Genomic DNA, 223039 nt, shown 5'->3' with positions numbered 1-223039 from the left:
GTCTTGGTGGGCAGGGTGCGCACAGGGCCATAGGTGCGGTGGCGGCCCATATAATCCATGAAGACTTTCGGGTACATCAGGTAGCCGTTGAGATCTTCGTCATCAATGGCGAGGCCGTCAAGCTCCTGGCTGACCTTGGCGCGGGTCGCCTCAAGATCAACGGGCGCGAGGTGTGCCCCCGGGCGCGAGGTGTCGGGCGCGTCGCCTTTGAGGGCTTTCTTGACGATCCCGTCAGGGAAGCCTCCCGGAGGTTGGCCAAGGTTGCCGCGCATCATGTCGATGACAGAGTCCGGGAAGGCCACGTCTTTGTCGGGGTTTTCCACATCATCGCGGCTGAGGCCCTGACTGACCATCATCAGGGCCATGTCGCCGACCACTTTGGAGCTGGGCGTGACTTTGACGATATCGCCGAACATCTGGTTGACGTCGGCATAGGTGCGCGCAACCTCGGGCCAGCGCCCTTCAAGGCCGAGCGAGGCGGCCTGGGCCTTGAGGTTGGTGAACTGGCCCCCCGGCATTTCGTGCAGGTAGACCTCGGAGGAGGGCGCTTGCATGCCTGTTTCAAAGGCCGCGTAGTGGCCGCGCACCTCTTCCCAATAGTCAGAGATTTCGCGCACGGCTGTGACATCGAGACCTGTGTCGCGTGGCGTGCCGCGCAGGGCCGAGACCAATGTGCCCATCGTGGCCTGGCTGGTGTTGCCCGAGAATGAGTCCATCGCGCAATCGGCGGCATCAACGCCTGCATCGGCGGCGGCGAGAATGCTGGCGCAGGCAATACCTGCCGTGTCGTGGGTGTGGAAGTGGACAGGGATTGTCAGCTCTTCCTTGAGTGCCTTGATGAGCACGGTGGCCGCGGCGGGCTTGAGCAAGCCTGCCATATCCTTGAGGCCCAAGACATGGGCGCCTGCGGCCTCAAGCTCTTTGGCCATGGAGACATAATACTTCAGGTCATATTTGGCGCGGGCGGGGTCGAGGATATCGCCTGTGTAGCAGATCGTGCCTTCGCAGATTTTGCCGCTTTCTTGCACGGCGTCCATTGCGACGCGCATGTTTTCGACCCAGTTGAGGCTGTCAAACACGCGGAAGACATCGACCCCTGATGTGGCGGCTTGGGCCACGAAGCTTTGCACGACATTGTCAGGGTAGTTGGTATAGCCCACACCGTTGGAGGCGCGCAGAAGCATCTGGCTCATCACATTGGGCATGCGCGCACGCAGGTCGCGCAGGCGCTGCCACGGGCATTCCTGCAAGAAGCGGTAGGCAACATCAAAGGTCGCGCCGCCCCAACACTCGACAGAAAAGAGCTGGGGCAGGTTGGCCGCGTAAGCGGGGGCGACCTTGATCATATCAATCGAGCGCATACGGGTTGCGAGCAAGGATTGGTGACCATCGCGCATGGTGGTGTCGGTGAGCAGGAGCTGCTTTTGCGCCAGCATCCAGTCGGCCACGGCCTTGGGGCCTTGGGCCTCAAGCAAGGTGCGTGTGCCGCTTGCGGGCGTCTCGCTGCGCAAGCTGGGCGCGCGCGGGTCTTTGAGGCCTGCGGGCGGCGCGGGGCGGTCGTTGGTCTCGGGGTGACCGTTGACTGTGATATCGGCGATATAGGTGAGCACCTTGGTGCCGCGGTCCTGCCGCTTCTTGAAGGTGAAGAGATCGGGGGTCTCGTCAATGAATTTGGTGGTGTATTCATTGGAGAGGAACGTGGGGTGCTTGAGCAGGTTTTCCACAAAAGCGATATTGGTGCTCACGCCACGAATACGGAACTCGCGCAGAGCACGGTCCATACGGGCGATGGCGGCTTCGGGCGTTTGGGCGTGGGCTGTGACCTTGACCAGCAGGCTGTCATAATAGCGCGTGATCACGCCACCTGTGTAGGCGGTGCCGCCATCAAGGCGGATGCCCATGCCTGTGGCCGAGCGGTAGGCCGTGATGCGGCCATAGTCGGGAATAAAGTTGTTTTGCGGGTCTTCTGTTGTGATCCGCGTCTGGAGCGCGTGACCGTTGAGCCGGATATCGGCCTGTGAGGGCTTGCCTGTGGCTTCGGCCAGTGTCTTGCCTTCGGCGATACGGATCTGGGCCTGAACAATGTCGATGCCTGTGACCTCTTCTGTCACGGTGTGCTCGACCTGCACGCGGGGGTTCACCTCGATGAAGTAGAACTTGCTGGTGTCCATATCCATGAGGAACTCGACCGTGCCGGCGCACTCATAGTTGACGTGGGCGCAGATCTTGCGGCCCAGTTCGCAAATCTCTTCGCGCTGGGCTTGGGTGAGGTAGGGCGCGGGCGCGCGCTCGACCACTTTCTGGTTGCGGCGCTGCACCGAGCAGTCGCGCTCCCACAGGTGGTAGATGTCACCGTGGGTGTCGCCGAGGATCTGCACCTCGACGTGACGGGCGCGGATGATCATCTTTTCCAGATACCCCTCGCCGTTGCCAAAGGCGGCCTCGGCCTCGCGGCGGCCTTCCATGACTTTTTCTGGCAGCTCTTTTTCGTTGAGGATCGGGCGCATGCCGCGCCCGCCGCCGCCCCAGCTGGCCTTGAGCATCAGCGGGAAGCCGACCTCTTTGGCCTCTTTGATGATCGCGTCCATATCGTCGCCCAGAACTTCGGTGGCGGGGATCACAGGCACACCTGCCTCAATGGCCACGCGCCGTGCGCTGGCCTTATCGCCCAGAGCGCGCATGGTGGCGGCTTTGGGGCCGATGAAGGTGATGCCGCTCTGTTCGCAGGCGTCGACCAGCTCGGGGTTTTCCGAGAGCAGGCCATAGCCCGGGTGAATGGCGTCTGCGCCAGAGGCGCGCGCGACGCGGATGATTTCCTCAATGCTCAGGTAGGCGGCAACCGGCCCCATGCCTTCGCCGATGCGGTAGGCCTCGTCGGCCTTGAAGCGGTGCAGGCCGAGTTTGTCTTCTTCGGCATAGACCGCAACCGTCTTTTTGCCCATTTCGTTGGCCGCACGCATGATGCGAATGGCGATCTCGCCACGGTTGGCGATGAGGATTTTCTTGAAATCGGGCAAGGCGTGTCTCCTGAGGGGCGCTGGGATGTGCTGCTCCATGCCGCTGCCCCCGAGCTTGCATGAAGAAAAATCGAATCTCTTTCGCGCTTTGGTAACATTTCTTTACCAATCCGCGCTATACTTCATTCATATTCCTGTGAACGGTGTGTTTTTCGCATTCAAATTGCGGTAGGTTTGACGCTTACTGTGGCTATGTTGCTCGAAAGGTGAGGATTTTTTGTGCCCGAACTGACACGCCGCTTGTTTGCTCTTGGTCTGGGGGCGCTTGTGTTTGCCACGCCCGTTGCGGCGCAGCCGCCTGTGATGTCGGCCCAAGAGGCGTCTCGGGCTGTGGCTGCGGGTGAGATTGTGCTGATTGATATTCGCACGCCTGACGAATGGCGCGAGAGCGGTGTTGCGCTGGGGGCTTGGCCGATTGATATGGTTTCACGCGATTTTTCCAGCCGTATGCAGGCGCTTTTGAAGGCTGAGGCGGGCAAGCCTATTGCCATTATCTGCGCCACAGGCGGGCGCACGCAGTTTTTGCAAAAGGTGATTGCGCAGAACGGTTTGGGCGATGTGATCGATGTGGGCGAGGGTATGTATGGCTCGCGCCACGGGCAAGGCTGGCTTAAAGAGAACCTGCCTTTGGCGCGCGCTGAGGCCGCGCTTGCGGCCATGCCCGAGGCCTACCGCGCCGCGAAATGACGGCTTGAGACCTATCCTTAAGAGACTGTCTGCCTTCAATTTTCGTTAACCCGTTTTAGGCAATCTGGCGTTGTTAAATAACGGAGGACGTCATGCTGGGCCGATTGGTATATGTCAGTGATGCTGCTGCGCAGTTTAAAGTGGCAGACTTGCCAGAAATTCTCACAATTTCACGCCGCAACAACGAACGCGACGGTCTGACGGGCGTTATGGTGTTTCATGAGGGGCGCTTCTTTCAGGTGCTGGAGGGAGAGATGGACGCTGTGATGGGCTGTTTTAACCGTATCATGCGTGATCCGCGCCATGCCAAGCTGATGATGATCGAAACGGGGCAGGTGGCGGAGCGGGCCTTTGGGCAGTGGCGCATGGGATATGCGCGCACCGAGGATATGCCGCGCAGCATGCAACATGCGGTCTTTTCGATCTATGACATGGTGCCGCCCGACAGCGAGGCGCGGGGCGACGAGGCCGGCGTGCGCAAGCATGTGAGAGATTTTCTGGCCTCATATGACACTTTGAAAGCCTCTGTTTGAAAGGCGGGCCGATGCCAGAACCAGACTTGATCTGTAAGGTCTATATCAGCTCGGCGCGCGCAGGGTTTGGCGACGCTGACTTGCAGGATATTCTCGATGCCTCTTTGCGCAACAACGGCGCGGCGGGGCTTTCGGGGCTGTTGATATTTCATGAGGGGACTTTCTTTCAAGTTCTTGAAGGCCCCAAGGCCGCGGTGCAGGCCTGTTATGCGCGGATCGAGATGGATGAGCGGCACCGCCAGATTATTCCGATGGTTGAGCTTGAGGTGCGGGAGCGCACCTTTGCGCAGTGGCGCATGGGGTTTGCGCGGCCAAATGATCTGGGAACATCGCTGCGCCATGAGGTGCTTTCGATTTATGATATCCAGAAAGAGAGTGGCTGCACCCAAGGCGGCAGCCAACGCGTGCGCCGCCTTGTCGGGAGCTTTTTGAACAACTTCCGCAGCTTGCCGCTTTAGGGGTGTCGCCGCTCGGCGAGCTTGGCGAGGTCTGACACGCCGATCTGGCCCAGATTGGCGCGCATGTCGCTTTCCAACATATCTGTCAGGTGCTGCGGGCCTTTTGCGCCCAATGCGGCGAGCGCATAGTGCCAGGCGCGGCCCAGCATCACAAAGTCAGCTCCCAAAGCCAGTGCGCGCAGGATATCAAGCCCGCCGCTGACGCCGCTGTCAAAGACGATGGGCAGCGCCGATGCGGCGCGGATGTGCGGCAGCATTTCGATGCTGGCGGGAGCGCCATCAAACTGGCGGCCTGCGTGGTTGGAAACCCAAAGCGCATCGACGCCAGCTGCCTCAAGGGCGGGGAGGCTGGCTGGGTCCATGATCCCTTTGACAACCAGCGGCCCCTGCCAGAGCGCGCGCACGCGCTCAAGGTAGGCCAGATCAGGCGAGGCGCGCAGCAGATAGCCGATGTGGGCGGTGGAGGGCAGGTTGCCTGTGTGGGTGATGTATTTGTCCAGCGTTCGCATGCGCGGTGCGCCGCTCTTGAGCACCTCCCAGGCCCAGGCGGGGCGCTTTGCTGTCTGCCACAAGAGGCGCGGGCCAAACTTGGGCGGCTGGGTGAGGCCTGAGCGCACTTGCCGCTCGCGGCGCGAGGCAACGGGGACATCAAGTGTCAGCACTAGCGCATGAAAGCCTGCGGCCTTGATGCGGGTGATCATGTCTTTGAGGATGCTCTCGTCTTTGGGCGGGTAGAGCTGGAACCATGCCTTATCCCCCAGTTCGGGGGCAACGTGTTCGGGCGTTTGGGCGGCCACTGTGGAGAGACAAAAAGGCAGACCCGCGCGCGCGGCTTCACGTGCCAAAAGCCGCTCGGCATCAGGCCAGATGAGCCCTGACATGCCCACGGGAGCCATGCCGAAGGGCAGCGCGTAGTCTTTGCCCAGAAAACGGCGGCCAAGCGTGGCTGTTTGGGGGCCGTGCAAGACCGAGGGCATGAAGCGGATTGTCTCAAGCGCGCTCTGGTTGCGCGCTGTGGTGGTCTCGCGGCCTGTGCCGCTATCAAGGTATTCAAACACAAAATGCGGAATGCGCTTTTGGGCACGTGTGCGCAGATCGTCGATGCCGGGGTATTTTGCTTGCAAATCCATGCGCCGCATTGAGCGTATGGCACGCGGCATTGTCCAGAGGAGACGTAGCGGCGCAATCTTTGGGGCAACAAAAAAGGCGGATTTGCCAAATACACCAGAACACAAGGCGAACATTGCTTTGACTTGGGTGTGAAAATCTTTAGGTATTGGGGCCAAAGCAGAACAACCAAAGAAGTGACGACACCGTGGTATCTCTTTCGCAAAAAGCCCTCGCGGCACGGGGTGCGCCCTATCTGGACGAACTCAACCCGGCCCAGCGTGCGGCGGTGGAAACGCTGGATGGGCCCGTGCTGATGCTTGCGGGCGCGGGCACAGGCAAGACCAAGGCGCTGACCACGCGGATTGTGCATTTGCTCAACACGGGGCGGGCGCAGCCAAACGAGATTTTGGCTGTGACCTTTACCAACAAGGCCGCGCGCGAGATGAAAGAGCGGGTGGCCAAGCTTTTGGGGCAGTCTGTGGAAGGGATGCCCTGGCTTGGCACGTTTCACTCGATCTGCGTGAAGCTTTTGCGCCGCCATGCCGAGCTTGTCGGGTTGAAGAGCAACTTCACCATTTTGGACACGGACGACCAGCTGCGCTTGCTCAAGCAGCTGGTGCAGGCGTCACATGTGGATGACAAGCGCTGGCCTGCGCGGATGCTGGCAGGGATTATCGACAACTGGAAAAACCGCGCGTGGCTGCCTGAAAACCTGCCCGCCGCTGAAGGCAGCGCCTATGACGGCCTCGGCCCGCAGCTTTATGCGCAGTATCAGACCCGCCTCAAGGAGCTGAACGCTGTCGACTTTGGCGATTTGCTTTTGCATGTGGTGACGATCTTTCAGCAGCACGAGGACGTGCTGGCGCAGTATCAGCGCTGGTTTAAATATGTTCTGGTGGACGAATACCAGGACACCAACGTGGCGCAGTACCTCTGGCTGCGCTTGCTGGCGGGGGGTCACAAGAACATCTGCTGTGTGGGCGATGACGACCAGTCGATCTATGGGTGGCGCGGGGCCGAAGTGGGCAATATCCTGCGGTTTGAAAAGGATTTTCCCGGGGCCGAGGTGGTGCGCCTTGAGCAGAACTACCGCTCGACCCCGCATATTCTGGCCGCGGCCAGTGGTGTGATTGCGGGCAATGAGAAGCGCCTTGGCAAAGAGCTGTGGACCGAGGCCCAAGACGGCGAGAAAGTGCGCCTGATTGGCCATTGGGACGGCGAAGAAGAGGCGCGGTGGATCGGGGAAGAGGCCGAGGCCATGCAGCGCGGCACGCGCGGGATGAGGGCCATATCGCTCAACAGCATGGCGATACTGGTGCGCGCCTCGCACCAGATGCGCGCGTTTGAAGACCGTTTCCTGACCATCGGGATGCCTTACCGTGTGATCGGGGGGCCGCGTTTTTACGAGCGCATGGAAATTCGTGATGCCATGGCCTATTTCCGCCTTGTGGTGAGCCCTGAGGATGACCTTGCGTTTGAGCGGGTGGTGAACACGCCCAAGCGCGGGCTTGGCGACAAGGCCCAGCAGAAAATGCAGGTTGCCGCGCGCGCGAACTTTTTGCCGCTGCATGAGGGCGCGCAGATTTTGCTGGATGAAAAGGGGCTTGGCGGCAAGGGCGCGGTTGAGCTTCAACGCTTTTTGGAAAATTTGAAGCGCTGGCAGCGCCTTGAGGCCAGCCCTGAGGTGAGCCATGTAGAGCTGGCCGAGATGATCCTCGACGAGAGCGGTTACACGGGCATGTGGCAAAACGACAAGACACCCGAAGCGCCCGGGCGGCTGGAAAACCTCAAAGAGCTTGTGAAAGCGCTGGAGCAGTTTGAAAACCTGCAAGGCTTTTTGGAGCATGTGGGCCTGATCATGGACAATGATAAGGACGATGCCGACGAAAAGATCTCGATTATGACGCTGCACGCGGCCAAGGGGCTTGAGTTTCCTGCCGTGTTTTTGCCCGGTTGGGAGGATGGGTTGTTTCCGTCGCAGCGCTCGATGGACGAGAGCGGCACCAAGGGTCTCGAGGAAGAGCGGCGGCTGGCCTATGTGGGCATCACGCGGGCCGAAGAGATTTGCACGATCTCCTTTGCGGGCAACCGCCGTGTCTATGGGCAGTGGCAAAGCCAGATGCCGAGCCGCTTTATTGACGAGCTGCCAGAGGCGCATGTGGATGTGCTGACGCCGCCCGGACTTTACGGCGGAACATATGGCGCGGCGCAGACTTACGGACGCTCAAGCCTTGAAACGGCTGTGTCGGATGCGGATGTTTACAACTCTCCGGGCTGGAAGCGGATGCAGGCGCGCAGCAGCCAGCGGCCCACAGGCCAGCCACAAGAGAGCCGCAACATCGTGATTGATGCGCAGGCGATCTCGGCGTTTTCGGTGGGGGAGCGGGTGTTTCACCAGAAGTTCGGATATGGCGAGATCACAGGGGTCGAGGGAGACAAGCTGTCTATCGAATTTGACAAGGCCGGGACAAAGAAAGTTGTCTCGCGCTTTATCATGAGTGCGGCCGATGCCGACACGATACCGTTTTGAAGGGTCTTAAAAAAGCGAAGGCGGCAGGCCTTTAAGGGAGGAGGAGGCCTGCCGCGCAATCTTGTGCCGGAAAAGGGAGGAGAACCGGCACAATCCGGTTTTGCATTTAGCCGTAAACAGCCTCGTAGGCGGCGGCGTGGATGCATGACTTGTTGAGGCCCAGATCTGCAAGCTCGCGGCCTGTCAAAGATGAGAGCTCAGAAATTGTTTTGCGGTACTGGCGACGCAGAACCAGTTTCTCGTTTGTGTCTGAAACGAATGAAACGGCTTTGCCGATAAGCTCTGCGATGGTGTCGCTGAGAGCGCCTGATGTTGTTGTGATGACGTGGTTCATTGCTGTACTCGTTGATGTTTGTTTCGCTGTTGAGGGGGATATAGGGCTATGCTGCAGATGCGAAAAGACCTAGTTTGGCAATGCCGCTATGCAGCAATTGCATAGGTCCTTACGTGCGCGTCAATCTGCTTTCGGGTTGTAATTTGACGAATGAAGCGCACCTATGCGCTGAAGAGAATGAGGAGCGCTATGATGGTGACACGAGAACAGATACTGGCAGAGCTTGATCGTTTGCAGCTCCCTGACGGGCGCGGGCTTGCGACAGCCGATATGGTGCGGGCTGTTGCTATAGATGGGGGCAAGGTGCGCTTTGTGATTGAAGCGCCAAGCCCTGAGGCTGCCGAAAAGATGGAGCCGATCCGCGCCGCCGCTGTGGAGATGGTGGAAAAGCTTGCAGGTGTTGAGAGCGCCGCCGCGGTGCTCACAGCCCATGGGGCGCAGGGCGCGCCGAAAGCGCCGCCCAAGCTGAGCATCGGGGGGCACCCTGACCCCAAGCGCACGGACATTCGCCCCAAAGGCGTGAAGCGCATTATTGCGGTTGGCTCTGGTAAGGGCGGTGTCGGGAAATCAACGGTCAGTGTGAACCTTGCGGTGGCGCTGGCGCGGGCAGGGCAGACTGTGGGCCTTTTGGATGCGGATTTCTACGGGCCCAGCCAGCCGCGGATGCTGGGCGTGAGTGCGCGCCCTGGCCAGTCGCCTGACGGGAAGATCATGCCGCCTGTGGCGCATGGGCTCAAGATGATGTCGCTTGGTCTGATGGTGGACGAGAAGCAGGCCGTTGTCTGGCGCGGCCCGATGCTTATGGGCGCGGTGCAGCAGATGTTGGGGGAGGTTGATTGGGGCGAGCTTGATGTGCTCGTCATCGACCTGCCGCCGGGGACGGGGGATGTGCAGCTGACGCTGGGCCAGCAGAAGGTGCTGGACGGGGCTGTTATTGTGTCCACCCCGCAGGATGTGGCGCTGATCGATGCGCGCAAGGCCATCGACATGTTTGAGAAGCTCAAGGTGCCTGTGATCGGGATGGTGGAGAATATGTCTCTCTATATATGTCCTGAATGCGGGCATGAGGCGCATCTCTTCGGACACGGGGGTGTTGGGCTTGAGGCCAAGCGGCTCGGTGCGCCGCTTCTGGCGCAGATCCCGATTGATCTTGAGACACGTCTGGGCGGTGATGCCGGGCAACCTGTGGCCACGGGCGAGAGCGCGGCGGCAAAGATATATGCGGATCTGGCGCAAAAGCTGATCTGAAGGCAAAATTCTTACGGGAATTGATGGGACGCTCCATGGGAAACCATGGGCGTCCTTTTCTTTTGGGTGCGAATCACTTGCGGATTTGAGGTGATTTGGCCGTCTTTGCGGGCGGTTTGAGCCTTGGATAGAAGGGATTTGGCCTTTGGTGAGTCTCAGTTTGAAAAAAAGTGGGATTTTATGGGCGTGTTTGCGGTGAGCTGCGCTTCTACCATATCTAGTGGCTCTCGATTCGGGTTCCGCTAAGATTTGTGCAAAATTGGGCCTAGTTGACCACTACATCTAGTTTTCCAGGGGCGTCTGGACTAGATAATGTGGGTGTTGGGCTGAAAAACTTGTTGATTACCATGAATTCCCATGGCATCCCTAGTTCACGAGATGAGGTTGGGACACAAAGGGGCGATCAAAAAAGACCCCGCAAAACTCCCTAAGTCAGGTTTCATACAGGCACCCACTTCATCAGAACAAGAGATCCGGCGCGCGGGCGAGCAGACATCCCCCCAGGTGGCGCGCGCAGCTGGACACCCCCGCAAAGCGGGACGAGGGCGGCGGTTGATCAGTGGCAGCAGATCAATCGCCGTTTCCTTATCAAAGACTGGATTTTCGGGGGATTATGGAGAGGCGGCCCAGAGTGGTTCGTAGATTTCGCGGCGAAAGCCACCATAAGGTGGATGCTAAGGGGCGGGTGTCAATTCCGGCCTCTTTTCGGCGTGTTCTGGAAGCTTCTGATCCAAACTGGCGCGAAGGCGATACGCCCGAGCTTGTGATTGTCTATGGAGATCACCGCCGCAATTACCTTGAGTGTTATACTGTAGAAGCCATTAACGAAGTGGACGACAAGATCGCGTCCTTGCCGCGTGGCTCAACCGAACGCAAAATCTTGCAACGTTTGTTCCAAGGTCAGTCTTTGCCCACAAATGTCGATGACACGGGCCGCCTTGTGCTGCCCCAGAAGCTGCGCGAAAAGATCGGCCTTGAGGGCGAGGCCTTCTTTATCGCTGCTGGCGATACCTTCCAGATCTGGAAGCCCGAAACCTACGAGGCCGAAGAGCTTGCCAAGACCGAAGAATGGCTTGATGAGCTGCCCGAAGATTTCGACCCCCTGATTTACCTTGATAAGGCCACGAGCGGAGACTGACCCACTATGGAACATGCCAACCCAGACCGCAGGCATATTCCGGTTTTGCTCACGGCTATTCTTGACCATATCGCGCCTGTTGAGGGGGTGTGGGTTGATGGCACTTTGGGGGCTGGCGGCTATGCGCGCGGGCTTCTGGAGGCGGGGGCTGACAAGCTGATCGGGATTGACCGTGATCCGCTGGCCCATGAGCTTGCCAAGACCTGGGCGGCGCCATACGGCGACAAGGTCGAGTTGCACCAGACGACATTTTCCAAGCTCGATCAGGTCGCCTCTGGTGTGGATGGCGTTGTGCTTGATTTGGGTGTGAGCTCCATGCAGCTTGATCAGGCAGAGCGCGGGTTTTCCTTTCAGGGCAACGGGCCGCTGGATATGCGCATGAGCCAGACGGGGCCTTCGGCCAAAGATCTGGTGAATGAGTATGACGAGGCGCAGATCGCTGATATCATTTATCTTTTTGGCGAAGATCGCGCCAGCCGCCGTATCGCCAAGGCGATTGTCAAGGCGCGCGAAGTCGCTCCTATCGAGACAACAGGCCATCTTGCCGAGATCATTCAAAGCGTGATGCCACGGCCCAAGCCCGGCCAGAGCCACCCTGCGACACGCAGCTTTCAGGCCATTCGCATTGCCGTGAATGACGAGTTTGGCGAGCTGGTGGCAGGGCTTGAGGCGGCCGAGCGCGCGTTGAAGCCCGGCGGGCTTTTGGTTGTGGTGTCGTTTCATTCGCTCGAAGACCGGGTTGTGAAGCGCTTTATGCGGTTGCGCGCGGGGGAGGCAGGCGGCGGAAGCCGCTATGCGCCCGAGCAAACGCCCGAGCCTGCGACCTTCAAGTTGATCAATAAAAAGGCCATCGGCCCTGATGCCGAAGAGCTGGAGCGCAACCCGCGCAGCCGCAGCGCGCTTTTGCGCCTTGCGCGGCGCACCGACGCTGAGGCGCGCGAAGTCAATGCGCGGGCCTTGGGCGCACCGCAGTTGAAAGAGGGTGGATCATGAGAACACTGGTTGTTTTGCTCACGGCGCTGTGTGTGATCGGCAGTGCGTTTTGGGCGTATCATGAAAACTACCAGACGCAGGAAGCTTACAGCCACTCGCAAGACTTGCAGCGCGACATTGGTGAGGCGCGCGCGCGACTGGCGATTTTGCGGGCCGAATGGGCCTACCAAAACCGCCCTGACCGCCTGCACGAACTGGCCGAGCTGAACTTTGGCAAGATCGGCCTGTTGCCGTTGACGCCCGAGCATTTTGGCGTAATTGACGAGGTCGCCTATCCGATGGCGGCAGAAGAAGGCTTTCAGCTTGATCTTGACGGCTCGATAGAAGTGTCGAGCGACGGGGTTGAACAGACCGGGGCAGACCAATGACACGTATCCCTCTCAGGCCTTTGGCCGCCATTCTGGACGCGCGCAAAAAGGGCTCTGACCCTGACGTGATCGAACGGCGCAACACCAAGGCGCGCCATGAGGCGATCCAGAGCGAGCTGCGTTCGGTGGGTGAGGGGCGTCTTGTTGTGCTGGGTGTTATGTTCTTTTGTGCTTTTGCTGTCATCGGCGCGCGCATGGGGCTTTTGGCAGGCTCGGAGCCGACCGAAATCAGGGTGGCCAGCACGGCCTCTGACATTCTGGCGCAGCGCGCCGATATCGTTGACCGCCGCGGACGTGTTCTGGCGACCAATATCGAGACCCATTCGCTCTATGCCCAGCCACAAGAGATGATCGAGCCTGAGCGCGCGGCCAAGGAGCTTGTGAAGATCTTCCCTGATCTTGATCTGGCGCGGCTGACCAAAGATTTTACGGGCAAGCGCAAGTTTGTCTGGGTGAAAAAGAAGATCAGCCCCGAGCAGCTGCAACAGGTGCATGACATTGGCTCACCGGGTCTTTTGTTTGGCCCGCGTGAGGCGCGCCTTTACCCCAACGGCACTCTGGCGGCCCATGTTATGGGCGGGACGAGCTTTGGGCGCGAGGGCGTTCATGCTGCCGAAGTGATCGGCACGGCGGGTGTTGAGAAGCAGTTTGACGAATATCTGCGCGACCCGAGCAATGGCGCGCGCCCCTTGCAGCTCTCGCTTGATCTGACTGTTCAGACCGCCGCAGAGCGTGTCATGGCTGGCGGGATGCGCCTGATGGGGGCCAAGGGTGCGGCGAGCATTCTGATGGATGTGCACACGGGTGAAGTGATTTCTGTGGTGAGCCTGCCCGATTTTGACCCGAACGACCGGCCCATGCCGCCCGTGGAGGGCGACCCTGACGATAGCCCGCTCTTCAACCGTGCGCTTCAGGGCGTTTATGAGCTTGGGTCTACGTTCAAGGTCTTTACCATCGCGCAGGCGCTTGACTTGCGGCTTGTGAACGAAAGCACAATGATTGACACGCGCGGCCCGCTTGTCTGGGGCAAACACCGCATTCGCGACTTTCACGACTACGGCAAAGAGCTGGATGTCACGACGGTTCTGACCAAAAGCTCCAATATTGGCACCGCGCGGATCTCGCAGATGATTGGCGCGGAGCGTCAGCGCGAGTTTCTGGGCAGCCTCGGGATGCTGGAGCCAACCTCTGTCGAGATGCCGGAGGCGGGCGGCGGACGGCCCCTTTTGCCCAAGAACTGGTCGGAGATTTCGACCATGACCATTTCTTATGGCCACGGTATTTCAACCACACCGATGCATTTGGCGGCCGCTTTTGCCACCATCGCCAACGGCGGGCGCAAGATTTCGCCGACCTTGATCAAGCAGGATGCGCCGAATTATGGCCCGCAGGTGATGTCACCCGAGGTGGCGCGCAGCATGAATGCGATGATGCGCAAGGTTGTCACGGAAGGCACCGCCAGCTTTGGCGACGTGGCGGGCTATAAAGTGGGTGGCAAAACGGGCACAGCCGACAAGGCGCGCGCGCGCGGCGGGTATTATGAAGACAAGGTCATTGCGACTTTTGCCAGCGTTTTCCCCGCCGATGACCCCCGTTATGTGCTGATCGTGACCCTGGATGAACCCGAAATCCACTCCTACGGGGAAGACCGCCGCAGTGCAGGCTGGACAGCTGTGCCGGTGGCAGCAGAGTATATAAATCGCATCGCGCCGCTCTTGGGGCTGCGACCAGACGTTGAACCGGGGAATTTGGCTGGTATAACGCTCACATCGAACTAACAGATAAGAGGCCGCAGTGGGGCAGAAAAAACTGAGCGAGCTGGGGCTGACCGCCGTTGGCGGCGGAGATGTTGAAATCACTGGGCTGGCTGTTGACAGCCGCGATGTGAAAGAGGGCTTTCTCTTTGCCGCTCTGCCGGGCACGTCGGTGCATGGCGCTGAATTTATCCAATATGCCTTGCGCATGGGGGCGGGGGCCATTCTCACCGACCCAAAGGGCGCAGCCCTTGCGCGCGCAGAGCTTGACGCCTCGCCAGCCGCGCTGGTGATCAGTGAAAACCCGCGTCAGGTTTTGGCCTATACCTCCGCGCTCTGGTTTGGGGCGCAGCCTGACACCATGATTGCAGTGACGGGAACGAACGGCAAAACCAGTGTCTCAAGCTTTGCGCGGATGATCTGGCAGGAGCTTGGCTTGCCCGCCATCAACCTTGGCACAACGGGGGTTGAGGGCGACTGGAGCGCGCCACTGGCCCACACCACGCCAGAGCCGATCACCTTGCACCGCACATTGGCAGCTGCTGTTGACGCGGGCATTGGCCATGCGGCTATGGAGGCCTCTTCACACGGGCTGTCCCAGTATCGCCTTGATGGTGTGCGCCTTGCGGCGGCGGGCTTTAGCAATTTTACGCAGGATCACCTCGATTACCACGAGACCTTTGAAGAGTATTTCGCCGCCAAGGCTGCGCTCTTTGGGCGGGTTCTGTCGGATGACGGGATTGCCGTGATCAACATCGATGACCCGCGCGGGCCGGATATGGCGAAGATTGCGCGCGAACGCGAAATCGAGGTCCTGACTGTGGGCCGCATGGACGGGGCCGATATCCAGCTTACGGCGCAGCGCTTTCACAGCACGGGGCAGGAGGTGTTTTTCAAACACAACACCAAGGGCTACCGCGCTGACCTGAAGCTGATTGGCGGCTTTCAGGCCGAGAATGTGCTCTTGGCGGCGGGGCTTGTCATCGCCGGGGGCGAAGCGCCTCAGGCGGTGTTTGAAACGCTTGACCATATGCAGACCGTGCGCGGGCGGATGCAGCTTGCGGCAACCCGCGAGAATGGCGCGGCTGTTTTTGTGGACTATTCCCACACGCCTGATGCGATTGCCACTGCGCTCAAGGCGATGCGCCCGCATGTGGCGGGGCGCATCATTGCGATTATCGGCGCAGGCGGCGACCGTGACCGTACCAAGCGCCCGCTGATGGGCAAGGCGGCGGCGGAAAATGCCGATATCGTCATTGTGACCGATGACAACCCGCGCTCGGAAGCGCCAGCCAGCATCAGAGCGGCTGTTATGGCGGGCTGCCCTGAGGCCCATGAGGTGGGCGACCGCGCCGAGGCGATCTTGCGCGGGGTGGATCTGCTTCAGCCGGGTGATGCGCTTTTGATTGCAGGTAAGGGCCATGAGACAGGGCAGGTTGTGGGCGATGATATCTTGCCATTTGATGATGTTGAGCAGGCCAGTGTGGTGGTGGCTGCGCTGGAGGGACGGATATGATGCCGCTTTGGACAGCCGCCGAAGCGGCCGAGGCCACGGGGGGGCAGGTCGCGAGCGACTGGGCTGCGACGGGGGTTTCGATTGATACGCGCACATTGGTTGCTGGTGATTTGTTTGTCGCGCTACAGGCGGCGCGGGACGGGCATGAATTTGTTGCCCAAGCCTTGGAGAAGGGTGCGGCTGCCGCGCTTGTGAGCCATGTGCCTGCGGGGCTGGAAGGCTCAGGAAGGCTGTTGCTGGTGGACGATGTGCTCACCGCGCTTGAGGATTTGGGGCGCGCTGCGCGTGCGCGGAGCACGGCCAAGATCATTGGTGTGACAGGCAGCGCGGGCAAGACCTCAACCAAGGAAATGCTGCGCGTGATATTGGCTGCGCAGGGCTTTTGCCATGCGGCAGAGGCGAGCTACAACAACCATTGGGGTGTGCCGCTGACACTGGCGCGGATGCCGCGCGAGGCGGAGTTTGCCGTGATCGAGATCGGCATGAACCACCCCGGTGAGATCGCGCCTCTGGCCAAACTGGCTGCGCCGCATGTGGTGATGATCACCACTGTCGCTGCGGCCCATTTGGCCGCTTTTGAGAACGTCGAAGGCATTGCCCACGAGAAAGCCGCGATCATGGAGGGGCTTGTAGAGGGCGGTGTGGCCATCTGGAATGCCGACCTCGCCACAGCACCTATTCTGGCGGCCAAGGCGGCGGTCTGTGCCGCCACGGAGCTGACCTTCGGAGCCACGTCAAGCGAGTACCGCCTGATCTCGACCCGCCTGAAAGAAAACATGACCATTGCCGAGGCCGAAGTGGGGGGCGAAGCGCTCATCTTCAAGGTGGGAGCCGCTGGCCAGCACTTTGCGATGAACGGGCTTGGCGCCATTGCTGTCTGTGAGGCCGTGGGCGTAGACCGTGCCGTGGCCGCCAGCGACCTTGCCGCATGGCAGCCGCCAGCCGGGCGGGGCAAACGCGAAATCTTGCCGCTGGACGAGGTGGAAGACGACCACATCGAACTGATTGACGATGCGTTCAACTCAAACCCCGCGTCGCTCACGGCCTCATTGCAAGTGCTGGCAGATATTCCACGCGCCAGCACAGGCCCGTGCCGCAAAATCGCGATTATCGGGGATATGCTGGAGCTTGGCGTCACCGAGGCGGCCCAGCATGAGGCTGTCGCGGCGCTGCCGTCTGTTGCTGTGCTGGATGTTGTGCATTGTGTTGGCCCTTTGATGCGCCACACATGGGAGGCGCTGCCCGATGCCCAACAGGGCGAATGGTTTGAAACGGCCGATGAATTGGCCCATAAGGTGCGGGGCTACTTGCGGGCGGGCGATATTGTGCTTGTCAAAGGCTCCAAGAGCATTGCGGTGAGCAAAATTGTGACTGCGATCCGCGAGGCGATGCGCCCCAAAACTGAGAGACGAGGAACCGAGTAGATGCTTTATTGGCTTACGGCGCTGTCTGATGGGGGCGATTTTTTCAACCTGTTCAGGTATATCACCTTCCGCGCGGGTGGCGCTTTTCTGACAGCTCTGCTGTTCGGTTTTTTCTTCGGCCTTCCTTTGATCAACGTGTTGCGCCGCCGTCAGGGCAAGGGCCAGCCGATCCGTGATGATGGCCCTGAGGGGCATCTGGCGAAGGCGGGCACCCCGACCATGGGGGGCTTGCTGATTGTTGGCGCTTTGCTCACCTCGACCTTGCTTTGGGCGCGGCTGGATAACCCGTTTATCTGGATCGTTTTGTTTGTGACCATGAGCTTTGCGGCCATCGGCTTTGCGGATGATTATGCCAAAGTCAAAAAGCAGACGACGGCGGGGGTCTCGGGCCGTGTGCGGATGCTTCTGGGCCTGCTGATCAGCGCCATTGCGGGCTACTGGGCAGCGCTCTATCACCCTGAAGCGCTGCAATATCAGCTGGCTGTGCCTGTGTTCAAAGACACGCTGATCAACCTTGGCTATCTCTTTGTGCCTTTTGCCATGATCGTGATTGTTGGCTCGGCCAATGCGGTGAACCTGACAGACGGCCTTGACGGTCTTGCCATCATGCCTGTCATGATTGCGGCTGGCACCTTGGGGGTGATTGCCTATGCGGTGGGGCGTGTCGACTTCACCGACTATCTGGATGTGCATTATGTGCCCGGAACCGGCGAGATCCTGATCTTTACGGCAGGGCTGTTTGGCGGGGGCTTGGGCTTTCTTTGGTACAATGCGCCGCCCGCGGCTGTGTTTATGGGCGACACCGGCTCACTGGCCCTTGGCGGCGCTTTGGGCGCGATTGCGGTGAGCACCAAGCACGAGATCGTGCTGGCCATTGTGGGCGGTCTCTTTGTGGTTGAGGCGCTTTCGGTCATCATTCAGGTGCTGTATTTCAAGCGCACGGGCAAGCGCGTGTTTCTCATGGCGCCGATCCACCACCACTATGAAAAAAAGGGCTGGGCAGAGCCGCAGATCGTTATTCGGTTCTGGATCATTTCCTTGATCCTGGCGATGATCGGCCTTGCGACGCTCAAGCTTCGTTAACAACGCGCACCAAAGGGGAAGCGGATGATTCCAGTGACGGGATATGCGGGCCAGAGCGTAGGTGTTCTGGGCCTTGGGCGCAGTGGGATATCGGCGGCGCGCAGCCTGCGCGAAGGCGGGGCCGAGGTGCTGTGCTGGGATGACAACCCCGACGCGCGGGCGCGGGCGGAGGCCGAGGGCTTTGAGTGCTTTGATCTGGCCAAAGATGCTGTGATGAGCCGCCTTGCCACCCTGATTGTGAGCCCCGGCATTCCCCATCTCTACCCCGAGCCGAACCGCGTGGTGAAGGCGGCGCTGCTGGCGGGCGTGCCTGTGGACAATGACATCGGCCTCTTCTTTGCCTCTTTCGGATCGGGCGCGTGGCACGACCTTGATGTGCCGCCGCGTGTGGTGGCTGTGACAGGGTCGAACGGCAAGTCGACGACTTCGGCGCTGATTGCGCATCTTATTGAAAGTGCTGGTAAAACAGCGCAGCTTGCGGGCAATATCGGCCGCGGTGTGCTGGATCTGGATACGCCCCATTCGGGCGATGTGATCGTGCTGGAACTGAGCTCGTATCAGACCGAGCTGGCGCGTGCGCTGACGCCTGACATTGCCGTTTTTAGCAACCTTTCGCCTGACCATCTTGACCGCCACAACGGAATGGGCGGCTATTTTGCGGCCAAGCGGCGGCTGCTTGTGGAAGGTGGCCCTGACCGTGCGGTGATCGGCGTGGACGAAAACGAGGGGTTGTTTTTGGACAACCAGCTCTCGACGGGGCAGGGCGATGACCGTGTGATCCGGGTGTCTGTGGAGCGTAAGCTGACGGGGCATGGCTGGAATGTTTTTGCGCGCAAAGGCTTTCTGGCCGAGTGGCGCAAGGGGCGGCAGGTGGCTTCGATTGACCTGCGGCAGGTCAAGGGCTTGCCGGGGGCACACAACCACCAGAACGCCTGTGCAGCCTATGCTGTCTGCCGCGCGCTCGGGATTGCGCCGCGCGATATTGAGCAGGGATTTCATAGCTTTAAGGGCTTACCGCACCGCTCACAGCGGATCGCTGAGGCGGGCGGGATCTCGTATGTCAACGACAGCAAGGCGACCAATGTGGACGCCGCCGAGAAGGCGCTGCGCGCGTTTCAAAACATCCGCTGGATCTGTGGTGGACTGGAAAAGGAAGGCGGCCTTGGCGGACTGCAAGACGCGCTTGGCAGCGTGAAAAAGGCCTATGTCATCGGCCGCGAAGCTGCGCATTTTGCGATGCAGCTTGAGGGCGTGGAGGCCGAAGTGTGCACCACCATGGAAAAAGCTGTCGAATCAGCGATGCGCGAGGCCGAGGCGGGCGATGTTGTGCTGCTCGCCCCTGCGGCGGCGAGCTTTGACCAGTATGACAGCTTCGAGAAGCGTGGGGAGCATTTTACATCAGAGGTCTTAACGCGGCTTTAACGGCAGATGCGCTGCGTCCTGGCTCCGTCCCATGGCAGGCTAACCTCTTGAGGACTATGCAGCTTTCCCAGCGGGAAGGCCGCGCTGAGCATCTCTTCCAGCCGCTGCGTGCGGGGCGCTTCGGGGTCGAGCGTGGTGCAACAGACGTATTCTTCCACAAGGCTGGCCTGCTGCTCGTATGGATAATCCAGAAAGCTGTTTTCTGTATTGATATCAAAAAGGTATGGGTCATCTACCGTGCTGTGCTCGGCGGCGGCTTTGAGCGGGTGATAGCCTGTCTTGGCGCGGTTCTGCCACTGCCAGATATGGGTGGCCTCATGGGCAAAGAGCATGGCGGCATAGAGGCTCATGCTGTTGGGGTAGCCCTCTAAATAATCGTTTGAATAAAACGGTTTAGCGAAGAAAACATGGTTAAACAGAGCCACGGCAGCGGGGCTTGTTGTGACGATTTCGTCCTGTGCAGGCGGGAAGAGACGCTCGCGGCAGGTGAGGCGGGGGCGCGGCTTGCGCTGGAAGGTGACAGAGCCGACCAGCGCCCCGTTGTGCAGCCGCGCGCGGCTGGTGGCAAAACTCTCGCCATATATCTGATGTATAAAGGATTTTTCAGTGTGTGAGAGAGGCCGCCCGCAGCCCGACAGGCTGAGAAGAAGGCAGACAAACAGAGCACTCACACAGATACGCATAGCCCCAGACTAGCGGGAACCCGCCAAGCGCGCGAGAGGGTTAACGCGGCCTTTGGCACGAAATTTGAGGGGGGTGAAACCCGTGCACCACGCGTGCACCACCCGTGCACCGGCAAAACTGGGTTTGACGGTGGGGGGAGGGGATTAACGGGGCGTGCGGTGGTTGGGGGGAAGGTGGGTTGGCACCCACCCTACGTTAAGATGGCTTTAACCATGGATACGCAAGATTGGCGCATGGCCAATTATCGACGTTTTATGTGCAAAGGTGGCGTTTACTTTTTTACCGTGAACCTCGCGGATCGTAAGTCTGATTTGCTGACCCGTCATATTGCGGATTTGCGCGCATCCGTTCGGGAGGTGCTCAGGCACCGCCCGTTTCAGATTGATGCGATGGTCGTTTTGCCCGATCATCTGCACGCGGTTTGGACCTTACCCGACGGTGACAGTGATTTCTCGACGCGCTGGAAGGACATAAAGACAGGCTTCAGTAAGCGGACGGGCGCGCGGGGGCATTGCAGTATGAGCAAGCAGTTGAAAGGAGAACGCGGTCTCTGGCAGCGGCGGTTTTGGGAACACCTCATTCGTGATGAAGCGGATTACAACGCGCATGTGCAGTATTGCTGGGCCAATCCTGTGAAACACGGCCATGTGACGCGCGCTGTCGATTGGCCGTATTCTTCCATCCATAAGGATGTGCGATTGGGACGGGTTCCGAGTGACTGGCTCGCACCTTTGGCTGGCGTATACGGGGAGTAGGGTGGGTGTTAACCCACCTCTTGTTCCCGTATCGCGTTTGAATGGTGGGTTGGCACCCACCCTACGGGTGTCTGTTAAGCTGGTTTAAACATCCAGCTCCTCAACAAACCGCGCGTTTTCCTGGATATACTGGAAGCGCAGCTCTGGTTTCTTGCCCATCAACCGCTCCACGAGGTCGCCTGTTTGGCCCGGTTCGTCTTCGTCGATGGTCACGCGGATCAGTTTGCGTGAGGTCGGGTCCATCGTGGTTTCTTTCAAATCCTTCGCGTCCATTTCGCCCAAGCCCTTGAAGCGCTGCACGTCGATCTTGCCTTTGCCGCCAAGGCCCTTGTCCATCATGCGGTCTTTCTCGGCATCATCGGCCACATAGAGCCGGCGCGCGCCTTGGGTGAGGCGGTAGAGCGGCGGGCAGGCGAGGTAGAGGTGGCCATGGTCGATCATCGGGCGCATCTGGGTGAAGAAGAAGGTCATCAGAAGCGCGGCGATGTGGGCACCGTCGACGTCCGCATCTGTCATGATGATGATCTTGTCATAGCGCAAATCATCGACGTTGAACTTGGTGCCAAGCCCCACGCCGAGCGCTTGGGTGAGGTCGGCGATCTCCTGGTTGGTGCCGATCTTTGAGGAGGCCGAGCCAAGCACGTTGAGGATTTTGCCGCGCAGGGGCAGCAGCGCCTGATTTTTGCGGTTGCGGGCCATTTTGGCGGAGCCACCCGCCGAGTCCCCCTCTACGATGAACAGCTCGGTGCCATCGCGGGTTTTGGAGGAGCAGTCGGTGAGCTTGCCGGGCAGGCGCAGCTTTTGGGTGGCGGTTTTGCGCGAGGTCTCTTTTTCCTGACGGCGGCGCAGGCGCTCTTCGGCGCGCAGCACGAGGAAATCAAGGATCGCGCCAGCGGATTTGGTGTCGGCCGCCAACCAGTTGTCAAAGTGGTCGCGCACGGAGTTTTCGACCATGCGCTGCGCTTCGACGGTTGCGAGGCGGTCTTTGGTCTGGCCGACAAACTCGGGCTCGCGGATGAAGCAGCTCACGAGCGCGCCTGCGCCTGTGGTGAGGTCTTCGCGGGTGATCGTTGCGGCCTTTTTGTTGCCGACAAGCTCGCCGTAGGCCTTGATGCCTTTGAGGATCGCGGCCCAGAAGCCCGCTTCGTGGGTGCCGCCCTCGGGGGTGGGCACGGTGTTACAGTAGCTCTGGATGAAGCCGTCGCGCGCGGGTGTCCAGTTGATCGCCCATTCGACCTTGCCGGGGCGGTCGAACTTCTCAAAGCTCACGGTGCCGGCAAAGGGCTGCTCTGTGTAGGTGGTCGCGCCGTTCATCACCTCTTTGAGGTAGTCTGACAGGCCGCCGGGGAAGTGGAACGTGGCCTCTTGGGGCGTTTCGCCATCAACTTGTGCGGTTTTCCAGCGGATTTCGACGCCAGAGAAGAGGTAGGCCTTGGAGCGCGCCATGGCAAAGAGCCGCGCGGGCTTGAGCTTGAGCGAGCCGAAGATCTCGGCGTCGGGGTGGAAGGTGACAGATGTGCCGCGGCGGTTGGGCGCCGCACCGACTTTGGCGAGCTTGCCCTGGGGCACGCCACGGGAGAATTCCATGGCGAAGAGCTCTTTGTTGCGCGCCACTTCGACGCGCAGATGATCAGACAAGGCGTTGACCACAGAGGAGCCGACACCGTGCAAACCGCCCGAGGTTTCGTAGCTGTCGCCCGAGAATTTGCCGCCCGCGTTGAGCGTGCAGAAGATGATCTCGAGCGCGGATTTGTTCGGATCAGAGGGGTGCGGCCCTGTCGGGATGCCACGGCCGTTGTCGCGCACGGAGACATGGCCGTTTTCGTGCAGCTCGATCTCGATCCATGTGGCGTGGCCTGCGACGGCTTCGTCCATGGAGTTGTCGACAATCTCGGCCACCATATGGTGCAGCGCGCGGTCGTCCTTGCCGCCGATATACATCCCCGGGCGCAGGCGCACGTGCTCCATATCTTCCAGCACCTGAATGGAGGAAGCATCGTAGCTGTCGGGGTTTGCACCCGCACCTTTGAGAAGATCGTCTGACATTACCGCTGCTCGTCTTGTTATTGGTTTGGCTCTTTATGACAGAGGAGAGCAGGGCAGGGAAGTGGGCAAGACCCATTCCGCTGTCTCGATTTGAGCTTCTTCGGGCTAAAAAACCTGTGGCCTTATGTTGCGCGGCGTAATTCGCGGCTTTTGTGCGCGACATCTAAACCCCTTGTCACTTTGGGCCAGTTGCGCATAAAGGGGCGCATGAGTGACAAAACCCTCAAGACAGCGGGCACCACAGCCAGCCTTTTGCCGAGCACACAGCGCTCTTTGCCCATCGCGATGTTGCGCGGACGCGAGGCCGTAATGGGGCCGTATCGCCGCATGTTGGCCAAGATCGGCGTGACCGAGCAGCAGTGGCGCGTGATGCGTGTGCTTGACGAGTGTGGCACGATGGATCCAAAAGAGATCGCCGAGGCGGCCTGTTTGCTCAATCCTTCGCTCACGCGGATCATGCAACTTCTTGAAAAGAAAGAGCTGATCAGCCGCAAGGGCCACCCCGAGGATCGCCGCCGCGTGCAGGTGAGCATCACCGAGGCGGGGCGCCAGATGCTTGTGAGTGCCCAGCCCGAGAGCATGGTGATTGCCGAGCGCCTGCGGGAGCGGGTCGGTCAGGAAAAGCTTGATGAGCTGTTGGATTTGCTCAACGAGCTTTCGGAAACCCAGCTCGACTAACCATCTCTCTCTCCCTGTCTCGCGTGCCCTCAGGCGGATGCCTGTTTTTTGGGCTGGAAACAGATTGTTTCTGGTTTGGAAACCTTTTTGCCTTGATATTCAACCTTAGGTTGTATTTGCTGAAGAGGCTGACAAACACGCTTTTCTGAAAAGCTGCCAAAAGTGTTTTGAAGAGTGACTGAATGTTTTTGTTTTGGGGGATTGTCTATGTGGAACCGTATTGTTGTGACCGACCGCAACCGAGGTGTGTATGGCGCGCTTGTGCATGAGCATTTGCAAAAGCGGCGCATCCTGTTTCATGAAAAGCTGGGCTGGGATATTCCGCGCACCGAGCATATCGAGCAAGACCAGTATGACCGCGCCGAGACCGTCTATGTTCTGGTTGAGCGGGCGGGGCGGGTTGAGGCCTATGCGCGGCTGATGCCGACAACCGCAAAGGTCTCGTATGGCGCTGTGGAGTACAGCTATATGATCCGGGATGCGACGCGGGGTATGTTGCCAGGTATCCCCGATGATATTCTGGGGGCGCGGGTGCCGCCGCAGGCGGCCAGTATCTGGGAGGCGAGCCGTGTTGAGGCCTCTGGCAGGGCCGCGCTGGTCGCGCTGTTTCTCACCATTGCGGAATATCTCGAAGAGGTGGGCGCAGATGAGCTGATTTCCTTTACGCGCAAGAACTTTGACGCCATCGTGAGGGCGATCGGCTTTGATGCTGCGGTGATCGGAGAGCCTGTTTATTATGAGGGCAAGCCCTATTGCGCGATCAGCATGAGGTGGGCCGAGGCCTTGGAGACGGGTGACAGCGAGGCCCATGTGGCTGCGCCAGCTCTTGCGGATGAACCGATGCGGCTCGCGGGGTAGCAGAGTCGGGTTGACACTAGGGCAAGTGCGTCCAAACATAGGCCCATGAGCGAGCAAGGTCTGAGAGAGATTGTCGATCTGCCTGATGTCGGGATCGTCATGTCGGACGGGGTGCGCCTTTCGGCGCGGGTCTGGATGCCTGTTGATGCGGGGGAGCACCCTGTGCCAGCGGTGCTGGAGCATCTGCCCTATCGCAAGCGCGACGGCACTTGCGGGCGCGACGAGATTTCCCACCCTTGGATGGCGGCGCGGGGCTATGCCATGGTGCGTGTGGATATGCGCGGCAATGGCGACAGCTACGGGCATATGGACGATGAATACACCGCCCAAGAGCTGGCTGACGCCTGCGAGGTGATCAACTGGCTGGCTGCGCAAGACTGGTGCACCGGCAATGTCGGTATGCAAGGGATCAGCTGGGGCGGGTTCAACTGCTTGCAGACGGCGGCGTTGCAGCCAGCCCCTTTGAAGGCTGTGATCAGCATTTGCTCGACTGTGGACCGCTTTGCCGATGACATCCACTATAAGGGCGGGTGTTTGCTCAATGAGAACCTCGCGTGGTCTTCGACCATGTGGGCTTACTCCTCCCGCCCGCCTGATCCTGCCTTGCGCGCAGATTGGCGCGAGATCTGGATGGAGCGCCTTGCGCGGGAGCCGTTCCTGATTGCGAACTGGCTCAAGCACCAGCGCCGCGATGCCTTTTGGCAGCATGGCTCTGTTTGCGAGGAGTATAGCAAGATCAAAGCCAAGGTGCTCGCCATAGGCGGCTGGGCAGATGGCTATAAAAACGCCGTGCCAGCGCTTGTGGAAAACATTGATGGCGCCAAGGGAATTACGGGGCCGTGGGTGCATCTGTATCCGCATATCGCTGTGCCCGAGCCGCGGATCGGCTTTTTGCAAGAGGCCAAGCGCTGGTGGGACACGTGGCTGAAAGGGCTTGAAACAGGGGTTGAGAGCGACCCTGCCTTTCGCGGCTATGTGATGGAGGGGTATCGCCCCAGCCGCTTTAATGCGCCGCGCGCGGGTGTCTGGATTGCCGATGAGGCCACGGGGGGCGCTTTGCGCGCGCTGCCCTTGGGGGCCGATGGCGCGCTTGGCGGGGCGGGGGCCTTTGAGGTGCCGATTGCGTCGCCGCAAAGCTGTGGGCTGGCAGGCGGGGAATATTACGCCATTGGCCGTGGCCCCGAGTTGAGCGCAGATCAGCGCGCAGATGATGCCTATTCGGCGGTCTGGACGGGTGCACCGCTGGCGGCACCTGTTGATCTTGTCGGGCGGCCAAAGCTGCAGCTGACGCTGCGCTCTGACACGCCGCAGGGGCAGATTTGTGTGCGGCTCAACCATGTGCACCCTGACGGGGCCAGCACGCGGATGAGCTTTGCTGTGTTGAACCTCACCCATCGCAAGAGTTCGGCCAGCCCCGAGCCTATGCCCGTGGGCGAGGCGGTGGAGATTGAGCTTGTGCTGGATCACATGGCCTACCGTGTGCCTGCGGGGCACAAAGTTGCGGTGGCGGTCTCTACGGCCTATTGGCCGCTGATCTGGCCCGCGCCAGAGGCGGGGGCGGTGACTGTGACGGGGGGGGTGCTGCATCTGCCCGAGCGGGGTTTGGCTGCGACGGATGAGTGGCACTTTGAAGAGCCTGAGGGCGCTGCGGGCTGGCAGACTGAAGAGCTGCGCGCCCCGCGCAATGAGAAACACGAGGTGACAGACCACGAGACGGGGCTGATCACGCTCACCATCACCGATGATTTTGGCAAGCGGCGCGACGTGGCCCACGGGCTGGTGAGCGGGGGCGTGAGCCGCGAGACCTGGGTGATTCATCCGGATGATCCTTTGAGCGCGCTTGGGCGCACCCATTGGACAGAAGAGACCGAACGCGCGGGGCTGGCGCTGCGCACCGAGACCTTTGCCGAGATGACGAGTGACGCCACTTACTTTTATGTGACAGGGCGCTTGGAGGCCTATGAGAACGATGTTTTGGTCTATGCGCGTGATGTGCAAGACCAAGTGAAGCGCGACATGATGTGAGCGGCTTTACGGAACTGTCATGAGAAAACCCTTGCTGTATCAAACGCAATCGGCTTTCCTTGACTCAATAATCAATAAAACCTGCGTGTAAGCGGGGCAAAAACAACTGGGAGACGATAATGACTGACCAACTCGACTATCTGAAAAAGCAAGCAAGCCTTGGCAAACTTTCGCGCCGCGACTTTCTGGGCAAGACCAGCGCGCTTGGCGTTTCGGCGGCGGCTGCGGGCACGATGTTTGCCACTGTGGCGCGTGCGGATACGCCCAAAAAAGGCGGCGATTTCAAGCTTGGCTCGGTTGGCGGCGAAAGCACAAACAGCCTTGATCCGGCAACCTACGCAAGCCAGGTGCCGTTTCACAACGGCAAGCAGTTTGGTGACACGCTTGTTGATGTGACGGGCGATGGCTCGATCAAGAACATCCTGGCGGAGAGCGTTGAAAGCTCGGCAGACGCCAAGACGTGGATGTTCAAGATGCGCAAGGATGTCGAGTTCCACAATGGCAAGACCATGACGGCCGAAGATGTCATGAAGACAATGGAGCGCCACTCCAACGAGGACTCCAAATCAGGTGCGCTTGGCATCATGAAGGGGATCGAGAGCATGAAGGTGGACGGGGATATGTTCTCTGTCACGCTGAAAGACCCGAACGCCGACTTGCCTTATCTGATGGCCGACTATCACCTGATCATCCAGCCAAACGGCGGTATGGACGCGCCAGATGCGGGCATCGGCACGGGGCCGTACAAACTGGAAGTCAACGAGCCGGGTGTGCGCCATGCGTATACCAAGTTTGAAAACTACTGGGCGGATGATGCGCATTTTGACTCAGTCGAGATCATCGTGATCAACGATGCGACCGCGCGGACAGCGGCGCTGCAGTCGGGTCAGGTGCATATGATCAACCGCGTTGAGCCCAAGGTTGCGGGCCTTCTGGACCGTGCGCCGAACGTGAATGTGACCTCGACTGCGGGCCGTGGCCACTATGTCTTCATCATGCATGCTGACACGGCGCCGTTTGACGAGAACGAGCTGCGCCTTGCCCTGAAACACGCGATCAACCGTGAAGATATGGTTGATAAAATCCTGCGCGGCTATGGCTCTGTTGGCAATGACATGCCGATCAACAGCTCGTATCCTTTGTTTGATGCAAGCATCCCGCAGCGCAGCTTTGACCTTGCCAAAGCGGCTGAGCACTACAAAAAGTCTGGCCATGATGGCAGCCCGATTGTCTTGCGTGTGGCTGATGGTGCCTTCCCGGGGGCGGTGGATGCGGCCTCGCTCTTCCAGCAGAGTGCGGCGCAGGCGGGTATTCCGCTTGAGATCAAGCGCGAGCCGAATGATGGCTACTGGTCAGAGGTCTGGAATGTGCAGCCTTTCTGCGCGAGCTACTGGGGCGGTCGCCCTGTGCAAGACCAGATGTACTCAACCGCTTACCTCTCAACCGCGGACTGGAACGACACACGCTTTAAAAACCCTGAGTTTGACGCCATGTTGCTGGCGGCGCGTGCAGAGCTCGACAACGCCAAGCGCAAGGACATCTACTCCAAGATGGGCTACATGGTGCGCGACGAGGGCGGCCTGATCTGCCCGATGTTCAACGACTTTGTCGAAGCGCATAGCACCGATCTGATGGGGTGGGGGTCGAACGGCAACCAAGAGCTGATGAACGGGCTTATCACCCGCGACATGTGGTTTGCGTAAGCAGGTCTGATTGATGCACCCGATTATTAAACTTGTTGCCCAGCGGTTTTCGCTGGGCATCCTCCTCCTGGTTGCGGCCTCTGTTCTGATTTTTGGTTTGACAGAAGCTTTGCCCGGAGATGCGGCGCAAGCTGTTTTGGGGCAGGCGGCAACAGCGGAAAGCCTTGCGAACCTGCGCGAAGAAATGGGGCTGAACCGCCCCGCAACGACACGGTATTTTGAGTGGTTCGGCGGGATCATCACTGGCGACTTGGGCACATCGATTGTCAACCGTCTGGACATTGCCGAAAGCGTGGGCAAACGGCTGGGCAATACGCTGTTTCTGGCCTTTTGGGCGGCGCTTGTCTCGGTGCCACTGGCTATTTTCCTCGGCCTTCTTGCTGTGCGCTACCGCAACCGCTGGCCTGACAAGCTGATTTCGGGTGTGACACTCACCACGATTTCTATCCCTGAATTCCTGATCGGGTATGTGCTGGTTTACTTCCTTGCTGTGAAGCTCGGATTTGGCTCGGCGCTTGCCATGATCAACGACAGCATGACGCTGTTTGAAAAGCTCCAGTCAATCGTGCTGCCTGTGATGGTGCTGACGCTTGTTGTCTTGGCGCATATGATGCGCATGACGCGCGCGGCCATCCTCAATGTGATGCAATCGGCTTATATTGAAACTGCCGAGTTGAAGGGCTTGAGCACCTTCAATGTTATTGCCAAACACGCCTTTCCCAATGCGGTCTCGCCCATTGTGAATGTGGTGATGCTGAACCTTGCCTATCTTGTTGTCGGGGTTGTGGTTGTGGAAGTTGTGTTTGTTTACCCCGGCATGGGGCAGTTTCTTGTGGATGCGGTGACCAAGCGCGATGTGCCTGTTGTGCTGGCCTGCGGCGTTATCTTTGCGGCGATCTATATCGGCCTGAATATGCTGGCGGATATTATCTCGATCCTTGCGAACCCAAGACTGAGGCACCCGAAATGATGAAAAATATTCCTCTTTCGGCGCTGATCGGACTGTTTATCACGGGGCTTTACTTTTTTGTGGCCATCTTTGCGCAGTGGATTGCGCCTTTTGGCATGGCCGAGGTTGTGGGCGATGTCTGGGAGCCTGCGAGTGCCGAGCACCTCTTGGGCACAGACAACATTGGCCGCGATCTGCTGACGCGGATGATCTATGGCGGGCAGACGACGATTTTCATCGCCACGATGGGCACGATCCTGAGCTTTGTGACGGGGTCAAGCCTTGGCTTTCTTGCCGCCGTGCTGGGCGGCTGGGCGGACCAGCTTTTGAGCCGCCTCGTTGATTTGCTCATGGCGATCCCCTCGCTGATCATGGCGCTGGTTATTCTGGCGATGGTCCCTGTGACGGTGCCTGTGCTTATTCTGGTGATGGGCCTTCTGGACGCGACACGCGTGTTTCGCCTTGCGCGCTCTGTGGCTGTGGACATCAACGTGATGGAATATGTCGAGGCCGCCTCGCTGCGCGGGGAAGGGCGGCTCTGGGTTATCTTCCGCGAGATCCTGCCCAATGCGCTCAGCCCCTTGGTGGCCGAGCTGGGCTTGCGGTTTATCTTCATGGTGCTGTTTATCTCGACCCTGAGCTTTTTGGGGCTTGGCGTGCAGCCGCCGCTCGCGGACTGGGGCGGGATTGTGAAAGAAAACAAAGACGGCATCGTCTATGGCATCGGTGCGGGGCTTTACCCTGCGGTGGCGATTGCCACGCTGGCGATCAGCGTGAACCTTGTGGCGGACTGGATTTTGAACCGAACCACCAGCCTGAAAGGGGGCCGCGGATGAGCGAGACATTTATGCGTGTGCGCGACCTGAAGATCGGCGCGACCGTTTACCCGCCAGATGCAAAGCCCCATGACATCGAGATTGTGCATGGTGTGTCTTTTGACCTTGAGAAGGGCAAAGTGCTTGGCCTGATCGGAGAATCTGGCGCGGGCAAATCAACCATCGGCCTTGCGGGCATGGCCTATGGGCGCGGTGGGGTGAAGATCACCGGTGGCGACGTCTGGATCAACGGGCGCAACATTCTGGCCAGCTCTTTGAAAGACCTGCGCGCTTTGCGCGGGGGAGAGGTGACCTATGTGAGCCAGTCGGCGGCGGCGAGCTTTAACCCGGCCAAGAAAATCTTGGAGCAGGTGACAGAAGCCGCGATCCGCCATGGCAAATTTGGCAAGCCCGAGGCCGAGGCGCGGGCTGTTGAGCTGTTTCGCAAGCTGGGCCTGCCTGACCCCGAAACCATCGGCAACCGTTACCCGCATCAGGTTTCGGGCGGGCAGTTGCAACGCTGTATGACCGCGCTGGCGCTCTGCCCCGAGCCTGATCTTGTTGTGTTTGACGAGCCGACCACGGCGCTGGATGTGACCACGCAGATTGATGTGCTTATGGCCATCAAGGAGGCGATCCGCGACACGGGTGTGGCCGCCCTGTATATCACCCATGATCTGGCTGTTGTGGCGCAGGTGTCTGATGACATCATGGTGCTGAAGATGGGCGAGATGGTGGAATATGGCTCGGTGGACGAGATCATCAACCGCCCCAAAGAAGCCTACACCCAAGCGCTTGTTTCGGTGCGCTCGATTGACCACGCGGAAAAGCAGCCCACATCCGAGCCTGTGCTGCGCTGTGAAAACATCACCGCGCGCTACAAGGGCACGAAGTTTGATGTGCTCAAAGATATCAACATCGAGGTCCACCCCGGCCAGACGCTGGCGGTGGTGGGCGAAAGCGGTTCGGGCAAGTCAACGCTGGCGCGGGTGATCACGGGGCTTTTGCCCCAACGGGAGGGGCGCGTGCATTTTGCGGGGCGTGACCTTGACCCCGTGATGAAAAAACGCCCGCGGGATGACCTGCGCGAGCTGCAGATGATTTACCAGATGGCAGATACGGCGATGAATCCGCGCCAGACCGTGGGCACCATCATCGGGCGGCCTCTGGAGTTTTACTTCGGGCTCAGGGGCGCGGAAAAGCAGCGCCGCATTCAGGAGCTTCTGGACGAGATCGAGCTTGGAACGGGCTTTCAGGACCGCTACCCCGCCGAGCTGAGTGGCGGGCAGAAGCAGCGCGTCTGCATTGCGCGTGCGCTGGCGGCGAAACCCAAGATGATCATCTGTGACGAGGTCACAAGTGCTTTGGACCCGCTGGTTGCCGACGGGATTTTGAAGCTTTTGCTGGATTTGCAAAAAGTCGAGGATGTGGCCTATCTCTTTATCACCCATGATCTGGCCACGGTGCGCGCGATCGCGGACAGTATTGCTGTGATGTATCGCGGGGAGGTGGTGCGCTATGGCACGAAGACCGAGGTCTTGAGCCCGCCTTTTGACGACTACACCGACCTCTTGCTCAGCTCTGTGCCCGAGATGAAACTGGGCTGGCTGGAAGATGTGATTGCGCACCGTAAGATGGAAAGTGCGGGCAACTGAACAGGGGTCGAATGACGCTGCGCGTCATCCGACCGATGCGAGAGGGGCTTTGCCCCTCTCGCGCTCTCCCCAGGATATTTCTGGCAAAAAGAAATTGACAGGGGAGAGCGATGTTTTGGTGAATTTTTGGGGTGTGAGATGAAACGCAAGCTTCTGTTGATTGTTCTGGACGGGGTGCCTTTGCGCAACTTTCGCCGTCTGTTTGGCAACCTGGAGGGCTGGGTGGCCAGTGGCGAGGCGCAGAGCTGGACGGTGCGCGCTGTGCTGCCGTCGATTTCGGCGAGTTGTTATGCCTCGCTTCACACGGGTGTCAGCCCGCAGGTGCATGGCTGTACGGGCAACGGCAATGTCTTTCGCCTCAAGGAAGAAGATGTATTTGCCGCCGTGCGCAGGGGCGGGGGCGTTACGGGGGCCGTGGCGCACAGCTTCTGGAGCGAATTTTTCAACCGTCACCCTTTTGATCATGTGCGCGACATCGAGTATGACGAGCCTGAGAGCGCGACCATCAACCATGGCCGCTTTCACACGATGACGGGCTATGGGCTTATCAACCAGATGACGCCTTCGGATGTGGATCTGTTCGGCACGCTCACCAACCTCTGTGGGCGCTTCGGGCTGGATTACGGGATGCTGCACACCTGCACGCTGGACAGTATGGGGCACCGGTTTTTCCATGACTGTCAGGAAATGGACCACGCCTGCGCGATGATGGATGAGATGCTTGCGCCCTTTATTCGACGGTGGCGCGATATGGGCTACGAGATCATCGTGACGGCGGATCACGGGCAGGACGCGCGCGGCCACCATGGTGGCAAGGACGACTTGCAGCAGCTTTCGGCGATGTATTATTTCGGGTCCGGTGTGGGCCCGACAGCGGGCAGCGAGATTGATCAGCTCCAGATTGCTCCCACGATCCTGAGCCGTTTGGGGGCGCCGATCCCTGCCAGCATGAAGGGTCATGTCTTTTTGAAATAGGGTATCCGTAATCTGTGGTTGAAGCCGTCTCTGGATGTGTCGGATCGAAATCGTAATTTGTCGTTGAAACGGTGAATGGCCGCTATGCGCAGGAAGCGGGCTTTGCAAAGTTTGGCTGGGTTCCCTACAGCAACCATTCGTGTAGCGTGCGGCGAACGCTGGGCTGTTAGGCTAACCCGCAAACGTGCAAGTAGTTGCTCTACAAGATCAAATTTTATCAAAATCCTCGAACCGGCGCTTAATACTGTCTAGCAAGGGCGTAACTTCATCCAGTGTGATCAAAGGTTGGCGCTTCCAATCGCCCCTATTGAGTTCAGAGTTTAATACATCGACCGAGATCCGAACGATGGCGCAGACCTGCGAAGCGTCCAAAGTCAATTGGATCGGGGGATAGTGACTGTAAGTCGTTCGGAAGTCATGCAGCAGGTAGAGCGCCAGATTAGTGGAATCCCGTTCTTGGGAAGCATCAGCGGGCTTGGGCACATCATAGCCAAGCCGTCGCATCAAAGTCGGAAAATTTGCCATCTCCTGTCTACTAGCCAGTGACTCGAACTCCTCGTAATCGTTAAGCGTATTTTTTCCGGCCGCGTAGTATGCACCAATCTCCTTTTCTATATCGTGCCGTTTCGCGCCGAACCCATCCGTGCGCGTTAGCTTGCATACGGCGAGACTTTGTAGAGCGGTGTGAGATGCTATGATAACCCACTTCCAAAGGACGGGCCTCTTGGAGGTTGCCCAGATCAAGGCTTCGAGGGCCTGCAAGTTGGCAAGCAAGTCGTCGAACTCGTTTGTACTAAGCCAATTGGGATCATCGTTTGCCAGCACATCGAGAAGGAATTGAAGCCCACAGTTGCTGTTTGAGTTGTCCTTTTCCAAGGTTTATCTCCCTCATCGAAACACATTGCACCATTTTAGATTTTTTACTCGAAAGTAATAAACTAGACAGCCTCGTCCCGCATTTTACCAGTTGGCGAGCTGCGTGGCGAAGGTCAGCTATCGCAAATTCGCGGCGGCGGCCGGTAGGTCCGCTCCGGGCTGGGAGCGGTCCTTCCCACTCTGCCGTTTTCAACACGAGCGCGAAATTCTGCGCTGCGGCTTTGGCCTCAAAATCAATCATGAAATACGGATACCCTTGAAATAATGCGCCGCATTTCTCTTGGGTGGGGTGTTTTGTGCTCTCATTGGGGCAGAATTTCTGAGAGCTTTGTTGCAAGGCTGCAACGAAAGTAGCGCTAAATATCAGCTATGACGCAGTATTTTGGGGGTTCCCCTTAAATACCCCCTATCCAAAGGGACATTTTGTATCTAAAGATTATGGCATAAAAGCGGCGCAATTAATGACGTCGCGTATTTGAGGCAAAATGGTGGTGTCATGAAACCTATTAGTTTCGTTGCCCGTGGTGGCACGGGTTCGGTTGATCGTGGGAACGTTTCGGCGGACCAAAATCTTACAGCAATTCAAGCAAGCGCGGGTGGGGAATATTCTTTCAATCTGCGTCAGAGCGACATTGTTCGCTATGGCCGCGCGGGCACAAACCTTGAGATCACATTGGCCGATGGGCGCGTGATCCTTTTGGAAAATTTCTTTGATGCATCCGGCACGCCCGTGGCGAAGCTCTATGTCTCGGCGGATACATATATCAGCGAAGTGTCGTTGGTGGATGGCGCCAACGGCGAGCTTTACGGCCAGTATGGTGTGGCCGAGACCTGGGGCAAATACGGCGCAGGCGATGATCTGATTTTTGTCGATGGCACCGAGGTGGCGCATGCTGCCATGGGGCAGGAAGACGAAGTTTCGATGTTGGGCGCGGCCGGGCTGCTGGGCGGCCTTGGTGGCGGCCTCGGAACGGCGGCGGCTGTGGCCGGGGGCGCTGGTGTGATCGGCGGTATTGGCGGCGGTGGCGGCGGCGGAACGCCTGCCTATGTTCCGCCGACTGTGGATGACGGGTCTGTTGTCATCGGTGGTGACGATGTCACGGATGCCGAAGAAACCATCAGCGTTACAGGCACGGCGCAGCCGGGCTCTGATGTGACGGTGACGATCGGAGACGAGACAGTCACGGTGCAGCCTGATGACGAGGGGGCCTGGACGGCGACATTTGAGGGCGAAACCTTCCCTGAAGACGGGGAGTACACTGTTGATGTGGTTGTGAGCGAAGAAGGTGGCACGGTTACAGAACTTGATGGCCCCAGCATCACGATCGATTTGACGGGCCCCGAGATCAACGTCAGCGAAGGTGTGAAATCAACCGATGATCTGATCAATGCGGCTGGCCATAGCGCCGAGGGCGGGATCGAGATCAGCGGATCGGGCGAGGCAGGTGCCGACCTGACTGTTACGATTGCAGGTGTGACGCATGAGACCGTTGTGGGCGAAGATGGCAGCTGGTCTGTCAGCTTCTCGTCAAGCGAGATCGCAGCGGGCGACTATTATGAAACCGATGTGACCATCGTCTCGACAGACAGTTACGGCAACTCGACAACTGCGGTGGAAACACTCGCGGTGGACACGCTGGGCAACGTGACCTTTGGCGGCTCAAACGCGGGTGATGACAGTGTCATCAACGGGGACGAGTACGGGGACGGTGTGACTTTGACAGGCACAAGCCAGCCGGGTTCGACCGAAGTGATGGTGAGCCTTGACGGCGTGGTGCGCGAAGCCACCGTGGCGGCCGATGGCAGCTGGACAGTCACCTATGACGCGGCTCAGGTGAAGACTGGCGATTACACCGGAAATATTGTTGTGACGGCCATTGACGCAGCCGGCAACCCGTCAAGCACGACAGGCACTGTCGAGTTTGACACGCTGGTCGAGAACTATGCCATCAATACCACGACAGGTGGTCAGGATGGTGTTGTGAGTGGTGGAGAAGCCAACGCAAGCGGTGTAAACTTTGGTGGCACGGTTGAAGCCGGGTCGACTGTTATGGTTGAATTTGCGGGCATGACGCGCCCTGCCGAGGTGGTCAACGGCAACTGGAGCATCAGCTTTGCGGCCAGCGAGCTGCCACAGTCGGACGGGGGCACCTACACAATGGTGGCCACGGCGACAGATCTGGCGATGAACACAAGCGAGTTGCGTCAGGATGTTGTGATCGACAACGTCGCAGGTTCGCTCGCGCTGAGCAGCGCGCCGATTGAAGGCAACAACATTGTAAACGCAGAAGAGGCGAGCAACGGTGTGACCGTGCGTGGTACCTCGGATGCGGGCAATATGATCGACGTGAAGCTTGGTGACGCGACGATGACTGTGAGAACGGCTGCGGATGGGACCTGGGAAGCCGACTTCCTGCCCGGTCAGCTCGAGGATGGACAGTTTCATGCGCCGATCACGGCCACAACGACCGATGCGGCGGGGAACGTGCGCGAAGTCAGCGGGTCGGTCGAGTTTGACACGGTTGTCCGGGATATGAACTTTTCGGAGGCCACAGTGGCAGGCGACAATGTGATCAACAGCTTTGAGCGGCTTGATGGCGTTGAGTTTTCCGGCACAATGGAAGAGGGCGCGGCCTCTGTCATGATCACGATCGGGCGGAATTCGGTTCCTGCGGACTTTGATGCTGATGGCAATTGGTCAGTGACGGTGCCGACTTGGATGCTGCCTCAGGGCGAGGATACCTTTGATCTGCGCGTCGATATTGTGGACAAAAACGGCAACGCCGACTTTATCACCCAAGAAGTGAGCTATGACACGCTTGTGAACACATTTGAGGGCGGTGCCGTGCTTGAGGGCAGTCAGGCTGTCTATAATGCGGCAGAGATCAGCGACGGGATTGTCTTGTCAGGGCAGGTTGAGGCCGGGTCTGAAGTGACGGTTGAATTCGGTGGCGAGCTCTATGGGGCCGAGGTGACAGACGGCGCATGGACGCTTGAGCTTCCTGCATCATTGTTTGAGGCAAGAGATTATGACCCCGAGATCATCGTGCATGCCAAAGACCTTGCTGGAAACGTAGACACCATCAGGCAGACGATCCAGATTGATGCAGAGCTGCCGGATGCGCCGGAAATCTTTGCGGAAACGAGCGTAGATGACGGCTATGCAGCTGTCTGGGTTCAGGACAGTGTTGATACGCAAGTTGTTTACGAAGTTGCGCAGGACAACAGCGTGACGCAGATTGCTGATGAGGGCGATGCTGGGCGCATTGGCGCCAATAACGTCTTCGGGTTTGACAGCATTGTTCCTGACGGCTCGCACCTTGTTGTTTCGGCCACGGATGATGCGGGCAACGTTTCGAGCACCTTTATGGCGCTGGATGATCCGAACAACTCCGATATCAACATGGTGAGAGTGAATCCGGAGCTTTCCGGCCTTGAGATCGAGGCGATTGATCTGACCTTTGCGGAAGATACAAACCTCACGCTCTCGCTTGATCAGGTTGAAGCCTTTGCCGAGCACTCCGACACGCTGGCAATCCATGGCGGGAGTGATGACACTGTCACCATTACCGGTGCTGTGAAGACAACTGGCACGGTCACGGAAGATGGCCAGACCTATGATGTCTACACGCTTGGCGAGGATGCGACTGTATTGATCGACGACGATATTAACGTCGTCATCTAAGACGAAAGAGCGGGGCGCGCGCACAGGCAGTTTGCGCGCCCTGTCTCACCCACAATTATAACGCCTAATAAAAAACGGGGCGATCCATGGGGCAGAACCTTTTAGGCCTAAGGGCCACAAGTGCATTACTGATGATAACACTGGCAGGCGGTTGCATGTCAGACGGGGGCGAAGTGAGCCGCTTTAAGACGGGCTTGCTTGACACCGATGTCGCCGAAAAACGCCAGACAGAAGCGGCCAACTCTCTTGTGATTTCCTCGCTGCAGGCCCGCCAGAGCATTTTGCCTGCGGGCAGCTCTTTTGAGCGGGTGGCGACACCTGTTCTGGCGGCCAATTCGCGCGCTGCCGAGAGCGAGCTGCGCTCCGCACGGCTGCGCGCTGAAGCGCAATCCAAGAACTGGCTGCCCACATTGGGGCCAAGTATTTCGCTGACATCCCTGAGCGATGCGGTGGCAAGCATTGTTGTGGATGCTGTGCTGTACTCGGGCGGGCGCAAGAAAGCCGAGCGCGAGTTTGCCAAAGCCGATGTTGAAGTGGCGGCTGTGAACCTTGTGATTGATACGAACGAGCGGGTGCACACCGCACTGATGCTGTATTTGCGTGGCCAGGAAGCCCGCGAGAACGAGGCCACGCTGAGCGCGGCTTTGAAGGATATGAAGCATTTTGAGTGGATCATGACCGAGCGGGTCAAAGGCGGGGTGTCTGATATGTCGGATCTCAGCGTGATCCGCCTGAAGCTGGCCAAGATGCAGGCAGATTTCAGCTCGCAAAGCGAGACGGCAAAAGCCGCTGTGGCCGAGCTGAACGCCATGTCTGTCAGCAAACTTGACGGGGTTGAGGGCGTCAGCGCACTCACTGTAAGCCGCTCGGCAGCCCAGCCTCTGGAAGTTTTGCTCTCGGAGGCCGAAAAGAGCCGCTCTGTGGCCAATGCCAAGATTGACCGCGCCGGCTATTTGCCAACGGTGACAGCCTCGGCCGATACAAGCGGTGGCGGGATCACGGGCTCTGTTGCGCCGACAAATGCAATCGGGATCGGCATGGGCGCGAGCCTTGAAGCTATCAAGGCCACCGAAGAGGCCGCAGGCCGCCGTGTGGCGCAATCTCAGGAAGAGGCAAACCGCCGTCTGGCCAAGCAAGAGGCCGAGATTGCGGCGTTGAACCGCCAGCTGGCCGAAGCCGCCGCGCTTACGGCGGGGGCCAAGGCCAACCTTGACCTGTTCCAGCGCCAGTATGATGCCGGCCAGCGGCAGGTTATGGATGTGGTCGGGGTCTATGAGACCTATGCGGCGCAAGCGCAGGCCGAGATCGGCCTCAAATATGACCTTGCACGGGGTCGGCTTGATATGGCCAAAGACCTTGGTCTTTTGGCGGACGGGAGCGACATTTGACCCAGAAGAAGCCGCTTTCGCTGACAATCAAGGCTGGCGGAAAAGCCAAGCTGAAGCCCTCGGCCAATACGGCGGGGCCGGTCGCGGGCTCTGTGGCTGCGCCTGAGGGCAAGCGGATGTCAGGTCTGACGGTGAAGCCGCGTATTGAGCGGCGGGTTGAAAACGATGAGGCGCGCGCGGCCAAAGTGGCTGCCGAGCGGGCGGCGGAGCGGGGCCTGAAAGTGGCCGCCACTGCGCCCAAAGCGGTGGCGGTCATGCAAGCTGCTGCGCCTGTCATGAAGCCCGCGCTCGGGCAGATCAAACCTGTGAAACTGGAGACGAAAGCGGCGAATACAGCGCCTGTTGCCGTGGCGCAGCCCAAGCCTGCAAGCAAAACCGAGCGCACCAAAACACGCGCCGAGCTTGCTGCAACATATGCCGGTATTCTGGGTGTGCAGACTGTGGCGCGCGACATTGTCGAGATCATCGAGCAAAGTGTGAGTGCGGCAGATGATGTGCAGCCCTCTGTTTTGGTGCGCGCACTTGAGGCCCAAGGGCTGAACGCCTCTGTTCAGACGGTGAGCCACTCTATCAATGCGAGCTGGCCTGCGCTGGCGCTTATGACAAGTGGGCAGTTTCTGCTTGTGATGGGCGAAGAAGACGGCGCGCTTGTGATTTATGACAAGACCTGTGCGGACAACCGCGCGATTGTGCCCCTCGGGGAGTTCGAGCCCTATTTCTCGGGCCAGCTTGTGAAGGCGGAAGCGCAGCTGACGCAGATCAGCAAAGCCCATACACCCAAAAGCAGTGCGCCGCATTGGTTCTGGGGGCAGTTTGGTATCTTCAAGAAGCAGTTTGGCGAGATCGTGCTTGGCTCGCTTGTGGCCAATTTGCTGGCTGTCGCGGTCGCGCTGTTCAGCTTGCAGGTGTATGACCGCGTGATCCCGCATCAGAGCGAGGCCACCCTGTGGGTGCTGGCCGCTGGGGCGGGGCTTGCGATTGTGATGGAAGCGCTGCTCAAGATTTCGCGCGCACGTCTTATGGACGGGGCGGGGCGCCAGATCGAGCTTGGGGTGCAGAAGCTTTTGATGGATCGTGTGCTGGGTATGCGCAGTGAGCGGGCAGGCCAGGAGCCGAGCCAGCTTTTCAGCTCGATGCGTGAATTCGGCTCTGTGCGCGAGTTTTTCACGGCCTCCACTGTGGGCGCGCTGGCGGATATTCCGTTTATTTTTGTTTTTCTCCTGCTGGTGGCTTCCATCGCAGGAAACGTCGTCTGGGTGCTCGTCCTTGGCGGTCTTCTGATGGTTTTGCCCGGGTTTTTCCTCCAGAAAAAGATGATCCGCCTGACCAAAGAGACGCAAGGGGCGAGCGCCAAGGCAAGCCGTATGCTGCATGAGACGATCTTTGAGCTCGACACTGTGAAGACACAGCGCTCGGAAGATCGCATCCGCCGCCTTTGGGAAGAGCTGACCGCTTTGTCGGCGCTCAAATCCAGCGAGCAGCGCCAGCTTGCATCGGTCCTTACGTTCTGGAGCCAGGGCGTGCAGCAGGCCACCTATGTGGGCGCGGTGATCCTTGGAACCTATCTTGTGTTTGCCGGGCAGTTCACCGTTGGCTCGATCATTGCTGTGGGTCTTTTGACAGGGCGCACGCTTGGCCCGCTCACGCAGCTGGCGGGCACGATGGCGCGTTGGGGCAATGTGAAAGCGGCGCTTGACGGGCTTGATGCGATTGCCGATGCACCACAAGACCGCGCCGAGGGGCGCAGCTATTTGCGCCGCGAGACGCTGACGGGCGACTATGAAATTCACGAGATGCGCTTTCAGTACGAGGATGGCGGCAGACCGCAGCTTGATGTGGCGGGTTTGCACCTGAAGGCTGGTGAGGCTGTGGCTGTGCTTGGCTCGAACGGCTCGGGGAAGTCGACCTTGCTCAAGGTGTTGGCAGGGCTTTATGCGCCCACGCAGGGCCGTGTGCTGCTTGACGGGATGGAGATGGGCCAGATCGACCCGCGCGATATGCGCCGGATGATCGGCTATCTTGGCCAGGAGGTGAAGCTCTTTGCAGGCACCCTGCGCGACAACCTCAACCTGAATATGCTGGAGCGCGATGACGGGCGCTTGCTTGAGGCGCTCGATTTTGCGGGGCTTGGGCAATATGTGAAGAACCACCCCAAGGGGCTTGATCTGGATATTCGCGATGGTGGGGCGGGGCTGTCTATTGGCCAGCGTCAGTCTATCGGCTGGGCGCGCCTCTGGTTGCAGAACCCGTCGATCTGCCTGCTCGACGAGCCGACCGCAGCGCTGGACCAGACGCTTGAGAAAGTGTTGGTGGACCGCTTGCAGACATGGCTCAAGGGGCGCACCGCAGTGATTGCCACGCACCGTGTGCCGATCTTGCAGCTCACAAGCCGCACCGTGATTTTGCAGAGCGGGCGTATGGCCGTTGATGGCCCGCGCGATCAGGTTTTGGCGCATCTGAACAAGAGCGCAGCAGGGGGTGCCGCATGAGTGTGGATGCGACCAATCTTTCAAGCCAGTTGAGCGTCAGGATGCGAGGGCCGAGCCTTTTGATCTGGCTTTGTGCTGCGACTGTGCTGATCTTTATTCTTTGGGCCGCCTTTGCCTGGGTCGATGAGATCGTGCGCGCGGATGGCGAGATGATTTCCTCCTCGCGCCCCCAGATCATCCAGAACCTTGAGGGCGGTATTCTGGCGGAGCTGATGGTTAAGGAAGGCCAGATCGTCAATGAGGGGGATGTGTTGGCGCAGTTGCGCGGGACGCAGTTCCAGTCTTCGGTGGATGATTTGCAAGACCAGATCATCGCGCTGGATATCCGCCGCCGCCGTATTGAAGCCGAGCTGAACGGTTTGAACGAATTTGGTGTGCCTGAGGCTTTGCAGCTGCGCAGCCCCGAGATCGTGGCCTCCGAGCGCGCGCTTCTGGTGGCGCGCCAGAGCGAATATAACACCGCCAAAGAGGGCGCTGCGCGCGTGCTGGAACAGGCCAGTCAGGAAAAGCGGCTGATGGAAGACCTTCTCAAAAAGAAGATCGTGGCGCTGATCGAGGTGACGCGGGCGCGCAAGGCCCATGCGGACGCCAAGATCCGCTATGATGATATTGTCACCAAGACAGAGCTTGAGCGCGCGCAAGACTACTCGGACACTTTGAAAGAGATTGCGACGCTGCGCCAGAACCTGAAAGCAGGCCAGGACCAGCTCAACCGCACCACGCTGCGCTCGCCTTTGCGCGGGATCGTCAACGGGCTGGCTGTGACCACCATTGGCGGCGTTGTGCGCCCCGGTGAGGAGATCTTGCAGATCATCCCGCTGGATGAGGAGCTGTTTGTGGAGGCGCGCGTGCCACCCAAGAATATTGCCAACATCCGCCGTGGGCAGGAAGCCACTGTGAAGCTCTCGGCCTATGACTACACGATTTATGGCAGCCTCAAGGGCACGGTTGATGTGATCTCGGCGGATACGTTTAAGGACGACAACGCCCGCGACCCTGAGGCCTCGGCGCACTATAAGGTGACTGTGAAGGTCGATATGAGCCAGCTCAACGCGCGCCAGAGCCGGATCGAGATCCGCCCCGGGATGCAGGCCAACGTGGAGCTGCACACAGGCTCAAAGACGGTGCTGACCTATCTTCTCAAGCCGCTTTACAAGAGCCGTGAAGCCTTCCGCGAGCCTTAAACGCCTGCGTCAAACACCGCCGACATGGCAGCGTGAAGGCGGGCGAGGTCTTCTTCGACAGTGGCTGACAGATCGCAGTGAAACGCGGGCAGCACCTTGAGGGTGATCACCCCGCTTTTGGGGGCAAACTTGCCGCGCGGGAGCAGGCTGTCGGAGTTCAGGATCACGATGGGGCGGATGCTACGGCCTGTTGCGCGCGCGACAACAACCGCGCCTGCTTTGAAGCTGCCCAGAGAGGCTGTGCGCACGCGTGTGCCTTCGGGGAAGAGCACAACAGAGCGGCGCGGCGGCATGTCTTTGACGGCTTGCGAGAGCGTCTGCATGGCGATTTTGCCACTGGCGCGGTCAATTTCAACCAGCCCTGCGCCCTTAAAGCCCGTAGACAAGAGCGCTGCATCGCAGAGCTCCTTCTTGGCGGCAAAGGTAAACCATTTGGCATCAGGGACAGTGTCCATCAGCGTGAAACCGTCAAGGTGGCTGCGGTGGTTGATCACAATCAGGCTGTTCACGTCACCCGCGAGCGTGGCTTTGTCGGCCGCGCTCATCTCGGCGCGGATGCTGAGGAGCCAGAGCAGGCGCGTGCAAGCCCGCTTTACAGTGCGCCAGTACCAGCCGCGAAAGCCTGTGCGACGCGCGCACAAGAGCGGCACAAAGCCGATGTAGAGAAAGTAGAACGGGCCAAAGACGCAGAGCGCTGTGCGTTTGATGAGCCGTATTGCGCGTGGCTCAAGCGGAGTGGAGGAATGTGACATGGACGCCTTTGCTGAAACTGCGCACGCGTTGGGCGCCATGGCAAACTCTAAAGCGCAATCAGCGGATGAACTCAACGGCTTTTGCAGCCTCTCAAAGCTTGCTCCCGCGCGCGCTGCCGCGTAAGCCTTTTGGATGCAATACACAACGCGTGATCATTTGAAGGCTTATCTTGTGCTTGGCTTGCCCCTTGTGGGCAGCCATGTGGCGCAGATGTCTATCACACTTATCGATACGCTGATGCTCGGCTGGTACGACGTGGATGCGCTGGCTGCGCAGGTGCTGGCGGGGACAATGTTTTTTGTCTTTTTCATTTTCGGGTCGGGCTTTGCCTGGGCTGTCATGCCCAAGGTGGCGCAGGCCGAGGGCGCGAATGACGAGCGCGGCGCGCGGCGCACCACACGGATGGGGCTTTGGGCCTCGATCATGTTTGGCATGGCGGTGATGCCGTTGTTTCTTTGGGCGGAGCCTGTGCTTGTGGCACTTGGTCAGACACCCGAGCTTGCGGCTATGGGCGCTGATTATCTGGCCATCGCCGGTTGGGGGATCTTCCCTGCGCTGATGGTGATGACGCTGAAGAGCTTTTTGGCGGCCCTTGAAAAGACCCAAGCGGTGCTCTGGATTACGGTTGCGGCTGTCTTTGCCAATGCGCTGGTGAATTATGCGCTGATCTTTGGCAACTGGGGCGCGCCCGAACTGGGGATTGTCGGGGCGGCCTGGGCCTCGCTTGTGGTGCAGGGGCTCTCGTTTGTCCTGATCGTGGCCTATGCCCAGATCGCGACGCCCGAGCACCAGCTTTTTGTGCGCTTCTGGCGGGCGGATTGGGAGGCCTTTGGCGAGGTGTTTCGCCTTGGCTGGCCTATCGGGATCACGGCGCTGGCCGAGGTGGGGCTGTTTGCAGCGAGCTCTGTGATGATGGGCTGGCTTGGCACCTTGCCTTTGGCGGCGCACGGGATTGCGATGCAGGTGATCTCGCTGGCCTTCATGGTGCATCTGGGCTTGAGCAATGCAGCGACGGTGCGCGCGGGGCGGGCCTATGGGCGCGGGGATATTAGTGGCTTGCGCCATGGGGCTTACACTGTCTTTGCCATGTCTGCGGTTGTCGCCGTTGTGGCGGTTGTGATTTTTCTGACGATCCCTGAAGTTTTGCTCTCGGCATTTCTGGACCCGACCGACCCTGATGCGCCTGCGGTGATGGCCATTGGCGTGGGCCTTATGGCGGCGGCGGCACTGTTTCAGCTGGTCGATGCGGCGCAGGTCATGGCGCTTGGGGTGCTGCGCGGCGTGCAAGACACGCGCGTGCCGATGCTGATTGCCGGTGTGGCCTATTGGATCATCGGTGTGCCTGCTTCTTATGTGCTGGGGATCAGCCTTGGCTATGGCGGCGTTGGCATCTGGCTGGGCCTTGCTTTGGGGCTTGCGGTGGCGGCGGTGCTGCTGATCTGGCGGTTTTTGCGCTGGCAGCCTGCGGCTGATCACTCAAGCGTGAGAGCAGGCGAGCAAGGGTGATTTGCTTTCAACGCTGCGGTGGCTAGGCTTCACGGGCGGTTTGCGTAGCTGGTAAAGGGTCGATCATGTGTCAGGGTTTCTTCAGATATGTCTCGGTTGTGGTATTGGCCTTTCTGGCTCCGATAGCGGCCAAGGCCGAAGCTGTCAGCTTTGACACGGGTTGGAAGCATCAGAAATTCTCGCTCTTTTCGCGCAATTCTTACGGTTATGAGGGCCGGAACCTGAGCATTGGCTCTGATGGCTCTGTGTCGCTGATCTATAAGCCTTTGCCTGAAACGGCTTGGGGCAGCCAGTCGGCGGCGTGGTCTTGGGCTGTTGAACGCTCTGTGCCTGCGACTGACTTGCGCTTGAAAGGCGGCGATGATCGCAACATCGCGCTGTATGCGGTGTTTTTGCCGCGTGCGGAGGCCGAGCGGCTGAGGGGCGCCAAGATCAGCACGCTCTTGGGCAACGAGGCTGTGCGCGTGCTTGTGTATGTCTGGGGCGGGTCGCATAGGCGCGGTGCGCAGCTTGACAGCCCGTACCTTGGCGCGCGCGGCAAGACGGTTGTGTTGCGCGGGGCGGGCACGGGGGCGCATAGCGAGCGGGTGGACCTCGCCGCTGACTATGCGCGCGCCTTTGGCGGCACGGCCGAGGCGCTGGTGGGTTTGGCTGTCTCGGCGGACAGTGATGACACCGCCAGCCGCATCGCGGCGCGGCTGAGCGATCTTCAGGTCAAATAACTTTAGCTGTCCATCAGCCTGTCGGCTTTTTTGCGCACGAGGACTGTGCGCAGATCGTGCATGGCGAGGAGCAAGGCGTCTGTGACGGCTTCAAGTTGTGCGTCGGTGGCCTTTGACTGCGCCCATTGGGTCGTGGTGTTGAGGTAGTCCACCGCGCGGTGGATATCGTCGATATCACGGTAGGCGAGCAGGCGCGTGCGCTCATCCATCCACTGCTCGATTGCGGCCATATCCTCGGGTGATAACTCCCGCCCGCCATGGGGCTTGATCTCGCCGTTGCGGATATTGACCACAGCGATCTGGTCCATTTCGATACGGCGCTGCCGGTTTTCGGTATCAACCCGAAAGACGAAAGCGCCGTTGTCACGGACGCGGAAATAATACGGCGGGAGTTCGGCGACCATTGAGTGCCTTAATCGTTAAGAGCTGAGTGAGGCACAGAATGACTGGATTCGTGTGCAGGCGTCAACCAATGCTTCATCCGACGTCGCGTAGCTGATGCGGAAGGCGGGGCTAAGGCCAAAGGCGGCCCCGAAGACCACGGCCACGCCTGTTTCTTCCAGTAGCGCGGTTGCGAAGGCTTCATCGGTGTCAATGAGAGTGCCTGCCGTTGTAACCTTGCCGATGAGCTCTGCGATGGAGGGGTAGACGTAGAAGGCACCCTCGGGCTTGGGGCAGGTGATGCCTTCGCAGGCGTTGAGCATGTCCACCACAAGGTTGCGGCGGCGGGTGAAGACCGCGTTGTTTTCGGCGATAAAGTCGTGGCTGCCGTTCAGCGCTTCCAGCGCGGCCCACTGCGAGATGGAGCTGGGGTTGGAGGTCGACTGTGACTGGATCTTGCGCATGGCGGCGATGAGCGGCTCGGGGCCAGCTGCATAGCCGATGCGCCAGCCTGTCATGGCGTAGGCCTTGGAGACACCGTTGCAGGTGAGCGTGCGCTCATAGAGCTGCGGCTCGACTTGTGCCGGTGTGCAGAATTCAAAGCCGTCAAAGGCGAGGAACTCGTACATATCATCGGACATGACCCAGACATGGGGGTGGCGCAGCAGAACATCTGTGAGCGCTTTCAGCTCGTCCCATGTGTAGCCCGCGCCTGTGGGGTTGGAGGGGGAGTTGAAGATAAACCATTTTGTTTTGGGCGTGATGGCGGCCTCGAGCTCTTCGGGCGTGAGCTTGTAAGCGTTCTCGGCTTTGGCGGCGGCAATGACAGGTGTGCCGCCTGCGAGCAGGACCATATCGGGGTAGCTCACCCAGTAAGGCGCAGGGATCAGCACTTCATCGCCCGCGTTGAGCGTGGCCATGAGCGCATTGTAGAGGATCTGCTTGCCGCCTGTCCCGATGGAGACCTGCTTGGGCGTATATGTCAGCCCGTTGTCGCGCGCGAGCTTGTCACAAACCGCCTGCTTCAGCTCGGGGATGCCGTCGGGGGCGGTGTATTTGGTTTTGCCCGCGTTGATCGCGGCAATGGCGGCGGCCTTGATGTGATCGGGTGTGTCAAAATCGGGCTCGCCCGCCGAGAGGCTGATGATATCGCGGCCAGCGGCCTTGAGCTCGGCCGCTTTTGTGCTCATGGCGATGGTGGGTGACGGTTTGACGCGTGAAAGTGTCTTAGAAAGAAAGGACATTGGCAGAAACCTAGTTTGCATTGGGTTGTATACGTCTTAGGTTGCAGTTGAAGGCTGATCAAGAAAGATCGGCGGAATAGGAGAGTTATGTCTGAAGAGATGACCAAAGATTGGTTTGACCCGGAAACATCGACATTTGGGGACCGTGTTGCTGGCGCGCGCGAAGCGGCGGGGATGACCCAGAAGCAGCTTGCCAAGCGCCTCGGTGTGAAGCTGGTCACGCTGCGCAACTGGGAAAATGACATGGCCGAGCCCCGCGCCAACAAGCTCAGCATGTTGGCGGGGCTTCTCAATGTGTCCATGATGTGGCTTCTGGATGGCACCGGCGAGGGCGTTGACCCTGTGCAGGATGTCTCACGTGAAGAGAAAGACATGAACGAGATTTTGGCCGAAATTGTAGACTTGAAGAGCCGCGCACTGCGCACGGCCAACAGACTGGGGGCGCTGGAGAAAAAACTGCGGACTTGGGTTGACTGAGGTGGTGATGGAATCACGCGAGACGCGGCTGAAACGGCTCAAAATGCGCTCCATGCGGCGGGGTATTAAAGAGATGGACCTGATCTTGATGCGCTTTAGTGAGGCGCATTTGCCCAAAATGAGCGAGAGCGCACTCGATTTATATGAGGCGCTGCTTGATGAAAATGATCAGGATTTGTACCAGTGGGTGAGCGGGCAAACGCCAGCGCCACAAGGCCTATCGGAGCTGATTGAAGAGATCGCCCAGCACGTTGACGCCCGCTAGACCAACGCGGCTTTTGGCCGATGTGTGTTGCATTTTATCCATTCGCCCCAGCATTTAACTGATTTTTCGGCATTTTGGTTCAGGTTCCTCCTCGAGCAGTTTCGACGGAGACAAAGAATGAGCTTTCAAATGCAAGTAGGAAATGGACCTGAAGCCAGCTTCATGTCGGGGTATCTGGAGGCGCTCGCACTTGTCGAGCGTCTGCACAGGCTCCTGTTAGATGTGATCAAGGACGAGTTCGAGCGTGTCGGTGTTTTGGAGATCAATGCAGTTCAGGCGCTGCTTCTCTTCAATATCGGAGATAACGAGGTCACCGCGGGGGAGCTGAAAACCCGCGGTTACTATCAAGGCTCGAATGTGAGCTACAATCTCAAGAAGCTGGTGGAGATGGGCTATATGCACCACCAGCGCTGCGAGATTGACCGCCGCTCTGTGCGCGTCAAGCTGACGGCCGAGGGCCGCAAGATCCACGCGGTTGTGGCCGATCTTTTTGCGCGCCACGCAGAGGGCTTGGTGAGCCGGCAGGTTCTCAGCCACGAGGGGCTGGAAGATATCACCAGCGCCCTCAAACGGGTGGAGCGGTATTGGGCCGATCAGATCCGTTATATTTATTGAGGCGGGTTTCAGCGCCCTAAAACGGGGGGCTGGCAAAGAGGGTGCACTGGCAACAGTGCGCCCTTTTTTGCGCGTGCTTCAGCCGTTGTGCGGATCAACCCCGCGCGCAGGCAGAACCCCGATCAGCCCGGGGGCAACTTCTCGTTCCAGCTTGCGGCGCATAGCGCGCTCAAAGTCGCGAAAGCCTTGCGCGACTTCCAGAAAGGCTCCGGGGCCATGGAGCACTTCGTCCTGGTAAAAGGGGATGAGGTTGGTTTCGCCTTCATGGTCGGCGCCATTGATGACGAGGCCATTCACGGTGACACCTGCAAAGTTGAACGCATTATAAGCGTTTGGCGGGCGAAAGCCCTCGTTGTTGATGCCATCGCCGGAGATATCGACTGTTTTGGCGTCACAGGGCGGGCCGCGCTCCAGCTCTTTTGCGGCATGGCCGAGTGCGTAGCCCATGGCTGTGGGAAATTCGTTGTAGCTGCGCTCAAAGCGGGCGACGTTTTCGGCCACATAGAGCAAGTGGGCGCGGGAGCGGATGAGCACCCAGTCTTGCACGCTGACCTGATTGTAGCGGCCTGACCATTCAAAAATGTTGAGCGCGACAGGGCGGGGCGAGGCCAGAAAGGCGCGCACGACATCGGGCGCGATGAGGGCCGCCGCGAGGCCGCCCTTTTGCAAGGCATATTCGCCGTCATCGACTGATGAGGAGACATCAATCGCCAAGACAAGCGCGAGGCGGCAGCCGTCGTCTTGCGCCGCGCCTGCCTGAGGCAGGGCGGCAAGAGCGAGGGCTGCCAGCCAGCGGCGCATCACCAGTGGCCTGTGTTTTCCATGCTGCTCCACGGCTCGGCGGGGGCCAGAGGCTCGCCAGCTTGCAGGAACTCGATGGAGATATTGTCAGGCGAGCGCACAAAGGCCATGCGCCCGTCGCGAGGGGGGCGGTTGATTGTGATGCCGTTGTCCATGAGGTGCTGGCACATGTCGTAGATGTTCTCGACTTCATAAGCGAGGTGGCCGAAATGGCGGCTGTCGGAGGGCAGCTCATCGTCGCCATCCCAGTTATAAGTGAGCTCGACGGGGCACTCGGGCTGACCGGGAGGGGCCATGAAGATAAGCGAAAAGCGGCCTTGCTCACTGTCGTAGTGGCGGGTCTTTTCAAGGCCGATCAGCTCGTAAAAACGGATCGAGGCGTCAAGGTCTTTGACGCGCACCATGGTGTGTAGATAGGTGACTTTCATCTGGCAGCTCCTGTTGCGTTTGGGGGCCAGAGTAGCGCAATTTTTGCGCGCGCCAAGGCTAGAACGTGGATTTTATGCCAAGGCTGAGGCCAAACTCCTGCGTGTCATAGAAGGTCTTGTTGGAGATGTTGCGCGTGGCGTTCAGCGTGAGAGAGGGCGAAAACCCCATATAATCGACTTTGTTGAAGACAAAATTGGCGGAAAGCGCTGCCTTTTGGTCGCTGCGCACAGAGGTGCCAAAGCGCAGCTTGTCATAGGCGCGCAGTTGCAGCAGGCCCGAGAAGGTGGCTTGCGCGCTGAAAAGAGGCTTTGCGGGCAGGTATGAGAGCGAGAGTGTCGCCGCTTTGTGGGCCATGTCGCTTGAGGCGCTGTCAACTTTCGTGAGCGCGACGCCATAGCGCAGCAGGCTTTTGTTTTGTAGCTGCTGGAGGGCAAAGCCATCAACGGTGTAACTTTTGGTGGAGCGCAGCGGCCTGTCTGTGCGGGTTTGGTCCTGGAAGCTGACGCCATAGCCGACGCGCGCAAAGCGCTTTGTTTGTACCTGACGGCCCAAGAACAGCTTATAGCTATGGGCGATCTCTGCGTTGGCCTGCCAGTTTTGTGCCAAGCTGAGCTCCGCGGTTGTGAGTGCGGCCTCGCTGGCGCCGTCAAACTCGAACTTGAGCGTGGCTTCAAGCGCGGCAAAGCCGTAATCCTCGCCGCTGGCTGTGGGAACGGCGGCTTTGGCTGCACTTGAGAGAATGTAGCGGCGCTCGTCATAGCTGATGCCAAAGCTGACGCGGCCCCAGTCAGCAGGGGCGAGCCGGCGTGTCACGTTGAGGCGTGCGCCAATCTCAAGGCCCGAGAGCGGCACGGCTGTCGGATCTACAAAAACAAGGTCGCCGATCGTGTATGTGTTGTCATTGGGGCCGCCGTTGACATTGGATGTCGGGGCAACGGTAAAGCCAAAGCTCAGGCTCCATGGGTTGGCGGCCTTCATGCGGCGGAACTCGCTGCGCGCGGCGTGTTCAAAGCGCGGCTCGTCTGTGGCTTGGCCCGCGCGGCGCAGCCAGATTTGGGCTTGGCCGAACTTCTCTTCATCTTTCAGGATGTTGGACATGGCAAAGGCGGCTGCGAAGCGTTCTTTCTCATTGTCGCTTGAGCGCCATGCGCGGCGGGCGGCAAATTTGGCCTTGGTGGGGCGGCCCAGAGCGCGCTCGGCTTCAGCCAGCACCATGAGCGCAAGGATGTCGCGGCTGTCTTTGCGCAAAAGCCCAATGGCGATGGCGCGGGCGGCACGCGGCTGGCCTTGCTTCAGCAGCCCGAGCGCAAAGCTGCGCGCCTCGGGCAGTGTGAGGCTTGTCGGGGCCTCCTCGGCCAGCACAGCAGGTGCTGTGAGCAAGCCCGCGGCCAGACAGGCGGCTCTCAGCGCTGTTAAGCTATGGCTCAGAAAAGACATCTGGCATGTGCCCATCTGCTTACGGGATGGGGGTGAGGTCGGTTGGTTGTTGTTCGGTCAAAATCACACCCACCTCTCGCGCATCGGCAGCGCTTTCGAAGGTGATCGAGTCAAACGTGGATACGATTGTCGCGCCTGCCGGAATGCCTGAACGGTCAGCCAGCTGTGTTGGCACGGCTTCGCCGTTATTCACGTCGATCAGGATTCTGTTGAAGTCAGCATCGGCGTTGTAGCCGAATTCTGTACCCGTATCACCTGTCGCAGGATCGGTCCATTGGATGACTTCGTAGCGGACATTCTGCATTTCGGCTGTGCCTGTCATGACAAGGTGAGCACCAATTGTCTCCCCTGAACCGCCAGAAATCAGCCCGCCCCATTTTCCGGCATCGCGGATGTTGCCGTCGAAACTTGTGAGCACATCACCCTCGTCAAATTGTCCTGTTTCAGGATCATATTGCACAAGGACTAGAGAAATATCGGGCAGAGGTTGCGCGATGAGATTGCCAGCGGCATCTGTGCGCAAGCGATTGCGAATGTTACCGACGATGGCACCTTCGATTGTCTCTCCCTCTGTGCCAACGGGCAGATTGTCAAAGTCGAGCACATCAAGGTAAAGTTCTGCACTGCCTGTCACGATCTCAAGGCTTGCGCCGTCGTTACGCGTGCGGACAGCGCCGTAGGACCCCAGATAAAGATATTCGCCCACGCCCGACGGGAGATTGAAGGCGTCGCGCTTTACGTTGGCCCCTGCATAGCCAAAATCAATCCAGCGTTCGCCCACGGCGGCGGTGACTTCGGCATCATCGTTTTTCATGAAGACTGCGTAGCTGCGGACCTGACCTGTGGTGGGGGTCTGAATGCTTCGGTAGATATCAACGTTGCCTTGTGTGCGGCGGTACTCGTAGCGCTGGCCTGGGCCATCAAACGGCAGGTTGTTGATCAGCAAGACATTGTCATCGGCATCATAGGTCACCGCGTTCATTGTGAGCTTGTCTTCCAAGTCAAAAACAAACTTGCTGTTCACGGTGCTAGGGTCTGCCTCTGGGTCAACGGGTTCATCAAACGGGTTGGTCCCGTCGCCGCTGCACGCGCTGAGCAGGCCAGCGACGGCCATGGCTGGTAGGAAGCGTTTCATAATAAGTGACCCTCGATATATCTTTTGGCTTAAAAATCAAACTTTCGCGACAACTTGTCAATCAGAGTGATTGGTCCTTTTGATATGAATTTTAGCCCGTGGCATTTTCGCGCTTTTTCTAGTGTTCCAATTTGAGGGTTTCGCAAGATATAGTGCGCCACGACTCACAGCCCCTCAGGAAGGATCTCCAATGTCTCTGACACCAGACCAGCAGGCCGAAATCGAGACATTGCGCAGCACATCCGCGCCGACATTGCGCGCGGTGAGTGAGGGGATGGAGGCACATCTTTACAAAGCCTATCCTGTGCTCGACCACGGGTTTGTTCGCGTTGTCGACTATATGGGCGATGATGCGGCGATCTGTCAGGCCGCACGGGTGAGCTATGGCAAGGGCACAAAGAGTGTTCAGAACGATGAGGGGCTGATCCGCTATCTCATGCGCCACTGGCATTCGACACCGTTTGAAATGTGCGAAATCAAGCTGCATGTGAAGCTGCCTGTGTTTGTGGCGCGTCAGTGGATCCGCCACCGCACGGCCAATGTGAACGAATATTCGGCGCGGTACTCTATTCTGGACCGCGAATTCTATATTCCGGCGCCTGAGCAGCTTGCGGCACAATCTGTGGTGAACAACCAAGGCCGTGGCGAAGCCCTGACAGGCGAAGAGGCGGCACGGGTGCTTGAGTATCTCAAGGCAGATTCGGCGCGCGCCTATGACCACTATGAAGCGATGATCTCGGATGAGGGCCAGCAGGGGCTTGCACGCGAGCTTGCGCGGATGAACCTGCCCGCAAACATCTATACGCAGTGGTACTGGAAGGTCGATTTGCACAACCTGCTGCACTTCCTGAGGCTGCGCGCGGATGCGCATGCGCAGTATGAAATCCGCGTCTATGCAGACGAGATTTGCAAGCTGGTTGCCGATTGGGTGCCTGCGGCCTACAGCGCCTTTGAAGACTACCGCATGGGGGGCGCGACGCTGTCAGGCAAGGCGCTGGACGTGATCAAGCGGATGCTCAAGGGCGAAGAGGTGAGCCAGGAAGCCTCAGGGATGAGCAAAGGCGAGTGGCGCGAGTTTCAGGCGCTGCTAGACTGAAGAGGGCTGGCCTGTGGCCCTTACAGGCGGGCCAGTTGCTTAAACTGTGATATCAATCTGATGTACTTGGCGTTTGAAAAGCGCCTGTTTGCCGTGCAGTCTGCGGGGCAAGACTGTTTGCTGGTGGGCGAAGCCTTTGTGCTGGCGGCAAGGGCGGAGCTTTTCAATTGACCTTTTTGCTCGGTTTGGTAGCTTGGGGGAAATAAGATACAACATTTTGGGTAAGGGACTTGTTATGAATTCTAAAGTTGTAATTGGAGCTGCTTTCGTTGCGCTCATGGGCGCGCCAGCCATGGCGAGCGATCTCATGCCGACATATCCTTATCATGGCGCCAACAATTGCCCCACGGGGCTTTCGCCGATTGTGATGGGTGGGGTGATCTGCTGTGGCACGCCGAACCAGAACGTGAGCTATTCCTCAATGATGGCGCACCCCGCCAAGACGCATAAAACGACCTACAAGAAGCGCGTTGTGCGCCATGTGCCGCGCGACACGTGTATTGAGGGTGAAAAAGGCTGCTACTAAGCTCTGACAGATAAACGAAACGGCGCGGAAAGATGAGCTTTCCGCGCCGTTTTTGTATGATGTTTCGCTTTAGGCCGGTTTGATATTGGTCGCCATTTGGCGGCCATCGCGGCCATCTTCGAGATCAAATGTCACTTTCTGATCATCAGCGAGGCCTGTGAGGCCCGAGCGCTCGACAGCCGAGATGTGAACGAAGACATCTTTGCCGCCATCATCTGGCGCAATAAAACCGAAACCTTTTGTTGTGTTGAACCACTTCACGGTGCCGTTTGGCATGCCGCTTCTCCTTCTTCCCTTTGGCGGAGCCTTTTCAGGCAGGCCCCATATACCTGTCGTCACTCACGATCTCGTGGCTCCGTCAGGGTGACTGGGCGGAAGTCAGAAATAGAAAGTCACTGGCGCAAGCGTTACACATATTTTGTAAAAATCAAATGAATTTAGAGATTCGGAGAAAACTGTGATGAAGATTTACGGGCTGAAAAACTGCGATACCTGCCGCAAAGCGCTCAAGGCGCTTGAGGGGGCAGAGCTGGTTGATGTGCGCGAGGCGGGCTTGCCTGAAGGGTTGCTTGAGCGGGCTGAGGCACAGTTTGGCGAGGCGATCTTGAACACGCGCTCCACCACTTGGCGGGGGCTGAGCGAGGCTGAGCGTGCGGGCGCGCCGCTGGATCTGATTGCGGCGCATCCTGCTCTTATGAAGCGCCCTTTGATAGAGGCGGGCGAGGCGCTCTATCTGGGCTGGGGCAAAGACACTCAGGCCGCGCTCGGGCTGTAAGCCCTCCACAGGGCGCGGTCGGCCGAGAGCCAGCCGCCGCCTTGCACCACCAGTGTGATGAGCAAAAAGACCCAAAGCGCGCGTTGATCCAGGATGAGGCTGTCGGAGGCTTTGTCAAACCATGCGCCGAGCGTGCCTTGGTGCTCTATCCCGCCGTGGCCGTAGAGATCGGTCAGGGACTGGACCACAACAAAGCCGATCATTCCGAGTGCGGCGAGGCGGGTAAAAAGGCCGATCACGATCAGAGCAGGCAGCGCGAACTCGGCAAGTGTGCCGCCTGTGACGACGGCCCAGTGAAACACGGTGAGCTGGCTGATGTCGTAGGTGACAGCTTCCATCGCCTTGGGAAATATTTGCGCATAGGCGCCGACCGAGGGGGTGAGAAAGCCGAAAAGCCCATCGCCCAGTTTGGTGAGGCCTGAGGCGATAAAGTAGTGCAGAAGCACGGCGGCGAAGGTGAAGCGCGCCAGCAGGGGTAACGCTCCGCCAGATGTATTTTGCAGGATTTCAGATGTATTTTTGTATATATTTATCAAATAATTCACGGCTGTTCCTCATGTATAAGTTCAACAATGCTTTGGGTGCTCAGGAGTAGCCCTAAGGTGTGGCTGAGATCAAACTCTGCTGTTGCGTCTTCGGCGGCTTCGGCTGCGTTTTCGAGCGTCTGCCCCGCCTGAAGCGCCATGATGAAGGGTGCGGCTCCAGGGGGCAAAAGCTGCGGCTCGGGGTCATAGGCGCTGCGCGTTATGAGCACAGATTGCGCGCCTGCCTGCGGCTTGGGGGCGCTGTCTTGGGTGTTGTAAAGCCAGAGCGCATAAATCGGCCAAGGCGAGCGCAGAAGGCGCAGCGCTGGCGCAAGGACAAGGCGTAGGCGACCAAGCGTTTCCGGGGCAAACTGGGCCAGAGCCTCGGGGGCTATCGGCGCTGCATCGGCGGCATGGTAGCTTTCGCGCAGGGCAAATTCGAGCCGTGCGACATCGGGCAAATAGGCGTATTTGGCGAGGGGCGGAAAGCCTGCAAGAAAAGCCGCAAAGCCGGCACCGTACAGCATCATCACAGGAGAGGTGGGCGGCTCGGCGCGCAAGTATTCGCGGGCGATGTTGCGAAAGTTCTCCGTGCCTATGAGCTTTGCGACCACAGGAAAGCCCGCTTCCAGAGCGTCAATCAGCGAGACGGTGACATTGTTGCGATATACTGCAAAGCGCTTGCCTGCGGGCGCGCCTTGGCCGTCTGAGAGGCCGTCTGGAACGGGCTGGTCTGGCGCAAGGAGCGCGTGAGAGAAGGTGAGCTGGCTCATGCGGTCGCCTTTTGAAGCGCGGCTTCGGCGCGTGCTGCTTCGGCGGCCAGCACGTTCCATTCGGGGACGTCATTGTCCCATTCGATGAGCAGGGGGCGCGGGCCTGCGCGCTCAAGCGTATAGTCGAGCAAGGCCCAGACAGGGTCGGCGACTTCGTTGCCATGGCTATCAATCAGCAGGGGGCGGCCAGCATCATCCTCGTCTTCATCATGGCCACCAAGGTGGATTTCATGCACGTTTGCGAGCGGGTAGTCGTCGATGTAGCCTTGCGGGCTGTAGCCAAGGTTGGTGGCGGAGACAAAGACGTTGTTCACATCCAGCAGTAGCCCGCAGCCTGTGCGCGTGCTGAGCGCGCGCAGAAAGTCGGTTTCGCTCATATCTGAGGCGTCAAAGGCGAGGTAGGAGGAGGGGTTCTCCAGCAGCATTTGGCGGCCGAGCGTGTCTTGTACCTCATTTATATGTGCCGCGACGCGGGTGAGGGTGGCGCTGTTGTAGGGCAGTGGCAAAAGATCGTTGAGAAAGGCGCTGTCGTGTGACGACCATGCCAGATGTTCTGAAAAACTGGCGGGGTTGAGCCAGTCGCAGAGGTGTTTGAGGCGGGCGAGGTGCTCTTTATCAAGGGGGCCTTCTCCACCAATCGAGAGGCCGACGCCATGCACGGACATGGGGAAGCGCTCGGACAAAGCGCGCAGCTGTGCCAGCGGGCGGCCCCCTTGGCCCATATAGTTTTCGGCGTGAACCTCAAACCAGCCAACAGATGTGGGGCTGTCCATGATCGCGCTATAGTGTTGCGGTTTGTAGCCAAGACCTGAGCGGTTGGGCAGGCGGTTGTCAGGGCGTTGATCAAACATAAGGACACTCCAAAGAACAGTTTTGGGAGGGCCGTGGTGGTGGCCCTCCCGTGTGGTTTATGCTGGCAGATCGCGCTCAAGGGCTTCGAGCGAGCCTTTGCGCATTTCGCCATCAGCCATGGCTGGCAGCTCGATGTCCATGCATGTGCCTGAGTCAACGAGCGTCCAGGCATTGCCTTGGTAATCAACTGTTGAAGAGCCTGCGCAGGTTGTGCCCGGGCCTGCGGCACAGTCATTTGCACCTGCGAGCGAAACGCCAAAGCACTTCTCTTTTTCCATGGCTGAGGCGGCTGTGCCGTGGGCACTGAGGGCTGCGGCAACTGCGCCTGCGACGGCGACGGATTTCATAAATTTGGACATTGGGAACTCCCTTTACGTTAAAATCAGACCGCGTTGTGCGGTGAGACAAACCTAGAGGGAGGATGCGCTCGCAAGCCACTCACGGGCGCGTGTGTCACGCAGATGAGAGCTTCTGTGAGCGTTTTGAGCGGCTCTGAGGGGGAAACATTTCAAGAGCAGGCGCTATTTGCTACGCCTGCTCTCTGGATTTGGATCAATTGTTACAGAAGATCGGGCGGTGTGGCCGATTTGGCCAGCGTGCTCACGATATCATCCAGACTTGTAACACTTGTCTGTTTTTCACCGAGGCGGCGCACGGTGAGGGTACGCTCCTCAACTTCGCGGTGACCGACAGCAAGGATCACGGGGACTTTGCCAAGGCTGTGCTCGCGGACCTTGTAGTTGATCTTTTCGTTGCGCACGTCAGCTTCGGCACGCACACCAGCGGCGCGCAGGGCTGCAACCACTTCATGAGCGTAGTCATTAGCATCGGACACGATGGTCGCAACGACAACCTGACGTGGCGCAAGCCAGAAGGGGAGCTTGCCCGCGTGCTCTTCAATCAGAATACCGATGAAGCGCTCAAAGGAGCCAAGCGTTGCGCGGTGCAGCATGACGGGGCGGTGTTTATCCCCGTCTTTGCCAATGTAGGTGGCATCGAGCCGCTCGGGCAGAACGAAGTCAACCTGATGGGTGCCACATTGCCAGTCACGTCCGATTGCATCGGTGAGCACAAACTCGAGCTTGGGGCCGTAGAAGGCACCTTCGCCCGGGTTCAGCTCAGGCTCGATGCCTGCGGCGCGGGTGGCTGAAAGCAGGGCAGCTTCGGCCTTGTCCCAGACTTCATCAGAGCCTGCACGTGTTTCGGGGCGGTCAGAGAACTTCACGGAGAAGTTCTCAAAGCCGAGGTCTTTGTAGATCATCGACAAGAAGTTGATGAAATCAGCTGTTTCGCTCTCGATCTGCTCTTCGGTGCAGAAGATGTGCCCATCGTCTTGGGTAAAGCCACGCACCCGCATGATCCCGTGCAGCGCGCCCGAGGGCTCATAGCGGTTGCAAGAGCCGAACTCTGCCATGCGCAGGGGCAGATCGCGGTAGCTTTTCAGGCCCTGGTTGAAGATTTGCACGTGGCAGGGGCAGTTCATCGGCTTGAGCGCGTTGACAGCTTTTTCGCGGGCGTGCTCTTCATCAACCTCGACGATGAACATATTCTCCTGATACTTCTCCCAGTGGCCCGAGGCCTCCCAGAGCTTGCGATCCACCACTTGGGGGGTGTTCACCTCGACATAGCCACCTTTGCGTTGCTGGCGACGCATGTAGTCTTGCAAAGTGGTGTAGACAGTCCAGCCGTTGGGGTGCCAGAAGATCTGGCCGGGGGCCTCTTCCTGCATGTGGAACAAGTCCATCTCGCGGCCCAGTTTGCGATGGTCGCGCAGGGCGGCTTCTTCAAGCATATGCAGGTAGGCTTTGAGCTTTTCCTTGCCTGTGAAGGCCACGCCATAGATGCGCTGGAGCATCTCGCGCTTGCTGTCGCCGCGCCAGTAGGCCCCGGCAACGCTCATGAGCTTGAAAGCATCGGCGGGCAGCTGGCCTGTGTGTTGCAAATGCGGGCCGCGGCAGAGGTCTTGCCACTCGCCATGCCAATACATGCGCAGCGGTTCGTTGCCGGGGATGCTGTCAATCAGCTCGACCTTGAAGGGCTCGCCCTTGTCTTTGTAGTGCTGGATGGCCTTGTCGCGCGGCCAGATCTCTGTGCGGACGGTGTCACGCAGATTGATGATTTCTTTCATCTTTTTCTCGATCGCGCCGAGGTCTTCAGGTGTGAAGCTCTCTTCGCGGTCAAAGTCATAGTACCAGCCGTTGTCGATGACCGGGCCGATTGTCACTTTGACATCTGGCCAGAGCTCTTGCACCGCACGCGCCATGACGTGGGCAAAGTCGTGGCGGATCAGCTCGTTGGCTTGGTCTTCATCTTTGAGTGTGTGGATGGCGATGTCGGCATCGGCTTCAATCGGCCATGCCAGATCAAAGTGCTGGCCGTTGACTGTGGCTGAAATAGCCTTTTTGCCAAGGCTTGTGGAAATATCAGCCGCAACTTCGCCAGCTGTGATTCCAGCTGCGTAGCTGCGTGAATTGCCATCGGGAAGGGTAAGGGAAATCTGGCTCATAGCCTAGCTCCTCGTCAGTTTGGCGCCCACGAAAGCGCCCGGTTGCGGGTATGGTTCGGGGCGTGGTTTGCGCTTTTGGGATGGGCTTGTCAAGGCAGGCCAAAGACGGTTGCCGCGCTGGCCACGGCAGGGCAAACTGTGTGCAACTGAGGAAAGGGAGGCCCGTAACGTGCCACAGATCAAGACAGCTCAAGGCCGCGAGATTGCCTATCACAAAACCGAGGGGCGCGCGCCCACAATTGTGTTCTGCGGGGGGCTGAAATCGGATATGGAGGGCACGAAAGCCATTCACCTTGAAGCTTGGGCCAAGGCGCAGGGCCATGCTTTTTTGCGGTTTGACTATTCGGGCCATGGCGAAAGTGGCGGGCGCTTTGAAGAGGGCTGCATTGGCGACTGGCATGAAGACACTTTAGCTGCAATCGAAGCTCTGACAGAGGGGCCGCTGCTTGTGGTCGGCTCTTCCATGGGGGGCTGGCAGGCGCTTTTGCTGGCGCGGGCGGTGCCTGAGCGGCTGATGGGGCTGGTGACCATTGCGGCGGCACCTGATTTTACCGAGGACGGCTATTGGGCCAGCTTTACCGATGCACAGAAGGCCGCGCTTGAGGCGGTGGGCCATGTCGAGCTGCCCTCTGATTATATGGACCCCTACATCATCACCAAGCGGATGATCGAGGATGGGCGTAAGCATCTGGTTTTGCGTGAAAACCTGGTGCTGCCGTTTCCGACGCGGTTCTTGCAGGGCACGGCGGATACGGCTGTGAGTGTTGCAACGGCTGTGCGGCTTTTGGAGCATGCCCAAGGCGATGATATCCGCCTGACACTGGTAAAGGAGGCCGACCACCGCTTTTCTGATGCGCGCTGTCTGGGGCTCTTGGAGGCCGCGGTTGAAGATGTGATCGCTTCTGGCGGATGAGGCGGGTTGTTTTAAAACGGAGCGATTGAGCGGTTGACCTTGGCGGTGTCTCTGCCAATCTGCCGCTCTGTTAGGAGCCTTCTGTAAATGCGTGAACCTCTGTTGTTTGTCCCGGGTATGATGTGTGATGCGCGGTTGTTTGCGCCGCAGGTCGAGCACTTTAGCCGCAGCCGAAATGTTATGGTTGCCTGCACGTCGCAAGGCGAGCGGATAGAAGAGATCGCTTCGGCTATCTTGTTGGATTCACCACAAAAATTTGCACTGGCAGGGCTGTCTATGGGCGGTATTGTGGCCATGGAGATCTTGCGGCGCGCGCCTGAGCGGGTGACGCGGGTGTGCCTTATGGACACCAATCCGCTGGCCGAAACGCCACAGAGTGCTGCTGCCTATGAGCCGATGATTGTGGGGATCAGGGCGGGGCGGATGACAGATGTTTTGCGCGGCTTTCTCAAGCCCGAGTTTCTCGCGCCCGGGCCTCGGCGCATGGCTGTTCTGGCAGAGGTGCAGGCGATGGCCGAGAGCCTCGGGCCTGAGGTTTTCTTGCGCCAAATCAGAGCGTTACAGCGCAGGCGCGACCAGCAGGCGGCGCTGCGGAAGGCCAAGATGCCCGCGCTTGTGATCTGTGGGGAATATGACGGGCTGACGCCTGTAAAGCGCCATGAGTTCATGGCCGAGCTGATCCCGTATGCCAAGCTTGAAATCGTGGAGGATGCGGGCCATTTGCCGACTTTGGAAGCGCCTGATCGGGTGAACGCTTTGCTTGAGGCCTGGCTCACGCAGCCCTTTGTTTTGCGCAGTTAAAGGCGTGTGGCTGCCAGTATGGCAAGCTGTATGGCAGCCTGTATGGACAGCTTTAGGGCTAAAAGAGCCGCGCCCATGTTCCCCCTAGGCTGCGAGGTCTGGCACCTGAGCCGAGCTTGAAGCGGGCCAGCGGCGCGCCATCGTCGGTGTCTATCAGCCCCAGCTCAAGCTCGGTGATGCGGCGGGCGGGCAGCTCGCGCATGGCCTTCCACATGAGCAGCCAATGCGCGCCGTGGTCCCGGCCTTCGGCACTTGTCCAACCGATGTGATAGGTGGCACGGATGCCATGCAGCACAAAGAGCATGGCCGCTTGCGGCCTGTCGTCGTGGCTGAGTGTGAAGAGGCGCAAGGCTTTGGGCGAGGCCTGCGACATGGCGAGCGTGAGGGCGGCGGGGTAGCTGCGGTAGCGGCGCGCACGGGCCTGCTTGGCCTCGGCTTTCAGCAGCCACGCGTCTCTCTCTGGGTCAAAGGCGCGGTGGCTGAGCGTAGAGCGCGCGGGAAGATCGGCTTCAAAGCGCGCAAGGCTGCGGCGCCATTTGGGGTGCATCGCGGCGCGCAGGGCGGCCTCGTGCGGCGAGAGCTGTAGCTCGGCGATATGAGCGGGCTGCAAGATCTGGCGGTAGCCCAGCTCGGAGAGGGCGGCGCTTTCGCTTTCGGCATTGATGAGGCGGATGCGCTTTTTGGCCAGAGCGGCGTAGGCTTTGGGGCAGTCGCGGGGCCGTGTGGCCAGCGAGAGGCCAAAGCGACGCAGGATGAAGGCTGGCCCGTCTGGCAGAGGCAGGCGGGACGGCGCGCGGCCCAAGCGGGCGAGCGCGGCGTTGAACACTTCAGATTGTTGGAGGGACTGTGCGGTTTCCATGGGCCTGTTAAGCCAAAAGAAACCTAATGCGTGGTTAACTCGCGGGTATGAACCGCGAGAAAACAGTATTTGGCCAGAGCCTGCCCGCCCCACGGCTCACGCCCCTTGGCGCCGCCCTTATGGCGCTCTTGGTGGCGTTGCCCTGTGGGGTGCTGTTGGGCGTGGTGGAGTGGCTGCTGTTTTAGCCCGCTTTCTTGGCTGCGGCCTTCTTCTTGGGCTTTTCGGGCGCGGCTGCGTTGGCATCGATAAAGTCGAGCACGAGCGGGCGGATGTTGTTGCGCCAGCTTTTGCCTGCGAAGATACCGTAGTGGCCAGCCCCCGGCTCAAGGTGAGAGGCTTTTTTGCTGTCAGGCAGACCTGTGCAGAGATCAAGCGCGGCAATGCATTGGCCCGGCGCAGAGATATCATCTTTCTCGCCTTCAACGGTTTTCACCGCAACAGTCGTGATCTTGCCGATATCAACCTTGTGGCCCGCCACGACGAATTCGTTTTTGGCGATTTCGCGCTCTTTAAAGATGCGGTGCACCGTCGAGAGGTAGAACTCGGCGGTCATATCCATCACGGCGAGATACTCGTCGTAGAATTTGTTGTGCTTGTCGTGCTCGCTGGCTTCGCCATGGGCGACGCGGGAGATCTGGTCGGTGAAGGCTTTCATGTGCTTCTCGGAGTTCATCGAGATGAACGAAGAGAGCTGCAGCAGGCCCGGATAGACCTTGCGGCCAGCGCCTTGATATTTGAAGCCGACCCGTTGGATCATGCCTTCTTCAAGCTGGCCCATGGTGACGCGGCGGCCGAAGTCTGTCACGTCCGTCGGGGTTGCATCAGGGTCAACAGGGCCCCCGATCAGCGTGAGAGAGCGGGGCTGTGCCGCGGGCTCGATCTCGGCCAGATAGGCGGTGGCGGCAAGGGTGAGCGGGACAGGCTGGCACACGGCGATCACATGGGTGTCGGGGCCGAGTTCGCGCATGAAATCAACAAGATAGAGCGTGTAGTCTTCAATGTCGAACTTGCCTTCGGAGACAGGGATGTCGCGGGCATTGTGCCAGTCGGTGATGTAGACTTCACAATCCGGAATGAGGCTTTTCACGGTGGAGCGCAGCAGCGTGGCATAGTGGCCAGACATGGGCGCAACAACGAGGACTTTGCGCGGCGCGGTTTCGCGGCCTGTCACGTTAAAGTGGATCAGGTCGCCAAAAGGGCGCTCGACCACTTTTTCGACTTTGACGATGTGATCTTTGCCATCGGAGCAGGTGAATGTGTCAATGCCCCAGTCAGGCTTGGCGACCATGCGCTCAAAGCTGCGCTCGGTGACTTCGCCCCAAGCGGCCATCCACTGAAAAGCAGGGTTTGGAGCCAAGGCAAAAGCAGGGTAGGATGCAAAAGACTGGGCCGTGGCACCGAACCATTGGTTGGCATTGCGAAACGATTCCATGAAGTCGTAGCTGGCCATATATCGCATGTGGGCGTCCTCGTTTTACATTAAGCTGACCTAAGGTCAGTCACTTCGTCGCGTTGTGAGTAAAGCGGCATGGGTTATGCTTTGTCCATGCTGCAGTGCAGAAAAAGATAGAGGAATTTTGTTAAGATGACAACAAAAGATGACGTCGGCAGTGAGAATCTTGACAAAATGCAGCTGAATTTAAAGCGTGTAGAAGCGCTTACCGAACGCTTGATGCATGCGATCAGCAGCCGAAAGGCCGTAAATCCGACGCTGAGCGGGCCTGGCCCGGACCTTTTTGCGCAGGCCGCAGTAAATTATTGGGCCGAAATGGTCGAGAATCCCCAGCGGATCTATGAGCACCAGCTGGAGTATTGGGGCAAGTCGGTGCAGCATTTTATGGAGGCGCAGGACGCTTTTGTGAAAGAAGGCTTCAAGGCACCAGAAGATCACACCGAAGCAGACAAACGCTTTGGCAACCCGATGTGGCAGAGCCACCCCTATTTTAACTTTGTGAAGCAGCAATATCTGATCAACTCAGAGGCCATCCGCAAGGCTGTGGCCGATGTGGACGATCTCAACCCGATCGACAGGCGGCGCCTGAGCTATTTCTCCGAGCAGATCATTGCGATGCTGGCGCCCACAAACTTTCTGGGCACAAACCCTGACGCTTTGGAGCGGGCGGTGCAGACGGAGGGGGAGAGCCTTGTGCGCGGGCTTGAGAACCTTGTGGCCGATATGGAGGCCAATGACGGCGAGCTTCTGGTGACGCTTTGCGACGAGAGCGCTTTTGAGCTGGGGCGCAATGTGGCGACCAGTGAGGGCAGTGTGGTCTTTCGCAACGAGATGTTCGAGCTGATCCAGTATGCGCCGCGCACCGAAGAGGTGCACAAAGTGCCGCTTATTATCTTCCCGCCGTGGATCAATAAATTCTACATTCTTGATCTGAAAGAGCAGAACAGCCTGATCAAGTGGATCACCGAGCAGGGCTATACGCTGTTTGTGGTGAGCTGGCGCAACCCGGGCCGCGCGCAAGGCGTGTGGGGGATGGCTGATTATATCGAGACGGGGTTTCAGGAGGCTATTCGGGTCGCGCGCGAGATCACAGGAGAGAAGCAGGTGAATGCGGTGGGCTATTGTATTGCCGGTACAACGCTGCACCTGACGCTGGCGCACATGAAGGCCAAGGGCGACACCTCGGTCAAATCTGCCACCTTCTTTACCGCGCTCACCGATTTTGGCGAGCAGGGGGAGTTCACCCCGTTTCTGCAGAACGACTTTGTCGACGGGATCGAAGAAGAAGTTGGCAACTACGGTGTGCTGCGCTCGGTGATCATGTCGCGCACCATGAGTTTCTTGCGCTCCAACGATCTGGTCTACGGGCCTGCGATCAAGTCGTACATGATGGGAGAGACCCCACCCGCGTTTGACTTGTTGTTCTGGAACGGTGACAGCACCAATCTGCCTGGCGTTATGGTGATGGAGTATCTGCGCGGGCTTTGCCAGCAGAACGCCTTTGTTGGCGAGGGCTATGAGCTGATGGGGGAGCGGCTGCATGTGAGCGATGTGGAGATCCCTCTGTTCGCTGTGACCTGCGAGACCGATCATATCGCGGCGTGGCGCGATTGTTATCGCGGGTTCGGGATGACGGGGGCCAAGGACAAGACCTTTGTTGTGAGCCAGTCCGGGCATATTGCGGGGGTTGTGAACCCGCCGAGCAAAAAGAAATATGGCCACTACACCAACGAAGACCTGCCTGCGGCCGCGGAAGACTGGTGGCAGGGCGCGCAGTTCCATGAGGGCTCGTGGTGGCCGCGTTGGGAAAGCTGGCTCAGCAAACGGGCGGGCGCCATGGTGCCGGCGCGTGCGGTGGGCGGCGGCGGGTATGAGCCGCTGTGTGCGGCGCCCGGAACCTATGTGGTGGAAGCGCCGATCGTCTGAGTCGCGGCTGATTTGGCCATGACGCACTGCAGCAAAATTCCGCCTAAATTTTGAGCTTCGCAAGCTTTCACCAAAGTTATGCATATAAAACAAAGGCATGACCTAAGGTAAGCCAATTTATGCTGCAGTGCAGAAAGGGCTTGAAATGCCGCATTGCAGCATGTATATCTTTCCTAGAAGCGCACACAACTTCGGGTCAGACTTTACACAAACCCGATCAAACCAAAGGACGAGTAACATGGCTAAGACACAAGATTTCACAGCGACCCTGAAAGACATGATGGGTGCATTCCCTGTGGACACAGCGGCCTTTGAAGGCCAATTCAAAAACCAGGCCGAGCTTGGCGAGAAATTCTCTAAAGTGGCTCTGGAAGCTGCCGAGAAATCAGCCGCCATCTCTTCAAAGTGGGCGACAGACACAATTGCCAAGCTTGGCGATATGTCAAAAGTAAAAGCAGACCCTGCTGACTACACAAAAGCGATGACAGATTTCGCTTCAGCCCAAGCTGAAGTTGCATCAGAAAACATGGCCGCTTTTGCAGAAGTTGCGAAAAAAGTTCAGCTCGAAACTGTTGAGCTCATGATGGCCGCGGGCAAATCAGCTTCAGAAGAAGCCACAACAGCCGTGAAAAAAGCGACTGAAGACATGACAGCTGCTGCCAAAAAAGCGACAGCCCCAGCGAAATAAGCTGACAGAGATAGGGCGCAACGGTTTCCTCCCATTCCTGTTGCGCTCACTCCTTGAGCGGGCCCTTTGCGGCCCGCTCTTTCTTTTTGTGAAAGCCTCCCCTAAGCTGCAATGCAGCGCGGCTCATTTGGGAGGACCGAAGTGTGGATTCGACGACTAAACCACTGTTGATCAAGCGATATGCGAGCCGTAGGCTCTACAATACCGAAACATCAGACTATGTGACACTTGATGATATTGCCGCGTTTATCCGAGAGGGGCGCGAAGTCCAGATCATCGATCTGAAGTCGGGCGATGACCTGACACGCCAATATCTTTTGCAGATTATTGCAGATCACGAGAGCCGCGGTGAAAATATGCTGCCTGTCTCGGTGCTCAACGACATCGTGCGCAGCTATACCAACCAAGCAACACAAATGATGCCCGAGTTCTTGCAAGCCAGCTTTGATATGCTGCGCGAAGGCCAGGACAAGATGATGAAAAACATGAGCGGCAGCTTTGGCCCCATGGCCCAGATGCCCGGGTTTGACGCCATGAAAGCGCAGCAGGAGGCGTTTTTGAAGGCAATGACAGGTGGTTTTGGCGGCGGTCTGGGCGGCAAGGACGAAGCCCCCGAGCCGAAAAAGCCCGAGAGCAGCGAAGACCTTGATGATATCAAGGCCGAGCTTGCCGCGCTTCAGGCCAAACTTTCCAAGATGGGCAAGTAGACAAACATGGCTGACACTGCAGGGCGGATTACCCTTTGGGGGGTGGAGGTTTTTATCGCCACGGCAGAAGAGCGCTCGATCACTGCGGCGGCGCGCCGCTTGGGGGCCAGCCCTTCGGCTGTCAGCCAACAGCTTACCAACCTTGAGGGCGCGATGGGGGTCACGCTGTTGCAGCGCAACGCGCGCCCCGTTTTGCTCACGCCTGCGGGCGAGATTTTCCGCCGCCGTGCGCAAAACATCATGAACGAAGCCGAGCAGGTGCGCGCGGAGCTGGCGATGTCGGATTTGCGGGCGCTCACGCGGATGCGTCTGGGCATGATCGAGGATTTCGAGGCCGATGTGACGCCACAGCTCTTGACGCAGATGTCTGTCGAGCTGAAAACCTGCCAGTTCCTGCTTGAGACGGGAGCGAGCCACTTTTTGCACGACCAGCTGGATGCGCGCGCGCTTGATGTGATTGTTGCGGCCGAGATGGGCGAGCCTTTGAGCGGGATGGAAGTGCACCCCTTGATGGAAGACGGCTTTGTTGTGGCTGCGCCCAAGGGGGCGATTGATGGCAAGGCAGATGTCTTGCGCCAGCTCAAGCGGATGCCGCTGATCCAGTATACCTCACGCCACCATATGGGGCGGATGATTGCCAGCCATCTCTCGCGCCAGAATTTGCGCCTGTCGCACCGTTTCGAGCTGGATAGCTACCATGCGATATTGGCGATGGTCGGGCAGGGGGCCGGCTGGACGATTCTGACGCCGCTGGCCTTGATGCGGGCGCGCCGCTTTGCGCCCAAGATCGATGTTATGCCGCTGCCTTTTGAGCCGCTCGCGCGCCGCATCAGCCTGACAGCGCGCGAGGGGATCTTGCAAGACATGCCCGCAGGGATGGCCGATAAGCTGCGCCCGATCCTCACCAAGACGGTGATTGAACCGGCCCTTGAGGCTTATCCCGAGGCGCAAGGCATGATCAGCCTGCTTTAAGTGCAGGCTGTGCCTTGACCTCGTTGATAGCGGCAAGCAGCGTGTCGGCCACCACATCAAGCTGGTCGCGCGTGAGGCGCGCAGGCAAGCGGGCATCACAGGCGCGCATCAGCATGGCGCGGGTGCGGGGCAACTCGGGGGTGTCACCTGCGATAAAGTTCCAGTTCCAGAAGGCGCGGGCGTTGTCTGTGCTCAGCCCGAAGACCTGCACCTTGACGCCCCGGGCGGCAGCCGCTTGGGCAAAAGCGCGGGTCTCTTCATCGCTCATGTTTTCAAGGTTGAACTGGATGCTGTCTGGCGCGCGGGCTTCTGGGGCAAGCTTGTCTGGCACGCTCATCCACGGGCTTTGCGCAAGCTTTGCGGCCACATAGTCATGGTTCGCGCGCCCTTTTGTGACGCGCTCCTGCACCAGCGGAAGCTGTGGGCGAATGACGGCCGCAGACAGGTTGCTCAGGCGCAGATTGTAGAGCGGCAGCTGGTTCTGCCAGCGGGCAAAGGCGGCCTCAAGCGCGGGGTCCATATCGCCGTGTTTGCGCCAGTTGTGCTCATAGGCGCCCGACATGATCACGGCCTGGGCCAGAAGATCGGCATCATCTGTGACAAGGATGCCGCCTTCGCCTGCGTTCACAAGCTTGTAGGACTGGAAGGAAAAGCAGCCAACACGCCCCAAAGTGCCGATGTTTTCACCATGCCATGTGGTGCCAAGGCTATGCGCGGCATCTTCGATGACAGGAATGTTGCGCGCCTCACAGAGCGCCATGATCGCGTCCATGTCAGAGGTATGGCCGCGCATGTGGCTGATGATCACCGCTTTGATGCTCGCATCCAGCTTTGCTTCGAAATCCGCCATGTCGATCCGGTAGTTCTCGCCGACTTCGCAGAGCACAGGCACACATTCGGCGTGCACAACAGATGAGGGCACAGCGGCAAACGTGAAGGCAGGGATCAGCACGCGTGCATCGCGCGGGAGGCCAAGCGCCTTGAGCGACAGGAAAAGCGCTGCCGAGCAAGAAGAAACCGCCAGCGCGTATTTCGTGCCAAGAAGCTCAGCAAATTCGCGCTCCAGCAGCGCCACAGGTGCATCTTGCGGTGCCGTATAGCGAAAGAGATCGCCTGAGGCGAGCAGCGCATCGATCGCCTCCCGCGCAGCTGCGGGGATTGGCTCAGCGTCGTAAACGGAGGGGGTATAGGTACTCATGTTCAGCTTTCCCGAATGTAGTTTTCAGTATTGCTAAATCATACCCGTGCAAAATGGAACCCCCTGCGCCACCTCTTCGATGCGCCTGTGTCTTTCTTTTTGCGAAAAATATCCTGGGGGAGCGCGAGGGGGCAAAGCCCCCTCGCACCGGTCGGATGACGCGAAGCCTCATTCGACCCCGGATCAGGCCTGCGGGGAGATCCGCGCGCGCCATTGGCTTTCAAGCTCGCGCATGGCCGTGGCAAAGACGCCCACATCCACACCAACCGCCAAAAACTGTGCGCCCCAGTCGGCATAGTCTTGCGTGGCAGCCTCGCTCACCCCGAGGATGCCTGCGGCCTTGTCCGAGGCTTTGATGCGCGCCAGCATGTCCTTGATCGCGGCTTTCACCTCGTCTGCGGCGGAGTTCCCGGGAAAGCCCATATCGGCGGCCAAGTCAGCAGGGCCGATAAAGACGCCGTCCACGCCTTCAACGGCCAGAATTGCGTCAAGGTTCTCCATGCCGAGGCACGTTTCGACCTGAACAATCAGGCAGACCTGCTCGTTGGCGGTCTGCACATAGTCGCTGATCGCGCCAAAGCCCGACGCCCGCGCCCCTGCCGCGCCAGCGCCGCGGATGCCGTGGGGCGGGTAGCGCATGGCGCGCACGAGCTGTGCGGCTTGCTCGGCGGTGTCCACCATCGGCACGAGCACGGTTTGCGCGCCCGCGTCCAGCACTTGTTTCACAAGCCAGTCGTGACCTGTCGGGATGCGCACCACGGCGTGGCTGTGTTTGCCTTCAAGCACTTGCAGCTGCGCGGTGATGGTTTGCAGATCGTTGGGGGCGTGTTCGCCGTCGATCACCACCCAGTCAAAGCCTGCGGTTGCCACCATTTCTATGGGGTAGGGGTGTGCAAAGCTTGACCAGCAGCCAAGCTGCATTTTGCCAGTTTTCAAGGCGGCTTTGAACGGGTTGTGCGGGGCGGGCATGGCGTGTCTCCTAGAGCGTGGCGGCAATTTCGGTGATGACATCATAAGCCGTCATCACATCGTCGCGGGTGGCGTCAAACTGGCCTGCCTGAAAGCGGATGACAAGCTGGCCCTTGGTGCGCGTCTGGGTGATGTAGATGCGGCCATCGTCGTTGACCGTATCAACGAGGCGCTGGTTGAGTGTGTCGAGGTCTGTGGCCCCTGCGGGCGCATAGCGGAAGGTAAAGAGCGAGAGCACAGGCTCGGTGACAATCTGAAACTCAGGCGTGTCGCGAAAGCGCGCGCAGAGCTCTTCGGACCATGCCACATGGTTGCGCAGCATCGCGCGCAGGCCCTCAAGGCCATAGGTGCGAAAAAGAAACCAGAGTTTGAGCGCGCGGAAGCGGCGGCCAAGGGGCACCGACCATTCAGAATAGTTGATGATCCCGTCTTTGCCGTGGGTTTTCAGATATTCGGGCTGGATCGCCAGTGTGCGGGTCAGGTCTTCGGGTGCGCGCACGAAGTGGGCGGAGAGGTCAAACTGTGTGCCCATCCATTTGTGCGGGTTGAGCACCACGCTGTCTGCTTTTTCAACACCTGCCCAAAGCCTGCGGAATTCTTCACAGAGCATGGCCGAGCCTGCCCAAGCGGCATCGACATGGGTGTAGAGCCCGTGTGCTGCGGCGACATCACAGGTGGCTGCGATATCATCGCAAGCGCCTGTGCCTGTGCCACCTGTGCAGGCGATGACGCCTGCGGGGGTGTGGCCTGCGGCTTTGTCGGCCTTGATGGCTGCGTCAAGTGCGGCAGGGTCCATTGCGCGTAAGGCTCCATGGGTGGGGATGCGCACGAGGTTGTCTTGGCCAATGCCAGCGATCCAGATCGCACGGTCCACCGAGCTGTGCACCTCCTCAGAGGCATAGATGCGCAGGCGCGGCTGGCCTGAGAGGCCTTTTTGGTTGCCGGCCCAGTCGAGGGTGCGTTCGCGCATGGTGAGCACGGCGGCGAGCGTTGCGCCGCTGGCGCTGTCCTGGATCACGCCGTGGAAGGCTGTGGGCAGGCCCAGTGCGTCGCGCAGCCAGTCCATCATCCGTGTTTCCATTTCGGTGGCGGCGGGTGAGGTCTGCCAGAGCATACATTGCGGGGCCATCACGGTGGTGAAAAAGTCGGCCAGCACAGCGGCGGGCGAGGCATTGGAGGGGAAGTAGGCAAAGAAGCGCGGGTGTTGCCAGTGGGTGATGCCGGGCATGACGATGCGTTCGAAATCAGCGATCACCTCGTCCACGGGCTGGCCCTGTTCGGGCGCATGGGCTGCAAGCTGTGCTGCTATTTCGCCAGGCTTGGTCTGGGCGCGCACGGGGCGGGCGCGCAGGCCTGCGTGATACTCTGCGGCCCAGTCGGCCACGTAGCGGCCCCATTTTGGAAAATCTGTCCAGCGCATTCTTGGCTCCGTGTGTGTCTTGTTAACACGATAACAAGGGCACGGGGGCTGGCAAGCTCTATTCGTCTGGTGCTCTACGGTGAGGGGGCGGGGCGCATGTGCGGCCCGCCCCCTTGAGCGATTTGGCAACGCCAAAGCGCAAAGCCACGGCTCTGGCTCAGGTTTTGCGCGCGGCGGCCTGAATGGCGGCCGAGAGCACCTCACGGTTGCCGATGTGGTTGGCCAGAATAAGGATCAGCCGTGCATTGTAGCTGTCGCTGTCGGTTTTGCTGAGGCCTTCGTGGGCATCGAGCAGCTCTTGGTAGAAGTCGTCTCCGCCAGCGATATTGGGCGTTAGGGTCAATGTGCTCATGGGGTCACTCCTTGCCTGTCGCGCGGCGCAGGGCTGTGCGGAAAAGGTTTTCATCAAAGCTGTCGCGGCGCGCGGCCACGTGCTGGTCGGGGCGGATAAGGTAGACCGCAGATGCGGCCTCGCCAAGGTAGCGCGCGGCCAGTGCGCCTGTTTTGTCGTCAGATGTGTCAAGGGCAAGGCGAGTCACGCTGACGCCGCTCTCTTCAAAGCGCTCCGGTGCCTCTGCGTTGATGGTCAGCAGTGTGAACTTGCCGCCGAGCTTGGGCAGGAGGTAGCCCTCTGCAAGCTGTGCGTCGGGGCAGGGCGCGCCGGGGCGGCTGCGCTCCGGGCCTTGGGGCAGGCCATCGGCAGAGTTGAGCGGCGAGCCGTCATAGACGCAAGGCACAGAAAGGCGGCCCGAGTTGACGAGCGGGCGGGCGAATTCATAGTGCTCTGACAGCTCCAGCACCGCGTTGCGGAAAATGTGACTTGTTTCGCTTTTCGGAGTGATAAAGTCGGTCGCGCGGGTGGAGTTGAGGATGTTTTCATCGGCGCCGTGAATGCGCTCGATATTGTAGGTGTCGAGCAGGCTTTCGTGGGCCTGACCGTTGATGACCATACCGAGCTTCCAGCCGAGGTTGTCCACGTCCTGCATCCCCGAGTTTGCGCCACGTGCGCCAAAGGGCGAGACCTGATGGGCGGCATCGCCTGCAAAGATCACCGGGCCGTGGCGGAACTTTTCCATGCGTTTGCACTGGAAGGTGTAGATAGAGGACCAGACCATCTCGTATTCGACGCCCTCGCCGAGGAAGGCATCAAGGCGTTTGCGGATGTTTTCTTCTTTCATCTCTTCGGCGCGGTCTACATCCCAGCCGATCTGGAAATCAACACGCCAGACATCATCTGGCTGGCGGTGCAGCAGGATGGATGCGCCCGAGCTGTTGGACGGCTCAAACCAGAACCAACGCTCTGTCGGGAAGCTCTCGTTGAGCATTTTGATATCGGCGATGAGGAAGCTGTCCTGAAAGACTTTGCCTGTGAAATCATGGCCCAGCATGTTGCGCAGGGGAGAGTTTGCGCCATCACAGCCGATGAGCCAGTCGGCTTCCAGTGTGTAGGGGCCATCAGGGGTCATAACTTCAAGCACCACGTGATCGTCTTTCACGGTCACGCTGTCGATGCGGTTTTTGCCACGGATCTCAACAGGCGCGCCTGCCTTTTGCATCTCAAACAGCCGCTCGATCATGAAGCTTTCAAAATAGGGCTGCTGAAGGTTGATAAAGGCGGGGAATTCGTGGCCCTCTTCGGGGAGGAGGTTGAACTCAAAGACCTTATCATCTTTGTGAAAAACTTTGCCGAGGTTCCAGACCACACCTTTTTCAACCATCGGCTTGCCCGCGCCGTAGCGGTCGGCGATCTCGAGGCTGCGCTTTGCAAAACAGATCGCGCGGCTGCCCATGCCCACACCTTCATGATCATCGAGCACCACCACGGGGATGCCTTGCTGACCCAGATCAAGCGCTGTGGCCACGCCGACAGGGCCGCCGCCCATAACCACAACGGGGTGGCGCACGGCGGAGGGCTTGTCCTGATCGGCGTGTTTTTTATAGGGGTAGAGGCGGTAGGCGAGGGTGTAGCGGTCATCGAACATGTCGGGTCTCCTCTTGTGACATGGGCGCGGATTGGTCTTTGGGGAGCCTGGCCAGCGTCGCGTGAGCGTCAGGCTGGCCAAGCTGTGGCAGGGTCAGCTTTGCAGCTGTTCCCACATTTCGATGTCGCGCTTGTCTGTCCAGATGCGCGGGTGGTCCAGGCCGCGTGCTTCGTCATAGGCGCGGGCCACGTTGAAGGGCAGGCAGTGTTCATAGATCGCGTAGTCGCTGAACTTGGGGTCACATTCTGCGCGGCAGGCGTCCCATGCTTCTTTGAGCGAGCCGCCGCGGGCGGCCACGCGGGCCACGGGGCGGTAGGTGCTTTCCACAAAGTCGCGGGTGTTTTCGATCGCGGCGTTGACCATCTCTTTGCCAACGAGCGCGTCGCCACGGCCCGGGGCGATGGCATCCACATCAAACCATGCGATGTTATCAAGCGTGTTGCCCCAGTCGGCAAAATGCCCGTCGCCGCAGTAGCAGGCAGAGTGATATTCAACGATATCGCCTGTGAACATGACGTTCTGATCCGGCACATGGATGACGGCGTCGCCCGCTGTGTGGGCGCGGCCAAGGTGCATGATATCGACGCGGCGGTTGCCGAGATAGACGGTCATGCTGTCAGAAAATGTCGTGGTCGGATAGGTGAGGCCGGGGATGCTCTCGTGGCCTTCAAAGAGGCGCGGGAAGCGCTGGAACTCGCTGTCCCAGTCTTCCTGACCGCGCTCAACCACCATGGAGCGGGCTGTGTCGGACATGATGACCTGTGGTGCGCCATAAGCCGAGGCCCCGAGCACGCGCACGGCGTGATAATGTGTCAGCACAAGGTGGCTGATGGGCTTGTCGGTGACGGAGCGGACCTTTTCGATCACCTTGTTGGCGAGGCGCGGGGTGGCCTGCGCCTCGACGATCATCACGCTTTCATCGCCAATGATGACGCCGGAGTTGGGATCGCCTTCGGCGGTAAAGGCCCAGAGGCCTTCGCCGACCTCTTCAAAGGTGATTTTCTTTTCGCTCATGTCGCCTTGCGATGCGAATGCTTTTGCCATGGTGTTTCCTTCTGTCTGTCTGTTCGCGGAGTTAGCGTTTGTAAGGGTCTGCGAGGGCGGGCAGGAGCGTGCCTGAACACTCGCCAAAGCCGATGGTGTAGCCTTGGCCATGGGCCGCGCCATGCAGCGTGAGCGTGTCGCCATCCTCAAGGAAGCTGCGGGTTTCGCCTGTTTCAAGTGTGATCGGCTCTTTGCCGCCCCAGCTCAGCTCCAGAAGGGCGCCGCGCTGGTGCTTCTCAGAGCCAGAGATTGTGCCTGAGCCGAGCAAATCGCCCGGATTCATCGGGCAGCCCGATGTGGTGTGATGGGCGAGCTGTTGGGCGGAGGAGTAATACATCTCTTTGTAGTTGGTTGTGGCAATGGTGCTCGTGGCCTTGCCCTCAGGGGTCAGTGTGACGGTGAGGTCGATGTCATAGAGCATCGGGCCGCAATCCTTAAGGTGCGGCAGCAGCTCTTTTTCGCGCTTGGGCGTGTCGGTGCGGAACGGCTCAAGCGCGGCTTTGGTGACGATCCACGGGCTGATGCTGGTGGCGGTGGCCTTGGCCTGAAACGGGCCGAGCGGCTGGTATTCCCAGGCCTGAATGTCGCGTGCGGACCAGTCGTTGAGCAGCACGTAGCCAAAGATCATGGCGTCGGCTTCGGCCACGGTGACAGGGCCGTCAGAGGGGGTTCCGACGATGGCACCCATCTCAAGCTCAAGATCAAAGCGCGCGGAAGGGGCCCAGCGGGGGGCGTCATCGGTCGGGCCTTTGAGTTGGCCCCAAGGGCGGCGGATATCGGTGCCCGAGACCACCACCGAAGAGGCGCGGCCGTTGTAGCCGATGGGAATGTGCAGCCAGTTGGGCGGCAGGGCATTTTCTGCGCCGCGAAACATGGTTCCGACATTGGTTGCGTGGTTTTTGGAGGCGTAAAAGTCGGTGAACTCGCTCACAAGGAACGGCAGGTGCATGTCGGCATCGGACTGGGGCACAAGCAGGGCCTCAACCTCGGCTTGCTCGGTTGCGCCTTCGGCCAGAAGCTCTGTGAGGCGCGCGCGCAAGGCAGCCCAAAGCGCGGGGCCTTCTTCCATGACTTCGTTCCAGAACGGAACATCAAAGAGCGGTGCGTCTGACAGGCTCACGAGGCCGGCTTCTTCGGCTTGCGCCATATCAAGGATCATATCGCCAATGGCGACGCCACAGCGCGGGTCTTTGTCGGCTGTTGAGAAGACGCCGTACGGCAGGTTGTTGAGCGGGAAGGGGGCATCGGGCGAATTGGCCGAGGCGACCCATGATTTCAGAAGTGACATTGGTATTCCTTATTTCTTACCTGGGGTGCCGTCGAATTTCTTTTCGATGTCGGACCAGCAGTCGATGTAATCGTCCTGAAGCGGGGCTTCGTTGGCAGCGAACCCTGTAAGGTGCTGAGGGAAGCGGGTTTCGAACATGAAGCTCATGGTGTTGTCGAGCTTCTCGGCCTTGAGCTCGGCATTGGACGCGCCTTCAAAGGCGTTTTTGTCTGGGCCGTGGGGCAGCATCATGTTGTGCAAGCTCATGCCGCCGGGGATGAAGCCTTTTGGCTTGGCGTCATACTGGCCGTAGATATTGCCCATCAGCTCGGACATGATGTTTTTGTGATACCATGGGGGGCGGAAGGTGTCTTCTGCCACCATCCAGCGCTCGCGGAACAAGACAAAGTCGATGTTGGCTGTGCCGACCTGCCCCGAGGGGGCGGTGAGCACGGTGAAGATGCTGGGGTCTGGGTGATCAAACAGGATCGAGCCGACGGGGCAATATGTGCTCAGGTCGTATTTAACAGGGGCGTAGTTGCCGTGCCATGCCACCACATCAAGGGGCGAGTGGCCGATCTTTGTTTCGTGGAACTGGCCGCACCATTTGATTGTGACGGTGCTGGGCGCATCGCGGTCTTCAAAGGCGGCGACAGGTGTTTTGAAGTCGCGGCGGTTGGCCATGCAGTTGGCACCGATGGGGCCACGGCCCGGCAGCTCGAACTTCTGGCCATAGTTTTCGCACACGAAACCACGCGCGGGGCCTTCGAGCACCTCGACACGGTAGAGGAGGCCACGGGGGATGATGGCGATCTCTTGGGGTGCGAGATCAATGATACCAAGCTCGGTTGCGAACCTCAGGCGGCCTTCCTGTGGCACGATGAGCAGCTCTGAATCGGCTGAGTAGAAGTAGTCATCCACCATGCTCTCGGTGACAAGGTAGATGTGGCTCGCCATGCCGACCTGTGTGTTGACATCGCCTGCTGTTGTCATGGTGCGCATACCTGTGAGCCATGTGAGCGGCTGGTCAGAGTGCGCAACGGGATCCCAACGGTATTGACCAAGCGAGGTCACATCAGGGTCGATATGGGGCGCTGACTTCCAGTAGGGCAGGTCAATTTTTGTGTAGCGGTGCGAGTGCTTTACGCTGGGGCGGATGCGGTAGCACCATGTGCGCTCGTTCTGGTGGCTGGGGGCGGTGAAGGCTGTGCCGGAGAGCTGCTCGCCGTAGAGGCCGTAGTTGCACTTTTGTGGAGAGTTCATGCCTTGGGGCAGCGCGCCGGGGAGGGCTTCTGTCTCGAAATCATTGCCAAATCCGGGCATATAGCCTGCGTGTGTCTCGCTCTCGGAGGGGGCTATTGTGAAGCCTTTGGGGGAGGGTTGTTTGTTCATTCTGCGTCTCCAGTCGAATTTGGTTGCACAAATAACAGTTGATTTTGTAACTAACAACCAAGGGAGACGCGTTGATGACAAAAAAAGATGACTTTGAGCTGCAGAATTTCCTGCCCTATTTGCTAAACCAAGCCGCAGAGGAAAGCAGCCTTGCGTTTCAGAGTATATACAAAGACCGCTACGGCATGTTGCGTACGGAATGGCGGGTTCTGTTTCATCTCGGTGTTTACGGGAAGCTGACGGCCAAAGCGATTTGCGAGCGCTCCAAGATGCACAAAACCAAGATCAGCCGCGCGGTGGCGCGCCTTGAAGACCGCCGCTTTTTGACACGCGAGCGCGATGCAGATGATCGGCGCCAAGAATATCTGGAGCTCACACCTGCAGGGCGGGCGGCCTATGTCGAGCTGCGGGGGGTGGCGATGGACTATGATGCCAAGCTGGCGGAGGCTTTTTCTGAAGGTGAGGTCGACATCCTGCGCAAACTGCTAACGCATTTGGCAAAGCTATGAGTGATCCGCTCAAGGGGCTTCTCATCACCTTGATGGGCGTGTTGTTTGTGGTGCCTGACAGTCTGTTTATCAGGCTGATTGATGTGCCCCCGTTGGAGATATCCTTTTGGCGCGGGCTGAGCACCGGGGTGCTGGTGCTTGGCTTTGTTGTGTTGCGAAGTGGTGTGCGCCCTATCGGCGCTGCGCTGCGCGGTGGGCCATATGCTTACCTCTATCTGGTGGCGATGAGTGGCACAGGGATACTCTTTACGCTGGCTGTCAGCCATACGAGCGTGGCAAATGTGGTTTTCATTCTTGCGTCTATGCCTGTTTTCTCGGCGCTGCTCAGTTTTGTGGTGATGGGCGAACGGATGAGCCAGCGCATGATGGTGACCATGCTGGCGGTGTTTCTCGGCCTTGGCATTATCACCTATGGATCAGGCGAAACGCATGGCGCGAGCCTCAAGGGCGACCTCTTGGCGGTTTGCGTGTCTTTTGTCTTTGCTGTGGCGCTCACGGCGGCGCGGCGGGTGCGCAGTGTTTCGATGGTGCCGATGCTGCCTGTGGCCTATCTTGTCTCGGCGCTTTGCCTTTGGCCTTTTGTGCAGCCGCTCCAGCTTGCGCCTGAGCAATACTCCCTTGTGGCTCTGCACGGGCTGTTTATCGCGATCAGCTCTATCGGGCTGGCGCTTGGGCCGCGCTACATTCCGTCGGCCGAGGTGGCTTTGCTGATCCTGCTGGAATCTGTGCTTGCGCCCTTGCTCGTCTGGTTTGCGCTGGGCGAAGACCCTGGGGCATATGCGCTGATCGGCGGGGCTGTTGTGATCGGGGCGCTGGGGCTGTCCAACTTGCTGGTGCTTATGCGCCGTCGCCCTAAAGCGGCCCCGATTGGTAAAGCCGCACCTTAAGCCCGCCATGAGGGATGTAGGGGCCAGCGGACAGGTTGAGACCTGTGGCCTTGGCCAGGGATGCCTCTGTGGTGATGATGGCCACGCGCCAGCCTTTGAAATCGGTCTTCAGCTTGGTGCCCAGTGAGGCATGAAGCGCAAAGAGCGGCTTCTTGTTGCCAATGCGCCCGCCATAGGGCGGGTTGATGATGACAAGCCCGGTGGGGCCATCGGGGCGGGGCAGATCAGAGATGGAGGCGCAGCTGAACTGTGTGTGCGCTGACACACCTGCCGCTTCGGCATTGCGCCCACTCATGGTGATGGCGCCTTGGTCACGATCAGAGCCGTAAAAGCGTTGCTCGGTGGTTTTGGGTGTTACGGCGCTGCGCAGAGTGTTCCATGCGTCCGCGTCAAAGCCTGCCAGTGTTTCAAAGGCAAAGCTGCGGCTGCGGCCCGGCGCAAGGCCCATGGCGATCTCGGCGGCCTCGATGGGGAAGGTGCCCGAGCCACACATGGGGTCAAGCACCGGCTCCTGGCCCGTATAGCCCGCTTCGCGCAAGAAAAGCGCTGCCAGTGTTTCGCGCATGGGGGCTTTGTTGACCGCTTCTTTGAAGCCGCGTTTGTGCAGGCTCTCGCCTGATGTATCGAGGCTGAAGGTGACAAGGTTGTCATCAATCCGCGCCTTGAGTGTCAGGGCGGCTTCGGGTGAGACGGGTGCGCCCAGCGTTTCTTTGATAGCGGTCTCAATGCGCTGGGCGGCAGCGCCTGCGTGGTAGATCTTGGAGCGCTTGTTGGTGCTCACCTCGACACGGACAGGGACATCGGGGCGCAGGATATCGGCCCAAGGAAACTTGCGCGCGCGTTTGTCGAGCTGGGCGAGGTGAAAGGCGCGAAACGCGCCGATGCGCACCAAGACACGCACGGCACCGCGCAACATGAGGTTGGCGCGCCAGACCTCGCTCCAGCCACCTGTGACCTCGACCCCTCCAGCGACAGGGCGGGCAGGGGTAAAGCCGTGTTCGAGCGCTTCGGCGGCGAGAGCCTTTTCCAGCCCCGGAGGGCAGATCAGGAAAATATCAAATGATGTGCTCACTTAGAAATCAACGCTGACATTGGGCAGCTTGAGGGATTTCATCATCTCGCGCAGCTCCTGGCGCGCGGCGATGTTGGAAATGTTGAGTTTTTGCACGCCGACATCCTTCAGATCAAGCAAGGTAAGGCCTCGCGGGAAAAGCTCGCGGAAGATGACGCGTTCGTTGAACCCCGGTGCGACACGAAATCCGATACGCGCGGCGAGCTTGTCAACGGCGCGCTCCATCTTCTCTTTGTTCACCATGCGCTGGGCCCCGAGGCGGTTGCGCATGACAACCCAGTCAATCGGCTTGAGCCCTGCCTGTGCGCGCAGCTGGCGGGCTGACCAGACCATCTCGGAGTAGACCGACGGGCCAATGATCTTTTCGCCTTCGGCATCGATATGGGCGAGCAGATCAAAGTCGATGAAGCTGTCATTGAGCGGGGTGACAAGCGTATCGGCGAGCGAATGGGCCACTTGGCTCAGCCGCGTGTGGCTGCCGGGGCAATCGATCAGGATAAAGTCGTTGTCAGGCTCAAGCGTGGCCACGGCGGCTGACAGCCTGTGGTCATAAATGTTTTCGCCCGGTTTGAGCTGGGATTGGTCGATTTCGGGGAGCTCGTGATATTCCGGGGTGGGCAGCTCAAGGCCTGCCTTGGCACAAAAGGCGACACGGTTTTCAAGGTAGCGGCCAATGGTCTTCTGGCGCAGGTCCAGATCGAGCACAGAGGTTTTGTGCCCCAGTCGTGACAGGGCTGTTGCGATGTGCATGGACACGGTCGATTTGCCCGCGCCACCTTTTTCATTCCCGACAACGATGATGTGCGCCATGGCCCTTGCCCCTTGCAGTCATTGTGCGCTGCATCTTCTGTGCGCAGCGCTCTGGTCTATCGATCTGTTTATATGGGCAGTGCAGGCAAAGGGGAAGCGTAAGAAAGACGTTACGTTTCGAAATGGCAGGGCTTGGCAACTGGGCGCGATAGCGCTAGCGTTCCGCCAGCCAACCCGACCAACAGGGTTGCAAAAAGGGAGAAATATTATGAACACAGTTGCAAAACTGGCGGCGACAGCCGTTGCGTTGAGCTTTGCCACCGAGGCCGCGGCCACAGAATGGAATGTTTCCGTCTGGGGCAAGCGCCGTGCTTTTACCGAGCATGTTGAGAAACTGGCGGAGCTTGTCAGCGAAAAGACAAATGGCGAGTTCACCATGAATGTGAGCTACGGCGGTCTGTCAAAGAACCGCGAGAACCTTGATGGTATCTCGATTGGTGCTTTCGAGATGGCCCAGTTCTGTGCGGGCTATCACCGCGACAAGAACCGCGCGATCACTGTTCTGGAGCTGCCGTTCCTTGGTGTGAACACTCTCAAAGAAGAAGTGGCTGTGAGCCATGCTGTCTATGAGCATCCAGCCGTTATCGAGGAGATGGCGCAGTGGAATGCCAAGATCATCATGACCTCACCCATGCCGCAGTATAACATTGCCGGCACAGGCGAGCCCCGTGACGAGCTGGCCGAATTTGAAGGGATGCGCGTGCGCGCGACAGGTGGTATCGGCGAGGCTTTCAAGGCCGTTGGCGCGGTGCCCACATCTGTGACGTCAGCAGAAGCCTTTCAGGCGATGCAGTCAGGCGTTGTGGACACGGTCGCATTTGCCCAGCACGCGCACTTGAGCTTTGGCACGATCAATGAGGCCACGTGGTGGACTGCCAACCTCAACCCCGGCACGGTGAACTGCCCTGTGGTTGTGAATATCGATGCCTATGAAGCCTTGTCAGATGCCGAGCGCGAGGCGCTTGATAGCTCGATCCCTGAGGCGATTGATTACTATCTCTCAAACTACGGTGAGCTTCTCAAGAAATGGGATGATATCCTTGTCGAGAAGAACGTGACCAAAGTAGAGATCAGTGACGAACAGCTGGCCGAGTTCCGCAAAGTGGCGGCTGACCCGATCCGCGATGCCTGGATCGCTGACATGAGCGCTCAGGGGATGCCCGCGCAAGAGCTTTACGACCTTGTCGTGAGCACGCTTGAAAAAGCGAAGATGAGCAACTGATCATCTGAAGAGCAGGGCGCGCCATAGGGTGCGCCCTGACCATTTTATTTAGAGGCGAAACACATGGCAGGTGCATCACCCGTCTTGGAGGATGGCTCGTTTCTGAGCCGTCTCGACCGAGGTTTATTAAAAGTTGAGCAATTTATGGCGCTGGTGGCAGGTTTGGCGATTTTCTCGCTGATGTTGCTGGCTGTTCGCTCTGTGGGCGGGCGTGTGACGATCAACGCACCTTTGTCTGGCTATGTTGACTGGATCATGCAGCTGATGCCTGTGATTGCTATTTTTGCGGTGTCATATGCGCAGCGCGATGGCACGCACATTCGCATGGATATTTTGGTGAGCCGTTTGAACGCGCGGGCGTTGTGGCTCTTTGAAATGATCTCGGTGCTGATGATTTTTGGTCTGATGCTCTTGCTGCTTTGGGGCAGTTGGGCACATTTTGAGCGCTCCTTTGACTTTGGCGCGCCGATGTGGAGCCGCGATTCAACCATCGATATCGGTCTGCCGATCTGGCCTGCAAAGCTTGTCGTGCCTGTGGCCTTCGGCGTTTTGTCGCTGCGGCTGATGATACAAATATTTGGATATGGCCGCGCCTTTGTGCGCGGTGACGAGGCGCCTGTGGCGGTGCCTCTCGTGCTGAGCGCGGCAGAATTGGCTGCAGCTGAAGCCAAAATTCTTGAAGAAGGGGGCCGAAATGGAGCCGATTGAGATTGGCCTTTGGGTCACCGGGGGGCTTCTTGTTCTCGTCGTTCTGGGGATGCGCGTGGCTTTTGCCGCAGCGCTTGCGGGCCTTGTTGGCCTGTTTTTGATCTTCTGGTCAAAGAAGGGGTTTGACCCGGAAGATATCGGCTGGGCGATCACGGTTGCTGCGAAAACGGCGGGGCAGGTGCCCCACTCAAAGGTCGCCAGCCATGAGCTGAGCCTCATTCCGACGTTCATCCTGATTGGCTATCTGGCCTATTATGCAGGCCTCACGCGCGCGCTGTTTGAAGCGGCAAAGCGCTGGATTGCCTGGGTTCCTGGTGGTCTGGCTGTGAGCACGATCTTTGCCACGGCCGGCTTTGCGGCTGTGTCTGGCGCGAGCGTTGCAACGGCCGCTGTCTTTGCGCGTATTGCGATCCCCGAGATGCTCAAGATCGGCTATAACAAGCAGTTCGCGGCGGGTGTTGTGGCGGCGGGTGGCACGCTTGCGAGCCTTATTCCGCCTTCTGCTATTTTGGTGATTTACGCCATTATTGTTGAGCAGGATGTGGGCAAGCTGCTGTTGGCAGGCTTTGTGCCGGGCGCGTTTTCGGCGATCATCTATGCTCTCATCATCATCGGGATTGCGCTTGTTTTCAAGACAGTTGGCCCGCCTGTGAAGGGGTTCACATGGCGTCAGCGCTTTGAGAGCTTGCCTGCGGCGATGCCTATTTTCGCTGTGATTTTCATCATCATCTGCTTTGTCTACAACCCGTTTGGCGACAAGGCCTGGGGCACGCCCACGGAGGGCGGGGCGCTTGGGGCGTTTATCGTTTTTCTGATGGCCTTGTATCAGGGTATGCGCTGGCCACAGCTTAAGGCCGCTCTTCTGGAGACAGCCAAGCTGACGGTGATGATTTTCACCATCATCTGGGGTGTTCTGATCTATGTGCGCTTCCTCGGATTTGCAGATTTGCCGGGCGCTTTCTCTGATTGGATCACCTCGCTCGAGATGTCGCCGATGGTTATTCTTGTGTGCATCCTGCTGGCCTATGCGGTGCTGGGGATGTTCATGGATGCGATTGGGATGCTGTTGCTGACATTGCCTGTGGTTTATCCTGCGGTCATGGCTCTGAACGGGGGCGAAAATGTTGCCGCTGCTGACAGTGCCTTCGGGATGTCAGGGGAGATGTGCGCGATCTGGTTCGGGATCTTGGTGGTGAAGATGGCAGAGTTCTGTCTCATCACCCCTCCGATTGGTCTCAACTGTTTTGTTGTGGCAGGCGTGCGCGATGACCTGACGGTTCAAGACGTGTTCAAGGGCGTGACACCATTCTTCATTGCCGATGGTCTGACCATCGCGATGTTGGTGGCCTTCCCTGCGATCGTGCTGTGGTTGCCTTCCTTGGCATAAGCCAGCATGTGGTAATATGTGTAGACATATTATTTTTAAGTCGGTAGTTCTTCCTGCAATATGGCAGGGAGAAAGACTATGAGCACGCTCGTTTTGACGCCAATGCAGGTGAGCCTGCAAGACCTTGAGCAGGTGTACCGCAGTGATGTAGCCGTGCGGCTTGACCCGGCTTGCAAGCCTGCTGTCGAGTTGGCGCAAAGCCGTATTGAGGCCGCAGCGGCGGGCAGCGCTGCGGTTTATGGCGTGAACACGGGCTTTGGCAAACTTGCCAGCGTCAAGGTTGCGCCCGAAGATACGGCCCAACTTCAGCGCAACCTTATTCTGAGCCATTGTTGCGGTGTTGGTGAGCCGATGCCCGAGGCGCATGTGCGTCTGATGATGGTGCTTAAGCTTATTTCCTTTGGACGGGGTGCATCGGGCGTACGGTGGTCTCTGGTGTCGCTTCTTGAGGGCATGTTGGAGCAGGGGGTTATCCCTCATGTTCCCGCGCAAGGCTCTGTTGGCGCATCGGGTGATCTGGCCCCCTTGGCCCATATGGCCGCCGCAATGATGGGCGAGGGCAAAGTGCTGTATCAGGGCAAGCTTATGCCCGCTGCCGAGGCGCTTGCGCAGGCGGGGCTTAGCCCCGTTGTGCTTGGGCCCAAAGAGGGTTTGGCCTGTATCAACGGCACGCAATTTTCCACGGCCTATGCGTTGGCTGGCCTCTTTGAGGGCTGGCGCGCGGCGCAATCTGCGCTGGTTATCTCGGCGCTTTCGACGGATGCGATCATGGGGTCTACAGCGCCCTTACAGCCTGAAATTCATACACTTAGGGGCCATGCAGGGCAGATCGAGGCGGCGAGCGCTATGCGTGACCTGCTGGAGGGATCGGAGATCCGCGAGAGCCACCGTGAGGGGGATGCGCGCGTGCAGGACCCTTACTGCATTCGCTGTCAGCCACAGGTGACGGGCGCGGCGATGGATGTGATGCGCCAAGCGGCGAGCACGCTGTTGATCGAGGCCAATGCGGCCACGGACAACCCGCTTGTTTTGACCGAAGCGGGGCTGATCGTGTCGGGCGGAAACTTCCATGCAGAGCCTGTGGGCTTTGCGGCTGATATGATCGCTTTGGCGCTCTCCGAAATCGGGGCGATTGCGCAGCGGCGGGTGGCGCTTATGGTTGATCCGACCTTGAGCTTTGACTTGCCGCCCTTTCTGACGCCGAACCCCGGCTTGAACTCGGGGCTGATGATTGCGGAAGTTACGACTGCGGCTTTGATGAGCGAAAACAAACACTTGGCGAACCCGACCGTGACAGACAGCACGCCGACCTCGGCCAATCAGGAAGACCATGTCAGCATGGCGGCGCATGGTGCGCGGCGGCTGATGCAGATGGTGCGCAACCTTGAAACCATTCTGGGCGTAGAGCTTCTCTGCGCCGCGCAAGGTGTTGAATTTAGGGCACCTTTGGCCACGAGCGCCGCTTTGGCGCGGGTCATTGCAGGGTTGCGCGCGCGGGTCGCGACGCTGGGAGACGACCGCTATATGGCCGACGATCTGGCCGATGCGGCAGCGCTTGTGCACGATGGAGCGGTGACGGGGGCGGCGGCCACGGCGCTTCCACAGCTGGGCTAGGCGGCGGCCACCGCACGGGTGGGTTAACACGGGATTTCAGGCTCAAAACGGGGGGTGACTTGCGTGCACCGGGCGTGCACCCCCCGTGCACCGGCGATAGGTTAATTTCTGTTAAGGAAATTTGGTTAAGGCACCGTGCGCGCGCGGCGCTTTTGCGTGGCGGTGTTCTGCCCCCAGCCAGCATCTTTGGATCAGCCCGAAAGACTCCGTTGGCGCAGCCTGATTTGCCCAAAAAATGGGCGATTTAAGAAACTTCCCCTAGACGTGAAGGTTAATTTGTAAAGACTGGGGGCGCGAACTGTCAGAATGAATTCGAGAACGGATAGAAATTGTGACTTTTATTCAGTAACTTACGTTTCCGAGGGAGGGATACATGCCAGTTAAACCACCAATTACAAGTTTACCTATTCGCGTGGCAGCTGCGGGATTTTACCGTGGTTTCACCAAAGATGTGGCGATTACGGCCAAGATTTTGGTTGGTGCCCTGATCTTATGGGCCATCGCGTTTCCAGATCAGGCGGCCTCGGTTCTGGGGGCGCTCAACACGATCATTCTGGGGGCCTTTAGCTACTGGTATGTCTACGTCATGGCGTTCTTCGTCATTCTCTGTTTTGCGCTCGCGCTTTGGCCCACGGCGGGCAGGATGCGGCTGGGGCATGAGGATGACAGGCCCGAGTTTTCCAACTTCTCGTGGTTCTCGATGATGTTCGGGGCAGGGATCGGCATCGGGATGCTGACCTTTGCCACGGCTGAACCGATGTATCACTGGGCCAAGAACCCGAGCACCATTATGGGGCTGACCGAGGGCAGCACCGCGGGCAATGTGCGGGACGCTTATGTCTGGTCCTTCACCCACTGGGGGCTGGCAGCCTGGGCGTCTTATGCCATTGTTGGCTTGGCGCTCGGGTATTTCTCTTACCGCCGTGGCCTGCCGCTTACGATCCGCTCGGCGCTGACGCCGATTTTCGGCAAATCCCTGTCTGGCCCCTTGGGCCATGCGGTCGATGTCGTGGCGGTTGTGGCGACGGTACTGGGCGTTGCGCAGACGCTGGGCTTTGGTGTGGAGCAGTTTATCTCGGGTCTGTCGCGGATCGGGGTCGGAGACTGGCTCTTTGACACAGCGGCCGACGGGACGCGCTCATCCTCTACACTGGGCATTATTGTGGCTCTGACCGTTATCATGGGGGCTTCGACACTGTCGGCGCTGTCGGGTGTGGGCAAAGGCATCAAATGGCTCTCGAACATCAACATGGGGCTGAGCTTCTTTGTCTTGGCGTTCTTTGTCATTTTTGGCTCCACGCTCTTTGGCCTCACAGCGCTGTTCTTGGGGATCTGGGATTATCTGCTGTCGATTCCCGGCAATATCTTCACTGTCTGGTCGGCTGACGGCACAGAGACGGGCGATGCCTTGTCCGGGTGGCAAGGGGGCTGGACCATCTTCTATTGGGCATGGTGGATTGCCTTTGCGCCGTTTGTGGGCGTGTTTTTGGCGCGTATCTCCAAGGGCCGCACGATCCGCGAGTATGTGCTGGGCGCCATGATCATCCCTGCGGTGATGTGCTTTGTGTGGTTTGCGCTTGTCGGTGGCACAGCGATTGACCTTGAGCTTTCAGGGGAAGCGGGCGGCGCGATTGTGGGGGCGGGTCAGTCAGACCAGCTCTTTGCGATGCTGGCTGTGATCCTGAGCGAGCCGCTGGCCTATGCGATGTCGGTTCTGGTGGTCATCCTGTTGCTGACCTACCTTGTGACATCGGCGGACAGTGCTGTCTTGATCATCAACACCATCAATGCTGCGGGCGACGAAGGCCCCAAGGCACGGCCTCATATCCTGTTTTGGGGCGCGGCTCTGGCGTTTGTTGTCGGTGGGCTGATCATCGCCGGAGGTTTGGGCGCGATCCAGACTGCTATGGTGATCGGGGCGCTGCCCTTCAGCTTTGTGATGGTTTTGATGGGGGTTTCGCTCATCAAGGCGATCTATCGCGACGGGATGCGCACAAAGCATGGCTTGGAAACAACCCATGTCGAGCCAAGCACGGCTGAGTGACGCTGCGCACAAGCAGAGTGCGGCCCTCCTGTGAAAGCAGGGGGGCCGTTTTCTTTTGGGTGCAGCTGTGTGTCAGATCACCGCTTGCTCAATGATCGGGGTGTTTGTGAGCACGCGTTCGTAGTGAAACGGGCTCAGATCAAGGCTGCGGTATTCACCATAGGTGAGCCACTCGGCGGTGCCGCGGCCCATGGCAGGAGATTGCTGAAGCCCGTGGCCCGAAAACCCGTTGAGAAAGAGGAAATTGCCGATCTCGGGGTGGGGGCCTGTGACGGCGTTTTGGTCAAGCGTGTTGTAGGCATAGTGGCCCGCCCACTCGGTTGTGACTTTGATCGCTTCAAACTGGGGAATGCGCGTGGCGATGATGGGCCAGACGTGGCTCTCCCAGAAGCTGTGATCCATGGCGAAGTCATCAAACGGGACGGCGGGGTCATAATCGGTGTGGCCGCCTGCCTGATAGACGCCCCCGCCGATTTCGCGCACATGCACGCCTGACGGGTCAATGGTGAGTGGCAGCGGGCGGTCGAGCGGCTCGGCGGCAGAGAACATCCATGTGAAGCGCTTGCGCGGCTCAACGGGCAGGGCGACGCCAGCCATGGCAGCTGTGACGGCGGCACGGGGGCCTGTTGCGTTGACGAGCTGGCCACAGGCGAGGGTGTCGCCAGAGGCGAGTGTGACGCTCTCGATGGCTGTGCCGCTGGCGTTTTTCGTCAGGCTCACAACCTCGCCTGCAAGATACTCGACACCTGCCTCGCGGCTGATGCGGCGCTGCCAGTCAAACACGGCTTGGCCATCAAAATAGCCTTCATCGACTGTGTTGATCGAGCCGAGGAGAATATCATCGAGCTGATAAAACGGGTAGGCGGCGGCGATCTCGTCGCGGCTCAGGAGCTGTGTGGCGGCGCCTGCGGCGACCTGCACCTTGTGGTTGGCGCGCAAGACATTGGCCATGGCCTCATCGGCGGCAAGGTACATATAGCCGAAATTCTGGATGGTGAGCGCGGGCACGCGGCTGTCGTTCAGGTGGTGGCCTAGGTTTTTGACATAGTCGGCGGCAAACTGCGAGATCTGCACATTGAGCGCCGTGGAAAACTGCTGGCGCATGCAGGAGTTGGTGTGGGAGGTGGAGGCAAACGCGTAGCTCGGGTCACGCTCGATGACGAGCACCTTGCCCTGAAAGTCGGGGTTCTGGCTGAGAAAACAGGCTGTTGAGGCGCCCATGATGCCGCCTCCGATGATGATAACATCATAGGCGCTGTGCTGGGGAGACTGTGTGTTCATCTTGGGGACTCTGCTGTTGGCTTGTTCTCAGACTGGCAGATTTAGGCCGAGGTGCAAGCGCTGTGAAGAGCAGAAATGCACGGCGCGCCTCTTGCGTATATTTTTCACTTTCGGGATGGACAGGGCGCGCGGCTCTGCGCTCATATGCAGGTGAGACACAGGGCGCAGGTGCCATCTTCGGCGCGCGCTTGAATGAGGAGGCCTTCATGTCAAAAGATCCGTTGCTCCAGCCCTTTCAGCTCAAGCATCTGACCCTGAAAAACAGGATCATGACCACAAGCCACGAGCCTGCCTACCCCGAAGACGGGATGCCCAAGGCGCGCTATGCGGCCTATCACGCCGAGCGCGCCAAGGCGGGTGTGGCGCTGGCAATGACAGCTGGCTCGGCGGCGGTGAGCAAGGATAGCCCGCCTGTGTTCAACAATATTCTGGCCTATAAAGACGAGGTCGTGCCGTGGATCACGGGGCTGACGGATGCCTGCCACGAACATGGCTGTGCGGTGATGATCCAGCTGACGCATCTGGGGCGGCGCACCACTTGGAACAAGGGCGACTGGCTGCCCTCTGTCTCGTCGTCGCGCCACCGCGAGCCTGCGCACCGTGCCTTTCCCAAGCTGATTGAAGATTGGGATATTGTGCGCATTATCAACGATTTTGCCGATGCGGCCGAGCGTATGAAGGCGGGCGGCATGGACGGGATCGAGCTGCAGGTGTACGGGCATTTGCTGGATCAGTTCTGGTCCCCGCTCACCAACGAACTTGTGGGGCCATATGGGGCGGATACGCTGGAAAACCGCCTGCGCTTTCCGATGGATGTGCTGGAGGCCATTCGCAAACGCGTGGGACAGGATTTCATCATCGGGTTTCGCTACACCGCGGATGAGGCCCAGAAAGGCGGGATCACCCCTGAGGAGGGGATCGATATTTCAAAGCGGCTGGCCGCGACGGGGCAGGTGGACTTTCTCAACGTTATTCGCGGGCGGATTCACACCGATCCTGCGATGACAGATGTGATTCCTGTGCAAGGTATGAAGAGCGCGCCGCATCTGGACTTTGCGGGCGAGGTGCGCCGCGCCACGGGGATGCCCACCTTTCATGCGTCGCGCATTCCTGATGTGGCCACAGCGCGCCATGCGGTGGCCTCGGGCCAGCTTGATATGGTGGGCATGACCCGTGCGCATATGGCAGACCCGCATATCGTCCAGAAGATCGTGGAGGGGCGTGAAGATGATATTCGCCCGTGCGTGGGCGCGACCTACTGTCTGGACAGGATTTATCAGGCCGGTGAGGCGCTCTGCCTGCACAATGCAGCCACGGGGCGCGAGCTGAGCATGCCCCATACGATTGCGCCGGCGCGCGCGCGGCGCAGGGTTGTGATTGTCGGGGCGGGGCCAGCGGGGCTTGAGGCGGCGCGGGTGGCCGCCGAGCGGGGCCATGAGGTGACCGTGTTTGAGGCCGCGCCCGAAGCGGGCGGACAGGTGCGCCTGACAGCCCAAAGCCCGAGGCGGCGCGAGATGATCGGGATTATCGACTGGCGTATGGCGCAATGCGCGGCGCGCGATGTGGACTTTCGCTTCAACACATGGGCCGAGGCGGGCGAGGTGATGGCGCTTGCGCCTGATGTTGTGATTGTGGCGACAGGGGGTTTGCCCCAGCTCACGCTCTTTGAGCAAGGCCGCGAGCAGCCCCATGTTGTGAGCAGCTGGGACATGATCGCGGGTGATGTGAAACCCGCCGAAACCGTGCTGATCTATGATGAAAGCGGGGATCACCCTGCGCTGCAGGCCGCAGAGGTTGCCGCAGCCGCGGGGAGCCGTGTGGAGGTGATGACACCTGACCGTGTCTTTGCGCCGGATATCATGGCGATGAACCTCGTGCCCTATATGCGCAGCCTGCAGGACAAGGATGTGACCTTCACGGTCACCCGCCGCCTGCTGGATGTGACGCGTGAGGGCAACAAGCTGAAAGCCACAATCGGCACAGACTATAGCGACCACAGCTATGAAGCGGAGTATGATCAGGTGGTGGTAAACTACGGCACATTGCCGCTGGACGAGCTGTATTTTGAGCTGAAAGAGCTGTCTTCAAACCTTGGCGAGGTGGATTATGACGCGCTGATTGCGGGGCGCGCGCAGGATGTTGTGCGCAACGCGGACGGTGCGTTCCAGCTCTTTCGCATCGGTGATGCCGTGAGCGCGCGCAACACCCATGCCGCCATCTATGATGCGCTTCGGCTGGTCAAGGATATCTGAGCCACGGGCTTGCGGCGCTGGCGGGGGCATATTATGCCCCACCCCAAACAGGTGGCGCGCCCGAGGCGGCGCGCAAGGGAGGGAGCCCATGTCAGACACCACAGCGCGCGCAGCGGCCAGACTGTCTGTTGCCCCCATGATGGACTGGACAGACAGGCACTGTCGCTTCTTTCATCGGCTGATGTCGCGGCAGACGCTTTTGTACACCGAGATGGTCACATCGCCTGCGCTTGTGCGCGGGAAGGCCTATCATTTGCTTGATCATCATCAGGACGAGCACCCCGTGGCTTTGCAACTGGGCGGTTCTGACCCTGTGGAGCTGGCGGCGGCGGCCAGGATCGGTGCCGAGGCGGGGTATGACGAGATCAACCTCAATGTGGGCTGCCCGTCTGACCGCGTGCAATCGGGCACTTTTGGCGCTGTGTTGATGCGCTCACCCGACCTTGTGGCCGAGTGCTGCGCGGCGATGAGGGCGGCGGTGGATGTGCCTGTCACGGTGAAGTGCCGTATTGGCGTAGATGACCAAGAGCCGCGCGATATCTTGCCTGACTTTCTTGAGCGGGTCTCGGCCGCGGGGGTGAGCCGCTTTTCGGTTCATGCGCGCAAGGCTTGGCTGCAAGGGCTTTCGCCCAAGGAAAACCGCGATATTCCGCCTTTGGACTACGAGCTCGTGCATGAGATGAAAGCGGCGTTTGCGCCGCTGCATATTTCACTCAATGGCGGTGTGGCCACGCTGCCTGAGGCTTGCGACCAGCTTGCGCGCGGGCTGGACGGGGTCATGATCGGGCGGGCGGCCTACCACCAGCCTTGGGATATTCTGGCGCAGGCCGATGCGCTTGTCTTTGGCGGCGAAAACCCTTTGAGCGCGCCTGAAGAGGCGGTTGAACTGATGCTGCCCTACATTGAGGCGCATGTCGCCTCGGGTGGACGGCTCGGGCAGATCACCAAGCATATGCTGGGGCTTTTTGCAGGCCAGCCGGGCGCGCGGGTCTGGCGGCGAGTGCTGTCGGAAGGCGCGCATAAGCCCGGGGCCGGGGTGGCGCTTGTGAAAGAGGCGCTGGACGCGGTCATGTTGGCACGTCAGAGTGCCCAAGCGGCGCAGAGAGAAGGATTTTCGGATGCCTGAGACAGGTTTGCTCATTCAGATGCTGGTGATGCTCATGGCCATCGGGGCCTTTGCGGGCGTCTTGGCGGGGCTGTTGGGTGTGGGGGGCGGCATCGTGCTGGTGCCTGCTTTTTTCTATGCGTTTCAGACGCTTGGGTATGACGGGCCGCAGCTGATGCAGGTCTGTCTGGCGACGTCGCTCGCGACGATCGTTGTGACCTCTGTGCGCTCGGTTTTGAGCCATAACAAGAAGGGCGCTGTGGATTGGGAGATCTTGCGCTCCTGGGCTGTCGGCATCGCGATTGGTGCGGTGTTCGGGATGCTCATCGCCTCGAGCCTGCGCTCGGTGACCTTGCAGGCGATCTTTGGCTGCCTTGGTGTTGTGATCGGCCTCTATATGGGCTTCGGGCGCAGTGAGTGGCGGCTGGGGCAAGAGATGCCCAAGGGCGTCAAGCGGGCGGTGCTGTCGCCTGCGATGGGCTTTCTTTCGGTTCTGATGGGCATTGGCGGGGGCAGTTTTGGGGTGCCTTTGATGAGCCTTTTCAACACGCCCATTCACCGCGCGGTGGCCACGGCGGCGGGCTTCGGGGTGATTATTGCGGTGCCTGCGGTGATCGGTTTTCTCTTTGTCAGCATTGAGGGCGCACCGCCCTTTACCATTGGCGCGGTCAACCTTGTGGCCTTTGGTGTGATCGTCTCAATGACAATGATTACAGCGCCTTACGGGGTAAAGCTCGCGCATGCGATGGATGCAAAGCCGCTCAAGCGGGTGTTTGCGGTCTTCCTCACGCTGGTTGCTTTAAATATGCTTCGTAAGGCCTTGGGATATTGAAAGAATACCTTGAAAAAGGTTGGATAAAATTCGCCCATGACGCGGCTTTGGCCGCGTGGGTCGAGGCTGCGCGCCAGCCTGCATGGGATGCGGTGGCCGCGCCTGAGAACACCCATTGGCACCAGTGCGGCGGCACGTGGTTTGTGGGCGTGGATGCGCTGGCCAATGACGCGTCGGGCGCTGTGGGCCAGAGCGGGCCGCTCACAGGGCAGGCCCATGATTTTGCGCGCGCGCTGTTTGGCCCCTTGCCGCTGCACCAAGCGCAGCTCTCGGTGATCTATGACGGCTACCCGCGCCCCAGAGAGGGCGAGAGCGACGCGGCGGGGCGTTACCGGCTCAAGCGTGATGCGGCGCATCTGGATGGGTTGAAGCTTGAGGGGGCCGAGCGGCAAAGGCGCATGGGGGAGTATCATGCGTGGGTTCTTGGCATTCCGTTAAGCGAGAGTGCGGCCAGCCCCATGGTTGTCTGGGAGGGGAGCCACAGACTGCTGCACGACATGCTGCGCGCGGCTTTTGCGGGCCTGCCTGAAAGCCAGTGGCACGAGGTTGACCTGACGGCCCGCTACCAAGCGCTGCGGGCCAGAATTTTTGAGGAATGTCAGCGGGTTGAGGTCTGTGCCAAGCCCGGTGAGGCCTACCTCATGCACCGCTTTGCGCTGCATGGTGTGGCGCCTTGGGGCGCAGCAGATGCAGCCCCGCGGATGATTGCCTATTTCCGCCCCGAAGCCCCCAGCCGAACAGACTGGCTTAACAAGCCGTAACCCCGTCGTTGGGCCTGGTTAACGGCGGCTGCGAGCGGTGAGTCTATGGGGATGATATCTGTGCACCGGGCGTGCACCATGCGTGCACCGCCTGAGGGGTGATTTGGGTCACGCGACATCGGTAAACGGGGCGTTCGGTGGGTTAGGCGTGGTGGGGTGTGAATGGTGTGGTGTGAGTGGTGGGTTGGCACCCACCCTACAGACGCGCGAAGCCGTTGGCCTCAGCGAAGCCCTTGGCCTCAGCGGTTGAGGCGGGCGGAGCGGCCACCGCGGCGGCCTGTGGGCACAGCGGCGCGGGTGGGCAGCTCGGCCATGATGGCGCTGCGCTCGGCAGGCTCCATGCGCGACCAGCGGCCGATTTCGTCAATCGAGCGGGCGCAGCCTGTGCACAGGCGTGTCTCGGGGTGCACCACACAAATCTGGATACAGGGGCTTTCGATCTCGTTGCGAGACCAGACCTTGATTCTGTCATCTTTCATTGCGTGCGCCTTTCATGTGGCTCAATCTGTCGAGCAGCCCCTGCAGGATATAGGAGGCGGCGACATGGTCGATCACCTCTGCGCGACGCTTTCGGGTCGTATCCGCCTCAAGCAGGGCTTTTTCGGCGGCCACGGTCGAGAGGCGTTCGTCCCAATAGGTGATGGGCAGGTCTGTCATGCGGGTGAGGGAGCGGGCAAACGCGCGGGTGGACTGGCAGCGCGCGCCTTCGGTTCCGTCCATGTTGCGCGGCAGGCCGAGCACGAGGCCCGAGATATTGCGCGCCGTGGCGAGCGCGAGCATCTCTGTGGCGTCGGGCGTGAACTTTTTGCGCCGTATGGTTTGCAGCGGCGAGGCCGAGCTGCGGAAGGTGTCAGAGACGGCAAGGCCGATGGTTTTGTCGCCCAGATCAAGGCCCATCAGGCCGCCCATCTCGGGGAGGGCGGCGAGAAAGTCTTCCGGGGTTTCGCAGATCATTGATCAACGCCAGCGCGCTGTGCGCCACGGCGCACGGTTTCGAGCGCATCGGGATTGTCGCCAAAGCGTTGCTGGGCTTCGCGCCAGATCGCGAGCGCGCGGCCTTCATCGCCCAGAGCGCCATAGGCGCTGATGAGGCGGCCCCATTCTTCGGGGGTGCCGCCTTCTGTGGCGAGGCGCTCATTGAGGCGGTTGACCATGCCTTGCACCATTTCCTGGCGCTCAAGCGGGCTCATCTGGCCTGCGTTTTCAATGTCTTCCACCGAGGGGCCGGGCAGATCAAGGGCTGTCTCGCGCGGGGCGGGCTGGGTGTAGTCCAGCCCTGCGAGCCAGGCGATATCATCAATGCCCTGACGGATCGGCACGATCCACGGGGCCTCTTCGGGGCCTTCGTTGAGCAGCTGTGACCAGAGGCCAAAGGCGCGGTCGGGGCGGTCGTTTTGCAGCCACATCTGGCCGAGGAAATAGCGCGCGACAGGGTCGGTTGCGTCGCGGTTGAGGGCGATGCGCAGGGCGCGCTCGGCTTCGGGCGAGACATAGCCGCCTGCCTCGGAGATATACATTTGCGCCAGTGTGACGTGGTCTGTTGCCGTGGCGCTTTCGCCTTTGAGGCGGATCACCGCGCTTTGGGCGGTGCGTGCGGCTGCAAAGTTTCCAAGGCGGGCCTCGTTCTGGGCCAGAAACTGTTGGCCCTGCAGGTCATCAGGGCGGCTGGCAACGGCTGTGCGCAGGCGCTCTATCAGCTCGGCAAACTGCGGCTCGGGTTCCTGGGCCACGCGCGCGGGCAGGCGGGCCATGAAGGTGTCATGTGGCTCGCGGCTGGCATAGGTCTCGCGGGCGTCGGCCAAGCGGGCGCCATGGGGCAAGTCGCCAAGCCCGGGGGTGCCGAGCTGGCCATAGACGGCAAGGCCGCCGCCCAGAAGGCCAAGGCCCATCAAGCCTGCGGCGACGAGGGTGAGCAGGCGGGGCTGGTTGCCTGCAACATCGGCCACGGCCAGCTGTGCATCGGCGGCCAGCACGCGGCGGCCCACTTCGGTGCGGATGCGCTCGGCGTCGGCCTCAGAGAGCACGCCACGGGCGAGGTCGCGCTCCACTTCTTTGAGCTGGTCGCGGTAGATGCGCAGATCATAGGCGGCAGGATGCTCTTCATCCACGCGGCTGCGAAGCAGGGCGAGGGCGAACAGAGCGGCGAGAAGCAGGGCCAGAGCGGCGCATATAATCCAGAACAACATGGGCCACATTTAGGGCGCGTGGGGCGCACAGGGAAGAGCAAATCGCAGGGCTGAGCGATGATGTCGCAATTGTGAGGGATTGTGGCGCAATGCTGGGGGGATGCGCGGGCCGTTTGGGGCAGATAGGATGCAGCATCTAACACGATCGGATTCGAGCCATGAGACGGTATTCTGCATTTGCTGTGGCGCGCGAGGCTGCGCGCTTTCACACAGGTTGGGAGCGCGCCTGGCGCTCGCCCACGCCCAAGAAGAAATATGACGTGATCATCGTGGGCGCTGGCGGCCATGGTCTGGCCACGGCGTTCTATCTGGGCAAGAACTTCGGGATCACCAATGTGGCGATCATCGAGAAGGGCTGGCTGGGCGGCGGCAACACGGGGCGCAACACCACGATCATCCGCTCCAACTACCTGCAAGACCCGTCGGCGGCTTTGTATGAGAAGGCGCGCTCGCTGTACGAGACCATGTCTCAGGATCTGAACTATAACGTCATGTTCTCCCCCAGAGGTGTGATCATGCTGGCGCAGACCGAGCATGAGGTGCGCGGCTACAAGCGCACGGCCCATGCCAATATGCTGCAGGGCGTGGAGACACAGTTTATCAGCCCCGAGCGGGTGAAAGAGCTTGTGCCGATTATTTCGCTCGATGGCCCCCGCTATCCGGTGCTGGGCGGCCTGTATCAGGCGCGCGGCGGCACGGGGCGGCACGATGCTGTGGCCTGGGGCTATGCGCGGGCCTGCTCGGATATGGGCATGGATATCATCCAGCAGTGCGAAGTGACGGGTGTGCGCTCAAGCGGTGGCAAGGTCACGGGTGTGGACACCACCAAAGGCGCGATTGACTGTGACAAGCTTGGCCTTGTTGTGGCGGGCAACTCGGGCGCGCTGGCCAATATGGCGGGCTTCCGTCTGCCGATCGAATCTGTCGCGCTTCAGGCGCTGGTGTCTGAGCCGATCAAGCCTTGCATGGACGTTGTGGTCATGGCCAACACGGTGCACGGCTATATGAGTCAGTCTGACAAGGGCGAAATGGTTATCGGCGGTGGCACCGACGGGTTTAACAACTACACGCAGCGCGGCTCTTTCCACCATATCGAGGAAACAGTGCGCGCGCTTGTGGAGACCTTCCCGATGGTGTCACGGCTCAAGATGCTGCGCCAGTGGGGCGGGATTGTCGATGTGACGGGCGACCGCTCGCCCGTGATTGGCAAGACGCCTTTGGGCAACTGCTTTATCAACGCAGGCTGGGGCACGGGGGGCTTCAAGGCCATTCCGGGCGGCGGCTGGGCGACGGCCGAGCTGATCGCCAAGGGCGAGCCCGGGCCGTTGAGTGCGGAGTTTGGTATGGAGCGGTTTATCGAAGGGCGCTTTATTGACGAGAGCGTTGCGGCGGGGGTGGCGCACTGATGGTCAAGCTTTATCCCTCTGACTCTGCAGGTACGCATGGTATTCGTCCTCAAGGTGTTGACGCGCTATCTGATCGTGGTTTTGGGTTGCGCGGGTCAGCAATTGCAGAATTTGGTCACAGTCTTGCTTCGCAGCCCAAGCTTCCATGTTTTTTAGTTGATCAGATGACAGCAATTATTCGTTCCTTGTATGAAATCAAAAGTTTTGCTGTGCAGGCTATGTCGGCCGCGAGAGTGCTCAAATGCACGGCACAAATGATGGGGCTTTACGCGCCCAAAATGGAGCTTTCCCAATGCTGATCCTTGAATGCCCCTACTGCGGGGTCAAAGGCGAAGAGACGGAATTTCACGCAGGCGGCGAGGCGCATTTGAAGCGCTTCGGGCCTGGCTCGAGTGATGCGGATTTTGAGACCTATCTCTTTATGCGCGAGAACCCCAAGGGGGTGCATCTTGAGCGCTGGCGCCATGCGAATGGCTGCGGCAAGTGGTTTCATGCGGCGCGCTGCACCATGACTTTGGAAGTCTTCGGCACCTATAGCGCCCAGACACTGGAGCCGCCCAAAGAGATTAAAGACATCCTGACGGCCAAGCGCCCGGGATGGAGCTGGAGGAACTTCTCATGAGCACACGTCTTGCAAACGGCGGACGCCGTATTGACCGCTCAAAACCTGTCACATTCAGCTTCAACGGCAAGCGCCTGAAGGGGTTTGAGGGCGACACATTGGCCTCGGCCCTGCTTGCCAACGACCAGATGATGATGGGTCGGTCTTTCAAGTATCACCGCCCCCGTGGCGTGGTTGCTTCGGGCGCAGAAGAGCCGAACGCGCTTATGAACATGGGCGAGGGTGGCAAGTTTGAGCCAAACCAGCGCGCCACCACCACCGAGGTGTTTGACGGGCTGGCAGCGCGTTCGCAAAACCACTGGCCAAACCTCGAGTTTGACATCGGTGTTGTGAACAACGCTTTTGCGCGCTTTTTGCCTGCGGGCTTTTACTACAAGACATTCCTCTTCCCGCGCTTTGCGTGGAAGCACATTTATGAGCCGTTTATCCGCCAGTCGGCGGGGCTTGGCCAAGCGCCTGACAAAGAGACGCTGGATGCCGACACTTATGAGCACTTTTATTTCTTTGCCGATATTGTCGTGATCGGTGGCGGGCTTGCGGGCTTGCAAGCGGCCAAGACAGCGGCGCTGTCGGGCGCGAAAGTGCTGATCATGGAGCAAGACCCCACATGGGGCGGACGCGCCATGGTTGATGGTGGTGAGCTGGATGGCGCCCCTGCGGCTGACTATATTGCCAGCCTTGTGGCGGAGCTTGAGGGCATGGAGAATGTCACCCTGCGCAGCCGCATGATGGGCGCGGGGGTCTATGACCACGGCTATCTTCTGGGCTATGAGCGCCTGCGCGACCACGCGCCAGCGCTTGTCGGGCCACGCCACCGCCTCTGGAAGATCCGTGCGCAGCAGATCATCACGGCGACAGGCGCGATCGAGCGGCCCCTCAGCTTTGCGGGCAACGATATCCCCGGTGTGATGCTGGCGGGCGCGCTGCGCGACTATATCGCCGATTATGGCGTGAGCGCGGGCGACCGTGTGGTTGTTGTGACCAACAATGACGATGCTTACAAAACCGCCATGGCTGTGAAAGCGGCGGGCCTTGATGTGCCTGTGATCATTGATGCGCGCCCTGACGGGGGCGGCGCGATTGCGGGCGCGGCGCGGGCCATGGGCATTCGTGTGGAGAATGGTAAGGCCATTGCCAAAGTGACGGGTGGCAAGCGTGTGAAATCTGTCAAGATCTGTGCGCAGGCCGGTGAGGGCGCTGTGCTTGAAGAGATCGCGTGCGATGCGGTTGCCATGTCGGGCGGCTGGTCGCCTGTTGTGCACCTTTGGAGCCATTGTGGCGGCAAGCTTGTCTGGGATGACGAACATGCCATGTTCCGCCCCGACGAGAGCCGCCCGCCTTTGGGGGCCACGGGCGAGGGCTTTGTGATCCCTGCGGGTGCGGCCAATGGTGTGATGGATATGGGCGTGGGCTTGGCTGATGCCGACCACGCCGGGCGCAAGGCTGTTGAGGCTTTGGGGCTGAGCGCTGTGGATGCCAAGCTGCCTGCCTTTGAGCAGGCCGCCGAAGCGCCTTTGATGCCTGTCTGGATGATGCCACAGGGGGCGGGGCCAAAGCTGCGCATGAAAGCCTGGCTTGATTATCAGAACGATGTGAAAGTCTCTGATGTGCAGCTTGCGGCCCAAGAGGGCTACGAGAGTGTCGAGCACACCAAGCGCTATACCACGCTTGGCATGGCGACAGACCAAGGCAAGCTGAGCAATATCAACGGCTTGGCTGTCTTGTCAGAGACGCTGGGGCAGGCGATCCCCGAGACGGGGACAACCACCTTCCGCCCGCCTTATACGCCGATTTCGATGGGCTCTATTGCGGGTGAGGCGCGTGGGGCGGTGTTCCAGCCTTTGCGCCGCACGCCGATGCACGACTGGCACGAGGCCAACGGCGCGCATTGGGAGCCTGTGGGCCAATGGCGGCGCGCCTATTGCTACCTGCGCGGGGACGAGACCCCGCATGAGGCGGTGAACCGCGAAATTCTTGCGACACGCGAGAGCCTTGGCTTGCTGGATGCCTCAACGCTGGGCAAGCTGATTGTGAAGGGCCCTGATGCGGGCAAGTTTCTTGATATGCTCTACACCAACATGATGAGCAGCCTGAAGCCGGGCAAATGCCGCTACGGGCTTATGTGCTCGGAAAACGGCTTCTTGTCGGATGATGGCGTGGTTGTGCGGCTGGATGAAGAGACCTTCCTCTGCCACACCACCACGGGCGGTGCAGAGCGCATTCATGGCCATATGGAAGAGTGGCTGCAGACCGAATGGTGGGACTGGAACGTCTATGTGACCAACGCCACAGAGCAATGGGCGCAGGTCGGTGTTGTCGGGCCAAACTCGCGTAAAGTGCTTGAAAAGCTCGGGGGCGTCGATGTCTCCAAAGAGGCGCTTGGCTTTATGGAGTATACCGCAGGCAAGCTGGGCGGGTTTGATGCGCGCATCTTCCGCATCTCTTTTGCGGGTGAGCTGAGTTACGAGATTGCTGTGCCAGCGTCTCAGGGCCGCGCCCTTTGGGATGCGCTCTTTGAGGCGGGGGCCGAGTTTAACGCGACGGCTTACGGCACCGAGGCGATGCACGTGATGCGCGCCGAGAAGGGCTTTATCATGATCGGGGACGAGACCGACGGAACGATCATTCCGCAGGATCTGGGCCTGTCTTGGGCGATTTCCAAGAAGAAGGAAGACTTCCTTGGCAAGCGCGCCCAAGAGCGCGAGTTTATGGCCAACCCCGAGCGCTGGCAGCTAGTGGGCCTTGAAACGGTGGATGGCAGCGTGATCCCCGATGGGGCCTATGCTGTGGCGGAGGGCGAAAACGCCAACGGCCAGCGCCGCGTGCAAGGCCGTGTGACCTCGACCTATCATTCGCCCACCTTGGGCCGCGGCATCGCCATGGGCCTGTTGCACAAGGGCGGCGCGCGGATGGGCGAGACGGTGGATTTCCCCGGAACCGACGGGAAGACCTATACAGCCAAGGTTGTGAGCCCTGTGTTTTATGACCCTGAAGGGGAGAAGCAAAATGTCTGAAGCAAGAAGTGCCCTGCCAGGGGCCACATTTGAGGGCATTGCCAAGGTGGCTGAAGCAGGCCTCAAAGGCATGGTTACCTTTCGCGGTGATCTGGGCAACGCCAAGATCAAATCTGCCATCAAAGCGGTGACGGGGGCCGCCGTGCCCAAGCAGCGCGCTGTGACAACAGCGGGGGGCAAGGGTGTGGCGTGGATGAGCCCTGACGAGCTTTTGCTCATGGTGCCCCATGCCGAGGCTGACGCCACGGTTGAGGCGCTCGCAAAAGCCCTCAAGGGCCAGCATTTCATGGCCGAAAATGTCTCCGATGCACGCGCGGTCTTCACGGTGACCGGCGCACATGCGCGCGAGGTGATCGGCAAGCTTGCTCCTGTGGATATGAGCCGGTTCGAAGCTGGCGAAATCCGCCGCACACGGATCGCCCAAGTGGCGGCGGCCTTCTGGATGGCCGAGGATGGCACCATCACTGTGGTCTGCTTCCGCTCGGGGGCCGAGTATATGTTTGGCACGCTCTCTGTGGCCGCGCAGGCGGGCAGCGAAGTGGGCGTTTATTGAGCCAAGCTGCCAGAAATGCGCTGCAGGCCTCCGTTTTGCGCGGGGGCCTGTTGCGTTTTCCTGTGTGAAAGGCTTTTCTTAAGCCCTATCCCGTATTACCTATGGCCCCATGACACAGTCTTCACACACACGCCGCCCCGTTGTGGGCATCATTGGCAACCAGCATCTGATCAACGAAACATACCTCACCCATGGCGGTGGTGTGATGAACACCGAGGCTGTCTCCAAAGTCGCGGGCTGTTTGCCGCTGCTGATTGCGGCGGATCCGCGGTTTGTGAGTGTGGACGAGCTGTTGGAGACCTGTGACGGCTTTCTGCTTACGGGCGGGCGGCCCAATGTGCACCCCGAGGAATACGGCGAGGCCGAGACAGAGGCGCATGGTGAGTTTGACCGCGCGCGCGATGCAATCACCCTGCCACTGGTGCGCGCTTGCGTGGAGCGCGGCCAGCCGTTTTTCGGTATCTGCCGTGGTTTTCAGGAGGTGGCAGTGGCCTTTGGCTCCACGCTGCATCCCGAAGTCCGCGATCTGCCCGGCCGTAGCAACCACCGTATGCCGCCCGAGGGCACGCTGGAAGAAAAGTTCGAGCTGCGCCATGAAGTGCGCTTCACGGAAGGGGGCCGTTTTCACGCGCTTCTCGGCGCTGACGCGGTCATGACCAATACGCTGCATGGTCAGGGTATCAACAAGGCAGGTCCGCGCGTGGTGATCGAAGGCCATGCGCCTGATGGCACGCCCGAGGCGATCTACATCAAAGATGCCAAGGGCTTCACCCTCTCGGTGCAGTGGCACCCGGAGTGGAACGCCGCTAACGACCCTGTGTCGCGCCCGCTGTTTGAAGCTTTTGGCGCGGCCACCCGCGCTTGGGCTGTGGCCAAATCCTTGCAGGCAGAGGCCCGCCTCAGCGCCTGATTTCTCTTTCTTTTTGCCTTAAATATCCATCGCTCCCGCGCAATCTGTGCGCGCTGTCAGACAGGGCGTTTGCGGGGCAAAACGGGCTTGGGGGTCGGGGGCACAGCGCCCCCCCGTTGGTCGGATTTTCGCGCAGCGAAAATTCGAACTCAGCTCACAGCTTCACGTCACAGCCGCCCGCGCGTGATACTCGGGCTTGTCCCAGAGCTTGCCTGCCATGACCTCTTCGAGGATGTCACAGGCGCGCAGCACATCGCCCTCATCAATGAACAAAGGTGTGAAGCCAAAGCGCATGATGTCGGGCGCGCGGAAGTCGCCGATCACGCCGCGCGCGATGAGCGCTTGCATGGCGGCATAGCCCTCTTCAAAGGCAAAGCTCACTTGCGAGCCGCGTGCGGCCGCGTCGCGGGGGCTGGCGAGGGTGAGCATGGGGCAGCGCGCTTCAACCTCTTGCAAAAAGAGCTGCGTCAGCTCTTGGGAGCGGCTGCGCAAGGCGGCCATATCAACCTCGTCCCAAGCATCAAGGGCAGCCTCCAGCGAGGCCAGCGCCAGAATGGGCGGTGTGCCCACGCGCATCCGTTCGATGCCTGCGCCCGCGCGGTAGCTCATGTCAAAGGCAAAGGGCGCTGCGTGGCCGAGCCAGCCCGAGAGGGCGGGGCGCACGGTGTCGGCGTGGCGCGGGGCGACATAGATAAACGCGGGCGCGCCGGGGCCGCCGTTGAGGTATTTATAGGTGCAGCCCACGGCAAAATCGGCTTTGGCCTCGGAGAGCTTCACATCGGTTGCGCCTGCGGTGTGGGCCAGATCCCAGATCGTGAGCGCGCCCACGGCGTGCGCCTTGGCGGTGAGCGCCTTCATGTCATGCAGGCGGCCTGTGCGGTAGTCGACTTCGGTGATCAGCGTGACGGCGACCTCTTCGGTGATGTTGGCCTCTACCTCTTCGGGCGCAACGATGCGCAGCTCGTGGCCTTGGGCGAGCGATGTGATGAGGCCTTCTGCCATGTAGAGATCAGAGGGGAAGTTGCCGCTGTCAGAGAGGATCACCTTGCGCTCGGGGCGCATTTCAAGGGCCGAGGCCAGCGCTTGATAGACTTTGATCGACAGCGTGTCGCCCATCACCACATGGCCTGCCTCGGCCCCGATGAGCTTTGCCACACGGTCGCCCACGGCGGTGGCTTGGGCCATCCAGCCTGCCTTGTTCCAGCCGGTGATGAGCATTTCGCCCCATTCCTCTGTCATGGCGCGGGCCACGCGGGCGGGGGCAGCTTTGGGCAGGGGGCCAAGCGAGTTGCCATCCAGATAGATCATGCCTTCGGGGATGTGGAAGAGGGCTTTGGTTTTGGCAAAATCGGTCATGCGCTGTCCTTTGTGGCGAGGCCCAGTTGGGCCTGCATTTTTTGTGTCAGTTTGGCTTTGACCAAGTCGTAGCTGGCTTTGATGTGGGCCTCAAGCTCTGCGTCACAGAGGCCGCCTGCGGCGTATTGCTGGAGCCATTTCAGGCCGCGCGCGGCGAGGTAGGGCGCGGGGCGGATGCCGGGCATCTCTTGCAGCACTTCAAAGGCGATGTCGGAGCATTTGAAGGTGAAGGCGTCGCGGCCCTCGGCCCGGCCGCAGAGCGCAAAGACCTTGCCGCCGACTTTCCAGACATCGGAGTTGCCCCATTGGACCACATGGGTGGTGGCGGGCAGGGCGCTGCAGACCCTGTTAAAGCCTGCCCTGTCCATCAGAGCGTGCCGCCTGCGATGGCGATTTCCTGACCGTTGACGCTGTCAGAGCCTGCGCCACAGAGCCAGAGCGCTGCGGCCGAGACCTCTTCGGGCTGAAGCAGGCGTTTGTGGCGGTTGCCCGAGGCCATATAGGCGCGGGCCTCTGCCTCGCTTTGGCCTGTGCGCGCGGCGATAGAGCTCATCTGGCGGGTGACAATATCGGTTTCGACATAGCCCGGGCAGAGCGTGTTGAACGTATAGGGGCTGCCGAGGAACTCTTCGCTATAGGTGCGCATCAGGCCGACGACGCCGTGTTTGCTGGCGGCATAGGCGCCAGCGCCTTTGAGGCCTTTGAGCCCTGCGATAGAGGAGATGGCGATGACGCGGCCCCAATCGGTCTCTTGCATGGAGCGCAGGCTTTCGCGGATGGTGAGGAACGCGCCATCCAGATTGATGCGCATGATCTTGTGCCAGAACTCCAGATCGGTCTTTTGCAGGGTCTTGCCTTCGGCGATGCCTGCATTGGCGACGCAGATCTGGACGGGGCCGCGCGCGGCCACGGCGGCGGCTGTGCCTGTCACAACCGAGGCTTCATCGGCCACATCCATCTGTTGGGCAAAAAGCCCGCCCCCTGCCACCGCCTCGAGCACATCGGCGCGGCGGCCCGTGATGGTGACGGTTGCGCCCTGGGCGGCGAGGGCTTGGGCGATGGCAAGGCCAATGCCTGTGCCGCCCCCCGTGACGAGGGCGTGTTTGCCTGATAGGCTCATGCTGGGCTCCTTTTCTTTTGCGCCAGCGTCTCTTGAGCGCTTTCCGATTGCAAGCGGGAGATTGGGAGGCTCTGCGGGAAATCTGTGAGAAATGGATTAGACATTCACACGGATGAATGTGTATGTTGCGCAGAAGTGTTTTTGGAGGGGGATACGATGTTTCGATTTATGAGCCTGCTGGCAGGGGCTGCCATGGCCACAACGGCTTTTGCGAGCGAGGATATTGCAGACCAATATCCGCAGAGCGAGCTTTATGCCAAGCCTGTGGAAGTGATCCCCTATGTGTTTTCGGCCATTGGTGCGACAGCGCCGCCCACCTATGAAAATGCGGGCCATAACAACAACTTGAGCTTTGTTGTGACCCCTGAGGGTGTTGTTGTGGTCAATGGCGGTGCGTCGGCAAGGCTGGCGGCGGCGCTGCATGAAGAGATCAAGGCTGTGACAGACCAGCCTGTCAAACTCGTGGTGAACGAGAACGGGCAGGGCCATGCCTTTCTGGGCAATTCTTACTGGGCTGACCTTGGTGTTGATATCCTTGCGCATGAAGATGCGATTCACGAGACCGAGGAGAACGGGCATTTTATCCTTGAGGGGATGAAGGGCTACAACCGCGACCGCGCCGAGGGCACCCGCGCGGTGAGCGCCAACCTGAGCTTTGCCGACACGTATGAGTATGAGTTGGGCGGTGTGAAATTCGAGATCCTGCACCTTGGGCCAGCCCACGGGCCGGGCGACACGCAGGTCTGGATCCCCGCGTGGGATATCATGATCGCGGGCGACATTGCCTTTCACGAGCGGATGCCGCCCATTTTTGGCGATACCTGCACGAGCTGCTGGATCGAGACATGGGAGACCAAGCTGGAGCCGATTGCTCCGACCTATGTGATTCCGGGGCACGGGCACCCCACAAATATGGCGCAGGTGCGCCGCTTTACCCGCGACTACCTTGTCGATCTGCGCGAAAAGATCGGCGCGCATATTGAAGAGGGCGGTGACCTTGGCGGCGCTTACTATGTTGACCAGTCCAATTGGGAGCGGCTTGATACGTTTGAGGAGCTGGCCACCAAAAATGCGGGCCGTGTCTTTGAAGAAATGGAATGGGAATGACCCTGCGCGCAAGCTTTTTGGCGCTGGCCTTTCTGGCCGCGCCTGCCTTTGCTGACGAAGCGGCTGTGGCCGAGGCGGTGCAGGGCTACATGGACTTTGCCACCTATGAGCAGGGGATTATCCTGCCACAGCAGATTGATGCGGAGGTTTTTGCCGCCGCGACCTTTATCGACACCCGCGATGCGGCGCAGTTTGCGCAAGGCCACATCGAGGGCGCGCAAAACATCGAGTGGCGCGAAATCCCTGCGCGGCTGGACGAGCTGCCCGAGAGCGGCATGGTTATTTTCTATTGCAACACCGGCACGTTGAGTGCGCAGGCCACCTTTGCGGCGCGGCTTCTGGGGCGCGAAAATGTGCTTGTCTTGCAGTCGGGCTTTCTGGGGTGGCAAGAGACGGCTGCTTATAAACCATGATGCAGTGGGTTGACCTTCCGCCTGTGTGGCTTGTCGGCTTCATCGGGCTTGCGTGGCTACAGTCGGTGTTTTTGCCGCTCGGCCTTGGCCTGCCGACAGCGCCCTTCGGCTTTGCGCTGATGGGCACGGGGCTTGTGCTGATGGCGGTGGCCGTTTGGCAGATGTATCGCCACAAAACCACAATCATCCCGCGCTGGCAGCCTGCGGCGCTGGTGACGGGGGGTGTTTTTATGCTGAGCCGTAACCCTATTTATCTGGGGGATGCGCTCTTGCTGGCGGGGTTTGTGCTCTATTGGGACGCGCTGCCCTCGCTTTTGCTGGTGCCTGTTTTTATGTGGCTCATCAGTTGGCGGTTTATCGAGGGTGAAGAAGACAAACTGAGGCGCGCCTTTGGCAAAGCGTTTCAGGAGTATGAGAAAGAAACGCGCCGTTGGCTTTGACAGCTTGCCGCGGTGCAGCGTAGTGTTTGGAACTGTGAGCAACTTTGTTGCGCACAAAGAGAAAAAGAGAAGGGGGACATCAGGTGATCATAGGAACGCCAAAGGAAGTGTTTGCAGGCGAGGCCCGTGTGGCCATGACGCCGGCATCGGCACTTGATCTGCAAAAGCTGGGCTACCAGTGCATGATCGAAACGGGCGCAGGCGCGCTGGCAGGCTATTCGGACGCAGACTATAAGGCTGCGGGCGTGAGCATCAAGAAATCTGCCGCAGCCCTTTGGAAAGATGCCGAGATCATCGCCAAGGTGCGCCAGCCCGAAGCCGAGGAGCTCAAGCACCTCAAGGCAGGCAAGACGCTGATTTCGTTCTTCAATCCTGCGGCCAATGATGCGGGTATGGAGGCAGCCAAAGCCAAGGGCGCCAATGTGATCGCCATGGAAATGGTGCCGCGTATTTCCCGCGCGCAGAAGATGGACGCTCTGTCCTCCATGGCCAATATCGCGGGCTACCGCGCCGTCATCGAGGCGGGCAACAACTTTGGCCGCTTCTTCACAGGCCAGATCACGGCGGCGGGCAAAGTGCCGCCAGCCAAGGTTCTGGTTGTGGGGGCGGGTGTGGCTGGCCTTGCGGCCATCGGCACATCTACAAGCCTCGGCGCTGTGACCTACGCTTTTGATGTGCGCCCCGAAGTGGCCGAGCAGGTCGAATCAATGGGCGCGCAGTTTGTTTACCTCGACTTTGAGGAAGAGCAGCAAGACGGCGCGGCAACGGGTGGCTATGCGGCTGTATCCAGCCCCGAATTCCGCGAAGCGCAGCTGGCCAAGTTCCGCGAGCTGGCGCCTGAGGTGGATATTGTGATCACCACAGCGCTCATCCCAAACCGCGAAGCCCCCGAGCTTTGGACCGAAGATATGGTCAAGGCGATGAAATCGGGCAGCGTGATTGTAGACCTTGCCGCTGAAAAGGGCGGCAACTGCAAGCTGACGGTTATGGACGAGAAAATCGTCACCGAGAATGGTGTGACCATCATCGGCTATACCGACTTCCCCAGCCGCATGGCGACGCAGGCGTCAAACCTCTATGCGACCAACATCCGCCATATGATGACCGACCTGACCCCCGAGAAGGACGGCCAGATCAACCACAATATGGAAGATGATGTCATTCGTGGTGCGACGGTTGCCTTTGAAGGCGAGATCACCTTCCCGCCGCCCCCTCCCAAGGTGGCTGCGATTGCGGCCAAGCCGAAAGCGGAAGTCAAAGAGCTGACGCCCGAGGAAAAACGCGCCGCAGAGGTGGCCGCGTTTAAGGCGCAGACCAAGAACCAAGTGACCTTGCTGGCCGTCGGGGCTGCGCTGTTGCTGGGTGTTGGGCTTGTTGCGCCAGCGAGCTTTATGCAGCACTTCATCGTGTTTGTGCTTGCGGTCTTCGTTGGCTTTCAGGTCATCTGGGGTGTGGCGCATTCGTTGCACACGCCGCTCATGGCTGTGACCAATGCGATCTCTTCGATCATCATTCTGGGCGCGCTCATGCAGATCGGCTCTGGCAGCTGGTTGGTGATCCTGCTCTCGGCGCTCGCGGTCTTTATGGCGGGTATCAATATCTTCGGCGGGTTCCTCGTCACACGGCGCATGCTTGCCATGTTCCAGAAATCTTAAGGGGGGCCTGACTTATGGATTATGGTTTCACCACAGCGGCTTATGTTGTTGCCGCGGTTCTTTTCATTCTCTCGCTTGGCGGCCTTTCGGGGCAGGAAAGCGCAAAACGTGCTGTCTGGTACGGCATTGCAGGCATGGCCTTGGCCGTGTTTGCCACGCTGATTGGCCCCGGCTCGGGCCTTTGGCTTTTGTCACTTATTTTGATCGGTGCCGGGGGTCTGATCGGCTACCAGCTCGCCACGAAAGTGCAGATGACGCAGATGCCGGAGCTGGTTGCGGCGATGCACTCGCTTGTCGGTCTGGCGGCTGTGTTTGTGGGCTTTAACGCCCATATCGAGCTGGGCCGTGTTATGGCCATGGACGACACGGCCCGAAAGGCGCTTGAGGGCTTTGCGGCGCTTTTGGCCAAGAAAGACGGTGTCGAGATTGCCATTCTGCGGGTCGAGCTTGTGCTCGGGATCTTTATCGGGGCGGTGACATTCACAGGCTCGGTTGTGGCCTATGGCAAGCTTGCGGGCCGTGTGACCTCGGCGGCTGAAAAGCTGCCCGGCGGGCATATGCTCAACGCGGGTGCGGCGGCGATTTCGCTGCTCTGCCTGATCTGGTATTTCAACACCGGTGGCTTTTTCCCGCTCTTTATCCTGACGCTGGCGGCGCTGTTTATCGGCTATCACCTGATCATGGGGATTGGCGGTGCGGATATGCCTGTGGTTGTCTCGATGCTGAACTCCTATTCTGGTTGGGCGGCCGCAGCGATCGGCTTTAGCCTTGGCAATGATTTGCTGATCGTTGTGGGGGCGCTTGTCGGCTCGTCGGGTGCGATCCTGAGCTACATCATGTGTAAGGCGATGAACCGCTCGTTTGTGAGCGTGATCCTTGGGGGCTTTGGTGGCCCGGCGGGTGAGCAGATGGCTGTTGAAGGCGAGCAGATTGCCATTGAGGCCGAAGGCGTTGCGGCGGCTCTGAACGAGGCGGACAGCGTTATCATCATCCCGGGCTACGGTATGGCGGTTGCGCAGGCGCAGGCCGGTGTGGCGGATTTGGTGCGCAAGCTGCGCGCCAAGGGCAAGAACGTACGCTTTGCCATTCACCCTGTTGCAGGGCGCTTGCCGGGGCATATGAACGTGCTCCTGGCCGAAGCCAAAGTGCCGTATGATATCGTGATGGAGATGGACGAGATCAACGAGGACTTCCCTGATACGGATGTGGCCATCGTGATCGGCTCCAACGACATCGTGAATCCGGCGGCGCAGGATGACCCCAACTCACCCATCGCAGGGATGCCAGTGCTTGAGTGCTGGAAGGCCAAGCAGGTGTTTGTCTCCAAGCGCGGGCAGGGCACGGGCTATTCGGGGATCGAGAACCCCTTGTTCTTTAAAGAGAACACACGGATGTTCTATGGCGATGCGAAAGCCAGCCTTGATAAGCTTCTGCCGATGATCGACTGATCTTTGGCACATGGATTTGAGAAAGGGCGCTCTGAGAGGGGCGCCCTTTTTGGTTGTTTCGCCCTGTGGCGGATGGCGCTATCCTGAGGCCATGACCCATTTGCTTATTGTCTATCACAGCCGCACGGGGGGCAGCCGCCAGATGGCGCAGGCGGCTTTTGAGGCTGCCGAGGCCGAAGGTGCGGCGCGGCTTTTGCGGGCTGAGGAGGCGCGTGTTGAAGATATGCTTGCCGCAGGGGGCTATCTCTTTTGTGGGCCTGAAAACCTCGGGGCGCTATCGGGGGCTATGAAAGAGTTTTTTGACCGCTCCTATTATCCGCTTCTGGAGCAGATCGAGGGGCGCGCCTATGCGCAAATGATCTGTGCCGGCTCCGATGGCACAGCTGCGGCGCGCCAGCTGGCACGGATTGCCACGGGCTGGCGGCTCAAGGAGGTGCAGGCCGCTCTTATTGTCAACACAGCCGCGCAGAGCGCTGAGGCCATTCTTGCGCCCAAACGGCTGAGCGAGGCTGCGCTGGCCCCGTGCCGTGAGCTGGGGGCCGCGCTGGCCGCAGGGCTTGCACTTGGTGTGTTTTGATCTTGCCGATGTATACCGTTGTATTCCGTTAAGGCTTTGATTTTGCGACAAAATGCACGTTTACAAATTGGCGGCGCGCGCTAGGGTGGCGCTGAAAAGGAGTGCGCCTGATGACAGCATTTGAAGACCACCCGCTGCGCTATGAGCTGGCCAATGAGCTGCACGCGCGCCCGTTTCCGAGCATTGCGGCACCTGCAAGCGCTGTTTTTGTGGCGCTGAGGCCCAAAAGGGACGCGGCGGGGCGCGACAGGGCGGCAGACATTGCCCACCTTTGTGCGCTGCTTGACCGCTACGGCGCGCCGCACCCCAAGCCCCATGCCACGCATTATTCGGGGCAGATCGGGCGCTATACGCTCAAATGGGAGAGCCACACAGAGTTTGTGACCTATACCGCCTTTGGCGCGGGGCATTCTGAGCGCGCGTTTGACGGGGCGGATTTTGATATCTTCCCTGAAGACTGGCTCGCCGCCTCAAACATGGAGCGGGTGACGAGCGCGCTTGTGCGTGTGCAGCCGATGCCAGAGCAGGCAGACCTGCGCGAAACGCTGGGCGCGTGGTTTGTGCAGGAAAGCGTGGCTGTGTCCTATGTGCTGGATGAGGCGGCGTTGATCGCGGGAGATTTTCACATCGACCCCAACGGGCACATGCGCTTTGCCGTGTTTGTGATGCCCGCAACGGGGCCGCAGCGCACCGGGCGGATTGTGCAGCGGCTCTGCGAGATCGAGACCTATAAGACACTCTCGATGCTCGGCTTTGCACGGGTGCGCAGCTTGGGGGCGCAACTGGCCAAGTTTGATGCCCAGCTCTCGGGGCTGATGGAGGATATGACGCGTTCGGAAACCCCGGCAGAAGCCACGCTGGACGGGCTTCTCAGCGTTTCAGCAGAGCTTGAGGCGCTGAGTGCGGCGGCGTCTTTTCGCTTTGGCGCGACAGAGGCCTATGAGGCGCTGGTGCATGAGCGGATTGCGGTCTTGCGCGAAACGCGGGTCAACGGGCGGCAGACGTTTGGCGAATTTATGATGCGGCGCTATGACCCTGCGATGCGCACGGTGGCAGCCACACGCGGGCGTTTGAGCAAGATGGCGGATCGCGCCATGCGGGCGGGTGACTTGCTGCGCACGCGGGTGGAAGTGGAGCGCAGCGCACAAGACAGTGAGCTTTTGAGCAGTATGAACCGCCGTGCCGATGCGCAGCTCAGGCTGCAACAGACGGTCGAGGGGCTGTCTGTGGTTGCGATCAGCTATTATGCGGTGAATTTGGTGAGTTACGCGGCCTATCCCTTTGCCAAAGCGCTTGCGGGCCTCGACAAAGGGATGTTGAGCGCGCTTGTCACTCTGCCGGTTGTAGGGCTTGTTTGGCTGGCTGTGCGGCGTATTCGGAACCGGTTTCATTGAGCACGCGCGCGGCGAGTTTTGCGCCTGCGATGATCGCGCCGAGCGCGAGGAAGGCGGCAAAGCCAAGTGTCGGGATGCCTGAGAGGCCTGCGCCCAAGGTGCAGCCGCCTGCCAGCACACCGCCAACACCCATCAAGAGCGCGCCAAGGGCATAGCGGCCTGTCTGGGCGGGGCTTTCAAAGCTGACCCAAGCGAAGCGCTTGAAGAGAAGCGCCGAGGCGGCAGCCCCTGCAAGGATGCCGCCGACAAGACCCACACCAAAGCCCGGTGCGATAGAGGTGCTGGCGATGCCCCAGAAGAGCGTGGCCGTGGCGGGCGCTGTGAGGCTGAGGCTTTCGGCCATGATCGGGTCGAATTCGTCAAAGAGCACAAAGCCCGTGCCGACCCATGCTGCTGGCACGATGAGGCCGATGAGCACGGCAAGGGCAAGGTGGAGCTTGGCTGCGCCCGAGCGGAGGGCGAGCGCGAGGAAGGCGAGCGCCAATGCAACAGTGTAGGGCAGCGCCCCACCGGGGAGGGCGGTCAGCGAGGTATACTCGCCCAGAGGCAGGGTGACGCCGGCAAGGCTGGCCGAGACAGGCGCAAGCACGCCTTTGAGCGTGGCATGGGCCGCGATGGCGAAGAGCACAAGCACAAGGGCTGCGCGCAGGTTGCCTGAGGCCGAAAGCACCGCAAGGCGCGAGGCGCACCCACGGGTGAGCACCATGCCCGCGCCAAAAGCGAGGCCGCCAAGCACAATGGCGAGCGCGGGCAGATCAGCGGCGAAGAAGCGGTGCGCCTCAAACGTGATCAGGCCTGTGGCGACGGCGGCTTGGGTGCCGATCAGGGCCACGGCCAGCGCCATGAGCCAGACGCCACCTGCCGCGCGGCGGTCTGTGGCCTCGGCCCCTGTGAGCGCGCGGCGCAAACAAAAGCGGGTGATCTCGGCCAGCACACCGAAAGCTGCGCCAAGGGCGAGGGCCAGATAGAGGCTGGCCTGACCGGGGGTGAGGGTTTCAAAACCGAAAGATTCAAACATGGTGCGTCTCCTGAGGCGGGCGTGTTGGCCTCTAGGTGGCGGGGTTTTTCCCTTGCGACAAGGGGAGCGGCGCGGCGGCGGGCTTTGGGCTGCGGGAGGATGTTCTCTTCGGGCGGGGCGGCTGCGTGGCTGTTCTCTTGTGCGGATGTGGCTGGGAGGAAATGCCAAACGCGCGCCCCTGTTTGGGACGCGCGTTTTTAATTGGTCTGGTGAGCAGTTCGGCGCTCAGCGGCCTCTGATGCGCGGGTCAAGCGCGTCGCGCAAGCCGTCGCCGAGGAAGTTCACGGCCAGCACGGTCAGCGAAATCGCGATGCCGGGAAGGACAACCCGCTCGGGGTATTCCTGCATCCGTGACACGGAGTCGGCCAGCATTTTGCCCCATGTCGGGAAGTCGGACGGGAAGCCGACGCCAAGGAAACTGAGCGAGCTTTCTGTGATGATCGCGGTGGCAAGGCCGAAGGTGGCCGAGACCACAATGGGCGAGACCACGTTGGGCAAGAGGTGACGCAGGATGATGCCGCGCGAGGTGGTGCCAGCGGAGCGGGCGGCGAGGACGAACTCGCGCTCTTTGAGCGCCAGCACATCGCCGCGCACGATGCGGGCTGTGTGCATCCAGGAGGTGATGCCGATGACGCTGACGATGAGCACGAACATGCCTGACTCGGGCGAGCCGAAGGTGGCGCGCAGCGGCTCGCGGAAGAGCGTGACCGCCACGAGGAGCAGCGGCAGGATCGGCAGGGAGAGGAACAGGTCTGTCAGGCGCATGAGCGGGCCGTCGAGCTTTTTGAAATATCCCGCGACAACGCCGATCATCGCGCCAAGAAAGAGCGAGAGCAGCATTGCGGCCCAGCCAACGGCCATGGAGGTGCGCCCGCCTGCGAGCATGTTGGCGAGGCCGTCGCGGCCAAGCTGGTCGGTGCCAAAAGGATGGGCCCAGCTTGTTTTGGCCGCCGAATCCCACAGCGCCACATAGATGGGGCGGAAGTTCTTTGAGCGGATATCAAGCTTGCCCGGGTCTACATCCCAGAGGAAGGCGCCAAAGAGCACCGAAAAGGTGATGAGAAACAGGAAGGCTCCGCCCACCATTGCGCCTTTGTGCTGGCGGAACTGGAGCCAGACCTCAGCCCATTGGGAGCGGTGCGGCTTCAGCGGCTGGTTGTCTTGCAGGGCCTCGATGGCTTGGATGTCATCAGTCATAGCGGATTCTCGGGTCTAGCACGCCATAGAGCACGTCGGCGATGATGTTTGCCATGACGATGAGGAAGGCGAAGATGAAAGTGAGGGTCATGACCATGGGCATGTCCGATGCAAAGAGCGAGCCGATCAGCAAGTCGCCGATCCCGTTTACCTTGAAGACCCGCTCGGTGATGATGGAGCCGCCGAAGATACCGGGGATGGCGAGGGCGATCACGGTGACAACGGCGATCATCGAGTTGCGCAACACGTGCACCAGCACAACAACGCGCTCGGGCAGGCCCTTGGCACGGGCGGTGCGCACATAGTCTTGCTTGAGGTTATCCAGCATCGAGGCGCGCATGAAGCGGCTGATCTGCGCGGTGATCTGGAGGGCGAGCACCATAACAGGCATGATCATCTGCTTGAGTTGTACCACGAAGCTGTCCCAGTCGTTGACGACATGGGTGGTGTCATAGATCGAGGGGAACCAGCCGAGCCAGACGGCAAAGATCACGATCATCAGCGGCCCTGTGAAGAAGGGCGGCACGGAAAAGCCGATCATGGTGATGAATGTGCCCGCCTGATCAAAGGTGGAATACTGTTTGTAGGCCGAATAGATCCCGATCGGAATGGCGATGAGGAAGGCCACGACATAGGCCAGCCCGACCACCCAGAGTGTCTGGGGCAGGCGCTGGAGCACGATGTCCATCACGGGAGAGCGGGTCTGCCAGCTGATCACGCGCTGATCGCATGGGCCATCAACGCCCGGGCCACAGGCTGTGTAGAGGTCTGTGTTGGGGAGCCAGCCAAAGAGTGTGCTGTGGTTGGTGAGCCAGTCGATAAAGACCTGCGGCTCGATCCAGAACATTTGCACCAGCCATTTCCAGAACTGGATATACCAGGGCGCGCCAAGGCCGAGCGCCTCGCGCATCTTTTCTTTCACCTCGGGCGGCACCGTCAGGGGCACCTGTGCCATCGGGTCGCCCGGGGCGAGCTGCAACAGCAGAAAGATAATAAGAGCAATGAACAAAAGCACCGGAACGGAGAGGATCAAGCGCCGGATTGTGTATGTCAGCATGAAGCGGAGCCTTTGTTTATGGGTCTTGGTGTCAAAGGGGGCAGGCGAGCCTGCCTAAACCGAAGAGGGAGGCGCCCCGCACAAAGCGGGACGCCTGTTAAGCGCAAGGCTTATTCTTTAATGCGGTACCATTCGGCTGCATCCCAGAGCTCTGAGTCCCACACGTTGAGGACGTGGCCGCCCAGCGTGTTTGACTGGCCTGAAACACGACCACGGTGCACGAGACCAACGATTGTGTGGCTGTCTTTTGTCAGCATATCGTTCATCTTCTTGGCGATTTCACCGCGCTTGGCGATGTCACCTGTGCGGGCCAGTTCGTCGATCAGGGCGTCATAGGCCGGATCACAGAAGCGGTTGATGTTTTCACCCTGCCACTGTGACGATGGCTTTGGCTCGCCGCCACACCGGTAGGCCGCAAGATACTGCTGCGGGTCTGTGCCGTTGAAGGTGTTCGCATACATTTCTACGTCGGCGTAGAACTTCTGGAAGGTGTCGGGTGAGCCGGGGTCGCCACCAAAGAAGACCGAGGCGTCAAGGTTGCGAAGTTCGACTTCAACACCGATTTCTTCCCACCACTGTTTGATCAGGGCCTGGAAGTCCTGACGTACAGCGTTGGTTGATGTTTGGTAGAGAAGCGCAAGCTTCATACCGTCTTTTTCGCGCACGCCGTCGCCGTCGCTGTCAACCCAGCCTGCGTCTTCGAGAAGCGCGCGGGCGCGGTCCATATCCTGCGTGAGGCAGAATGTGTTTTTGGACGCGTAGTTGTCAGGTGATGGAACGAGGTCGCATGTCGGGCGGCCCGCTTGGCCATAGCCGACTTCAACCAGCAGATCGCGGTCGATCGAGATCGACAGGGCTTCACGCACGCGCACATCAGACAAGATGGGGTGTGGGTGTGCCACGGTGGAGCGCTCGCCTTCGGGAAGGTCTGGTGACGGGTTGGTCATGTTCATCTCGAGGCGCTCGACGAGCGGGCCAAAGCCAGCAACCGCTTTGCCTTTGCCGCCTTCTTCAAACTTCGCGATCACGTCGGGTGCGAGCTGAAGGTTCCAGGCGTAGTCCATTTCGCCTGTTTCAAACACGGCACGGGCCGCGCCTGTTGCATCGCCGCCGCCTTTGAGGGTCATGGTGGCGAACTTGGGCTTGTCGGCTTCACGGTAGTTCGGGTTGGCCGAGAGCGAGATCACATCGTTTGGTTTGAACTCGTCCACGACGAAGCCGCCTGTGCCGATCGGGCTGAAGTTGGCCTCTGTGCACTCGGGCGCTTTGGCGCCAAGGCAGTCCGCGAACTGGGCCGCTTGCAAAACGGGCGACTGGCCGCCAACGAGCGGGCCATAGGGGTTTGGCTTAGGCTGGTCAAAGGTGATCTTGAGGGTCATCTCGTCAAGCACTTCAACGCTTTCAACGCCATCAAAGAACGCAGATTGTGCGCAGCCGCCTTCGGGGTGCATGCAGTAATCGGCTGTGAATTTGGCGTCGTTGGCTGTGACGGGGGTGCCGTCTGACCAGAGGATGCCTTCACGGATTTTCCAGGTGATGGAGGTGAGGTCTTCGCTCACGCCGCCGTTTGCCACTGTGGGCACTTCGGCTGCGATGAAAGGTACAAGCGCGCCTTTGTCATCATAGCGCGCGAGCGGTTCGATGACGAGTGAGGCGGCTTCGATATCTTTCGTGCCGCCTGACAAATAGGGGTTCATGATCGAGGGCGCTTGCCAATAGATCACGTTGACGTGGCCATCAGAGCCGCGCTCGGCCATGGCCGCGGGGGCAATAGCAAAAGACGCCGCTGCACCAAGCAGAAGGGTTTTGACTTTCATGTTTTACTCCATGTTGGACGAAGCTTTCGCCCCGATTGAGCTTGTCCGCTTGTCGCGGATTCATAGGCGCGGGGTGGCTCGAAGCCAGATGAAAACGTCTGAGCAGCAGGACCCCCGCAATGGCTCCATACGAAACAGAGATTCGCAAAATTGCAAGCCCTTTGAAAATGCTGTGACGCGGCGCTGTGAGTGCCAAGGGAGGGTTTGACACTCCTGCGCTCCTCTCTGTAGCGTGGCGCAATCTGCATTTTAGGGATGGATGCCAGCGATGCTTGACCAACCACTTGCCACGATCGAAAACCTTCGGGTTGCGTTTCAGACGAAGGACGGCCCCGTGATCGGGGTGGAGGATGTCTCATTTGAGATCAGACCGGGCGAAACCGTCTGTATCGTTGGGGAATCCGGCTCGGGAAAGTCGGTCTCGTCGCTCGCTTTGATGCGGCTCATCGAGTATGGCGGCGGCGAAATCGCGGGGGGGCGGCTCCTGTTCAACCGGGGGGAGGGCGGCGAAATTGACCTCGCCCAGACCGACCAAAGCCTGATGCGCACGATTCGTGGCAACGAGATCGGAATGATCTTTCAGGAGCCGATGACGGCGCTGAACCCTGTCTTTACCGTGGGCCGCCAGCTTGCCGAGGGCGTGCGGATGCACAAAGGGCTGAGCAAGGCCGAGGCCGAGGCGCGCGCGCTTGATCTGTTGAAGCAGGTGCGTATCCCCGAGCCTGAGCGGCGCTTGAAGCAGTATCCACACGAGCTGTCTGGCGGGATGCGCCAGCGTGTTGTGATCGCGATGGCGCTGGCCTGTGAGCCACGTCTTTTGATCGCTGATGAGCCGACAACGGCGCTGGATGTGACCATTCAGGCCGAAATTCTGGCGCTTATGGACCGCCTCAAGCGCGAGACAGGCACGGCTGTGATGTTTATCACCCACGATATGGCCGTTGTGGCGCAGATGGCAGACCGTGTTGTGGTTATGTTTCGCGGCAACAAGGTGGAAGAGGGCTCTGTGGAAGAGATCTTCGAGAACCCGCAGCATAACTACACCAAAGCGCTTTTGGCCGCGGTGCCCAAGCTGGGCGAGATGCGCGGCAAAGCCTACCCCGAGCCGATGAAGCTTTTGGGGCGCAAAGATCAGAACCTTGACCCGATCAAAGGCAGCGACGAGGTGCTTTTGTCGGTGAAAAACCTGACCACGCGCTTCCCTGTGAAGGGCGGTTTCTTTCGCCGGACGGTGGCCAATGTTCATGCGGTGGAGGACATCTCCTTTACCATCAACAAGGGCCGCACCCTGAGCCTTGTGGGCGAGAGCGGGTGTGGCAAGTCGACGGCGGGGCGCTCGCTGTTGCGGCTTGTCGAGCCACAGAGCGGCGAGGTGAACCTTGGTGGCAAGGATATTATGGCGCTGGATACGGGCGGCTTGCGCGCGGCGCGGCTTGATATGCAGATGATCTTTCAAGACCCGTTTGCCAGCCTTAACCCGCAGATGAACCTGATGAGCCAAGTGGCCGAACCGATGCAGAACTACGGCGTGGCCAAGGGCCAGGAGCTGCAAGACCGTATCGCGGCGCTGTTTGACCGTGTGGAGCTGCCGCGCTCGTTCTTGCGGCGCTATCCACACGAGCTTTCGGGCGGTCAGCGCCAGCGGGTTGCGATCGCGCGGGCGCTGGCGCTCAATCCGAAATTGATCGTGGCGGATGAAGCGGTGAGCGCGCTGGATGTTTCGGTGCAAGCACAAGTTTTGAACCTGATGATGGAATTACAGGCAGAATTGGGACTGTCTTATCTGTTTATCAGCCATGACATGGCGGTTGTGGAGCGGGTGAGCCACGATGTGGGGGTGATGTATCTGGGCCGTATTGTGGAGCGGGGGCCGCGCGCGGCGGTGTTTGAAAACCCCCAGCACCCTTACACGCAGGCTTTGATGAAGGCGGTGCCGATTGCCGACCCGCGCAACCGCAAGGATGAGCGCGATCTCAACTTCAAGCCGATTCCGTCGCCGATCCACCCTGTCGGGTATGAGGCTGCGCCGAGCGCTTACAAGGAAGTGGGGCCAGACCACTATATTCTGACAACAGACAGCGGGTATTGAAATGAAGGGGATCGCCTGCTGGCGCAGGCGACCCGCTGGGGGCGCTGCCCCCAGACCCCCGGGATATTTTTTGCAAAAAGAAAGCAATGAAAGGGGCTGATGTGCCAGTTTTAACGCCATTCGAGCTGATGGAGAAGCTGGTGAGCTTCCCGACCGTGAGCCGCGATCCGAACACCGATCTGATTGACTGGGTGGAGGGGTATCTGGCGGAGCATGGCATTGAGAGCCACCGCCACTGGCGCGACGAGGCCAGGACGCATTGTGCGCTTTTTGCCCATGTTGGCCCCGAGGTGGCGGGAGGCGTTGTGCTTTCAGGGCATACCGATGTGGTGCCTGTGGACGGGCAACCCTGGACAACCGATCCTTTTACCGTGACCGAACGGGACGGTAAGTATTACGGGCGCGGCACCTGTGACATGAAAGGGTTTGATGCGCTGGCGATCTGGGCTTTGGTGGAAGCCAAGCGACGCGGCGTGACACGGCCACTTCAGATTGCGTTGAGCTATGACGAGGAGGTGGGCTGCACGGGCGCGCCTGCGATGATTGCGGCGATGCAGGGCGTTTTGCCCAAGGCGGAGCTGGCCATTATCGGTGAACCAAGCCTGATGAAATGTGTGAACGGCCACAAGGGCGGTGTGGGGATTGCGACGCATGTTGTGGGGTTTGAGGTGCATTCCTCGATCATGCACCGGGGTGTGAGCGCGGTTATGGAGGCGGCCAAGCTGCTGGAATGGGCCAATGAGGCCAATGCCCAGAGCATGGCGCGCACGCCCCACAGCCTGGCCACGATGTTTGATCCGCCCTGGACCAATGCCCATGTGGGCACAATAGAAGGGGGCACGGCCAACAACATTACGGCCAAAGACTGTCGGTTTGTGATGGGATTTCGCGTGGTGCCGAGCGAGCAGAAGCAAGACTGGATTGACCGCTACACTGCGCGGGTGCGCGAGGTGGAAGCCGATATGAAGGCGATTCATCCGGAGGCGCGGATTGATCTGGAACCGTTTTTTGATGTGCCCGGGCTTAAGCCTGAACAGGACGGTGTGGCCGAGAGCTTTGTGCGCCGTTTGACGGGGGACAACGCGAGCCATGTTGTGAGCTATGGCACCGAAGCGGGCCAGTTTCAGGACGCGGGCTATTCTGCTGTGATCTGTGGGCCGGGCAGTATTGAACAGGCCCATCAGCCAGATGAATTTATCGCGGTGGCCGAGTTTGAGGCGGGCCAGCGCTTTATGGAGCGGTTGCTTGAGGAGCTTGCGGGGTGATGCTGGGTATACCACTGGGGCTGCACAAAGCGCCCGAGTATGCGGACCCACTGCCAAAAGAGGCCGATGCGGTGATCATCGGTGGCGGGGTGATTGGCGTCTGTGCGGCCTATTACCTTGCACAGCTGGGCCTGAAGCCGCTGTTGCTTGAGAAGGGCCGTGTTGCGGCCGAGCAAAGTGCGCGCAACTGGGGCTGGATCCGCAAGACAGGGCGCGACTATGCGGAGCTGCCCATTGTCATTGAAGCCCAGGAGCGGTGGGAAGAACTGGCCGCTGTTTGCAAAGATGACTTCGGCCTCAAGCGCCCCGGCGTTACCTTTTTGCCCAAGAATGAAGCACAGCTAGGGAAATATGAGGCATGGGCAAAAGAATTTGGCCGCGCCGCTGGCACGCAGATGCTGTCGCGCGCGCAAGTTGCCGCGCTGTTGCCTGACGCCCACAACCCTTGGGGCGGGGCCATGCATACGCCTGATGATATGGTGGCTGAGCCGTTTGAGGCCGTGCCTGCGCTGGCGCGGGCGGCTGTGGCGGCGGGTGTGAGTATCCGCGAGGGCTGCGCTGTGCGCGGGCTTTTGCGCGAGGCGGGCGCTGTGAGCGGCGTTGTCACCGAGGCGGGCGAGGTGAAAACCAAGCTGGTGCTTGTGGCGGCGGGCGCTTGGTCCTCGCTGTTTTTGCGCCGCGAGGGCGTGAGCATTCCGCAGCTGTCTGTGCGCTCCAATGTCTTGGCGACCGAGGCGATGCCGTCTTTCTTTGAGGGCGCTGCGGGCGAGGATGCGATGTCGTTTCGCCGCCGCAAGGACGGGGGCTATACCATGGCCTCTTTGGGGGTGAACCATCTTTGGGTGGGGCCAGACGCTCTGCGCCATGTGCCCCATTACCGCCAGCTGATTGTGGGGGGAGACTTTGGCATGAGTTACCGCCCGCCTGCACCGCGCGACTGGCCTGACGGGTTCTTGACCAAACGGCGCTGGCGGCTGGATGAGGAAACCCCGTTTGAGCGGATGCGCGTGCTTGACCCTGCGCCGAGTGATGCGGCCCTTGACCGTATGCTCGACAAATTTGCTGCGCGCTTCCCCAAAATCGGGCGGCCCAAGGTGGCGCGGCGTTGGGCGGGGATGATCGACACGATGCCTGATGTTGTGCCGATTGTGGACCATGCTCCTGTGCAGGGGCTGAGCATTTGCACGGGGATGTGTGGCCACGGATTTGGCATTGGCCCGGCTTTCGGGCGGATTATGGCGGATATGATGCTGGGACGCGACGTCGGACACGACCTCACGCGTTTTCGCCTTGCGCGGTTTGACAACTATGCCAAGCTCGAGCTTGGACCTGATGTCTAAGGAGCAGGCGTTATGCCAGTTAAGAACAGATTTGCCGAGCTGAGCGCCGAAATCACGGCGTGGCGGCGCGACTTTCACACCCACCCCGAACTGCGCTTTGAAGAGACGCGCACGGCGGGGCTTGTGGCCAAACGCTTGCGCGGCTTTGGCTGCGATGAGGTGGTTGAAGGCTTTGGTAAGACAGGTGTTGTGGCTGTGATCCGCGGGCGCGGGCAGGGCAGCGGGCACACCATCGGCTTTCGCGCCGATATGGACGCGCTGCCGATCCGTGAGGCGACGGGGCTGCCCTATGCGTCGCAAAACGCGGGCAAGATGCACGCCTGCGGCCATGACGGGCATACCAGTATGCTTTTGGGCGCGGCGCAATATCTGGCCGAGACCCGCAACTTTGACGGCACGGTTGTGCTCTGTTTCCAGCCTGCCGAAGAGGGGGGTGGCGGGGCCAAGGCCATGCTGGCCGAAGGGCTGATGGAGCGCTTTGCGATTGACGAGATCTACGGGATGCACAACTGGCCCGGCATCGAGGCGGGGCAATTTGCTGTGCTGGAAGGGCCGCAGATGTCGGCTGCCGAGGCGTTTCGCATTGTTGTGACGGGCAAGGGCGGGCACGGGGCCATGCCGCATCTGTCGGTTGATACCTCACTTGTGGCGAGCCATATCGTGGTGGCGATGCAATCGGTTGTGGCGCGCAGCGTGAACCCTTTGCGCTCGGCTGTTATCTCGCTTTGCGGGCTGCGCTCGAACACGGATATTTACAACGTGATCCCTGATATGGTGACGATTAAGGGCACGCTGCGCTACTTTGACAAGGATGTGCGCGAGGTGATGGGCGCGCGGATGAACGCGATCATTCAGCACACCGCAGAAGCCTATGGTGGCAGTGCTGTGCTTGAGTTTGCCAATGATGGCGTGCCGCCGACTGTGAATGACGTGGAGGCTGCGCGCCATGCGGCAGCGGCGGCCAAGGCTGTGACGGGGCGCGAGACGGTGGAGATCGACCCTGTGATGCCTGCAGAGGACTTTTCGGAGATGCTGGAAGCACGGCCCGGGGCCTATGTCTTTATCGGCAATGGTGACAGCGCCGATCTGCACAACCCGAATTACAACTTTAACGACGATATCCTGCCCGTGGGCTGTAGCTTCTTTGCCGAACTGGCCGAGCAGCGCATGCCCCTGACAGACTGACAAGGAGAAAGACAATGGCTGTAAAGAACCGCTTTGCCGAGCTGCATGACGAAATCACCGCATGGCGCCGTGACTTTCACGAGCACCCCGAAATCCTGTTCGAGACCCATCGCACCAGCGCGATTGTGGCGGAAAAGCTCAAGGCGTTTGGCTGTGACGAGGTTGTCACGGGGATTGGCCGCACGGGGGTTGTGGGGGTGATCAAGGGCAAGTCGGATACCTCCGGGAAGGTTGTGGGGATGCGCGCGGATATGGATGCGCTGCCGATGCCCGAAGAAACGGGGCTGCCCTATGCCAGCAAAACACCCGGTGCAATGCATGCTTGCGGGCATGACGGGCACACGGCGATGCTGCTCGGCGCGGCAAAATATCTGGCCGAGACCCGGAACTTTGACGGCACGGCTGTCGTGATCTTCCAGCCCGCCGAAGAAGGCGGTGGCGGCGGCAAAGAGATGTGTGACGATGGCATGATGGAGCGCTTCGGCATTCAGGAAGTCTACGGGATGCACAACTGGCCCGGGAAGCCTGTGGGGGCGTTTTCTATCCGTTCGGGGCCGTTTTTTGCGGCAACGGATGTGTTTACTGTCGAGTTTACGGGGCGTGGTGGCCACGGGGCCAAGCCGCAGGAGACTGTGGACACAACCGTGATGGCGGCGCAGGCTGTGCTGGCTTTGCAGACGATTGCCAGCCGCAATGCCGACCCTGTTGAGAATATTGTGGTGTCTGTGACGTCATTTGAAACCAGTTCCAAGGCGTTTAACGTGATCCCCGGAGGCGTCACGCTTAAGGGAACCGTGCGCACCATGAGCGCCGCCATGCGAGACTTGGCTGAGCAGCGCCTCGGAGAGATTTGCAACGGGATTGCGGCGACATTTGGCGGCACTGTCGATGTGACCTACCAGCGCAACTACCCTGTGATGGACAACCACGCGGCGCAAACAGATTTCTTGCGCGAGGTTGCCACCAGCGTGTCGGGTGGCTGCGAAGAAGCGCCGCTTGTCATGGGGGGGGAAGACTTTGCCTTTATGCTCGAAGAGCGCCCCGGTGCTTATATCCTTATGGGCAATGGTGACACGGCGATGGTGCATAACACCAAGTATGACTTCAACGACGAGGCCATTCCTGCGGGCTGCAGCTATTGGGCCGAAATTGTCGAACAGCGGATGCCTGCGGCGGGCTGAGGCTTGCGCGCCATGGGGCGGCAGACTAGGAAGGGCGCATGAAACCTGCGCCCTTTCTTGCTTATCTGGCTGAGCCTCACGCCGAAAAAATGGCTTTTTTTCGGGCGATCGCAACAGAAGTTGGTGCGGGCAAGCGCCTTGGCACATGGGCGATGCGCTGGCGTGGTTATGAACAGACCCAAGCGCGCGCGCAGGCCTGTCTTGCCCGGGCAAAGAAACAGCCCAAACGGGCTTTGGCGCGCTGGTTGAAGCTTACTTTTCTAAAGGGGCGTTACAATTGGGCGCGACGGTATTTTGAAACGCACCCAGAGGCTGTGGCTCTGTGTTGGCAGGGCCTCACGGGCACGCGGCGAGCCTTTATGGAGGGCGCACGTGATGCCGGGGCAAGGGTTTTGTTTGCCGAACTGTCCCCTTTGCCGCTCAGGCGCACGCTGGATGCGCAAGGCGTAAATGCAGAGGGCTCTGTTCCACGTGCAGGCGCGTTTTATGACAGTGTGACGCCGGATCTGGAACTGCTGGCAAATCTGAAAGGCGGCTTTAAGGCCCGCGTGCCACGGCGGGCCGATGTGGGGCAAGCGGCGGGCGAGTTTGGCGGTGCTCAGTTTCTCTTTGTGCCGCTGCAAGTGCCTGATGACAGCCAGATGACGCTGTTTGCGGGCTGGTGTGGCGGTTTGGCGGGCTTTCTTGAGGCTTTGGCAGACGCGTCGCAGAGCTTGCCAGAGGGCTGGCATTTACGGCTCAAGGAGCACCCGTCTTCCAAGGTTGCCTTGACGGATAAAATCAACGCACTGATCGCTTCGGGCGCGCGCTTTGAACTTGATAATTCTGCCGACAGCTTTGCCCAGATTGCGGCGAGCCAAGGGGTTGTGACGATCAACTCTTCTATGGGCTTGCAAGCGATGTTCTGGGACAAGCCGGTGCTTCTTACGGGCGAGGCCTTGTATGATATTGCGGGAGTTGCAGAACGGGTGGGTAGCGCCGAGGCGCTGAAACAGGCTTTTGCGCGTGCGGATGGTTTGACCTTTGATGCGGCGCTCAGAGCGCGGTTTCTGACATGGCTTGCGCGTGATTATTACATCGGATTTGACGGAGAAACGCTGACAGATGCGCGCCAAGTGCAGCGTTTGTTGGCTGAAAGGACCTAAAATGGGATTTTTCAAGGCACGGCCCATCAGTAAGCTGGCGGTTGTTCCGCCCAAGCCCGACGCGGCGCGTGTGGGTGTTGCGATTGCTATTATCGTAAAGAACGAGGCGCGCTATATTGAAGAATGGGCCCGCTTTCATGCGCTGGCGGGCGTGCGCCACTTCTATGTTTATGACAACGGATCCACAGATGAAACGTGCGCGCTCTTGCGTGGCTGCCTGCCTGAAGATGCGCTGACCATTCTCCCTTGGGCGCAAAGCCTGCGCGACGGGCGCACGGGGGCCGAGCTGCACAATCAGGTGCTGGCATTTGCACATGCTTTGGCAAATTACGGCGGCGCATATCGCTGGATGGCCTTTGTGGATGTGGACGAATTTATTGTGCCCAGAGAGCATGACAGCCTTGATGCGGCCTTGGCCGAGCTGGAAGCCGCGGCACATGTCTCTTTGCCTTGGCAGATGTTTGGTCGATCTGGCCATGAGGGGCCCCCTGAAGGGGGCATTGTGGCCAACTACCTGATGCGGATGCGGGATGTGCAGAGCGCGCGCCATGCCCTCAACTGGAAATGCATCGTTGATCCGTGCCGTGTGACCGGTGTGCGGGTACACGGGATGGAGATAGACGGACGTGCCGAAGGGGTGAACGACAGGGGCCAGCCTGCGGCGCACAAGGCGCGTGGGCGGGCTGATTTCTACTCAAACCAGCGCTTGCAGCTCAATCACTATTACACACGCTCGAACTCGGATTTGCAGACCAAGTTGGCGGCCTGCCTGATTGCTTCGGTAGAGCTGCAACAACATGCGCGGCGGGTGCAGCGCATTGTGGACGAGATCGAGGCGGATGAGGTGGAAGACCGAGCTGCGCTAGAGTTTCTGGCGCGGGTTCAGGGCACGTAAGACAGAAGTTTCGCAGCCGTTTTTGCCACGGCGTTTTCTGACTGTGATTGCCAAAGTGCTTTGTGGGGCCTGCGCATATGTGTTGTGAGGGCCTGTGCAAGTGCCGTGCTGCTGTCTAGCAGCGTGGCGTAGCCTTCGCGGCTGAGGCGCGCGTAGGCGTCTTTGAAATTAGCCACATTGGGGCCTGACAAAACATAGCAGCCTGCCTTGGCCGGCTCGTAGGGTGTGTGACCACCTTCACGGCCAAAGGAGCCGCCCAGAAAGACAACAGGCGCGGTTGCAAAGGCGGCGCCAGCTTCCCCGAGGGTGTCAGCGAGCAAAATCTGGCTCTGTGACGTGACGGCTTCGCCGAGGCTGCGTTGGGCGAGGTGTAGGTCTTTGGCGGCGTCTCTGATGGCTGTGGCGCGTGCGGGATGCCGTGGCAGCCAGAGCAAGAGCGCTTCTGGGGTGTGCCGGAGCACGTCACGGTGGGCCGCGAGCACATGTGCTTCATCGGCTGCATGGGTGGAAACGGCGGACCAGAGAGGGCGCTTTCCAGCTGCAGCACGGAACGCCGCGAGCGCTGCCGCGTCTGGTTCGGGCTTGGGGAGTGCTGCCTTCAGATCTCCGAACGTGAAGAGAACGTCGGGAGAGATGCCGAGCGCCTGAAGCTCTTTTTGAGCCATGTCACTTTGGCAGGTAATGACGTTAAAAGAAGACAGCATCTCTTTGTAAACGCGCGGAAAACGTGCGCGGCTCTTGGAGCTGCGTGCATTGAGAAGTGCTGTGGGTGTTCCGTTTTGAGCCAGTGCGCGGCACATGCGGGGCCAGAGGTCAGCCTCGACAAAGAGAGCAAGATCAGGCTGCCAATGCGCCAGAAACTTGCGCGTGGCCAAGGGCGTATCAATAGGCTGAAACTGATGGAGCGTGCCCTTGGGGAGCACGGCGCGCGCGCGGTCTGCCCCTGTTTGTGTGGCGGTGGTCACAAGCAGCTGGGCCTTCTCGGCCAGCAGCGGCGCAAGCGCGACCGCGGACTGGACTTCTCCGACCGATGCCGCGTGTAGCCAGATCAACGGCCCAGTCTGGCGTGGTTTTGTGGCTTGGCCCATACGCTCGCAAAGGCGCTCTGATGCTGCGGATTGGCGCAGGTGCTGGCGTTTGGCCGCATGTTTCAGAAGCCAGGGGGCAACGGCTGTGAGCGCGAAGTAGGCTTTGAGCAGGGCAGGCGTGGTCACGCTCAGCCGCCTGTGTGGCTCATGTGGCGGGTCATTTTGCCGCCAACGTTCTGGCGGTCATAATCAAAGTCGTGGCCCTTGGGTTTGCGTTCGATGGCTGCGCGAATGGCGGCTTCTAGCGGTGCTGTGGTGTCCGGGTGGTCGCGCAGGGGCGCGCGCAGGTCGGCGTTGTCTTCCTGACCAAGGCACATGAAAAGCTCGCCCGTGCAGGTGAGGCGCACGCGGTTGCAGCTTTCGCAGAAATTATGGGTGAGCGGTGTGATAAAGCCGATCTGTTGGCCTGTTTCAACAAGCTCCACATAGCGCGCGGGGCCACCTGTGCGGTGGGCCAGGTCTTTGAGCGTGTAGCGCTCGGCCAAAGTGGCGCGCAAGTCTTTCAGGGGCCAGTATTGGTCGAGCCTGTCTTCATTGCCGATGTCGCCCATGGGCATGACTTCGATGAACGTAAGGTCCATATCTTCGTGTTTGCACCATTCGGCCAAGGTGAAAAGCTCCTCCTCGTTAAAGCCCTTGAGCGCAACCGTGTTGATCTTGACGCGCAGCCCTGCCTTTTTGGCCGCCTCGATCCCGCGCAACACCTGGGGCAAGCGGCCCCAGCGGGTGATGTCTGCGAATTTCTGCTCATCCAGCGTATCGAGCGAAATATTGATACGGCGCACGCCAGCGGCGTAAAGCTCATCGGCAAAACGCTCAAGCTGGGAGCCGTTGGTTGTGAGGGTCAGCTCTTTGAGCGCGCCACTCTCCAAGTGCCGTGTCATCGCGTTAAAAAACGTCATGATGCCTTTGCGCACCAGCGGCTCGCCGCCCGTGATCCGCAGCTTTTCAACGCCGAGGCCTATGAACGTGCTGCACATGCGGTCAAGCTCTTCCAGTGTGAGAAGCTCTTTCTTGGGCAGGAATGTCATGTTTTCGGACATGCAATAAACACAGCGGAAATCGCACCTGTCGGTCACGGAGACACGCAAGTACGAGATGGGGCGGGCGAACGGGTCAATTAACGGCGTTTTCATGCTTTAACAGGTAAGGGCTGGGGCGCAGCGGGGCAAGGGTGTTTCTGCACTGGTCAAGCCGCTTGGTGGGGCTTAATCTGAGGGGATGAAGCACGTATTTTTAGGTTTGAGTTTTGGCATGGCCCTTGGTGGCTGTGCTTTGGTGCAACAGGCAGATGAGATGCCTGCCCCTGAAGCAGAGGCGGTTGTGGCCCCGTCAGCACCGGCTGTGCGCCCGCCTGCGGCGCGTCCGCCCGCCAATGCGCGCACTGTGGAGCAGTTTGACACCACGAGTGCTGCCGAGCGGCAGGCTGCCGAGGCCGCAGCCAAAGCACAGGCTGCGAGCGGGCAAGGCAAGGCGCTTGGGCGCACTGTGGCTTCGCTGGGCGATGCGACGGTGCCGGGGCTATGGCTGCGCACGCCTCTTGTGAGCGAGGCGGCGATGGGCCGTGTTGTCTACGCCAAGACAGGCAAGGCTGTGGAGCTTGAGCTTGTGCCGATTGAGGGGGTGAAAACCGCAGGCAGCCAGATTTCGCTGGCGGCGTTGCGGGTGCTTGAGGCACCTTTGACCGACTTGTCTGAAGTTGATGTCTTTATAAACTAACGCGGAGCGCAGCATGCCCAATGTACCGACAGCCTTTGGCTATGCCATCGGGCCTGACCGCCACGCCGTGGTGCTCGGGGGCAAGGCCTTTGAGGCGGCTCATGCGCCCGCGGCAGGGGGCTATCTCTGGCGCCATGTGCAGGGGGATGTGGCTGCGTTGCGCAGCACCCTTCACGGGCTTCAGCTGGATGACAGCGTTGTCACGGCACTGACCGCTGAGGAAACCCGCCCGCGCTGTACGCCCCACGGGGCGGGGGCCATCCTTGTTTTGCGGGGGGTAAACCTGACCGAAGGTGCTGAGCCTGATGACATGATCTCTTTGCGCCTCTGGGTTGAGGCGGGGCAGGTTGTGAGCTGCGGGGTGCGTGAGCTTAAGGCGCTTGGCGATGTGACCACGATGGTGGAAGAGGGGCGCGCGCCGCTGGCTTCGGCAGATATGGTCGCCGCGCTTGTGCTGCGGCTTGCCGACCGCGCCGAGCCGATTGTGGCGGAGCTAAATGAAAAGCTCGACAGCTTTGATGACGCGCTGGCCGCGCAGAGCATGAGCGAGACACGGCGCGCTTTGGCCGAGATCCGCCAGATGGCAACGGGGTTGCGGCGCTATATGTTTCCGCAGCGTGACGCGCTCACCACCTTTGAGGTCGAGGCGTTTGACTGGGTTTCGCGGGAGGCGCTCGGCCAGTTGCGTGAAGCCACAGACCGCCTGACGCGGCTCTGTGAAGAGCTGGATGCGATCCGGGATCGGGCGCAGATTGTGCAGGATCAGGTGATGGATGCGCGCGCCGAACAGATGAACACACAGATGTTTGTTCTGACCATTGTTTCGGCGTTCTTTCTGCCCATTGGCTTTCTCACGGGGCTTTTAGGGATCAATGTGGGGGGCGTGCCGCTCTCGGATAGCCCCAACGGCTTTGCCATCACCTGTGGTGCAATCGTTGCGGTGCTCATTGCGGAATATGCGCTTTTCAAGAAGATGAAGCTCTTCTGAAGCTTTTACACAAGGTAACTGTTTACCCGGGGTGCGCTCTGGGCAAAACTGAACAATAGTGAGTGAAACGGGAGAGAGACCATGACAAGATTGAACAGACGGCAGACACTTGGCTTGCTTGGTGCAGCCGCAGGCGTGGGCCTTGCAGCACCTGCGATTGCCTCGGGGAAGAAGATTGTCGTGGGCGCGCTGCGCTTTACGTCACACGCGGGCAGCTTTGTGGCTGTTGAGCGCAACTACTTTGCCGAAGCAGGGCTGGATGTGGAGCTTCGCTTCTTTGAGGCGGCGCAGCCTATGGCTGTCGCGATTGCGTCAGGGGATGTGGATTATGCGGTTACGGCTGTATCAGGCGGATTGATTTCGCTGGCCGATAAGGGCGCGATCAAGGTCATCGGCGGTGCGCTGAGCGAAGAGGCGGGGATTGATGGCCAGAAAATTCTGGCCTCGGATGCGGCGTTCAAGGCGGGGCTGACCAGCCCGGCGATGCTTGATGGCAAGAGCTTTGGCGTGACGCAGGCTGGCTCGTCTTTCCACTATATGGGCTCGAAAGTGGCCGAGAAAGAGGGCATCATCATGAGCTTCAAGCCTTTGCAAAAGGTCGGGGCCGTGATTGGGGCGCTCAAGTCAGGGCAGATTGATGCCTGGTCTATCGTGCCTCATATCGCCAAGCCGCTGGCTGGCTCGGGCGCTGTGCATATCATCGGCAATATCTCGGACTATCTGCCAGCCTATCAGGTGACGACGCTGTTTACCTCGGCCAAGACCGCAAGCGACGAGCGTGGCCAGACTGCTGACTACCTTGCCAGCTATGCCAAGGGCGTGGCCGATTACAACGCGGCCATGATTGCGCGCGAGGGCGGCGAGGATGCGATGGTCGATCTTATTCACAAGTATGTCTACACAGACCGCCCGCGCGAAAAGGCTGCGCCGAGCATCATCAATGGCACCATGCGCCTCAATGAGGGGGCCAAGCTCAATGTGGCGTCGATGGCGGACCAGCTCGGGTGGTTCCAGTCAGAAGACTTGGTTAGCAAGGACATCACGCTCGATACGCTTGTGGACACAAGCTACGTTGAGACTTTTGAAGCATAAGCCAAACGGCGGGGGGCTGTTGCGGCCTTCCGCCCTATTTTGAAGGCAGGGCAGATATGGACCTTTCGCTCGAGCGGATCAGCCATTCTTATGGCGACACAGAGGTTTTGCGCGATATCTCCCTTGAGGTGAAAAGCGACGAGATCGTCTGTCTGGTGGGGCCGTCGGGCTGTGGCAAGTCCACGCTTTTGCGCCTTGTCGGCGGGCTTGAAAAGCCTTCGGCGGGCCGCGTTTTGCAGCTGGGAGAGGTGCCAGAGGGCTGCCTCAATCCGTTGACATATGTGTTTCAGGACTTTGCGCTGCTGCCTTGGCGGACAGTGCGGGGCAATGTCTCGCTTGTGCTGGAAGACCACGGCATCAAAGGCGCTGCGGCGGAGCAGATCATTGAAGATGTGCTGTCGCGCACGCGGCTGACGGGCTTTGCCGAGGCGTTGCCGCGCCAGCTTTCTGGCGGAATGAAACAGCGGGTGGCGATTGCGCGTGCGCTGGCGGTGAAGCCTGCGGTGATGTTGCTGGATGAGCCTTTGTCGGCGCTTGATGCGCAGACGCGTGAGCTTTTGATGGACGACCTCGTGGGGCTATGGACGCGCCAGCCGTTTACGGCCGTTTATGTGACCCACAATTTGGCAGAGGCCGTGCGCCTTGGGCACAAGATTGTGGTGTTGTCGCGCAGGCCGGGCCAGCTGCGTGAGGTGGTTGAGATCAAGACGCCACTGGCGGACCGGACGCATGGCGACGCGGCGCTTGAAGCGGTGCAGCAGCACCTCTGGGAGCTGATGCGCGACGAGGCCAAAGCCGCAGATGAGGAGCTTTTGGATGTCTGAGCCGAAACAAGTCCCGTTTCGGGGCGGCGGATTTGCCCCGACGGCGCGGCGCGGTGTCGGGCTTTTGGTGTTTCTTTTGCTCATCGGTCTTGCCGAGTGGGGCACACAGGCGGGCTGGATATCCGCGCTGACCTTGCCAAAGCCATCAGATGTCTTGGCGACCTTTGGGGAGCTGTGGCAAAGCGGTTTGCTGATGAAACACCTGCAGCCCTCCCTGACGCGGCTTGTGGTGGGGGCCGCGCTTGGCGTGTCGCTCGGGGTGACTGTCGGGGTTCTCATAGGGTTGTTTTCTTACGTGCGCGCGGGGCTTGTTCCGCTGGTGGCGGCTATCTTTCCCATTCCCAAAATTGCGCTTTTGCCCTTGTTTGTCATCTGGTTCGGCATTGATGAGGCCAGCAAATATGCGCTGATCGCTTTTGGCACGTTTACCCCCACTGTCGTGGCGACCTATGGCGCGGTGGACAATGTCGACCGCACGCTTATTCGCATGGGCCAGAGCTTCGGGCTAAGCTGGTGGTCGATTGTGCGCAAGATCGTGTTGCCGGGGGCGATGCCGGGGATTTTGTCGGGGCTGCGTATCTCGCTGGCGATTGCCATTATCCTGCTGGTCGCCGCCGAGATGCTGGGCGCCGAATACGGGATCGGCGCCTATATTTTGCAGGCGGGTTCGCTTTACGACCTTGAGAGGCTGTTTGCGGGTGTGGTGATCCTGTCGCTGATCGGCGTGGTTGTGAGCACGTTGATTGGCCAGGTTGAGAAGCGGCTTTTGCGCTGGCGCAGTTAGGCGGGCTTGTCTTTGCTCGTCTCTTGCTTGGGCAGAAGCTTGGCCGCTTCCTTGCGCGCGAAGGGCTTCATCTTTTTGGCGTGATTGGCGAGGAAATACTCCACGCGCGGCGCATCGTGCTTTGAAAGCTCGCGCAGCCACCATGCGACAGATTTCTGGATGAACCACTCAGGGTCTTCAACATAGCGCACGGCCCAGCCCAGAACACGCATCCGCACCGCAAGCTCTTCGGGCTTGGGGTGGTTCTGCTTCGTGTAGGGCAGGGTCACAACCATGGCCGCACGGCGGGTCCAGTGGACATCGGACTTTGTCCATGTTTCAACGGTTTCGATGCGCGAAGGGTCAGCCACAAGGCGCTTTTGGCCTGCCATCATGGCATGATCGGCGATGGCCCAGCTGTCAAAGTCGGGCACCCAGGAGACGATCAGATCCCAGACGGCCTGGTCGGGTGTGATCCGCGCTTGGGTGAGCATCTTGGCGGCGGCGATGCGCGCTTCATAGATGTTGGTCTGCCAAAGATCAGAGGCGAGTTGCACGCGCTCATCCAGGCTGATTTGGCCGCGCCATTCCTTGGCAAGGTCGTTGATGGCCGGGTTTGGCACGCCCAGATATTCGCGCGGCACTTTGTGATAATCTGCCATGCCTTCGGCGCGGCCCTCTTCGGCAGCGTTGCGCAGGGCGGTGAGGGCATCATCAAGTGTCATGGCGGGCTTTCATCAAAAAGGGCGTCTTTGGCGGGGTGTCTCACATTGCGCGGGAAATGGCTATGTGAAACGTGCAGGCTACTCCACCGTCACCGATTTGGCCAAATTGCGCGGCTGGTCCACGTCGGTGCCTTTGGCAACCGCTGTGTGATAGGCCAAGAGCTGCGCGGGAATGGCGTAGAGCATCGGGGAGAGCGCGTTTGAGATTGTGGGCATCACGAGTGTGATCCAAGCTTCATCGCCTGCCTCTGACGCGCCAGCTTCATCGGTGATGAGCATCACCTTGCCACCGCGGGCCATGACCTCCTGCATGTTGGAGACTGTCTTTTCAAACAGGTCGTCGCGGGGGGCTTTCACAACCACTGGCATGGTCTTGTCGATGAGTGCGATGGGGCCGTGCTTTAGCTCGCCCGAGGCATAAGCCTCTGCGTGTATGTAGCTGATTTCCTTGAGCTTCAGCGCACCCTCAAGCGCGAGCGGATACATGAGGCCACGTCCGAGGAAGAGGACATCTTGCGCCTCGGCGAGTTTGAGGCCAGCTTGGGCGATCTGCTTATCAAGGCCGAGAGCTGTGTTGATAATGCCCGGCAGGCTGCGCAGCTCGGAGAGCTTGTCAGCCAGGTCTGCATCTGTGAGGCGGCCACGGGCATGCGCCGCTTTGAGCGCCAGCAAATAGAGCACCGTGAGCTGGCATGTGAAAGCCTTTGTTGAGGCCACGCCGATCTCGGGGCCTGCGAGAATGGGCAGGGCGAGGTTGCTCTCACGCGCAATCGAGCTGGTGCTCACATTGACCACAGACAGGATCGTTGCGGCCTTGCCCTCGCAATAGCGCAGGGCGGCGAGGGTATCGGCGGTTTCGCCTGACTGGCTCACAAAAAGCGCGGCGGTGTTGGCGGTGATGGGCGGTTCACGGTAGCGGAACTCGGAGGCGATATCGACCTCAACCGGCAGGCCTGCGATCTGCTCAAACCAGTATTTGGCTGTGAGGCAGGCGTAATAGGCGGTGCCGCAAGCGACCATGGTGAGGCGCTCTGTTTTGGTAAAGTCATGGCCCGCATCTGGCAGCTCGATGCTCTGACCATCATCTGAAAGGTAATATCCAATCGCTTCAGTGAGCACGCGGGGCTGCTCGGCGATTTCTTTGGACATGAAGTGTTTGTGGCCGCCTTTGTCGATCTGGGCGCTGTCGATTTCGACAGTCTTGATCTCGCGGTTGGCAGGGCGGCGCGCGGCATCGAGGATGTCGACTTGTGTGCGCGTGATGAGCGCAAAGTCACCCTCTTCGAGATAGGTGATCTGGTCGCTCAGGGGCGCAAGGGCGATGGCATCTGAGCCGACAAACATTTCGCCTGAGCCATGGCCGATGGCCAGAGGCGAGCCTTGGCGCGCGGCGATCAGCAGGTCCTCTTCGCCTTCAAAGAGGAAACAAAGCGCATAGGCCCCTTTGAGGCGGGCGATGGTTTCAAGCGCGGCGTCGCGGGGCGACTTGCCGTCATCCAGCAGTGACTGGGCGAGAAGTGCCACAGTTTCTGTGTCGGTGTCGGTGGTGTGGCCTATACCTTTTTCGGCCAGTTCGGCCCGCAGCTCGCGGTAGTTTTCGATGATGCCGTTGTGGACCACGGCGACTTGGCGTGTGCTATGCGGGTGGGCGTTGTTCTCATTTGCTGCGCCATGTGTGGCCCAGCGGGTGTGGCCTATGCCTGCCTTGCCTGTGAGGGGCTCATGCACCAGCCTGTCGGAGAGGTTGACGAGCTTGCCCACGGCGCGGCGGCGGTCAAGGCGGCCTGCATCAACGGTGGCGATGCCTGCGCTGTCATAGCCGCGGTATTCGAGCCGCTTGAGAGACTCAACCAAAAGAGGGGCCGCTTCATGGCTGCCCAACACACCTACAATACCACACATAATTACTCGTCCTTACCTTTTTGCTGGGCTTTTTTGGCGCGCAGCTTGTCCATGAGCTTGCGCGCAACGCCCAGTTTGTTGTCTTGCGGGGTGCGCGAAATGGCCAAGGCGCCATCGGGCACGTCTTTGTTGATGACGGCGCTTGTGGCTGTCATGGCATTGTCGCCCACAGACACGGGGGCGATCAGCATTGTGTTGGAGCCGATGAAGGCATGTGCGCCAATCTGGGTGTGGTGCTTGAACACACCGTCATAGTTGCAGGTGATGGTGCCTGCGCCAATGTTTGTGCCCTCGCCGATGGTGGCATCGCCAATGTAGGTCAGGTGGTTGGCTTTTGCGCCCTCGGCCAGTGTGGCGTTTTTGATCTCAACGAAGTTGCCGACATGCACATTCTCGCTCAGCTCGGCCCCCGGGCGCAGGCGGGCGTAGGGGCCAACAACAGCGCCACGGCTGACATGTGCGCCCTCAAGGTGGCTGAACGCGCGGATGTGTGCGCCGTTTTCAATGGTCACTTCAGGGCCGAAGACGACATTGGGTTCGATGATGGTGTCGGGGCCGACATAGGTATCGTGGGCAAAGAAGACAGTTTCGGGCGCGGTCAGGGTGACGCCGCTTTCAAGGGCTGCGCGGCGGGCGCGGGCCTGAAAGGCCGCTTCGGCAGCGGCAAGATCGACACGGGAGTTGACGCCCATGGTTTCGGCTTCATCGCAGGCCACAGCTGTGGATGTGAGGCCTGAGGTGCGCGCGAGGCCTATGATATCGGTCAGGTAGTATTCACCGCTGGCATTGTCATTGGTGACTTGGGCAAGCAGGCTGAACATATGCTCACGGGAGCAGAGGATAACGCCGCTGTTGCAGAAGGTTATCTCGCGCTCTTCATCGGAGGCATCTTTGAATTCGACGATGCGCTCAAGCGTGTTGCCATCCATGACAAGGCGGCCGTAGCGGGCGGGGTCTGCGGCTTCAAAGCCGAGCACGACCACATCATAGGTTGCGCGCGCGTCTGTCATGGCGGCGAGGGTTTCGGGGCTGATGAAGGGCGTGTCGCCGTAAAGCACCAGCACATCACCTGCGGCATTTGCCAATGCGTCTTTTGCGCAAAGCACAGCGTGGCCTGTCCCGTTCTGTTCTGTTTGCAGTACGATCTCGGCGCGCGCGTCATAAGCGCGGGCGGCGGCGCTGACCTCATCGGCGCCGTGGCCTGCAACAACAACAGTCTGCTCTGGCTCAAGGCTCGCGCCGGCCTTCATGGCATGGATCAGCAAAGGCGCGCCTGCAACGGCGTGAAGCACTTTGGGGCTGTCGGAGTTCATCCGCGTGCCTTTGCCTGCGGCGAGAATGATCAGGTTTGTGCTCATTGGTTTTGCTTGCCTTTTTCTGTTGTGGCCCGTTTTATCTGCTCTGGCGCATAGCACAAGTGCGCAATGATCAAGCAATGTTGCGACATGTGACAATTGGGGAGCAGGGATGGAAACGGTTATATTCGATTTGGACGGCACGCTGGCAGATACAAGTAAAGATTTGCTTGCGGCGGCCAACGCCTGCTTTCGCCAGATGGGGGAGGGCGATGTGCTCACCCTGGCTGATGCGGGTGTTGCGCTGCGCGGTGGCAAGTTCATGCTGCGTGCGGGGCTTGCGCGGCTCGGGCGGCCAGATGACGCGGTTGTCGAGGCCTATTATCCAGTGTTGCTTGAGGCTTATGCCGAAGCGTTGGACACACATACTGTCTTTTATGACGGGGCGCTTGAGGCTGTCGAGGCGCTCAAGGGTGATGGGTTTGGCGTGGGCATTTGCACCAACAAGCCTGAGGGGCTGGCTGTGGAGCTGATGCGCCGTATGGGCGCGCTTGAGCGCTTTGGCGCGCTTGTGGGGGCAGACACCCTGCCTGTGCGCAAACCTGACCCCGAGCCGCTCTTTGAGACGGCGCGGCGCTTGGGTGGAGATCCGAAGCGGTGTTTGCTGGTGGGTGACAGCGACACCGACCGTAACACCGCCCGCGCGGCGGGTGTGCCTTCGGTTTTGGTGACGTTTGGGCCCTCGGGTGAGGACATGGCGGCTTTGGAGCCTGAAGCGCTCTTGCATGACTATGCCGATTTGCCCGCCCTTGCGCATGCTTTGCTGCGCGCGCCCAAGAGCTAGGGCTTTCGGGTTTTGGCAAAGCAAGTTTTAAGCGGGCTAAAAGTTATTCACGGGTGATTGACGTGGCGCACAGGGACGCTCAGAAAGACGCTATGACAGAGATATTCAAAGGCAGTTTCACCCAGCAAGAGCCGATCCCCGAAGAGGGGATCGAAGCTGCTGTTGCTGTGATGCGCTCGGGGCGCTTGCACCGTTATAATCTTGGGGCGGGGGAGCTTGGCGAGGTCGCTTTGCTTGAGCAGGAATTTGCGGCTGCGATGGGGGTGAAATACTGTCTTGCGGTGGCTTCCGGTGGCTATGCGATGGGCTGTGCGCTGCGTGCCTTGGGCGTTAAGCCGGGCGACAAGGTGCTGACCAATGCCTTTACGCTGGCGCCTGTGCCGGGGGCGATTGCGAGTGTTGGGGCTGTGCCTGTTTTTGTCGGGGTGACAGAGCAGCTGACCATTGATCTGGATGATCTGGCTGCCAAGGCCGATCAGGCCGATGTGCTGATGCTGAGCCATATGCGGGGGCATCTGGCGGACATGGATGCGCTTATGGCGCTGTGCAATGCGCGTGGTCTTCGCGTGGTTGAAGACTGCGCCCATACGATGGGGGCCGCGTGGCGCGGGCGGCTTTCTGGCACTGACGGGATCATCGGGTGCTACTCGACACAGACCTACAAGCACATGAATTCGGGCGAGGGCGGATTGCTCATCACCGATGATGCCGAGGTCGCAGCGCGGGCGATCATGTTGTCAGGCTCGTACATGCTGTTTGAGCGCCATCTTGCAGCGCCGCCGCCTGAGGCTTTTGCCGAAATCAAATATCAAACCCCCAATGTCTCAGGGCGGATGGATCATTTGCGCGCGGCGATTTTACGCCCGCAACTCAAGCGCTTAGCCAGCCAATGCGCGGCGTGGAATGCGCGCTACAGGGCTGTTGAGGCGGGCTTGCAAGACACTGCTGGCCTAACGCTTGTGACGCGGCCCGAGGTCGAAGACTACGTGGGCTCTTCGATCCAGTTTCTCCTGCTGGACTGGCCTGAAGACAAGGTGGCCGAGGTTCTCAGGCGCTGTGCGGCGCGGGGTGTGGAGCTGAAGTGGTTTGGCGGCGCGGAGCCTGCGGGCTTTACCAGCCGCTATGACAGCTGGCGCTACGCGCCAAGCACGCCGATGCCCAAGAGTGACCGTATTCTGAAGGCGATTGTTGATATGCGTCTGCCGCTGACCTTTAGTGTGGAGGATTGCGAGATGATTGCGCGGATCATCAAGGCCGAGGTGAGCGCCGTTTTTCAGGCGGCATAGCCGATAAGCCTTTGATCTATATCCCTTATCACAAACGGGTTAAGGCGGGTTAAGCCTGTCGTTTTGCTGCGTTAAGATATCAAGAAACCCGATTTTCGGGGGGGTGATAGGCGTGCACCCCCTGTGCACCATGCGTGCACCGCCTGTGCGCAGGTGTGTTAACAGAAATTAACTTAACGCAGCGTTCGGCGCGCAGGCTTGGCGCGCGCGCCTGCACGTCGCGCCACTTGCTCGCCAGTTGCTCAGCCTGTGCAAACCATCTGTTGCCTCGAATCGAGAGCTGCGCTAGTAAATGAACAAGTGTTCAATAAATTGGAGGCAGCTCATGTTTATGGGGTCTATGAAGTTTGATTTGGGCGAGGACGTAAACGCCCTACAGGATATGGTGCATCGCTGGGCGCAAGAGCGCGTGAAGCCGATGGCCGCAGAGATTGACAGCAAGAACGAGTTTCCACCCGAGCTGTGGACAGAGATGGGCGAGCTTGGCTTGCTGGGGATCACCACACCTGAGGAATACGGTGGCGCTGGCATGTCTTATCTGGCGCATGTGATCGCTGTGGAAGAGATCGCGCGGGCCTCTGCCTCGGTGTCGCTCTCCTATGGTGCGCATTCCAACCTTTGTGTGAACCAGATCAAGCTGAACGGCACGCATGAGCAGAAGATAAAATACCTGCCCAAGCTGCTCAGCGGTGAGCATGTTGGTGCGCTGGCCATGTCCGAGCCAAGCGCTGGCTCTGATGTTGTGTCGATGCAGCTGCGCGCAGAGAAGAAAAACGACCGCTTTGTGCTGAATGGCAACAAATACTGGATCACCAATGGCCCCGATGCAGAGACACTGGTTGTCTATGCCAAGACCGACCCAGAGGCAGGGGCCAAGGGCATCACCGCCTTTATCGTCGAGAAGTCGATGGCAGGGTTCAGCACCAGCCCGCATTTTGACAAGCTGGGGATGCGTGGCTCGAACACGGCCGAGCTGATCTTTGAGAATGTTGAAGTGCCGTTTGAAAACATCCTTGGCGAAGAGGGCAAGGGCGTGCGCGTGCTGATGAGCGGGCTGGACTATGAGCGCGTTGTGCTTGCAGGGATCGGCACGGGCATCATGGCGGGCTGTATGGATGAGGTTATGCCCTATATGGCAGAGCGCAAACAGTTTGGTCAGCCAATCGGGAACTTCCAGCTTATGCAGGGCAAGATTGCCGATATGTACACCAAGATGAACTCGGCGCGCGCCTATGTCTATGAAGCGGCCAAAGCCTGTGACCGTGGCGATATCACCCGTCAGGATGCAGCGGCGTGCTGTCTGTATGCCTCCGAAGAAGCCATGGTTGTGGCGCATCAGGCTGTGCAGGCCTTTGGCGGCGCGGGCTATCTGAGCGACAACCCTGTCGGGCGTATCTTCCGCGATGCCAAGCTGATGGAGATCGGCGCGGGGACAAGCGAGATCCGCCGTATGCTGATTGGCCGCGAGCTGATGGGGATGTATCTCTGATGCTTCGTGCTGTGCCAACATATGAGGCGCTGCGGGAGGGCTTTGACTGGGCGCTTCCCGAGCGGCTCAATATGGCGGCGCAGGTTTTGGCGCATCCTGCCGATCAGGTGGCGATCCTTGATCTGAGCCATGGGCGCAACGAGGTCACCTATGGTGAGCTTGCGGCCATGGCGGGCAGGCTGGCGCTTGCTTTGTCACAGCGCGTTCAGCGCGGTGACCGTGTGGGTGTGTTGTTTTCTCAAGATGCCTGGTGTGCTGCGGCGCATATTGCGATCTGGAAGATCGGGGCGATATCTGTGCCTTTGTTCAAGCTTTTCAAGCGCGATGCTTTGGAGAGCCGTATCGGGGACTCAGGGCTTGAGATTGTTGTGACGGATGCCGAAGGCGCCGGTATGCTCTCGGGGCTGGCCGAGGCGCTTTTGCCTGAGGATCTGCCTGAGGGCGATGTGGCGATGGTGGACACGGGGGCCGAAGAGCCAGCTGTGCTCATCTATACCAGCGGCACCACGGGCAAGCCCAAGGGCGCGCTGCATGCGCATAGGATGCTCACGGGGCATTTGCCCGGTGTTGAGATGAGCCATGACTTTCTGGGCCAGGAGGGCGATGTGATCTGGACGCCCGCAGACTGGGCGTGGATCGGCGGGTTGTTTGATGTGCTGATGCCAGGCTTGGCGCTGGGGGTGCCTGTTGTGGCGGCGCGCTTGCCGAAGTTTACCGCCCTTGAGGCGGCGCGGATTTGCCGCGAGGGCGCTGTGCGCAATGCGTTTTTCCCGCCGACGGCCCTGAGGATGCTCAAGGCCGCGGATCAGCAGATCGCGGGTTTGCGTTCTGTTGCTTCGGGCGGGGAGCCTTTGGGCGCGGAGATGCTCGCTTGGGGGCGTGAGGCTTTCGGGGTGAGTATCAACGAATTTTACGGACAGACCGAGTGCAATATGACGGTGTCCTCCTGCGGGGCGCTGTTTGCGCCCAAGGCCGGCGCGACGGGCAAGGCTGTGCCCGGGTTTGATGTGCAGGTGATTGACGCTCGCGGCGAGGTTACGGATGCGGAGGGCGATATTGCCGTGAAGCGCGGCTGCGCCACGATGATGCTTGAATATTGGAACAAGCCCGAGGCCACGGCAGAGAAGTTTCGGGGCGACTGGCTTGTGACGGGGGACCGTGGTGTGATGGAGGGAGACTTCATCCGCTTTGTGGGCCGCGAGGATGATGTGATCTCCTCGGGGGGCTACCGTATCGGGCCTGCGGAGATTGAAGACTGCCTGATGACCCATAGCGCGGTGGCGACTGTGGGGGTTGTGGGCAAGCCTGATGCGCTGCGCCACGAGATTGTGAAAGCCTATGTGGTGCTCAAAGACGGGGCGGTTGCCAGTGCCGACGAGCTGCAAACATGGGTGAAGACGCGGCTGGCGGCCTATAGCTATCCGCGTGAAGTGGAATTTTTAGACGCCTTGCCGATGACGGTGACAGGCAAGGTGATCCGCAAGGAGCTGAAGGCGCTTGCGACGAAGGAGAGTGAGACATGAAGTTACAAAGCCAAGCCATCGCCACGAGCGAACAGTTCAAGGCCAACCAAGCGGGGCACCTTGAGGCGCTGCGTGTTGTGCGAGAGGCGGCAGAAGCTGCTGCACTGGGGGGCGGAGAGCGCTCGCGCGAGCGCCATGTGAGCCGTGGCAAGATGTTGCCGCGTGACCGTGTGGCAAACCTGCTGGATGCGGGCAGCCCTTTTCTGGAGATCGGCGCAACGGCGGCGCATGGCATGTATGACAATGCCGCCCCTGCGGCGGGTGTGATTGCGGGGATCGGGATGGTCAGCGGGCAGGAGTGCATGATCGTTTGCAACGATGCCACGGTGAAGGGGGGGACATACTTCCCCATGACCGTGAAGAAGCACCTGCGCGCCCAAGAGATTGCGCAAGAGAACCGCTTGCCCTGTATTTACCTCGTGGACAGTGGCGGGGCCAACCTGCCGCAGCAAGACGAGGTCTTCCCTGACCGCGACCACTTTGGCCGTATCTTTTACAATCAGGCCCAGATGAGCGCCAAGGGCATCCCGCAGATTGCAGTTGTCATGGGCTCCTGCACGGCGGGGGGCGCTTATGTGCCTGCGATGTCGGATGTGACCATCATTGTGAAAGAGCAAGGCACGATCTTTCTGGCCGGGCCTCCTTTGGTCAAGGCTGCCACGGGCGAGGTTGTCACCGCCGAAGACCTTGGCGGGGGCGATGTGCATACGCGGCTTTCGGGTGTGGCTGATTACCTTGCGGAGGATGATGCACATGCTCTGGCCCTTGCGCGCCGTGCGGTGAGCCATTTGAACCGCCAGACGCCAACCACGGTAGACTGGCAGAGCAGTGAAGAGCCTGCCTATGACCCTGAAGAGATCTTCGGGGTGGTGCCAGCAGACCTGCGCACGCCTTATGACATTCGCGAGGTGATTGCGCGCACGGTCGACGGCTCGCGCTTTGACGAGTTCAAGCCGCGCTATGGCGAGACACTGGTCACAGGCTTTGCCCATGTGAAGGGCTGCCCCGTGGGGATCATTGCCAACAACGGTGTGTTGTTTTCCGAAGCGGCCCAGAAGGGCGCGCATTTTGTCGAGCTGTGCAGCCAGCGCAAGATACCGCTGGTGTTCTTGCAGAACATCACAGGCTTCATGGTGGGCCGTAAGTACGAGAACGAAGGCATCGCGCGGCACGGGGCCAAGATGGTGACGGCTGTGGCCACCACATCTGTACCCAAGATCACCATGCTTGTTGGCGGCTCCTTCGGGGCGGGCAACTACGGGATGGCGGGGCGGGCTTACTCTCCGCGCTTTTTGTGGAGCTGGCCCAACTCGCGTATCTCCGTCATGGGGGGCGAACAGGCGGCCGGTGTCTTGGCCACGGTCAAGCGCGACGGGATCGAACGCACAGGCGGCACGTGGTCGGCGGAGGAGGAAGCCAAGTTCAAACAGCCCACGATTGATATGTTTGAAGAACAGGCGCATCCGCTTTACGCCAGTGCCCGACTTTGGGATGATGGCATCATTGACCCGCGCAAGAGCCGCGATGTGCTCGCGCTCAGCCTGAGGGCTGCGCTGAATGCGCCCATAGAGGAGACACGCTTTGGCGTGTTCAGGATGTAAGCCATGAGCCAGATGCCTGACGAGGGACAGTTTCAGTACGGCCCACGCGACCCTGTGACAGGCGCGCGCTGGGTGACCGTGAGCCCGGCCATGGCACGTGCGCACCCCAAGGGCGGGCTCAACCTGCCGATCTATCTGATTGTGCTTTATTTGGTCGCTCTGGCGGCGGTCAGGTTTTACGAGTTTACCCAGCTCGGCTTTGGCCTCTCGGCGCTTGTTTTGTCGGTGGTGCCGATGTTGGGCGCGCTGGGGCTTTATTTTCGGGTGCCGTTTGCCGTGGTTCTGATTGTGCTGATCTTTGCGCTCAGCGCCTACCAGCTTGTCACCGCGATTGGCAGTTTGAACGCGCTGGGGCTGTTGCAGGTTCTGGCTGTGGGCGCGATGGCTGTCTATTTGCTCGGAAGTGAACGGGCCAACCTGATTTACCGCCACCGCTACCGCAGCTTTAAGGGGCCAGAATGAAAAGCTTACAAGAGATCATTGATGCCAACCCCGAGGCGGAGACCTTTCGCTTTGGTGACAGCAAGGCGCTGTGCGACGAAATCCTTGCGCTTGTGCGGGCCGGGACAAAGACCGCGACCTGTGAGGCCTTGCACCACTACGGCAAGGGCGGCGACGAGATGCCCGAGGCGGGGCGGCGCGATGTGGCGCTGGAATGGGATGGCACGCCTGCTGTGATGCTGGAGACTGTCGAGGTGACCACCCGCAGGTTCAGCGAGATGGACGCCGCGTTTGTCGCGGCTCAGGGCGAATTCAGAGATTTGGAACACTGGCGCAAGGGCTATGAAGCCTATTTTCGCCGCACGGGCGGGTTTGATCCGGACATGAAGCTCATGTGCGAGCGGTTCCGCGTGGTGGAAGATTTTGGAGGAAACGATGTTTGATAAGATACTGGTCGCCAACCGTGGCGAGATTGCCTGCCGTGTGTTTGAGAGCGCGCGTGCGCTGGGGGTGCGGACTGTTGCTGTGTATTCAGACGCCGACCGCGCGGCCAAACATGTGGCGCTGGCGGATGAGGCTGTGCATATCGGCGGCTCTGCTCCGTCCGAGAGCTATTTGCGCGGCGATGTGATCATTGCGGCGGCCAAGGCCACGGGCGCGCAAGCGATCCACCCGGGCTACGGCTTTTTGAGCGAGAACCCGGATTTTGTGGAAGCTGTCGAGGCGGCTGGCCTTGTCTTTATCGGCCCGTCGGCCAGCGCCATTCGGGCCATGGGCCTGAAAGATGCGGCCAAGGCGCTGATGCATGAAGCAGGGGTGCCTGTTGTGCCCGGCTATCACGGGGCCAATCAGGACGCGGCATTTCTGGCCAAGCAGGCAGATGAGATCGGGTATCCTGTGCTCATCAAGGCGGTGGCTGGCGGCGGTGGCAAGGGGATGCGCCTTGTTGAGGCGGCGGCAGAGTTTATGGACGCTTTGGACAGCGCCAAGGGCGAGGCCAAGACCGCGTTTGGCAACGAAGATGTGCTGATCGAGAAGTTTGTCACCCAGCCCCGCCACATTGAGGTGCAGGTCTTTGGCGATGGTCAGACAGCTGTGCATCTGTTTGAGCGGGATTGTTCGCTTCAGCGCCGCCACCAGAAGGTGATCGAGGAAGCGCCAGCCCCCGGTATGACCCAAGAGGTGCGCGCCGCGATGGGCGACGCAGCGGTGAAAGCCGCAGAGGCGATTGGCTACCAAGGCGCTGGCACGGTTGAATTTATTGTTGATGGCTCTGACGGGCTGCGGGCCGATGGCTTCTGGTTCATGGAGATGAACACCCGCTTGCAAGTGGAGCATCCTGTGACCGAGGCGATCACGGGGGTTGACCTTGTGGAGTGGCAGCTGCGCGTGGCGGCGGGCGAGGGCCTGCCCAAGCAGCAGGACGAGTTGACCATCACGGGGCACGCTTTTGAAAGCCGCCTTTATGCCGAAGATGTGCCCAAGGGCTTTTTGCCTGCCACGGGCACGCTGGCGCATTTGGCCTTTCCCGAGGGCGCGCGCGCTGACAGTGGTGTGCGCACGGATGATACGATCAGCCCGTTTTATGACCCGATGATCGCCAAGATCATCACCCATGGGCCAAGCCGCGCGGTGGCGCTCAAGCGCATGGCGCGGGCCTTGCAAGAGACGCAAGTGGCTGGAACGGTGACCAACCTGTCTTTCCTCGGGGCGCTTTGCGCACATGAGGGCTTTGCGGCGGGCGAGGTCGACACAGGGCTGATTGGCCGCGATATCGACAGGCTTGTGGCCGCGCCGATGCCAACGCAGGAAGACTGCGCCTTGGCGGCGCTTGTGGCGCTTGGGCTGGACAGCGCTGACTGGCCAACAGGCTTTCACCTCTGGAGCGCGATGCGGCGGACGGTGACCCTGTGCTTTGGCGAGGAAGAGATGCTGGCTGTGGTCGAGAGCCTTGGCGCTGATGCGCATGATGTGACGCTCGGGGAGGCGCGTGTTGCGGCGCGCCGCGTGGGCGGGCGCTGGATGTTGAACGGGAAAACCGCGCCTGAGGCCCGCCGTGTCGGGGCGCAAGTCTTTGTTTTTGCACAGTATGGCCTGAGCTTTGATGTGATCGACCCGCTGGAGCGGGCGGCCTCGGCGGGGGCAGGGGCTGCGCTGATTGAAGCGCCGATGCCGGGCCTTGTGAAGGCGGTCTTTGCCCAAGCGGGCCAAGAGGTGAAGGCGGGTGACAGGCTGGCTATTTTGGAAGCGATGAAGATGGAGCATGCGCTTTTGGCCGCGCGCGACGGGATTGTGGCCGAAGTGCTGGTTGAGGCCGGAGCGCAGGTTGATGCGGGGGCCGCGCTCATTCGCCTTGAAGAGGAAGAGGCGGAGGTGGCGGCATGATCACGCTTCACCATGTGCCGCAAAGCCGCTCGATGCGGGTGCTTTGGCTGCTCAACGAGCTGGAAGTGCCTGATTTTCAGGTGCAGGTGCACCCTTTTGACAAGTCGTTGCGCCACCCCGAATTTCTCACGCTGAGCCCTGCGGGGCGCGTGCCTGCGATGGAGATCGAGGGGGAGCGGATGTTTGAGAGCGGTGCAATGATCGAGTATCTTTGCGAGCGCTTTCCCGAGCGCAACCTCGGGCGCGAGGCGGGCAACCCTGATCGCATGGCGTGGCTCACGTGGTTACATTTTGCCGAGACGGTCACAGTCCATGCGGCGGCGCTCACCCAGCAGCATATCATGCTCTATGAAGACCATATGCGCTCGCCCTATATTATGCAGCTCGAGGCCAAGCGGCTGGCCAAATGTTATGAGGCGATTGAGGCGCGGCTGTCGACACCCGTAGAGAACCGCGATTATCTGCTCACCTCGGGCTTTTCGGCGGTGGATATTGCCGTGGGGCAGGCGGTCTATGTGGGGCAGCACTTTGCCAAGCTTGATGCCTATCCCGAGCTGCGCGCGTGGTATGAGCGGATCACAGAGCGCCCCTCGTTTGCGGCCACGCAAGCGGTGGGCGCGCAGAAGCTTTACACCAAGCCGTTTTATGCGCCTTGGCCCGTGCCAGAGGGGCGTGCATGATGAGCGGTTATGTCGAGATTTTTGAGGTCGGCCCGCGGGACGGCTTGCAGAACGAAAAACGCCAGATCCCGACAGCGGAGAAGATCGCCCTTGTGGATTGTCTCTCTGACGCTGGGTTCAAGCGGATCGAGATTGCCAGCTTTGTCAGCCCCAAGTGGGTGCCGCAGATGGCCGATAGCGCCGATGTTCTGGCGGGGATCACGCGGGCAAGCGGCGTGTCTTACGCGGCTTTGACCCCCAATATGCGCGGCTTTGAGGGCGCGGTGGCGGCCAAGGCCGATGAGATCGCGATTTTCGGGTCGGCTTCGGAAGGGTTTTCGCGCGCCAATATCAATGCGAGCATTGCAGAGAGCCTTGAGCGCTTTGCCCCTGTGGCGCAAGCGGCTCAAGCGGCTGGCCTGCCCGTGCGCGGCTATATTTCCTGTGTCACAGACTGCCCCTATGACGGGGCGACCCCGCCTGAGGCCGTTGCCCGCGTGGCGCGGGCTTTGCGCGAGATGGGCTGTTATGAGATCAGCCTTGGCGACACGATCGGACAGGCGCGCCCCGAGAGCATTGATGCGATGCTGGCGGCTGTGCTTGAGGAGGTGCCAGCTGGTGAGGTGGCAGGGCACTACCACGACACAAGCGGCCGGGCGCTTGATAATATCGAGGCCAGCCTTGCGCGCGGTGTGCGTGTGTTTGATGCGGCTGTGGGCGGCTTGGGCGGATGCCCCTATGCGCCCGGCGCGGCTGGCAATGTGGCGACAGAAGCGGTCCACGACCGCCTGATAGCGCTTGGATATGACACGGGGCTTGAGCGCGCGGTGCTGCTCAAAGCCGCCGAGATGGCGCGGGCCATGCGCGAGGAGACGCAGAATGTATGAGACCATCGAAATCGTCACAGACACGCGCGGCGTTGCCACGCTTTGGCTGGCGCGCGAAGACAAGCACAATGCGCTGAGCGCGCTCATGATCCGCGAGCTGACAGCGGCTGCCGAAGCGCTTGGCGCAGACGAGACTGTGCGCGTTGTTGTGCTGGCGGCCAAGGGCAAGAGCTTTTGTGCCGGTGGCGATTTGCGCTGGATGCAGGAGCAGATGGAGGCCGACGCCGAGACGCGCCGCGCAGGGGCGCGGGAGCTTGCGATGATGCTCAATGCTTTGAATGAGCTGCCCAAGCCGCTCATTGCACGGGTGCAAGGCAATGCCTTTGGCGGCGGGATCGGGATGATGTCTGTTGCGGATGTCGCGCTTGGGGTGCCTGGGGCGAAGTTTGGCCTGACGGAAGTAAAGCTCGGGCTTATTCCGGCCACGATCAGCCCTTATGTGCTGGCGCGGATGGGCGAAGACCGCGCGCGGCGTGTGTTTATGTCGGCGCGCTTGTTTGAGGCCGAGGAGGCGCGCGCGCTCAACCTCTTGGCGCAGGTGGTGGAGGCCGAGGCGCTTGACGCCGCGGTCGAGGCCGAGGTGGTGCCTTACCTTGCGGCGGCCCCCAAGGCTGTGGCTGCGTCAAAAGCGCTCGCCCGAAGCCTCGGGCCCGCCATCACACCTGCCATCATCGAGGCCACAATCGACCGTCTTGTGGAGACATGGGAAGGCGAGGAAGCCCAAGAAGGCATTGGCGCATTCTTTGAAAAGCGCAAGGCATCCTGGGTGCTCTGAAGCGGCTGCTTGCTCCACATATAGATTTTAATGAATGTAACGGTCTGTCGGTTGACCCTGCCATGGGGCGGGAGTAAACCCATTTGCAATGAAAAGCTGCCACACCTATGCGCGCTGTTGCGCATGAAAGGAGCCTCACGTGGACGAGATGCTTCGGGAATATCTTCCCATTTTGATCTTACTTGTTATCGCCATTGGCCTTGGACTTGTCCTTATTTTAGCGGCCTTGGTCCTTGCCGTTCGAAATCCTGACCCTGAAAAAGTGTCGGCTTACGAGTGCGGATTTAACGCATTTGATGATGCCAGAATGAAGTTTGACGTGCGGTTTTACCTCGTGTCGATTCTCTTCATCATCTTCGATCTCGAGATCGCGATGCTGTTTCCCTGGGCTGTGGCCTTCAAAGACATCAGCATGGTCGGCTTCTGGTCGATGATGGTTTTCCTCGGTGTGCTGACAATCGGCTTTGCCTATGAGTGGAAAAAAGGAGCGTTGGAATGGTCATGACATCGACAGGCATCCAGACGGGCCTGAACACGGCGGGTGTGGACAAAGAAGCCTCGACGCAGGCTCTGAACGCCGAGTTGCAAGACAAGGGCTTTTTGCTGACCTCGGCAGAAGACCTTGTGAATTGGGCGCGCACAGGCTCGCTGCACTGGATGACATTTGGTCTGGCGTGCTGTGCTGTTGAAATGATGCACACATCCATGCCGCGCTATGATGCCGAGCGCTTCGGCATTGCGCCGCGCGCCTCGCCACGTCAGTCAGACGTGATGATCGTGGCTGGCACGCTGACCAACAAGATGGCGCCTGCGTTGCGCAAGGTGTATGACCAGATGCCGGAGCCGCGCTATGTGATTTCGATGGGGTCATGTGCCAATGGTGGGGGCTACTACCACTACAGCTACTCTGTTGTGCGGGGCTGTGACCGTATCGTGCCCGTAGACATCTATGTGCCAGGGTGCCCGCCCACTGCGGAAGCACTGCTCTATGGTATCATGCAACTTGCGCGCAAAATTCGCCGCACAGGAACGATTGTGCGCTAAGGATTGGATGGTATGACACGCCAAGAGGACCAACACTCTGCCAGTCAGGATTCAACAACAATGTTTTTTGTTGTTGGAGCTGGTAAGGCAGGGACAACTTGGCTTCATGACTACCTGTCCTCGCATGACCAAGTTTCGTGTGGGCCGACGAAAGAATACAGCTATTTTAACTATTTTTGGCGTACAGGCGGCGACGGGAAGCGACCTTTTGTCTGGTGGAACACGTGTTTGGCTCAAATGAGTTTGGCGCGGCGCACTGGCGCGGCCAGGGGCTATGTTGGATCTTTGATCTACACTCTACGTAACCCTCTGGATTACAAGGAGACTTTACGCGGTAAGGATCCTTTGACCCGAGCCTTTGGGGACGTTTCGCCACGGTATGCGACTTTGGGCGCTGAAGCGTTTGCGGAAATGAAGTCGATGCATCCTCGCACGAAATTTGTCTTTGTAATGAGAGATCCGGTCGATCGGCTTTGGTCGGCTGCGCAAATGAAACTGCGCAACCCGCGCTACAAAAGACGCGCGGCAAAAGCCGATTTTCTCATGACGCAGTTGGACGATAAGCTTGTGTTTGAATCCATGAACTACCCGCGCACTGTTGAGGCCCTGTTTCAGAGTGTGCCAGAGGATGATATTATCATCATGTTTTACGAGACTATGTTTGAGCAGGCCGAAATAGACAGGCTGTGCTCTGAGCTGGGTGTCGAGGCGCGTGAAGCGCAATTTGAAAAGCGCGTTTATGCAGAGACAAAAGGCGAGATGCCAGTGAGTTGGGCGCGTGCTATGTATTTAGAGCTGAAGCATATGTATCAATTCGTCGAACAGCGATTTCCTGCTGCAATTCCTGACTATTGGAAACATAAGGCCAACGACTATGAGAGGGCAGTATAATGGGCAAGCCGTCATTTGACGAACTGCGAGAGCTGGGCGCGTTGATCGAGGCGAAGCGGCCTGATTGTGTGTTGGGCTGGGATGTGAGCTTTGGTGACCTGAGCGTTGATGTGGCCCCGTCAAACATTGCGGGGCTTGTCGAGTTTCTGAAAACCGACTCTGCGTGCAAGTTTTCGACTTTGGTTGATATCACTGCGGTCGACTATCCCGAGCGCCCGAAGCGCTTTGAGGTGGTCTATCACTTCCTGAGCATGTTCCAGAACCACCGTATCCGTCTCAAGATGGCGATCCGTGAAGACGAGATCGTTCCGTCGATCACGGATGTGCACCCCTCAGCCAACTGGTTTGAGCGCGAGATTTTCGACATGTTCGGCATTCTCTTTTCAGGCCACCCCGATTTGCGTCGTATTCTCACAGACTACGGCTTCCGTGGCTATCCGCTGCGCAAAGATTTCCCGACGACCGGCTATGTCGAGCTGCGCTATGACGAGGCGCAGAAGCGCGTTGTTTATGAGCCTGTGAAGCTCGTGCAGGAATATCGTCAGTTTGACTTTATGAGCCCATGGGAGGGTGCGGAATACATCCTGCCCGGTGATGAAAAAGGTGAGGGCGCGAAATGATGGACGGTACAAGCTTTGACGACGCCCAAACAGGCGAGCAAAAGATCCGCAACTTCAACCTGAACTTCGGCCCGCAGCACCCTGCGGCGCACGGCGTTTTGCGCCTTGTTTTGGAGCTGGACGGCGAGATTGTCGAGCGCTGCGATCCGCACATCGGGCTTTTGCACCGTGGGACGGAAAAGCTCATGGAGAGCCGCACCTATTTGCAGAACCTGCCGTATTTTGACCGCCTCGACTATGTGGGCACGATGAATCAGGAGCATGCCTGGTGCTTGGCGATCGAGAAGCTGACGGGTGTGGAAATTCCGCGCCGCGCGAGCCTCATCCGTGTGCTCTATTGCGAGATTGGCCGTATTCTCAACCACCTGCTGAACGTGACAACGCAGGCTCTGGACGTGGGCGCGCTCACGCCGCCTGTGTGGGGCTTTGAAGAGCGCGAAAAGCTTATGGTGTTTTATGAGCGGGCCTGTGGTGCGCGCCTGCACGCGGCCTACTTCCGCCCCGGCGGTGTGCACCAAGACCTGCCGCCAGAGCTGATTGATGATATCGAAGAGTGGGCCAAGGGCTTTCCGAAGTTTCTGGAAGACCTCGGCGGGCTGCTGACGGAAAACCGTATCTTCAAGCAGCGCAACGTCGAGATTGGCGTGATCACCGAAGACGATGTGCTGGAGTGGGGCATGTCTGGCGTGATGGCGCGCTCTGTTGGCATGGCATGGGATTTGCGCCGCGCGCAGCCCTATGAGTGCTATGACGAATTCGAGTTCCAAATTCCTGTTGGCAAGAATGGCGACTGCTATGACCGCTACCTGATGCGCATGGAAGAAATGCGCCAGTCTGCGCATATCATGATCCAGGCCTGCCAGAAGCTTCGCGCGCCTGACGGGCAGGGCGATATTCTGGCCCGTGGCAAGCTGACACCGCCCAAACGCGCCGAGATGAAGACGTCGATGGAAGCGCTGATCCATCACTTCAAGCTCTACACCGAGGGCTTCCACGTGCCTGAGGGCGAGACATATGTCTGCGTTGAGGCCCCGAAGGGTGAGTTCGGTGTGTATCTGGTGTCTGACGGCTCCAACAAGCCATACCGCACCAAGATCCGTGCGCCGGGGTATCTACACCTGCAGGCGATGGACCATATGGCGCGCGGCCACCAGCTTGCCGATGTTGCAGCGATCATCGGAACGATGGACGTTGTGTTCGGGGAGATCGACAGGTGAGACTGCGGTTCGCCTTCCTAACTGTTGCGGCACTTGGCCTTTCGGCCTGTGCTGCGGCTCTGCCTGAGGGGCTTTCGTTGCAAGACGTGCTGGCCTTCGGGGCAGGTATGGAGAAGGCAGGCTGCCACGTAGAAACCGATGCGAAAGCAAAGGTTGTACAAGATCATACGGGCTTTGACGAAGACAAGCTCAGAGAAATTTCAAGATATATGCTTGATCAAGGGACGCTCATTCATGAGGGAACAGGGATCAGGCTCGTGACCGGGAACTGTGCCGATGCTTAGACGCCTATATCATACTCAGCCAGAGAGCTTTGCTTTCACACCTGCCAACCAGCAATGGGCCGAGGCGCAAATCACCAAATACCCTGAGGGGCGTCAGGCCAGTGCGGTTATTCCGCTCTTGTGGCGCGCTCAGGAGCAAGAGGGTTGGGTGACACGCCCGATCATCGAGACTGTCGCCAAGATGCTGGATATGGCCGAGATCCGTGTGCTTGAAGTTGCTTCGTTTTACTTCATGTTCCAGCTGCAACCCGTTGGATCTGTTGCGCATATTCAGGTTTGCGGAACGCTGTCCTGTATGATCTGCGGCGCGGAAGATCTGATTGCGGTCTGCAAAGAGAAGATCGCGCCCAAAGCGCACCAGCTGTCAGAAGACGGCCGTTTCTCTTGGGAAGAAGTCGAGTGTCTGGGCGCATGCTCCAACGCGCCGATGGCGCAGATTGGCAAAGATTATTACGAAGATCTCACCGCAGAGAACTTTACAAAGATTTTGGATGAGCTGGCGGCGGGGCGTGTGCCTGTGCCTGGCCCGCAGAACGGGCGCTATGCGTCAGAGCCTCTGTCTGGCCTCACGTCGCTGACCGACCACGACAGTGGCAAAACGCAGTATAACGCGAGCGCGCAGCTGGCGGTTGATCTTGGCGAAACGATCAAGCGGATTGACGGAACCGAGGTGCCTATTCTGACACCTTGGCTTGACCGTACGGACAAAGGCACCAAAGCCAAGGCAAAAGCACCAAAGGCAAAGCCGGCTGAAGCGGCCAAGGCGCCGAAGGCTGCGGCACCTGCGGCCAAATCGACGGCAAAGCCCAAGACGAAGCCCGCCGCAGAGCCTGTGAAAGCTGCCGAGGCTGTGGCCGAGAAAAAGCCGCGCACGATGGCGGCCCCGCGCAAAGCGGGTGCGGATGATCTGAAGCTGATCAGCGGTGTCGGCCCCAAGCTTGAGCAAACGCTGAACGAGCTTGGCTTCTGGCACTTTGACCAGATTGCCAAGTGGACCGAAACCGAGATTGCCTGGGTTGATGCGCGCCTGAAGTTTAAAGGCCGTATTGAACGGGACGACTGGATGGCGCAGGCCGAGGTGCTGGCGGCTGGCGGCGAGACCGAATTTTCGAAAAACAAGACTAAGAAATAGAGTAATGCCGCTGTTCGCGGCGAGGGGGACGAAACATGAAACATACGTCAGGATTAGGTTTTTGTGGCTGGGTGTGCTGGCTTCTTGGCTTGGTGGGAGGCATCGTTGCCTACTCGATGAGCGTTGAGGCTGTTGGCCCGTTTGCGGCCGTGCTTGTCGGCTTGGCGGTTGGCATTTTTGTCGGTTTGGTTTTGTCTGCTGTGTTTTGCAAAAAAGCAGCGCAGGTTGCCGAGGTTGCCCCTCAGGCGTCAGCGACCACAGCATCAGCGGCTGCCACCGCTGCACCGGCTGTTGCACCATCCAAGGATGAGGACGGCCGCGTAGCGGCGCGTGCTGCTGAGGAAAAGCGCACCGAAGAAGCAACGGCAAGCAAAGCCGCCAAAGCGCCCGCGAAAACGACAGCGGCGAAAAAGCCTGCCGCAGCCAAAGCGCCTGCCAAAAAGCCAGCGGCCAAAAAGACAGCGGCGAAGTCGGGTGCTGCGAAAGCAAGCACGACAACAAAAGCAGCCGAGGCAAAGCCAGCGAAAGCGGCCGCCAAACCAGCGGCCAAGACAGCAAGCAAAGAAGCGGCCCCCGCCAAGGCAAAAGCCCCGGCAGCTGCTGCGAAAGCCAAAGCGCCTGCAAAAGCCAAGGCGGCTCCTGCGGCCAAAGCGCCTGCGAAAGCAGCTGCCAAAACCGCAGCAAAGCCTGCTGGCGAGAAAAAGCCACGCACCATGAAAGCCGCGCGCAAAGCGGGTGCGGATGATCTGAAGCTGATCAGTGGTGTTGGCCCCAAGCTTGAGCAGACGCTGAACGAGCTTGGCTTCTGGCACTTTGACCAGATCGAGAAATGGGGCGCTGACGAGATCGCCTGGGTTGATGCGCGCCTGAAGTTCAAAGGCCGCATCGAGCGGGACGACTGGATGGCGCAAGCCAAGGTTCTTGCCGCGGGTGGCGAGACCGAGTTTTCCAAGAAAAGCAAGAAAGCTTGATAGGATAATACCATGAGCGGTGAGCATGATCAGAAGCAGGCACGAGCGGGGCGGGTGGTTTCACTTGTCATCGTTTTTGCGGTGCTTTTGTGGCTCGCCGCTCAATGGCTGGGCCCCCAGTTGGGGCTCGCAGGGCGCTATGCGCTTTTGATAGATTTTGCGGCAATTGGCGCGCTCGTTTGGGCCCTGATTGTCACGTTGCAGCTCTGGCGCGCGCGCCGGGACAATGAGGGTTAAGGCATGCTCAAAGATCAGGACCGTATCTTTACCAATATCTACGGAATGCACGAACGCACCTTGAAAGGTGCGCAGGCACGCGGACATTGGGACGGAACCGGCAATCTCATCGGCAAGGGCCGCGACTGGATCATCGAAGAGATGAAGGCCAGCGGCCTGCGTGGTCGGGGTGGTGCGGGCTTCCCCACGGGGTTGAAGTGGAGCTTCATGCCCAAAGAGAGCGATGGTCGCCCGTCTTATCTTGTTGTGAACGCCGATGAATCGGAGCCGGGCACGTGCAAAGACCGCGAGATCATGCGCCACGATCCGCATACGCTGATCGAGGGCTGTTTGATTGCCAGTTTCGCGATGAATGCGCATGCCTGCTATATCTACATTCGGGGCGAGTATATCCGCGAAAAAGAAGCGCTTCAGGCCGCAATCGACGAAGCCTATGATGCGGGTCTTGTTGGCAAGAATGCTGCCGGCTCGGGCTGGGATTTTGATATCTATCTGCACCACGGTGCAGGGGCCTATATTTGTGGTGAAGAGACAGCGCTGCTTGAGAGCCTTGAGGGCAAGAAGGGTATGCCGCGGATGAAGCCGCCGTTTCCTGCGGGTGCGGGGCTTTATGGCTGCCCGACCACTGTGAACAATGTTGAGAGCATCGCGGTTGTGCCAACGATCCTGCGCCGTGGTGCGAGCTGGTTCTCGGGCTTTGGCCGTGCCAACAACGCGGGCACAAAGCTGTTTGCGATCTCTGGCCATGTGAACACGCCTTGCGTGGTGGAAGAAGAAATGAGCATCAGCTTTGAAGAGCTGATCGAAAAGCACTGCGGCGGTATTCGCGGCGGCTGGGACAACCTCAAGGCCGTGATCCCCGGGGGGTCTTCTGTGCCCTGTGTGCGCGGTGAGAATATGCGTGACGCGATTATGGACTTTGATTATCTGCGCGGTGAGCTGGGCTCGGGCCTTGGCACGGCGGCGGTGATTGTGATGGATCAGAGCACGGATATCATCAAGGCGATCTGGCGCCTGGCGAAGTTTTACAAGCACGAAAGCTGCGGCCAGTGCACGCCGTGCCGCGAAGGCACCGGCTGGATGATGCGGGTTATGGAACGTCTTGTAGAGGGCAATGCCGATCCTGAAGAGATCGACATGCTGTGGGATGTGACGAAGCAGGTTGAAGGCCACACGATTTGTGCGCTTGGCGATGCGGCGGCATGGCCTATTCAGGGCCTGATCCGCAATTTCCGCGACGAAATCGAAGATCGTATCAAAGCCCAGCAAGCGGGCAAAACCTTGGCTGCGGAGTAATCTCTTGCATCTTGCAGAGCTCAATATTGGCCGTTTGACAGCCCCTGTGGATGACCCACGGGTGGCGGACTTTATGGACAATCTTGACCGTGTGAACGGGATGGGCAAACGCATGCCCGGCTTTGTGTGGATGATGGAAGGTTCAGGCGAGCCGGGGACGGGCAATACGGAAAACAGTATTGGTGATGATCCCCAGTTTGTGGCCAATCTGACCGTTTGGGAAGATGCTGACAGTTTGCGCAGCTTTGTGTGGAATACGGTTCACAAACAGTTTTACGAGCGTCGCGCAGAGTGGTTCGAGCTTTTGGGCGGGCAGCATTTTGTGATGTGGCATGTGCCTGAAGGGCATGAGCCAACGCTTGAGGAGGCTCTGGTGCGTCTTGAGCACCTGAAAGCTCATGGCGACAGTGATTTTGCTTTTGGTTGGGATGCGCTTGAGGGTGCGGCCGAGTGGAAGAGTAACCAGTGTGGGGTAGCGGCGGAATGAAAGATATCAAACACAAGCCTGTGCGCGACCTTCTTGGCCTTGAGAACGCTTTTGAAACTTACGTGTTTGATGAAAGCCGCGTTGATCTTTCTGGGTGGAATTCGACCCACTGGTTTTTCAGAAGCCTTCTGAGCGAGTTCAAGCCCAAGCTGATCTTGGAGCTGGGTGTCTGGAAGGGAAAATCCTCGATCCATATGGCACATGAGGCCAAGCGGCTCGGTCTGGAAACAGAGATTGTTGCGATCGACACGTGGTTGGGCTCCTCTGCGCATCTGTCATCCAAAGGGCGCCGCCAAGAGCTGAGCCCGCGCAACGGCTACCCAACGCTTTATGAGACCTTTCTGGCGAATGTATACTCGGAGGGTATGCAGGATGTGATCGTTCCGCTGCCGATGGATGGCAATTCGGCCGCCTATGCGCTGAAGCGCCTTGGTGTGAAGGCGGACATGATCCACATTGATGCCAGCCACGAATATGAAGCCTGCCTCTCAGATTTCCGCAACTATTGGGAGCTGTTGGCCGATGATGGCGTGATGCTTTGCGACGACTATGGCAACTGGCCTGAAGTGAGCCGGGCCGTGTGTCAGTTTGCAGCCGAGGTTGATCGGCCGATCTGGACAACGATGGCAAAGGCGATCATCTGCAAAGATGCAAGTATCGGCTTTGATCTTGAAATCAAGAAGCGCAGAAAGATCAAGGTATGAGCATGTTTGGAAGAGCGACAACGATTGGTGTTTGTATCGCAGTGGTCGCGGCTTTGGCGGGCTGTTCCGGCACGCGCAATGCGCTGAACTCGCAGAGCTATGCCTATGAGGGCTACGGCTTTAAGGGCAGGTTGCAACGCGACAAGGCAGACCGTGCGCAGTTTGCTGTGACGGTCCGTGGGGCCGACCGCGGTGTGATCGGGGCGTTGGAAGCGGCCCGCATCGAGGCAAACCGTTATTGTATTGCGCAGTATGGCAATACGGATATCAGCTGGAACGGGATTGGCCCTGACAGCGATGTGAGTGACGTCGCTCTGACCGATGGTGGCACACTAGAGCTGAGTGGGCGGTGTTCTTCATGGTGAAAACGCCTTCACATATCAGGCAAGATGCCGCCGTATTTGGCGGGCTTCAGGACTGTTATTGCATAACGGAGACTGCAAGCCTCATCTCAGGCAAAGCAAAGAGCGGCTTGTATGGCGCTCGTGTTTCGCGTGTGAGGAGTGTTGATATGCGTAAGTTAACAGTGGTGACGGTTGCGGCAGTTATGGCGGGGTCGTTTGCGGTGGCCAAGCCAGCTTTGAGAGACGTAAAAGAGATTGACGACCAGATGCTTCATGTGGGTATTGCCCTTGAAATATCTGACCGTTGCGACACGATATCGGCACGTAAGATCAAAGGGATAACCTTTCTTTGGGACATCAAGCGTCGCGCCAACGCGCTTGGGTATAGTGACGATGAAATTAACGCCTATCGCAAGAGTCCGGTCGAGAAAGACCGTATTCGCGCCAGTGGCGAGACCTATGTGAAATCAAAAGGGTTGAACCCGAAGAGCGCTGCTGATTTGTGCACCCTTGGAAAAGCCGAGATCGCCAAAGGCAGCGTGATCGGGAGCCTGCTGAAAGCAAAGTGAGACGACATGAGCGATTTACGTAAGATCATCATTGACGACAAAGAGGTCGAAGTTGAAGGCGCGATGACGCTTATTCAGGCCTGTGAAGAGGCCGGAATTGAAGTGCCGCGCTTTTGCTACCATGAGCGCCTCAGCATTGCGGGCAACTGCCGCATGTGCCTTGTTGAAGTTGTTGGCGGCCCGCCCAAGCCTGCGGCCTCTTGCGCGATGCAGGTGCGTGATCTGCGCCCCGGCCCTGAGGGCCAGCCGCCTGTTGTGAAAACCAACTCGCCGATGGTGAAGAAGGCGCGCGAAGGCGTGATGGAATTTCTGCTGATCAACCACCCGCTGGATTGCCCGATTTGCGACCAGGGTGGTGAGTGTGACTTGCAAGACCAGGCTATGGCGTATGGCGTTGATTTCTCGCGCTTCCGTGAGCCAAAGCGCGCGACAGACGATCTTGATCTTGGGCCGCTTGTCGAAACCCATATGACGCGCTGCATTTCGTGCACGCGGTGTGTGCGCTTTACCACCGAAGTGGCGGGCATCACCCAGATGGGCCAGACGGGGCGTGGCGAAGACAGCGAGATCACCGCCTACCTTGGCGAGACGCTGGACAGCAACCTGCAAGGCAACATCATTGATCTGTGCCCTGTTGGCGCGCTTGTGTCCAAGCCCTATGCCTTTACAGCGCGTCCTTGGGAGCTGACCAAGACAGAAACCATTGATGTTATGGATGCCCTTGGCAGCAGCATTCGTGTTGACACGAAGGGCCGCGAAGTGATGCGGATTTTGCCACGCAACCATGATGGCGTGAACGAAGAGTGGATTTCGGACAAAACCCGTTTTGTATGGGACGGTCTGCGCCGCCAGCGCTTGGACAAGCCTTACATTCGAGAAAACGGCAAGCTGCGGGCTGCAAGCTGGGGCGAAGCCCTGAGCCTTGCGGGCGAGAAGCTGAAAGGCGCAACCAAAGTGGCCGGCCTTGTGGGAGATCTTGTTCCTGTGGAAGCCGCATTTGCCCTGAAGCAGCTGGTTGAAGGGCAGGGCGGCGCGGTTGAGTGCCGTGTCGATGGCGCGAAGCTGCCTGCGGGCAACCGCTCGGGCTATGTTGGCACTGCCAGCATCGAAGATATTGATACCGCCAAGCAGATTACGCTGATTGGAACCAACCCGCGCGAAGAAGCCCCTGTGCTCAACGCGCGCATTCGTCGGGCTTGGTCTCGCGGGGCCAATGTTGGGGTGATCGGTCAAGCTGTTGACCTGACATATGATTATGAACATCTGGGCGATGACCGCGCTGCGCTTGAAAAGGCGCTTGGCGGCAAAGCCAAAGCGGCGGACGCGGGCGAAAACCTTGTGATCATTGGCCAAGGTGCGATCCGCGAAGCGGATGGCGCGGCGGTTCTGGCGGCGGCGATGCAGCTTGCTGAAGCCACGGGCGCGAAGCTTCTGGTGCTGCACACTGCGGCCAGCCGTGTCGGCGCGATGGATATTGGCGCTGTGACAGAGGGTGGCCTGAGTGCTGCGACAGATGGCGCTGATGTTGTCTATAATCTGGGCGCTGATGAAGTTGATATCGCGGCAGGGGCCTTTGTGATTTACCAAGGCAGCCATGGCGACCGTGGTGCGCACCGTGCCGACGTGATTTTGCCCGGTGCGGCTTACACGGAAGAGCAGGGGCTTTTTGTGAACACCGAAGGCCGCCCGCAGCTTGCGGTCCGGGCCGGCTTTGCGCCCGGTGAAGCCAAGGAAAACTGGGCGATCTTGCGGGCGCTGTCTGCCGAGCTTGGGGCAACCCAGCCATGGGACAGCCTTGTGCAACTGCGCAAAGCGCTTGTGGCGGCGGTTCCGCATCTGGCCGAGGTGGACGAGGTGCCAGAAAACGACTGGCGCGCCGAGCCTAAAGGCAAGCTGGGGACAGCGACCTTCAAGAACGCGATTGCCGATTTCTACCTGACCAACCCTGTGGCCCGCGCCTCTGAGCTGATGGCCGAGTTGAGCGCAGGCGTCAAAGCACGCGGGCAGGAAAAGGTGGCAGCCGAGTGAAGGCATTTGCCAACATAACGCTTGCGTCTGCGGCGCTCGCCACTTTGGGCGGGTGCACGGAACCTACGGGGGAGGACGTGACACGCGCGGCCACACCCGAGGCGCCGCGCGTGCTGTCATATGACGGCATTGCGACGCAGCTTTTAGAGGGTGATTTGGTACAGTTTGTTGTGGCGATGGGTGGTGATGCACAGCCAGATGACGTGAGCCGCTATGCGGAATGCGCCGCTGCGCAATATTCACTTATTCGCGGATACGGATTTGCGCGCCATGTGCGCACAAATGTTGAGATTAAGGGTGGCCAGTGGCGCGGAGATGCGGTTTATACCATCTCGGCTGCATTGCCGCGTGGTTTGCGGACGGTCGATGCTGAAATCGTCGTTCAGAACTGCTTAGAAGACAAGATACCGATGGTGTGAGGGGCTAATGGCTGAATTCTTTACCAACACGAATCTGGGGATTTTCCTGCTTATTGTGGGACAATGCCTGCTGATTATCGTGCCGCTTCTCGTAGCGCTGGCATTTCTGCTCTATTTTGACCGCAAGGTCTGGGCTGCTGTCCAGATGCGCCGTGGCCCCAACGTGGTCGGGGTGTTCGGGCTGTTTCAGAGCTTTGCAGACTTTATCAAATATGCGGTGAAAGAGATTGTTGTGCCTGCCGGTGCTGACAAGTTCGTCTTTTTCCTCGCGCCTTTGGTGAGCTTTGTGCTGGCCATGGCGGCTTGGGCTGTGATCCCCTTCAATGACGGATGGGTTCTGGCCGATATCAACGTGGCTGTGCTGTATATCTTCGCCTTCTCCTCGCTTGAGGTTTACGGCGTGATCATGGGGGGCTGGGCGTCTAACTCCAAGTACCCGTTCCTTGGCTCGCTCCGGTCTGCTGCGCAGATGATTTCTTATGAGGTGTCTTTGGGCCTTATCATCATCGGCATCATCATTTCGGCGGGCTCACTGAACCTCGGTGAGATTGTGCACGCGCAAGACGGTGATTACGGTCTTTTCAGCTGGTTCTGGATTCCGCATTTCCCGATGCTGTTCCTCTTCCTGATTTCGGCCATGGCCGAGACCAACCGCCCGCCATTTGACCTTCCTGAGGCTGAATCAGAGCTGGTTGCGGGCTATCAGGTTGAGTATTCCTCAACGCCGTTTCTTCTCTTTATGATCGGGGAATATGTGGCCATCGTTCTGATGTGTGCGCTGGTCTCCCTGTTCTTCTTTGGCGGTTGGTTGTCACCGATCCCCGGTTTGCCTGACGGCATCATGTGGATGTTTGGCAAAATGTTCCTTGTCTTCTTCATCTTCGCGATGGTGAAGGCGATCACGCCACGCTACCGTTATGACCAGCTGATGCGGATTGGTTGGAAGGTGTTCCTGCCGATGAGTTTGATCTGGGTTGTGTTTGTGGCCTTTGCAGCGAAATTTGACTGGTTCTGGGGCACGTTCGCGCGCTGGAGCGTAGGAGGATAATATGGCGAATATCGACTATAAACGCGCAGTTGGTTACTTCTTCCTGTCTGATTTCCTGCAAGGCATGAAGCTGGGCCTGAAGTATTTCTTTGCGCCCAAGGCCACGCTGAACTACCCGCACGAAAAGGGCCCTCTGAGCCCGCGCTTTCGCGGTGAGCACGCTTTGCGCCGCTATCCGAACGGCGAAGAGCGCTGCATTGCCTGTAAGCTGTGTGAAGCGATCTGCCCTGCACAAGCGATCACCATTGATGCGGAACCGCGCGATGACGGCTCGCGCCGCACAACGCGCTATGACATTGACATGACGAAGTGCATCTACTGCGGTTTCTGCCAAGAGGCTTGCCCGGTTGATGCGATCGTTGAAGGCCCGAACTTTGAATATGCCACGGAAACCCGTGAGGAGCTGTTTTACGACAAAAACAAGCTGCTCGAAAACGGCGACCGCTGGGAAGCAGAGATCGCGCGCAACCTTGAGCTGGATGCACCTTACAGATGAGCAAAACACCCTTTGAAATGATGATGGAACAAGCGAGCGAAATGGCCAAAGCCATGGCGCCTGCGCTTGAGACGTTTTCGCCCAAAGGGTTTGAAGCGATGTGGCCGACCATGTCTAAAGAGATGATGGAAGCCACCTTCGGTAAGGGCCTCAACGACAAGGGGCTTGATGCGAAGACGCGGCTTTTGCTCACCCTTGCAGGGCTGACCATGCAAGGCGCACAGGGCGAAGCACAGATTAGGCTGACCGTCCGCCACTTGGGCGAGGCGGGAGCAACTGACGAAGAAATAGCCGAGACAATCGCCACTATGGCGATGTTTGCGGGCATTCCGGCCATGACGCGGGCGATGGAAATCGCCAAGGATGTCATGGAGCAAAGCAAGGATGATGAGACATGACCGTAGTGACTTTTGCCTTTTACCTTTTCGCCATTGGCGTGCTGACAGGTGGGCTTTTCACGGTGCTTAGCCGCAACCCTGTGCACTCGGTGCTTTGGCTGATCCTTGCGTTCATGAGCGCGGCGGGGCTTTTTGTTCTGCTCGGGGCTGAGTTTATCGCGATGCTGCTGATGATTGTTTATGTCGGCGCTGTGGCTGTTCTCTTCCTCTTCGTGGTGATGATGCTGGATGTGGACTTTGCAGAGCTCAAGGCCGGTATGGCCCAATATATGCCTGTTGCGCTTGCAATCGGGATTGTGATGCTGATGTCGCTTGGCCTTGCCTATGGCGACTGGCAGATGGCTGAGGGGGCCGAGGCCGCGCGTGTGGCTGTGACACCCGAGGGCACGCAAAACACCGCCGCTTTGGGGCTTATCCTGTATGACCAATATTTCCTGATCTTCCAGCTGGCGGGCTTGATCCTGCTTGTGGCGATGATCGGTGCGATTGTGCTTACGCTGCGCCACCGTGATGGCGTAAAGCGCCAGAACGTACTGGAGCAAATGTGGCGCGATCCAAAAGACGCGATGGAACTGAAAGACGTAAAACCGGGGCAGGGGCTTTAAGCCACCCGCTCTGAGAACAATAAAGAACCGAGGGACGACATGATCGGACTTGAACATTATCTGACGGTGGCAGCCGTGCTGTTTGTCACTGGCATTTTCGGGCTCTTCCTGAACAGGAAGAACATCATCATTCTGCTGATGTCGATCGAGCTCATCCTCCTGTCGGTGAATATTAATTTCGTCGCATTCTCTTCCTACATGGGAGATATGGCAGGGCAGGTGTTTACACTGTTTATCCTGACAGTGGCTGCTGCCGAGGCCGCGATTGGCCTTGCGATCCTTGTGGTCTTCTTCCGCAACCGTGGCACGATTGACGTTGAAGACGTCAACGTGATGAAGGGATAAGCCCGATGGAACAGATTATTCTCTTCGCCCCTCTGGTTGGCGCACTCATCGCTGGCTTCGGCCACCGCGTGATCGGTGACAAAGGGGCACAATGGCTGACAACGGGCCTGCTGTTTCTGGCAGCGGCTCTGAGCTGGGTTGTCTTTCTCAACTTTGATGGCGTAACGCGCCAGATCGAAATTCTGACGTGGATCCAGTCGGGGACGCTTGATACGAGCTGGGCCATTCGCCTTGACCGCCTCACAGCGATTATGTTGATTGTTATCAACACGGTGTCGGCGCTCGTTCACCTGTATTCCATGGGTTACATGGCCCATGATGAAAACTGGAAAGACGGCGAGAGCTACCGCCCACGCTTCTTTGCGTATCTGTCTTTCTTCACCTTCTCGATGTTGATGCTGGTGACCGCGGACAACCTGATCCAGATGTTCTTTGGCTGGGAAGGTGTTGGCGTTGCCTCATACCTTCTGATCGGCTTTTACTACCGCAAGCCAAGCGCCAATGCGGCGGCTATAAAGGCTTTTGTTGTCAACCGTGTGGGGGACTTCGGCTTTGCCCTTGGGATCTTCGGGCTGTTCTACCTTGTGGACAGTGTAAACCTGGATGACATTTTCACAGCGGCCCCAACACTTGCGGAAACGCAGATCAGCTTCTTGTGGACAGAGTGGAACGCGGCCAACTTGCTTGCTTTCCTGCTGTTTGTCGGTGCGATGGGCAAATCGGCCCAGCTTTTCCTGCACACATGGCTGCCAGACGCGATGGAAGGCCCGACACCTGTTTCGGCGCTCATCCACGCGGCGACCATGGTGACGGCGGGTGTCTTCCTCGTTTGCCGCATGTCGCCCCTGTTTGAATTTGCACCCGAGGCGACGGCGTTCATCGTTTTCCTTGGCGCAACGACCGCCTTTTTCGCGGCGACAGTCGGCCTTGTGCAAAACGACATCAAACGCGTCATCGCGTACTCAACCTGCTCGCAACTCGGCTATATGTTTGTGGCTGCGGGTGTTGGCGTTTACTCGGTCGCGATGTTCCATCTCTTCACGCACGCTTTCTTTAAAGCGATGTTGTTCCTCGGGGCGGGCTCGGTCATCCACGGGATGCACCACGAGCAAGACATGCGGAACTATGGCGGGCTGCGTAAGAAGCTGCCCTATACCTTCTGGGCCATGATGATCGGGACACTGGCGATCACGGGTGTCGGTATTCCTTTGACCGGCTGGATCGGGTTTGCGGGCTTTGCCTCTAAAGACGCCGTTATTGAATCTGCCTATGCGGCGGGGCCAATGGGCTATGCTTTCTGGATGTTGGTGATCGCGGCCTTGTTCACGAGCTTTTATTCGTGGCGCCTTATGTTCATGACATTCTTTGGCAAACCACGTGGCGACAAGCACACGCATGAGCACGCACATGAGAGCCCCGCTGTCATGTTGATACCGCTTGGCGTGTTGTCGCTTGGTGCGATTTTCGCGGGTGCGATCTGGTACAACTCGTTCTTCGGCCATACCGATACTGTCGGTAAGTTCTTCGGTGTGCCCTATGCGGAAGCTGGCGCGCATGACGCGCACGCAGACGAGGGCCACGGCGACGACCACGGTGCGGCCAAGGCCGATGACCACGGTGGCGAGGCGAAGCATCACTATGTCTTTACGGGCAAGCCGGGTGAGGGCGCTATTTACACAGGCGAAAGCAACACGATATTGGCAGACGCGCATGAGGTGCCCAAATGGGTCAAAGTCAGCCCCTTTGCGGCGATGCTGATCGGCCTGATCACAGCGCTCTGGTTTTATATCTGGAGCCCGAGCCTGCCTGCGAAACTGGCCGAGAGCCAGCGCCCGCTTTACCTGTTTCTGCTCAACAAATGGTACTTTGACGAGATCTACGACTTCCTTTTCGTGAACCCCGCCAAAGCGCTTGGCCGCTTCCTTTGGAAAAAGGGGGATGGCCGTGTGATTGACGGTTCGATCAACGGTGTTGCCATGGGCATCATTCCCTTCTTCACACGCCTGTCAGGGCGCGCTCAGTCGGGTTACATTTTCACTTACGCATTCGCCATGGTCATCGGAGTTGTTCTCCTTGTCATGTGGATGGCCTTTACAGGGGGCACACGGTAATGGACAACCTTCTTTCCATTGTCACTTTCATTCCTGCGCTTGCTGCGCTCATCCTGGCGCTGTTTCTGCGCGGTGATGATGCGGCGTCAGCGCGCAATGCCAAGTGGGTTGCGCTGATCGCGACCTCTATCACATTGCTTGTTTCGTTGTTTATTCTGGCCGAGTTTGACCCGAGCGATACGGGCTTTCAGATGGTGGAAGAGCGCGAATGGCTGATGGGCCTGAAGTACAAGCTGGGCGTTGACGGGATCAGTGTTCTGTTTGTGATGCTCACAACCTTCATGATGCCGCTCACCATTGCTGCGAGCTGGGATGTGAAGACGCGTGTGAAGGAATATATGATTGCCTTCCTCGTGCTTGAGACCCTCATGCTTGGCGTGTTCATGGCGCTTGATCTGGTCTTGTTCTACGTCTTCTTTGAAGCGGGGTTGATCCCGATGTTCCTGATCATTGGGATCTGGGGCGGCAAAGAGCGTATTTATGCGAGCTTCAAATTCTTCCTCTACACCTTCCTCGGCTCTGTTCTCATGCTTGTTGCGATGGTGGCGATGTATGCAGACGCAGGCACAACCGACATTCCGACGCTGATGAAACATACCTTCGGGTCTGAGGGCTTCTCGCTGTTGGGTGTGCAGGTTGTCGGTGGTTTCCAGACGCTTCTCTTCCTCGCGTTTTTTGCCAGCTTTGCTGTCAAAATGCCCATGTGGCCTGTGCACACCTGGTTGCCAGATGCGCACGTTCAGGCGCCCACAGCCGGTTCGGTTGTTCTGGCGGCGATCCTTTTGAAAATGGGTGGCTACGGGTTCTTGCGGTTCAGCCTTCCGATGTTTCCTGTCGGCTCTGATGTTGTGGCGCCGCTGGTGCTTTGGATGAGCGCGATCGCGATTGTCTACACCTCGCTGGTTGCGCTTGTGCAGGAAGATATGAAAAAGCTGATTGCCTATTCCTCGGTTGCGCACATGGGCTTTGTGACCATGGGGATCTTCGCGGTGAACCAGCAGGGCGTTGATGGTGCGATCTTCCAGATGATCAGCCACGGCTTCATTTCCGGTGCACTCTTTCTCTGCGTGGGCGTTATCTATGACCGTATGCACACCCGCGAGATTGATGCTTACGGCGGGCTTGTGAACCGTATGCCAGCTTATGCGCTGATCTTTATGTTTTTCACGATGGCGAACGTCGGCTTGCCCGGTACGTCTGGTTTCGTGGGCGAGTTCCTGACGTTGATGGGGGTCTTCAAGGTGAACACATGGGTTGCTGCGGTTGCGGCGCTTGGCGTGATCCTGTCGGCTGGTTATGCGCTGTGGCTCTATCGCCGTGTTGTTTTTGGTGACCTGATCAAGGAAAGCTTGAAAACCATCAGCGATATGACCGCGCGTGAGAAGACCATCTTTGCACCGCTTGTTATAATGACGTTGCTGTTGGGGGTTTATCCAAGCCTTGTCACCGATATCATCGGGCCTTCTGTTGAAGCGCTTGTTTCCAATTATCACACTGCCCTGCACGATGCAGGCACGGCCGCCACCGCGCTGGCCCAATCGCACTAACGGAGAGAGTTATGCAGGCTGATCTGAATACAATCCTGCCGGAAATCACCATTTCCGTCTACGCGATGCTGGCGCTTCTTGGCGCGGTGTATACGAGCAAGGACAAGCTCGCAGGCCTTTTGACCTACCTCACAGCAGGGCTTTTCCTGCTGGTTGCGGCTTGGGTCGGGCTCAGCGACAGTGGAGCAACGACAGCCTTTGGTGGCATGTTCGTTGACGATGCGTTTGCGCGGTTTGCCAAGGTGACCATCCTGTTGTCAGCGGCGGCTGTTCTGGTGATGGGTCTTGGCTATCTTGAACGTCACCAGATGATGAAGTTCGAATACCCGATCCTGATCGCGCTGAGCGTGGTCGGTATGATGGTGATGGTGTCATCAGGTGATTTGATGACCCTCTACATGGGTCTTGAGCTGCAATCTCTTGCGCTTTACGTGATCGCGGCAATGCGCCGTGACAGCCTGCGCTCGACAGAAGCGGGCCTGAAATATTTTGTGCTGGGCGCGCTGTCGTCGGGCTTGCTCCTTTACGGTGCATCGCTGGTTTATGGCTACGCGGGGACGACCCTGTTCGCAGGCATCGTTGCGGCGGCGGGCGAAGGCTTTGCACCTGTTGGTTTGCTGTTTGGTCTTGTCTTTGTCATGGCCGGTCTTGCCTTCAAAGTCAGCGCTGTGCCGTTCCACATGTGGACGCCTGACGTCTATGAAGGCTCACCCACACCTGTGACGGCCTTCTTTGCGACGGCCCCCAAGGTTGCTGCGATGGCCCTGTTTGCGCGTGTGTTGCACGATGCGTTTGGCGGCGTCTCGGCAGATTGGAGCAAAGTTCTTGTGCTGCTCTCGATTATGTCGATGTTCCTCGGCGCGATTGCGGCGATTGGCCAAACCAATATCAAACGTCTGATGGCTTATTCCTCGATCGCCCACATGGGCTATGCGATGATCGGTCTTGCGGCGGGCACGGCGCTTGGCATTGAATCCATGCTCACCTACATGGCGATCTATGTGACGATGAACATCGGCACATTTGCTTTTGTGCTCAGCATGGAACGTGACGGGATGCCTGTGACAGATATCAACGCGCTGCGGATGTATTCCAAGGTCGAGCCAGGTAAAGCGCTTGCGCTGCTTGTTCTGCTCTTCAGCCTTGCGGGTGTTCCCCCTATGCTCGGCTTCTTTGCCAAGCTGGGTGTGTGGCAGGCGGGTATTGAAGCGGACTTGTTCTGGCTTGTTGGCGCCAGTGCTGTGGCCTCTGCGATTGGTGCCTATTACTACCTGCGCATCGTCTACTTCATGTATTTTGGCGATGAGACACAAGGCGCACTCGATGAGAACAGCGCGCCGACGCTTTGGGTTATGCTCATGGGCGCGGCTCTTGTGATGGTGGTTGGTGTGATCAGCCTCTTTGGTCTTGATACAGCAGCAGCAACAGCGGCGGCGGCGCTTGTAAACTGAGCCAGCCAACGCCCTCCAAGTGGCCTGCGGGGTATGATCTTCGCAGCCTGAGCGAAGTTGACAGCACCATGTCTGAGGCTTCTCGTGTTCTTAAGGGGCTGGCTGGCCCTTGTTGGATTTATGCACAAACGCAGACGGCGGCGCGTGGCCGCCGTGGCCGCGCTTGGAGTATGCCTGCGGGTAACTTCAGCGCCAGCCTCGTATTGCCTCGCGCGGGCAGCCCGTCAGATATGGGCTTGCGCTCTTTTGTGGCGTCGCTTGCGCTCTATGATGCGGTGAAAGCCCTTGCGCCTGAGGCGCAGCTTGGCCTGAAGTGGCCCAATGATGTGTTGCTCAACGGTGGCAAGATGGCGGGTATTCTGCTGGAAACAGCCGGCGAGGCGCTTATCATCGGGATCGGTGTCAACCTTGCCCATGCACCTGCTGCGAGCGATGTGGAGGAGGGCGCTGTACGCCCCGTATCTCTGCAGGCCGAGACGGCTGTCACAGTGCTGCCAGAGGATTTTATGGGCTATTTGGCCGAGGCCTTTGCTGTGTGGGAGCAGCGCTTTTCAACTTACGGGTTTGAGCCTGTGCGTGAGGCGTGGCTGTCAAAAGCGGCACGCCTTGGCGAGGTTATCCGCGCGCGGACAATGCGCGAAGAGATGCACGGCACCTTTGAGACGGTAGACGCGCAGGGCCATTTGGTATTAACCAGCGCTGACGGGCGCGTGAGCATCCCTGCGGCGGATGTGTTTTTCTGATGAGGGCTTGAGCCTATGCTACTGGCAATCGATTGCGGCAATACAAACACGGTTTTCTCTATTTGGGATGGCGAGGCATGGCTCTGCACCTTGCGGACCTCGACCCACCATTCGCGCACGGCAGATGCCTATTTCACGTGGTTCAGCACGCTGATTGGCCATTACAAAATCAAGCCTGATATCACCGATGTGGTGATCAGCTCGACGGTGCCGCGTGTGGTCTGGAACCTGCGGGTTTTTGCCGACCGCTTCTTTGACTGCCGCCCCCTTGTGGTGGGCAAGCCCGAGTGCCTCTTGCCTGTTGCGCCTGTGGTTGATCCGGGCACCGGCGTTGGCCCTGACAGGCTGGCCAATGCGGCGGGTTGTTTTGACCGCCACGGTGGCAACGCTATGGTCATCGACTTTGGCACGGCAACGAACATTGATGTGGTGAACGAGGACGGCGCCTATGTGGGCGGTATTATTGCGCCCGGGGTCAACCTGAGCCTTGAGGCGCTGCACCAAGGGGCTGCGGCGCTGCCGCATGTCGATATTACCCAGCCTGAAAAGGTGATTGGAACAAATACGGTTGCCTGCATTCAGTCAGGTATCTTTTGGGGCTATGTCGGACTCATTAAAGAGCTGACAAGCCGCGTGCGTGCCGAATATGGCCGCCCCATGAAAGTAATTGGAACAGGGGGGCTTGCCCCGCTTTTCGCCCAAGGCGAACAACTGTTTGACGCAATTGAAGATGACCTCACGATGCATGGGCTTCGTGTGATACACAACTATAACAAAGAGCAGGGAACTATATGAGCACGGAACGACTAATCTACCTGCCCCTTGGCGGGGCTGGCGAGATCGGAATGAACTGTTATGTCTACGGGTACGGCCCCAAGGATAAGGAACGGCTTATTCTTGTCGATCTGGGCGTGACCTTTCCAGACATGGACACAAGCCCCGGGGTTGACCTGATCTTTCCTGATCTTGCGTGGCTCACAGCGCGGCGCGACCAGCTGGAAGCGGTGTTTATCACCCACGCACATGAAGACCACGTTGGCGCTGTTGGCCACTTCTTTGGCGAGTTGAATGTGCCTGTCTATGCGCGGGCGTTCACAGCCAACATCGCGCGGCGCAAGCTTTCGGAGCATGGCTTTGGCGCAGATACTGTTGAGACTGTCTCGGCCTATCCTGCCAAGGTTGATGCGGGGCCCTTTAAGGTCAGCTTTGTGCCTGTTTCGCATTCTATTCCTGAAAGCTCCTCGCTTCTGATCGAAACGCCTGCGGGCCGTGTCTTTCACACGGGTGATTTCAAGATTGATCACAACCCGATCGTGGGAGAGGCCTTTGATGAGGCGCTTTGGGAAGAGATTTCCAAAGATGGCATCAAGGCGATGATCTGTGACTCAACCAATGTGTTCAGCCCCCATGCCGGCCGCTCCGAGAGCGAGCTTGGCGGCAACCTCACAGGCTTGATCAAGAGCGCCGAGAAGATGGTTGTTGCGACCACCTTTGCCTCCAATGTGGCACGTGTGAAGACTTTGGCCGAAGCGGGCGCCCGTGCGGGCCGCTCTATCTGCCTTATGGGCCGTGCCATGCGCCGTATGGTGGAAGCCTCTGTTGAGACGGGTGTTCTCAGCGACTTCCCTGCGACCGTGTCGATCGAGGATGCCCGCAGCATTCCGCGCGAAAGCCTGATGCTGCTTGTCACAGGCAGCCAGGGCGAGCGCCGCGCGGCCTCAGCGCAGCTGGCGCGTGGCAAGTTCAACGGGATCGAGATGAAAGAGGGGGATATGTTTTTGTTCTCGTCAAAGACCATCCCCGGCAACGAACGTGGCGTGATTTCGATCATGAACCAGTTCTCGGAAATGGGTGTGGATATCATTGATGACAATGATGGTCTCTACCATGTCTCGGGCCATGCCAACCGCCCCGACATTGCGAAGGCGCATGACTTGATGAACCCGCAGATGGTTATTCCGATGCACGGCGAGCACCGCCACTTGCGCGCGCATGCCAAGCTGGCTGAAGAAAAGGGCCGCAAGAGCATTGTGGCTGTCAACGGTATGATGGTCGAGCTCACGGGCAACGCGCCCAAGGTGGCCGAATATATCGAAACGGGACGCCGCTATCTGGATGGCTCCACGCAGGTGGGTGCGCTTGACGGGATCGTGCGGGACCGTATTCGCATGGCGCTGAATGGTCATGTGATTGTCACGGTTATTCTGGATGAAGACGGCGAAGCGCTTGGCGAGCCTTGGTGCGAGCTGATGGGCCTGCCGGAAACAGGGCGCAGCAAAGCGCCGCTGGTTGAGGTTCTGGAAGAAGACCTTGGGCAGTTCCTTGGCCGTGCGGGCAAGAAGACCATGGCGGATGACAGCAAGATCGAGCAAGAGCTGCGCAAAATCGCGCGTCGCAGCGCGTTTGATGAAATTGGCAAGAAGCCTGAAGTCACTGTGATTATCAGCCGCTTGGCCTAAAGAAAAAGCCGCCCCGACCTTATCGGTCGGGGCGGCTTTTTTCATAACATAACCAGCTGCTTAGCTGTCCATGCGCTCTTCAAAGCTCTTGGCGATGAATGTGGGCATGTCCTCTCCCAAGCCAACGGGTTTGCCGTTGTCCGAGCCACGTCCGCCACGGCCAGACTCGCGGGTGCGGGCCGGCTTTTCGGCCTTGTCTTCACGTGCGTCTTTGGCGCGCGTAGGCTCTGCTTTGACTTCAACTTCAGCTTTTGGAGCCTCGGGCGCTGTTTCAGCAACCACTTCGGCCTCTTTGGGAGCGTCTGCCTTGGGCTTGCTGTCCTGTGCCGCCTTTTCACCGCGCGGTTTGCGTGTGCGTGTGCGCTTGGGCTTTTCGGCCTTGGGCGCGTCTTCGGCAGGGGCTTCTGCTTTGGCTTCAACGACCGCCTCTGCGGCTGTTTCGCCGATCCGTGGGATCTGCGTTTTGACCAGTGCTTCGATGTCATCAAGATTGCGCGCATCGCGTGGACTGCAGATCATGATGGCGGTGCCTTTTTTGCCCGCGCGCCCTGTCCGGCCGATGCGGTGGACATAGTCTTCGGCATGGCTGGGGACATCGTAGTTGAACACGTGGCTCACATCGGGAATATCTAGGCCACGGGCGGCCACGTCCGAGGCGACAAGGAAGCGCAAGCTGCCATCGCGGAAGCCCGCGAGTGTTTTCATCCGCTGGGATTGCTCAAGGTCTCCATGAATCGCTGCGGCATCAAGGCCGTATTTCTTCATGGATTTCATGACCGTATCGACATCCATCTTGCGGTTGCAGAAGATGATTGCGTTTTTGCAGGCGTCGCCCTCGGCTGCGATCAGATCACGCAGAAGTTTGCGCTTTTCGGTGCCTTCGCGGTCTTTGCGTGAGGCTTGGAAGATCACCACGGATTGGGTGATGTTCTCTGATGTCGTCGCCTGACGCGCCACTTCGACCCGCTCGGGGTTGGACAAGAATGTGTTGGTGATCCGCTCGATCTCGGGGGCCATGGTGGCCGAGAAGAAGAGGGTCTGACGTGTGAACGGTGTGAGGCTGAAAATCCGCTCGATATCGGGGATAAAGCCCATGTCGAGCATACGGTCGGCTTCATCGACAACCATGATTTGCACACCTGTGAGCAAGAGCTTGCCGCGCTCGAAATGGTCAAGCAGGCGGCCTGGGGTGGCGATGAGAACATCGGCGCCGCGGTTGATCACGGCTTCCTGCTCTTTAAAGCTGACACCGCCGATGAGCAGGGCTTTGTTGAGCTTCACATATTTGGCATAGGCGTCAAAGTTTTCGGCCACTTGTGCGGCGAGTTCGCGCGTGGGGCAGAGCACGAGGCTGCGCGGCATCCGCGCGCGGGCGCGGCCACGGGCCAACATCGAGATCATTGGCAATGTGAAGGAGGCGGTCTTGCCTGTGCCCGTCTGGGCAATGCCCAAGACATCGCGGCCTTCGAGGGCGGGAGGGATCGCGCCAGCCTGAATGGGGGTGGGTGTTTCGTAGCCAGAATCGGCGACAGCTTTGAGAACCTTTGGATCAAGATTCAGATCAGAGAATTTTGTCATGTGTATCCGTTGTTTACGGACACATTTGGCCCGTAGCGTATGTAAGGGGTCAGGCCCGTTTGGCCCAGCCTATCGCTTGATCGACCCCATATACGCTCTTTACGCAAAACTTGTGCAAAGGTCAATCAGCCCGCCTTTTGGAAGGCTCTATGGGCGCATATAGGGCACTATGGGGCGGTTAGGCCCCGCTCGGAAAGTGCTTTTGGCGCGCAGCCTCAAGCGCAAGACTGTGGCTGCGCAAGAGGCCGTGGGCCTTCAGGCGGGCCAAAAGCTCGGGCGTTGCTATGCAGACTTCTTCATAAAACGCTTTCAGCCCTTCGACGCCTTCAGTTTGCTCCAGAGTGCTTAACAACTCGTTTATGGTTAGGCCGCCTGCTGCGCGGGGGCGGTTGGGCTTCAGCTCGGCGCGGTATACGCCGTGGGCAAGGCGGTAGCGGTAGTTTTGCATCCAATGCTCAAAACTGGTGGCGTGCATATGGCACAGCTCGGTGCCGAGCAGCTCTTCCTGCCCCGGGTTTTCAACGCCGTTCAGGTAGACATTGTGAATGCGGTAATCGGCCTCGTCTGCGCCTGTGCGCACAAAGAGCTTGCCAGCCACGTGGCTGAGAAAGCCCCCGTTGAGGTGCGCGCCGAAGGTGGGGTAGATCGCCTCGGTTTCGCGCTGGCGTTGTTTGCGCTCGTTTGTCATCGCCTTGAAGTGGGTTTCGCCTTGCGGGTGCCAGAGGGCCTCAACGGGGCGCACGCGCGCGGCCATGCACGCCGAAGGGAGCGCGGCGAGCTGGGCGCTGATGGGCTCGGCCAGCGGGTAGAGGAACTCGTCCACATCAATATGCGCGAGCCAATCAAGGCCCTCGGCCTTGCGTTTATAGGCGTGGCGGGCATTGGCGCCTTGGCGGGCCTGGTGCTTTTGGGGGCGGTTTTTGCTGCGCCAGTGCGCATCATGGGTGCGAAAGACGCGGAGTTTCGGGTGGCGCTTGAGGGCTGTGTAGGCCTCTTCGTTGTCGTCATCCAGATAGATACAGATGCGCGCGGCACCCAGCTCGATGTGATAGGCGGCGAAGCGCTCTATGTCGGCCAGAGGCGCTTTGACCGTTGAGACAATGCCCCAAGTCATGTGGCGCTCGCGTGGGGTAAGGGCGGCAAAACAGGTACAATCATCATGGGCACAGTTTGCCACCCCAAGTCTGGTTAGGCCATCATTTCCTTTGTCGCGGTGAGGTTGATCTCGGGGTGATCTCGCTCGACGCGGTCGATATCCCACTTGAGGCGCGTCAGATAAACTGTGTCGCCGTCGTGGTCGGTTGCGATGTGCTGTTTGTTCAAACCAACAAACTTTTCAACATCTTGGCGTGCACCGTTAACCCAGCGGGCCGAGGTGAACTGTGAGTTCTCAAACCTGACAGGCAGGCCATATTCCAGCTCGATCCGGCTTGCGAGCACTTCAAACTGAAGTGCGCCGACCACACCGACGATGTAACCCGAGCCGATGCTGGGCTTGAAAACCTTCGCAGCCCCTTCTTCGGCGAATTGCATCAAAGCCTTTTCAAGGTGCTTTGACTTCATCGGATCCATCGCGCGCACGCCTTGCAGCAGCTCGGGCGCGAAGGAGGGAATGTTGGTAACCCGTAAAAGTTCACCTTCGGTTAACGTATCGCCGATGCGCAACTGGCCGTGGTTGGGTATCCCAATGATATCGCCGGCCCAAGCCTCTTCGGCCAGCTCGCGGTCAGAGGCGAGAAAGAGCACCGGGTTGCTGATTGCCATCGGCTTTTTGGTGCGCACATGGGTCAGTTTCATGCCGCGTTTGAAGTGGCCCGAAGCCATGCGCACAAAGGCCACGCGGTCGCGGTGCTTTGGGTCCATATTGGCTTGAACCTTGAAAACAAAGCCAGAAACCTTGGTTTCTTCGGGGGCGATTTTGCGCGGCTCGGCGTTCTGTATTTGGGGTTCAGGGCCGTAGTCGCCGATGCCGCTCATCAGCTCTTGCACGCCGAAGCTGTTGATGGCGGAGCCGAACCAGATCGGGGTCATGTGGCCTTCGAGCACCGATTGGGGCACAAGCTCGGGCAGCAGCTCGCGGGCCATTTCGACCTCTTCCAGCAGCTTTTCCAGCAGGTGTTTGGGCAGGTGCTCGGCGAGGAGCGGGTCATCCAAGCCTTTGATCTTGATAGATTCGCCAACCTTGTTACGGTCGGCGCGGTCCATCAGCTCTAGGCGGTCGTTGAGGAGGTCATAACAGCCCATGAACTCGGAGCCGACGCCGATGGGCCAGCTGGCGGGGGTGACATCAATCGCCAGCATCTCTTGGATTTCGTCAATAATCTCAAAGGTATCGCGGCTCTCGCGGTCCATCTTGTTACAGAAGGTCAGGATCGGCAAATCACGCAGGCGGCAGACTTCAAAGAGCTTCTGTGTCTGGCTCTCAACGCCCTTGGCCCCGTCGATCACCATGACGGCCGCATCAACGGCGGTGAGCGTTCTGTAGGTGTCTTCAGAGAAATCAGAGTGGCCGGGCGTATCCACGAGGTTAAAGCGCAAGCCGTTGAAATCAAACGACATCGCCGAGGCCGAGACAGAGATGCCACGGTCTTTTTCCATCTGCATAAAGTCAGAGCGGGTGCGGCGGGCTTCGCCTTTGGCGCGCACTTGGCCGGCCATCTGGATGGCGCCACCATAGAGGAGGAACTTTTCCGTCAGCGTGGTTTTGCCAGCATCAGGGTGCGAGATGATCGCAAACGTTCTGCGGCGGGCAATTTCAGCGGGAAGCTTCGGGCGGTTTGAAAGGTCTGTAGCCATGAGCGCGCGTATAGGTAACGAATGCTGCTTTGGCAAGAATACATAGCGAGTCCGGGGGGGTGATATGCGTGCACCGGGCGTGCACCCTGCGTGCACCGCCAAAACAGGCGTGCGCTGCTCTTTGAAAACCTTAACGCCTGCCTGCCAGTCTCTGTCAAAACAACGTGAGGTGACACATGGTACAGGCGACAAAAGCGGCGGCAGAGCGCGAGCTGATGCGCGAATTGAAAGAGCTGCAAGAGGCGCTCACGGAAGAGTGGATCGACACGGGGCTGCCTGACAGCTGGGACGGGTTGGAAGAGGCGCAGCCCATCGCGCGGGCCAAGACACGTGTGACGGTGCGGCTGGACGCCGATATGGTGCGCTGGTTTCGCAAGATGGGGCCGGGCTATGGCGCGCGGATCAACCAGATCCTCAGGCTCTACTGGCTGGGGCTGGCCTCGGGCAAGGTGAGCGCCCATTGGGACGGGCAGACGCATCTGCCACGCTTTGAGCGCTATATGGAGCGCAAGATCGAGCTGCAACGCGCCCGATCAGAGCGGCGGCGGGCGGCGCTGTTTGACGATATGGACTAGACGCCGCGCGAGGCGCGCAAGAGCAACTCGGCCGCATCGGGCCGGTTGAGCAGGCTTTGGCCCACCTCGAACTCGCTGTGAGCGCGGCTGGCGTGGCCTGCGAGGGTGCCGCCCAGTGTTTCGGCCACATCGGCGGGCAGGGCAGAGCGCGTGCGCGCCTCGATCAGAAGGGTTTCGGCTGCGATGCCCTCGGCAAAGACGATCTGGTGGGCATCAAAGAGGATCTGGAAGTAGTCGACAAAGCCGCCTTCCTGACGGGTGACGCTCTCGCCATTGAGAAGGTGGCGGGCTTTGAGCAGCACTTCGGCGCGGCCTGCGCCCAAGCGGTCTTCGCGCTGGTAGACAAAGAGGCGGTGATCAGGGGAGACGAGCAGGTCACGCTCGTTGTGCAGCGTGCCTTTGGCGATGTGCACGGGGGCAAACTCGCCCATGGCGCGCACGGTGTGCTGGCCGATCCAGCGGATGGGCTGGGGGCCTGCATCGCGGGTGAGGAGCTTGTCGCCCACCTGTAGTTCTTCGACGGCGCGCTGCTCGCCTGTGGCCAGGCTGAGGCGGGTGCCGCGCGTGAAAGACACGCAGGCCACCTGCGCAAACCGCAAATGCGCGGTTTCGGCATCAATGCCGACAAGGCGGTAATCGGACTTGGGCTCAAGCGGGGCCAGTGGCATGGCGTAGACCTGCGCGACATGGCCCGTGCCATCGACCTCAACCAGAAGCAAGACTTCGATGGGCTGGCTCTGGCTGTCCATCAGGGTGATGCAGCTGTCGAGCACGACTGTTGCCCCGACACAGCCTGTCTCGGTGTTATCGGCCACGCGAAAGTGGCCGTTTTCAAGCGCATGCAGGCTGAGGCGCTGCGGGGCCGCTTCGGGGGCAAGCTGGTAGGAATCATCCAGCATCAGATCAGCGGCAAAGCTGAGATTATCGCCAAGGTTGGCCCCGTTGGACACGGGCAGCATGGCGGCTGGATAGACCTGAAGGGCTTGGGCGGTTTCGCTCATGTAACTTGTTTTCCTCAGCACTTTTGGCAGGGCTATCTTAAGATTGGGGCGAAAGGACGGCAAGCCTGCGGCTCTGCTCTGGCCATTGGGGGCAATTTGGGGTTTTGTGGCGCGCAAACATGAGGGAGACGCGACATGGATTTGGGAATTGCAGGTAAAAAAGCGCTGGTGTGCGCATCCTCCAAGGGGCTGGGCCGTGGCTGTGCCGAGGCGCTCGCCGAAGCAGGGGTAAACCTTGTGATGAACGCGCGCGGCGCGGAGACGCTGGAGGCGGTTGCGGCTGATATTGCTGGCAAATACGGTGTCGAGGTTGTCGCTGTGGCGGCCGACATCACCACAGAAGAGGGCCGCGCAAAGGTTCTGGCGGCTGCGGGAGATGTGGACATTCTGGTCACAAATGCAGGCGGGCCGCCCCCCGGAACATGGACAGACTGGTCACGCGATGACTTTGTCGCGGCGCTGGATGCCAATATGCTCACGCCGATTGCGCTGATGCAGGCGCTTGTGCCGCATATGCAAAAGCAGGGCTGGGGCCGTGTTGTGAACATCACCAGCCAGTCGGTGAAAGCGCCGATTCCTGTGCTGGGGCTGAGCAACTCTGCGCGCGCGGGGCTGACGGGCTTTGTGGCGGGGACATCCCGTCAGGTTGCGCCGAGCGGTGTGACCATCAACAATCTGCAGCCGGGCATTCACGCGACCGACCGCGCAACGGGGCTTGATGCCGGTGTGGCCACGGCGCAGGGCATCAGCCCTGAAGAGGCCAAGCAACAGCGCGAAGCCACCATTCCGACGCGCCGCTACGGCACGGCGGAAGAGTTTGGCCAGACATGCGCTTTCATGTGCTCGCAATATGCGGGCTTCATGGTGGGGCAGAATATTTTGCTGGATGGTGGCGCGGTTAACTCCACGATGTAAGAGATTGCTTTAATTTACTTTTGCGATTTGGGCTTGGCGATGAGCTTGAGGCGCAGAAGGTCTTTGAACACGGCAGTGCCAAAAGCGGCGTTGCCGTGTTTTGCGTCGTCATGGGCAAATTTGTGGGGCAATGTGCCGTCTTTGCCAGCCAGAGCTGTGTTCGGGTCATAGAGCGGCAGGCCATGGGCGCGGATGAGCGCGCTGAGCGCCTCGTTCAGGGCTGCCAAGAGCGGGTTGGGCTGAAACATCGGAGGGGTCACGACCACCAGCGGCGCGGTGGCGGCGATGGTGGCGAGGCCTTCAAGCGCCTCATGGCGGGCCTCTTTGAGCCATGCGGCGAGAAACGCGGGCGAGAGCAGCGATTGCGCCGATTTGCTGGAGGCCGTGGTGAGGCCGAGTTTGGCCATGCGCATATCGGTCTGGAACTGCGAGGCGTGGTAGCCCACGCTGGCCACCACGGGCGCGCCGGATGTGAGCGGGTTCTCTGCGCCGACCTCTTTTGAAAACGCGGCGATGTTGGCGCGGGCGCGGGGGCGCTCGGAGGCGAGTGTGCCATCGGCGCGCAGGCGCACCACACCGTCGCGCCAGACGGCGGCTGATGTGGCATAGCTGAGCGTGTCATAGCCCAGAGCCGTTGCGCCAAGGGCGAGGGCGCGGGCGTGGCTGTCGCCGACCACAATGAGGCGGCTCATGAGCTTGCCCCTTGGTCGAGCAGGATTTCTTCGCAGGCGAGGTCTTCGGCCACGGCCTCGGCCTTGATGGCGGAGCGGCGGCTCGCTTCGGTGGCATTGCCAGCCAGTGTCTTTTTGGAAAAGCGCATGCCGCGGAAGAAATGCTCCATCACCAGCGCCACACCTTCTGGGGCGACCGAGCGCATATTGGGCGCAAAGAACTGCGCGCGCGTCGGCGGGCTCGCGATGATCTCGTAGCTGGGGAAATAGTCGATATCGGCTGCCATTTCTGCCAGATCCCCCGCAACGGCGCGCAAGACCGACTTTGAATATTGCGTGGCGAGCAACACGTGGTGGTCTGTGGCGGTGGCTGTGAGCGGCACAGGCGAGACCGTGAGCAGGAACTTGAGCTCGGGGTTGAGCTTGCGCAGCCCGCGAATGGCGGTGCGCATGGATTTCAGGATCGCGGGGTAGCGGTAGTTTACAAAACGGTGCCGGGCCGCATCATAGGTGCCTGCAAGCGTGCCCGGGCAGAGCGCGTAGGGCTGGCCTGTTTCGGCGTGTTCAAAGCCCTCGGTGAGCCCCATGGTAAAGACAAAGACCTGTGCCTCGCGGGCCGAGCGGCCAAAGGCGCGGGCCGTGGCGCGCAGCATTTCAAGGCAGGTTTCGCGGGTCTCAAACCCGTCAGGCTCGATGGCGGGGCGCAGGGAGTCGCGAAAGCGGCCCTGATCATCTTCCCAGATTTCGATATTGTCACAGAGCGCGGGCGTGCGGGCGAGGGCGACCCAGAGCTCCAGCATCCGCGCGGTGTAGATATTGGCTGTGCGGGACGAGTAGACGCCGTAGCCGAACGTTGCCGCCAGTGCGGGCGAGGCCGAGGCGGGCGCTGGCTCGGCATTGACCCATGGTTTGCCATTGGCCTGCACCGCGCGCGAAATATGCTGCGCAAAACAGCTGCCATAGGTGGCAAAAGCGGCATTGGCGGGAAGCTTCCACTTGGAGCGGAAAAGGCTCTCATAGCCCCAGATGCCCGCATCGGCGACGCCTGTGCGCCAAAACGCCTTGGGCGGCTGGGAAGAATAGGGGGTGTCACTCATACGGCTCAACTTATCACTGGTGGCCACACACGCGGCCTTGGTCTTTTGGGCAAGTGTCGGCCATGGGCTTGCCTGCGTCAAGGCGCGCTTGGCGGCTTGGTGAAGCTTGTGTCAATTCTTCATTCACTTCGTTGAATATGATGGTATACAAATCGGGTTAAATTCAATATCGTGAATAAGATCGAAAATAGGGAGGCGAGATTCGATGACGGAGAACTCGGCAATTAAAGGGCCATCGCGGCGCGCTTTTTTGAAAGCAGCGGCTGCGTCTGTGCCTGTGGCGGCAGTGGCCGGTACGGCGCGGGCAGATGACCCGCTGATTACTGAAGTGCAGGAATGGGCCAGTGGCCTTGGAGCCGGGGTCGATGAGACACCCTATGGCCTGCCGATTGAATATGAGAGCGACGTGGTGCGCCGCACTGTTGAATGGCTGACGGCTGACCAGATCAGCTCGATCAACTTTACGCCCATTCACGCGCTTGACGGAACAATCACCCCACAAGGGTGCGCGTTTGAGCGCCACCACTCGGGTGCGATTGATCTGAAAAAAGAAGACTACCGCCTGATGATCAACGGTTTGGTCGATCAGCCGCTGGTGTTTACATATGAAGACCTTGAGCGCTTTCCACGCGAAAACCACGTGTATTTCTGCGAATGTGCCGCGAATACGGGTATGGAGTGGGCCGGCGCACAGCTGAACGGCGCGCAATATACCCACGGTATGATCCACAACATGGAATACACGGGCGTCACGCTGCGCACGCTTCTGGAAGAAGCCGGCCTTGATGCGGCGGGCGACCTGAAAGACAAGTGGGTTTATGTTGAAGGTGCGGATGCCTCTTCAAACGGCCGTTCCATCCCGATGGAAAAAGCGCTGGACGACTGCCTTGTGGCCTTTAAAGCCAACGGCGAAGCGCTGCGCATGGAGCATGGGTATCCTGTGCGTCTTTGCGTTCCGGGCTGGGAAGGCAACATGTGGGTCAAGTGGCTGCGCCGCATCGAAGTGACCGATGCTGCTGTTGAAAGCCGTGAAGAAACCTCAAAATACACCGACACGCTGGCCGACGGCACGAGCCGCAAGTGGACATGGGAGATGGACGCGAAATCCATCATCACAAGCCCGAGCCCGCAGATGCCTATCAAGCACGGCAAAGGCCCGATGGTTATCAGCGGTCTGGCGTGGTCTGGCCGCGGCGCGGTTACGCGGGTGGATGTGTCAAAAGACGGTGGCAAAACGTGGGAAACAGCCCGCCTTGCCAAGCCGGGTGAGCGCATGGCGCTGACACGCTTTTACCTTGATACCACATGGGACGGGGAGGAAATGTTCCTTCAGGCCCGTGCGATGGACGAGACGGGCTATGTCCAGCCCACGAAAAACGAGCTGCGCGACGTGCGCGGCGAGAACTCGATCTATCACAACAACGGCATCCAGACATGGTGGGTGCAGCCAAACGGGGAGGCCAACAATGTCGAAATTTCTTAAGCTGACAGTTGCCGCCATTGCGCTTGCTGCGGCCAGCAGCCCTGTTGCGGCTGAAAAGCTCGGCCTTGGCCGCGCGGCGACGGATGCGGAGATTGCCGCGTGGGATCTGGACATTCACCCTGATGGCACGGGCCTGCCCGAAGGCTCGGGCGATGTCTGGACGGGCGATGAAGTCTTTGCGCAGCACTGTGCTGTCTGCCACGGCGACTTTGCCGAAGGTGCGGGCAACTGGCCCAAGCTGGCCGGTGGCAAGGACACGCTCGACCACAAGGACCCGTTGAAAACAGTCGGCTCTTACTGGCCCTACCTCTCGACCACATGGGACTATATCAACCGCTCCATGCCATTTGGCGCCGCGCAGACGCTGACGGCGGATGAGGTCTATGCGATTACAGCGTATATTCTCTATTCCAACGATTTGGTTGATGAAGACTTTGTGCTCTCTAAAGAGACGTTCCTGGATGTGGAAATGCCCAATGCTGACGGGTTTATCATTGATGACCGTCTGACAGCCGAGGCGCATTTTGTGCGTGAGCCCTGCATGGAAAACTGCAAGGACGGCGACGTGGAGATCACCAAGAACGTAGTGTTCAAAGGCGATCCGAACTCACCTGATGACCCCACCGCAGAGCCTGCAGCTATGGAAGAAGAAGCTGCGGCCGAGCCTGTGGCTGAAGAGGCTGCCGTAGAAGTTGCAGCGCTGGATATGGCGCTTGTGGCTGAGGGCGAGAAGGTCTTCAAGAAGTGCAAAGCCTGCCACCAGGTAGGTGACGGCGCCAAGAACCGCACAGGCCCGATCCTGAACGGGGTGATGGGCGCCAAGCTGGGGCACATCGAAGACTTCAAATACTCCAAGACGATGGCCGAAATGGGCGAAAGCGGAGTGATCTGGGACGAGGCCAACATGGCCGCCTTCCTTACCAAGCCGCGTGACTTTGTGAATAAGACGAAAATGTCGTTCGCAGGCCTGAAGAAAGAAAAAGATATTATCGCTGTGACGGAATATCTGAAATCATTCTCTGAATAATATCAAACGGGGGCGCTTTTTGGAGCGTCCCCGTTTTGCGATTTGGCGAATCTGTGCCATGATGTGAGCAGGAACCTTTGGGAGGAGGGACTATGCTGACAAGACGGCAGTTTACGCTTTCGAGCGCGGCAGCGTTCGGTTCAGCCAGCACAGCGCTTGCTGCGATGCTTGGCGATGATGGCTTGCACAAGCAGCCTTGGTTTTCTGATACATTTCTAGAGCTCGGAGACGACCTTGCGGCTGCGGCCGACAACGGGCGGCACCTGATGATTTTGTATGAGCAAAACGGTTGCCCGTATTGCCGCGAGCTGCATGAGGTAAACTTCGCGCGCAGCGAGATCAGCGACTATATCAAAACCCATTTTGACGTGATCCAGCTTGATATGTTCGGGGCGCGTGAGGTGGTTGATTTTGATGGGGAGGCGCTGGAAGAGCGTGACCTTGCGGCGAAGTGGGGGGTGAACTTTACGCCCACCACTATTTTGGCTCACAACATGAACAGGGGCGCGCAAAGTATTGGCAAGGCTCAGACATTTCGGATGCCGGGCTACCTGAAGCCGTTTCATTACCTGTCATCGCTGGAGTATGTGGCCGAGGCGAAATTTGAGGGGCAAACCTTCCAGCGGTATTTGCAGGATAAGTTTGTGGAGCTGGAGGAGAGAGGGATTGATCCGGATGTTTGGTAGGGTGGTGACGCTCGCACTTTTGGCGAGTACGGCACAGGCCGAAGAAATTGGCGATGTGGAGCGCGGCGCGAAGGTGTATCACACCTGCACCTCGTGCCACCAGATTGGCTATGGCGCCAAGCACCGTGTCGGGCCGCATCTGAACGGGATTTTCGGGCGAGCGGCAGGTGAATTTTCGCAAGAGTATAAATATTCCAAGGGCTTGCTGCGCGAGGGCGCGGCAGGGCTTGTCTGGGATTTGACCACATTGGACGCCTATATCGAGAACCCGAAGGCGCTTGTGTCGGATACGCGGATGAACTTTCGCGGCATCAAAGAGCCAGAAAAGCGGGCCGACCTTTTGGCCTATTTGCGGACGTTCTCGGACGATCCGTCCAACATTCCTGAGGCGCAGCCAACGGGTGTGCCCAAAGAGGTGGAGCTGCCGCTTGAGATCCTCGCGATTGTGGGAGACCCCGAGTATGGCGAATATCTCGCCAGCGAGTGCAGCTCGTGCCACCAGCAGAGCGGGGCGGATGACGGCATCCCCTCGATCACGCAGTGGCCCGAGGAAGACTTTGTGGTGGCAATGCACGCCTACAAGCGCAAGATCAGGCCACATCCTGTGATGCAGATGATGGCGGGGCGCTTGAGCGACGAGGAGATCGCGGCGCTGGCGGCTTACTTTAAGAGTGTCGAGTAACTGTTCAATAAATAAGGGAGGAAGACCAAATGAAACTCAATAGAAGAGCCTTTATAGGCACAGGTGCCGCAGCGGCCACGCTGCTCAGTGCGCCGCATGTGCGCGCCGCTGGCGGCGGCGCGGGCAAGGTGATTGTCATTGGCGGGGGCGCAGGCGGTGCAACGGCGGCGCGCTATCTGGCCAAGGATGGCAAGGGCGAGATTGACGTGACGCTGATCGAGCCGAGCCGTGCATATTACACCTGCTTTTTCTCCAACCTCTATATCGGCGGGTTCCGCGAGATCAGCTCGCTGGGCCACTCTTATGGCGGCCTGGCCAACGCGGGTGTGAATGTGGTGCATGACTGGGCGATTGATGTGGACGCGGCCGCCAAGACCGTGACCCTCGCGGGCGGCGCTGTGCTGCCCTATGACAAGCTCATCCTCAGCCCCGGTATCGACTTTGTAGATGGCGCGGTGCCCGGCTGGGACGTGAGCCAGCAAAACAAGATGCCCCATGCCTATAAGGCGGGGTCGCAGAGCGAGCTGCTGAAAGCGCAGGTCGAGGCGATGCCTGAGGGCGGTGTCTTTGCGATGGTGGCGCCGCCCAACCCGTACCGCTGCCCGCCCGGGCCATATGAGCGGATTTCGATGGTGGCGCATGTCTTGAAAGAGACAAACCCGACCGCGAAGATTATTGTGGCTGATCCCAAGCCCAAGTTTTCAAAGCAGGCACTGTTTCAGGAGGGATGGGGCAAGCATTACAACGGGATGGTGGACTGGATCGGCGAAGAGTTCGGCGGTGGCAACGTGGAAGTGAACGCCGATGATATGACGGTGAGCATTGATGGCGAGGTCACGAAAGTGGATGTCTGCAACGTGATCCCTGCCATGAAAGCCGGGCGGATTTGCGAGCTTGCGGGCGTGAACGAGGGCAACTGGGCCCCTGTGAGCGGCCACACGATGCAAAGCCGCAAGGACGAGAACATCTATGTGCTGGGCGATGCGACCAATCAGGGCGATATGCCCAAATCGGGCTATTCGGCCAACTCACAGGCGAAAGTATGTGCCATGGCCGTGCGCGGCGCGCTGACGGGGAGCAAAGTGTTTCCCGCGAAGTTCTCCAACACCTGCTGGAGCCTGATTGACACGGATGATGGTGTGAAAGTCGGGGCAACCTATGAGGCGACGGACGAAAAAATCGCCAAGGTGGACGGGTTTATCAGCGCAACAGGCGAAGACGCGGCGCTGCGCAAGACCACTTATGAAGAAAGCATCGGCTGGTATGCGGGGATCACCGCAGACATGTTCGGGGCGTAGCAGGGCTTCGGACTGTGCTTGCGCACAGTCCGACCAGGCGAGGGGGGCCAGCCCCCCTCGCGCTCCCCCCGGGATATTTGGGGCAAAAAGAAAGACCTGGTGATTGGGCGGCTCTCTCGTTGGAGGGGCTTAGCTCCAGCTGACGCGGTAGCTGCGCGGGGTGCGCCCGTAGCGTTCTTTGAAGCGCTTGGTGAAGTGGTTTGAAGAGGAGAACCCCGTCGCGACGGCGACATCGGCCACTGTCATATTGGTTTCTTTGAGGTAGGCGAGCGCGCGGGCGAGGCGGATTTCGAGGTAGCAATGCATGGGTGGCTGGCCGATGTGGCGCAGAAACAGCCGCTCGATCTGGCGGCGCGAGACGCCGAGGCGTGTGCAGATATCAGACATGGAGAGCGGGTCTTCGACCTCTTCGCGCATGAGCTCAAGCGCGGCCAGCAGGTGCGGGTTGCGCGAGCCGATGGCGGCAGAGGAGGCCGTTGTCTGGGACGACTTGGAGCTGGTGGCGCGCCCGTGCAGGCACATATCGGCCACGACGGCGGCCAGCTTGGGGCCATGGCGGCGCTCCATCAGGGCGAGCATCATATCAATGCTGGCGTTGCCGCCTCCGCAGGTGATGAGGCCACGGTCGATTTCGTAGAGGCGGTCTGTCGGGGACAGATCGGGGTAGTCTTCGCGAAAGCGCTGCTGGTTTTCCCAATGGAGGGTGAAATACTGGTCTTTGATCTGGCCTGTGGCGGCCAGTGCGAATGTGCCTGTGCAGATGCCGCCAAAGCGGCGGCCAAAGCGGGCCTCGCGGCGGATCCAGGCCAGAACGGGGGCCGAGATGTTGCGCTCGGGCTCAACCCCGCCACAGACAAAGCACTGTGCGCCTGCGGGCAGGCTTTCGAGGGGTTTGTCAGGGGTGATGCGCATCCCGTTGGAGCAGGTGACGGGCGCGCCTGTTTCGCTGAGCGTATACCAGTTGTAGAGCGGTTTTTCTGTGATCTGGTTGGCGATGCGCAGCGGCTCGATGGCTGCGGCCACGGCGAGCATGGTGGTTTTGGGCAGAAGCAGAAAGTGGAACGTGTCTGTCTGGCCATCAAACTCGACATCAAAATGTGCCGAGGAGCCTTTCTCGACAAAGGAGCGGGGCGTGTCGGACATGGGCGGCTCCTGTGTTGGCGGCGTGACAGCTCGCTTTATACCACAATCGTGACTGCGCCAAGAAGACCTTGAGGGCAAAAACGGGCCATCGGGCCTTGCAGCCCTTTGAGCGCACCACTAAGACTCTGTTAGCAATGATCCGATATAGCTCGGATCAGACCCAAAGAGCAGGCAGGATACGATGACAGACCCGTTTGAAACATACATGAATACGCTTGTGCCTATGGTGGTTGAGCAGACGAGCCGTGGCGAGCGCGCCTATGACATCTTTTCGCGCCTTCTCAAAGAGCGCATCATTTTTCTGAACGGCCCTGTGCACGACGGGATGAGCAGCCTGATTGTGGCGCAGCTTTTGCACCTTGAGGCGGAAAACCCCTCAAAAGAGATCAGCATGTATATCAACTCGCCCGGTGGCGTGGTGACAAGCGGTCTGTCGATCTATGACACGATGCAATACATCAAGCCCAAGGTTTCGACCCTTGTGATCGGGCAGGCGGCCAGCATGGGCTCGCTTTTGCTGACAGCCGGCGAAAAGGGCATGCGCTTTAGCCTCCCCAACAGCCGTGTGATGGTGCACCAGCCCTCGGGCGGCTACCAAGGGCAGGCCAGCGATATTATGATCCACGCTGAAGAGACGCTGAAACTGAAGCGCCGCCTCAACGAGATCTATGTGCACCACACGGGCCAGAAGCTGGCCGATGTGGAAGCCGCGCTTGAGCGTGACAAGTTTATGAGCCCTGAAGAGGCCAAGGACTGGGGCTTGATTGACGAGATCGTCACCAACCGCGATAAATCGGGTGATGATGAGGCCTGACCTCTGCACGGGGTGAGGCGAATTTGAGATTGTGGCGGGGCGCTGGCTGACCTAAGCTAGCCCTCCAGCACCAAGCGTTCGGGCAAGACAGCGCCCGACACGCGAGATACGAAGGCCAGAAAGGGCGAACTGATGTCGAGTAATTCAGGCGGTGACAGCAAGAACACGCTCTATTGCAGCTTTTGCGGCAAGAGCCAGCATGAGGTGCGCAAGCTGATTGCGGGGCCGACCGTTTTTATCTGTGATGAATGCGTCGAGCTGTGCATGGATATCATTCGCGAAGAGACAAAAGGCTCCAGCCTGAAGTCGAGCGAAGGGGTGCCAACGCCACAAGAAATCTGTGGTGTGCTGGATGATTATGTCATCGGGCAAGCGACAGCCAAGCGCGTGCTCTCTGTGGCTGTGCACAACCATTACAAACGCCTCAACCACGCCCAGAAGGGCGGGGACATCGAGCTGTCAAAATCAAACATCCTGCTGATCGGCCCGACGGGCTGCGGCAAGACCTTGCTGGCGCAAACGCTGGCGCGGATTCTGGATGTGCCGTTTACCATGGCCGATGCGACGACGCTGACAGAGGCGGGGTATGTGGGCGAGGATGTGGAAAACATCATCCTCAAGCTTTTGCAGGCCAGCGAATACAATGTTGAAAAAGCGCAGCGCGGGATTGTCTATATCGACGAAGTCGACAAGATCACGCGCAAGTCTGAAAACCCTTCAATCACCCGTGACGTTTCGGGCGAGGGGGTGCAGCAGGCGCTTTTGAAGCTGATGGAAGGCACGGTAGCCTCTGTGCCGCCGCAGGGCGGGCGCAAGCATCCACAGCAGGAGTTCCTGCAAGTGGACACGACCAACATCCTCTTCATCTGCGGCGGTGCTTTTGCGGGCCTTGACCGCATCATCAAGCAGCGCGGCAAAGGCTCGGCCATGGGCTTTGGCGCCGATGTGCGCGACGAAAGCCTTGTCGGCATCGGCGAGACGTTCAAGTCACTTGAGCCGGAAGATCTGCTCAAGTTCGGTCTGATCCCCGAGTTTGTGGGCCGTCTGCCTGTTTTGGCAACCTTGGAAGACCTCGACGAAGACGCGCTTGTGACGATTTTGACAGAGCCGAAGAACGCTCTGGTGAAGCAATACCAGCGCCTCTTTGAGATCGAGGGCGCCGAGCTGACGTTTACCGACGATGCGCTGAAAGCGATCGCGCGCCGTGCGATTGAACGCAAGACAGGCGCGCGCGGTCTGCGCTCTATTCTTGAAGATATCCTGCTGGATACGATGTTTGACTTGCCGGGCCTTGAGAACGTGCAAGAAGTCGTTGTGAACGAAGAGGCTGTGACCTCGGATGCGCAGCCGCTGATCATCTATGCAGACCAGAAGAAAAAAGAAGGCGCTGCAAGCTAAGGCTTGGACGTTTTTTGAGAGATGAAGCCCCGCAGCCTGAAAAAGGCGCGGGGCTTTTTCATTTGGGAGCGGCTCAAACGGGGCGGAAGCCTGCGCCCAAAAGCGCCTGAACACGGGCTTTGGGGAAGTTTTCCCAAGAGCTATCTGGAGCGCTTATAAAGCCGGCCTTGTGCAGCGCGGCTTGCAAGCTGGGAAAGTCGATCTCGCCAATGGCGTGGCGGGCTTTTGTCTCGCCTTCAGGCATCCAGCTGCGCACGAGGGCGTCAACGCTATGGGCTGTGACCCCTGCAAAGGCGTGCAGGTGGCTCTCGATGTAGTGCGTGGCCGAAGAGCGGCGGCGCACGACAATGGCGAGCTTTTGCTGCGGGCCCATCACCATCGCCGCCATATGAATGGCAGAGCCTTCTGCGGCGATGATGTGCTTGGCGGCTTTGTAGCGCGCGATTTGTGTTTTGATATCATGCTCTTGCGGGTGAAATATTTCATAGCCCTGCGCGGCCAGATGCGCCTCTAGCTCGGTCTCGCCCACAAGAGAGCCTTTGCGAAACTCGAATTTGGAACGGGAGATATAGAGCTTTTCGGGACCTTCGGGCGCGATCTCTGTACCAAAAGAGCTGGCGATGAAGCTGCGGAACTCGGGCGTGCCCCGTGTGATCGCGCCGAGGCCGAAGCCTTGGCCCGGGATGATCAGGCGCTCGACCTCTGTTGGCGTGGTCGCCACATGAAGCGGCAGGTTTGGCGCGATTTCGGCAAAGAACTTGCGCTGCCAGCCTTTGATGAGCCCGCCATTGCGGGGGCGCTTTGGGGTAAAGATGATGCCATCGATCTGGCCTGCATAGGCCCCGAGCCCCCAGAGGCGGGGGGTACTTTCGGCCAGAAAATGCCCGAAGTGCAGCCAGAGCTGCCCGCCCCAGAGCCAAGTGCCAGCCAGCTTTTGTGGCGTCTCTTGAGGCATTGCAGGGGCTTCTGTGAGCGGGCGGCTGCGGCGCCAGAGCGCGCTTTGCGGCAGGTAGTCGCCCTGTGCTGTTAGCACGCCTGTGGGCTGCACGAGGCCCGGAACAGCCGGGGGCACAACGATCGCGCCCTCAATTGCGGTCAGCTTGCGCGACCAGCCTGTTTCTGGGTCGGGGGCTGTGTGGGGCGCGTCGGGGCCGCGCAGGCAGGTCCAGACCAAGCGGGTGCTCACCTCGTTGACCTTGGAAAACCCCGCCTTGCGCAGGATATCCTTGCATTCGCGCATCCCGTCTTTGCCGTAGGCTTCGGGGTGAAATTCAAGCACGATGGCGCGGATGCCCTCGAGGTTGGCGTGGCGCAAAAAGGCCAGTTCGCCGCCTTCGATATCCATCAGCAGCACGGTGGGTTTGAAGCGTTTGCGCAGAGGCTCAAAGCGGGTTGTTGGCACGCTCACAGCGGTTGTGTCACGCGCTGCTGTGTCTGTGAGAGAGGAGCCAAGGAAGCTGCTGCGCAAGAAAAAGTCAACGCTTTCAGGCGGTTCTGGTTCTGTGAGTAAGACTTTGTTGTGCAGCCTGATTTTGGATTTGATCCGGTTGAGCGCATAGAGCGCCTTGATGTGGGGGATCATGTTGGGGTTGGCCTCAAAAGAGACCATCGCGGCGGGGCGTGTGTTGAGCTGGGTGACAGCGCCGACAATTCCGAGGCCTGCGCCCATCTCGATGACGCGGTCGTCACGCGTTATGACATGAAGCGCCCCTGCGATCTCCTGACCCTCGTAGCGCGCGGCATTGATGCGCGCGATGCGGGTCTCTGTGAGGTAGGGGGACGCGGGCACCTTGACGCCCAGACACTCGGCGACAGGCGGGGAACTTATTGTACTCGTCATAATTTGTGCGGCTCGATTACTTATGTTTTGCCGAGCGTAACAAAATCGCCGTGGCGGAGCTATGGCTTTGAGCGGAGTGTCGCGAAGTTTTCGTGCTTTGGTGGCTTTGGGGCCAAGCGAGGCTGGACGTTGGCTGCAAATTGGGCCATATCTGACCCAAGAATTGCGGAGGCTCTCATGGGCATTTTGAAGAAAATTTTGCGGGTTGCCACTTGGTGGAACGGCTCGACACTGAACACCCAGTTTTACAGCTGGCGCAAAGGCCAGCCTGTGGGCGAAGACAGCCAGGGCAACAAGTTCTTTGAAACCCGCGACGGCAAGCGCCGTTGGGTGATGTTTAACGGGACAGTCGAGGCCAGCCGCGTGGACGCGGAATGGCATGGCTGGCTGCACCACACCTATAAAGAGCCGCCTACAAAAGCGCCTTTGGTGCGTAAGGCTTGGGAAAAGCCGCATGAGCAAAACCACACAGGTACGCCACTGGCCTATGCGCCAGAAGGCTCGCTGCGCCGCGCAGAGCCGAAGGAGCGTCGTGATTACGAGGCTTGGGTTCCTGAGTAAGGGTGGCTGGTAAATGTCTGAAAACACAACAGAAGTATTGGTTGGTGGCGCAGTTTTGGCCGCTGCGGTGGCCTTTGTGCTCTACACCGGGCAAGCCACGGGCTTTGCCGCGCAGGGCGCTGGCTATCCTTTGAATGCGTCCTTCCGCTCGCTTGAGGGCGTGACGGTTGGCACCGATGTGCGCCTTGCGGGTGTGAAGGTTGGCACTGTTACAGGTGTAAACCTGAATGCTGACACCTACCGTGCAGACACAACGATCAGTGTGAAAACAGGGGTGCAGATTCCTGATGATAGCGCTGTGATTGTGAGCCAAGAGGGGCTTTTGGGCGGAAACTTTGTCGAGATCATGCCCGGTGGATCACCGTTCTTTTATGAAGAGGGCGATGAGATTCTGGACACGCAAGGGTCGGTTTCGCTGATTTCACTGCTTCTTAAGTTTGTCGCGGGTGATAGCTCGGGCGGCGGCGAATGAGGCTTCGCGGGCTTGTTCTGGCTTTGGGGCTGGCGGCCGCCGGGGCGGCACAGGCCGAAGACGTGAGCCTTGGGGCTGGTGCGATCTTGCGCGGGCTCGACAAGGTGAACGGCAAGACCACAGACATTGACCTTGCCAATGGCACCAGTGCCGAGTTCGGGCGGCTTGTCGTCTCGTTGGGCGAGTGCCGCTATCCTGCGGGCAACCCTTCAGGGGATGCCTATGCCTTTGTGACTGTGCGCGAAATTGGCAAGGCTGACAGCGTTTTTTCGGGCTGGATGATTGCCTCGGCGCCTGCGCTCAATGCGCTTGACCATGCGCGCTATGACGTCTGGGTGACGCGCTGCAAGACGCAGTGAGGGTCTTGCTCTAACGCCACGGAAAAGAGATCTGCTTTGTTGCTCAGCGCCTCGCGCAGGGCGGCGCGGTAGGTTGCCCGGCTCACTTCCATGCCGCCAAGGCTGGCCAGATGGGGCGTGAGAAACTGCGTGTCAAACAGTGTGAAGCCTGTGCGCGCCAGATGGTCGACGAGATGGGCGAGGGCCAGCTTTGAGCCCCCCGTTGCGCGGCTGAACATGCTTTCGCCAAAAAACGCGCGCCCCAGAGCGATGCCATAGGTGCCGCCGATGAGCCTGTCACCTCGCCAGATTTCAAAAGAATGGGCGAAGCCTGCATGGTGCAGGGCTGTAAACACCTGCTCGATATCTGCGTTGATCCATGTGTCTTCACGGTCGGCGCAGGCGGTGATGACAGCGGCAAAATCATGGTTGAGAGCGGGGGTGTAGCCGCCTTTTTTCATCTGCCGTGCAAGGCTGCGGGAGATGTGGAACCCATCGAGCGGGATGATGCCGCGCTCGCGCGGATCGACCCAGAAAATCTCGGGGTCGTCACGCCCCTCCGACATGGGAAAGACGCCCGAAGCATAGGCGTGAAGCACAACTTCGGGCGTAAGACTCATGCCTCTCCGAGGTGTGTTTCGAGCCAGTGCTCCAGCCAGTGGATGTTGTATCCGCCTGTCTGGATGTCTTCCTCGGCCAGAAGCGCGTGGAAGAGTGGCACGGTTGTGTCGATGCCATCAACGATCAGCTCGCCAAGCGCACGGTGCAGGCGCGCGAGCGCTTCCTGCCGGTCACGGCCATGGACGATGAGCTTGCCGATGAGGCTGTCGTAGTAGGGCGGGATCGAGTAGCCGTCATAGAGCGCACTGTCCATGCGCACGCCAAGGCCACCGGGGGCGTGAAACTGCGTGATCTTGCCCGGGCAAGGCGAGAAATTGGGCAGCTTTTCAGCGTTGATGCGCACTTCGATGGCGTGGCCATTGATCTGGAGCTCATCTTGGGTGAACGACATCGGCAGCCCTTCGGCCACACGAATCTGTTCGCGCACAAGATCGACGCCGAAGATGGCTTCTGTCACGGGGTGCTCTACTTGCAGGCGTGTGTTCATCTCGATGAAGTAGAACTCACCGTTTTCATAGAGAAATTCGATGGTGCCTGCGCCGATGTAGTTGATGTTGGCGACCGCGTCGGCACAGACCTTGCCGATCCGTGCGCGTTCTTCTGGGGTGATGGAGGGGCCGGGGGCCTCTTCAAAAACCTTCTGGTGGCGGCGCTGGAGCGAGCAGTCGCGCTCGCCAAGGTGCACTGCGTTGCCTTTGCCGTCGCCAAACACCTGAATTTCGATGTGGCGGGGCGTTGTGAGGTATTTCTCGATATAGACTTCATCATTGCCGAAGTTTGCCTTGCCCTCGGCGCGCGCGGTGTGAAAGGCGCTTTCCATTTCAGCTGCGTTGAGAGCCACTTTCATGCCCTTGCCACCGCCGCCTGCTGTGGCTTTGATGATGACTGGGTAGCCGATGTCTTCGCCGATGCGCTGTGCATCTTCGAGCGTGGCAACACCGCCTTCAGAGCCAGGAACAACGGGCACGCCCAGCTTGATCATGGTTTCTTTGGCGGTGATCTTGTCACCCATCACGCGGATGTGCTCGGCTGTCGGGCCGATGAAGATCAGGTCATGGTCTTCGATGATTTGCACGAAATTGGCGTTTTCGGAGAGAAAGCCATAGCCGGGATGAATCGCCTGTGCGCCTGTGATTTCGCAGGCGGCGATGATGGCAGGGATCGACAAATAGCTCTCGGTGCTTGGCGCGGGGCCAATGCAGACGCTTTCATCGGCCATGCGCACATGCATCGCATCTGCATCGGCGGTGGAGTGTACGGCGACGCTCTGAATGCCCATTTCACGGCAGGCGCGAATGACTCTCAGGGCGATCTCACCGCGGTTGGCGATAAGGACTTTCTCAATCATGTCAGGGCCTTATTCGATAATCATCAAGGGGGCGCCATATTCGACGGCATCGCCATCGGAGACGAGAATGCGCTTAACCTCGCCCGATTTGGGGGCCGGGATATGGTTCATTGTTTTCATGGCTTCTACGATGAGAAGCGTATCGCCTTCGCTGACGCGCTGGCCAACAGAGACAAATGAAGGGGCGTCAGGCTCGGCCTGAAGATAGACCGTACCGACCATGGGCGAGTTTACCGCGCCCGGGTGGCTTGAAGGATCTTCTGCAGGCGCGGCGGCTGCCGGGGCCGCTGCAGCGGCGGGGGCTGCTGCCATGGGCGCGGCGGCAACAGGCGCTGCAACATGCTGCACAACTTCTGTCTTGCGGCTCACGCGCACGTTCAGGCTGTCGTTGTCGCCATACTCGCGCTTTACATTCAGCTCGGTGAGGTCGTTTTCGCCCAAGATTTTTGCCAGTGCCTCAATGAAGGCGACGTCGGTTTGATGAGTGCCGTCTTTTTTTGTCATCATGTCCTCGGTTTATTGGCTCCGTACGAAGGTGACGGAGCGTCAGGTTTTTGCGCCTTATAGGCGAAGTTATTGGGCGTGAAAAGCCACATGTCTCACGCCTGTTTTGAGGCCTTTGACTTTGAATAGCGAGGGGAAATTGCGGCTCATAGCGGCATTCCGGACAGTTTGGCCACCAATTCGGCCAGTTTTCGGGCGCCGAACTTTTCTTGCAGGCGTGCGCGGTAGACTTCGATCGTGCGAAAACTCAGGCCCAGCTCGCGGCCTATTTCCTTGGAGGTGAAGCCACGACAGGTGAGAATGGCGACTTCGCGCTCGCGCGCTGTCAGGGCCACCAACGGGCGCTCTTGTGACAGGTCTGCAAGGCTCCAGATGCCACGACGAAACGGGTCATCAGGGGTGAGGCTTTGGCCGCGCACGCGGCACCAGAAAAGCTCGCCTGTGCGACGGCGCATGATGCGCTCGTCGGCACAGCGCCCCGTTTTGCGCATGACGGCAAGGCTGCGCTCGCCGATGCGCTCATAGTCTTCGCGGCACGGGTAGAGCTCTTCAAGCGGGCTGTCCCTGTAGCTGTCTGCCGTGTCTCCGAACATTTCGGCAAAAAAGGCATTGGCGTGTTTGATAATACGGTTTTCCAATACAATCAGCCCGATGGGGGCATGTGTGAAAGCCATATCTGTGTGGGCATCGTGGGTCATCAGGTGAGATTGCCTGCTTTTGGCGCGCGCGGCAAGGGCGCGTAGTACTACGGCATTGCACCTGCGCTTGGCGGGGTGTTTGATTGCTCCGATGTCTGGGAGGTCATGATGAATATTGCCGAGTATTTGCGCCGTACAGCCGTGCTGAGCCCTGAGCGGGCGGCGTTGTTTTTGGGAGAAACCTGTGTCGCCACATACGGCGCGTTTTTGCATCAGGCCGGGCAGGTGGCTGCGTTTTTGCAGAGCGCCGGTGTGGCTGAGGGCGCGCCTGTTGCTATCTTCATGAACAATGTGCCCGAGTATCTTGTGGTGCAATACGGGATATGGATGGCGGGGGCTGTTGCCGTGCCGATCAATGCCAAGCTGCACGGGCGTGAGGCTGCCTGGATTATTGACAATGCGGAGGCCGAAATTGTCTTTACCTCGCCAAGTCTCACGGAGGCCTTGGAGGAGGTGGGCTGTGCGGCGCGCTTGGTTGATGTGACAACGCCCGAGTATGGGGCGATTCTGACGGGGGCTTCGCTGACAGAACCTATGGCGCGCGAGGGCGATGACCTTGCTTGGCTGTTTTACACCTCGGGCACAACGGGGCGGCCCAAGGGCGTTATGATCACCCACAAGATGCTGCGGAGTATGGCGCTGTGCTATTTTGTAGATGCAGATCAGGTGAGTGCCGATGATGCGGCGCTGTATGCTGCGCCGCTGAGCCATGGGTCTGGTATTTACAACATCATGCATGTGATGGTCGGCGCGCGCCATGTTTGTCCGCCGTCTGGCGGGTTTGATGAGGCCGAGATTTTTGACCTCGCGGCGCATTTTGGCCGCGCTCATATGTTTGCTGCGCCCACTATGGTGAAGCGGATGACGCTGGCCGCCAAGGCCGCTGGCACGCGCGGTGCGGGTTTGCGCAGCGTCGTTTATGCGGGTGGGCCGATGTATACGGCGGATATCATCGAGGCGGTGGACTGGTTTGGCCCTGTGTTTTTGCAGATCTACGGGCAGGGCGAGTGCCCCATGGGGATTGCGGCACTCAGCCGCCACGATGTGAGCGACCGCAGCCACCCGCGCTGGCGGGCGCGGCTTGGCTCTGTGGGGCGGGCGCAATCGGCTGTGGAGGTCATGATTGGTGGTGCGGATTGCAAGCCTTTGCCTGTGGGCGAGGTGGGAGAAATCATGGTGCGCGGGGACACTGTGATGCATGGCTACTGGAAGAACCCCGAGGCCACGGCCAAGACGCTGGTGAACGGTTGGTTGATGACGGGCGATATGGGCAGCATGGATGCTGATGGCTACATCACCATGCACGACCGTTCAAAAGACATGATCATCACGGGCGGAAGCAATGTGTACCCCCGCGAGGTGGAGGAGGTGCTTTTGGAGCTGCCTGAGGTGGAAGAAGTGAGCGTTGTCGGGCGTGCGCACCCCGAGTGGGGGGAAGATGTGGTGGCTTTTGTGGTGATGGCGGACGGCGCGGCGCTGGACAGCGGCAAGCTTGATGCTCAATGCCTTGAAAATATTGCGCGCTTTAAGCGCCCCAAAGCCTATTTCGCACTCAGGGCTTTGCCAAAAAACAATTACGGCAAGGTGCTCAAGACAGAGCTGCGCCAGATGTTGGAGGAGATGTCATGAGGGATTTGAGCGGAAAGACCGCCTTTGTGACAGGGTCGGTGCAGGGCATTGGGCTTGAGATCGCCAAGGCGCTTGGCGGTGCGGGCGCAGCTGTGGCGCTGCATGGGCTGGCCAGCGCGGCTGAGGCGGAGGCCGCTGTCGAGGCTGTGCGCGCAGCCGGTGCGCCAGAGGTGCGCTTTTTTGCGGGTGATATGCGCGATACGGGCGCGATTGACGCCATGCTGGCCGAGGTGCAGGCCTGGGGCGATGTTGATATTTTGGTCAACAACGCGGGTATCCAGCACACAGCGCCTTTGGCCGAGATGCCCCGTGCGGTTTGGGAGGCGGTCTTGGCGATAAACCTGTCGGCGGCGTTTCACACTATGCAAGCGCTTATGCCTGCGATGGCCACGCGCGGCTTTGGGCGGGTGATCAACATTGCCTCTGTACACGGGCTTGTGGCGAGCAAAGACAAAGCGCCCTATGTGGCCGCAAAGTTTGGCCTTGTGGGCCTGAGCCGTGTCGCGGCGCTGGAATATGCGAGCGCGGGCAGCAAGGAGAGCGGGGGCGTCACGGTAAACTGTATCGCCCCTGGCTGGACGGAGACAGCGATCATCCAGCCCCAGATCGAGGCGCGCGCCGCGGCACACGGGGGCGACCGCGATGCAGGTATCGCGGCGCTATTGGGCGAAAAGCAACCGTCTTTGCGCACCTCTGACCCTGCCGAGGTCGGAGCGCTTGCGCTTTGGCTCTGTGCGCGGGTGGCGCACAATGTCACGGGCACGACCATCCCTGTGGATGGTGGCTGGACGGCTCAGTAAACCAAACCAGCAGGCCCTTAGCCCTTCAGCTCTTCTTGCACCTCGGCAAGCTCCTGAGACAAGCGCATTTCGATGAGGTAGGCGGCTGTTGACGTGCCCATGGGCAGCTTCGGTGCTTGGGAGGCGGCCTCTTTGGGGCGGCTTTCCATCATGATACGGGTCGTATCCGCACCGTTTGCTTGCTGAACGGCAACTTGCAGCTCGGGTTTTGCGGCAGCTGGCGGCGCAGCGGTTTGACTTGCGGCCAAGCGGTCTTGCATGGCACTGGATGTGGCAGAGCGCGGTTGTGATGCGTTGCCCAGACTTTCTATTGACGACATTTGTGGCTCCCTCACGGAAGCCCCCACCAACGACCAATATCTGCCACAGATATGAACAGAGCGTTAAGAAGCGCGGTTTGAGACAAATGCGCGGTAACTTCTGTTGATGCGGCATTTAACCATAAAAAACCGCGCCAAAGCAGGGCTTGGCGCGGTTTTATGGAGCGTAGAGCCTGAAATCAGGCGCGGTTCATGCGGTTTTCGATGAGATCATCAACCACAGCAGGTTCTGCCAGCGTGGAGATATCACCCAGAGCGCCAAAGTCGTTCTCGGCAATCTTGCGCAGAATGCGGCGCATGATCTTGCCTGAGCGGGTTTTGGGCAGGCCGGGGGCCCATTGGATGAGGTCGGGCGAGGCAATCGGACCGATCTCCTGACGGACCCAAGTGCGCAGCTCTTTGCGCAACTCTTCGGTTGGTTCGGCGTCATTCATCAGGGTGACGTAGCAATAAATGCCTTGGCCCTTGATGTCATGCGGGTAACCAACAACTGCGGCTTCGGCCACGGCGCTGTGGGCGACAAGGGCTGACTCAACCTCAGCTGTGCCCATACGGTGGCCAGAGACGTTGATCACGTCATCAACGCGGCCTGTGATCCAATAGTCGCCATCTTCGTCGCGTTTGCAGCCGTCGCCTGCGAAGTAATAGCCCTTATAATCAGAGAAATAGGTCTTCTCAAAGCGCTCGTGATCGCCCCACACGGTGCGCATCTGGCCGGGCCAGCTGTCTTTCATGCACAGAACACCCTCGACCGGGTAGGTGTGGATCTCTTCGCCAGACGTGGGCTCAAGAACAACGGGCTGGACACCAAAGAAAGGTTTCATGGCGGCACCCGGCTTGGTGGCGTGCGCGCCGGGCAGGGGGGTCATCATGTGGCCGCCTGTCTCGGTCTGCCACCATGTGTCAACGATGGGGCAGCGCCCGCCGCCGACAACATCATTGTACCAGTTCCAGGCTTCCGGGTTGATCGGCTCGCCGACTGTCCCGAGAACTTTGAGCGAAGAGAGGTCACATTTCTCAACAAATTCGTTGCCTTGGCCCATGAGCGCGCGCAGCGCTGTGGGGGCGGTGTAGAACTGGTTGACCTTGTGCTTTTCGCAAACCTGCCAGAAGCGCGAGGCATCCGGGTAGGTGGGCGTGCCTTCAAACATCAGCGTGGTCGCGCCATTGGCCAGAGGGCCGTAGACGATATAGCTGTGCCCTGTGACCCAGCCAACATCGGCGGTGCACCAGTAGACGTCACCATCGTGGTAATCAAAGGTGATTTCCTGTGTCATGGACGCCCAGACGAGATAGCCGCCAGAGCAATGCACAACGCCTTTGGGTTGGCCTGTGGAGCCTGAGGTGTAGAGAATGAAAAGCGGGTCTTCTGCGCTCATCTCTTCGGCGGGGCAGTCGGCCGAGACTTTCTCGATCTCTTCATGATACCAGAAATCAAGCTCGCCGCGCCACGCGACCTGATCGCCTGTGCGCTTTACAACAAGGCATTTCACATCGTCGGTGTCGTGCAAGAGGGCTTGGTTGACGTTGTCTTTGAGCTTGGTTTTGCGGCCACCGCGGGGGGCGTGGTCGGCTGTGATGACAACTTTGGCCTGACAGCCGTTGACGCGGGCGCCCAAGGCATCGGGCGAGAAGCCCGCGAAGACGATAGAATGGATCGCACCGATACGGGCGCAGGCGAGCATGGCATAGGCCGCCTCGGGGATCATTGGCATATAGATGATAACGCGGTCGCCTTTGACCACACCCATGTTCTTGAGAACATTGGCCATTTTGCCGACATGGCCGTGCAACTCGGCGTAGGTGATGTGCTGGGCCGGCTCTGAGGGGTCGTCGGGCTCAAAGATGATGGCGGTTTGGGTGCCGCGCGTGGCGACGTGGCGGTCAACACAGTTGGCGGCGACATTGAGGGTGCCGTCTTCAAACCATTTGATATCGACGTTGCCAGGCTCAAACGAGACGTTTTTCACTTTGGTAAACGGCTTGATCCAATCAATGCGCTTGCCATGTTCGCCCCAGAACCCGTTGGGGTCACTCACAGAGGCGGCATACATTTCATCGTATTTGGCAGCGTCGACGTGGGCGTTGGCGGCCATGGCGGCGGAAGGGGGATAGGTTTTGGACATAGCGGTTTCCCATTTGTCTTTTGTTTGGCCTCTTAAGTGGCCCGCCTGTGACGCGTGGGTCAGACGGCGGGCCTGGGAGAGACTTTAGATTGCGAGATATTCGGCGCGCAGCTCTGCGTTTTCAAGCACTTCGGCGGCAGACCCGTCAAAGACGATGCCACCCGTGTCAAGGATCACGGCGCGGTCGGCGAGCTCAAGGGCGCGGACGGCGTTTTGCTCAACCAGAATGGTTGTGATGCCTTGCTCTTTGATGATGCGGAGCGTTTTCTCGATCTCGTCGACGATGACAGGGGCGAGGCCCTCGTAAGGCTCGTCCAAGAGCAGCACCTTGATGTCACGTGCAAGCGCGCGCGCCACGGCGAGCATCTGCTGTTCCCCGCCTGAAAGGGTCACGCCTTCTTGCTTGCGGCGCTCTTTGAGGCGTGGAAACAGCTCGTAGAGCCGCTCAAGTGACCAGCCGATGGGGGGCGCGATTTGAGCCAGTTGCAGGTTTTCTTCAACTGTGAGGCCCGGGATGATGCAGCGGTCTTCTGGAACAAGGCCGATGCCCGCCTGTGCCGCCTGATAGCTGGACATATTGTGCAGCGGCTGGTGGTCGAGCCAGATTTCGCCGTGAGTCACCTGTGGGGCGTCCATGCGGGCAATCGAGCGCAAGGTGGATGTCTTGCCAGCGCCGTTGCGGCCCAGAAGCGCGAGGATCTCGCCTTCATGCACATTGAAGCTGATGTTTTGCACAATATAGCTTTCGCCATAGTAGCTTTCCATGCCCCAGACCGAGAGGTAGGCGGGGGCTGTTTCGGCGTAGTTTTTGCCTTTGGAGAAGTCGGGTTTGACGTTCATGGTTTTTCTCCCTTAAGCCGCTTCGCCCAAGTACGCTTCGCGCACTTTCGGGTGGCCTTTGATGTTTTCAGGATGGTCTTCCACAAGGGGTGTGCCTTGCGCCAGAACCGTGATCCTGTCGGCGAGCGAGAAGACAACGTGCATGTCGTGCTCGATGATCGCGATGGTGATGTCACGCTCTTCCTTGATCTGCTTGAGCAGGTCGATCGTGTTGTTGGTGTCGGCACGGGCCATACCGGCTGTCGGCTCATCGAGCAGCAGCAGGCGCGGGTCCTGGCTCAGGCACATGGCGATCTCGAGGCGGCGTTTGTCGCCCCGTGACATGGAGGACGCCTGCATGCCCCGTTTGTCGGCAAGGCCCATATCTTCGAGCATGGCCTCGGCCTTCTCTACGATATCCTTGTCGCTCATCATGCCTTGCACGGCGTGCATACGGAAAGAGCCGTCACGCTTTGCAAAGACGGGGATCATCATGTTTTCCATCACCGAGAGGTCACCGAAGATCTCAGGGGTCTGGAACACGCGGGAGATGCCCATCTGGTTGATTTCGTAAGGCGTGCGGCCCAGAACCGACTGGCCGTCAAACATGACAGAGCCTGTGTCGGGGATGAGCTTGCCCACGAAGACGTTGAGCAGGGTGGATTTGCCAGCACCGTTCGGGCCGATGATCGCGTGACAGCTGTTTTCTTTGACGCTGAGCTCTACGTTGTCCAGAGCTTGCAGGCCGCCGAAGCGCTTGCCGACGTTTTTGACTTCAAGAATACCCATTGAAGCTCTCCTTATTCTGCCGGTGTGGATTGAGCCGTGTCTTCTTGGGCTTTTTTGCCTTTGAAGAGTTTGGCGATGCGTTGGCCACCTTCAACGAGGCCGCCTGGCAGGAAGATCACAACAAGCATGAAGATAATGCCGAGTGTCAGGTGCCAGCCCTTGCCGATGAAGGGGTAGACGATTGCGACGATGAAGTCTTCAAGCCCATCGGGCAGGAAGGCAAACCACGTGTGCAGGATGTCGGAGTTGATCTTGGACAGGATGTTTTCCATGTATTTGATCAAGCCCGCGCCGAGCACTGGTCCGATGAGTGTGCCTGCGCCGCCGAGGATTGTCATGAGAACAACTTCGCCTGAGGCTGTCCAGAACATACGCTCCGGGCCAACCTGAGTGTCCATTGCCACCATAAGGCCGCCTGCGAGGCCCGCATACATGCCCGAGATCACAAAGGCTGCGAGCGTGTAGGGGCGCGGGTTGAGACCTGTGTAGTTGAGGCGGTTCTGGTTGGACTTCACCGCGCGCAGCATGAGGCCGAAAGGCGAGCGGAAGATGCGGATCGCCATGTAGAAGCTGAGCACCATCACCATAGCGGCAAGATAGTAGCCCGCGTTGAAGGTGAAGAGCCAGTTGCCCATCGCCATTTCGTAGCTTGAACTCATGTTCAGCCCGAAGATGTTGGCACGCGCCTGCTCGCCTGCGGCCAAAGCGCCGTCAAGAATGCGGGCATCACCGAGCTTGAGCTGTAGGCCGGTTTCACCACCCGTGATGGGCGTGAGAACTGAATAGGCCATGGCGAAGGACATTTGCGCGAAAGCGAGTGTCAGGATCGAGAAGTAGATGCCCGAGCGGCGCAAACTAACGTAGCCAACCACCAGAGCAAAGAGCCCTGCGATAATGACAGCCATAACCATGGCTGGCAGCACGTTGGTTGTCAGCAGCTTCATCATCCAGATTGCAGCGTAGGAGCCGACACCCAGAAAGGCAGCGTGTCCGAAGCTGAGGTAGCCTGTGAGGCCAAACAGGATGTTGAAGCCGATGGCAAAGATCCCGAAGATCACAAAGCGCTGCATAAGGTCTGGGTAGCCCGCATTGAACTGTGCCAAGCCTGAGCCTTCGGGGAAGGGGTTGAGAAGGAACGGTGCGAGCATTGTGAGGCCCACGACGATCATGAGAAGTGTGAAGTCTTTTTTGTCTAGTCCGAGCATGGCTTAGTCCTCCATCACGCCTTTGCGACCCATAAGGCCACGGGGACGGGTGAGTAGAATGATAATGGCGACCAGATAAATGATGATCTGGTTCAGGCCTGGCAAAATTTCGAGAACGATGGCCATTGAGGCAAAGCTTTCGAGCACACCAAGCAGGAAGCCTGCGAGCACGGCGCCAGGCAGCGAGCCCATACCGCCCACAACAACCACAACGAAGCTGAGGACGAGAAAGTCCATGCCCATGTGATAGTTTGGCGAGTTGATGGGCGCATACATAACACCTGCAAGGCCAGCCACGGCGGCAGCGATGCCGAACATAATGGTGAAGCGCTTGTCGATGTTGATGCCCAGGAGGCCAACGGTTTCGCGGTCAGCCATGCCGGCACGCACGACCATCCCGAAGGTGGTGAACTGCAAGAAGGCAAACACAGCGCCGATGATCACGGCTGCGAAGGCAAAGTAAACAAGGCGCCAGTAGGGGTAGATGATCGTGTTCGGATCAAAGCCCAGAAGCGCGCCAAAATCAAAGCTGCCTGCAAACACTGCAGGTGCGGGTGTCGGGATCGGGTTGGCACCGTAATAGTATTTGATGACTTCCTGCAAAACGATCGCGAGGCCGAAGGTCACGAGGATCTGGTCGGCGTGAGGGCGTTTGTAGAAGTGTTTGATCAGCCCGCGCTCCATGGCATAGCCCACAAAGAGCATGACAGGCACGGTGAACAGGATTGAGAGCGGTACGGCCCAGTCTATGATGGCATCGCCCGTGGTCTGGCCGAACCAGTCGTAGATATGCGGCACCTGCACTTTCAGGGGGTTGCCCAAAAAGTCGGTTCTCGTTTCGTCGATGACGGTGTGAGACCATGTGAGAATGCGAGAGAACGTCACTGCGCAGAAAGCGCCGATCATGAACAATGCACCATGTGCGAAGTTGACAACGCCGAGCGTGCCAAAAATGAGTGTAAGGCCTAGCGCGATCAGCGCATAGGCAGAGCCCTTGTCGAGCCCGTTCAGAATCTGCAGAACGATTGCGTCCATTGTCCCACCCCGGATGTGTTTGGAGAGCCCCATGAAAACGGGGCAAAAGGATTAGGGCGAGCCAAGGCCCGCCCTAAAGCGTAAAGAAGTTATGCGCCTGAGTTACATGTGCCCAGGTTACCGCCCGCAAACTGGGGGTGGTCTGGTGCATATGTGACTTGCTCAACCGGCGTGACTTCAACGATTTCGAGCAGGTCGAACTCGGATGTCGGGTTCTCTTTACCCTTCACGACGAGAACGTCTTTGAAGCACTGGTGGTCTTCGGCACGGTAGAGTGTCTTGCCGTTGCCCATGCCGTCAAATTCAAAGCCTTCAAGCGCTTCAACAACGCCACAAGGGTTGAATGTGCCCGCACGCTCACACGCGTCTGCGTAGAGCATGGCCTGCACGTAGCATGTGTGCGCCGCCTGTGAGGGTGGGAAGCCATATTTTTCACCGAACGACTTAACGAATGCTTTTGAGCCTTCGTCTGTCAGTGACCAGTGCCAGTTGGTTGAGCCGAAGATGCCCTTAACGTTTGCGCCAGCACCCTTCGCCATCAGGCGTGAGTAGAGAGGAACAACGATTTCAAAGTTCTTGCCGTTGACTTGCTTGTCACGCAGGCCGAACTGGACCGCGTTTGTCAGCGAGTTCACCATGTTGCCGCCGTAGTGGTTCAGAACCAGAACATCGGCGCCAGACTGCAGAACAGGGGCGATATAGCTTGAGAAGTCTGTTTGTGTCAGCGGTGTTTTCACAGCGTTCACAGTTTCCCAGCCCATGGCTTCGGTTGACGACTTGACGGCTTCTTCTGTGGTGTAACCCCAGTTGTAGTCGGCTGTCAGGTGATAGGCTTTGCGATCAGAGCCATACATTTTCTGAAGCACTGGCGCGAGCGCCGCACCTGACATGTAGGAGTTAAAGAAGTGGCGGAAGCCGTTGGCTTTGCGGTCTTTTCCTGTCGTGTCGTTTGAGTGCGTCAGGCCGGCCATAAAGATAACGCCTGCCTCTTGGCAGAGCGCCTGAACAGCAACAGCAACACCTGAAGATGAGCCGCCTGTGATCATCACAGCGCCGTCTTTTTCGATCATGGATTTCGCAGAAGCGCGTGCGGCGTCAGACTTTGTCTGCGTGTCGCCTGTGACATATTCGACTTTCTTGCCGAGGATGCCGTTGCCTTTGAGCGCTTTGGAGCTGAACGTGTTCATCAGGCCGCCGTCGCCACCACCGTTCAGGTGCTCGACCGCAAGCTCGTAGGCGCGCAGTTCGTCTGCGCCTTCGTCCGCATAGGGGCCTGACTGTGGAACGTTGAAACCAAGCGTGACAGTGCCACCCTTCGGCTCGTTCATATAAGCGGCCGCTGATGAGGCTGTGAAGATCGTTGGCAAAGCAACGCCAGCGCCTGCAAGGGCACTGGTTTTCAAAACACCACGACGTGTAAAGTTAGATTTTGACATAGAGTCCTCCCGTTTCGATAAATTGGGGAAGAGCCTCCTCCTGCGCCTCCCCAAAGGCACGGTTGTGCAAATACACTATGCGGGGTGTATGGAAAATTACGCAACAAGGCATTTGAACGAAACAAAAGTTTTGTAAATTTATGCACAAAGTCTTTGCCGTGTTTGTAAATTTGTTTATGTTGCATCGCAGAAAGCGGCTGAAACTGCGGGATATTCACGATGGCGATACGGACGTTGGCGGGCAGCCGGATCAGAGAGCGCCGCATTGCGCAGGGGCTGCGGCAGGCCGATTTGGCGGCGGATGTCGGGATTTCGCCCTCCTATTTAAACCTTATTGAGCACAACAGGCGCAGAATCGGCGGAAAACTCTTGCAGGAGTTGGCGCTGCGGCTTGAGGTGGAGCCCGCGCTTCTGGCCGAAGGGGCAGAGCAAGAGGTGATTGCGCGCCTTGGCAATGTGGCCGAGCGCTTGGGCGAAGAGATCGGCATGGCAGAGAGCACAGCCTTTGCGGGGCGGTTCCCGGGGTGGGCCAACCTGATGATCCGCGCGGGGCGGCGGATTGACGAGCTGGAGCGCAATGTCGAGACGTTGACAGACCGTCTGACCCATGACCCGCATTTGGCGGCGACGCTGCATGAGGTGCTCTCGACGGTGACGTCGATCCGCTCTACGGCGTCTATTTTGCAGGACACACGCGAGATCGAGCCTGAATGGCGTGACCGCTTTCACCGCAATATCAACGAAGATGCCGCGCGGTTGGCCGAGCGGGCACAAGCGCTTGTCGGCTTTCTGGATGGTGCGGGTGACACGCAGAGCGAAGTCGGCTCGCCCCAAGAAGAGGTGGCGGGCTTCCTGTCGGCCTATGGCTGGCATTTTCCTGCGCTGGAAGACGGGCGGGCAGGGGCCGCAGAAAGCTATCTGGCTGGGGCTGCACAGCTTAAGTCCTCAAGCGCGCAAGCCATCGCAGCCAAGTATTTGGCCTGCTATGCGCAAGATGCCTCAGATTTGCCGCTTGAGGCCTTTCGGACAGCGATAGCCACCCATGGTGCTGAGCCGTTGAAGCTGGCGGCGGCGTTTGACCGTGATCTGGCCTCTGTGATGCGCCGCCTCGCCACGCTGCCTGAACATGGTTTCGGGCTGGTGATATGTGATGCATCAGGCACGATGCTGTACCGCAAGCCTGCCGATGGCTTTTCTATTCCGCGTTTTGGCGCGATGTGCCCGCTTTGGCCGTTGTTTCAGGCGCTGAGCCGTCCGATGATGCCGATGTCACAACGCGTCGCGCAGCCCGGGCGCGGCGGGATGAGTGAAAATATTTTCGAGACCTTCGCAATTGCGCAGGCTGTTTTGAGTACAGAATACGGCCATGAGCCTCTGTTGGAGGCGACCATGCTGATTGCGCCGATGGCGGGGGAAGCCAGCCCGCAAGGTGCGCGCTTGATTGGCGCGAGCTGCCGGATCTGCCCGCGCACAGGCTGTGCGGCACGGCGGGAACCTTCGATTGTGTCGTCACGCTTCTGAGGCGTCTTCGGGTATAGCTGTTTCTGCTTTTGACAGAGCGCTGTTTTGTCGCGATAAAGACAGGGCTTAGGCGTAGACCCGCGCCAAAGCACGTCAGGGGAGGGACGTTTGTATGGGGAGAACCGTGGTTCTTGTGGAGGATGAACCAAATATCATCGAAGCCATCAGCTTTATTCTGTCTCGGGATGGATGGACTGTGCACACGCATTCTAACGGAGATACGGCCATGGCCGCGTTGGAGCTGCGTGCGCCTGATCTGATTGTGCTGGATGTGATGCTGCCCGGGCGCAGCGGGTTTGATATTTTGAGTGATATTCGGGGGCATGCCGTGTTGGGGCAGACGCCAGTTATGATGTTGACGGCACGGGGGCAGACGAAAGACCGCGACCGCGCCATGGAGCTTGGAGCGAGCCGGTTTATGACCAAGCCGTTTTCCAACTCGGAGGTGCTTGACGCTGTGCGTGAGCTTGCCAGCTCGTGAGCGAGGCGCGCCGACCTGTCGAGAGGCGTGTTCAGGGCCGCCCATCCGGGCAGCTCTTTTTGCCCAAAGACAGCTACCGTGCGCGCCGCGCGATTGATGCGCTCAGGCTTTGGCCTGTCTTGGGTGTTGTCCTCTTTCTGCTTCCTGTGATTTGGACAGGGGCCGCAAAGAGCAATGTTGGGGCCATGGGCTATTTGTTTGCGGTCTGGCTTGTGCTGATTGTGGGAGGCGCGCTTTTGACGCGCCGTCTTGGCGCAAACACCGAAGCCGAGCCGGGCCTTGCGCCCTTGCCTGAGCCACAGGACGATACCCCGTGAGCAATACGGTCAATGTTCTGGCGTTGGTCTGTGCGAGCTATGCTGCGCTTTTGTTTTTGGTTGCTTTTGTTGCCGAACGCGCGGCCAAACGCGGCCATGCCCGCTGGCTGAACTCACCCATAGTCTATACGCTTTCGCTTTCAATCTATTGCACGGCATGGACGTTTTACGGCGCTGTTGGCTTTGCGGCCCGCTCCGGGCTGGAATATCTGACGATCTACATCGGGCCTACGCTTGTTATGATCGGCTGGTGGTGGGTTTTGCGCAAGCTTGTGCGCGTGGGGCGCGCTCAAAGGATCACCTCTATCGCGGATTTGATTTCAAACCGTTTCGGCAAATCAAACACGCTCGGAGTTCTGATCACGCTGATGGCGGTTGCTGGGACGACACCTTACATTGCTTTGCAGCTTCAGTCGGTGACGCTGTCCTTTTCAGCTTTTGCGGCCTCGGGCCCCCGTGTGGGGGGGCTTGATAGCAGTGAGGCCACGGCGTTTTGGGTGGCGATGGGGCTGGCGCTCTTCACGGTTTTGTTTGGCACGCGGAACCTTGATGTGAACGAGCGCCACCATGGCGTTGTCATGGCGATTGCGCTGGAAGCTGTTGTTAAGCTTGTGGCTTTGGTGGCGGTCGGGGTGTTTGTCGTCTGGGGGCTTGGCGGGGGGCTTGGCCCTGTGGTTGAACAGATCGAGGCGAGCGAGATTGCGGAGTGGCAGATCGCGCCGTCGCGATGGGTTGCGTTGATCGCCTTGTCTGGGGCTGCCTTTCTAACCTTGCCCCGCATGTTTCAGGTCTTGGTTGTGGAGAACGACGACGAGCGCCATCTGCGCTTTGCGGCTTGGGCCTTTCCGACTTATTTGCTGCTGATCAGCCTCTTTATTGTGCCAATTGCTGTCGTGGGGCAAAACATGCTGCCAGCAGAGACAAACCCTGACCTCTATGTTCTTTCGATCCCGCTTGTCTCGGGAGAAGAGGGCTTGGCGATGTTGTCGTTCCTCGGCGGGTTTTCCTCCGCCACATCTATGGTGATTGTGGCGGCTATTGCCCTGTCAACGATGGTCTCAAACCACATTGTGATGCCCATCTGGCTGCGCATCATGGGAGGCGGCGCGCTGGTGTCGGGAGATTTGCGCAATGTTGTGCTTTTGTCGCGGCGCTTCTCGATCATCGGGGTCGTTTTTCTGGGGTATGTCTACTATCGCATTTCGGGCGGCGGCGCAGCTTTGGCGGCGATCGGCCTTGTCTCTTTTGCGGGGGTTGCGCAATTTCTGCCAGCGCTTCTGGGGGGCTTGTTTTGGCGCGGGGCAACACGCAACGGGGCGCTGGCCGGCTTGTTGACCGGGTTTGTCATCTGGCTGTGGTCGATGTTTTTGCCGAGCTTCGGCCCAGATGCGGCGCTGTCTGCGTTTGTGTTGCAAGAGGGGCCTTGGGGGATTGCGGCGCTCAAGCCGCAGGCGCTTTTTGGCTTTGTCGGGCTTGATCCTCTGGTTCATGCGGTGTTTTGGAGCCTTTCGCTCAACACGCTTGCTTTCTTGGTGGTCTCACTTGTGAGCTTTCCTTCGCCGCTTGAGCGTTTGCAGGGCGCGCAGATTGTCGATGTGTTCAAGCACTCCAGCGGGGGGCAACGCTGGCGTGGAGGTATGGCGCAGAGCGAAGACCTTCTTCTGATGGCGCAACGGATTATTGGCGCCAGTCAGGCGCAAACCCTGTTTCGCCGGGTGACCGCGGAGCAAGGGCTGGAGGGCTATCTGCCCGAGCCGACGCCTGAATTTCTGAACCAGTTGGAGCGGGAGCTTGCAGGGTCGGTGGGGGCCGCGACGGCGCATGCGATGGTCGGACAGATTGTTGGTGGCGCAGCCGTCTCGGTTGACGACCTGATTGCGGTGGCCGATGAAGCGGCGCAAATTATGGAATATTCCAGCCAGCTTGAAGTGCAATCAGAAGAGCTGACCCGCACGGCGCGGCAACTGCGCGAAGCAAACGAGAAGCTGACAGAACTGTCTCATCAAAAAGACGCTTTCCTGAGCCAGATCAGCCACGAGTTGCGCACGCCCATGACTTCAATCCGCGCATTTTCAGAAATTTTGAGGGATTCAGAGGGGTTATCGGGGGAAGATCAGAGCCGGTATAGCTCCATCATCAATTCTGAATCTGTGCGATTGACGCGACTTCTGGACGATTTGCTCGACTTGAGCGTGCTTGAAAACGGGCAGGTCTCAATGAATGTGGAAGAGGGCAAGCTTGTGGATGTGCTCGATCGTGCTGTGGCGGCGGCGGGCCTCGGGGTGGGTCTTAAGATCATTCGGCGGCGAGACCGCGAGCAGGTTGTGATCCGCACCGACCTTGACCGTTTGAGCCAGGTTTTCATTAACCTTATCGCCAATGCGCAGAAGTACTGTGAGGCTACGGATCCGGAGCTCAAGATTCTTGTGCGCCTCCGCGATGGGCGGCTGTTTGTTGATTTTGTTGACAATGGGCGCGGGATTTCGCGGGACGATCAAAGAGTTATCTTTGAGAAGTTTTCCCGCCTTGGCGATGACCGTGAGAGCGGGGCTGGCCTTGGATTGGCTATTTGCCGCGAGGTGATGCAGCGCCTCGGAGGGACGATCAGCTATCTGCCTGGGCAGGGTGGAGCGGCGTTTCGCGTGAATTTGCCTGTGTCAAATTAGATGGCAAAAAATGTGCCGTGATAAGAAGATGGTAACGGAATAACGCTAAACCGAAGTCTCAATCACCGCAAAGAATGGCGGCGGAGGCTATGGGCGAAACCAACGTAAATGACGTATTGCGCCGCAAGGCGAAGGCGGGACGCGAGGAGCATGAGGCGCGCGTGATGTCGCCCGTGCGCGCTATGCGTTTGGCGCTGTCGCGGTCTGCGGAGTCGTTGTTTGAGTTGGCGTTGAGCGTCACGGGTGTCCAGAATGAACAGCTTGGGCAAGACGCTATGCTGCGCAGTTTTGACGATGATATGCTCTTTGTTGTGCTTGACGGGCCCGAAGGGGCACTTGGTGTGGCCGCGCTTGAGACATCGCTGGTGAGCGGGTTTGTCGAGAAGCAAACCATAGGCCGCGTGAGCGCGGCAAACGGAAACAAGCGGATTGCGACAGCGACAGATGCCGCCCTTGTGGCGCCCTATATCACCCGTGTGCTCAGTGAAATGAGCGAACATTTGGGGGCTGAAGATGGTAAGCTGACAGATGGTTTTCGCTTCGGGGCGCGGACCGAAACCAAGCGCCACCTCGGACTGATAATTGAGGCGCCTGAATATCAAGTTCTGCGCGCCCAGCTTGAGCTGGAAGGTGGTATGCGGCGCGGCGAGATTGTGATCTGCCTCCCTATTGAAACGCAGAGCCAGCCGGGGTCTGACCCCAAGGGCGCGAGCAAGCCGAAAGGAGCAGGCGAGACCTCGCCTGCGCTTCTGAAAGATGGCGCGCTGATGGAGGCACGGGCCGTGTTGATGGCTGTGATCCATCGGCGGCAGATCACTCTTGGGGAATTGTCAGAGCTCAAAGCGGGAACGCGTTTGCTCTTTGCAGCTTCAGCGCTTGGACGCATTGAGCTTGTTGCGGGGCCAGGTGCTCCCAGGCTTGGGCCCTGTAAGCTTGGCAAGTTAGACGGTATGCGCGCGCTCAAAGTGCAATTTGGAGCCAAGCCCGAGGCAAAGGGCGTGTTTGAGGCCATGGGAGAAGCTCCAGCCATGGAGGCTTTGCCCGAGGATAGCTCTTACGCGTTTGAAGGCTCTATCAGTGCTCAGCCCCACTTTACTGTGGATGATATGCCTGATCTTTCGGATTTACCGGGCTTTGAGCCTGCTGATCCGGTTGAGGCATCGGCTGACGAGGTGGGCTCGCAAAATGACCTGTCAAAGGTAGGCTAAGCCAGGCTGGCCCGGTTTTGCAAACTTCAGGCCGTTCTTAACCATCTCTCCCAGCTCTTTAGAGGCATCAAAAAACTCGGGCCTGAGCGAGGACAAGTTTTTGAGCCACATATTGTAGGAGGCAAGCCCCTTGGCTTCGGCTTCAAAAAACGCGCCGCCATAGCTTGGCGCAAAGCCGAGTGTGACGGTCAGGATCAGATCGATTTCCCAAGGGTATTGAACAGTGCCCGCTTCCAGCAGATCAAATCCAGCCTTCAGGAGTGCGGCTGTTGCGAGCTCTGCTGCACTTGGGCTCTTGGCTGGCAGGGTTTCTGGCGCACCGACCAGTGTTTGCCAGGCTGCCACAGTGTTCTCGGCTTCTGGCGTCAGTTGCGGTGTGCCTTGCTCCAGAGCTGAGGTGCCTTTGCCGCCATCAATTCCCGCCTTGAGCAAGGTTGCAGAGAGGCTTGGCGCTTTGGTTGTGACCTTGTCACTGAAGAATGCGCTGATGCGGAAGGGTTGGGCGCGAAAGCCTTCTGCATTTTGGGCTGCGAAGGGTTTGGCGCGGCAGGGCAGGTCTGTGTCAAAGCGCAGGGGGCTCATCCCACGGGCGACGGCGTCTTCGGCTGCGATGCAAAGAGCGGTGAGCAATCGGGTTGAAGCCAGCCCGTTTTGCGCAGCCTGGAAGACAACAGGCACCCCCAATCTGCGAAGTGCGGCAACCATCGGCGCTTTGTGGCGGTCTGTGCGCGCGTAGTCTTGTTTGAGAACGATTTCAGCCAAGTCGCCGCCACCGATATCGGCGTGTATCTGTAAGGCGGCGATGCGGGGCGTAAACTGTTCGGCAAACTCACCCGCGCCACTCAACATGCCTGATGTGAGCATGAGGGTTGTCTGCTCCGAGGTGGCATTTTTAAGCTCTGTGATAAGATCGGGGATCGCATCAATGGAGTGTGCGGCCGCTTCGACGACCCATTCTGCTGTGTGGAGTGTGTCAAAGCCGTGGAGTTCGGTAAGAAGCGCCAACATCTGATCGGCTTGGTTCACCGGGATGTGGCGGTTGGCAACGCGTAGCTTTATCTGGGCTTGGATACGCTCGCGAAAGGCTGTGAAGCCGCCATCCTGAAGGGATATGACCCGCACGGGCAAGTTGGCGCGCAACGCCATAAAGGCCAAGCGGCTCGCCTGGAGGCTCGTACCGACAAGTGTGAGCGCTTCGGGTGGCTTTGCCTCTGGAAAGGCACGTATAGCGGCAAGCTTGCAGGCGCGGCGGTAGCCTTTGCTGCGGCTTTCATGACGCTTGCAGAGGTCATCTATCTGGGCCGCGGCAAAGGGAAAAAAGGTCTCAGCTGGAAGCAAGAGGGCGGCTTCGAGCACCTCTATGAGTGTTCCCGCTTCGGACGCTTTAGCCGGATCCGTCAAAGCACGGCGCAGTTTGGTCAGGCCGTCTTGATAACGCGTCGGCTCTTGAAATGCGGGAGTTTTGGCTGTGTTTGGAGCAAGCTGTTGCGCGAGCTGCGCCGCCGCGCCAACGGCGTTCTGAGCCACGATTTCTGCAAAAACCGGCTCCAAGCTCGGGGCTGTCACAGGCATGTCGGCGAGAGAGGCGAGGAACGCATGGGTCCGCTCGGGGCCAAGATGACTTGCGAGCTTCATCAGAACGGCGGGGCTGGGCAGAGTGCCTGCTGCGAAGCTGGGGAGGCTGATGCGCGTGCCTTGGTGTGCAACACAGGCTGAAGCCGAAAGAGCAAGCTCAAGGCCTGCGTCTGCTGCGCGGCCTCTCAGAGCGGCGACAACCGGCTTTGGGGCTGTGCTGATGGTTTCGGTGAGGGTGGCAAGGCTTGGTCTTGCCTGGCTTGTCTGGCGCTCAAACAGCGGGAGATCGAGGGTGAAGCCTCCCTTGCTTGAGGCAAGAACGACTGTTTCAACCTCCGGGTTTTCAAAGGCGGCTTGAAGGCTTGCGAGATATGCTTGGCGGAGAGCTGCGGTAAAGCTGCCTTCGGGCGAGCGTTTTAAGGTTATGACGGCGGCTTTATTGCCTATTTTTGTTTCAACCCAGTCACTTGAGGCCGTCATTATTCTGCGCTCCGCTCGTTCGTTGCCTTAGTTTGCCTTTGGGGCCTCCCAATGGCAAGCTTTGGCGAAAAGGAAGGTTGCCGTTTGATGAAGCGCTGCAAGTCATTGACATATATTAAAAGCTGAATATATAGTGATTGAAACCTGATTTTGGATGAGGAGAAACGGCTATGAATGCTGAGGTTAAGGGCTTTTTTGACGACGCCACAAACACGATCTCTTATGTGGTGAAAGACCCGTCGGGCAGTGCCTGTGCGATCATCGATTCTGTGCTGGATTTTGACTATGCTTCAGGCCGCACGGACACGCGCTCGGCAGATGCTGTGGTGTCATATGTGCGCGAGCAGGGGCTGACCGTTGAGTGGCTTTTGGAGAGCCATGTTCATGCTGACCATTTGTCTGCCGCGCCTTATTTGCAAGAAAGACTTGGCGGAAAGATCGGCATTGGTGAGCAGATCACTGTTGTGCAAGATACCTTTGGCAAAGTGTTTAACGAGGGCACAGAATTCCAGCGCGATGGCAGCCAGTTTGACCGTTTGTTCCGCGAGGGTGACAGCTTTCATATCGGCCAGCTGCGCGGGGATGTTTTACACACGCCTGGGCACACGCCCGCGTGCCTGACCTATGTCATCGAAGATGCGGCTTTTGTCGGCGACACTCTCTTTATGCCTGATTTCGGCACGGCGCGCTGTGACTTTCCTGGTGGGTCATCTGAGATCTTGTTTGACTCTGTACAGAAGATTTTGGCGCTTCCCGAGGCCACACGGATCTTTGTGGGCCACGACTACAAGGCGCCCGGGCGTGACGATTATGCTTGGGAAAGCACTGTTGGTGAACAAAAGTCCAAGAACATCCATGTTGGTGAAGGCCGTGAAAAGGGCGAGTTTGTCAAAATGCGCGATGAGCGCGACGCGACACTTGCTATGCCCAAACTGATCATACCTTCGCTTCAGGTCAACATGCGGGCAGGGCAGATGCCTGCGCCAGATGCGCAGGGTGATGTGTTTTTGAAAGTGCCTGTCAACAAGCTCTGACATCCAAACGGCCCATGCGAACGGGCCACGATATATAGGACGAAAAGGAAACTGAAATGGAACCAGATTGGATCTGGGGGCTCGCTGGCGGGCTTCTCATTGGCCTTGGTGGGGCTGTGCTCTTGTGGGGCAACGGGCGCATTATGGGCGCAAGCGGGATCATCGGAGGGCTGGTAGATGGCTCTGCGCGGCGTGAGTGGGCCGAACGGCTGGCCTTTCTGGCGGGGACATTTGGCATGCCGCTTGTGCTCTTCCCGCTCTTTAGCGATGTGGACACGCACATCAGCCAGAGCGCGGTCGTTCTGATTGTCGCGGGGCTTCTTGTGGGTGTGGGCACACGTTTGGCCAATGGCTGCACCTCAGGCCATGGTGTGTGCGGAATTTCGCGCTTTTCGCTGCGCGGCATTTCCGCGACCCTGTTTTACCTGCTGGCGGGTGGTGTGAGTGTTTTGATGTTCCGCCATATTTGGGAGATCATCTGATGCGCATTCTCTTTTCTCTTTTGTCGGGGCTGCTCTTTGGCGGCGGGCTGTTTATCTCGGGCATGACTGACACCAGCAAAGTGCAAGGCTGGCTTGATATTTTTGGCGCATGGGATCCGACTTTGGCGTTTGTCCTTGGGGGGGCAATTGTCCCTATGTTTTTTGCTTGGCGCCTGACAGGGGGGCGCCGCCCCGTGACGGCTGCGCAGTTTCCGCCGCAGCCACCTGTCAAGATTGATCCGCGTCTTGCCATTGGCTCGCTCTTGTTTGGCGCGGGCTGGGGGCTGGCAGGGCTGTGCCCCGGGCCTGCGATCGCCTCGCTTGGCTATGGCGGCCTGTTTCATTGGGTGTTCTTTGCCGCGATGCTTGCGGGTATGTGGCTGACACCGTACATCTTGCGCACCGTCGCAGCTAGACAAGGAGCCTGACATGGTTCGACCATTGACAGAAGAATATTATGTATCGCCTCAAATCACCCCCGAGGCGATGACCCAGTTGGCCGAGCACGGCTTTACCGATGTGATTTGCAACCGCCCTGACAGTGAGATCGGCCCAGAGCTTCAACACGGTGTTATGCAGCAAGCAGCCGAGGCGGCGGGGCTTGTGTTTCACTTTCACCCGCTTGTGCACCAGAGCCTTTTGGAGACAGCGAACTCTGTGCGCCAGAAAGAGATCATAGACGCGGCCAAGGGGCGTGTTTTGGCCTATTGTGCGTCGGGCAACCGCTCTAGCGTGGTTTGGGCGCTTGGCCAGGCGGGGGAAACACCTGCAGATGACCTTATCGACGCCGCCGCGGCGGCTGGATATGATCTGAGCCAGCTGCGCCCGATGTTGGGCTAAAGCTTAAGCGAGAAGCACACCCGCAACGACACAGCACAGGCCTATGGCCGAAAGGCCGAGTGCCCCAAGGTTGAGGGGCAATACTGCCTGTACGCGCGCGCGCAAGGCCTCGTCAGACAGGTTTTCGCGGCGCGCGGCATTTACCTTAAGCACAGACAAGATAAGGCCGATGAGCCCGATCACTGTGAGCGCAGCTCCCGTGTAGACAAGATATTCCATTTGGCTCTCCTTTGCAGGGCAAGCGCCTAGCGCAAGTTTGCGCGCGCAGCAAGTGAAAGCCCTTGCAGGGCGCGCAGGAGGGCGGTAGCAAGGCGGCCTGATATAACAGAGACAAACTGGAGAGAGCCTATGGACGACAGTTCAACCCCATCGAGCTACCGCGTGACTGCCGACGAGCTGCGCCAGTTTATCGAGCGTTTCGAGCGCCTTGATGCTGAGAAAAAAGACATTGCCGAGCAGCAAAAAGAAGTGATGGCTGAAGCGAAATCGCGTGGCTACGACACAAAAGTGCTTCGCAAGGTCGTTGCGCTGCGCAAGCGTGAGCCCGATGATATCGCCGAAGAAGAGGCCATGCTTGAGATGTACAAAGAAGCGCTTGGAATGTCCTAAGCCTTTCAGGGGGCGATGAAGTTGACCCCTGGAATGCGGCTGATCTCGAAGACATCTTCGTCATAGATCTCACTGAGGTCCTCGACCATTTTTTCGGTCCATCCGGGGAGATCGAGTTCTTCTTCAATCATGTCTTCGCGCGCAAATTTATCCAGAAACGCCGATATCACGCGGCGTTTTTGCATTTCTGACATATCGACATGGTCTGCAAGGTAGGCGCGAAAGCGCTTCATGCCTTCGGGTGTCATGATCTCTGATATGAGATCAAATCCGCCTTTTATCTTCTCGTTTGGGTCAATGCCTGCCAACTCACGGATGATTTGCGCCCAAATGAGGGGCGTGTCTTCATTGCACCAAACCGTAAGCGATACGTTGGGGGTGTTTTCACGGATGCGGTAGATCAGGTCTGACCAGCGTAGGTCCCGCGGGTCGGCGCCAAAGGCCATATCGGCAAAGTCGTCATATTTTGTGCGGCGAAACTGCGCCGGCAAATATGTTGCAGGATTGCAGATGCCAAGGAAAATTTCGATGCTGTCATCAGGGAATAGTTGAGAGAGCAGGGCGATGCGCTCATGGCCTTTGTCATAGAACTGCCCGTCGCGCAGCGCCATGTTTGGCACGCAAAAGAAGTTTTCATTCGACAGAAGCACGCGCTCGCACGTCTCTTCTTCGAGGATCGTCTCGATCAGGATATCGCGTGCATCAGGGCTGGGCGCATTGTCTGACATCGCCAGCAGCGTTTGGTGGATCAGCTTTCGGTAGCGCCCGGGGGGCGGCACATTGACGCCGAGGGCCGCAAAATCGGGGCGGTTTTTGAGAAGGCATTTGATGATGCGATCTTCATCTGTGTTATGTACGCCAGCGTGAAACACGATTTGCATGGGGGCAGGTTGTCCTTCTGAGCCATCTTTTGAGCCTGGTTCAATATACGGTCTTTTCTGGACAGTTAAACCGCAATCGGGCATGAGCAGAAATATGGAACGCGTGCTTCAAAACCCCAAGCGCAGATGGCGGCTTTTGCCAGACCCGTGGTCGCTGACGGCGGTTCTCATTTCGCTTATCGTGCTTGGCCCGATTGTGGCTGTGGCAACGCTTGCGATGTTTCCCACCGAGAATATCTGGCCACATCTGATGGCAACGACTTTGCCGCGCTATCTGGGCAATACGCTCCTTCTGATGTGTGGTGTCGGGCTTTTGGCAGCGCTGACGGGAACAGGGGCCGCTTGGCTTATTGCGCGTTATCAGTTCCCCATGTCTCGCTGGTTTGAGTGGCTGCTGCTGTTGCCTCTTGCTGTGCCGGCCTATGTAGGGGCGTATGCACTTGTAGATCTGCTGGAGTATGCCGGGCCTGTGCAAACGAGCCTGAGACTGGTTTTTGGCTGGGAGACAGCAAGAGACTATTGGTTCCCTGAAATTCGCTCCTTGGGCTCTGCGATCATTGTGTTGTCAGCGGCCCTTTACCCTTATGTGTATCTGCTTGCGCGTGCGGCGTTTCACGAGCAGTCAGGCGCGAGTGAAGAGGTTGCCATGTCGCTTGGGCAAGGCGCGCTGAGCCGATTGTGGCGTATCGGTTTGCCACTGGCGCGCCCCGCTGTGGCTGCTGGGACAGCCATTGTCATGATGGAAGCCGTGAATGACTTTGGTACGGTGGATTATTTTGCCGTTCAGACGCTCACCACGGGTATTTTTAGCACATGGCTTGAAGGCAACAATGCCGGTGGGGCGGCGCAAATCGCCTGCGTTGTATTGGTTCTGGTGATTTTGCTTGTGACTTTGGAGAAGATTTCGCGACGCAAGGCGCGCTTCTTTAATCAGGGGGGGCGGCACCGCCCGATTTTGCGCAAGCGGCTGAAAGGGCAATGGGCGCTTCTGGCCACATTTGCCTGTGCGCTGCCGTTTGCTGTCGGCTTTTTGCTGCCGGCTGGCACGATCTTGTCACACGCTTTGCAGCGTGCCGAACTCTGGGCTGATGCCGAGCTGTATCGTGCGGCTTGGAACACTGTTGTTGTGGGCTCTATAGCAGCGCTGCTGACAGTGGTTGGGGGGCTCTTGCTGGTGTATGGTGTGAAGCTGTCTGGGCGTGCTTTACCACGGCTGCTGCAGCCGATCACGACCATTGGCTATGCGGCCCCGGGAGCGGTGCTGGCTGTTGGCATTCTCATTCCGCTTGCGGCGTTTGACAATGCGCTGGCTGATTTCACGCTTGGGGTGACCGGGTTTGACCCGGGTTTGATTCTCACGGGATCTTCTTTTGCGCTCGTCCTGGCGTATTTTGTGCGATTCTTCGCAATCGGGCAGGGGGCAGCTGACGCTGCGCTGGAGCGGGTCTCTCCGTCACTTGGAATGGCTGCGCGCTCGCTCGGGCGTCAGCAGGGGCAGGTTTTGCGGGAGATTTACCTGCCTTTGATCAAAGGGTCTGTTGGTTCGGCGCTTTTGCTTGTGTTTGTGGATTGTGTGAAGGAACTGCCTGCAACTCTGCTGCTAAGACCTTTCAACTATGACACTTTGGCAACGCGGGTGCATGATCAAGCAAGTTTGGAGAACCTTGCAGAAGCCTCTCCTGCAGCTATTTTTATCATAGTTGTAAGCCTTTTTGCTGTGATATTGCTCGCACGTGCAAATAGGACAAATTTTTAGCTTGCAAGCATCAGAATCCTGCCGTAAATCCCCCCGCAGTGCCCCTATAGCTCAGCTGGTAGAGCAATTGATTTGTAATCAATAGGTCCGCGGTTCGAGTCCGTGTGGGGGCACCATTTAATCAATAACTTAGCAGATTTCAATTAGCTCGTCGTGTTTTTCAGCGAGACACTCAGCGAGACAAAGTGTCGTAGAATTACGTTATTCAGCGTTATGGATGACTTGTTTTTGACACTCGATTTATGCCACGCGCGCCTGCACACGCGCGGCTGCGTGCTGCTGGTGTGAGCTTGCGCCTTTGAATTGGTCTGCCTGATGAACTCGAAGCCTTCGTCGGTCACTACAATCACCAGCTTTACCACGAGAGCATCAACAACGTCACGCCCGCCGACGTCTACTTCGGCCGCGACAAAGCCATTCTACAACAACGCGAAAGGATCAAACGTAAGACACTCGAAACACGGCGCTTGCATCACCGCCTGCACGCCGCATAATCAAACCAACCAGATGAGCCAAACTCCCTCTTAGTTTAAGCTGCAATTGGTACCAAAAACCCTGACGACGGACAGATATGACGAGTGACCCGAACGATCTGACTACCTTCCTTGATGAAGCATGGCGTCACCTTCAACGAGGTGTAGCAGACAGCCGTGCACCAGCGCGCTACCCCACGTTTGCAACAGTAGCTGCAGATGGAACACCCGAGGCGCGTACCGTGGCGCTGCGAGGCGCTTCCAGATCTTTATCTACGCTAGAGGTTCACACTGACATAGCTACAGCCAAAGTCGCTGCGTTGAAACACTCCTCCAAAGCCGCTTTTCTCGTTTGGTTGCCACGCGCGAATTTACAAATTCGGGTTACAACAACTGTAGACATTCAGAGCGGGTCAGCTGTTGATGAGCAGTGGGATCGTATTCCAGCAGTGTCGCGCGTTTCTTATGGCACTGAACCAACGCCGGGCACTGTCATTTCAGATGTATATGCCTATGAAAAACCGAGTAAGCGTGAACGCTTTGCGGTTTTGCATTGCAATATGTTGTTTTTAGACCTTGTGCAGCTTGGAGAACGCCATCGACGTGCAGGCTATAGCTGTAAAAACGGTTGGATGGGCGAGTGGCTGGCCCCGTAATCACGAGGATGTCTGTGTATGTTCGTCTGGAAGAGGCGCTGGCCGCGTCAAGCATGTCTGCTAGATGGGGCGGGCGTCCGGTTGAAAGACATAGCTACTGAAACGGCTGCTCTATGCCAATCGATGTGGGTTTATCTGCTCCCTGATTAGTCTCTAGGGCTGGGTGCGGAGTGATCAGCTATCGGGTAGGGTGACGCTTGTGACGCTTCTTCTTACTGCGCTCTCTATTCAAAAAAACATATGTTCTAATGAATATATTTTTTCACCATAGGCCGTGCAGTAGGAATATGCGTCACATGCGTCACCAGGGAGCATTTTGTATCTGACCGCGATGGCTTTGTCATGTCATGGACTTACCAGCGATCTACGCTGAGGCGCGCTTTATGCATGACGATCAATAAGAGTGGAGACTGTTATTACAGAGCCGACATTCATACGTGACGCAGCGAATGGCCGTTGAGAGCCCAAATTACCAGATGCCGCAAACTGTCCCAATGTCCGCAACAGGAGGCGTAGTGTCCTTGCGAGGCTGACCCTAGAGCTAGATCTGCTATCAAACTATAACCATGCGTGACGCTCGAGAAGTTATACGTTCTATCGACATGGCTGAGCAAATTCGCATACAAACTTTGAATGGCCCACTTGTGATTGCTTTGTCGCCGTCGAGCTGGGTTTGCAAAGAGGTGCGAAACATTTTGGGTAAGGGCTTTCAAAAAGGCATAACACTTCGGCACTTGCGTGCTTTGGTGGCACTCTCAGACCTGAAACTGGTCGCACGAGTCTCCGAAGTGCTAGGGGTGACGCAGCCAGCCGTGTCAAAGCAGATTGCTGAGTTGGAAAAGATCGTTGGCGTGCCCGTCGTAATACGGGATCGCAACCGCTTGTACCTGACACCCATCGGTATCCGCCTTGCAGATCATGCGCGCCAAGCACTTGGTCAACTTGATCGCGCGGCATTTGACATTGAAGCGATGACCAGTGGCGTTTCAGGGTCTGTCTCAATCGGCGTGGTCAGCTCGGTTGCACCGACCTTGCTACCCGGCACGATTGCACTGTTTAAACGCAGCACGCCGCAAGCGAACGTATCTGTCTCCGAAGGGCATTTTGTTGAACTATTGCCGCAGCTCGAGGCGGGGGCCTTGGATCTAGTGATCGCGAGGATATGGCAGCCGCAGGAATTGGCTGGGATTGACCAAATGGCATTGTTCTCCGAACCTGTTGTTGTTGTGGCTGGGCGAAATCATCCTATTGCGCAATCCAGTGAAGTAGGATGGTCAGACGTTATCAGTTATCCTTGGATATTGCCACAATCAAACTCAGTTGCGCGACAAGCCGTAGACGCGCTTTTTGCGTCGAACGGATTGCCTCCACCCAACAATACAATTGCATCCTTGTCGCTTGCCCTGAACCTAGAACTTATACAGGCAATGCCTGCGCTTGGCTTGTTGCCAGCGAGGCTTGCTCAGGCGCAGGCAGCGCGAGGTCAAACTGTGATCCTACCGCTTGAAACGCAGGACTTGTTGTCAGAAGCACGCTGTTTTTGGCGTAAAGATCAAGTCTCAAAGAACGCGACACTTTCGTTGTTCTTGAAATGCCTCCGACAAGCCACTGAAGATATTAACACCATTCCTTTTGGTTAATGTTGTTGTTGTATATTTCAATTTTGTTAGCACTCGGCATTCCTTATCTTAACCAAGCGCGCAGTTTGGGAGGACTTGGGTGTCTGTTCGGATCACAAACACAATTGGTAGAGATCTTTGAGCCACGAGGGTTTACTTACCCGCTCGGCTTGCGACGTTCTTGCAGCCTTTGAAGCCAAAAGCCTGACGCCAAGTGAGTATCTGGCGGCCTGCCTTGAAGCAATCTCATGTTATAACCCCAAGATAAACGCATTGACTGCAATGGACGTTGATGCCGCAATCGTTTTGGCCGCAGCTGCAACGAAGCGCTGGGAGACCGGACGCCCGATGGGGCCGCTCGACGGATTACCGATTGGCATAAAGGATTTGCAGAACACCAAAGGTCTACTGACAACCTACGGCAGCGTCCGGACGCGTGGTTTTGTGCCCGACGAAGACTTGCTGATGGTTGGACGGTTGCGTGCGGCAGGTGCAATCATACTTGCCAAAACAAACGTTCCTGAAATGGGTGCCGGAGGAAACAGCCGTAATCCGGTTTGGGGGGCGACAGGCAATCCTTTTGATGCAAACCTCATCGCAGGCGGCTCGTCTGGTGGTTCTGCCGCAGCGCTTGCGGCCAACCTCTTGCCGCTTTGTACGGGGTCGGACACAGGCGGCTCACTCCGAATGCCAGCTGCGCTTTGCGGCGTTGTCGGGTATCGTCCGTCAGTTGATGTGATCGCTCATCCCACGCGGCCTTTGGGGTGGTCAGGAATATCGGTACTTGGCCCAATGGCGCGTACGGTGGATGACCTGACGCTGATGCTGGATGTGTGTCAGGGCGACGATCCGGACGATCCGCTATCTGTTCCCTCTGCCTCTGGCCGTTTCACAAGTCTACCATTGGCTGACTTGAATGACTTGCGCATTGGTTTCAGCGAAGACTTTGGCGGCGCACCTGTAGATCAGGGCATTCGCAAGACCTTCCGCGACCGACTGGATGCCCTAAGGCCTCATGTCAAAGAATGTCGTGCAGCAGACCTTAATCTAGGGGAAATGGACCGCTGCTTCGATATTCTGCGCGCCGAGAGTTTTGGTGTCGCATTTGGCAAGGCCGTTCAAGAAGACCCCGACAGCTTCGGCGCTCATATCAACGATAACGTTGCACTTGGTCACACCATGTCATTGGCCGACCGCGGCTGGGCGCATGCAGAACAGACCCGAATTCTGCGTAAGTTCAACAAGTTGATGAACGATTTCGATGTGATTGTCCTGCCAACGTCACCGGTATCACCGTTTCGGTGGATGCAATCTCACGCCCATGAAATCGATGGTCAGAAGA

At 59.1% G+C, this 223039-nt stretch carries 212 protein-coding genes, 1 tRNA gene and 1 pseudogene (1 of these 214 cut by a window edge); 145 read left to right on the top strand and 69 right to left on the bottom strand.

Annotated features, from left to right (window positions below):
* Positions 1 to 3017 carry the 5' portion of a pyruvate carboxylase gene (locus tag ACTG3X_RS04860; RefSeq protein ID WP_439110109.1) on the bottom strand. The gene continues 427 nt to the left of window position 1, outside the view, so 3017 of the gene's 3444 nt are visible here — the first part of the coding sequence; its start codon is at positions 3015 to 3017; the stop codon falls past the left edge of the window.
* Between the two features lie 219 nt (positions 3018 to 3236).
* On the opposite strand from ACTG3X_RS04860, the gene ACTG3X_RS04855 reads away from it, so the two are divergent.
* From ACTG3X_RS04855 to ACTG3X_RS04845, 3 genes are all read left to right on the top strand, one after another.
* Complete coding sequence (locus ACTG3X_RS04855; protein WP_439110108.1) at positions 3237 to 3704, top strand: rhodanese-like domain-containing protein; 468 nt, start codon at positions 3237 to 3239, stop codon at positions 3702 to 3704.
* A gap of 92 nt (positions 3705 to 3796) precedes the next feature.
* Positions 3797 to 4237: a BLUF domain-containing protein gene (locus tag ACTG3X_RS04850; protein WP_439110107.1), complete on the top strand. Its 441-nt coding sequence runs from the start codon at positions 3797 to 3799 to the stop codon at positions 4235 to 4237.
* An 11-nt stretch (positions 4238 to 4248) separates the two neighbouring features.
* On the top strand, positions 4249 to 4695 hold the full coding sequence (locus ACTG3X_RS04845; protein ID WP_439110106.1) for a BLUF domain-containing protein: 447 nt from the start codon (positions 4249 to 4251) through the stop codon (positions 4693 to 4695).
* Here the strand turns inward: ACTG3X_RS04845 and ACTG3X_RS04840 are convergent.
* The gene (locus tag ACTG3X_RS04840; protein WP_439110105.1) at positions 4692 to 5834 is read right to left on the bottom strand and encodes an alpha-hydroxy acid oxidase; all 1143 of its coding nucleotides are present in this window, start codon (positions 5832 to 5834) and stop codon (positions 4692 to 4694) included. The genes ACTG3X_RS04845 and ACTG3X_RS04840 overlap by 4 nt on opposite strands.
* A gap of 176 nt (positions 5835 to 6010) precedes the next feature.
* On the opposite strand from ACTG3X_RS04840, the gene ACTG3X_RS04835 reads away from it, so the two are divergent.
* Positions 6011 to 8335 carry an ATP-dependent helicase gene (locus ACTG3X_RS04835; RefSeq protein ID WP_439110104.1) on the top strand — a complete coding sequence of 775 codons (2325 nt, stop codon included), beginning with the start codon at positions 6011 to 6013 and terminating at the stop codon, positions 8333 to 8335.
* 106 nt (positions 8336 to 8441) lie between these two features.
* Here ACTG3X_RS04835 and ACTG3X_RS04830 read toward each other — a convergent pair whose 3' ends face one another.
* Positions 8442 to 8669, bottom strand: coding sequence for a DUF1127 domain-containing protein (locus ACTG3X_RS04830; RefSeq protein WP_439110103.1), 228 nt, complete (start codon positions 8667 to 8669; stop codon positions 8442 to 8444).
* A 189-nt stretch (positions 8670 to 8858) separates the two neighbouring features.
* Here ACTG3X_RS04830 and ACTG3X_RS04825 point away from each other — a divergent pair, with 189 nt between their 5' ends.
* The 9 genes from ACTG3X_RS04825 (at position 8859) to murD (ending at position 19615) form a co-directional block, all read left to right on the top strand.
* Positions 8859 to 9917, top strand: coding sequence for a P-loop NTPase (locus ACTG3X_RS04825; RefSeq protein WP_439110102.1), 1059 nt, complete (start codon positions 8859 to 8861; stop codon positions 9915 to 9917).
* A 613-nt stretch (positions 9918 to 10530) separates the two neighbouring features.
* Positions 10531 to 11055: a division/cell wall cluster transcriptional repressor MraZ gene (mraZ, locus tag ACTG3X_RS04820; protein ID WP_439110101.1), complete on the top strand. Its 525-nt coding sequence runs from the start codon at positions 10531 to 10533 to the stop codon at positions 11053 to 11055.
* 6 nt (positions 11056 to 11061) lie between these two features.
* Positions 11062 to 12048 carry a 16S rRNA (cytosine(1402)-N(4))-methyltransferase RsmH gene (gene rsmH / locus ACTG3X_RS04815; protein WP_439110100.1) on the top strand — a complete coding sequence of 329 codons (987 nt, stop codon included), beginning with the start codon at positions 11062 to 11064 and terminating at the stop codon, positions 12046 to 12048.
* Positions 12045 to 12416: a cell division protein FtsL gene (gene ftsL, locus ACTG3X_RS04810; RefSeq protein WP_439110099.1), complete on the top strand. Its 372-nt coding sequence runs from the start codon at positions 12045 to 12047 to the stop codon at positions 12414 to 12416. The genes rsmH and ftsL overlap by 4 nt, the downstream gene beginning before the upstream one ends.
* On the top strand, positions 12413 to 14194 hold the full coding sequence (locus tag ACTG3X_RS04805; RefSeq protein ID WP_439110098.1) for a peptidoglycan D,D-transpeptidase FtsI family protein: 1782 nt from the start codon (positions 12413 to 12415) through the stop codon (positions 14192 to 14194). The genes ftsL and ACTG3X_RS04805 overlap by 4 nt, the downstream gene beginning before the upstream one ends.
* A gap of 16 nt (positions 14195 to 14210) precedes the next feature.
* Positions 14211 to 15686 carry a UDP-N-acetylmuramoyl-L-alanyl-D-glutamate--2,6-diaminopimelate ligase gene (locus ACTG3X_RS04800; protein WP_439110097.1) on the top strand — a complete coding sequence of 492 codons (1476 nt, stop codon included), beginning with the start codon at positions 14211 to 14213 and terminating at the stop codon, positions 15684 to 15686.
* Positions 15686 to 17110 carry a UDP-N-acetylmuramoyl-tripeptide--D-alanyl-D-alanine ligase gene (locus tag ACTG3X_RS04795; protein ID WP_439110096.1) on the top strand — a complete coding sequence of 475 codons (1425 nt, stop codon included), beginning with the start codon at positions 15686 to 15688 and terminating at the stop codon, positions 17108 to 17110. The genes ACTG3X_RS04800 and ACTG3X_RS04795 overlap by 1 nt, the downstream gene beginning before the upstream one ends.
* Positions 17111 to 18193, top strand: coding sequence for a phospho-N-acetylmuramoyl-pentapeptide-transferase (gene mraY, locus ACTG3X_RS04790; RefSeq protein WP_439110095.1), 1083 nt, complete (start codon positions 17111 to 17113; stop codon positions 18191 to 18193).
* 24 nt (positions 18194 to 18217) lie between these two features.
* Positions 18218 to 19615, top strand: a complete 1398-nt coding sequence (murD, locus tag ACTG3X_RS04785) for a UDP-N-acetylmuramoyl-L-alanine--D-glutamate ligase (RefSeq protein ID WP_439110094.1) — start codon at positions 18218 to 18220, stop codon at positions 19613 to 19615.
* Here the strand turns inward: murD and ACTG3X_RS04780 are convergent.
* Entirely contained in the window at positions 19612 to 20286 is a 675-nt protein-coding gene (locus ACTG3X_RS04780; protein WP_439110093.1) for a hypothetical protein, read from the bottom strand. The two genes, murD and ACTG3X_RS04780, sit on opposite strands and share 4 nt — an antisense overlap.
* 246 nt (positions 20287 to 20532) lie before the next feature.
* On the opposite strand from ACTG3X_RS04780, the gene ACTG3X_RS04775 reads away from it, so the two are divergent.
* Positions 20533 to 21054 carry an REP-associated tyrosine transposase gene (locus ACTG3X_RS04775; protein WP_439110119.1) on the top strand — a complete coding sequence of 174 codons (522 nt, stop codon included), beginning with the start codon at positions 20533 to 20535 and terminating at the stop codon, positions 21052 to 21054.
* Between the two features lie 84 nt (positions 21055 to 21138).
* On the opposite strand, the gene parE is transcribed toward ACTG3X_RS04775, so the two are convergent.
* On the bottom strand, positions 21139 to 23100 hold the full coding sequence (gene parE / locus ACTG3X_RS04770) for a DNA topoisomerase IV subunit B (protein WP_439110092.1): 1962 nt from the start codon (positions 23098 to 23100) through the stop codon (positions 21139 to 21141).
* 207 nt (positions 23101 to 23307) lie between these two features.
* Between parE and hpaR the strand changes: the two genes are divergently transcribed.
* The 8 genes from hpaR to ACTG3X_RS04730 all read left to right on the top strand — a co-directional run bounded on the left by hpaR (position 23308) and on the right by ACTG3X_RS04730 (position 32758).
* Positions 23308 to 23778: a homoprotocatechuate degradation operon regulator HpaR gene (gene hpaR / locus ACTG3X_RS04765; RefSeq protein ID WP_439110091.1), complete on the top strand. Its 471-nt coding sequence runs from the start codon at positions 23308 to 23310 to the stop codon at positions 23776 to 23778.
* Between the two features lie 207 nt (positions 23779 to 23985).
* Positions 23986 to 24636 carry an acyl-homoserine-lactone synthase gene (locus tag ACTG3X_RS04760; protein ID WP_439110090.1) on the top strand — a complete coding sequence of 217 codons (651 nt, stop codon included), beginning with the start codon at positions 23986 to 23988 and terminating at the stop codon, positions 24634 to 24636.
* A 45-nt stretch (positions 24637 to 24681) separates the two neighbouring features.
* Complete coding sequence (locus ACTG3X_RS04755) at positions 24682 to 26661, top strand: CocE/NonD family hydrolase (RefSeq protein ID WP_439110089.1); 1980 nt, start codon at positions 24682 to 24684, stop codon at positions 26659 to 26661.
* A 119-nt stretch (positions 26662 to 26780) separates the two neighbouring features.
* Entirely contained in the window at positions 26781 to 28364 is a 1584-nt protein-coding gene (locus tag ACTG3X_RS04750) for an ABC transporter substrate-binding protein (protein WP_439110088.1), read from the top strand.
* Between the two features lie 13 nt (positions 28365 to 28377).
* Complete coding sequence (locus ACTG3X_RS04745) at positions 28378 to 29334, top strand: ABC transporter permease (RefSeq protein ID WP_439110087.1); 957 nt, start codon at positions 28378 to 28380, stop codon at positions 29332 to 29334.
* Entirely contained in the window at positions 29334 to 30149 is an 816-nt protein-coding gene (locus ACTG3X_RS04740; protein WP_439110086.1) for an ABC transporter permease, read from the top strand. Before ACTG3X_RS04745 ends, ACTG3X_RS04740 begins: the two co-directional genes overlap by 1 nt.
* Positions 30146 to 31783, top strand: a complete 1638-nt coding sequence (locus ACTG3X_RS04735; protein ID WP_439110085.1) for an ABC transporter ATP-binding protein — start codon at positions 30146 to 30148, stop codon at positions 31781 to 31783. The genes ACTG3X_RS04740 and ACTG3X_RS04735 overlap by 4 nt, the downstream gene beginning before the upstream one ends.
* Before the next feature lie 138 nt (positions 31784 to 31921).
* Positions 31922 to 32758: an alkaline phosphatase family protein gene (locus ACTG3X_RS04730; RefSeq protein WP_439110084.1), complete on the top strand. Its 837-nt coding sequence runs from the start codon at positions 31922 to 31924 to the stop codon at positions 32756 to 32758.
* A 207-nt stretch (positions 32759 to 32965) separates the two neighbouring features.
* On the opposite strand, the gene ACTG3X_RS04725 is transcribed toward ACTG3X_RS04730, so the two are convergent.
* Entirely contained in the window at positions 32966 to 33634 is a 669-nt protein-coding gene (locus ACTG3X_RS04725; RefSeq protein WP_439110083.1) for a hypothetical protein, read from the bottom strand.
* 496 nt (positions 33635 to 34130) lie between these two features.
* On the opposite strand from ACTG3X_RS04725, the gene ACTG3X_RS04720 reads away from it, so the two are divergent.
* The 4 genes from ACTG3X_RS04720 to ACTG3X_RS04705 all read left to right on the top strand — a co-directional run bounded on the left by ACTG3X_RS04720 (position 34131) and on the right by ACTG3X_RS04705 (position 42380).
* On the top strand, positions 34131 to 37319 hold the full coding sequence (locus ACTG3X_RS04720) for an Ig-like domain-containing protein (protein WP_439110082.1): 3189 nt from the start codon (positions 34131 to 34133) through the stop codon (positions 37317 to 37319).
* Between the two features lie 155 nt (positions 37320 to 37474).
* The gene (locus tag ACTG3X_RS04715; RefSeq protein WP_439110081.1) at positions 37475 to 38707 is read left to right on the top strand and encodes a TolC family protein; all 1233 of its coding nucleotides are present in this window, start codon (positions 37475 to 37477) and stop codon (positions 38705 to 38707) included.
* A 275-nt stretch (positions 38708 to 38982) separates the two neighbouring features.
* Entirely contained in the window at positions 38983 to 41196 is a 2214-nt protein-coding gene (locus tag ACTG3X_RS04710) for an ATP-binding cassette domain-containing protein (RefSeq protein WP_439110118.1), read from the top strand.
* The gene (locus ACTG3X_RS04705) at positions 41193 to 42380 is read left to right on the top strand and encodes an HlyD family efflux transporter periplasmic adaptor subunit (RefSeq protein WP_439110080.1); all 1188 of its coding nucleotides are present in this window, start codon (positions 41193 to 41195) and stop codon (positions 42378 to 42380) included. The genes ACTG3X_RS04710 and ACTG3X_RS04705 overlap by 4 nt, the downstream gene beginning before the upstream one ends.
* On the opposite strand, the gene ACTG3X_RS04700 is transcribed toward ACTG3X_RS04705, so the two are convergent.
* Complete coding sequence (locus ACTG3X_RS04700) at positions 42377 to 43132, bottom strand: lysophospholipid acyltransferase family protein (RefSeq protein WP_439110079.1); 756 nt, start codon at positions 43130 to 43132, stop codon at positions 42377 to 42379. The genes ACTG3X_RS04705 and ACTG3X_RS04700 overlap by 4 nt on opposite strands.
* Between ACTG3X_RS04700 and ACTG3X_RS04695 the strand changes: the two genes are divergently transcribed.
* The 3 genes from ACTG3X_RS04695 to ACTG3X_RS04685 all read left to right on the top strand — a co-directional run bounded on the left by ACTG3X_RS04695 (position 43131) and on the right by ACTG3X_RS04685 (position 45361).
* Entirely contained in the window at positions 43131 to 43256 is a 126-nt protein-coding gene (locus tag ACTG3X_RS04695) for a hypothetical protein (RefSeq protein WP_439110078.1), read from the top strand. The two genes, ACTG3X_RS04700 and ACTG3X_RS04695, sit on opposite strands and share 2 nt — an antisense overlap.
* 9 nt (positions 43257 to 43265) lie before the next feature.
* Positions 43266 to 44639: an MATE family efflux transporter gene (locus ACTG3X_RS04690; RefSeq protein WP_439110077.1), complete on the top strand. Its 1374-nt coding sequence runs from the start codon at positions 43266 to 43268 to the stop codon at positions 44637 to 44639.
* A gap of 65 nt (positions 44640 to 44704) precedes the next feature.
* The gene (locus ACTG3X_RS04685; protein ID WP_439110076.1) at positions 44705 to 45361 is read left to right on the top strand and encodes a DUF3047 domain-containing protein; all 657 of its coding nucleotides are present in this window, start codon (positions 44705 to 44707) and stop codon (positions 45359 to 45361) included.
* Between the two features lie 2 nt (positions 45362 to 45363).
* On the opposite strand, the gene ACTG3X_RS04680 is transcribed toward ACTG3X_RS04685, so the two are convergent.
* The gene (locus ACTG3X_RS04680) at positions 45364 to 45765 is read right to left on the bottom strand and encodes a hypothetical protein (protein ID WP_439110075.1); all 402 of its coding nucleotides are present in this window, start codon (positions 45763 to 45765) and stop codon (positions 45364 to 45366) included.
* Positions 45766 to 45780: 15 nt separating this feature from the next.
* Entirely contained in the window at positions 45781 to 46986 is a 1206-nt protein-coding gene (locus ACTG3X_RS04675; RefSeq protein WP_439110074.1) for a pyridoxal phosphate-dependent aminotransferase, read from the bottom strand.
* A gap of 87 nt (positions 46987 to 47073) precedes the next feature.
* Here ACTG3X_RS04675 and ACTG3X_RS04670 point away from each other — a divergent pair, with 87 nt between their 5' ends.
* The 3 genes from ACTG3X_RS04670 (at position 47074) to ACTG3X_RS04660 (ending at position 48343) form a co-directional block, all read left to right on the top strand.
* Positions 47074 to 47463, top strand: a complete 390-nt coding sequence (locus tag ACTG3X_RS04670; protein ID WP_439110073.1) for a helix-turn-helix domain-containing protein — start codon at positions 47074 to 47076, stop codon at positions 47461 to 47463.
* A 7-nt stretch (positions 47464 to 47470) separates the two neighbouring features.
* Positions 47471 to 47728 (top strand): succinate dehydrogenase assembly factor 2, encoded by a 258-nt coding sequence (locus tag ACTG3X_RS04665; RefSeq protein WP_439110072.1) that lies wholly within the window; start codon positions 47471 to 47473, stop codon positions 47726 to 47728.
* A gap of 117 nt (positions 47729 to 47845) precedes the next feature.
* Positions 47846 to 48343, top strand: a complete 498-nt coding sequence (locus ACTG3X_RS04660) for a MarR family winged helix-turn-helix transcriptional regulator (RefSeq protein ID WP_439110071.1) — start codon at positions 47846 to 47848, stop codon at positions 48341 to 48343.
* Between the two features lie 78 nt (positions 48344 to 48421).
* Here the strand turns inward: ACTG3X_RS04660 and ACTG3X_RS04655 are convergent, their stop codons facing one another.
* From ACTG3X_RS04655 to ACTG3X_RS04640, 4 genes are read right to left on the bottom strand one after another with little or no spacing between them, the layout of a single operon-like run.
* Entirely contained in the window at positions 48422 to 49144 is a 723-nt protein-coding gene (locus ACTG3X_RS04655; protein WP_439110070.1) for a DUF1194 domain-containing protein, read from the bottom strand.
* Positions 49144 to 49572 carry a VOC family protein gene (locus ACTG3X_RS04650; RefSeq protein WP_439110069.1) on the bottom strand — a complete coding sequence of 143 codons (429 nt, stop codon included), beginning with the start codon at positions 49570 to 49572 and terminating at the stop codon, positions 49144 to 49146. The genes ACTG3X_RS04655 and ACTG3X_RS04650 overlap by 1 nt, the downstream gene beginning before the upstream one ends.
* Positions 49573 to 49630: 58 nt before the next feature.
* A complete protein-coding gene (locus ACTG3X_RS04645; RefSeq protein ID WP_439110068.1) occupies positions 49631 to 51010 on the bottom strand; it encodes a tetratricopeptide repeat protein in 1380 nt (459 codons plus the stop codon).
* Positions 51011 to 51029: 19 nt separating this feature from the next.
* Complete coding sequence (locus tag ACTG3X_RS04640) at positions 51030 to 52145, bottom strand: hypothetical protein (RefSeq protein ID WP_439110067.1); 1116 nt, start codon at positions 52143 to 52145, stop codon at positions 51030 to 51032.
* Between the two features lie 190 nt (positions 52146 to 52335).
* Here ACTG3X_RS04640 and thyX point away from each other — a divergent pair, with 190 nt between their 5' ends.
* Together thyX and ACTG3X_RS04630 are read left to right on the top strand one after the other, a co-directional pair.
* Entirely contained in the window at positions 52336 to 53241 is a 906-nt protein-coding gene (thyX, locus tag ACTG3X_RS04635; protein WP_439110066.1) for an FAD-dependent thymidylate synthase, read from the top strand.
* Positions 53242 to 53476: 235 nt separating this feature from the next.
* Positions 53477 to 53767 carry a hypothetical protein gene (locus ACTG3X_RS04630; RefSeq protein ID WP_439110065.1) on the top strand — a complete coding sequence of 97 codons (291 nt, stop codon included), beginning with the start codon at positions 53477 to 53479 and terminating at the stop codon, positions 53765 to 53767.
* 69 nt (positions 53768 to 53836) lie between these two features.
* Here the strand turns inward: ACTG3X_RS04630 and ACTG3X_RS04625 are convergent, their stop codons facing one another.
* The gene (locus tag ACTG3X_RS04625; RefSeq protein ID WP_439110064.1) at positions 53837 to 54043 is read right to left on the bottom strand and encodes a cold-shock protein; all 207 of its coding nucleotides are present in this window, start codon (positions 54041 to 54043) and stop codon (positions 53837 to 53839) included.
* Positions 54044 to 54227: 184 nt separating this feature from the next.
* Between ACTG3X_RS04625 and ACTG3X_RS04620 the strand changes: the two genes are divergently transcribed.
* The gene (locus ACTG3X_RS04620) at positions 54228 to 54542 is read left to right on the top strand and encodes an ArsC/Spx/MgsR family protein (protein WP_439110117.1); all 315 of its coding nucleotides are present in this window, start codon (positions 54228 to 54230) and stop codon (positions 54540 to 54542) included.
* On the opposite strand, the gene ACTG3X_RS04615 is transcribed toward ACTG3X_RS04620, so the two are convergent.
* The 5 genes from ACTG3X_RS04615 to thrS all read right to left on the bottom strand — a co-directional run bounded on the left by ACTG3X_RS04615 (position 54521) and on the right by thrS (position 59197).
* Positions 54521 to 55078, bottom strand: coding sequence for a DoxX family protein (locus tag ACTG3X_RS04615; RefSeq protein ID WP_439110116.1), 558 nt, complete (start codon positions 55076 to 55078; stop codon positions 54521 to 54523). The genes ACTG3X_RS04620 and ACTG3X_RS04615 overlap by 22 nt on opposite strands.
* A 5-nt stretch (positions 55079 to 55083) precedes the next feature.
* Positions 55084 to 55839, bottom strand: coding sequence for an HvfC/BufC family peptide modification chaperone (locus ACTG3X_RS04610; RefSeq protein ID WP_439110063.1), 756 nt, complete (start codon positions 55837 to 55839; stop codon positions 55084 to 55086).
* Positions 55836 to 56690, bottom strand: a complete 855-nt coding sequence (gene bufB, locus ACTG3X_RS04605; RefSeq protein ID WP_439110062.1) for an MNIO family bufferin maturase — start codon at positions 56688 to 56690, stop codon at positions 55836 to 55838. Before bufB ends, ACTG3X_RS04610 begins: the two co-directional genes overlap by 4 nt.
* Positions 56691 to 56747: 57 nt before the next feature.
* A complete protein-coding gene (locus ACTG3X_RS04600; protein WP_439110061.1) occupies positions 56748 to 57050 on the bottom strand; it encodes a BufA1 family periplasmic bufferin-type metallophore in 303 nt (100 codons plus the stop codon).
* A 200-nt stretch (positions 57051 to 57250) separates the two neighbouring features.
* Positions 57251 to 59197 (bottom strand): threonine--tRNA ligase, encoded by a 1947-nt coding sequence (thrS, locus tag ACTG3X_RS04595; protein WP_439110060.1) that lies wholly within the window; start codon positions 59195 to 59197, stop codon positions 57251 to 57253.
* A 169-nt stretch (positions 59198 to 59366) separates the two neighbouring features.
* Here thrS and ACTG3X_RS04590 point away from each other — a divergent pair, with 169 nt between their 5' ends.
* Both ACTG3X_RS04590 and ACTG3X_RS04585 read left to right on the top strand, forming a co-directional pair.
* Positions 59367 to 60110 (top strand): alpha/beta hydrolase family protein, encoded by a 744-nt coding sequence (locus ACTG3X_RS04590; protein WP_439110059.1) that lies wholly within the window; start codon positions 59367 to 59369, stop codon positions 60108 to 60110.
* An 87-nt stretch (positions 60111 to 60197) separates the two neighbouring features.
* Complete coding sequence (locus tag ACTG3X_RS04585; RefSeq protein ID WP_439110058.1) at positions 60198 to 60911, top strand: alpha/beta fold hydrolase; 714 nt, start codon at positions 60198 to 60200, stop codon at positions 60909 to 60911.
* A gap of 58 nt (positions 60912 to 60969) precedes the next feature.
* Here ACTG3X_RS04585 and ACTG3X_RS04580 read toward each other — a convergent pair whose 3' ends face one another.
* Both ACTG3X_RS04580 and phaZ read right to left on the bottom strand, forming a co-directional pair.
* A complete protein-coding gene (locus tag ACTG3X_RS04580) occupies positions 60970 to 61770 on the bottom strand; it encodes a GNAT family N-acetyltransferase (RefSeq protein WP_439110057.1) in 801 nt (266 codons plus the stop codon).
* Between the two features lie 181 nt (positions 61771 to 61951).
* Entirely contained in the window at positions 61952 to 63229 is a 1278-nt protein-coding gene (gene phaZ / locus ACTG3X_RS04575) for a polyhydroxyalkanoate depolymerase (protein WP_439110056.1), read from the bottom strand.
* A 126-nt stretch (positions 63230 to 63355) separates the two neighbouring features.
* On the opposite strand from phaZ, the gene phaC reads away from it, so the two are divergent.
* From phaC to ACTG3X_RS04555, 4 genes are all read left to right on the top strand, one after another.
* Positions 63356 to 65149: a class I poly(R)-hydroxyalkanoic acid synthase gene (gene phaC, locus ACTG3X_RS04570; protein ID WP_439110055.1), complete on the top strand. Its 1794-nt coding sequence runs from the start codon at positions 63356 to 63358 to the stop codon at positions 65147 to 65149.
* A gap of 238 nt (positions 65150 to 65387) precedes the next feature.
* A complete protein-coding gene (locus tag ACTG3X_RS04565) occupies positions 65388 to 65837 on the top strand; it encodes a phasin family protein (RefSeq protein WP_439110054.1) in 450 nt (149 codons plus the stop codon).
* A 143-nt stretch (positions 65838 to 65980) separates the two neighbouring features.
* Positions 65981 to 66544 carry a polyhydroxyalkanoate synthesis repressor PhaR gene (phaR, locus tag ACTG3X_RS04560; protein WP_439110053.1) on the top strand — a complete coding sequence of 188 codons (564 nt, stop codon included), beginning with the start codon at positions 65981 to 65983 and terminating at the stop codon, positions 66542 to 66544.
* Between the two features lie 6 nt (positions 66545 to 66550).
* Positions 66551 to 67516, top strand: a complete 966-nt coding sequence (locus ACTG3X_RS04555) for a LysR family transcriptional regulator (protein WP_439110052.1) — start codon at positions 66551 to 66553, stop codon at positions 67514 to 67516.
* Here ACTG3X_RS04555 and ACTG3X_RS04550 read toward each other — a convergent pair.
* From ACTG3X_RS04550 to hmgA, 8 genes are all read right to left on the bottom strand, one after another.
* Positions 67503 to 68714 carry a DegT/DnrJ/EryC1/StrS family aminotransferase gene (locus tag ACTG3X_RS04550; RefSeq protein ID WP_439110051.1) on the bottom strand — a complete coding sequence of 404 codons (1212 nt, stop codon included), beginning with the start codon at positions 68712 to 68714 and terminating at the stop codon, positions 67503 to 67505. The genes ACTG3X_RS04555 and ACTG3X_RS04550 overlap by 14 nt on opposite strands.
* 183 nt (positions 68715 to 68897) lie before the next feature.
* On the bottom strand, positions 68898 to 69683 hold the full coding sequence (locus ACTG3X_RS04545; protein ID WP_439110050.1) for an HpcH/HpaI aldolase family protein: 786 nt from the start codon (positions 69681 to 69683) through the stop codon (positions 68898 to 68900).
* A 10-nt stretch (positions 69684 to 69693) separates the two neighbouring features.
* Complete coding sequence (locus tag ACTG3X_RS04540; RefSeq protein WP_439110049.1) at positions 69694 to 71103, bottom strand: pyridoxal phosphate-dependent decarboxylase family protein; 1410 nt, start codon at positions 71101 to 71103, stop codon at positions 69694 to 69696.
* Positions 71104 to 71260: 157 nt separating this feature from the next.
* A complete protein-coding gene (locus ACTG3X_RS04535; RefSeq protein WP_439110048.1) occupies positions 71261 to 71455 on the bottom strand; it encodes a DUF2783 domain-containing protein in 195 nt (64 codons plus the stop codon).
* Positions 71456 to 71459: 4 nt separating this feature from the next.
* A complete protein-coding gene (locus tag ACTG3X_RS04530; protein ID WP_439110047.1) occupies positions 71460 to 73085 on the bottom strand; it encodes an FAD-dependent oxidoreductase in 1626 nt (541 codons plus the stop codon).
* A gap of 93 nt (positions 73086 to 73178) precedes the next feature.
* Entirely contained in the window at positions 73179 to 74129 is a 951-nt protein-coding gene (locus ACTG3X_RS04525) for an MBL fold metallo-hydrolase (protein WP_439110046.1), read from the bottom strand.
* A gap of 31 nt (positions 74130 to 74160) precedes the next feature.
* Entirely contained in the window at positions 74161 to 75417 is a 1257-nt protein-coding gene (gene fahA, locus ACTG3X_RS04520) for a fumarylacetoacetase (RefSeq protein WP_439110045.1), read from the bottom strand.
* Positions 75418 to 75426: 9 nt separating this feature from the next.
* On the bottom strand, positions 75427 to 76788 hold the full coding sequence (gene hmgA / locus ACTG3X_RS04515; RefSeq protein WP_439110044.1) for a homogentisate 1,2-dioxygenase: 1362 nt from the start codon (positions 76786 to 76788) through the stop codon (positions 75427 to 75429).
* A 74-nt stretch (positions 76789 to 76862) separates the two neighbouring features.
* On the opposite strand from hmgA, the gene ACTG3X_RS04510 reads away from it, so the two are divergent.
* Together ACTG3X_RS04510 and ACTG3X_RS04505 are read left to right on the top strand one after the other, a co-directional pair.
* On the top strand, positions 76863 to 77297 hold the full coding sequence (locus ACTG3X_RS04510; RefSeq protein ID WP_439110043.1) for a MarR family winged helix-turn-helix transcriptional regulator: 435 nt from the start codon (positions 76863 to 76865) through the stop codon (positions 77295 to 77297).
* Complete coding sequence (locus ACTG3X_RS04505) at positions 77294 to 78184, top strand: DMT family transporter (protein ID WP_439110042.1); 891 nt, start codon at positions 77294 to 77296, stop codon at positions 78182 to 78184. The genes ACTG3X_RS04510 and ACTG3X_RS04505 overlap by 4 nt, the downstream gene beginning before the upstream one ends.
* On the opposite strand, the gene ACTG3X_RS04500 is transcribed toward ACTG3X_RS04505, so the two are convergent.
* Together ACTG3X_RS04500 and ACTG3X_RS04495 are read right to left on the bottom strand one after the other, a co-directional pair.
* Positions 78150 to 79256, bottom strand: coding sequence for a THUMP domain-containing class I SAM-dependent RNA methyltransferase (locus tag ACTG3X_RS04500; RefSeq protein ID WP_439110041.1), 1107 nt, complete (start codon positions 79254 to 79256; stop codon positions 78150 to 78152). The two genes, ACTG3X_RS04505 and ACTG3X_RS04500, sit on opposite strands and share 35 nt — an antisense overlap.
* Positions 79257 to 80066, bottom strand: coding sequence for a division plane positioning ATPase MipZ (locus ACTG3X_RS04495; protein ID WP_439110040.1), 810 nt, complete (start codon positions 80064 to 80066; stop codon positions 79257 to 79259). It lies immediately after the preceding gene.
* A gap of 208 nt (positions 80067 to 80274) precedes the next feature.
* Between ACTG3X_RS04495 and ACTG3X_RS04490 the strand changes: the two genes are divergently transcribed.
* The 5 genes from ACTG3X_RS04490 (at position 80275) to ACTG3X_RS04470 (ending at position 87041) form a co-directional block, all read left to right on the top strand.
* Positions 80275 to 81288 (top strand): C4-dicarboxylate TRAP transporter substrate-binding protein, encoded by a 1014-nt coding sequence (locus ACTG3X_RS04490; RefSeq protein WP_439110039.1) that lies wholly within the window; start codon positions 80275 to 80277, stop codon positions 81286 to 81288.
* A 63-nt stretch (positions 81289 to 81351) separates the two neighbouring features.
* A complete protein-coding gene (locus ACTG3X_RS04485; RefSeq protein ID WP_439110038.1) occupies positions 81352 to 81996 on the top strand; it encodes a TRAP transporter small permease subunit in 645 nt (214 codons plus the stop codon).
* A complete protein-coding gene (locus tag ACTG3X_RS04480) occupies positions 81983 to 83383 on the top strand; it encodes a TRAP transporter large permease (RefSeq protein ID WP_439110037.1) in 1401 nt (466 codons plus the stop codon). The genes ACTG3X_RS04485 and ACTG3X_RS04480 overlap by 14 nt, the downstream gene beginning before the upstream one ends.
* 78 nt (positions 83384 to 83461) lie before the next feature.
* Positions 83462 to 84997, top strand: coding sequence for a histidine ammonia-lyase (gene hutH / locus ACTG3X_RS04475; RefSeq protein WP_439110036.1), 1536 nt, complete (start codon positions 83462 to 83464; stop codon positions 84995 to 84997).
* A gap of 373 nt (positions 84998 to 85370) precedes the next feature.
* On the top strand, positions 85371 to 87041 hold the full coding sequence (locus tag ACTG3X_RS04470; protein WP_439110035.1) for a BCCT family transporter: 1671 nt from the start codon (positions 85371 to 85373) through the stop codon (positions 87039 to 87041).
* Positions 87042 to 87113: 72 nt separating this feature from the next.
* Here ACTG3X_RS04470 and ACTG3X_RS04465 read toward each other — a convergent pair whose 3' ends face one another.
* A complete protein-coding gene (locus ACTG3X_RS04465; RefSeq protein WP_439110034.1) occupies positions 87114 to 88322 on the bottom strand; it encodes an NAD(P)/FAD-dependent oxidoreductase in 1209 nt (402 codons plus the stop codon).
* A 206-nt stretch (positions 88323 to 88528) separates the two neighbouring features.
* On the opposite strand from ACTG3X_RS04465, the gene ACTG3X_RS04460 reads away from it, so the two are divergent.
* From ACTG3X_RS04460 to ACTG3X_RS04445, 4 genes are all read left to right on the top strand, one after another.
* Complete coding sequence (locus ACTG3X_RS04460; protein WP_439110033.1) at positions 88529 to 90574, top strand: FAD-dependent oxidoreductase; 2046 nt, start codon at positions 88529 to 88531, stop codon at positions 90572 to 90574.
* Positions 90575 to 90662: 88 nt separating this feature from the next.
* The gene (gene dusA / locus ACTG3X_RS04455; protein WP_439110032.1) at positions 90663 to 91700 is read left to right on the top strand and encodes a tRNA dihydrouridine(20/20a) synthase DusA; all 1038 of its coding nucleotides are present in this window, start codon (positions 90663 to 90665) and stop codon (positions 91698 to 91700) included.
* Entirely contained in the window at positions 91693 to 92511 is an 819-nt protein-coding gene (locus tag ACTG3X_RS04450; protein ID WP_439110031.1) for a sulfite exporter TauE/SafE family protein, read from the top strand. The genes dusA and ACTG3X_RS04450 overlap by 8 nt, the downstream gene beginning before the upstream one ends.
* Positions 92508 to 93272: a hypothetical protein gene (locus ACTG3X_RS04445; RefSeq protein ID WP_439110030.1), complete on the top strand. Its 765-nt coding sequence runs from the start codon at positions 92508 to 92510 to the stop codon at positions 93270 to 93272. The genes ACTG3X_RS04450 and ACTG3X_RS04445 overlap by 4 nt, the downstream gene beginning before the upstream one ends.
* 239 nt (positions 93273 to 93511) lie before the next feature.
* Here ACTG3X_RS04445 and ACTG3X_RS04440 read toward each other — a convergent pair whose 3' ends face one another.
* Genes ACTG3X_RS04440 through ccmI form a run of 3 tightly spaced genes read right to left on the bottom strand, consistent with a single transcriptional unit; the run spans position 93512 to position 95458 of the window.
* Complete coding sequence (locus tag ACTG3X_RS04440) at positions 93512 to 93751, bottom strand: DUF1289 domain-containing protein (RefSeq protein WP_439110029.1); 240 nt, start codon at positions 93749 to 93751, stop codon at positions 93512 to 93514.
* Positions 93741 to 94226: a Holliday junction resolvase RuvX gene (gene ruvX, locus ACTG3X_RS04435; RefSeq protein ID WP_439110028.1), complete on the bottom strand. Its 486-nt coding sequence runs from the start codon at positions 94224 to 94226 to the stop codon at positions 93741 to 93743. Before ruvX ends, ACTG3X_RS04440 begins: the two co-directional genes overlap by 11 nt.
* Entirely contained in the window at positions 94223 to 95458 is a 1236-nt protein-coding gene (gene ccmI / locus ACTG3X_RS04430) for a c-type cytochrome biogenesis protein CcmI (protein ID WP_439110027.1), read from the bottom strand. The genes ruvX and ccmI overlap by 4 nt, the downstream gene beginning before the upstream one ends.
* Before the next feature lie 158 nt (positions 95459 to 95616).
* Here ccmI and ACTG3X_RS04425 point away from each other — a divergent pair, with 158 nt between their 5' ends.
* From ACTG3X_RS04425 to ACTG3X_RS04400, 6 genes are all read left to right on the top strand, one after another.
* The gene (locus ACTG3X_RS04425) at positions 95617 to 96864 is read left to right on the top strand and encodes a sarcosine oxidase subunit beta family protein (protein WP_439110026.1); all 1248 of its coding nucleotides are present in this window, start codon (positions 95617 to 95619) and stop codon (positions 96862 to 96864) included.
* Complete coding sequence (locus ACTG3X_RS04420; RefSeq protein ID WP_439110025.1) at positions 96864 to 97163, top strand: hypothetical protein; 300 nt, start codon at positions 96864 to 96866, stop codon at positions 97161 to 97163. Before ACTG3X_RS04425 ends, ACTG3X_RS04420 begins: the two co-directional genes overlap by 1 nt.
* Positions 97157 to 97486: a sarcosine oxidase subunit delta gene (locus ACTG3X_RS04415; protein WP_439110024.1), complete on the top strand. Its 330-nt coding sequence runs from the start codon at positions 97157 to 97159 to the stop codon at positions 97484 to 97486. Before ACTG3X_RS04420 ends, ACTG3X_RS04415 begins: the two co-directional genes overlap by 7 nt.
* A complete protein-coding gene (locus ACTG3X_RS04410; protein ID WP_439110023.1) occupies positions 97483 to 100500 on the top strand; it encodes a sarcosine oxidase subunit alpha family protein in 3018 nt (1005 codons plus the stop codon). The genes ACTG3X_RS04415 and ACTG3X_RS04410 overlap by 4 nt, the downstream gene beginning before the upstream one ends.
* A complete protein-coding gene (locus ACTG3X_RS04405; RefSeq protein ID WP_439110022.1) occupies positions 100493 to 101053 on the top strand; it encodes a sarcosine oxidase subunit gamma in 561 nt (186 codons plus the stop codon). The genes ACTG3X_RS04410 and ACTG3X_RS04405 overlap by 8 nt, the downstream gene beginning before the upstream one ends.
* Before the next feature lie 109 nt (positions 101054 to 101162).
* Positions 101163 to 101963 carry a gamma-glutamyl-gamma-aminobutyrate hydrolase family protein gene (locus ACTG3X_RS04400; protein WP_439110021.1) on the top strand — a complete coding sequence of 267 codons (801 nt, stop codon included), beginning with the start codon at positions 101163 to 101165 and terminating at the stop codon, positions 101961 to 101963.
* Between the two features lie 162 nt (positions 101964 to 102125).
* Here the strand turns inward: ACTG3X_RS04400 and kynU are convergent, their stop codons facing one another.
* Genes kynU through ACTG3X_RS04385 form a run of 3 tightly spaced genes read right to left on the bottom strand, consistent with a single transcriptional unit; the run spans position 102126 to position 104439 of the window.
* Positions 102126 to 103319, bottom strand: coding sequence for a kynureninase (gene kynU, locus ACTG3X_RS04395; protein ID WP_439110020.1), 1194 nt, complete (start codon positions 103317 to 103319; stop codon positions 102126 to 102128).
* Complete coding sequence (locus ACTG3X_RS04390; protein WP_439110019.1) at positions 103316 to 103687, bottom strand: MmcQ/YjbR family DNA-binding protein; 372 nt, start codon at positions 103685 to 103687, stop codon at positions 103316 to 103318. The genes kynU and ACTG3X_RS04390 overlap by 4 nt, the downstream gene beginning before the upstream one ends.
* Positions 103687 to 104439, bottom strand: coding sequence for an SDR family NAD(P)-dependent oxidoreductase (locus ACTG3X_RS04385; protein ID WP_439110018.1), 753 nt, complete (start codon positions 104437 to 104439; stop codon positions 103687 to 103689). Before ACTG3X_RS04385 ends, ACTG3X_RS04390 begins: the two co-directional genes overlap by 1 nt.
* 156 nt (positions 104440 to 104595) lie before the next feature.
* Between ACTG3X_RS04385 and ACTG3X_RS04380 the strand changes: the two genes are divergently transcribed.
* The 7 genes from ACTG3X_RS04380 (at position 104596) to ACTG3X_RS04350 (ending at position 111473) form a co-directional block, all read left to right on the top strand.
* Positions 104596 to 105546, top strand: coding sequence for an MBL fold metallo-hydrolase (locus ACTG3X_RS04380; protein WP_439110017.1), 951 nt, complete (start codon positions 104596 to 104598; stop codon positions 105544 to 105546).
* On the top strand, positions 105543 to 105959 hold the full coding sequence (locus ACTG3X_RS04375; RefSeq protein WP_439110016.1) for a rhodanese-like domain-containing protein: 417 nt from the start codon (positions 105543 to 105545) through the stop codon (positions 105957 to 105959). The genes ACTG3X_RS04380 and ACTG3X_RS04375 overlap by 4 nt, the downstream gene beginning before the upstream one ends.
* Entirely contained in the window at positions 105959 to 106399 is a 441-nt protein-coding gene (locus tag ACTG3X_RS04370; protein WP_439110015.1) for a methyltransferase family protein, read from the top strand. The genes ACTG3X_RS04375 and ACTG3X_RS04370 overlap by 1 nt, the downstream gene beginning before the upstream one ends.
* An 83-nt stretch (positions 106400 to 106482) precedes the next feature.
* Positions 106483 to 108054 carry a Re/Si-specific NAD(P)(+) transhydrogenase subunit alpha gene (locus tag ACTG3X_RS04365; protein ID WP_439110014.1) on the top strand — a complete coding sequence of 524 codons (1572 nt, stop codon included), beginning with the start codon at positions 106483 to 106485 and terminating at the stop codon, positions 108052 to 108054.
* A 14-nt stretch (positions 108055 to 108068) separates the two neighbouring features.
* Positions 108069 to 109502: an NAD(P)(+) transhydrogenase (Re/Si-specific) subunit beta gene (locus ACTG3X_RS04360; protein ID WP_439110013.1), complete on the top strand. Its 1434-nt coding sequence runs from the start codon at positions 108069 to 108071 to the stop codon at positions 109500 to 109502.
* Between the two features lie 91 nt (positions 109503 to 109593).
* Positions 109594 to 110079 (top strand): flavodoxin family protein, encoded by a 486-nt coding sequence (locus ACTG3X_RS04355; RefSeq protein WP_439110012.1) that lies wholly within the window; start codon positions 109594 to 109596, stop codon positions 110077 to 110079.
* A 110-nt stretch (positions 110080 to 110189) separates the two neighbouring features.
* Positions 110190 to 111473: a DUF3422 family protein gene (locus ACTG3X_RS04350; RefSeq protein WP_439110011.1), complete on the top strand. Its 1284-nt coding sequence runs from the start codon at positions 110190 to 110192 to the stop codon at positions 111471 to 111473.
* Here ACTG3X_RS04350 and ACTG3X_RS04345 read toward each other — a convergent pair.
* The 4 genes from ACTG3X_RS04345 to ACTG3X_RS04330 all read right to left on the bottom strand — a co-directional run bounded on the left by ACTG3X_RS04345 (position 111409) and on the right by ACTG3X_RS04330 (position 116562).
* The gene (locus tag ACTG3X_RS04345) at positions 111409 to 112491 is read right to left on the bottom strand and encodes a YeeE/YedE family protein (RefSeq protein ID WP_439110010.1); all 1083 of its coding nucleotides are present in this window, start codon (positions 112489 to 112491) and stop codon (positions 111409 to 111411) included. The two genes, ACTG3X_RS04350 and ACTG3X_RS04345, sit on opposite strands and share 65 nt — an antisense overlap.
* A gap of 225 nt (positions 112492 to 112716) precedes the next feature.
* The gene (locus ACTG3X_RS04340; RefSeq protein WP_439110009.1) at positions 112717 to 113688 is read right to left on the bottom strand and encodes an ABC transporter permease; all 972 of its coding nucleotides are present in this window, start codon (positions 113686 to 113688) and stop codon (positions 112717 to 112719) included.
* Positions 113681 to 114745: an ABC transporter permease gene (locus ACTG3X_RS04335; RefSeq protein ID WP_439110008.1), complete on the bottom strand. Its 1065-nt coding sequence runs from the start codon at positions 114743 to 114745 to the stop codon at positions 113681 to 113683. Before ACTG3X_RS04335 ends, ACTG3X_RS04340 begins: the two co-directional genes overlap by 8 nt.
* A gap of 110 nt (positions 114746 to 114855) precedes the next feature.
* The gene (locus ACTG3X_RS04330; protein WP_439110007.1) at positions 114856 to 116562 is read right to left on the bottom strand and encodes a peptide ABC transporter substrate-binding protein; all 1707 of its coding nucleotides are present in this window, start codon (positions 116560 to 116562) and stop codon (positions 114856 to 114858) included.
* 268 nt (positions 116563 to 116830) lie between these two features.
* Here ACTG3X_RS04330 and ACTG3X_RS04325 point away from each other — a divergent pair, with 268 nt between their 5' ends.
* The 7 genes from ACTG3X_RS04325 to ACTG3X_RS04295 all read left to right on the top strand — a co-directional run bounded on the left by ACTG3X_RS04325 (position 116831) and on the right by ACTG3X_RS04295 (position 125662).
* Positions 116831 to 118651 carry an ABC transporter ATP-binding protein gene (locus ACTG3X_RS04325; protein ID WP_439110006.1) on the top strand — a complete coding sequence of 607 codons (1821 nt, stop codon included), beginning with the start codon at positions 116831 to 116833 and terminating at the stop codon, positions 118649 to 118651.
* Positions 118652 to 118779: 128 nt separating this feature from the next.
* Complete coding sequence (gene argE / locus ACTG3X_RS04320; protein ID WP_439110115.1) at positions 118780 to 119916, top strand: acetylornithine deacetylase; 1137 nt, start codon at positions 118780 to 118782, stop codon at positions 119914 to 119916.
* A complete protein-coding gene (locus ACTG3X_RS04315; RefSeq protein WP_439110005.1) occupies positions 119916 to 121256 on the top strand; it encodes an NAD(P)/FAD-dependent oxidoreductase in 1341 nt (446 codons plus the stop codon). The genes argE and ACTG3X_RS04315 overlap by 1 nt, the downstream gene beginning before the upstream one ends.
* Before the next feature lie 12 nt (positions 121257 to 121268).
* On the top strand, positions 121269 to 122441 hold the full coding sequence (locus ACTG3X_RS04310) for a M20 aminoacylase family protein (RefSeq protein WP_439110004.1): 1173 nt from the start codon (positions 121269 to 121271) through the stop codon (positions 122439 to 122441).
* A 14-nt stretch (positions 122442 to 122455) separates the two neighbouring features.
* Entirely contained in the window at positions 122456 to 123622 is a 1167-nt protein-coding gene (locus tag ACTG3X_RS04305; protein WP_439110003.1) for a M20 aminoacylase family protein, read from the top strand.
* 38 nt (positions 123623 to 123660) lie between these two features.
* Positions 123661 to 124767, top strand: a complete 1107-nt coding sequence (locus ACTG3X_RS04300) for a capsular polysaccharide export protein, LipB/KpsS family (RefSeq protein ID WP_439110002.1) — start codon at positions 123661 to 123663, stop codon at positions 124765 to 124767.
* A gap of 1 nt (position 124768) precedes the next feature.
* Positions 124769 to 125662 carry a glycosyltransferase family 92 protein gene (locus ACTG3X_RS04295; protein ID WP_439110001.1) on the top strand — a complete coding sequence of 298 codons (894 nt, stop codon included), beginning with the start codon at positions 124769 to 124771 and terminating at the stop codon, positions 125660 to 125662.
* On the opposite strand, the gene ACTG3X_RS04290 is transcribed toward ACTG3X_RS04295, so the two are convergent.
* Entirely contained in the window at positions 125650 to 126876 is a 1227-nt protein-coding gene (locus ACTG3X_RS04290) for a 3-deoxy-D-manno-octulosonic acid transferase (RefSeq protein WP_439110000.1), read from the bottom strand. The genes ACTG3X_RS04295 and ACTG3X_RS04290 overlap by 13 nt on opposite strands.
* 2 nt (positions 126877 to 126878) lie before the next feature.
* The gene (gene moaA / locus ACTG3X_RS04285) at positions 126879 to 127886 is read right to left on the bottom strand and encodes a GTP 3',8-cyclase MoaA (RefSeq protein ID WP_439109999.1); all 1008 of its coding nucleotides are present in this window, start codon (positions 127884 to 127886) and stop codon (positions 126879 to 126881) included.
* 118 nt (positions 127887 to 128004) lie between these two features.
* Here moaA and ACTG3X_RS04280 point away from each other — a divergent pair, with 118 nt between their 5' ends.
* The 5 genes from ACTG3X_RS04280 to ACTG3X_RS04260 all read left to right on the top strand — a co-directional run bounded on the left by ACTG3X_RS04280 (position 128005) and on the right by ACTG3X_RS04260 (position 132157).
* On the top strand, positions 128005 to 128469 hold the full coding sequence (locus tag ACTG3X_RS04280; protein WP_439109998.1) for a hypothetical protein: 465 nt from the start codon (positions 128005 to 128007) through the stop codon (positions 128467 to 128469).
* A gap of 13 nt (positions 128470 to 128482) precedes the next feature.
* A complete protein-coding gene (locus ACTG3X_RS04275; protein ID WP_439109997.1) occupies positions 128483 to 129457 on the top strand; it encodes a zinc transporter ZntB in 975 nt (324 codons plus the stop codon).
* An 81-nt stretch (positions 129458 to 129538) separates the two neighbouring features.
* Positions 129539 to 130549 carry an ABC transporter substrate-binding protein gene (locus tag ACTG3X_RS04270; protein ID WP_439109996.1) on the top strand — a complete coding sequence of 337 codons (1011 nt, stop codon included), beginning with the start codon at positions 129539 to 129541 and terminating at the stop codon, positions 130547 to 130549.
* Between the two features lie 56 nt (positions 130550 to 130605).
* Entirely contained in the window at positions 130606 to 131373 is a 768-nt protein-coding gene (locus tag ACTG3X_RS04265; RefSeq protein WP_439109995.1) for an ABC transporter ATP-binding protein, read from the top strand.
* Positions 131366 to 132157: an ABC transporter permease gene (locus ACTG3X_RS04260; RefSeq protein ID WP_439109994.1), complete on the top strand. Its 792-nt coding sequence runs from the start codon at positions 131366 to 131368 to the stop codon at positions 132155 to 132157. Before ACTG3X_RS04265 ends, ACTG3X_RS04260 begins: the two co-directional genes overlap by 8 nt.
* Here the strand turns inward: ACTG3X_RS04260 and ACTG3X_RS04255 are convergent.
* From ACTG3X_RS04255 to glmU, 3 genes are all read right to left on the bottom strand, one after another.
* Positions 132154 to 132861 (bottom strand): DNA alkylation repair protein, encoded by a 708-nt coding sequence (locus ACTG3X_RS04255; protein ID WP_439109993.1) that lies wholly within the window; start codon positions 132859 to 132861, stop codon positions 132154 to 132156. The genes ACTG3X_RS04260 and ACTG3X_RS04255 overlap by 4 nt on opposite strands.
* Before the next feature lie 78 nt (positions 132862 to 132939).
* Positions 132940 to 134763, bottom strand: a complete 1824-nt coding sequence (gene glmS, locus ACTG3X_RS04250) for a glutamine--fructose-6-phosphate transaminase (isomerizing) (protein ID WP_439109992.1) — start codon at positions 134761 to 134763, stop codon at positions 132940 to 132942.
* Positions 134764 to 134765: 2 nt separating this feature from the next.
* Positions 134766 to 136121 carry a bifunctional UDP-N-acetylglucosamine diphosphorylase/glucosamine-1-phosphate N-acetyltransferase GlmU gene (glmU, locus tag ACTG3X_RS04245; protein ID WP_439109991.1) on the bottom strand — a complete coding sequence of 452 codons (1356 nt, stop codon included), beginning with the start codon at positions 136119 to 136121 and terminating at the stop codon, positions 134766 to 134768.
* A 109-nt stretch (positions 136122 to 136230) separates the two neighbouring features.
* On the opposite strand from glmU, the gene ACTG3X_RS04240 reads away from it, so the two are divergent.
* From ACTG3X_RS04240 to ACTG3X_RS04055, 38 genes are all read left to right on the top strand, one after another.
* On the top strand, positions 136231 to 136902 hold the full coding sequence (locus ACTG3X_RS04240; RefSeq protein WP_439109990.1) for an HAD-IA family hydrolase: 672 nt from the start codon (positions 136231 to 136233) through the stop codon (positions 136900 to 136902).
* A gap of 92 nt (positions 136903 to 136994) precedes the next feature.
* Positions 136995 to 138188 carry a DegT/DnrJ/EryC1/StrS family aminotransferase gene (locus ACTG3X_RS04235; protein WP_439109989.1) on the top strand — a complete coding sequence of 398 codons (1194 nt, stop codon included), beginning with the start codon at positions 136995 to 136997 and terminating at the stop codon, positions 138186 to 138188.
* A gap of 325 nt (positions 138189 to 138513) precedes the next feature.
* The gene (locus tag ACTG3X_RS04230; protein WP_439109988.1) at positions 138514 to 139677 is read left to right on the top strand and encodes an isovaleryl-CoA dehydrogenase; all 1164 of its coding nucleotides are present in this window, start codon (positions 138514 to 138516) and stop codon (positions 139675 to 139677) included.
* The gene (locus tag ACTG3X_RS04225) at positions 139677 to 141200 is read left to right on the top strand and encodes an AMP-binding protein (RefSeq protein ID WP_439109987.1); all 1524 of its coding nucleotides are present in this window, start codon (positions 139677 to 139679) and stop codon (positions 141198 to 141200) included. The genes ACTG3X_RS04230 and ACTG3X_RS04225 overlap by 1 nt, the downstream gene beginning before the upstream one ends.
* A complete protein-coding gene (locus ACTG3X_RS04220; RefSeq protein ID WP_439109986.1) occupies positions 141197 to 142801 on the top strand; it encodes a carboxyl transferase domain-containing protein in 1605 nt (534 codons plus the stop codon). Before ACTG3X_RS04225 ends, ACTG3X_RS04220 begins: the two co-directional genes overlap by 4 nt.
* A gap of 3 nt (positions 142802 to 142804) precedes the next feature.
* Positions 142805 to 143263: a hypothetical protein gene (locus tag ACTG3X_RS04215; RefSeq protein WP_439109985.1), complete on the top strand. Its 459-nt coding sequence runs from the start codon at positions 142805 to 142807 to the stop codon at positions 143261 to 143263.
* Positions 143260 to 143685 (top strand): ASCH domain-containing protein, encoded by a 426-nt coding sequence (locus ACTG3X_RS04210; protein ID WP_439109984.1) that lies wholly within the window; start codon positions 143260 to 143262, stop codon positions 143683 to 143685. The genes ACTG3X_RS04215 and ACTG3X_RS04210 overlap by 4 nt, the downstream gene beginning before the upstream one ends.
* Positions 143678 to 145627 (top strand): acetyl/propionyl/methylcrotonyl-CoA carboxylase subunit alpha, encoded by a 1950-nt coding sequence (locus tag ACTG3X_RS04205; protein WP_439109983.1) that lies wholly within the window; start codon positions 143678 to 143680, stop codon positions 145625 to 145627. Before ACTG3X_RS04210 ends, ACTG3X_RS04205 begins: the two co-directional genes overlap by 8 nt.
* Positions 145624 to 146307, top strand: coding sequence for a glutathione S-transferase family protein (locus ACTG3X_RS04200; protein WP_439109982.1), 684 nt, complete (start codon positions 145624 to 145626; stop codon positions 146305 to 146307). Before ACTG3X_RS04205 ends, ACTG3X_RS04200 begins: the two co-directional genes overlap by 4 nt.
* Positions 146307 to 147173: a hydroxymethylglutaryl-CoA lyase gene (locus tag ACTG3X_RS04195; protein ID WP_439110114.1), complete on the top strand. Its 867-nt coding sequence runs from the start codon at positions 146307 to 146309 to the stop codon at positions 147171 to 147173. Before ACTG3X_RS04200 ends, ACTG3X_RS04195 begins: the two co-directional genes overlap by 1 nt.
* Positions 147166 to 147948: a crotonase/enoyl-CoA hydratase family protein gene (locus ACTG3X_RS04190; RefSeq protein WP_439109981.1), complete on the top strand. Its 783-nt coding sequence runs from the start codon at positions 147166 to 147168 to the stop codon at positions 147946 to 147948. The genes ACTG3X_RS04195 and ACTG3X_RS04190 overlap by 8 nt, the downstream gene beginning before the upstream one ends.
* Before the next feature lie 139 nt (positions 147949 to 148087).
* Positions 148088 to 148453, top strand: coding sequence for an NADH-quinone oxidoreductase subunit A (locus tag ACTG3X_RS04185; protein ID WP_439109980.1), 366 nt, complete (start codon positions 148088 to 148090; stop codon positions 148451 to 148453).
* Positions 148450 to 148992 carry a NuoB/complex I 20 kDa subunit family protein gene (locus tag ACTG3X_RS04180; protein WP_439110113.1) on the top strand — a complete coding sequence of 181 codons (543 nt, stop codon included), beginning with the start codon at positions 148450 to 148452 and terminating at the stop codon, positions 148990 to 148992. The genes ACTG3X_RS04185 and ACTG3X_RS04180 overlap by 4 nt, the downstream gene beginning before the upstream one ends.
* A gap of 12 nt (positions 148993 to 149004) precedes the next feature.
* The gene (locus ACTG3X_RS04175) at positions 149005 to 149883 is read left to right on the top strand and encodes a sulfotransferase family protein (RefSeq protein ID WP_439109979.1); all 879 of its coding nucleotides are present in this window, start codon (positions 149005 to 149007) and stop codon (positions 149881 to 149883) included.
* Positions 149883 to 150503, top strand: coding sequence for an NADH-quinone oxidoreductase subunit C (locus tag ACTG3X_RS04170; RefSeq protein ID WP_439109978.1), 621 nt, complete (start codon positions 149883 to 149885; stop codon positions 150501 to 150503). Before ACTG3X_RS04175 ends, ACTG3X_RS04170 begins: the two co-directional genes overlap by 1 nt.
* Positions 150503 to 151720, top strand: a complete 1218-nt coding sequence (locus tag ACTG3X_RS04165) for an NADH-quinone oxidoreductase subunit D (protein ID WP_439110112.1) — start codon at positions 150503 to 150505, stop codon at positions 151718 to 151720. The genes ACTG3X_RS04170 and ACTG3X_RS04165 overlap by 1 nt, the downstream gene beginning before the upstream one ends.
* A complete protein-coding gene (locus ACTG3X_RS04160) occupies positions 151717 to 152004 on the top strand; it encodes a hypothetical protein (RefSeq protein ID WP_439109977.1) in 288 nt (95 codons plus the stop codon). Before ACTG3X_RS04165 ends, ACTG3X_RS04160 begins: the two co-directional genes overlap by 4 nt.
* Complete coding sequence (locus ACTG3X_RS04155; protein ID WP_439109976.1) at positions 151997 to 153136, top strand: NADH-quinone oxidoreductase subunit E; 1140 nt, start codon at positions 151997 to 151999, stop codon at positions 153134 to 153136. The genes ACTG3X_RS04160 and ACTG3X_RS04155 overlap by 8 nt, the downstream gene beginning before the upstream one ends.
* Positions 153137 to 153171: 35 nt before the next feature.
* The gene (locus ACTG3X_RS04150; protein WP_439109975.1) at positions 153172 to 154107 is read left to right on the top strand and encodes an endonuclease; all 936 of its coding nucleotides are present in this window, start codon (positions 153172 to 153174) and stop codon (positions 154105 to 154107) included.
* A gap of 12 nt (positions 154108 to 154119) precedes the next feature.
* On the top strand, positions 154120 to 154344 hold the full coding sequence (locus ACTG3X_RS04145; RefSeq protein WP_439109974.1) for a DUF5337 domain-containing protein: 225 nt from the start codon (positions 154120 to 154122) through the stop codon (positions 154342 to 154344).
* Positions 154345 to 154347: 3 nt separating this feature from the next.
* Positions 154348 to 155640, top strand: coding sequence for an NADH-quinone oxidoreductase subunit NuoF (nuoF, locus tag ACTG3X_RS04140; protein ID WP_439109973.1), 1293 nt, complete (start codon positions 154348 to 154350; stop codon positions 155638 to 155640).
* Positions 155641 to 155644: 4 nt separating this feature from the next.
* A complete protein-coding gene (locus tag ACTG3X_RS04135) occupies positions 155645 to 156127 on the top strand; it encodes a DUF3291 domain-containing protein (protein WP_439109972.1) in 483 nt (160 codons plus the stop codon).
* A complete protein-coding gene (locus ACTG3X_RS04130; protein WP_439109971.1) occupies positions 156124 to 156831 on the top strand; it encodes a class I SAM-dependent methyltransferase in 708 nt (235 codons plus the stop codon). The genes ACTG3X_RS04135 and ACTG3X_RS04130 overlap by 4 nt, the downstream gene beginning before the upstream one ends.
* Positions 156828 to 157196, top strand: coding sequence for a hypothetical protein (locus ACTG3X_RS04125; RefSeq protein ID WP_439109970.1), 369 nt, complete (start codon positions 156828 to 156830; stop codon positions 157194 to 157196). The genes ACTG3X_RS04130 and ACTG3X_RS04125 overlap by 4 nt, the downstream gene beginning before the upstream one ends.
* 146 nt (positions 157197 to 157342) lie before the next feature.
* Complete coding sequence (locus tag ACTG3X_RS04120; protein ID WP_439109969.1) at positions 157343 to 157744, top strand: DUF5333 domain-containing protein; 402 nt, start codon at positions 157343 to 157345, stop codon at positions 157742 to 157744.
* 6 nt (positions 157745 to 157750) lie between these two features.
* On the top strand, positions 157751 to 159772 hold the full coding sequence (gene nuoG, locus ACTG3X_RS04115; protein WP_439109968.1) for an NADH-quinone oxidoreductase subunit NuoG: 2022 nt from the start codon (positions 157751 to 157753) through the stop codon (positions 159770 to 159772).
* Positions 159769 to 160191 carry a hypothetical protein gene (locus ACTG3X_RS04110; RefSeq protein ID WP_439109967.1) on the top strand — a complete coding sequence of 141 codons (423 nt, stop codon included), beginning with the start codon at positions 159769 to 159771 and terminating at the stop codon, positions 160189 to 160191. The genes nuoG and ACTG3X_RS04110 overlap by 4 nt, the downstream gene beginning before the upstream one ends.
* Positions 160192 to 160198: 7 nt before the next feature.
* The gene (gene nuoH / locus ACTG3X_RS04105) at positions 160199 to 161239 is read left to right on the top strand and encodes an NADH-quinone oxidoreductase subunit NuoH (protein WP_439109966.1); all 1041 of its coding nucleotides are present in this window, start codon (positions 160199 to 160201) and stop codon (positions 161237 to 161239) included.
* A 1-nt stretch (position 161240) separates the two neighbouring features.
* On the top strand, positions 161241 to 161735 hold the full coding sequence (gene nuoI, locus ACTG3X_RS04100) for an NADH-quinone oxidoreductase subunit NuoI (protein ID WP_439109965.1): 495 nt from the start codon (positions 161241 to 161243) through the stop codon (positions 161733 to 161735).
* A complete protein-coding gene (locus tag ACTG3X_RS04095) occupies positions 161732 to 162133 on the top strand; it encodes a carboxymuconolactone decarboxylase family protein (protein ID WP_439109964.1) in 402 nt (133 codons plus the stop codon). The genes nuoI and ACTG3X_RS04095 overlap by 4 nt, the downstream gene beginning before the upstream one ends.
* The gene (locus ACTG3X_RS04090; protein ID WP_439109963.1) at positions 162130 to 162738 is read left to right on the top strand and encodes an NADH-quinone oxidoreductase subunit J; all 609 of its coding nucleotides are present in this window, start codon (positions 162130 to 162132) and stop codon (positions 162736 to 162738) included. The genes ACTG3X_RS04095 and ACTG3X_RS04090 overlap by 4 nt, the downstream gene beginning before the upstream one ends.
* A 39-nt stretch (positions 162739 to 162777) precedes the next feature.
* Complete coding sequence (gene nuoK, locus ACTG3X_RS04085) at positions 162778 to 163083, top strand: NADH-quinone oxidoreductase subunit NuoK (protein ID WP_439109962.1); 306 nt, start codon at positions 162778 to 162780, stop codon at positions 163081 to 163083.
* 5 nt (positions 163084 to 163088) lie between these two features.
* Entirely contained in the window at positions 163089 to 165194 is a 2106-nt protein-coding gene (nuoL, locus tag ACTG3X_RS04080; protein ID WP_439109961.1) for an NADH-quinone oxidoreductase subunit L, read from the top strand.
* The gene (locus ACTG3X_RS04075; RefSeq protein WP_439109960.1) at positions 165194 to 166741 is read left to right on the top strand and encodes an NADH-quinone oxidoreductase subunit M; all 1548 of its coding nucleotides are present in this window, start codon (positions 165194 to 165196) and stop codon (positions 166739 to 166741) included. Before nuoL ends, ACTG3X_RS04075 begins: the two co-directional genes overlap by 1 nt.
* Positions 166742 to 166752: 11 nt before the next feature.
* Positions 166753 to 168192, top strand: a complete 1440-nt coding sequence (gene nuoN, locus ACTG3X_RS04070) for an NADH-quinone oxidoreductase subunit NuoN (protein WP_439109959.1) — start codon at positions 166753 to 166755, stop codon at positions 168190 to 168192.
* On the top strand, positions 168189 to 168935 hold the full coding sequence (locus ACTG3X_RS04065; RefSeq protein WP_439110111.1) for a biotin--[acetyl-CoA-carboxylase] ligase: 747 nt from the start codon (positions 168189 to 168191) through the stop codon (positions 168933 to 168935). The genes nuoN and ACTG3X_RS04065 overlap by 4 nt, the downstream gene beginning before the upstream one ends.
* Positions 168936 to 168950: 15 nt before the next feature.
* Positions 168951 to 169730, top strand: a complete 780-nt coding sequence (locus ACTG3X_RS04060; protein ID WP_439109958.1) for a type III pantothenate kinase — start codon at positions 168951 to 168953, stop codon at positions 169728 to 169730.
* Entirely contained in the window at positions 169727 to 171394 is a 1668-nt protein-coding gene (locus tag ACTG3X_RS04055) for a ribonuclease J (protein WP_439109957.1), read from the top strand. Before ACTG3X_RS04060 ends, ACTG3X_RS04055 begins: the two co-directional genes overlap by 4 nt.
* A gap of 60 nt (positions 171395 to 171454) precedes the next feature.
* On the opposite strand, the gene ACTG3X_RS04050 is transcribed toward ACTG3X_RS04055, so the two are convergent.
* The 3 genes from ACTG3X_RS04050 to ACTG3X_RS04040 form a co-directional block, all read right to left on the bottom strand.
* On the bottom strand, positions 171455 to 172972 hold the full coding sequence (locus ACTG3X_RS04050) for a DEAD/DEAH box helicase (RefSeq protein ID WP_439109956.1): 1518 nt from the start codon (positions 172970 to 172972) through the stop codon (positions 171455 to 171457).
* 178 nt (positions 172973 to 173150) lie between these two features.
* Positions 173151 to 174086, bottom strand: coding sequence for a glycosyltransferase family 2 protein (locus ACTG3X_RS04045; RefSeq protein WP_439109955.1), 936 nt, complete (start codon positions 174084 to 174086; stop codon positions 173151 to 173153).
* Positions 174087 to 174160: 74 nt separating this feature from the next.
* Positions 174161 to 175768, bottom strand: a complete 1608-nt coding sequence (locus tag ACTG3X_RS04040) for a peptide chain release factor 3 (protein ID WP_439109954.1) — start codon at positions 175766 to 175768, stop codon at positions 174161 to 174163.
* A 176-nt stretch (positions 175769 to 175944) separates the two neighbouring features.
* Between ACTG3X_RS04040 and ACTG3X_RS04035 the strand changes: the two genes are divergently transcribed.
* The gene (locus tag ACTG3X_RS04035) at positions 175945 to 176343 is read left to right on the top strand and encodes a BrnA antitoxin family protein (RefSeq protein ID WP_439109953.1); all 399 of its coding nucleotides are present in this window, start codon (positions 175945 to 175947) and stop codon (positions 176341 to 176343) included.
* On the opposite strand, the gene ACTG3X_RS04030 is transcribed toward ACTG3X_RS04035, so the two are convergent.
* A complete protein-coding gene (locus ACTG3X_RS04030) occupies positions 176340 to 177344 on the bottom strand; it encodes a Hint domain-containing protein (RefSeq protein ID WP_439109952.1) in 1005 nt (334 codons plus the stop codon). The two genes, ACTG3X_RS04035 and ACTG3X_RS04030, sit on opposite strands and share 4 nt — an antisense overlap.
* Before the next feature lie 135 nt (positions 177345 to 177479).
* Here ACTG3X_RS04030 and ACTG3X_RS04025 point away from each other — a divergent pair, with 135 nt between their 5' ends.
* On the top strand, positions 177480 to 178259 hold the full coding sequence (locus ACTG3X_RS04025; RefSeq protein ID WP_439109951.1) for an SDR family oxidoreductase: 780 nt from the start codon (positions 177480 to 177482) through the stop codon (positions 178257 to 178259).
* Between the two features lie 14 nt (positions 178260 to 178273).
* Here the strand turns inward: ACTG3X_RS04025 and ACTG3X_RS04020 are convergent, their stop codons facing one another.
* Both ACTG3X_RS04020 and ACTG3X_RS04015 read right to left on the bottom strand, forming a co-directional pair.
* On the bottom strand, positions 178274 to 178951 hold the full coding sequence (locus ACTG3X_RS04020) for a hypothetical protein (protein ID WP_439109950.1): 678 nt from the start codon (positions 178949 to 178951) through the stop codon (positions 178274 to 178276).
* Positions 178948 to 180054 carry a GSCFA domain-containing protein gene (locus tag ACTG3X_RS04015; protein WP_439109949.1) on the bottom strand — a complete coding sequence of 369 codons (1107 nt, stop codon included), beginning with the start codon at positions 180052 to 180054 and terminating at the stop codon, positions 178948 to 178950. Before ACTG3X_RS04015 ends, ACTG3X_RS04020 begins: the two co-directional genes overlap by 4 nt.
* A 178-nt stretch (positions 180055 to 180232) precedes the next feature.
* On the opposite strand from ACTG3X_RS04015, the gene soxC reads away from it, so the two are divergent.
* From soxC to ACTG3X_RS03990, 5 genes are all read left to right on the top strand, one after another.
* Positions 180233 to 181510, top strand: a complete 1278-nt coding sequence (soxC, locus tag ACTG3X_RS04010; RefSeq protein ID WP_439109948.1) for a sulfite dehydrogenase — start codon at positions 180233 to 180235, stop codon at positions 181508 to 181510.
* Positions 181494 to 182537: a c-type cytochrome gene (locus ACTG3X_RS04005; protein WP_439109947.1), complete on the top strand. Its 1044-nt coding sequence runs from the start codon at positions 181494 to 181496 to the stop codon at positions 182535 to 182537. The genes soxC and ACTG3X_RS04005 overlap by 17 nt, the downstream gene beginning before the upstream one ends.
* 92 nt (positions 182538 to 182629) lie before the next feature.
* On the top strand, positions 182630 to 183223 hold the full coding sequence (locus ACTG3X_RS04000; protein WP_439109946.1) for a thioredoxin family protein: 594 nt from the start codon (positions 182630 to 182632) through the stop codon (positions 183221 to 183223).
* The gene (locus ACTG3X_RS03995; protein WP_439109945.1) at positions 183213 to 183905 is read left to right on the top strand and encodes a c-type cytochrome; all 693 of its coding nucleotides are present in this window, start codon (positions 183213 to 183215) and stop codon (positions 183903 to 183905) included. Before ACTG3X_RS04000 ends, ACTG3X_RS03995 begins: the two co-directional genes overlap by 11 nt.
* A 29-nt stretch (positions 183906 to 183934) precedes the next feature.
* Positions 183935 to 185203, top strand: a complete 1269-nt coding sequence (locus ACTG3X_RS03990) for an FCSD flavin-binding domain-containing protein (RefSeq protein ID WP_439109944.1) — start codon at positions 183935 to 183937, stop codon at positions 185201 to 185203.
* Positions 185204 to 185332: 129 nt separating this feature from the next.
* Here the strand turns inward: ACTG3X_RS03990 and ACTG3X_RS03985 are convergent, their stop codons facing one another.
* Positions 185333 to 186346 (bottom strand): GlxA family transcriptional regulator, encoded by a 1014-nt coding sequence (locus ACTG3X_RS03985; RefSeq protein ID WP_439109943.1) that lies wholly within the window; start codon positions 186344 to 186346, stop codon positions 185333 to 185335.
* Positions 186347 to 186527: 181 nt separating this feature from the next.
* On the opposite strand from ACTG3X_RS03985, the gene ACTG3X_RS03980 reads away from it, so the two are divergent.
* Both ACTG3X_RS03980 and clpX read left to right on the top strand, forming a co-directional pair.
* Positions 186528 to 187160, top strand: coding sequence for an ATP-dependent Clp protease proteolytic subunit (locus ACTG3X_RS03980; protein ID WP_439109942.1), 633 nt, complete (start codon positions 186528 to 186530; stop codon positions 187158 to 187160).
* Between the two features lie 132 nt (positions 187161 to 187292).
* The gene (clpX, locus tag ACTG3X_RS03975; RefSeq protein ID WP_439109941.1) at positions 187293 to 188558 is read left to right on the top strand and encodes an ATP-dependent Clp protease ATP-binding subunit ClpX; all 1266 of its coding nucleotides are present in this window, start codon (positions 187293 to 187295) and stop codon (positions 188556 to 188558) included.
* A gap of 73 nt (positions 188559 to 188631) precedes the next feature.
* Here the strand turns inward: clpX and ACTG3X_RS03970 are convergent, their stop codons facing one another.
* Positions 188632 to 190398, bottom strand: a complete 1767-nt coding sequence (locus ACTG3X_RS03970) for an FkbM family methyltransferase (protein WP_439109940.1) — start codon at positions 190396 to 190398, stop codon at positions 188632 to 188634.
* A 177-nt stretch (positions 190399 to 190575) separates the two neighbouring features.
* Here ACTG3X_RS03970 and ACTG3X_RS03965 point away from each other — a divergent pair, with 177 nt between their 5' ends.
* Genes ACTG3X_RS03965 through ACTG3X_RS03955 form a run of 3 tightly spaced genes read left to right on the top strand, consistent with a single transcriptional unit; the run spans position 190576 to position 191790 of the window.
* A complete protein-coding gene (locus tag ACTG3X_RS03965) occupies positions 190576 to 190959 on the top strand; it encodes an NADH:ubiquinone oxidoreductase subunit NDUFA12 (protein WP_439109939.1) in 384 nt (127 codons plus the stop codon).
* Between the two features lie 13 nt (positions 190960 to 190972).
* Complete coding sequence (gene mlaD / locus ACTG3X_RS03960; RefSeq protein ID WP_439109938.1) at positions 190973 to 191431, top strand: outer membrane lipid asymmetry maintenance protein MlaD; 459 nt, start codon at positions 190973 to 190975, stop codon at positions 191429 to 191431.
* Positions 191428 to 191790 (top strand): DUF2155 domain-containing protein, encoded by a 363-nt coding sequence (locus ACTG3X_RS03955; RefSeq protein WP_439109937.1) that lies wholly within the window; start codon positions 191428 to 191430, stop codon positions 191788 to 191790. Before mlaD ends, ACTG3X_RS03955 begins: the two co-directional genes overlap by 4 nt.
* Here ACTG3X_RS03955 and aat read toward each other — a convergent pair.
* From aat to ACTG3X_RS03935, 4 genes are all read right to left on the bottom strand, one after another.
* Positions 191754 to 192389 carry a leucyl/phenylalanyl-tRNA--protein transferase gene (gene aat, locus ACTG3X_RS03950; RefSeq protein ID WP_439109936.1) on the bottom strand — a complete coding sequence of 212 codons (636 nt, stop codon included), beginning with the start codon at positions 192387 to 192389 and terminating at the stop codon, positions 191754 to 191756. The genes ACTG3X_RS03955 and aat overlap by 37 nt on opposite strands.
* A complete protein-coding gene (gene accC, locus ACTG3X_RS03945; RefSeq protein WP_439109935.1) occupies positions 192386 to 193738 on the bottom strand; it encodes an acetyl-CoA carboxylase biotin carboxylase subunit in 1353 nt (450 codons plus the stop codon). Before accC ends, aat begins: the two co-directional genes overlap by 4 nt.
* 9 nt (positions 193739 to 193747) lie before the next feature.
* Positions 193748 to 194242, bottom strand: coding sequence for an acetyl-CoA carboxylase biotin carboxyl carrier protein (accB, locus tag ACTG3X_RS03940; RefSeq protein WP_439109934.1), 495 nt, complete (start codon positions 194240 to 194242; stop codon positions 193748 to 193750).
* 146 nt (positions 194243 to 194388) lie between these two features.
* Positions 194389 to 194940, bottom strand: a complete 552-nt coding sequence (locus ACTG3X_RS03935; RefSeq protein WP_439109933.1) for a LuxR C-terminal-related transcriptional regulator — start codon at positions 194938 to 194940, stop codon at positions 194389 to 194391.
* A 108-nt stretch (positions 194941 to 195048) separates the two neighbouring features.
* Here ACTG3X_RS03935 and ACTG3X_RS03930 point away from each other — a divergent pair, with 108 nt between their 5' ends.
* Positions 195049 to 196569 carry a class I adenylate-forming enzyme family protein gene (locus tag ACTG3X_RS03930; RefSeq protein ID WP_439109932.1) on the top strand — a complete coding sequence of 507 codons (1521 nt, stop codon included), beginning with the start codon at positions 195049 to 195051 and terminating at the stop codon, positions 196567 to 196569.
* Positions 196566 to 197369, top strand: a complete 804-nt coding sequence (locus ACTG3X_RS03925) for a 3-hydroxybutyrate dehydrogenase (protein ID WP_439109931.1) — start codon at positions 196566 to 196568, stop codon at positions 197367 to 197369. Before ACTG3X_RS03930 ends, ACTG3X_RS03925 begins: the two co-directional genes overlap by 4 nt.
* A 17-nt stretch (positions 197370 to 197386) precedes the next feature.
* Here the strand turns inward: ACTG3X_RS03925 and ACTG3X_RS03920 are convergent, their stop codons facing one another.
* The 7 genes from ACTG3X_RS03920 to ACTG3X_RS03890 form a co-directional block, all read right to left on the bottom strand.
* Positions 197387 to 197689: a hypothetical protein gene (locus tag ACTG3X_RS03920; protein ID WP_439109930.1), complete on the bottom strand. Its 303-nt coding sequence runs from the start codon at positions 197687 to 197689 to the stop codon at positions 197387 to 197389.
* A gap of 179 nt (positions 197690 to 197868) precedes the next feature.
* A complete protein-coding gene (acs, locus tag ACTG3X_RS03915; protein WP_439109929.1) occupies positions 197869 to 199815 on the bottom strand; it encodes an acetate--CoA ligase in 1947 nt (648 codons plus the stop codon).
* A gap of 84 nt (positions 199816 to 199899) precedes the next feature.
* Positions 199900 to 200655, bottom strand: coding sequence for an ABC transporter ATP-binding protein (locus tag ACTG3X_RS03910; RefSeq protein WP_439109928.1), 756 nt, complete (start codon positions 200653 to 200655; stop codon positions 199900 to 199902).
* Between the two features lie 12 nt (positions 200656 to 200667).
* A complete protein-coding gene (locus ACTG3X_RS03905; protein WP_439109927.1) occupies positions 200668 to 201423 on the bottom strand; it encodes an ABC transporter ATP-binding protein in 756 nt (251 codons plus the stop codon).
* A gap of 11 nt (positions 201424 to 201434) precedes the next feature.
* Positions 201435 to 202628: a branched-chain amino acid ABC transporter permease gene (locus ACTG3X_RS03900; protein ID WP_439109926.1), complete on the bottom strand. Its 1194-nt coding sequence runs from the start codon at positions 202626 to 202628 to the stop codon at positions 201435 to 201437.
* A gap of 3 nt (positions 202629 to 202631) precedes the next feature.
* Positions 202632 to 203663, bottom strand: coding sequence for a branched-chain amino acid ABC transporter permease (locus tag ACTG3X_RS03895; protein ID WP_439109925.1), 1032 nt, complete (start codon positions 203661 to 203663; stop codon positions 202632 to 202634).
* An 89-nt stretch (positions 203664 to 203752) separates the two neighbouring features.
* Positions 203753 to 205099 carry an ABC transporter substrate-binding protein gene (locus ACTG3X_RS03890; protein ID WP_439109924.1) on the bottom strand — a complete coding sequence of 449 codons (1347 nt, stop codon included), beginning with the start codon at positions 205097 to 205099 and terminating at the stop codon, positions 203753 to 203755.
* Positions 205100 to 205318: 219 nt separating this feature from the next.
* On the opposite strand from ACTG3X_RS03890, the gene ACTG3X_RS03885 reads away from it, so the two are divergent.
* From ACTG3X_RS03885 to ACTG3X_RS03865, 5 genes are all read left to right on the top strand, one after another.
* Positions 205319 to 206620, top strand: a complete 1302-nt coding sequence (locus ACTG3X_RS03885; RefSeq protein ID WP_439109923.1) for a short-chain fatty acyl-CoA regulator family protein — start codon at positions 205319 to 205321, stop codon at positions 206618 to 206620.
* A 112-nt stretch (positions 206621 to 206732) separates the two neighbouring features.
* Positions 206733 to 207101 carry a response regulator transcription factor gene (locus ACTG3X_RS03880; RefSeq protein ID WP_439109922.1) on the top strand — a complete coding sequence of 123 codons (369 nt, stop codon included), beginning with the start codon at positions 206733 to 206735 and terminating at the stop codon, positions 207099 to 207101.
* On the top strand, positions 207098 to 207418 hold the full coding sequence (locus ACTG3X_RS03875) for a hypothetical protein (protein WP_439109921.1): 321 nt from the start codon (positions 207098 to 207100) through the stop codon (positions 207416 to 207418). Before ACTG3X_RS03880 ends, ACTG3X_RS03875 begins: the two co-directional genes overlap by 4 nt.
* Complete coding sequence (locus ACTG3X_RS03870) at positions 207415 to 210084, top strand: ATP-binding protein (RefSeq protein ID WP_439109920.1); 2670 nt, start codon at positions 207415 to 207417, stop codon at positions 210082 to 210084. The genes ACTG3X_RS03875 and ACTG3X_RS03870 overlap by 4 nt, the downstream gene beginning before the upstream one ends.
* A gap of 89 nt (positions 210085 to 210173) precedes the next feature.
* The gene (locus ACTG3X_RS03865; protein ID WP_439109919.1) at positions 210174 to 211292 is read left to right on the top strand and encodes a hypothetical protein; all 1119 of its coding nucleotides are present in this window, start codon (positions 210174 to 210176) and stop codon (positions 211290 to 211292) included.
* Here the strand turns inward: ACTG3X_RS03865 and ACTG3X_RS03860 are convergent.
* Positions 211278 to 213347 carry an enoyl-CoA hydratase/isomerase family protein gene (locus ACTG3X_RS03860; RefSeq protein ID WP_439109918.1) on the bottom strand — a complete coding sequence of 690 codons (2070 nt, stop codon included), beginning with the start codon at positions 213345 to 213347 and terminating at the stop codon, positions 211278 to 211280. The two genes, ACTG3X_RS03865 and ACTG3X_RS03860, sit on opposite strands and share 15 nt — an antisense overlap.
* 170 nt (positions 213348 to 213517) lie before the next feature.
* On the opposite strand from ACTG3X_RS03860, the gene ACTG3X_RS03855 reads away from it, so the two are divergent.
* The 4 genes from ACTG3X_RS03855 to ACTG3X_RS03840 are packed head-to-tail and all read left to right on the top strand — an operon-like array spanning position 213518 to position 215703.
* A complete protein-coding gene (locus ACTG3X_RS03855) occupies positions 213518 to 214381 on the top strand; it encodes an MBL fold metallo-hydrolase (protein ID WP_439109917.1) in 864 nt (287 codons plus the stop codon).
* Positions 214382 to 214437: 56 nt separating this feature from the next.
* Positions 214438 to 214863: a YeeE/YedE family protein gene (locus ACTG3X_RS03850; protein ID WP_439109916.1), complete on the top strand. Its 426-nt coding sequence runs from the start codon at positions 214438 to 214440 to the stop codon at positions 214861 to 214863.
* Entirely contained in the window at positions 214863 to 215291 is a 429-nt protein-coding gene (locus ACTG3X_RS03845; RefSeq protein WP_439109915.1) for a DUF6691 family protein, read from the top strand. The genes ACTG3X_RS03850 and ACTG3X_RS03845 overlap by 1 nt, the downstream gene beginning before the upstream one ends.
* A 1-nt stretch (position 215292) precedes the next feature.
* Positions 215293 to 215703: a TIGR01244 family sulfur transferase gene (locus ACTG3X_RS03840; RefSeq protein WP_439109914.1), complete on the top strand. Its 411-nt coding sequence runs from the start codon at positions 215293 to 215295 to the stop codon at positions 215701 to 215703.
* A 3-nt stretch (positions 215704 to 215706) separates the two neighbouring features.
* Here the strand turns inward: ACTG3X_RS03840 and ACTG3X_RS03835 are convergent, their stop codons facing one another.
* Positions 215707 to 215922 (bottom strand): hypothetical protein, encoded by a 216-nt coding sequence (locus ACTG3X_RS03835; protein WP_439109913.1) that lies wholly within the window; start codon positions 215920 to 215922, stop codon positions 215707 to 215709.
* A 129-nt stretch (positions 215923 to 216051) separates the two neighbouring features.
* On the opposite strand from ACTG3X_RS03835, the gene ACTG3X_RS03830 reads away from it, so the two are divergent.
* The gene (locus tag ACTG3X_RS03830) at positions 216052 to 216312 is read left to right on the top strand and encodes a DUF2312 domain-containing protein (protein ID WP_439109912.1); all 261 of its coding nucleotides are present in this window, start codon (positions 216052 to 216054) and stop codon (positions 216310 to 216312) included.
* A 5-nt stretch (positions 216313 to 216317) separates the two neighbouring features.
* Here ACTG3X_RS03830 and ACTG3X_RS03825 read toward each other — a convergent pair whose 3' ends face one another.
* The gene (locus ACTG3X_RS03825; protein ID WP_439109911.1) at positions 216318 to 217193 is read right to left on the bottom strand and encodes a hypothetical protein; all 876 of its coding nucleotides are present in this window, start codon (positions 217191 to 217193) and stop codon (positions 216318 to 216320) included.
* A gap of 94 nt (positions 217194 to 217287) precedes the next feature.
* Between ACTG3X_RS03825 and ACTG3X_RS03820 the strand changes: the two genes are divergently transcribed.
* The 6 genes and pseudogenes from ACTG3X_RS03820 to ACTG3X_RS03795 all read left to right on the top strand — a co-directional run.
* Positions 217288 to 218949, top strand: coding sequence for an ABC transporter permease (locus ACTG3X_RS03820; protein WP_439109910.1), 1662 nt, complete (start codon positions 217288 to 217290; stop codon positions 218947 to 218949).
* A gap of 40 nt (positions 218950 to 218989) precedes the next feature.
* Positions 218990 to 219065, top strand: a tRNA-Thr gene (locus tag ACTG3X_RS03815).
* A gap of 192 nt (positions 219066 to 219257) precedes the next feature.
* Positions 219258 to 219443: pseudogene (locus ACTG3X_RS03810) on the top strand (IS3 family transposase); the annotation flags it as partial.
* 77 nt (positions 219444 to 219520) lie between these two features.
* On the top strand, positions 219521 to 220078 hold the full coding sequence (locus ACTG3X_RS03805) for a pyridoxamine 5'-phosphate oxidase (RefSeq protein WP_439109909.1): 558 nt from the start codon (positions 219521 to 219523) through the stop codon (positions 220076 to 220078).
* Between the two features lie 602 nt (positions 220079 to 220680).
* Positions 220681 to 221718: a LysR substrate-binding domain-containing protein gene (locus ACTG3X_RS03800; RefSeq protein WP_439109908.1), complete on the top strand. Its 1038-nt coding sequence runs from the start codon at positions 220681 to 220683 to the stop codon at positions 221716 to 221718.
* Between the two features lie 117 nt (positions 221719 to 221835).
* Positions 221836 to 223039: amidase (locus ACTG3X_RS03795; RefSeq protein ID WP_439109907.1), on the top strand; the 1204-nt coding region annotated here is incomplete at its 3' end.

The sequence above is a fragment of the Lentibacter sp. genome (assembly GCF_965658795.1).
GTDB lineage: Bacteria > Pseudomonadota > Alphaproteobacteria > Rhodobacterales > Rhodobacteraceae > Lentibacter.
The sequence above is the reverse complement of the archived record's forward strand: the minus strand, read 5'-3'. Positions and strand labels throughout refer to the sequence as shown.

What these genes read in the sequence shown, in the direction of transcription:
- ACTG3X_RS04850 (WP_439110107.1), top strand. Translation starts at nt 3,797, where the DNA reads ATGCTGGGCCGATTGGTATATGTCAGTGATGCTGCTGCGCAGTTTAAA.
- ACTG3X_RS04845 (WP_439110106.1), top strand. Translation starts at nt 4,249, where the DNA reads ATGCCAGAACCAGACTTGATCTGTAAGGTCTATATCAGCTCGGCGCGC.
- ACTG3X_RS04840 (WP_439110105.1), bottom strand. Translation starts at nt 5,834, where the DNA reads ATGCGGCGCATGGATTTGCAAGCAAAATACCCCGGCATCGACGATCTG.
- ACTG3X_RS04830 (WP_439110103.1), bottom strand. Translation starts at nt 8,669, where the DNA reads ATGAACCACGTCATCACAACAACATCAGGCGCTCTCAGCGACACCATC.
- ACTG3X_RS04825 (WP_439110102.1), top strand. Translation starts at nt 8,859, where the DNA reads ATGATGGTGACACGAGAACAGATACTGGCAGAGCTTGATCGTTTGCAG.
- mraZ (WP_439110101.1), top strand. Translation starts at nt 10,531, where the DNA reads ATGGAGAGGCGGCCCAGAGTGGTTCGTAGATTTCGCGGCGAAAGCCAC.
- rsmH (WP_439110100.1), top strand. Translation starts at nt 11,062, where the DNA reads ATGGAACATGCCAACCCAGACCGCAGGCATATTCCGGTTTTGCTCACG.
- ftsL (WP_439110099.1), top strand. Translation starts at nt 12,045, where the DNA reads ATGAGAACACTGGTTGTTTTGCTCACGGCGCTGTGTGTGATCGGCAGT.
- ACTG3X_RS04805 (WP_439110098.1), top strand. Translation starts at nt 12,413, where the DNA reads ATGACACGTATCCCTCTCAGGCCTTTGGCCGCCATTCTGGACGCGCGC.
- ACTG3X_RS04795 (WP_439110096.1), top strand. Translation starts at nt 15,686, where the DNA reads ATGCCGCTTTGGACAGCCGCCGAAGCGGCCGAGGCCACGGGGGGGCAG.
- mraY (WP_439110095.1), top strand. Translation starts at nt 17,111, where the DNA reads ATGCTTTATTGGCTTACGGCGCTGTCTGATGGGGGCGATTTTTTCAAC.
- murD (WP_439110094.1), top strand. Translation starts at nt 18,218, where the DNA reads ATGATTCCAGTGACGGGATATGCGGGCCAGAGCGTAGGTGTTCTGGGC.
- ACTG3X_RS04775 (WP_439110119.1), top strand. Translation starts at nt 20,533, where the DNA reads ATGGCCAATTATCGACGTTTTATGTGCAAAGGTGGCGTTTACTTTTTT.
- parE (WP_439110092.1), bottom strand. Translation starts at nt 23,100, where the DNA reads ATGTCAGACGATCTTCTCAAAGGTGCGGGTGCAAACCCCGACAGCTAC.
- hpaR (WP_439110091.1), top strand. Translation starts at nt 23,308, where the DNA reads ATGAGTGACAAAACCCTCAAGACAGCGGGCACCACAGCCAGCCTTTTG.
- ACTG3X_RS04760 (WP_439110090.1), top strand. Translation starts at nt 23,986, where the DNA reads ATGTGGAACCGTATTGTTGTGACCGACCGCAACCGAGGTGTGTATGGC.
- ACTG3X_RS04755 (WP_439110089.1), top strand. Translation starts at nt 24,682, where the DNA reads ATGAGCGAGCAAGGTCTGAGAGAGATTGTCGATCTGCCTGATGTCGGG.
- ACTG3X_RS04750 (WP_439110088.1), top strand. Translation starts at nt 26,781, where the DNA reads ATGACTGACCAACTCGACTATCTGAAAAAGCAAGCAAGCCTTGGCAAA.
- ACTG3X_RS04745 (WP_439110087.1), top strand. Translation starts at nt 28,378, where the DNA reads ATGCACCCGATTATTAAACTTGTTGCCCAGCGGTTTTCGCTGGGCATC.
- ACTG3X_RS04740 (WP_439110086.1), top strand. Translation starts at nt 29,334, where the DNA reads ATGAAAAATATTCCTCTTTCGGCGCTGATCGGACTGTTTATCACGGGG.
- ACTG3X_RS04735 (WP_439110085.1), top strand. Translation starts at nt 30,146, where the DNA reads ATGAGCGAGACATTTATGCGTGTGCGCGACCTGAAGATCGGCGCGACC.
- ACTG3X_RS04730 (WP_439110084.1), top strand. Translation starts at nt 31,922, where the DNA reads ATGAAACGCAAGCTTCTGTTGATTGTTCTGGACGGGGTGCCTTTGCGC.
- ACTG3X_RS04720 (WP_439110082.1), top strand. Translation starts at nt 34,131, where the DNA reads ATGAAACCTATTAGTTTCGTTGCCCGTGGTGGCACGGGTTCGGTTGAT.
- ACTG3X_RS04715 (WP_439110081.1), top strand. Translation starts at nt 37,475, where the DNA reads ATGTCAGACGGGGGCGAAGTGAGCCGCTTTAAGACGGGCTTGCTTGAC.
- ACTG3X_RS04710 (WP_439110118.1), top strand. Translation starts at nt 38,983, where the DNA reads ATGAAGCCCGCGCTCGGGCAGATCAAACCTGTGAAACTGGAGACGAAA.
- ACTG3X_RS04705 (WP_439110080.1), top strand. Translation starts at nt 41,193, where the DNA reads ATGAGTGTGGATGCGACCAATCTTTCAAGCCAGTTGAGCGTCAGGATG.
- ACTG3X_RS04695 (WP_439110078.1), top strand. Translation starts at nt 43,131, where the DNA reads ATGGACGCCTTTGCTGAAACTGCGCACGCGTTGGGCGCCATGGCAAAC.
- ACTG3X_RS04700 (WP_439110079.1), bottom strand. Translation starts at nt 43,132, where the DNA reads ATGTCACATTCCTCCACTCCGCTTGAGCCACGCGCAATACGGCTCATC.
- ACTG3X_RS04690 (WP_439110077.1), top strand. Translation starts at nt 43,266, where the DNA reads ATGCAATACACAACGCGTGATCATTTGAAGGCTTATCTTGTGCTTGGC.
- ACTG3X_RS04685 (WP_439110076.1), top strand. Translation starts at nt 44,705, where the DNA reads ATGTGTCAGGGTTTCTTCAGATATGTCTCGGTTGTGGTATTGGCCTTT.
- ACTG3X_RS04680 (WP_439110075.1), bottom strand. Translation starts at nt 45,765, where the DNA reads ATGGTCGCCGAACTCCCGCCGTATTATTTCCGCGTCCGTGACAACGGC.
- ACTG3X_RS04675 (WP_439110074.1), bottom strand. Translation starts at nt 46,986, where the DNA reads ATGTCCTTTCTTTCTAAGACACTTTCACGCGTCAAACCGTCACCCACC.
- ACTG3X_RS04670 (WP_439110073.1), top strand. Translation starts at nt 47,074, where the DNA reads ATGTCTGAAGAGATGACCAAAGATTGGTTTGACCCGGAAACATCGACA.
- ACTG3X_RS04665 (WP_439110072.1), top strand. Translation starts at nt 47,471, where the DNA reads ATGGAATCACGCGAGACGCGGCTGAAACGGCTCAAAATGCGCTCCATG.
- ACTG3X_RS04660 (WP_439110071.1), top strand. Translation starts at nt 47,846, where the DNA reads ATGAGCTTTCAAATGCAAGTAGGAAATGGACCTGAAGCCAGCTTCATG.
- ACTG3X_RS04655 (WP_439110070.1), bottom strand. Translation starts at nt 49,144, where the DNA reads ATGCGCCGCTGGCTGGCAGCCCTCGCTCTTGCCGCCCTGCCTCAGGCA.
- ACTG3X_RS04650 (WP_439110069.1), bottom strand. Translation starts at nt 49,572, where the DNA reads ATGAAAGTCACCTATCTACACACCATGGTGCGCGTCAAAGACCTTGAC.
- ACTG3X_RS04645 (WP_439110068.1), bottom strand. Translation starts at nt 51,010, where the DNA reads ATGTCTTTTCTGAGCCATAGCTTAACAGCGCTGAGAGCCGCCTGTCTG.
- ACTG3X_RS04640 (WP_439110067.1), bottom strand. Translation starts at nt 52,145, where the DNA reads ATGAAACGCTTCCTACCAGCCATGGCCGTCGCTGGCCTGCTCAGCGCG.
- thyX (WP_439110066.1), top strand. Translation starts at nt 52,336, where the DNA reads ATGTCTCTGACACCAGACCAGCAGGCCGAAATCGAGACATTGCGCAGC.
- ACTG3X_RS04630 (WP_439110065.1), top strand. Translation starts at nt 53,477, where the DNA reads ATGAATTCTAAAGTTGTAATTGGAGCTGCTTTCGTTGCGCTCATGGGC.
- ACTG3X_RS04625 (WP_439110064.1), bottom strand. Translation starts at nt 54,043, where the DNA reads ATGCCAAACGGCACCGTGAAGTGGTTCAACACAACAAAAGGTTTCGGT.
- ACTG3X_RS04620 (WP_439110117.1), top strand. Translation starts at nt 54,228, where the DNA reads ATGAAGATTTACGGGCTGAAAAACTGCGATACCTGCCGCAAAGCGCTC.
- ACTG3X_RS04610 (WP_439110063.1), bottom strand. Translation starts at nt 55,839, where the DNA reads ATGAGCCAGCTCACCTTCTCTCACGCGCTCCTTGCGCCAGACCAGCCC.
- bufB (WP_439110062.1), bottom strand. Translation starts at nt 56,690, where the DNA reads ATGTTTGATCAACGCCCTGACAACCGCCTGCCCAACCGCTCAGGTCTT.
- ACTG3X_RS04600 (WP_439110061.1), bottom strand. Translation starts at nt 57,050, where the DNA reads ATGTCCAAATTTATGAAATCCGTCGCCGTCGCAGGCGCAGTTGCCGCA.
- thrS (WP_439110060.1), bottom strand. Translation starts at nt 59,197, where the DNA reads ATGAGCCAGATTTCCCTTACCCTTCCCGATGGCAATTCACGCAGCTAC.
- ACTG3X_RS04585 (WP_439110058.1), top strand. Translation starts at nt 60,198, where the DNA reads ATGCGTGAACCTCTGTTGTTTGTCCCGGGTATGATGTGTGATGCGCGG.
- ACTG3X_RS04580 (WP_439110057.1), bottom strand. Translation starts at nt 61,770, where the DNA reads ATGGAAACCGCACAGTCCCTCCAACAATCTGAAGTGTTCAACGCCGCG.
- phaZ (WP_439110056.1), bottom strand. Translation starts at nt 63,229, where the DNA reads ATGCGATATATGGCCAGCTACGACTTCATGGAATCGTTTCGCAATGCC.
- phaC (WP_439110055.1), top strand. Translation starts at nt 63,356, where the DNA reads ATGACAACAAAAGATGACGTCGGCAGTGAGAATCTTGACAAAATGCAG.
- ACTG3X_RS04565 (WP_439110054.1), top strand. Translation starts at nt 65,388, where the DNA reads ATGGCTAAGACACAAGATTTCACAGCGACCCTGAAAGACATGATGGGT.
- ACTG3X_RS04555 (WP_439110052.1), top strand. Translation starts at nt 66,551, where the DNA reads ATGGCTGACACTGCAGGGCGGATTACCCTTTGGGGGGTGGAGGTTTTT.
- ACTG3X_RS04550 (WP_439110051.1), bottom strand. Translation starts at nt 68,714, where the DNA reads ATGAGTACCTATACCCCCTCCGTTTACGACGCTGAGCCAATCCCCGCA.
- ACTG3X_RS04545 (WP_439110050.1), bottom strand. Translation starts at nt 69,683, where the DNA reads ATGCCCGCCCCGCACAACCCGTTCAAAGCCGCCTTGAAAACTGGCAAA.
- ACTG3X_RS04540 (WP_439110049.1), bottom strand. Translation starts at nt 71,103, where the DNA reads ATGCGCTGGACAGATTTTCCAAAATGGGGCCGCTACGTGGCCGACTGG.
- ACTG3X_RS04535 (WP_439110048.1), bottom strand. Translation starts at nt 71,455, where the DNA reads ATGAGCACATTGACCCTAACGCCCAATATCGCTGGCGGAGACGACTTC.
- ACTG3X_RS04530 (WP_439110047.1), bottom strand. Translation starts at nt 73,085, where the DNA reads ATGTTCGATGACCGCTACACCCTCGCCTACCGCCTCTACCCCTATAAA.
- ACTG3X_RS04525 (WP_439110046.1), bottom strand. Translation starts at nt 74,129, where the DNA reads ATGGCAAAAGCATTCGCATCGCAAGGCGACATGAGCGAAAAGAAAATC.
- fahA (WP_439110045.1), bottom strand. Translation starts at nt 75,417, where the DNA reads ATGTCACTTCTGAAATCATGGGTCGCCTCGGCCAATTCGCCCGATGCC.
- hmgA (WP_439110044.1), bottom strand. Translation starts at nt 76,788, where the DNA reads ATGAACAAACAACCCTCCCCCAAAGGCTTCACAATAGCCCCCTCCGAG.
- ACTG3X_RS04510 (WP_439110043.1), top strand. Translation starts at nt 76,863, where the DNA reads ATGACAAAAAAAGATGACTTTGAGCTGCAGAATTTCCTGCCCTATTTG.
- ACTG3X_RS04505 (WP_439110042.1), top strand. Translation starts at nt 77,294, where the DNA reads ATGAGTGATCCGCTCAAGGGGCTTCTCATCACCTTGATGGGCGTGTTG.
- ACTG3X_RS04495 (WP_439110040.1), bottom strand. Translation starts at nt 80,066, where the DNA reads ATGGCGCACATCATCGTTGTCGGGAATGAAAAAGGTGGCGCGGGCAAA.
- ACTG3X_RS04490 (WP_439110039.1), top strand. Translation starts at nt 80,275, where the DNA reads ATGAACACAGTTGCAAAACTGGCGGCGACAGCCGTTGCGTTGAGCTTT.
- ACTG3X_RS04485 (WP_439110038.1), top strand. Translation starts at nt 81,352, where the DNA reads ATGGCAGGTGCATCACCCGTCTTGGAGGATGGCTCGTTTCTGAGCCGT.
- ACTG3X_RS04480 (WP_439110037.1), top strand. Translation starts at nt 81,983, where the DNA reads ATGGAGCCGATTGAGATTGGCCTTTGGGTCACCGGGGGGCTTCTTGTT.
- hutH (WP_439110036.1), top strand. Translation starts at nt 83,462, where the DNA reads ATGAGCACGCTCGTTTTGACGCCAATGCAGGTGAGCCTGCAAGACCTT.
- ACTG3X_RS04470 (WP_439110035.1), top strand. Translation starts at nt 85,371, where the DNA reads ATGCCAGTTAAACCACCAATTACAAGTTTACCTATTCGCGTGGCAGCT.
- ACTG3X_RS04465 (WP_439110034.1), bottom strand. Translation starts at nt 88,322, where the DNA reads ATGAACACACAGTCTCCCCAGCACAGCGCCTATGATGTTATCATCATC.
- ACTG3X_RS04460 (WP_439110033.1), top strand. Translation starts at nt 88,529, where the DNA reads ATGTCAAAAGATCCGTTGCTCCAGCCCTTTCAGCTCAAGCATCTGACC.
- dusA (WP_439110032.1), top strand. Translation starts at nt 90,663, where the DNA reads ATGTCAGACACCACAGCGCGCGCAGCGGCCAGACTGTCTGTTGCCCCC.
- ACTG3X_RS04450 (WP_439110031.1), top strand. Translation starts at nt 91,693, where the DNA reads ATGCCTGAGACAGGTTTGCTCATTCAGATGCTGGTGATGCTCATGGCC.
- ACTG3X_RS04440 (WP_439110029.1), bottom strand. Translation starts at nt 93,751, where the DNA reads ATGAAAGATGACAGAATCAAGGTCTGGTCTCGCAACGAGATCGAAAGC.
- ruvX (WP_439110028.1), bottom strand. Translation starts at nt 94,226, where the DNA reads ATGATCTGCGAAACCCCGGAAGACTTTCTCGCCGCCCTCCCCGAGATG.
- ccmI (WP_439110027.1), bottom strand. Translation starts at nt 95,458, where the DNA reads ATGTTGTTCTGGATTATATGCGCCGCTCTGGCCCTGCTTCTCGCCGCT.
- ACTG3X_RS04425 (WP_439110026.1), top strand. Translation starts at nt 95,617, where the DNA reads ATGAGACGGTATTCTGCATTTGCTGTGGCGCGCGAGGCTGCGCGCTTT.
- ACTG3X_RS04420 (WP_439110025.1), top strand. Translation starts at nt 96,864, where the DNA reads ATGGTCAAGCTTTATCCCTCTGACTCTGCAGGTACGCATGGTATTCGT.
- ACTG3X_RS04415 (WP_439110024.1), top strand. Translation starts at nt 97,157, where the DNA reads ATGCTGATCCTTGAATGCCCCTACTGCGGGGTCAAAGGCGAAGAGACG.
- ACTG3X_RS04410 (WP_439110023.1), top strand. Translation starts at nt 97,483, where the DNA reads ATGAGCACACGTCTTGCAAACGGCGGACGCCGTATTGACCGCTCAAAA.
- ACTG3X_RS04405 (WP_439110022.1), top strand. Translation starts at nt 100,493, where the DNA reads ATGTCTGAAGCAAGAAGTGCCCTGCCAGGGGCCACATTTGAGGGCATT.
- ACTG3X_RS04400 (WP_439110021.1), top strand. Translation starts at nt 101,163, where the DNA reads ATGACACAGTCTTCACACACACGCCGCCCCGTTGTGGGCATCATTGGC.
- kynU (WP_439110020.1), bottom strand. Translation starts at nt 103,319, where the DNA reads ATGACCGATTTTGCCAAAACCAAAGCCCTCTTCCACATCCCCGAAGGC.
- ACTG3X_RS04390 (WP_439110019.1), bottom strand. Translation starts at nt 103,687, where the DNA reads ATGGACAGGGCAGGCTTTAACAGGGTCTGCAGCGCCCTGCCCGCCACC.
- ACTG3X_RS04385 (WP_439110018.1), bottom strand. Translation starts at nt 104,439, where the DNA reads ATGAGCCTATCAGGCAAACACGCCCTCGTCACGGGGGGCGGCACAGGC.
- ACTG3X_RS04380 (WP_439110017.1), top strand. Translation starts at nt 104,596, where the DNA reads ATGTTTCGATTTATGAGCCTGCTGGCAGGGGCTGCCATGGCCACAACG.
- ACTG3X_RS04375 (WP_439110016.1), top strand. Translation starts at nt 105,543, where the DNA reads ATGACCCTGCGCGCAAGCTTTTTGGCGCTGGCCTTTCTGGCCGCGCCT.
- ACTG3X_RS04370 (WP_439110015.1), top strand. Translation starts at nt 105,959, where the DNA reads ATGCAGTGGGTTGACCTTCCGCCTGTGTGGCTTGTCGGCTTCATCGGG.
- ACTG3X_RS04360 (WP_439110013.1), top strand. Translation starts at nt 108,069, where the DNA reads ATGGATTATGGTTTCACCACAGCGGCTTATGTTGTTGCCGCGGTTCTT.
- ACTG3X_RS04355 (WP_439110012.1), top strand. Translation starts at nt 109,594, where the DNA reads ATGACCCATTTGCTTATTGTCTATCACAGCCGCACGGGGGGCAGCCGC.
- ACTG3X_RS04350 (WP_439110011.1), top strand. Translation starts at nt 110,190, where the DNA reads ATGACAGCATTTGAAGACCACCCGCTGCGCTATGAGCTGGCCAATGAG.
- ACTG3X_RS04345 (WP_439110010.1), bottom strand. Translation starts at nt 112,491, where the DNA reads ATGTTTGAATCTTTCGGTTTTGAAACCCTCACCCCCGGTCAGGCCAGC.
- ACTG3X_RS04340 (WP_439110009.1), bottom strand. Translation starts at nt 113,688, where the DNA reads ATGACTGATGACATCCAAGCCATCGAGGCCCTGCAAGACAACCAGCCG.
- ACTG3X_RS04335 (WP_439110008.1), bottom strand. Translation starts at nt 114,745, where the DNA reads ATGCTGACATACACAATCCGGCGCTTGATCCTCTCCGTTCCGGTGCTT.
- ACTG3X_RS04330 (WP_439110007.1), bottom strand. Translation starts at nt 116,562, where the DNA reads ATGAAAGTCAAAACCCTTCTGCTTGGTGCAGCGGCGTCTTTTGCTATT.
- ACTG3X_RS04325 (WP_439110006.1), top strand. Translation starts at nt 116,831, where the DNA reads ATGCTTGACCAACCACTTGCCACGATCGAAAACCTTCGGGTTGCGTTT.
- argE (WP_439110115.1), top strand. Translation starts at nt 118,780, where the DNA reads ATGGAGAAGCTGGTGAGCTTCCCGACCGTGAGCCGCGATCCGAACACC.
- ACTG3X_RS04315 (WP_439110005.1), top strand. Translation starts at nt 119,916, where the DNA reads ATGCTGGGTATACCACTGGGGCTGCACAAAGCGCCCGAGTATGCGGAC.
- ACTG3X_RS04310 (WP_439110004.1), top strand. Translation starts at nt 121,269, where the DNA reads ATGCCAGTTAAGAACAGATTTGCCGAGCTGAGCGCCGAAATCACGGCG.
- ACTG3X_RS04305 (WP_439110003.1), top strand. Translation starts at nt 122,456, where the DNA reads ATGGCTGTAAAGAACCGCTTTGCCGAGCTGCATGACGAAATCACCGCA.
- ACTG3X_RS04300 (WP_439110002.1), top strand. Translation starts at nt 123,661, where the DNA reads ATGAAACCTGCGCCCTTTCTTGCTTATCTGGCTGAGCCTCACGCCGAA.
- ACTG3X_RS04295 (WP_439110001.1), top strand. Translation starts at nt 124,769, where the DNA reads ATGGGATTTTTCAAGGCACGGCCCATCAGTAAGCTGGCGGTTGTTCCG.
- moaA (WP_439109999.1), bottom strand. Translation starts at nt 127,886, where the DNA reads ATGAAAACGCCGTTAATTGACCCGTTCGCCCGCCCCATCTCGTACTTG.
- ACTG3X_RS04280 (WP_439109998.1), top strand. Translation starts at nt 128,005, where the DNA reads ATGGCCCTTGGTGGCTGTGCTTTGGTGCAACAGGCAGATGAGATGCCT.
- ACTG3X_RS04275 (WP_439109997.1), top strand. Translation starts at nt 128,483, where the DNA reads ATGCCCAATGTACCGACAGCCTTTGGCTATGCCATCGGGCCTGACCGC.
- ACTG3X_RS04270 (WP_439109996.1), top strand. Translation starts at nt 129,539, where the DNA reads ATGACAAGATTGAACAGACGGCAGACACTTGGCTTGCTTGGTGCAGCC.
- ACTG3X_RS04265 (WP_439109995.1), top strand. Translation starts at nt 130,606, where the DNA reads ATGGACCTTTCGCTCGAGCGGATCAGCCATTCTTATGGCGACACAGAG.
- ACTG3X_RS04260 (WP_439109994.1), top strand. Translation starts at nt 131,366, where the DNA reads ATGTCTGAGCCGAAACAAGTCCCGTTTCGGGGCGGCGGATTTGCCCCG.
- ACTG3X_RS04255 (WP_439109993.1), bottom strand. Translation starts at nt 132,861, where the DNA reads ATGACACTTGATGATGCCCTCACCGCCCTGCGCAACGCTGCCGAAGAG.
- glmS (WP_439109992.1), bottom strand. Translation starts at nt 134,763, where the DNA reads ATGTGTGGTATTGTAGGTGTGTTGGGCAGCCATGAAGCGGCCCCTCTT.
- glmU (WP_439109991.1), bottom strand. Translation starts at nt 136,121, where the DNA reads ATGAGCACAAACCTGATCATTCTCGCCGCAGGCAAAGGCACGCGGATG.
- ACTG3X_RS04240 (WP_439109990.1), top strand. Translation starts at nt 136,231, where the DNA reads ATGGAAACGGTTATATTCGATTTGGACGGCACGCTGGCAGATACAAGT.
- ACTG3X_RS04235 (WP_439109989.1), top strand. Translation starts at nt 136,995, where the DNA reads ATGACAGAGATATTCAAAGGCAGTTTCACCCAGCAAGAGCCGATCCCC.
- ACTG3X_RS04230 (WP_439109988.1), top strand. Translation starts at nt 138,514, where the DNA reads ATGTTTATGGGGTCTATGAAGTTTGATTTGGGCGAGGACGTAAACGCC.
- ACTG3X_RS04225 (WP_439109987.1), top strand. Translation starts at nt 139,677, where the DNA reads ATGCTTCGTGCTGTGCCAACATATGAGGCGCTGCGGGAGGGCTTTGAC.
- ACTG3X_RS04220 (WP_439109986.1), top strand. Translation starts at nt 141,197, where the DNA reads ATGAAGTTACAAAGCCAAGCCATCGCCACGAGCGAACAGTTCAAGGCC.
- ACTG3X_RS04215 (WP_439109985.1), top strand. Translation starts at nt 142,805, where the DNA reads ATGAGCCAGATGCCTGACGAGGGACAGTTTCAGTACGGCCCACGCGAC.
- ACTG3X_RS04210 (WP_439109984.1), top strand. Translation starts at nt 143,260, where the DNA reads ATGAAAAGCTTACAAGAGATCATTGATGCCAACCCCGAGGCGGAGACC.
- ACTG3X_RS04205 (WP_439109983.1), top strand. Translation starts at nt 143,678, where the DNA reads ATGTTTGATAAGATACTGGTCGCCAACCGTGGCGAGATTGCCTGCCGT.
- ACTG3X_RS04200 (WP_439109982.1), top strand. Translation starts at nt 145,624, where the DNA reads ATGATCACGCTTCACCATGTGCCGCAAAGCCGCTCGATGCGGGTGCTT.
- ACTG3X_RS04195 (WP_439110114.1), top strand. Translation starts at nt 146,307, where the DNA reads ATGAGCGGTTATGTCGAGATTTTTGAGGTCGGCCCGCGGGACGGCTTG.
- ACTG3X_RS04190 (WP_439109981.1), top strand. Translation starts at nt 147,166, where the DNA reads ATGTATGAGACCATCGAAATCGTCACAGACACGCGCGGCGTTGCCACG.
- ACTG3X_RS04180 (WP_439110113.1), top strand. Translation starts at nt 148,450, where the DNA reads ATGACATCGACAGGCATCCAGACGGGCCTGAACACGGCGGGTGTGGAC.
- ACTG3X_RS04175 (WP_439109979.1), top strand. Translation starts at nt 149,005, where the DNA reads ATGACACGCCAAGAGGACCAACACTCTGCCAGTCAGGATTCAACAACA.
- ACTG3X_RS04170 (WP_439109978.1), top strand. Translation starts at nt 149,883, where the DNA reads ATGGGCAAGCCGTCATTTGACGAACTGCGAGAGCTGGGCGCGTTGATC.
- ACTG3X_RS04165 (WP_439110112.1), top strand. Translation starts at nt 150,503, where the DNA reads ATGGACGGTACAAGCTTTGACGACGCCCAAACAGGCGAGCAAAAGATC.
- ACTG3X_RS04155 (WP_439109976.1), top strand. Translation starts at nt 151,997, where the DNA reads ATGCTTAGACGCCTATATCATACTCAGCCAGAGAGCTTTGCTTTCACA.
- ACTG3X_RS04150 (WP_439109975.1), top strand. Translation starts at nt 153,172, where the DNA reads ATGAAACATACGTCAGGATTAGGTTTTTGTGGCTGGGTGTGCTGGCTT.
- ACTG3X_RS04145 (WP_439109974.1), top strand. Translation starts at nt 154,120, where the DNA reads ATGAGCGGTGAGCATGATCAGAAGCAGGCACGAGCGGGGCGGGTGGTT.
- nuoF (WP_439109973.1), top strand. Translation starts at nt 154,348, where the DNA reads ATGCTCAAAGATCAGGACCGTATCTTTACCAATATCTACGGAATGCAC.
- ACTG3X_RS04130 (WP_439109971.1), top strand. Translation starts at nt 156,124, where the DNA reads ATGAAAGATATCAAACACAAGCCTGTGCGCGACCTTCTTGGCCTTGAG.
- ACTG3X_RS04125 (WP_439109970.1), top strand. Translation starts at nt 156,828, where the DNA reads ATGAGCATGTTTGGAAGAGCGACAACGATTGGTGTTTGTATCGCAGTG.
- ACTG3X_RS04120 (WP_439109969.1), top strand. Translation starts at nt 157,343, where the DNA reads ATGCGTAAGTTAACAGTGGTGACGGTTGCGGCAGTTATGGCGGGGTCG.
- nuoG (WP_439109968.1), top strand. Translation starts at nt 157,751, where the DNA reads ATGAGCGATTTACGTAAGATCATCATTGACGACAAAGAGGTCGAAGTT.
- nuoH (WP_439109966.1), top strand. Translation starts at nt 160,199, where the DNA reads ATGGCTGAATTCTTTACCAACACGAATCTGGGGATTTTCCTGCTTATT.
- nuoI (WP_439109965.1), top strand. Translation starts at nt 161,241, where the DNA reads ATGGCGAATATCGACTATAAACGCGCAGTTGGTTACTTCTTCCTGTCT.
- ACTG3X_RS04095 (WP_439109964.1), top strand. Translation starts at nt 161,732, where the DNA reads ATGAGCAAAACACCCTTTGAAATGATGATGGAACAAGCGAGCGAAATG.
- ACTG3X_RS04090 (WP_439109963.1), top strand. Translation starts at nt 162,130, where the DNA reads ATGACCGTAGTGACTTTTGCCTTTTACCTTTTCGCCATTGGCGTGCTG.
- nuoK (WP_439109962.1), top strand. Translation starts at nt 162,778, where the DNA reads ATGATCGGACTTGAACATTATCTGACGGTGGCAGCCGTGCTGTTTGTC.
- nuoL (WP_439109961.1), top strand. Translation starts at nt 163,089, where the DNA reads ATGGAACAGATTATTCTCTTCGCCCCTCTGGTTGGCGCACTCATCGCT.
- ACTG3X_RS04075 (WP_439109960.1), top strand. Translation starts at nt 165,194, where the DNA reads ATGGACAACCTTCTTTCCATTGTCACTTTCATTCCTGCGCTTGCTGCG.
- nuoN (WP_439109959.1), top strand. Translation starts at nt 166,753, where the DNA reads ATGCAGGCTGATCTGAATACAATCCTGCCGGAAATCACCATTTCCGTC.
- ACTG3X_RS04060 (WP_439109958.1), top strand. Translation starts at nt 168,951, where the DNA reads ATGCTACTGGCAATCGATTGCGGCAATACAAACACGGTTTTCTCTATT.
- ACTG3X_RS04055 (WP_439109957.1), top strand. Translation starts at nt 169,727, where the DNA reads ATGAGCACGGAACGACTAATCTACCTGCCCCTTGGCGGGGCTGGCGAG.
- ACTG3X_RS04050 (WP_439109956.1), bottom strand. Translation starts at nt 172,972, where the DNA reads ATGACAAAATTCTCTGATCTGAATCTTGATCCAAAGGTTCTCAAAGCT.
- ACTG3X_RS04045 (WP_439109955.1), bottom strand. Translation starts at nt 174,086, where the DNA reads ATGACTTGGGGCATTGTCTCAACGGTCAAAGCGCCTCTGGCCGACATA.
- ACTG3X_RS04040 (WP_439109954.1), bottom strand. Translation starts at nt 175,768, where the DNA reads ATGGCTACAGACCTTTCAAACCGCCCGAAGCTTCCCGCTGAAATTGCC.
- ACTG3X_RS04035 (WP_439109953.1), top strand. Translation starts at nt 175,945, where the DNA reads ATGGTACAGGCGACAAAAGCGGCGGCAGAGCGCGAGCTGATGCGCGAA.
- ACTG3X_RS04030 (WP_439109952.1), bottom strand. Translation starts at nt 177,344, where the DNA reads ATGAGCGAAACCGCCCAAGCCCTTCAGGTCTATCCAGCCGCCATGCTG.
- ACTG3X_RS04025 (WP_439109951.1), top strand. Translation starts at nt 177,480, where the DNA reads ATGGATTTGGGAATTGCAGGTAAAAAAGCGCTGGTGTGCGCATCCTCC.
- ACTG3X_RS04020 (WP_439109950.1), bottom strand. Translation starts at nt 178,951, where the DNA reads ATGAGCCGCCTCATTGTGGTCGGCGACAGCCACGCCCGCGCCCTCGCC.
- soxC (WP_439109948.1), top strand. Translation starts at nt 180,233, where the DNA reads ATGACGGAGAACTCGGCAATTAAAGGGCCATCGCGGCGCGCTTTTTTG.
- ACTG3X_RS04005 (WP_439109947.1), top strand. Translation starts at nt 181,494, where the DNA reads ATGTCGAAATTTCTTAAGCTGACAGTTGCCGCCATTGCGCTTGCTGCG.
- ACTG3X_RS04000 (WP_439109946.1), top strand. Translation starts at nt 182,630, where the DNA reads ATGCTGACAAGACGGCAGTTTACGCTTTCGAGCGCGGCAGCGTTCGGT.
- ACTG3X_RS03995 (WP_439109945.1), top strand. Translation starts at nt 183,213, where the DNA reads ATGTTTGGTAGGGTGGTGACGCTCGCACTTTTGGCGAGTACGGCACAG.
- ACTG3X_RS03990 (WP_439109944.1), top strand. Translation starts at nt 183,935, where the DNA reads ATGAAACTCAATAGAAGAGCCTTTATAGGCACAGGTGCCGCAGCGGCC.
- ACTG3X_RS03985 (WP_439109943.1), bottom strand. Translation starts at nt 186,346, where the DNA reads ATGTCCGACACGCCCCGCTCCTTTGTCGAGAAAGGCTCCTCGGCACAT.
- ACTG3X_RS03980 (WP_439109942.1), top strand. Translation starts at nt 186,528, where the DNA reads ATGACAGACCCGTTTGAAACATACATGAATACGCTTGTGCCTATGGTG.
- clpX (WP_439109941.1), top strand. Translation starts at nt 187,293, where the DNA reads ATGTCGAGTAATTCAGGCGGTGACAGCAAGAACACGCTCTATTGCAGC.
- ACTG3X_RS03970 (WP_439109940.1), bottom strand. Translation starts at nt 190,398, where the DNA reads ATGACGAGTACAATAAGTTCCCCGCCTGTCGCCGAGTGTCTGGGCGTC.
- ACTG3X_RS03965 (WP_439109939.1), top strand. Translation starts at nt 190,576, where the DNA reads ATGGGCATTTTGAAGAAAATTTTGCGGGTTGCCACTTGGTGGAACGGC.
- mlaD (WP_439109938.1), top strand. Translation starts at nt 190,973, where the DNA reads ATGTCTGAAAACACAACAGAAGTATTGGTTGGTGGCGCAGTTTTGGCC.
- ACTG3X_RS03955 (WP_439109937.1), top strand. Translation starts at nt 191,428, where the DNA reads ATGAGGCTTCGCGGGCTTGTTCTGGCTTTGGGGCTGGCGGCCGCCGGG.
- aat (WP_439109936.1), bottom strand. Translation starts at nt 192,389, where the DNA reads ATGAGTCTTACGCCCGAAGTTGTGCTTCACGCCTATGCTTCGGGCGTC.
- accC (WP_439109935.1), bottom strand. Translation starts at nt 193,738, where the DNA reads ATGATTGAGAAAGTCCTTATCGCCAACCGCGGTGAGATCGCCCTGAGA.
- accB (WP_439109934.1), bottom strand. Translation starts at nt 194,242, where the DNA reads ATGACAAAAAAAGACGGCACTCATCAAACCGACGTCGCCTTCATTGAG.
- ACTG3X_RS03935 (WP_439109933.1), bottom strand. Translation starts at nt 194,940, where the DNA reads ATGACCCACGATGCCCACACAGATATGGCTTTCACACATGCCCCCATC.
- ACTG3X_RS03930 (WP_439109932.1), top strand. Translation starts at nt 195,049, where the DNA reads ATGAATATTGCCGAGTATTTGCGCCGTACAGCCGTGCTGAGCCCTGAG.
- ACTG3X_RS03925 (WP_439109931.1), top strand. Translation starts at nt 196,566, where the DNA reads ATGAGGGATTTGAGCGGAAAGACCGCCTTTGTGACAGGGTCGGTGCAG.
- ACTG3X_RS03920 (WP_439109930.1), bottom strand. Translation starts at nt 197,689, where the DNA reads ATGTCGTCAATAGAAAGTCTGGGCAACGCATCACAACCGCGCTCTGCC.
- acs (WP_439109929.1), bottom strand. Translation starts at nt 199,815, where the DNA reads ATGTCCAAAACCTATCCCCCTTCCGCCGCCATGGCCGCCAACGCCCAC.
- ACTG3X_RS03910 (WP_439109928.1), bottom strand. Translation starts at nt 200,655, where the DNA reads ATGAACGTCAAACCCGACTTCTCCAAAGGCAAAAACTACGCCGAAACA.
- ACTG3X_RS03905 (WP_439109927.1), bottom strand. Translation starts at nt 201,423, where the DNA reads ATGGGTATTCTTGAAGTCAAAAACGTCGGCAAGCGCTTCGGCGGCCTG.
- ACTG3X_RS03900 (WP_439109926.1), bottom strand. Translation starts at nt 202,628, where the DNA reads ATGCTCGGACTAGACAAAAAAGACTTCACACTTCTCATGATCGTCGTG.
- ACTG3X_RS03895 (WP_439109925.1), bottom strand. Translation starts at nt 203,663, where the DNA reads ATGGACGCAATCGTTCTGCAGATTCTGAACGGGCTCGACAAGGGCTCT.
- ACTG3X_RS03890 (WP_439109924.1), bottom strand. Translation starts at nt 205,099, where the DNA reads ATGTCAAAATCTAACTTTACACGTCGTGGTGTTTTGAAAACCAGTGCC.
- ACTG3X_RS03885 (WP_439109923.1), top strand. Translation starts at nt 205,319, where the DNA reads ATGGCGATACGGACGTTGGCGGGCAGCCGGATCAGAGAGCGCCGCATT.
- ACTG3X_RS03880 (WP_439109922.1), top strand. Translation starts at nt 206,733, where the DNA reads ATGGGGAGAACCGTGGTTCTTGTGGAGGATGAACCAAATATCATCGAA.
- ACTG3X_RS03865 (WP_439109919.1), top strand. Translation starts at nt 210,174, where the DNA reads ATGGGCGAAACCAACGTAAATGACGTATTGCGCCGCAAGGCGAAGGCG.
- ACTG3X_RS03860 (WP_439109918.1), bottom strand. Translation starts at nt 213,347, where the DNA reads ATGACGGCCTCAAGTGACTGGGTTGAAACAAAAATAGGCAATAAAGCC.
- ACTG3X_RS03855 (WP_439109917.1), top strand. Translation starts at nt 213,518, where the DNA reads ATGAATGCTGAGGTTAAGGGCTTTTTTGACGACGCCACAAACACGATC.
- ACTG3X_RS03850 (WP_439109916.1), top strand. Translation starts at nt 214,438, where the DNA reads ATGGAACCAGATTGGATCTGGGGGCTCGCTGGCGGGCTTCTCATTGGC.
- ACTG3X_RS03845 (WP_439109915.1), top strand. Translation starts at nt 214,863, where the DNA reads ATGCGCATTCTCTTTTCTCTTTTGTCGGGGCTGCTCTTTGGCGGCGGG.
- ACTG3X_RS03840 (WP_439109914.1), top strand. Translation starts at nt 215,293, where the DNA reads ATGGTTCGACCATTGACAGAAGAATATTATGTATCGCCTCAAATCACC.
- ACTG3X_RS03835 (WP_439109913.1), bottom strand. Translation starts at nt 215,922, where the DNA reads ATGGAATATCTTGTCTACACGGGAGCTGCGCTCACAGTGATCGGGCTC.
- ACTG3X_RS03830 (WP_439109912.1), top strand. Translation starts at nt 216,052, where the DNA reads ATGGACGACAGTTCAACCCCATCGAGCTACCGCGTGACTGCCGACGAG.
- ACTG3X_RS03825 (WP_439109911.1), bottom strand. Translation starts at nt 217,193, where the DNA reads ATGCAAATCGTGTTTCACGCTGGCGTACATAACACAGATGAAGATCGC.
- ACTG3X_RS03820 (WP_439109910.1), top strand. Translation starts at nt 217,288, where the DNA reads ATGGAACGCGTGCTTCAAAACCCCAAGCGCAGATGGCGGCTTTTGCCA.
- ACTG3X_RS03805 (WP_439109909.1), top strand. Translation starts at nt 219,521, where the DNA reads ATGACGAGTGACCCGAACGATCTGACTACCTTCCTTGATGAAGCATGG.
- ACTG3X_RS03800 (WP_439109908.1), top strand. Translation starts at nt 220,681, where the DNA reads ATGGCTGAGCAAATTCGCATACAAACTTTGAATGGCCCACTTGTGATT.